The sequence below is a fragment of the Paraglaciecola algarum genome (assembly GCF_021532655.1).
In the GTDB taxonomy this organism is placed as follows: domain Bacteria; phylum Pseudomonadota; class Gammaproteobacteria; order Enterobacterales; family Alteromonadaceae; genus Paraglaciecola; species Paraglaciecola algarum.
The window spans coordinates 115,344-346,029 of record NZ_JAKGAS010000005.1; the positions used below are offsets into that span (position 1 = coordinate 115,344).

General features: G+C 39.4%; 181 protein-coding genes and 1 tRNA gene (2 of these 182 only partly in view). 66 read left to right on the forward strand and 116 right to left on the reverse strand.

The annotated features are described in order from the left end of the window. The 19 genes from mutT to mraZ all read right to left on the reverse strand — a co-directional run. On the reverse strand, positions 1-370 hold the 5' portion of the coding sequence (gene mutT, locus L0668_RS10770) for an 8-oxo-dGTP diphosphatase MutT (protein WP_235312483.1). 32 nt of this gene lie to the left of the window's left edge; only the first 370 of its 402 coding nucleotides appear in the window; its start codon is at positions 368-370; its stop codon lies off the left edge, out of view. Between the two features lie 72 nt (positions 371-442). Further along, a complete protein-coding gene (gene secA, locus L0668_RS10775) occupies positions 443-3,145 on the reverse strand; it encodes a preprotein translocase subunit SecA (RefSeq protein WP_235312485.1) in 2,703 nt (900 codons plus the stop codon). Positions 3,146-3,313: 168 nt separating this feature from the next. Beyond that, positions 3,314-4,222, reverse strand: coding sequence for a M23 family metallopeptidase (locus L0668_RS10780; RefSeq protein ID WP_235312487.1), 909 nt, complete (start codon positions 4,220-4,222; stop codon positions 3,314-3,316). A 242-nt stretch (positions 4,223-4,464) separates the two neighbouring features. After that, entirely contained in the window at positions 4,465-5,379 is a 915-nt protein-coding gene (lpxC, locus tag L0668_RS10785; protein ID WP_235312488.1) for a UDP-3-O-acyl-N-acetylglucosamine deacetylase, read from the reverse strand. A gap of 166 nt (positions 5,380-5,545) precedes the next feature. Next, positions 5,546-6,718, reverse strand: a complete 1,173-nt coding sequence (gene ftsZ, locus L0668_RS10790; protein ID WP_235312489.1) for a cell division protein FtsZ — start codon at positions 6,716-6,718, stop codon at positions 5,546-5,548. An 82-nt stretch (positions 6,719-6,800) separates the two neighbouring features. Continuing rightward, positions 6,801-8,030 carry a cell division protein FtsA gene (gene ftsA / locus L0668_RS10795; RefSeq protein WP_235312490.1) on the reverse strand — a complete coding sequence of 410 codons (1,230 nt, stop codon included), beginning with the start codon at positions 8,028-8,030 and terminating at the stop codon, positions 6,801-6,803. Between the two features lie 59 nt (positions 8,031-8,089). Then, positions 8,090-8,887: a cell division protein FtsQ/DivIB gene (locus L0668_RS10800; protein WP_235312491.1), complete on the reverse strand. Its 798-nt coding sequence runs from the start codon at positions 8,885-8,887 to the stop codon at positions 8,090-8,092. Further along, complete coding sequence (locus L0668_RS10805; protein WP_349815644.1) at positions 8,884-9,834, reverse strand: D-alanine--D-alanine ligase; 951 nt, start codon at positions 9,832-9,834, stop codon at positions 8,884-8,886. Before L0668_RS10805 ends, L0668_RS10800 begins: the two co-directional genes overlap by 4 nt. Next, the gene (murC, locus tag L0668_RS10810) at positions 9,831-11,315 is read right to left on the reverse strand and encodes a UDP-N-acetylmuramate--L-alanine ligase (protein WP_235312795.1); all 1,485 of its coding nucleotides are present in this window, start codon (positions 11,313-11,315) and stop codon (positions 9,831-9,833) included. The genes L0668_RS10805 and murC overlap by 4 nt, the downstream gene beginning before the upstream one ends. Positions 11,316-11,347: 32 nt before the next feature. After that, positions 11,348-12,439 carry an undecaprenyldiphospho-muramoylpentapeptide beta-N-acetylglucosaminyltransferase gene (gene murG, locus L0668_RS10815; protein WP_235312492.1) on the reverse strand — a complete coding sequence of 364 codons (1,092 nt, stop codon included), beginning with the start codon at positions 12,437-12,439 and terminating at the stop codon, positions 11,348-11,350. Then, entirely contained in the window at positions 12,432-13,760 is a 1,329-nt protein-coding gene (gene ftsW / locus L0668_RS10820; RefSeq protein ID WP_235312494.1) for a cell division protein FtsW, read from the reverse strand. Before ftsW ends, murG begins: the two co-directional genes overlap by 8 nt. Further along, positions 13,757-15,073: a UDP-N-acetylmuramoyl-L-alanine--D-glutamate ligase gene (gene murD, locus L0668_RS10825; protein WP_235312496.1), complete on the reverse strand. Its 1,317-nt coding sequence runs from the start codon at positions 15,071-15,073 to the stop codon at positions 13,757-13,759. The genes ftsW and murD overlap by 4 nt, the downstream gene beginning before the upstream one ends. Before the next feature lie 14 nt (positions 15,074-15,087). Further along, positions 15,088-16,170, reverse strand: a complete 1,083-nt coding sequence (mraY, locus tag L0668_RS10830; protein ID WP_235312497.1) for a phospho-N-acetylmuramoyl-pentapeptide-transferase — start codon at positions 16,168-16,170, stop codon at positions 15,088-15,090. Beyond that, a complete protein-coding gene (locus L0668_RS10835) occupies positions 16,164-17,582 on the reverse strand; it encodes a UDP-N-acetylmuramoyl-tripeptide--D-alanyl-D-alanine ligase (protein ID WP_235312498.1) in 1,419 nt (472 codons plus the stop codon). The genes mraY and L0668_RS10835 overlap by 7 nt, the downstream gene beginning before the upstream one ends. Next, positions 17,579-19,138: a UDP-N-acetylmuramoyl-L-alanyl-D-glutamate--2,6-diaminopimelate ligase gene (gene murE / locus L0668_RS10840; RefSeq protein WP_235312499.1), complete on the reverse strand. Its 1,560-nt coding sequence runs from the start codon at positions 19,136-19,138 to the stop codon at positions 17,579-17,581. Before murE ends, L0668_RS10835 begins: the two co-directional genes overlap by 4 nt. Continuing rightward, positions 19,128-21,023 (reverse strand): peptidoglycan D,D-transpeptidase FtsI family protein, encoded by a 1,896-nt coding sequence (locus tag L0668_RS10845; protein WP_235312500.1) that lies wholly within the window; start codon positions 21,021-21,023, stop codon positions 19,128-19,130. Before L0668_RS10845 ends, murE begins: the two co-directional genes overlap by 11 nt. Further along, entirely contained in the window at positions 21,020-21,340 is a 321-nt protein-coding gene (ftsL, locus tag L0668_RS10850) for a cell division protein FtsL (protein ID WP_235312501.1), read from the reverse strand. Before ftsL ends, L0668_RS10845 begins: the two co-directional genes overlap by 4 nt. Further along, positions 21,337-22,272, reverse strand: a complete 936-nt coding sequence (gene rsmH, locus L0668_RS10855; RefSeq protein ID WP_235312502.1) for a 16S rRNA (cytosine(1402)-N(4))-methyltransferase RsmH — start codon at positions 22,270-22,272, stop codon at positions 21,337-21,339. The genes ftsL and rsmH overlap by 4 nt, the downstream gene beginning before the upstream one ends. Next, entirely contained in the window at positions 22,272-22,730 is a 459-nt protein-coding gene (mraZ, locus tag L0668_RS10860; protein ID WP_235312503.1) for a division/cell wall cluster transcriptional repressor MraZ, read from the reverse strand. The genes rsmH and mraZ overlap by 1 nt, the downstream gene beginning before the upstream one ends. A gap of 359 nt (positions 22,731-23,089) precedes the next feature. Between mraZ and L0668_RS10865 the strand changes: the two genes are divergently transcribed. Both L0668_RS10865 and L0668_RS10870 read left to right on the forward strand, forming a co-directional pair. After that, positions 23,090-24,013: an SMP-30/gluconolactonase/LRE family protein gene (locus tag L0668_RS10865; protein ID WP_235312505.1), complete on the forward strand. Its 924-nt coding sequence runs from the start codon at positions 23,090-23,092 to the stop codon at positions 24,011-24,013. Then, the gene (locus tag L0668_RS10870) at positions 24,013-25,068 is read left to right on the forward strand and encodes an aldose epimerase family protein (RefSeq protein ID WP_235312507.1); all 1,056 of its coding nucleotides are present in this window, start codon (positions 24,013-24,015) and stop codon (positions 25,066-25,068) included. Before L0668_RS10865 ends, L0668_RS10870 begins: the two co-directional genes overlap by 1 nt. A gap of 90 nt (positions 25,069-25,158) precedes the next feature. On the opposite strand, the gene dbpA is transcribed toward L0668_RS10870, so the two are convergent. From dbpA to pyrC, 4 genes are all read right to left on the reverse strand, one after another. Next, positions 25,159-26,538 carry an ATP-dependent RNA helicase DbpA gene (gene dbpA, locus L0668_RS10875; RefSeq protein WP_235312509.1) on the reverse strand — a complete coding sequence of 460 codons (1,380 nt, stop codon included), beginning with the start codon at positions 26,536-26,538 and terminating at the stop codon, positions 25,159-25,161. A 46-nt stretch (positions 26,539-26,584) separates the two neighbouring features. Beyond that, positions 26,585-27,274: a crotonase/enoyl-CoA hydratase family protein gene (locus tag L0668_RS10880; protein WP_235312511.1), complete on the reverse strand. Its 690-nt coding sequence runs from the start codon at positions 27,272-27,274 to the stop codon at positions 26,585-26,587. 67 nt (positions 27,275-27,341) lie between these two features. Next, complete coding sequence (locus L0668_RS10885; protein WP_235312797.1) at positions 27,342-28,139, reverse strand: substrate-binding periplasmic protein; 798 nt, start codon at positions 28,137-28,139, stop codon at positions 27,342-27,344. Between the two features lie 49 nt (positions 28,140-28,188). Continuing rightward, positions 28,189-29,220, reverse strand: coding sequence for a dihydroorotase (gene pyrC / locus L0668_RS10890; RefSeq protein ID WP_235312513.1), 1,032 nt, complete (start codon positions 29,218-29,220; stop codon positions 28,189-28,191). A gap of 253 nt (positions 29,221-29,473) precedes the next feature. Here pyrC and L0668_RS10895 point away from each other — a divergent pair, with 253 nt between their 5' ends. After that, positions 29,474-30,157 carry a hypothetical protein gene (locus tag L0668_RS10895; protein ID WP_235312515.1) on the forward strand — a complete coding sequence of 228 codons (684 nt, stop codon included), beginning with the start codon at positions 29,474-29,476 and terminating at the stop codon, positions 30,155-30,157. Positions 30,158-30,244: 87 nt separating this feature from the next. Here the strand turns inward: L0668_RS10895 and yegD are convergent, their stop codons facing one another. Further along, positions 30,245-31,597: a molecular chaperone gene (yegD, locus tag L0668_RS10900; RefSeq protein ID WP_235312517.1), complete on the reverse strand. Its 1,353-nt coding sequence runs from the start codon at positions 31,595-31,597 to the stop codon at positions 30,245-30,247. Between the two features lie 405 nt (positions 31,598-32,002). Here yegD and L0668_RS10905 point away from each other — a divergent pair, with 405 nt between their 5' ends. Beyond that, on the forward strand, positions 32,003-33,742 hold the full coding sequence (locus L0668_RS10905) for a bifunctional lysophospholipid acyltransferase family protein/GNAT family N-acetyltransferase (RefSeq protein ID WP_235312519.1): 1,740 nt from the start codon (positions 32,003-32,005) through the stop codon (positions 33,740-33,742). Between the two features lie 223 nt (positions 33,743-33,965). On the opposite strand, the gene L0668_RS10910 is transcribed toward L0668_RS10905, so the two are convergent. Both L0668_RS10910 and L0668_RS10915 read right to left on the reverse strand, forming a co-directional pair. Continuing rightward, positions 33,966-34,301 carry a zinc ribbon domain-containing protein YjdM gene (locus tag L0668_RS10910; protein WP_235312520.1) on the reverse strand — a complete coding sequence of 112 codons (336 nt, stop codon included), beginning with the start codon at positions 34,299-34,301 and terminating at the stop codon, positions 33,966-33,968. 117 nt (positions 34,302-34,418) lie between these two features. Next, a complete protein-coding gene (locus tag L0668_RS10915) occupies positions 34,419-34,940 on the reverse strand; it encodes a hypothetical protein (RefSeq protein WP_235312522.1) in 522 nt (173 codons plus the stop codon). Positions 34,941-35,408: 468 nt separating this feature from the next. Between L0668_RS10915 and L0668_RS10920 the strand changes: the two genes are divergently transcribed. From L0668_RS10920 to cydB, 3 genes are all read left to right on the forward strand, one after another. Continuing rightward, entirely contained in the window at positions 35,409-35,960 is a 552-nt protein-coding gene (locus L0668_RS10920; protein WP_235312523.1) for a GbsR/MarR family transcriptional regulator, read from the forward strand. A 63-nt stretch (positions 35,961-36,023) separates the two neighbouring features. Continuing rightward, positions 36,024-37,394, forward strand: coding sequence for a cytochrome ubiquinol oxidase subunit I (locus L0668_RS10925; RefSeq protein WP_235312525.1), 1,371 nt, complete (start codon positions 36,024-36,026; stop codon positions 37,392-37,394). 2 nt (positions 37,395-37,396) lie between these two features. Next, positions 37,397-38,395 (forward strand): cytochrome d ubiquinol oxidase subunit II, encoded by a 999-nt coding sequence (cydB, locus tag L0668_RS10930; protein ID WP_235312526.1) that lies wholly within the window; start codon positions 37,397-37,399, stop codon positions 38,393-38,395. 165 nt (positions 38,396-38,560) lie between these two features. On the opposite strand, the gene L0668_RS10935 is transcribed toward cydB, so the two are convergent. Then, a complete protein-coding gene (locus L0668_RS10935; protein WP_235312528.1) occupies positions 38,561-38,998 on the reverse strand; it encodes a DUF3010 family protein in 438 nt (145 codons plus the stop codon). Between the two features lie 327 nt (positions 38,999-39,325). Here L0668_RS10935 and L0668_RS10940 point away from each other — a divergent pair, with 327 nt between their 5' ends. From L0668_RS10940 to L0668_RS10950, 3 genes are all read left to right on the forward strand, one after another. Further along, positions 39,326-40,168, forward strand: a complete 843-nt coding sequence (locus L0668_RS10940; protein WP_235312530.1) for a hypothetical protein — start codon at positions 39,326-39,328, stop codon at positions 40,166-40,168. A 343-nt stretch (positions 40,169-40,511) separates the two neighbouring features. Then, complete coding sequence (locus tag L0668_RS10945) at positions 40,512-41,585, forward strand: efflux RND transporter periplasmic adaptor subunit (RefSeq protein WP_235312532.1); 1,074 nt, start codon at positions 40,512-40,514, stop codon at positions 41,583-41,585. 7 nt (positions 41,586-41,592) lie between these two features. Beyond that, positions 41,593-44,712 carry an efflux RND transporter permease subunit gene (locus L0668_RS10950; protein ID WP_235312534.1) on the forward strand — a complete coding sequence of 1,040 codons (3,120 nt, stop codon included), beginning with the start codon at positions 41,593-41,595 and terminating at the stop codon, positions 44,710-44,712. Between the two features lie 386 nt (positions 44,713-45,098). Here the strand turns inward: L0668_RS10950 and L0668_RS10955 are convergent, their stop codons facing one another. From L0668_RS10955 to L0668_RS10975, 5 genes are all read right to left on the reverse strand, one after another. Continuing rightward, positions 45,099-48,914 carry a hypothetical protein gene (locus L0668_RS10955; RefSeq protein ID WP_235312536.1) on the reverse strand — a complete coding sequence of 1,272 codons (3,816 nt, stop codon included), beginning with the start codon at positions 48,912-48,914 and terminating at the stop codon, positions 45,099-45,101. Positions 48,915-49,209: 295 nt separating this feature from the next. Next, positions 49,210-51,828 carry a TonB-dependent receptor plug domain-containing protein gene (locus tag L0668_RS10960; RefSeq protein ID WP_235312538.1) on the reverse strand — a complete coding sequence of 873 codons (2,619 nt, stop codon included), beginning with the start codon at positions 51,826-51,828 and terminating at the stop codon, positions 49,210-49,212. A gap of 107 nt (positions 51,829-51,935) precedes the next feature. Further along, entirely contained in the window at positions 51,936-52,430 is a 495-nt protein-coding gene (locus L0668_RS10965; protein WP_235312540.1) for a RidA family protein, read from the reverse strand. Positions 52,431-52,448: 18 nt separating this feature from the next. Further along, positions 52,449-53,063, reverse strand: coding sequence for a c-type cytochrome (locus L0668_RS10970; RefSeq protein WP_235312542.1), 615 nt, complete (start codon positions 53,061-53,063; stop codon positions 52,449-52,451). Continuing rightward, complete coding sequence (locus tag L0668_RS10975) at positions 53,053-54,642, reverse strand: flavin monoamine oxidase family protein (RefSeq protein WP_235312544.1); 1,590 nt, start codon at positions 54,640-54,642, stop codon at positions 53,053-53,055. Before L0668_RS10975 ends, L0668_RS10970 begins: the two co-directional genes overlap by 11 nt. Before the next feature lie 299 nt (positions 54,643-54,941). Between L0668_RS10975 and L0668_RS10980 the strand changes: the two genes are divergently transcribed. Next, positions 54,942-55,943, forward strand: coding sequence for a LysR family transcriptional regulator (locus L0668_RS10980; RefSeq protein WP_235312546.1), 1,002 nt, complete (start codon positions 54,942-54,944; stop codon positions 55,941-55,943). 2 nt (positions 55,944-55,945) lie between these two features. Here L0668_RS10980 and L0668_RS10985 read toward each other — a convergent pair whose 3' ends face one another. The 3 genes from L0668_RS10985 to L0668_RS10995 all read right to left on the reverse strand — a co-directional run bounded on the left by L0668_RS10985 (position 55,946) and on the right by L0668_RS10995 (position 58,371). Beyond that, a complete protein-coding gene (locus L0668_RS10985; RefSeq protein ID WP_235312548.1) occupies positions 55,946-56,272 on the reverse strand; it encodes a YunC family protein in 327 nt (108 codons plus the stop codon). Between the two features lie 525 nt (positions 56,273-56,797). Beyond that, positions 56,798-57,328, reverse strand: coding sequence for a hypothetical protein (locus L0668_RS10990; RefSeq protein ID WP_235312550.1), 531 nt, complete (start codon positions 57,326-57,328; stop codon positions 56,798-56,800). A 140-nt stretch (positions 57,329-57,468) separates the two neighbouring features. After that, positions 57,469-58,371 (reverse strand): LysR family transcriptional regulator, encoded by a 903-nt coding sequence (locus tag L0668_RS10995; protein ID WP_235312552.1) that lies wholly within the window; start codon positions 58,369-58,371, stop codon positions 57,469-57,471. 256 nt (positions 58,372-58,627) lie between these two features. Between L0668_RS10995 and L0668_RS11000 the strand changes: the two genes are divergently transcribed. The 5 genes from L0668_RS11000 (at position 58,628) to L0668_RS11020 (ending at position 63,951) form a co-directional block, all read left to right on the forward strand. After that, positions 58,628-59,314, forward strand: coding sequence for a type 1 glutamine amidotransferase domain-containing protein (locus L0668_RS11000; RefSeq protein ID WP_235312554.1), 687 nt, complete (start codon positions 58,628-58,630; stop codon positions 59,312-59,314). 94 nt (positions 59,315-59,408) lie between these two features. Further along, positions 59,409-60,566, forward strand: a complete 1,158-nt coding sequence (locus L0668_RS11005; RefSeq protein ID WP_235312556.1) for an iron-containing alcohol dehydrogenase — start codon at positions 59,409-59,411, stop codon at positions 60,564-60,566. A gap of 206 nt (positions 60,567-60,772) precedes the next feature. After that, positions 60,773-61,138, forward strand: a complete 366-nt coding sequence (locus L0668_RS11010; protein WP_235312558.1) for a diacylglycerol kinase — start codon at positions 60,773-60,775, stop codon at positions 61,136-61,138. 94 nt (positions 61,139-61,232) lie between these two features. Beyond that, positions 61,233-63,212 carry an LTA synthase family protein gene (locus L0668_RS11015; RefSeq protein ID WP_235312560.1) on the forward strand — a complete coding sequence of 660 codons (1,980 nt, stop codon included), beginning with the start codon at positions 61,233-61,235 and terminating at the stop codon, positions 63,210-63,212. 130 nt (positions 63,213-63,342) lie between these two features. Then, complete coding sequence (locus L0668_RS11020; protein WP_235312562.1) at positions 63,343-63,951, forward strand: sulfotransferase family 2 domain-containing protein; 609 nt, start codon at positions 63,343-63,345, stop codon at positions 63,949-63,951. 8 nt (positions 63,952-63,959) lie between these two features. On the opposite strand, the gene L0668_RS11025 is transcribed toward L0668_RS11020, so the two are convergent. The 11 genes from L0668_RS11025 to L0668_RS11075 all read right to left on the reverse strand — a co-directional run bounded on the left by L0668_RS11025 (position 63,960) and on the right by L0668_RS11075 (position 73,170). Then, positions 63,960-64,835, reverse strand: a complete 876-nt coding sequence (locus tag L0668_RS11025; RefSeq protein ID WP_235312564.1) for a hypothetical protein — start codon at positions 64,833-64,835, stop codon at positions 63,960-63,962. Between the two features lie 83 nt (positions 64,836-64,918). Next, positions 64,919-65,407 carry a GNAT family N-acetyltransferase gene (locus tag L0668_RS20925; RefSeq protein ID WP_235312566.1) on the reverse strand — a complete coding sequence of 163 codons (489 nt, stop codon included), beginning with the start codon at positions 65,405-65,407 and terminating at the stop codon, positions 64,919-64,921. Between the two features lie 33 nt (positions 65,408-65,440). Further along, entirely contained in the window at positions 65,441-65,977 is a 537-nt protein-coding gene (locus L0668_RS11035; protein WP_235312568.1) for a phage tail protein, read from the reverse strand. An 85-nt stretch (positions 65,978-66,062) separates the two neighbouring features. Beyond that, positions 66,063-66,599, reverse strand: coding sequence for a phage tail protein (locus L0668_RS11040; protein ID WP_235312570.1), 537 nt, complete (start codon positions 66,597-66,599; stop codon positions 66,063-66,065). 108 nt (positions 66,600-66,707) lie between these two features. Then, positions 66,708-67,142: a hypothetical protein gene (locus tag L0668_RS11045; RefSeq protein ID WP_235312572.1), complete on the reverse strand. Its 435-nt coding sequence runs from the start codon at positions 67,140-67,142 to the stop codon at positions 66,708-66,710. 52 nt (positions 67,143-67,194) lie between these two features. After that, on the reverse strand, positions 67,195-67,899 hold the full coding sequence (locus L0668_RS11050; protein WP_235312575.1) for a PEP-CTERM sorting domain-containing protein: 705 nt from the start codon (positions 67,897-67,899) through the stop codon (positions 67,195-67,197). A gap of 419 nt (positions 67,900-68,318) precedes the next feature. Continuing rightward, entirely contained in the window at positions 68,319-68,882 is a 564-nt protein-coding gene (locus L0668_RS11055; protein WP_235312577.1) for an aspartyl/asparaginyl beta-hydroxylase domain-containing protein, read from the reverse strand. After that, complete coding sequence (locus tag L0668_RS11060; RefSeq protein ID WP_235312578.1) at positions 68,876-69,493, reverse strand: aspartyl/asparaginyl beta-hydroxylase domain-containing protein; 618 nt, start codon at positions 69,491-69,493, stop codon at positions 68,876-68,878. Before L0668_RS11060 ends, L0668_RS11055 begins: the two co-directional genes overlap by 7 nt. A gap of 87 nt (positions 69,494-69,580) precedes the next feature. After that, complete coding sequence (locus tag L0668_RS11065) at positions 69,581-70,600, reverse strand: SAM-dependent methyltransferase (protein WP_235312580.1); 1,020 nt, start codon at positions 70,598-70,600, stop codon at positions 69,581-69,583. Between the two features lie 27 nt (positions 70,601-70,627). Then, positions 70,628-71,647 (reverse strand): phytanoyl-CoA dioxygenase family protein, encoded by a 1,020-nt coding sequence (locus L0668_RS11070; RefSeq protein WP_235312582.1) that lies wholly within the window; start codon positions 71,645-71,647, stop codon positions 70,628-70,630. Positions 71,648-71,772: 125 nt separating this feature from the next. Further along, positions 71,773-73,170 carry a PhoH family protein gene (locus L0668_RS11075; protein ID WP_235312584.1) on the reverse strand — a complete coding sequence of 466 codons (1,398 nt, stop codon included), beginning with the start codon at positions 73,168-73,170 and terminating at the stop codon, positions 71,773-71,775. A gap of 252 nt (positions 73,171-73,422) precedes the next feature. On the opposite strand from L0668_RS11075, the gene rapA reads away from it, so the two are divergent. The 4 genes from rapA (at position 73,423) to L0668_RS11095 (ending at position 78,466) form a co-directional block, all read left to right on the forward strand. Then, complete coding sequence (gene rapA, locus L0668_RS11080; protein ID WP_235312586.1) at positions 73,423-76,272, forward strand: RNA polymerase-associated protein RapA; 2,850 nt, start codon at positions 73,423-73,425, stop codon at positions 76,270-76,272. Positions 76,273-76,304: 32 nt separating this feature from the next. Next, the gene (locus L0668_RS11085; protein WP_235312588.1) at positions 76,305-76,961 is read left to right on the forward strand and encodes an RluA family pseudouridine synthase; all 657 of its coding nucleotides are present in this window, start codon (positions 76,305-76,307) and stop codon (positions 76,959-76,961) included. 190 nt (positions 76,962-77,151) lie between these two features. Further along, positions 77,152-78,009 (forward strand): DUF3530 family protein, encoded by an 858-nt coding sequence (locus tag L0668_RS11090; protein ID WP_235312590.1) that lies wholly within the window; start codon positions 77,152-77,154, stop codon positions 78,007-78,009. 124 nt (positions 78,010-78,133) lie between these two features. Then, positions 78,134-78,466, forward strand: coding sequence for a hypothetical protein (locus tag L0668_RS11095; protein WP_235312592.1), 333 nt, complete (start codon positions 78,134-78,136; stop codon positions 78,464-78,466). 33 nt (positions 78,467-78,499) lie between these two features. Here L0668_RS11095 and L0668_RS11100 read toward each other — a convergent pair whose 3' ends face one another. The 6 genes from L0668_RS11100 to rppH all read right to left on the reverse strand — a co-directional run bounded on the left by L0668_RS11100 (position 78,500) and on the right by rppH (position 85,607). Next, on the reverse strand, positions 78,500-79,765 hold the full coding sequence (locus L0668_RS11100) for an AmpG family muropeptide MFS transporter (protein ID WP_235312594.1): 1,266 nt from the start codon (positions 79,763-79,765) through the stop codon (positions 78,500-78,502). Between the two features lie 68 nt (positions 79,766-79,833). Continuing rightward, positions 79,834-80,787 (reverse strand): GGDEF domain-containing protein, encoded by a 954-nt coding sequence (locus L0668_RS11105; protein WP_235312596.1) that lies wholly within the window; start codon positions 80,785-80,787, stop codon positions 79,834-79,836. An 11-nt stretch (positions 80,788-80,798) separates the two neighbouring features. Beyond that, entirely contained in the window at positions 80,799-81,818 is a 1,020-nt protein-coding gene (locus L0668_RS11110) for a response regulator (protein WP_235312598.1), read from the reverse strand. A gap of 47 nt (positions 81,819-81,865) precedes the next feature. After that, positions 81,866-82,699 carry a thymidylate synthase gene (locus tag L0668_RS11115; RefSeq protein WP_235312600.1) on the reverse strand — a complete coding sequence of 278 codons (834 nt, stop codon included), beginning with the start codon at positions 82,697-82,699 and terminating at the stop codon, positions 81,866-81,868. 40 nt (positions 82,700-82,739) lie between these two features. Further along, positions 82,740-85,028, reverse strand: coding sequence for a phosphoenolpyruvate--protein phosphotransferase (gene ptsP, locus L0668_RS11120; RefSeq protein WP_235312602.1), 2,289 nt, complete (start codon positions 85,026-85,028; stop codon positions 82,740-82,742). Positions 85,029-85,076: 48 nt separating this feature from the next. Then, on the reverse strand, positions 85,077-85,607 hold the full coding sequence (gene rppH, locus L0668_RS11125; RefSeq protein WP_235312603.1) for an RNA pyrophosphohydrolase: 531 nt from the start codon (positions 85,605-85,607) through the stop codon (positions 85,077-85,079). A 101-nt stretch (positions 85,608-85,708) separates the two neighbouring features. Between rppH and mutH the strand changes: the two genes are divergently transcribed. Then, entirely contained in the window at positions 85,709-86,392 is a 684-nt protein-coding gene (mutH, locus tag L0668_RS11130) for a DNA mismatch repair endonuclease MutH (RefSeq protein WP_235312604.1), read from the forward strand. Between the two features lie 150 nt (positions 86,393-86,542). On the opposite strand, the gene L0668_RS11135 is transcribed toward mutH, so the two are convergent. The 6 genes from L0668_RS11135 to glnA all read right to left on the reverse strand — a co-directional run bounded on the left by L0668_RS11135 (position 86,543) and on the right by glnA (position 93,081). Continuing rightward, positions 86,543-86,887, reverse strand: coding sequence for a trypsin-like serine protease (locus L0668_RS11135; RefSeq protein ID WP_235312605.1), 345 nt, complete (start codon positions 86,885-86,887; stop codon positions 86,543-86,545). A gap of 91 nt (positions 86,888-86,978) precedes the next feature. After that, entirely contained in the window at positions 86,979-87,467 is a 489-nt protein-coding gene (locus L0668_RS11140; RefSeq protein ID WP_235312606.1) for a trypsin-like serine protease, read from the reverse strand. Positions 87,468-88,374: 907 nt separating this feature from the next. Continuing rightward, the gene (gene glnG / locus L0668_RS11145) at positions 88,375-89,781 is read right to left on the reverse strand and encodes a nitrogen regulation protein NR(I) (protein ID WP_235312607.1); all 1,407 of its coding nucleotides are present in this window, start codon (positions 89,779-89,781) and stop codon (positions 88,375-88,377) included. Next, positions 89,778-90,857 carry a nitrogen regulation protein NR(II) gene (gene glnL / locus L0668_RS11150; RefSeq protein WP_235312608.1) on the reverse strand — a complete coding sequence of 360 codons (1,080 nt, stop codon included), beginning with the start codon at positions 90,855-90,857 and terminating at the stop codon, positions 89,778-89,780. The genes glnG and glnL overlap by 4 nt, the downstream gene beginning before the upstream one ends. Positions 90,858-90,940: 83 nt before the next feature. Next, positions 90,941-91,468: a DUF4124 domain-containing protein gene (locus L0668_RS11155; RefSeq protein ID WP_235312609.1), complete on the reverse strand. Its 528-nt coding sequence runs from the start codon at positions 91,466-91,468 to the stop codon at positions 90,941-90,943. A gap of 203 nt (positions 91,469-91,671) precedes the next feature. Next, positions 91,672-93,081 (reverse strand): glutamate--ammonia ligase, encoded by a 1,410-nt coding sequence (gene glnA / locus L0668_RS11160; protein WP_235312611.1) that lies wholly within the window; start codon positions 93,079-93,081, stop codon positions 91,672-91,674. 422 nt (positions 93,082-93,503) lie between these two features. Here glnA and typA point away from each other — a divergent pair, with 422 nt between their 5' ends. After that, positions 93,504-95,342, forward strand: coding sequence for a translational GTPase TypA (gene typA / locus L0668_RS11165; RefSeq protein WP_235312613.1), 1,839 nt, complete (start codon positions 93,504-93,506; stop codon positions 95,340-95,342). Positions 95,343-95,668: 326 nt separating this feature from the next. On the opposite strand, the gene L0668_RS11170 is transcribed toward typA, so the two are convergent. The 13 genes from L0668_RS11170 to L0668_RS11230 form a co-directional block, all read right to left on the reverse strand. Then, positions 95,669-96,397: an LrgB family protein gene (locus L0668_RS11170; protein ID WP_235312615.1), complete on the reverse strand. Its 729-nt coding sequence runs from the start codon at positions 96,395-96,397 to the stop codon at positions 95,669-95,671. Next, a complete protein-coding gene (locus L0668_RS11175; RefSeq protein WP_235312617.1) occupies positions 96,390-96,764 on the reverse strand; it encodes a CidA/LrgA family protein in 375 nt (124 codons plus the stop codon). The genes L0668_RS11170 and L0668_RS11175 overlap by 8 nt, the downstream gene beginning before the upstream one ends. 83 nt (positions 96,765-96,847) lie before the next feature. After that, entirely contained in the window at positions 96,848-97,375 is a 528-nt protein-coding gene (locus tag L0668_RS11180; RefSeq protein WP_235312619.1) for a DUF1697 domain-containing protein, read from the reverse strand. After that, positions 97,375-98,397 carry an alpha/beta hydrolase gene (locus L0668_RS11185; RefSeq protein WP_235312621.1) on the reverse strand — a complete coding sequence of 341 codons (1,023 nt, stop codon included), beginning with the start codon at positions 98,395-98,397 and terminating at the stop codon, positions 97,375-97,377. Before L0668_RS11185 ends, L0668_RS11180 begins: the two co-directional genes overlap by 1 nt. 141 nt (positions 98,398-98,538) lie before the next feature. Then, positions 98,539-99,279, reverse strand: a complete 741-nt coding sequence (locus L0668_RS11190; protein ID WP_235312623.1) for a glutathione peroxidase — start codon at positions 99,277-99,279, stop codon at positions 98,539-98,541. A 139-nt stretch (positions 99,280-99,418) separates the two neighbouring features. Beyond that, a complete protein-coding gene (gene yacG / locus L0668_RS11195) occupies positions 99,419-99,649 on the reverse strand; it encodes a DNA gyrase inhibitor YacG (protein ID WP_235312625.1) in 231 nt (76 codons plus the stop codon). Between the two features lie 60 nt (positions 99,650-99,709). Further along, positions 99,710-100,462 carry a cell division protein ZapD gene (gene zapD / locus L0668_RS11200; protein WP_235312627.1) on the reverse strand — a complete coding sequence of 251 codons (753 nt, stop codon included), beginning with the start codon at positions 100,460-100,462 and terminating at the stop codon, positions 99,710-99,712. Positions 100,463-100,561: 99 nt separating this feature from the next. Further along, the gene (gene coaE / locus L0668_RS11205) at positions 100,562-101,185 is read right to left on the reverse strand and encodes a dephospho-CoA kinase (protein ID WP_268820318.1); all 624 of its coding nucleotides are present in this window, start codon (positions 101,183-101,185) and stop codon (positions 100,562-100,564) included. A gap of 199 nt (positions 101,186-101,384) precedes the next feature. Then, the gene (locus tag L0668_RS11210; RefSeq protein ID WP_235312628.1) at positions 101,385-102,320 is read right to left on the reverse strand and encodes a prepilin peptidase; all 936 of its coding nucleotides are present in this window, start codon (positions 102,318-102,320) and stop codon (positions 101,385-101,387) included. A 274-nt stretch (positions 102,321-102,594) separates the two neighbouring features. Then, on the reverse strand, positions 102,595-103,806 hold the full coding sequence (locus tag L0668_RS11215) for a type II secretion system F family protein (protein ID WP_235312630.1): 1,212 nt from the start codon (positions 103,804-103,806) through the stop codon (positions 102,595-102,597). A gap of 91 nt (positions 103,807-103,897) precedes the next feature. Further along, entirely contained in the window at positions 103,898-104,341 is a 444-nt protein-coding gene (locus L0668_RS11220) for a pilin (protein WP_284439659.1), read from the reverse strand. A gap of 209 nt (positions 104,342-104,550) precedes the next feature. Next, the gene (gene nadC / locus L0668_RS11225; protein ID WP_235312632.1) at positions 104,551-105,393 is read right to left on the reverse strand and encodes a carboxylating nicotinate-nucleotide diphosphorylase; all 843 of its coding nucleotides are present in this window, start codon (positions 105,391-105,393) and stop codon (positions 104,551-104,553) included. Between the two features lie 276 nt (positions 105,394-105,669). Then, a complete protein-coding gene (locus L0668_RS11230) occupies positions 105,670-106,173 on the reverse strand; it encodes a retropepsin-like aspartic protease family protein (protein ID WP_235312634.1) in 504 nt (167 codons plus the stop codon). A 72-nt stretch (positions 106,174-106,245) separates the two neighbouring features. Between L0668_RS11230 and ampD the strand changes: the two genes are divergently transcribed. From ampD to L0668_RS11265, 7 genes are all read left to right on the forward strand, one after another. Beyond that, positions 106,246-106,788, forward strand: a complete 543-nt coding sequence (ampD, locus tag L0668_RS11235) for a 1,6-anhydro-N-acetylmuramyl-L-alanine amidase AmpD (RefSeq protein ID WP_235312636.1) — start codon at positions 106,246-106,248, stop codon at positions 106,786-106,788. Positions 106,789-106,858: 70 nt separating this feature from the next. Beyond that, positions 106,859-107,695, forward strand: a complete 837-nt coding sequence (gene ampE / locus L0668_RS11240) for a beta-lactamase regulator AmpE (protein WP_235312638.1) — start codon at positions 106,859-106,861, stop codon at positions 107,693-107,695. 192 nt (positions 107,696-107,887) lie between these two features. After that, positions 107,888-108,643, forward strand: coding sequence for a GntR family transcriptional regulator (locus L0668_RS11245; protein ID WP_235312640.1), 756 nt, complete (start codon positions 107,888-107,890; stop codon positions 108,641-108,643). A 100-nt stretch (positions 108,644-108,743) separates the two neighbouring features. Beyond that, positions 108,744-111,428 (forward strand): pyruvate dehydrogenase (acetyl-transferring), homodimeric type, encoded by a 2,685-nt coding sequence (gene aceE / locus L0668_RS11250; RefSeq protein WP_235312642.1) that lies wholly within the window; start codon positions 108,744-108,746, stop codon positions 111,426-111,428. Between the two features lie 27 nt (positions 111,429-111,455). Further along, positions 111,456-113,462, forward strand: a complete 2,007-nt coding sequence (aceF, locus tag L0668_RS11255) for a pyruvate dehydrogenase complex dihydrolipoyllysine-residue acetyltransferase (protein WP_235312644.1) — start codon at positions 111,456-111,458, stop codon at positions 113,460-113,462. A gap of 110 nt (positions 113,463-113,572) precedes the next feature. Then, on the forward strand, positions 113,573-115,003 hold the full coding sequence (lpdA, locus tag L0668_RS11260; RefSeq protein WP_235312646.1) for a dihydrolipoyl dehydrogenase: 1,431 nt from the start codon (positions 113,573-113,575) through the stop codon (positions 115,001-115,003). A 589-nt stretch (positions 115,004-115,592) separates the two neighbouring features. Next, positions 115,593-116,207, forward strand: coding sequence for a hypothetical protein (locus L0668_RS11265; protein ID WP_235312648.1), 615 nt, complete (start codon positions 115,593-115,595; stop codon positions 116,205-116,207). 96 nt (positions 116,208-116,303) lie between these two features. On the opposite strand, the gene L0668_RS11270 is transcribed toward L0668_RS11265, so the two are convergent. The 3 genes from L0668_RS11270 to L0668_RS11280 form a co-directional block, all read right to left on the reverse strand. Continuing rightward, positions 116,304-117,734 carry an aldehyde dehydrogenase family protein gene (locus L0668_RS11270; RefSeq protein ID WP_235312650.1) on the reverse strand — a complete coding sequence of 477 codons (1,431 nt, stop codon included), beginning with the start codon at positions 117,732-117,734 and terminating at the stop codon, positions 116,304-116,306. 25 nt (positions 117,735-117,759) lie between these two features. Further along, on the reverse strand, positions 117,760-119,403 hold the full coding sequence (locus L0668_RS11275) for an acetolactate synthase large subunit (RefSeq protein WP_235312652.1): 1,644 nt from the start codon (positions 119,401-119,403) through the stop codon (positions 117,760-117,762). Between the two features lie 227 nt (positions 119,404-119,630). Then, the gene (locus tag L0668_RS11280) at positions 119,631-120,704 is read right to left on the reverse strand and encodes a CYTH domain-containing protein (protein ID WP_235312654.1); all 1,074 of its coding nucleotides are present in this window, start codon (positions 120,702-120,704) and stop codon (positions 119,631-119,633) included. Between the two features lie 170 nt (positions 120,705-120,874). On the opposite strand from L0668_RS11280, the gene L0668_RS11285 reads away from it, so the two are divergent. Further along, positions 120,875-121,486, forward strand: coding sequence for a TIGR04211 family SH3 domain-containing protein (locus tag L0668_RS11285; protein WP_235312655.1), 612 nt, complete (start codon positions 120,875-120,877; stop codon positions 121,484-121,486). A 28-nt stretch (positions 121,487-121,514) separates the two neighbouring features. Here L0668_RS11285 and L0668_RS11290 read toward each other — a convergent pair whose 3' ends face one another. After that, the gene (locus L0668_RS11290; protein WP_235312657.1) at positions 121,515-122,639 is read right to left on the reverse strand and encodes an enoyl-CoA hydratase/isomerase family protein; all 1,125 of its coding nucleotides are present in this window, start codon (positions 122,637-122,639) and stop codon (positions 121,515-121,517) included. 391 nt (positions 122,640-123,030) lie between these two features. On the opposite strand from L0668_RS11290, the gene L0668_RS11295 reads away from it, so the two are divergent. Continuing rightward, a complete protein-coding gene (locus L0668_RS11295) occupies positions 123,031-124,686 on the forward strand; it encodes a response regulator (RefSeq protein ID WP_235312659.1) in 1,656 nt (551 codons plus the stop codon). A 170-nt stretch (positions 124,687-124,856) separates the two neighbouring features. Here the strand turns inward: L0668_RS11295 and L0668_RS11300 are convergent, their stop codons facing one another. Beyond that, positions 124,857-128,651: a PAS domain S-box protein gene (locus L0668_RS11300; RefSeq protein ID WP_235312660.1), complete on the reverse strand. Its 3,795-nt coding sequence runs from the start codon at positions 128,649-128,651 to the stop codon at positions 124,857-124,859. Between the two features lie 96 nt (positions 128,652-128,747). Between L0668_RS11300 and L0668_RS11305 the strand changes: the two genes are divergently transcribed. Further along, positions 128,748-129,647 carry a diguanylate cyclase gene (locus L0668_RS11305; RefSeq protein ID WP_235312661.1) on the forward strand — a complete coding sequence of 300 codons (900 nt, stop codon included), beginning with the start codon at positions 128,748-128,750 and terminating at the stop codon, positions 129,645-129,647. 66 nt (positions 129,648-129,713) lie between these two features. On the opposite strand, the gene L0668_RS11310 is transcribed toward L0668_RS11305, so the two are convergent. From L0668_RS11310 to L0668_RS11335, 6 genes are read right to left on the reverse strand one after another with little or no spacing between them, the layout of a single operon-like run. Then, positions 129,714-131,039 carry an allantoate amidohydrolase gene (locus tag L0668_RS11310; protein ID WP_235312662.1) on the reverse strand — a complete coding sequence of 442 codons (1,326 nt, stop codon included), beginning with the start codon at positions 131,037-131,039 and terminating at the stop codon, positions 129,714-129,716. A 3-nt stretch (positions 131,040-131,042) separates the two neighbouring features. Then, positions 131,043-132,122 carry an adenosine deaminase gene (locus L0668_RS11315; RefSeq protein ID WP_268820319.1) on the reverse strand — a complete coding sequence of 360 codons (1,080 nt, stop codon included), beginning with the start codon at positions 132,120-132,122 and terminating at the stop codon, positions 131,043-131,045. Between the two features lie 18 nt (positions 132,123-132,140). Continuing rightward, on the reverse strand, positions 132,141-133,391 hold the full coding sequence (locus tag L0668_RS11320; RefSeq protein WP_235312663.1) for a pyridoxal-phosphate-dependent aminotransferase family protein: 1,251 nt from the start codon (positions 133,389-133,391) through the stop codon (positions 132,141-132,143). A 1-nt stretch (position 133,392) separates the two neighbouring features. Continuing rightward, positions 133,393-134,226, reverse strand: coding sequence for a sulfite exporter TauE/SafE family protein (locus tag L0668_RS11325; RefSeq protein WP_235312664.1), 834 nt, complete (start codon positions 134,224-134,226; stop codon positions 133,393-133,395). A 35-nt stretch (positions 134,227-134,261) separates the two neighbouring features. Continuing rightward, positions 134,262-135,851, reverse strand: a complete 1,590-nt coding sequence (locus L0668_RS11330; RefSeq protein ID WP_235312665.1) for a gamma-glutamyltransferase family protein — start codon at positions 135,849-135,851, stop codon at positions 134,262-134,264. An 8-nt stretch (positions 135,852-135,859) separates the two neighbouring features. After that, positions 135,860-137,032, reverse strand: coding sequence for an amidase (locus L0668_RS11335; protein WP_235312666.1), 1,173 nt, complete (start codon positions 137,030-137,032; stop codon positions 135,860-135,862). Between the two features lie 473 nt (positions 137,033-137,505). Here L0668_RS11335 and puuE point away from each other — a divergent pair, with 473 nt between their 5' ends. Then, complete coding sequence (puuE, locus tag L0668_RS11340) at positions 137,506-138,426, forward strand: allantoinase PuuE (protein WP_235312668.1); 921 nt, start codon at positions 137,506-137,508, stop codon at positions 138,424-138,426. 32 nt (positions 138,427-138,458) lie between these two features. Here puuE and L0668_RS11345 read toward each other — a convergent pair whose 3' ends face one another. From L0668_RS11345 to L0668_RS11360, 4 genes are all read right to left on the reverse strand, one after another. Continuing rightward, a complete protein-coding gene (locus L0668_RS11345; RefSeq protein ID WP_235312670.1) occupies positions 138,459-139,448 on the reverse strand; it encodes an FHA domain-containing protein in 990 nt (329 codons plus the stop codon). Next, a complete protein-coding gene (locus tag L0668_RS11350; protein ID WP_235312672.1) occupies positions 139,439-140,722 on the reverse strand; it encodes a S1 family peptidase in 1,284 nt (427 codons plus the stop codon). Before L0668_RS11350 ends, L0668_RS11345 begins: the two co-directional genes overlap by 10 nt. Positions 140,723-140,822: 100 nt before the next feature. Next, positions 140,823-142,190 (reverse strand): 8-oxoguanine deaminase, encoded by a 1,368-nt coding sequence (locus L0668_RS11355; protein WP_235312675.1) that lies wholly within the window; start codon positions 142,188-142,190, stop codon positions 140,823-140,825. Between the two features lie 41 nt (positions 142,191-142,231). Then, positions 142,232-142,918, reverse strand: a complete 687-nt coding sequence (locus L0668_RS11360) for a TetR/AcrR family transcriptional regulator (RefSeq protein WP_235312677.1) — start codon at positions 142,916-142,918, stop codon at positions 142,232-142,234. 311 nt (positions 142,919-143,229) lie between these two features. Between L0668_RS11360 and xdhA the strand changes: the two genes are divergently transcribed. The 10 genes from xdhA to L0668_RS11410 all read left to right on the forward strand — a co-directional run bounded on the left by xdhA (position 143,230) and on the right by L0668_RS11410 (position 156,385). Then, positions 143,230-144,708 carry a xanthine dehydrogenase small subunit gene (gene xdhA, locus L0668_RS11365; protein ID WP_235312678.1) on the forward strand — a complete coding sequence of 493 codons (1,479 nt, stop codon included), beginning with the start codon at positions 143,230-143,232 and terminating at the stop codon, positions 144,706-144,708. After that, entirely contained in the window at positions 144,701-147,106 is a 2,406-nt protein-coding gene (xdhB, locus tag L0668_RS11370) for a xanthine dehydrogenase molybdopterin binding subunit (protein ID WP_235312680.1), read from the forward strand. Before xdhA ends, xdhB begins: the two co-directional genes overlap by 8 nt. A gap of 1 nt (position 147,107) precedes the next feature. Then, complete coding sequence (gene xdhC, locus L0668_RS11375; protein ID WP_235312682.1) at positions 147,108-147,995, forward strand: xanthine dehydrogenase accessory protein XdhC; 888 nt, start codon at positions 147,108-147,110, stop codon at positions 147,993-147,995. Between the two features lie 12 nt (positions 147,996-148,007). Next, positions 148,008-148,505 (forward strand): 2-oxo-4-hydroxy-4-carboxy-5-ureidoimidazoline decarboxylase, encoded by a 498-nt coding sequence (gene uraD, locus L0668_RS11380; protein ID WP_235312683.1) that lies wholly within the window; start codon positions 148,008-148,010, stop codon positions 148,503-148,505. Positions 148,506-148,527: 22 nt separating this feature from the next. Then, the gene (gene uraH / locus L0668_RS11385; RefSeq protein ID WP_235312684.1) at positions 148,528-148,863 is read left to right on the forward strand and encodes a hydroxyisourate hydrolase; all 336 of its coding nucleotides are present in this window, start codon (positions 148,528-148,530) and stop codon (positions 148,861-148,863) included. After that, positions 148,863-150,203 carry a guanine deaminase gene (guaD, locus tag L0668_RS11390; protein WP_235312686.1) on the forward strand — a complete coding sequence of 447 codons (1,341 nt, stop codon included), beginning with the start codon at positions 148,863-148,865 and terminating at the stop codon, positions 150,201-150,203. Before uraH ends, guaD begins: the two co-directional genes overlap by 1 nt. 18 nt (positions 150,204-150,221) lie before the next feature. Beyond that, entirely contained in the window at positions 150,222-151,448 is a 1,227-nt protein-coding gene (locus L0668_RS11395) for a urate hydroxylase PuuD (RefSeq protein ID WP_235312688.1), read from the forward strand. A gap of 2 nt (positions 151,449-151,450) precedes the next feature. After that, positions 151,451-151,750, forward strand: coding sequence for a DUF1330 domain-containing protein (locus L0668_RS11400; protein WP_235312690.1), 300 nt, complete (start codon positions 151,451-151,453; stop codon positions 151,748-151,750). 304 nt (positions 151,751-152,054) lie between these two features. After that, positions 152,055-153,395, forward strand: a complete 1,341-nt coding sequence (locus tag L0668_RS11405; RefSeq protein ID WP_235312692.1) for a nucleobase:cation symporter-2 family protein — start codon at positions 152,055-152,057, stop codon at positions 153,393-153,395. Positions 153,396-153,844: 449 nt separating this feature from the next. Then, on the forward strand, positions 153,845-156,385 hold the full coding sequence (locus L0668_RS11410) for a TonB-dependent siderophore receptor (protein WP_235312693.1): 2,541 nt from the start codon (positions 153,845-153,847) through the stop codon (positions 156,383-156,385). A gap of 93 nt (positions 156,386-156,478) precedes the next feature. Here the strand turns inward: L0668_RS11410 and L0668_RS11415 are convergent, their stop codons facing one another. The 3 genes from L0668_RS11415 to L0668_RS11425 all read right to left on the reverse strand — a co-directional run bounded on the left by L0668_RS11415 (position 156,479) and on the right by L0668_RS11425 (position 161,575). Then, positions 156,479-157,123, reverse strand: coding sequence for a TetR family transcriptional regulator C-terminal domain-containing protein (locus L0668_RS11415; RefSeq protein WP_235312695.1), 645 nt, complete (start codon positions 157,121-157,123; stop codon positions 156,479-156,481). A gap of 128 nt (positions 157,124-157,251) precedes the next feature. After that, a complete protein-coding gene (locus L0668_RS11420; RefSeq protein ID WP_235312697.1) occupies positions 157,252-158,244 on the reverse strand; it encodes a response regulator in 993 nt (330 codons plus the stop codon). Next, complete coding sequence (locus tag L0668_RS11425) at positions 158,237-161,575, reverse strand: MHYT domain-containing protein (protein WP_235312699.1); 3,339 nt, start codon at positions 161,573-161,575, stop codon at positions 158,237-158,239. The genes L0668_RS11420 and L0668_RS11425 overlap by 8 nt, the downstream gene beginning before the upstream one ends. Before the next feature lie 145 nt (positions 161,576-161,720). On the opposite strand from L0668_RS11425, the gene L0668_RS11430 reads away from it, so the two are divergent. Then, positions 161,721-162,173, forward strand: a complete 453-nt coding sequence (locus L0668_RS11430) for an immunity 22 family protein (protein ID WP_235312701.1) — start codon at positions 161,721-161,723, stop codon at positions 162,171-162,173. 244 nt (positions 162,174-162,417) lie between these two features. Then, positions 162,418-163,527 carry a hypothetical protein gene (locus L0668_RS11435; RefSeq protein WP_235312703.1) on the forward strand — a complete coding sequence of 370 codons (1,110 nt, stop codon included), beginning with the start codon at positions 162,418-162,420 and terminating at the stop codon, positions 163,525-163,527. Positions 163,528-163,619: 92 nt separating this feature from the next. Here the strand turns inward: L0668_RS11435 and L0668_RS11440 are convergent, their stop codons facing one another. Beyond that, a complete protein-coding gene (locus L0668_RS11440) occupies positions 163,620-165,737 on the reverse strand; it encodes a tetratricopeptide repeat protein (protein WP_235312704.1) in 2,118 nt (705 codons plus the stop codon). A gap of 215 nt (positions 165,738-165,952) precedes the next feature. Between L0668_RS11440 and L0668_RS11445 the strand changes: the two genes are divergently transcribed. Beyond that, entirely contained in the window at positions 165,953-168,862 is a 2,910-nt protein-coding gene (locus tag L0668_RS11445) for a KAP family P-loop NTPase fold protein (RefSeq protein ID WP_235312705.1), read from the forward strand. Between the two features lie 66 nt (positions 168,863-168,928). On the opposite strand, the gene L0668_RS11450 is transcribed toward L0668_RS11445, so the two are convergent. After that, positions 168,929-169,096 carry a hypothetical protein gene (locus tag L0668_RS11450; RefSeq protein ID WP_235312706.1) on the reverse strand — a complete coding sequence of 56 codons (168 nt, stop codon included), beginning with the start codon at positions 169,094-169,096 and terminating at the stop codon, positions 168,929-168,931. 400 nt (positions 169,097-169,496) lie between these two features. Further along, entirely contained in the window at positions 169,497-170,927 is a 1,431-nt protein-coding gene (locus tag L0668_RS11455) for a DEAD/DEAH box helicase family protein (RefSeq protein ID WP_235312707.1), read from the reverse strand. A gap of 144 nt (positions 170,928-171,071) precedes the next feature. On the opposite strand from L0668_RS11455, the gene L0668_RS11460 reads away from it, so the two are divergent. Beyond that, entirely contained in the window at positions 171,072-173,108 is a 2,037-nt protein-coding gene (locus tag L0668_RS11460; RefSeq protein WP_235312708.1) for a hypothetical protein, read from the forward strand. A gap of 441 nt (positions 173,109-173,549) precedes the next feature. Here the strand turns inward: L0668_RS11460 and L0668_RS11465 are convergent, their stop codons facing one another. The 7 genes from L0668_RS11465 to L0668_RS11495 form a co-directional block, all read right to left on the reverse strand. Continuing rightward, positions 173,550-174,440 (reverse strand): hypothetical protein, encoded by an 891-nt coding sequence (locus tag L0668_RS11465; protein WP_235312709.1) that lies wholly within the window; start codon positions 174,438-174,440, stop codon positions 173,550-173,552. A 6-nt stretch (positions 174,441-174,446) separates the two neighbouring features. Continuing rightward, the gene (locus L0668_RS11470) at positions 174,447-174,644 is read right to left on the reverse strand and encodes a hypothetical protein (protein WP_235312710.1); all 198 of its coding nucleotides are present in this window, start codon (positions 174,642-174,644) and stop codon (positions 174,447-174,449) included. A 1,059-nt stretch (positions 174,645-175,703) separates the two neighbouring features. Beyond that, a tRNA-Leu gene (locus L0668_RS11475) sits at positions 175,704-175,790 on the reverse strand. Positions 175,791-175,926: 136 nt separating this feature from the next. Further along, positions 175,927-176,859 carry a sugar kinase gene (locus tag L0668_RS11480; RefSeq protein WP_235312712.1) on the reverse strand — a complete coding sequence of 311 codons (933 nt, stop codon included), beginning with the start codon at positions 176,857-176,859 and terminating at the stop codon, positions 175,927-175,929. A gap of 56 nt (positions 176,860-176,915) precedes the next feature. Then, positions 176,916-178,217, reverse strand: coding sequence for an MFS transporter (locus L0668_RS11485; RefSeq protein WP_235312714.1), 1,302 nt, complete (start codon positions 178,215-178,217; stop codon positions 176,916-176,918). A gap of 192 nt (positions 178,218-178,409) precedes the next feature. Continuing rightward, on the reverse strand, positions 178,410-180,707 hold the full coding sequence (locus L0668_RS11490; RefSeq protein ID WP_235312716.1) for a chondroitinase-B domain-containing protein: 2,298 nt from the start codon (positions 180,705-180,707) through the stop codon (positions 178,410-178,412). 130 nt (positions 180,708-180,837) lie between these two features. Further along, positions 180,838-183,891 (reverse strand): TonB-dependent receptor, encoded by a 3,054-nt coding sequence (locus tag L0668_RS11495; RefSeq protein ID WP_235312717.1) that lies wholly within the window; start codon positions 183,889-183,891, stop codon positions 180,838-180,840. Between the two features lie 272 nt (positions 183,892-184,163). On the opposite strand from L0668_RS11495, the gene L0668_RS11500 reads away from it, so the two are divergent. Beyond that, positions 184,164-184,892, forward strand: coding sequence for a FadR/GntR family transcriptional regulator (locus L0668_RS11500; protein ID WP_235312718.1), 729 nt, complete (start codon positions 184,164-184,166; stop codon positions 184,890-184,892). Between the two features lie 165 nt (positions 184,893-185,057). Here the strand turns inward: L0668_RS11500 and L0668_RS11505 are convergent, their stop codons facing one another. After that, positions 185,058-185,807, reverse strand: coding sequence for an SDR family NAD(P)-dependent oxidoreductase (locus tag L0668_RS11505; protein WP_235312719.1), 750 nt, complete (start codon positions 185,805-185,807; stop codon positions 185,058-185,060). A 425-nt stretch (positions 185,808-186,232) separates the two neighbouring features. On the opposite strand from L0668_RS11505, the gene L0668_RS11510 reads away from it, so the two are divergent. Further along, positions 186,233-186,748, forward strand: coding sequence for an RDD family protein (locus tag L0668_RS11510; protein ID WP_235312720.1), 516 nt, complete (start codon positions 186,233-186,235; stop codon positions 186,746-186,748). Between the two features lie 38 nt (positions 186,749-186,786). On the opposite strand, the gene lptG is transcribed toward L0668_RS11510, so the two are convergent. After that, positions 186,787-187,854 carry an LPS export ABC transporter permease LptG gene (gene lptG / locus L0668_RS11515; protein ID WP_235312721.1) on the reverse strand — a complete coding sequence of 356 codons (1,068 nt, stop codon included), beginning with the start codon at positions 187,852-187,854 and terminating at the stop codon, positions 186,787-186,789. After that, complete coding sequence (gene lptF, locus L0668_RS11520; protein ID WP_235312722.1) at positions 187,847-188,956, reverse strand: LPS export ABC transporter permease LptF; 1,110 nt, start codon at positions 188,954-188,956, stop codon at positions 187,847-187,849. Before lptF ends, lptG begins: the two co-directional genes overlap by 8 nt. Before the next feature lie 274 nt (positions 188,957-189,230). Here lptF and pepA point away from each other — a divergent pair, with 274 nt between their 5' ends. The 5 genes from pepA (at position 189,231) to L0668_RS11545 (ending at position 197,329) form a co-directional block, all read left to right on the forward strand. Further along, on the forward strand, positions 189,231-190,736 hold the full coding sequence (gene pepA, locus L0668_RS11525; protein ID WP_235312723.1) for a leucyl aminopeptidase: 1,506 nt from the start codon (positions 189,231-189,233) through the stop codon (positions 190,734-190,736). 31 nt (positions 190,737-190,767) lie between these two features. Then, a complete protein-coding gene (locus tag L0668_RS11530; RefSeq protein ID WP_235312724.1) occupies positions 190,768-191,235 on the forward strand; it encodes a DNA polymerase III subunit chi in 468 nt (155 codons plus the stop codon). Then, positions 191,228-194,080, forward strand: coding sequence for a valine--tRNA ligase (locus tag L0668_RS11535; protein WP_235312725.1), 2,853 nt, complete (start codon positions 191,228-191,230; stop codon positions 194,078-194,080). The genes L0668_RS11530 and L0668_RS11535 overlap by 8 nt, the downstream gene beginning before the upstream one ends. A gap of 112 nt (positions 194,081-194,192) precedes the next feature. Continuing rightward, a complete protein-coding gene (locus L0668_RS11540; protein WP_235312726.1) occupies positions 194,193-195,686 on the forward strand; it encodes a bifunctional metallophosphatase/5'-nucleotidase in 1,494 nt (497 codons plus the stop codon). Then, positions 195,686-197,329, forward strand: coding sequence for a GGDEF domain-containing protein (locus L0668_RS11545; protein WP_235312727.1), 1,644 nt, complete (start codon positions 195,686-195,688; stop codon positions 197,327-197,329). The genes L0668_RS11540 and L0668_RS11545 overlap by 1 nt, the downstream gene beginning before the upstream one ends. A gap of 42 nt (positions 197,330-197,371) precedes the next feature. Here the strand turns inward: L0668_RS11545 and L0668_RS11550 are convergent, their stop codons facing one another. Together L0668_RS11550 and L0668_RS11555 are read right to left on the reverse strand one after the other, a co-directional pair. Beyond that, the gene (locus L0668_RS11550; protein ID WP_235312728.1) at positions 197,372-197,902 is read right to left on the reverse strand and encodes a DUF3016 domain-containing protein; all 531 of its coding nucleotides are present in this window, start codon (positions 197,900-197,902) and stop codon (positions 197,372-197,374) included. A gap of 62 nt (positions 197,903-197,964) precedes the next feature. Beyond that, positions 197,965-200,004 (reverse strand): beta-propeller domain-containing protein, encoded by a 2,040-nt coding sequence (locus tag L0668_RS11555; RefSeq protein WP_235312730.1) that lies wholly within the window; start codon positions 200,002-200,004, stop codon positions 197,965-197,967. Positions 200,005-200,167: 163 nt separating this feature from the next. On the opposite strand from L0668_RS11555, the gene L0668_RS11560 reads away from it, so the two are divergent. From L0668_RS11560 to L0668_RS11575, 4 genes are read left to right on the forward strand one after another with little or no spacing between them, the layout of a single operon-like run. Continuing rightward, positions 200,168-201,064, forward strand: coding sequence for a MipA/OmpV family protein (locus L0668_RS11560; protein WP_235312732.1), 897 nt, complete (start codon positions 200,168-200,170; stop codon positions 201,062-201,064). Positions 201,065-201,076: 12 nt separating this feature from the next. After that, positions 201,077-201,445 carry a DUF3019 domain-containing protein gene (locus L0668_RS11565; protein ID WP_235312733.1) on the forward strand — a complete coding sequence of 123 codons (369 nt, stop codon included), beginning with the start codon at positions 201,077-201,079 and terminating at the stop codon, positions 201,443-201,445. Next, positions 201,445-202,146: a response regulator gene (locus L0668_RS11570; protein WP_235312735.1), complete on the forward strand. Its 702-nt coding sequence runs from the start codon at positions 201,445-201,447 to the stop codon at positions 202,144-202,146. The genes L0668_RS11565 and L0668_RS11570 overlap by 1 nt, the downstream gene beginning before the upstream one ends. Further along, complete coding sequence (locus L0668_RS11575; RefSeq protein WP_235312737.1) at positions 202,146-203,381, forward strand: ATP-binding protein; 1,236 nt, start codon at positions 202,146-202,148, stop codon at positions 203,379-203,381. The genes L0668_RS11570 and L0668_RS11575 overlap by 1 nt, the downstream gene beginning before the upstream one ends. A 7-nt stretch (positions 203,382-203,388) precedes the next feature. On the opposite strand, the gene L0668_RS11580 is transcribed toward L0668_RS11575, so the two are convergent. Next, entirely contained in the window at positions 203,389-203,748 is a 360-nt protein-coding gene (locus L0668_RS11580; protein WP_235312739.1) for a hypothetical protein, read from the reverse strand. A 279-nt stretch (positions 203,749-204,027) separates the two neighbouring features. Between L0668_RS11580 and ccoG the strand changes: the two genes are divergently transcribed. The 5 genes from ccoG to L0668_RS11605 all read left to right on the forward strand — a co-directional run bounded on the left by ccoG (position 204,028) and on the right by L0668_RS11605 (position 209,483). Continuing rightward, entirely contained in the window at positions 204,028-205,467 is a 1,440-nt protein-coding gene (ccoG, locus tag L0668_RS11585) for a cytochrome c oxidase accessory protein CcoG (RefSeq protein ID WP_235312741.1), read from the forward strand. Beyond that, positions 205,464-206,429 carry a serine/threonine protein kinase gene (locus L0668_RS11590; protein WP_235312743.1) on the forward strand — a complete coding sequence of 322 codons (966 nt, stop codon included), beginning with the start codon at positions 205,464-205,466 and terminating at the stop codon, positions 206,427-206,429. The genes ccoG and L0668_RS11590 overlap by 4 nt, the downstream gene beginning before the upstream one ends. 501 nt (positions 206,430-206,930) lie before the next feature. After that, on the forward strand, positions 206,931-207,359 hold the full coding sequence (locus L0668_RS11595) for a type 2 periplasmic-binding domain-containing protein (RefSeq protein ID WP_235312745.1): 429 nt from the start codon (positions 206,931-206,933) through the stop codon (positions 207,357-207,359). A gap of 14 nt (positions 207,360-207,373) precedes the next feature. After that, the gene (locus tag L0668_RS11600) at positions 207,374-208,648 is read left to right on the forward strand and encodes a porin (protein WP_235312747.1); all 1,275 of its coding nucleotides are present in this window, start codon (positions 207,374-207,376) and stop codon (positions 208,646-208,648) included. Positions 208,649-208,859: 211 nt separating this feature from the next. Further along, positions 208,860-209,483 (forward strand): thiol:disulfide interchange protein DsbA/DsbL, encoded by a 624-nt coding sequence (locus tag L0668_RS11605; RefSeq protein ID WP_235312749.1) that lies wholly within the window; start codon positions 208,860-208,862, stop codon positions 209,481-209,483. A gap of 118 nt (positions 209,484-209,601) precedes the next feature. On the opposite strand, the gene L0668_RS11610 is transcribed toward L0668_RS11605, so the two are convergent. From L0668_RS11610 to yaaA, 9 genes are all read right to left on the reverse strand, one after another. Continuing rightward, positions 209,602-212,001 carry a DNA polymerase II gene (locus tag L0668_RS11610; protein ID WP_235312802.1) on the reverse strand — a complete coding sequence of 800 codons (2,400 nt, stop codon included), beginning with the start codon at positions 211,999-212,001 and terminating at the stop codon, positions 209,602-209,604. A gap of 1 nt (position 212,002) precedes the next feature. Continuing rightward, on the reverse strand, positions 212,003-213,943 hold the full coding sequence (locus L0668_RS11615) for a diguanylate cyclase (RefSeq protein WP_235312750.1): 1,941 nt from the start codon (positions 213,941-213,943) through the stop codon (positions 212,003-212,005). Positions 213,944-214,104: 161 nt separating this feature from the next. Beyond that, the gene (locus tag L0668_RS11620) at positions 214,105-214,794 is read right to left on the reverse strand and encodes a DUF6445 family protein (RefSeq protein ID WP_235312752.1); all 690 of its coding nucleotides are present in this window, start codon (positions 214,792-214,794) and stop codon (positions 214,105-214,107) included. A gap of 28 nt (positions 214,795-214,822) precedes the next feature. Further along, the gene (locus L0668_RS11625; RefSeq protein WP_235312753.1) at positions 214,823-216,325 is read right to left on the reverse strand and encodes a tryptophan halogenase family protein; all 1,503 of its coding nucleotides are present in this window, start codon (positions 216,323-216,325) and stop codon (positions 214,823-214,825) included. 14 nt (positions 216,326-216,339) lie between these two features. Then, positions 216,340-217,791 carry a tryptophan 7-halogenase gene (locus L0668_RS11630; RefSeq protein WP_235312754.1) on the reverse strand — a complete coding sequence of 484 codons (1,452 nt, stop codon included), beginning with the start codon at positions 217,789-217,791 and terminating at the stop codon, positions 216,340-216,342. Beyond that, the gene (locus tag L0668_RS11635) at positions 217,788-219,350 is read right to left on the reverse strand and encodes a tryptophan halogenase family protein (protein ID WP_235312755.1); all 1,563 of its coding nucleotides are present in this window, start codon (positions 219,348-219,350) and stop codon (positions 217,788-217,790) included. The genes L0668_RS11630 and L0668_RS11635 overlap by 4 nt, the downstream gene beginning before the upstream one ends. Positions 219,351-219,499: 149 nt before the next feature. After that, the gene (locus tag L0668_RS11640) at positions 219,500-222,898 is read right to left on the reverse strand and encodes a TonB-dependent receptor (protein ID WP_235312756.1); all 3,399 of its coding nucleotides are present in this window, start codon (positions 222,896-222,898) and stop codon (positions 219,500-219,502) included. Between the two features lie 527 nt (positions 222,899-223,425). Next, on the reverse strand, positions 223,426-224,097 hold the full coding sequence (locus L0668_RS11645; RefSeq protein ID WP_235312757.1) for a putative glycoside hydrolase: 672 nt from the start codon (positions 224,095-224,097) through the stop codon (positions 223,426-223,428). Between the two features lie 164 nt (positions 224,098-224,261). Then, positions 224,262-225,035, reverse strand: a complete 774-nt coding sequence (gene yaaA / locus L0668_RS11650) for a peroxide stress protein YaaA (protein WP_235312758.1) — start codon at positions 225,033-225,035, stop codon at positions 224,262-224,264. 245 nt (positions 225,036-225,280) lie between these two features. Here yaaA and L0668_RS11655 point away from each other — a divergent pair, with 245 nt between their 5' ends. From L0668_RS11655 to L0668_RS11665, 3 genes are all read left to right on the forward strand, one after another. Further along, positions 225,281-225,622, forward strand: a complete 342-nt coding sequence (locus L0668_RS11655; protein ID WP_235312760.1) for a hypothetical protein — start codon at positions 225,281-225,283, stop codon at positions 225,620-225,622. Positions 225,623-225,705: 83 nt separating this feature from the next. Next, positions 225,706-227,721 carry a TonB-dependent receptor family protein gene (locus L0668_RS11660; RefSeq protein ID WP_235312762.1) on the forward strand — a complete coding sequence of 672 codons (2,016 nt, stop codon included), beginning with the start codon at positions 225,706-225,708 and terminating at the stop codon, positions 227,719-227,721. A 15-nt stretch (positions 227,722-227,736) separates the two neighbouring features. After that, positions 227,737-229,005, forward strand: a complete 1,269-nt coding sequence (locus L0668_RS11665) for a PepSY-associated TM helix domain-containing protein (RefSeq protein WP_235312764.1) — start codon at positions 227,737-227,739, stop codon at positions 229,003-229,005. A gap of 407 nt (positions 229,006-229,412) precedes the next feature. On the opposite strand, the gene L0668_RS11670 is transcribed toward L0668_RS11665, so the two are convergent. Both L0668_RS11670 and L0668_RS11675 read right to left on the reverse strand, forming a co-directional pair. Next, the gene (locus L0668_RS11670) at positions 229,413-230,057 is read right to left on the reverse strand and encodes a UPF0149 family protein (protein ID WP_235312765.1); all 645 of its coding nucleotides are present in this window, start codon (positions 230,055-230,057) and stop codon (positions 229,413-229,415) included. A 54-nt stretch (positions 230,058-230,111) separates the two neighbouring features. Next, positions 230,112-230,686: the 3' portion of a Na+/H+ antiporter NhaC family protein gene (locus tag L0668_RS11675; protein WP_235312768.1), read on the reverse strand. 733 nt of this gene lie beyond the right edge of the window; 575 of the gene's 1,308 nt are visible here — the last part of the coding sequence; the start codon falls outside the window, past its right edge — the gene reads right to left on this strand; its stop codon occupies positions 230,112-230,114.

Genomic DNA, 230,686 nt, shown 5'->3' on the forward strand with positions numbered 1-230,686 from the left:
GCTCAATAATGGCAACATTAGCAGCTGGAAATTGGTATTGGTTTAAGTCGGCTATGGCAACCCATTTAGCTTGCTGGCCCTCTTGTTGCTGGGCTTCGCCACTAAACTCATCTACTAACCTTACATGTAGTCTCACTTTTTTGTCACCGTAATCATGTTCAATAAGCGTTAGTTCAGTTTGTGACTTGACTTGAATGCCTATTTCTTCTTGTAACTCACGACTCAGGGCTTGATCAATACTTTCATTTGGCTCCCGCTTGCCACCAGGAAATTCCCATTTTCCGCCTTGGTGTAAATCATCAGCACGTTTACTAATATAAATACGATTGCCTTGTTTAATCACACCTACAGCAACATCCACAACTTTCATTAATCTGCTCCTTAAAACAAAAAAGTCGGACCTAAGCCCGACTTAATATATTTAAAATTAAAAACTAATTTTTTAGCTCAATTTACCATGACACTGTTTATATTTTTTACCAGAACCACAAGGGCAAGCATCGTTACGACCTACTTTAGGTGTATCTCTGACTACCGCGCGAGGACTTTCAGGTTTTGCAGCTTCATTAGGTGACTCATGCTGCATATTCATAGGTGCCTCGTTAGCCTGACGTCTTTGCTCTTCAACTGCTTCGACATCTTCTTGGGCCTTAACTTGAACTTTACTAAGAATACTCACCACTTCTATTTTGAGGTTTTCTAACATTTCAGAAAACAACTCGAAAGACTCACGCTTATATTCTTGTTTAGGGTTTTTCTGAGCATAACCACGTAAGTGAATGCCTTGACGTAAATGATCCATAGCCGCTAAATGTTCTTTCCAGCTACTATCCAAGTTTTGTAACATCACCGCTTTTTCAAATTGACGAATTACTTGAGGGCCAACTATCTCTTCTTTAGCTTTATATGCCTTGACCACTTCTTCTAAAATTCGCTCACGGATCACTTCTTCATATAACTTGTCGTCTTCGTCTAACCATTTCTGCACTGGCATATCTAACAAAAATTCACTTTTGAAGTGCTCTTCTAAGCCAGCTACATTCCACATTTCTTCTAATGATTGAGGTGGAATATATTGATCAACTATGCCGCTAACCACGTCTTCACGGATAGCGTTGATGGTTTCGCTAATTTCGCCTTCATCTAACAACTCATTACGTTGCTCATAAATGACTTTACGTTGATCGTTAGCTACATCATCGTATTCCAATAATTGTTTACGCATGTCGAAGTTACGGCCTTCCACCTTACGTTGGGCGTTTTCAATAGCTCTGGTTACCCAAGGGTGTTCAATGGCTTCACCACGCTCCATACCTAGGCGTTTCATCATATTGCCCATTTTTTCTGAGGCGAATATACGCATTAGTGCGTCATCTAATGACAAATAGAAACGAGAAGAACCAGCATCACCTTGACGGCCAGCACGACCACGTAATTGGTTATCGATACGACGAGATTCATGACGTTCAGTACCAATAATATGCAAACCACCAGCGGCTAAAACAGCGTCATGATCTGCCTGCCAATCTTGTTTTATTTTTTCAACTTTAGACGGTTTAGGATCATTAATTTTGTCTATTTCGGCCTGCCAGTTACCACCTAAAACGATATCTGTACCACGACCAGCCATGTTAGTGGCTATGGTTACCGCTCCAGATTTCCCTGCTTGGGCAATAATGTCGGCTTCTTGTTCGTGGAATTTAGCGTTAAGCACCTTGTGCGGTATCTTAGCTTTTTTCAAAACACTTGAAATAAGCTCAGAGTTTTCGATAGAAACCGTACCAACCAAAGTAGGTTGACCACGTTTCACACAATCTTTGATATCTTCAACTATGGCTTCATATTTTTCTTCGGCCGTTAGATAGATTAAATCAGCCTTGTCATCACGCAACATAGGTTTGTTAGTTGGGATAACTACTGTATCTAAACCATAAATACTTTGGAACTCAAAGGCTTCGGTATCAGCAGTACCTGTCATACCTGCTAGTTTGTCGTACAATCTAAAATAATTCTGGAATGTAATTGAAGCTAAGGTTTGGTTTTCATTTTGAATATTCACCCCTTCTTTAGCTTCTACTGCTTGGTGTAAACCTTCAGACCAACGACGTCCTTCCATAGTACGTCCAGTATGTTCATCAACAATAACAATTTCGTTATCCTTAACTATGTAATCAACGTCTTTAGAGAATAGTTTGTGTGCTTTTAGCGCCGCATTCACATGGTGCAACAAGGAAATATTAGCCGCGGCAAATAAAGATTCTTCTTCAGCTAAAATGCCTTCACGTTTTAATACTTCTTCTACAAATATTTGACCATTTTCGGTTAAATGGATTTGTTTACCCTTTTCGTCAATAGTGAAGTGCCCTTCGCCTGCTTGGCCTTCTTCATCTTCTTTTTCTTGACGCTCAAGTTCAGGAATGATCACATTAATTTTGCGATACAACTCGGAACTATCTTCTGCTTGCCCTGAAATAATAAGTGGCGTACGAGCTTCATCAATTAATATTGAATCTACTTCGTCAATCACGGCAAAATGTAATGACTTTTGTACTCGCTCTTCTGGGCTAAAGGCCATGTTGTCACGCAGATAATCAAAGCCAAACTCGTTGTTAGTGCCGTAAGTAATATCAGCGGCATAAGCTTCTTTTTTCTGCGGGTGGGTCATACCAGGAATGTTACAACCTACAGTTAATCCTAAGAATTCAAATAACGGCCGACTCCAATCAGCATCACGACTGGCTAGGTAATCGTTCACTGTAATAACGTGCACACCTTTACCAGAAATAGCGTTCAGATAAGTAGGCAAAGTAGAGGTTAGGGTTTTACCTTCACCGGTACGCATTTCAGAAATTTTACCTTGATGTAAAACTTGGCCACCCAACATTTGCACATCAAAATGGCGCATGCCAAATACACGTTTACTGGCTTCTCTTACGACTGCAAAAGCTTCAACTAAAATGTCGTCAGTGGATTCATCTTTTTCTAAACGCTGCTTAAACTCACTGGTTTTGTCTTTTAACTGCTCATCACTTAATGCTTCAAATTCAGTTTCTAACTGGTTAATAAGCGTGACAGATTTACTTAATTTTTTTAATGTTCGGTCATTACGACTACCGAAAATTTTGGTGAGAATACTCGAAAACATCGATTTACAGCTTCCAATCTAAATGATTAATATCTAAGTACACACTCAATTGTGCGAACCCCTGCGACCAAATTGGCCCTATACTAAAATAAAACAATCGGCTCACTAGGAGCCGATTATTGATAACTTAAACTTTTTAACTTTTAAGTGTTTCACACTTATATAAAGTTATGATTTTTTCCGATACACATATGGTAGTGGATCTTGTTGTTTACCTTTACGTAAAACTTCGTAATGAACATGAGCGCCAGTAGAGCGGCCAGTATTACCCATTACCGCAATATCTTGACCTTTAGTCACTACATCACCAATTTTGACGTTTAACTTTTTATTATGACCGTACCGTGTAGTGAGTCCCTGGCCATGGTCAATTTCAACTAACTCACCATATCCATAACGACTACCAGCCCAAGTGACTATACCCGCGCCTGTCGCTTTTACAGGTTCACCTTCTTTACCTGCAAAATCGAGTCCCTTATGCATAGTAGGTAAACCACTAAAAGGGTCTTTACGTACGCCATAGTAAGAGGATAACCAACCAGAATTAATTGGCTTACCTTCCAAACGGCTCTGCTCTTCTATATGGTGACTCAACATAATAGATTCAAGGGCATTCAGTTGAACCGATTTATCGCGAATTTGATCTAACATATTTTCCATTTTAACTAAGAGTTCATCTTGTGCTTTATAATCCACATCAGAACTGTCGAAAGGACCGCCAATACTTGGCTCTTGGTTAAAACTAAATTCTTCTGGGTTTAAATTGGCTTGTTCAACTAAACGTGAACCTAACGCGTCTAGACGCTGAATTTGACTTTGCATATCTGCTAACTTTAACAGCATGCCTGTTAGTTTTTGCTCAGTTTCACCTTTTAATCCAGCCACTTCTTTGGCTTGTTGTTGGAAACCTGCTTGAGCATTTTGAATACGGGCGATATCTTCTTGAGGTGAGGTAGTAGAACGACTTGAAATCAAAAAAAGTCCACAGCTTGCAAGCAACAAAATCATCAATTTTTGACGATTAATATTTAACGCAAAACGTGCGCGATTACTTCTAAAAAGTAATGTTATTTTCATTACAGGCGGCTACCTTTGGATATTGTAAATTCAACATGGAAATAAAAGATTAAGCCATAAAGTTAAACTCTGGTAGGTTTAACAGGTATCTTAAATACGACATACTGTTTAAATTTTATACACGACAATATATTTATATCATTTATACATTGCAGGTTAACATAAATAAGATCTTATCTGAAATGTATAAGTATATGTATTTAAGTTAAAAACTTAAAAATTGAGTCAATCTGGGAAGTAGATTAACTCGCTAAAATTGGAGATGCAAAACGAATTGGCATTTCGTCTGGTGTGTCGTATCCCACAAACTCCCAACATTCCTGGTTATTCAACAAGGCATTTAACAGTTTGTTGTTCAGTCCATGGCCCGTCTTATATGCCACTAACTCGCCAATAATACTATGGCCACCTAAATATAAATCACCAATAGCATCTAAAATTTTATGTTTTAAAAACTCATCGGTATAACGCAAACCTTCAGGGTTAAGCACTCGATATTCATCTAAGGCAACCGCATTGGCCATACTGCCACCTAAGGCTAAATTATGAGAGTTCATGTACTCAAGATCTTTCATAAATCCAAAAGTACGAGCACGGCTGACTTCTTCAACATATGATGATGAATCTAAATCTAACACCATATGTTGACGAGTTTGACTGATAACAGGGTGTTCAAAATCGATTCTAAAATCTACCCTAAATCCATCATAAGGGCGAAGTTCCGCCCATTTGTCTTCTTGTTCAACCCGGATAGGTTTAGTTACTTTAATAAATTGTTTTGCAGCATTAATCTCTTCAATGCCAGCTGACTGAAGTAAAAAGATAAACGGACTAGCGCTACCATCCATGATAGGTAACTCGTCACTGTCAACTTCAACAATAATATTGTCGATACCTAAACCAGCTAAAGCCGAAGCTAAGTGTTCAACAGTAGAAATCGTCACACCATCAGGGTTACTAATACAAGTACATAACATAGTATCGCCCACACAATCAGCTCGCGCAGGAATATCAGCATAAGGCTCAAGGTCAACGCGGCGAAATACAATTCCCGTATTCGCAGGCGCAGGCCGGAGAGTCATAGTGACCTTGTCACCTTTATGCAGACCTATCCCTGTCTCTTGTACAGATTGTTTGATGGTGCGTTGTTTAATCATAAATCTTTTTAACTCAATCACTTATCCGAATAAAAAGCGGCGCGTACTATAGCTAAAATATAGTATCTTGTCAAAAAAGTGTCATATAAGTTTTAAATGACGCCTTTTATTCATACTAAGACCTGTATTTCCACTAATAATTCACCAAACTCTTTGTAATCGACTTTTAATCAGCTTGTTTACGTAAAAAAGCTGGAATATCTAAATATTCTAAATCACTACCGGTTTCAGGCTTTTCTTCAGAAGCGACTGATTTAGCATTTTCTGGCATAACACCTGCGCTAGGCATAGCGTTTGAACCATTCGCCTGCAACTTAAATTCGCTACTATCGGCCATCACTTTAGGTGCACGATTAGATACCAAAGATATATCTGGTTTACGCTCTGCGCCAATACCAGTTGCAACAACCGTGACACGTAACTCGTCACTCATGTCCATATCGATGACTGTACCCACAACAACCGTAGCATTTTCAGAAGCAAAGGCTTTCACTGCATTACCCACAGTTTCAAATTCATCTATAGAGAAATCTGGGCCAGCAGTAATATTCACCAAAATCCCGCGAGCACCAGATAAATCGATATCTTCCAATAACGGACAAGCAATGGCTGATTCAGAGGCTTCTTCAGCTCTATCTTCACCTTTAGCCGTGCCGCTGCCCATCATGGCCGTGCCCATTTCAGACATAACTGTACGTACGTCGGCGAAATCCACATTGATCAAACCTGGGCGAGTAATTAACTCAGCAATACCCTGCACAGCACCACTTAAAATGTCATTAGCTGCACTAAAAGCTTTTAATAAAGGCGTGCCTTTACCCATTACTTTTAACAATTTTTCATTTGGAATAGTAATCAATGAGTCAACATATTTAGACAACTCTTCGATACCTTGTTCAGCAAAATCTGTCCGTTTACGACCTTCAAATGGAAAAGGTTTAGTCACCACAGCAACAGTTAGTATGCCTAATTCTTTAGCCACTTTAGCGACTTCTGGTGCCGCACCTGTTCCGGTACCGCCGCCCATACCAGCTGTGATAAACACCATGTCAGCACCTTCTAAACTCTGACGTATGGTTTCTCTATCTTCCTCTGCTGCTTGACGACCGATGTTAGGGTTCGCTCCTGCACCAAGGCCTTTAGTCACACCAGAACCGATTTGCAAGGTAACATTCGCAGCTGAGCTACGTAATACCTGTGCATCTGTATTGATAGCGATAAACTCAACGCCTTCAATGTTCTGACTAACCATGTGTTCAACAGCGTTACCGCCGCCACCGCCTACACCGATAACCTTAATTATCGCTTCTTCGTCATGACTATCCATTAACTCAAACATATTTACTCTCCGGTTTGTACATATAAGCAGTCAGGTACTAATCCTTGCCTGCTGCCAATTTTCTTTATTCAAAAATGAGTTATTAAAACTCGCCTTTAAACCAACTTTGAATCCTATGCCAGACACCATCACTGGCTTTATTTTGGGTGCTTAACTGACTTATTAGATGTTCTTTGCCGTACTGCAATAATCCAATTGCAGTGGCAAATTTTGCATCTTCTACGTATTCTGATAAACCTTTCATCGCTAGTGGCGCGCCTACTCGTACTGGCATTTGGAAGATCTCTTCGGCAAATTCAACCGCGCCTTCCATTTTTGCCGTACCGCCGGTTAACACTATGCCAGCTGCGACTTGTTCTTCTAATCCACTACCACGAATTTCATCATGCACTAACTCAAACAACTCTTGATACCTAGGTTCGATCACTTCAGCCAATGTATGTCTAGACATTGCTCTTGAAGGGCGACCTCCCACACTATGCACTTCAATACTTTCTTCCATGCTGACCATATCTTTTAGGGCGCATGCATAATTAATTTTAATTTCTTCCGCGTGACTAATAGGCGTACGGAATATCTTAGCTATGTCACTGGTAATCTGATTTCCAGCCGCAGGTATTACAGCTGTATGACGAATTGCCCCATCGGTATAAATCACTAAATCTATGGTTCCGCCACCAATGTCTACCACACAAACACCTAGCTCTTTTTCATCATCCGTTACAACGGCATAACTTGAGGCTAAGGCTGAAAATATCAATTGGTCAGCCACTAGGTCACAGCGTTCAACACATTTAACTAAGTTTTTAGCCATATCATCAGCACAGGTAATAATATGTGCTTGGGCTTCCATTCTAACCCCAGACATACCAATTGGGTTTTTAATTCCCTCTTGAACATCTATGGTAAATTCTTGTGGCAATACATGTAACAGTCTACGCTCGGCTGCAATTGGCACAGAGCGTGCTGCGTGTACTACATTGTCTACGTCTTCCTGGGTCACTTCTTGATTATTAATTGGCACCATACCACTTTCATTTTGGCATTTAACATGACGCCCGGAAATCGACATAAACACAGAAGACACGCTGCAATCAGCCATCAATTCCATTTCGTGTACAGCTCGTTTTACTGACTGCACCACTAAATTGAGATCGTTTACGCCACCTTTATCCATACCTTTAGAGGCGTGACTTCCGACCCCAACAATACTGATAGAGTTGTCATCTAGAAGCTCACCAACCACAGCTTTCACATTACTGGTGCCTATGTCTAAGCCAACGATTAGCTTTCTTTCTGTGCCCTTAGACATCTTGACTAACTCTCACTATTATCCCACTCACGTTAATAAATTCTCTGGTTATTATCATCTTAAACAGCTTTATCTAAGGTTTTCCAACCTACAGCTAAACCTGTGTCGTAACGTAAATCTACGTAATCAATCTGCTTTTTCTGTTGCGAAAGAAGTGGTAACAAATCCACGAATCGTTGCAACCTATCAATAAACTCAGTTCGGCCTAAATTCAGTTTTACACCATTGTTTAACTGGATATTCCAAGCAAAACGTTCACTTAAAAACATTTCCACAATATACAAATCAGTCACATCTAGTAGCGACTGCATATTTCGATAGCCCTGCAATGCTGTTTGTTCACTGCCACCTGGGCCAAACAAGTGTGGTAACTGCATTTTTAAAGCTAAATCTTTATCATTTAGCTGAGCATCGAACGCATCACCAAACTGATTCAACAACATATCGCCATTCCAAATCGCGGCGGGTTGTTGTTCAACCACATATATTTCTAAACCACTCGGCCAACGCTTTCGCACTGAAGCACGATACACCCAAGGCATGGCCTCAACAGTTTGATGAGTTTGTTCTACATCTAACTCAAAAAAACTGCCAGGCTGTGTGCGTTTAATTAAAGCTTCTATTTTGTGCTCTTGAATAAAAGTTCGCTCTCCCGAAACCACTATATCCTGCACCGGTGCTTTTTGTTCGTCCTCTAACCACACACTTAACTTAATGCCAGCGAAGACCAATAAAACCAAAACCGTAATAAAAAACGCCAACCCTAAATAAAACTGAGATCCTTTAACCCCTTGCCTCTGAGCGGATACATCCGCACGTTTAACCGCTCTTTTATCAAGAGCAGGCACCTCATTCATTTTACCAAATCCGTTGTGGCCAGTACCGCTAAAGATAATTCAGCAAAACTCAATCCTGCTTGCTTAGCCGCCAATGGCACCAAACTTTTTTCGGTCATGCCTGGTGCGGTATTCGCTTCAAGTAAATAAAAACGGCCAAGTTGATCACGCATAAAATCAACACGTCCCCAGCCGGAGCCAGCAACCGCATCAAAAGCCTCTAATGCTAGTTCAGCTAACTGTGATTCTTCATCAGCAGTTAAACCACTTGGGCAGGTATAAACCGTGCTATCAGTTTGATATTTTGCGGCATAATCATAAAAATCACGGGGAGTAGACATACTGATCGATGGCAACGCTTGGCCATTCAGTATGCTGACGGTATATTCTGAACCATGAACGAACTGCTCAATCAAAACTTTATTATCATATTTAAAAGCGTTTTGAACGGCTGTTTCTAGTTGTAGCGCACTATTCACGCGGGCCATACCTATGCTAGATCCTTCTTGCGCAGGTTTAACCATTACCTCATCCCCTAAGCTTGCCATTATAGCCTTGCATGATCCTGCATCAAAGCTTCTTTTGTCAGCAATTTTATAATTTGCTGTGGGCAGACCTAAACTTTGCCAAACTTGTTTACTACGGATTTTATCCATACACAAAGCGGACCCCAGCACACCTGTACCTGTGTAAGGCAAATTGAGCTGTTGCAATGCACCTTGTAGTGAACCATCTTCACCACCACGGCCATGCAAAACAATCACTACACGTTCAAATTTTTGACTGATTAACTCTGTTAAACTTTGTTCTGCTGGATCAAATTTATGGGCATCTACTCCTAGGCTCGTTAAACCGACTAACACAGCTTGGCCTGAATTAAGCGAAACCTCACGCTCAGCCGAAGTTCCGCCAAACATAACAGCGACTTTTCCGTATTCAGCAGGTAATTTAAGATTTTGCTCTATCACTGTTCTAACCCTTGCAGCAACACACTTGGTTCTAATTCTGCTCGTTGTAAATGTTTTGCGATTTGGCCGATATTACCGGCACCTTGGGTTAAAACTATGTCTTGATCATTCAAAGTTTCAGCTAATAATTTGGGTAATTCTTGGATACTCGACACATAAATCGGCTCCAACTGACCTCGTTGACGAATTGAACGACATAAAGAACGGCTATCTGCACCATCAATAGGCTCTTCACCAGCCGAATACACTTCTAACAATAACAACACATCAACCTGCGAAAGTACTTTTACAAAGTCTTCATATAAATCTCGCGTACGAGTATATCTATGAGGTTGATAAGCCATGACTAAACGACGGTCAGGCCAGTTATTTCTTGCAACCGCAATAGTGGCTTCTACTTCAGTAGGGTGATGACCATAATCATCCACTAAGATAGCTTGGCCTTTAGATGTGGCATAATCCCCTAAAAATTCAAATCGACGGCCAATTCCTGAAAATCCACCTAAAGCTTCAACTATTGCCTGGTCTTCGATACCTTCGTCACTAGCAACAGCAATAGCGGCCAATGAATTTAGTACGTTATGCTGACCTGGAATATTCACAGTGACCTTAAGAGGTGGTAAAACTTGATTAGCCATGTCTTTACGTAACACTTCAAACGTACTTTGGTTAAAACCTAATTGAATATTCACCGCTCTAACATCAACACCTTCAGATACACCGTAAGTTAGATACTTACGACCAATACGCGGAAGTAACTCTTTAATTACCGGATCATCGCCACACAACACTGCTAATCCGTAAAAAGGCAAATTGTGTAAAAAGTCGATGTAGGTATCTTGCATCTTCTGGAAATCACCTTGGTAAGTTTCCATATGATCGGCTTCGATATTTGTGACCACTGATACCATAGGTTGTAAGTGCACAAACGACGCATCACTCTCGTCAGCCTCGGCAATTAAATATTGGCTATCCCCTAAACGCGCATTGGTGCCTGCACTATTTAATAAACCACCTATTACAAAAGTGGGATCTAATTTAGCTTTAGCAAAAATGGTGGCAAGTAAACTGGTGGTAGTTGTTTTACCGTGAGTACCGGCTACTGCAATGCCATGTCGAAAACGCATCAACTCTGCTAACATTTCAGCTCGGCGAATCACCGGCACACGCTTTTCATTGGCTGCGGCAATTTCTGGATTAGTGGGATCGATAGCGCTGGACACAACCACTACGTTTGCTAATTCTACATTTGATGCCAAGTGGCCAAAATAGATTGTGGCTCCCAAATTTTCTAAACGCTCGGTCATGGCATTGGCTTGTTTATCAGAACCTGAAATAGCATAACCTTCATTTAACAATACTTCGGCAATACCACCCATTCCAGCTCCACCAATACCAACAAAGTGGATGTGTTTAATACGGCGCATCTCTGGCACATGATAATGAATAGGACTATCTACCTTGTTGGCGGCTAAATTCATGCTGCTTTCTCGGCTCATGCTGCTTTCTCGGCTCACGCTGCTTTCTCGCTTATTTCTATACAATAATCTGCCACTTGTTGTGCAGCATCTAATCGAGCAACAGTTTTAGCTTTGTTACCCATTTCAATTAATAACTTTGGCGATTGAATACAATCAGCCAATAAATGATTTAAAGACTCTACGGATAACTCCTTTTGCGGCAATAAATACGCTCCCTGCACTTCAACTAGCACTTGAGCATTTTTTGTTTGATGGTCATCTACCGCATGGGGTAAAGGTACAAAAATCGCTGCCACTCCTGATGCAGCGACTTCGGCTACAGTCAGGGCACCAGCACGGCAAATCACTAAATCCGCCCAATCGTATGCTGCTGGAATGTCATCGATGAATTCACATATTTCGCAATTAACATGGTTATCCATCAGAGGTTGATAAGCCTGTTGTACTTTTTGTAAATGTCCTGCGCCTGTTTGATGGCGAACATTAAAACCTTGTAAGCCTTTCAGGGCTAATGGCAAAGTTTCATTCAAAACCTGCGCCCCTAAACTTCCACCCACAACCAATAAATTTAGCGGGATATTCACTTGTTGCTTACTCGGTAATTGGGCAAACTCTGCTCTGACAGGATTGCCTACCCAAGTATATTTATTCACATCGTTAGCTGACTGCTGTTTCACAAAGGTATTATCGAATCCGGTAAATATATGCTCAGCAAAATTAGCTAACCATTTGTTGGTTAACCCAGGCACCGCATTTTGTTCATGTAAAACTAGTGGCACTCTATTTAACCATGCTGCAATTCCACCTGGTCCACTGGCGAAGCCGCCTAAACCAATCACTAAATTAGGTTTATATTGTTTGATCACCTTATGTGCCTGATAAATAGACTTAATAACTTTAAAGGGTGCAGCTAATAGTTTTAACAGACCATTGTTGCGTACACCGACTACATCGATAAAACTAATTTCATAGCCTGCTTGGGGTACTAACTGAGCCTCCATTCTTCCTTTTGTACCTAACCAATGCACTTGCCAGCCTTTGGCAGCTAGGTCTTTAGCCACAGCTAACCCAGGAAACACATGCCCTCCGGTTCCACCGGCCATCACTAAAATACGTTTAGTCATATTTAGCTCCGGAAAAATCGTTGGACACGACTTGTGTTTCATCGATTACTTCATCTAATACTTCAGCCACTTTTTGTTTAGGCTTTTTATTAGTTGTACGCTTTTTATTGGATTTAGCAGCCCCTTTATTTAAGGCTTGGATCCCGTCCACCCGCATTTCAAAATCAATTCGTAACAATAACGCCACAGCTATGGCCATGATGATGGTGCTGGAACCGCCATAACTTAATAATGGAAAAGTTAAACCTTTAGTGGGTAATATTCCGGCACTAGCACCTACGTTTACAGCAGTTTGCAAACTAAACCAGATACCAATTGAATAAGCTAAGTATGCGTCAAATGGACGTTCCTTAGTTAAGGCTTGATTACCGATGCGTAGTGCTTTCATGACAATCACTAACATAATAATCAGTACACATAACACACCTATAAAGCCCAATTCCTCAGCTAAAATGGCCATAATAAAATCGTTATAAGCTTCAGGTAAGTATTCGAGTTTTTGTAGACTATTACCTAAACCTTGGCCAAATAATTCACCTCTGCCATAAGCCATTAAAGATTGAGTCAACTGGTAACCACTACCAAAAGGGTCGGCCCATGGATCCAGAAATGAAGTCACTCGTTTAACCCGGTATTCTTCAAATACTATGAGTAACACCACAGCTAAACTACCAGCAATTACTAAACTGAAAAACTGCCATAACTTTGCACCAGCCAAAAATAACAAACCAATAGTGGTACAAAACATCACCACCACTGTGCCTAAATCAGGTTGCATCAAAAGTAAGACTGCCAGTACAAAAAATATCGCTAATGGTTTGATAAAACCTTTAATGTTTTCGGTGACTTCTTCGTGTCTTCGAACTAAATATCCTGCTAAGTAACAAAAGAAAAATAACTTAGCCGGCTCAGCTACTTGTACAGTAATTGGCCCAAGCACTAACCATCGGGTACTACCATTCACTGTACGACCAATCAATAACACAGATATTAGAAGTAGAATGGCTAATAGTAATAACCACACATTGGTTTTGCGCCACCAATACATAGGTATTTGTAGTACACACATAGCAATGCCAAGTGCCAATACTATGTAGATAGAATGGCGAATGGCGATATGAAATGGGTTATGGAATATGCGCTCAGCTGCAGGCATAGAAGCAGACGTAACCACCACTAGGCCAAAAGATAACAATGCGATACACAATAAAATTAACCAAAGGTCATAGGGTTTAAAGCTCTCTTGCTGATCTACTTTGTCATGCTTTAGTTTAAACAATTGTTTTAACGGACTAGTATTCCCCTGAGTTATTGCTGTCATGCTGCTAACTCCTTGACCGCTTGTGCAAAACATTCACCACGTTCTTGGTAGTTAGTAAACATGTCTAAACTGGCACAGGCAGGTGACAATAAAACCACATCATTTACCGCAACATGCTGAGCTGCAAGTTGCACGGCTTCGGTTAAGTTATTAACTTGGAAAGTACCCTCTTTTAGAGCAGCAATTTGGTGTCCATCTCGACCAAAAGTAATTAACACCTCTACTGAGTTTTGCAGGACTTCAGCCAATGGAGAAAAGTCTGCGCCTTTTCCATCACCACCAGCAATTAAAATCAATTTTCCCTGAATACTGGCTCGTAAACCATAAATTGCGGCCAGAGTAGCGCCGACATTGGTGGCTTTAGAATCATTGATCCAGCGCACATTGTTATGCACAGAAACTGTTTGGCACCTATGGGGTAACCCATTAAATTCAGTCGCGGCTAGTTTGATACTTGCCTGATCAATTCCAGCTGATAATGCTAAGGCCGCTGCTGCTTGAATGTTCAACATATTATGTTGACCTACCAACAAACATTTTTGGCTTGACAAAAAGCTTTGACCATCAAGCAAAATATGCTGTTTTTCAGGATCCCAAGAGAAGCCTTGCTCAGATGCAGATAAACCAAAGGTTAGAGCTTCGGTTATTTTTGACTCGTCGATTGGATGGGCTAAAGCATCATCTCGATTGATTACTGAGACTTGTGCATTATCAAATATCTTTAACTTAGCTTGTTGGTAACTAAATAAATCACCATGACGGTCTAAGTGGTCTTCACTCACGTTTAACACAGTGGCCACTAAAGGCTGTAAAGAATAAGTGGTGTCTAGCTGAAAACTAGATAACTCAAGCACAAATATATCCGCATCTTGGTCTAGCAGATCTAAAACAGGCACGCCAACATTGCCGCCCATCAAGACTTTTTTACCCGCTTGTTTGCACATAGCTGCCACCAAGTGAGTCACAGTAGTTTTGCCATTTGAGCCAGTTATGGCAATCACAGGCTTAGTATTAAACTGAGCAAATATTTCAATATCACCAATGACTTTTACGCCGGCTTCTATCACCTGTTTAAATACAGGCGTATTTAAGTTTACCCCTGGGCTGACCACCACTAAATCAGCATTGAGCAGGAGCTTAATGTCTAACTCACCTAAAATAACAGGAACATCTAGTTCAATATTTAAAGACTCTCGACTATCCATAGCCACAAGGTTGGCTCCTTTAGCTGATAAAAATCGTAGGCAAGACTGGCCCGTTAGGCCCAATCCCACTACTACAATATTTTTATTTGCTAATACCAAACTTGTCACTTAAGTACTTTCCTTTATCTTAATTTTAAGGTGGCCAAACCGATTAACACTAAAATCAAAGATATGATCCAAAACCTAACTATTACTCTTGGTTCGGGCCAACCTTTCAATTCATAATGATGATGAATAGGTGCCATTCTAAAGATACGTTTACCTCTTAATTTGAACGAACCTACTTGCAAAATTACCGACAAGGTCTCTGCAACAAATAAACCGCCCATGATAAACAACACAATTTCTTGTCTGATTAACACCGCTAAAATGCCTAAAGTACCGCCTAAGGCCAGTGAGCCGACATCCCCCATAAAGACTTGCGCCGGATAAGTGTTAAACCATAAGAACCCTAATCCCGCACCAACCATAGCGGTACATACCACTACTAGTTCGCTGGTTAATGGCAGATAAGGAATATTTAGATAGGCAGAAAAATTCACATGGCCAGTGGCATAAGCAAAAATGGCAAACGCTCCTGCCACCAAGATAGTCGGCACTATGGCCAGGCCATCTAAACCGTCGGTTAGATTTACCGCATTACTGGTACCTACAATCACAAAATAGGTCACCACAATAAATAACATACCCAATTGCGGCATAACTTCTTTAAAGAAAGGCACTAACAAGGCTGTTTCGGCAGGATTTTGTTGGGCAGAATATAAATATAACGCAACACCAATCGCCACAATTGATTGCCAAAAATATTTCCAGCGAGCAATTAGACCTCTGGCGTCTTTACGAATAACTTTACGGTAGTCGTCTATAAAACCAATAATGCCGTAACTCACCAACACAAAAAGGGTTACCCAAACATATCGATTAGTTAAATCTGCCCATAACAACACACTGCTCACTATGGCTGCTAAAATTAGTAAGCCCCCCATTGTAGGTGTGCCTGATTTAGCCAAATGAGATTCAGGCCCATCATCACGTACCGTTTGGCCGATTTGCATTCTTTGTAACCAAGTAATCATTTTAGGCCCAATGATCAAAGCCATAGCTAAAGCGGTTAAAGTGCTTAAAATGGCACGCAAAGTAATATATTCAAATACTCGAAAACCAGAATCAAATTGCTGTAGCCAATCGGCTAGCCACATCAACATGCAATGCGCTCCCTAACCCTTTCAAGCTTTCCCAATGGAGAGTCCTCCAAGGCTTTTACTACTAACTCCATTCGGGCACTACGTGAGCCTTTAACCAAGATACTAATATCACATTTTTCAAAAATGACGTGTTCATTTAAAAACTCGATCATTTGAGCTAACTCACTAAAATGTTTACCCTTTTGCTCAAATACAGCACTGGCGCTTTGGCTTAATACACCTAAACTGTACAACTCATCAATGCCCTGTTGTTTAGCATATTCGCCTACTTTTTCATGGTAATAACGGGCTTTTTCACCCAATTCCGCCATGTCACCTAATAACAATATTTTTCGGCCAGCAAAACTAGATAACAAGTCAATAGCTGCATTAACCGAAGCCACATTCGCGTTGTATGTATCATCAATAATTTTGACTTGATTAGTTAACTGTTTAACTTGTAAACGCCCAGACACATGAGGCATTGCTCGTAAACCTTCTTGCACATCACTAAGGCTAGCGCCCACTTCCATAGCTAATGAAGCTGCCACTAGTGCGTTACTCACATTGTGCGTGCCTGGCAGAGCTAGTGTAATACCAATACGACCTGTAGGTGTAACCAAATCAAACTGAGCACAGCCGTCTAAGCCTAAGGTAATATCTTCAGCAAACACATCAGCTGCTTTTTCAGCTGAAAAAGTTTGTACTTTGTTGTACTTGAGTTTTCCTAACCAATAATCAGCAAACTGACTATCTGCATTAACTATTGCTAAGCCTTTATTCGCCCCCTTCTCTGATAGTCCTTTAAATATTTCACTTTTGGCGCGCGCTACACCTAATAAACTGCCAAATCCTTCTAAGTGAGCAGCAGCAGCATTCACTATGGTAGCCACGTCCGGCTTAACTAAGTTGGTGGTATAAGCAATTTCACCTAAATGGTTGGCACCCATTTCAATCACTGCAAACTCGTGATGTCTTTCTAACCGCAATAATGTCATGGGCACACCAAGATCATTATTGAAGTTACCTTTAGTGGCTAATACTTTTCCACGGCGAGACAAAATAGCCGCTACCATTTCTTTAACCGTGGTTTTACCACTACTACCAGTAATACCAATAGTTTTAGGTGCCACCTCAGCTTTGACTGCCGCACCCAATCGACCTAAAGCTAATTTGGTATCGTCAACTAAAATACAAGGTAAGTCAGTATCTATTTTGCGGGAGACGATTAAACCAATAGCGCCTTTTTCTTTAGCTTGTTGTGCAAACTTATGACCATCAAAATTAGGCCCGACTAAAGCTAAAAAAAGATCACCAGGCTGAATGCTTCGAGTGTCGGTACTCACACCTGACACCACTATGCTACTGTCAAATTGACCTAATAGTTGTCCCTGGGCCTGCTCAGCGACCCAAGAAAGTGAAACCGGGATCATACGTTTTTCCCCTTTTGAAATTGTGATACAAACAAACGCTCATCGTATGCCAGTGATTGATTACCTATTATTTGATATTGTTCGTGTCCTTTGCCGGCCACTAAAATCATATCGCCTGCAACTGATTGACTAGCTGCCAGCTGAATAGCTTGTTTACGATCATGTTCAACCGTGATGACATCTGGATTTCTGCAACCCGCTAAAATGTCATTTATAATTAAGTTTGGATCTTCACTGCGTACATTGTCGTCAGTCAAAATCACACTATCTGCTAATTGTTCAGCTATTTCGCCCATTAATGAACGTTTACCTGAATCTCTGTCTCCACCACAACCAAACACACAATACAGCTTGCCTTGGCAATGTTGCCTAGTAGCCTGTAAGGCTTTTTCTAATGCATCTGGAGTATGGGCGTAATCTACCACTACTGTGGCTGATTGTGGACGGGTGAATATTTCCATGCGCCCCGCGACTGGTTTTAATTTTTGCGCTACATAAGCAATTTGTTTTAGGCTTTTACCTAGGCAAAGTTGTGCACAAATTGCTGCTAACACGTTAGATACATTAAATTGCCCTAACAATGCCAAACGTAACTCACAATCTCCCCAAGAGGATTGCAAAGACATACGGATCCCCGATGAGCTGTAATGCACATTTTTAGCAATACAATACTTATGGGTTCCAGGCACAGCTTGAGCTTGAATAGTTTGACCAAACAACACGCAAGTAGCTGAACTTGGCACCTCAGCTAACCAGTTTTTATGTTCTACATCGTCAGCATTTATCACCACAAAAGCTAATTCGGGCTGAGCTAATAATTGCCTTTTGGCTGCCGCGTATGCCGACATTGAGCCGTGATAATCTAAATGATCACGGGTTAAGTTGGTAAACACAGCTACGTCAGTTTTAATGGCTTTGATACGATTTTGAACTAAAGCATGAGACGAAGCTTCTAAGGCCACTTGAAAAGCACCATCTCCTACAAATTCAGCCAGCAATGCTTGCATACTTATGGCGTCAGGTGTGGTATTAACCGTGGTTTGTAAACTAGCTCCAGCTTTTGGCTGATACATACCGGCACCTAAGGTACCAATAGACGCTGCTTGCTCCCCCAATAAATTTGCTAATTGGCTAGTCAACTGCACGGTAGACGTTTTACCATTGGTGCCAGTGATGGCAATCACAGAAAGAGAATTGGCCGGAAACTGATAAAACCAGCCAGCTAATTCAGACAATTTTTCTGGAAGTCGATAAAACCCTACGACCAAACTTTGTTCACGCATTTGCACACAGCCGTGCTCTGATGGATTGTCACATTCAGCCAAAATCACTTTAGCGCCTAGACTCACAGCTTGAGGAATAAAATCTCGGCCATCTCGGACATGCCCTTTGACTGCCACAAACGCTTTATGGATCGACACATCACGACTGTCTAACACTAGGCCACTGATCATGATATCTGGCGCATCTATCGAAAAGTGCGCTAACAAAGGTTTGATACTTTGATCAAACGCTTGAGGGAATTGATTATCAATAGTCACCATATCAGCCTGCATCTTGACTCCTAGAGTTTTTACTCATAGGTGTGGTAGCTAAAGACGGCACGGTTTTGTCATCGGGTGGCACATTCAATAATTGCAGGCTAGCCGCCATAACTTCGGCAAAAACAGGCGCGGCTGTATGGCCTGCATAATAATGTTCACCTTTTGGTTCATTAATTAAAATCACTACCGCTAACTGAGGGTCAGATACAGGTGCCACACCAGCAAAAATATTCACATATTCATCACCATAACCATTGGCAATCGCTTTACGACTAGTGCCGGTTTTACCTGCTACACGATATCCTGGAATGCGGGCTTTTTCTGCAGAGCCACCTTTTTGCACCACACTTTCCATCATCTGTAACACTTGTTGGGTAGTTTGACGACTGATCACTCTTTCACTTTCAACCGGCTCCTCAGATTTGATGATACTCAATGGGCGTTTAATCCCGCCGTCACCTAAAATGCTATACATGCGAGCCAATTGTAGGGCGGTAACCGATATGCCATAACCAAACGAAAGGGTCGATAATTCAAAATCAGACCAGCGATTACGCTCATTAAATATGCCGTTACTCTCACCTAGTAAATTAGCCCCACTGTCGCTCATCAGGCCAACGTTGTAATAAGTATCAATTAAAAATTCTTTAGGTACAGACAAAGCCAACTTTGAGGTGCCCATATTGCTAGATTTACGAATAATTTCAGTGAGATCGATTTTTCCATAATTACGTGAATCACGAACTATATTACCGCCCAAATGCATCCAACCCGGAGAGGTGTCAATTACCGTATCCAGCTCGGCAGAGCCAAACTCTAAAGCACTTAACACAGCTAAAGGTTTAACCGAAGAACCTGGCTCATATGCGTCAGTCACCGCTCGATTACGCACTCTATGAGGCATCGCGGTGGCTTTGTTATTTGGATTAAAAGACGGGCTATTGACTAAACCTAAAATTTCACCACTTTTTACGTCGACCACTATGGCCGAGCCAGATGCGGCTCGATAATATTGCACTGCTTGTTTCAATTCTTTGTAGGCAATCGCTTGAATACGTTGATCTATGGTGAGTTGAATATCTTGTGGTTTTTCCCCTTCGGTAAACTCCAACAATTCCACCATACGGCCTTTTCCGTCGCGGCGAATTTTTCGCGAACCTTTTGAGCCAGCCAACCATTTGTTATATAACTTTTCGACCCCTTCAATGCCCACATCATCCACATCGGTAAAACCAACAATATGTGCTGATACTTCGCCACTTGGGTAATATCTTCTCGACTCATCGCGCAAGTGTACCCCAGCCAATTTAAGCTGTTGCACATATTCAGCCATAGCGGGTGACACTTGACGCTGAATATACACAAAAGTATCTTCAGGATCGCTCACCTTGTTTTTCAAGGCTTTAAGATCTTGGCCTAATATTTCAGCTAATGCTTTCCACCTTTTGGCATTGGCTGACAGTTTAAGGGCTAAATCAAACTCAGGATCTTTACTAGCTTGCTCTTCAAGAGCTAACATCGACTCAGCGATAGTTTTAGGGTTGGCCCAAATAGCTCTAACTGGCACACTTACTGCTAATTGCTGACCATTTCTGTCTGTAATCAAACCTCTGTGTAGCGGATTGCTGTGGGTACGCAAGGTACGGCTATCGCCCCGTTTTATTAATAAATCAGGTGCCACTACTTGGATGTAAACCGCACGGGCACTTAAGCCTACAAACACCAAAATAATAGCGCCAATCACTACCACAAAACGCCAATGTAATAACTCTGGCACACTGTTTGGCTTAGCATGATGAGACCTAACGTGGCTTGTCTTCGCCTTACTAGAATTAGCGTGATTGGCCTTTTTAGCCTTACTACTTTTATTAACTTGGCGACCAGTATTTAAGCTCATTTTACCCTCACCACAATTTCTTCATTGGGTTCTGGGCGATGCATATTGAGTTCTGTTTTCACCAAATTTTCAATACGGTTATGTTCACTCAAGGCACTTTGCTCAAGAACTAAATTTCGCCACTCAACATCAAGCCTGTCTTGCTCTTGCATCAACCTTTCGATGGCTATCGACATCTGTCGATTATGGTGAGCACTCAGGATCACCAAACCCGCACTAACCAATACGGCTAGAAACAACAAAACCCGCACAGGATGGCGGGCTAAATCAGCGAGTATAAAACTGAGTAGGTTGAAGTTGGTGTTTGCAGTTTTCACAATTTTTCAGCCACCCTTAACACCGAGCTTCTGGCCCTGACATTTTGGTTTAATTCATCAGCTGATGGCTTGATAGCCTTGCCTATTGTTTTCATGGCTTTGGCAGCATCGATTTCAGCCTGCATTATGGGTAAACCTGCTGGCACTTGAAGTCCACGACTTTGTTCACGCATAAATCGTTTCACTAACCTGTCTTCCAAAGAGTGGAAACTGATCACAGCTAAACGTCCAGTTGGAGCCAAAGTATTGAGAGCGGCCTTTAAGCCAGTTTTGATTTCATCTAACTCGCTATTGATATAAATACGAATGGCTTGAAAACTGCGAGTAGCCGGATGTTTATATTTATCTTTTACTGGCACCGCTTGGTCAATAATTTCGGCTAATTGAGAAGTGGTAGTGATAGGAGTAACTTGACGAGTATTCACTATGGCGTGGGCGATACGTTTGCCAAACTTTTCTTCGCCAAACTCCTTAATAACTTGGGTAATGTCTTGCTCTTCAGCTTTAGCTAACCACTGAGCGGCACTTAACCCCTTAGAAGTGTCCATACGCATATCTAATGGGCCAGAGCGCATAAAACTAAAACCACGCTCTGCGTCATCTAGTTGTGGAGAAGATACACCTAAGTCCATTAAAATACCGTCTACCTTGCCTACCAAGCCCAATTCTTCAGCCACCTTTTCTAAATCAGAAAAAGCACTGTGGTGAATTGAAAAACGTGCATCATCCGCAAAAGTTTGGGCAGCTTGAATCGCAGTAGGATCTCGGTCAATAGCGATTAAACGGCCTTTATCGGACAGCTTATTTAAAATCTGTTTTGAATGTCCACCACGACCAAAAGTAGCGTCTAAATACACACCATCAGGCTTGATGTCTAATCCGTCGATTGACTCCTGTAATAAAACAGATAGATGTGAGAATTCGTTGTCCATTAAAGTGAGAAATCCTGCAGTCGCTCAGTTAATTCAAAGTTGGCTTCTTGCTCTGTTGCTACATCTAAATCAATTTGTTGTTGCCAAACGTCTGCATCCCAGATCTCAAACTTATTGAACTGGCCTACTAACATGATTTGTTTATCTAATTTGGCATGTTGGCGTAATGGCGCACCTAATAAAAAGCGCCCATTTTTATCCATATCCCCCTCAGTGGCATGCCCCAATAACAAACGCTGCATACGACGTTCATGAGGATTCATGCTAGATAAACGACTGAGCTTAAGCTCAATTTCTTCCCATTCGGGTAGTGGGTAAAGCAGCAAACAAGGCTGCTGAGTATCTACTGTACAAACTAGTTGTCCCTGACAATCATCCAGCAGGGATTGACGGTACCGGGTAGGTATCGTAACTCGCCCTTTTATATCTAGATTGATTGCGTTAGCGCCGCGGAACATTCCCCTAACCTTTTTATTTTATTTTCTTAAGTCAATTTAACTAGTAAGAGCAACTGCCAACATTTGGATCCCGTAAGATCCACTTTGTGCCACTTTTACCCACAAATGACAGTTTAGGTACCACCTGTCTATCATGTCAAGCACTAAAACAGCCGAAGTGGACAGGATTTGCAGACTGTTTGGCAGATACCTTGAGGAAGTCCATGAATTGGTTGAAAAAAGCAAAAAAAGACGCAATTTGCATACAGGTGTAAATAATAATTTGTATAAACCATTAACGAATAAAAGCAGGTGATTTTTGCCCTTAGAAAAGAATATACTCATTCTTAATTAGTATATTAAACTAAGAAGGATCAAGCTTGGCGGAATCGATACAACTTACTCAAAAACTTGCCGTTGGCAATACTCTCGGCGAAGGTGTGATTTGGGATCATAGGCAAGAAATTGTTTATTGGACTGACATCCAACAAAGCACATTATTCAGTTGGAAATTTGGCGACTTACAAGCAAAACAATATATGTGCCCTGAGCGCTTAGGCTGTTTTGGCTTAACCCCAAATTTGGATTGGCTAATTTGTGGTTTTGAATCTGGTTTTGCATTTTTTAATCCCCATACTGGCAAAATAAACTGGATACAAAAAGTAGAAACCGAGTATTCACATACGCGATTAAACGATGGCCGAGTTGATCGCCAAGGTCGATTCTGGGCTGGCTCTATGATGCAGGATGAGGGCGCTGACGAATCCAGAGCAAGAGCCTCGCTGTATCGTTTAGAGCATAATCATCAAGTGACAAAAGTAATAGAGCAAATAAAAGTATCCAATGGTTTATGTTGGAGCCCAAATGGGGATACCCTTTATTTTGCCGACTCACCAACCCAAACTATTCGACAAGCCAAAATGAATACTGAGACAGGCGATATAGGCCAGTTAACTCAATTTGCAAAAACTGACAGTCATGCATACCCAGATGGCTCCTGTGTAGACAACCAAGGTTGTATTTGGAATGCTCAATGGGCAAGTAATACAGTTAAGCGTTACAGCCCAGATGGCGAATTGTTGTTAACTTTGGATGTTCCTTGTAAACAACCCTCCTGCGTGGCATTTGGGGGACCTGACTTACAACACTTGTTTGTGACCTCTGCCAGAATAGGCTTATCGGAAAAACTTTTAGATGAACAGCCTAGCAACGGTAACTTATTTGTTTACCATACTCCCTATACTGGATTACCTGAATCCATTTGCCTAACTCCATTTAGCACTTCAATTGAGACTAATAAATAATGATAAAAAAACAAAATTTCGGCACCTTAAGTAATGGCCAAAACGTAGAACAGTACACACTAACCAATGAAAATGGTGTTTCGGCAGATATTTTAACATTAGGCGGGATCTTACGCCGCTTTCATGTTCCCACTAAACTTCAATCCACAGATATTGTGCTAGGTTTTGATACCCTAGAAGAATATGTGAATGATCAGAGTTATTTAGGCACGTTAGTAGGCAGGTACGCGAATCGTATCAACCAAGGAAAGTTCAGCTTAAACGGCGCTGACTACCAAGTTGATGTGAACCAAAATGGCAATTGTTTACATGGCGGAGCTAATGGGTTTAATAGTTATGTGTGGCAAGCAACCGTGCTGCCTGATTCAAATGCCCCCTCATTGGCATTAGAAATGTTGAGCCATGATGGTGACCAAGGGTTTCCAGGAAATATTGAAGTGAAAGCGATATATAGCCTTACCCATCAAAACCGCTTAAAAATTGAATATTTTGCTAGAAGCGATCAGGACACAATTTTTAATCCAACTAATCACGCCTACTTTAATTTAGCTGGCCAAAATAGCGGAGATGTTACCCAGCATAAGATATCAATAGAGGCCGGTCGATACACGCCGACTGATTCAAATGCGATTCCAACTGGAGAGCTAGCAACGGTAGATGCCACTCCATTTGATTTTAGAACTCCCACTACGATTGCTGATGTTTTAGCTTTAACACACCAACAATTAGAATACGGAAATGGTTTGGATCACAATTTATGTTTAGATCATTTTATCTCAGAGCAAAAAGACGCTTTGTATGCAGGCAATGCAATATGCGCTGAATCTGGCATAGAAATGAAAGTGTATACCTCAATGCCGGGTATGCAGATTTTTACAGCCAATCACTTTGCCGATATGCCCGGAAAAGACGGTGCCATCTACCAAGCTCATCAAGGTGTGTGTTTCGAAAGTCAGTTTTACCCTGATACTCCCAATCATGGCAATTTCCCTAGTGCAGAATTAAAAGCCAATCAGGATTTTTATTCAGTGACTGAGTATGAGGTTATTTTTTAAAAAGCCCTAATGTAAAAGGATAAGGAATAATAATATTTAAAAGTTAAGCAGCAGTTGCAGCTTAACTTTTAAATCGCCCCAAAAAGTACCTTAGCTCAACTTTCTTGCTTTAAACTTACGGCCTTTTAATTTGCCTTCGTTAAATTGTTTAAGTGCGCGTTTCACGCTGCGGGTTTTCACTGCCACATAGGTGTGAGTAGCAGTCACATTGATTTTTCCTACGTCTTCAAAAGCTATGTCGGCGTCTTTGGTCAAAGCACCTATAACATCACCAGGTCTAATTTTGCTTTTTTTACCAGCATCAATACAGATCGTGGCATATTCAGGCTGGATCAAACGATTGGCATGAAAACGGATTGATTGGATACCCGTCCATTTAATTTTAGCTTTTTGATAGTCTTCTATGGCATTGGCTCTAGGCATTTCTTTGGGTGAACACAGCGTAAGCGCTAGGCCTTTTGCATCTGCTCGTCCTGTTCGGCCAATACGATGAATATGCACTTCAGGATCTGGAGTGATTTGATAACTGATCACTGCATTTACTTCTTTAATATCTAACCCGCGAGACGCTACATCTGTGGCAATTAACACCGACACACTTCGATTAGCAAAACGAGTCAGAACTTGTGTTCTGTCACGCTGTTCTAAATCACCGTGTAAAGCTAAAGCAGACACACCTATGCTAGCCAGCTCGTCAGCCACTTCTTGACAGGCAATCTTAGTATTACAAAACACTATGGCAGATTCTGGTTGGTAATGACTGAGTAAAGCCGCTACGGCTTTTATTCTGTGAGGCTCTTCAACTTCGAAAAATATTTGCTCAATACTGTTAGCTTCATGGGTAGCCTCAACACTGACTTCGATTGGGTTACGTTGCACATCTCGACTGATTTGGGCAATAGTATCCGGATAGGTTGCTGAAAATAACAAGGTTTGGCGCTCAAGTGGCACTGCATCTATGACCTTGGCCATTTCTACCTCAAAGCCCATGTCTAACATTCTGTCAGCTTCATCAAGCACTAAGGTATTCACTTCAGACAAATCGAGTCTTTGTCTAAATAGATGATCCATAATGCGCCCTGGCGTACCCACAATAATATGTGCACCATGTTCTAAAGAGCCTATTTGTGGCCCCATAGGTGTGCCACCGCAAAGTGTTAGGACTTTAATATTGTGAATACCACGGCCTAGCTTGCGGATCTCTAAAGCGACCTGTTCAGCTAACTCACGGGTGGGGCACATTACCAAAGCTTGTACGCGAAAACGTTTCACTCTTAGGTTATGCAATAACCCCAAACCAAAAGCGGCGGTTTTACCACTGCCTGTTTTAGCTTTAGCCACCACATCTTTACCTTCGATAATAGCCGGTAAACTCATGGCTTGGATATCTGTCATTTCCTTGAATCCCATAGATTCAAGGTTGTCTAATAAGGCATTTTTTAAGCCTAATGAAGCAAATTCTTTATTCAAAATAATCTCTTTGATTTATGTCTACTAAGGTTTCACACTTGTGTTGTTACAAACTGCTATGTCGGTCTTTTTCTATATTTTCATCTAACACTTGCAGCAATTCTGCCCGTGCTTTTAATTTAGTTTGGTGGTGGGCTGTCATGTTTAATTTAGTCATGGCCTGAGCGACAAAATTTACCGTAGGCCAAAACTCTTGTTCGCTAACTAGCTTATCTAAAAATCCTGCATTCTCGGCGTCTTGAGGTGTAAACATTTCAGCTAAAATAACTGAGCGGTTAAAAAATACTGGTGCTAATCGTCCTCTGGCTAATTCTACCCCAGCATGATGCATAGTCATACCAATAGCCACTTCATTTAAACCTATCTTAAAATCACCGGCCACACCAATACGATAATCAGCCGCGAGCAATAAAAATGCACCTTTGGCTACCGCATGCCCACTACATGCCACTATTATTGGATAAGGGAATGCCAACATACGTCGAGTTAGAGCTGACCCCTTGGCCACAAGAGCCATTGCAGACTGCATACTTTCCTGCATGATCTTTAAATCGTAACCGGCTGACAACATGCCTGGCTGACCAGTTAAAACAACCACTGCATTTGCTTGTTCAGCTTTATCCAAAGCGCTATTTAAGTCATTAATAACCTCATGGGAAATGGCATTAGCCTTGCCGTTTTGTAAAGTGATAGTGGCAATGTTATTTTCAATTTGGCAACAAACTAATTCGTTCATATTTATTCTATTTCAACTCTAAAAAAGTTAATCAATGGGGTTGGCTTAATTTTAGTTAGTGATACTTTTATTTCAGCAAATCTATTGGATAAAGGTTATTTGCCAAAATAGAATCAAGCTCACCTGAATCCTTAATTTTAGCTACAACCTGATTAATTTTTGATATCCTATCCTTCCATTTGAGACCAAACACGAAGCTTAAATCAGAGCTTTCGATTGCTGAACTCGAACGCCATACTTTACGTTTGATATTAAAACGATTAGTCATCCAGGCGGCTCGATATTCATCTAAGTAGAGCAGGTCACAACGCCCTTTTCGAAATAGTTTAATCAAAGGTGTTTGATTAGATACTTCAACAGCCTGTGCAATATTCGTTTGAAAATATGGATCGAGATTAGGATATTTATAATATTGTCTAATACACACAGATTTATTCTTCAACCAAAATAATATTTTGTTTTCGTTATCTGTTTCGTTAAAAGGTGAAAAGCTATATAAGAACTCTCTATGCACAATAAGGGGGGCAGAAAACTGCAGTTTTGTGTCTTTACTCACCCATTTGGGAGATAACCAAGTCATATCTGCCTCATCATCCAAAAGGACCTTTTCTAAACCTTTTCTACCCGTAGGTACATACTTCAGCTCTAAACCAAGCTCCCTGCTTAAGGCTTGAGCAAGGGAGGGAAATATCCCGTGATAGTGATGATTGGCATCAGTATAGAGGTATGGAGGCTCCTCAATGTAAATGACCGCCACTCGCAACAATTTATCATTTGAGATTAATTCGTTTGCATTTGCTCCACCAATACAGATAACCAACCAAAAGTACTTGGTAAAAATAGTTAAACTCTGCATTCGGAACATTGACAAATTCAAACCCCTAAGAGAAAACTTACAATTCTACAAAATGATATTAGACTATTTTCCAATTAACAGTTTGTCCTGCAAAAAATGGCACTATTGGCTCGCCACTCGCTAAGCTTACAGAATCAGGAACTTGCCAGCTTTCTTTAACTAAAGTAACCGTACCTGTGTTTCTAGGCAAACCGTAAAAATCAGCACCATGTAAGCTAGCAAAGCCTTCCAATTTGTCTAAGGCATCTAAATCATCAAACACTTGAGTGTAAAGCTCTAACGCACTCCACGCACTGTAACATCCCGCACAACCACAGGCCGATTCTTTGGCATGTTTTGCATGTGGAGCTGAATCTGTGCCTAAGAAAAACTTCGAAGAACCTGTAGCTACTGCTTTTCTAAGAGCTTGTTGATGTGTGCCGCGTTTTAACACAGGCAAACAATAGTTGTGAGGTTTAACACCGCCTACTAATAAATCATTACGGTTAAGCAATAAATGTTGAGGAGTAATGGTTGCTGCGACCTTATCTGAACTTTCAGCTACAAATTCAGCTGCATCTTGAGTGGTGATATGTTCAAACACCACTTTTAAGTTTGGAAATGCGGCGACTATCTTAGTCATATATTGATCAATAAATAACTTTTCACGATCAAAAATATCAATATGTGTTTGGGTAACTTCACCATGGATTAGTAACAATAACCCTTGTTTTTCCATTTCAGCAAAAACCGGATACATAGCCTCAATGCCGCTCACAGCTTGCGCCGAATTAGTAGTAGCACCTGCCGGGTACAATTTAGCAGCCACAACGCCAGCTTGTTTGGCATCAGCAATATCTTGCACCGAAGTTTGATTAGTTAAAAACAAAGTCATCAAAGGTTCAAAACCACTGCCTTTAGGAGCCGCAGCCAGAATTCTTTGTTTATAGTCCAAGGCCATTTTTGCGGTTGTAACAGGAGGCACTAAATTAGGCATTACAATAGCACGAGCAAAACATCTGGCGGTAGCCGGAACGGTTTCGTTTAACATTTCGCCATCTCTAAAATGTAAATGCCAATCGTCTGGTGTGGTGATAGTAATTTGTTGCATGTGTCCCCTTTGAACCTTTGTGCCTATAAATAAGTCCCAGCGAATCGCTGAGATTAATTAAAATCATTTTACGACTATTATGCCCTATTTTAATATCTACAGCAGAGATTTCACTCAGTGTTTTTTAGAGTTTTGGCTAAGACTAATCATGTTAAAACTAAGAACTATCCTATAATTTAAAAGTAATCGTTTTAAATTATGTAAAGAAAAAACAAATGAGCCATATTATTGACTATGAGCGGGAGAAAGCAATTTGAAAAACGTTAACTCAACTTATATTTTTGAAAGTCCTTATCTAGTAGCAAGAAAGGTTATCAAATTAACCTTGGCGATTCTATTTTTGGGGTTAGGGACAATTAGCCATGTATCAATTGCAAAGCTCAATACCCAGTCGTTAGAACTAATTGAAAGCCCCCACTTTGATATATTTCGTATTGCCGAAGTAGCCAACCTACCGACTTCTCGTAAAATTTACGTCAGTCACATAGATGCTGATTTTGACTCTGCATGGTTGAAAGAATTTAGAAGTAAAACCACTAAAACATATCGCAATAGAGTGTTACGTGACTATAGCCGAACGCTCGAAGATCAAATCAAGCAAAAATTAATCAAGTCAGGTTGGAGTGTCTTTGATGAACCAGAAGAAGGTATTTTAGTATTAAAAACCAAATTAACCGACTTATATATTTTTGGTCCACAAGTTATTACCAGAGAACATGTATTGGTTACCCAAATAGGCCAATCTTCAGTTACATTTTCCTTAGAAGGCACTGATCGGCACACAATTTTCGAAGGAGAAGATAAAGGCATTGCTGGAGGGATCCAGAATCATTTTATAGAAACTAACGAAGCCATAAATTTCAGTCGGTTTAATCGTTTAATGACACTTTGGGCTACGAATATTGTTTACTATGCAGACACTATCATAGATGGCTGAAAAACATTCAGCTAGGGGCTTAATACCAATCGCGACTTATGAATCTAACGATTGGTGCCTCTTAGTTTTTGTTCCTTTATACTTGGATTACTTAAAACACAAATTGGCCCATCGGGCCAGTCCTGCTGTCACCGAACCAACATAATCGCCATTAGCAATAGGTACATTTCCAACAACCGATTTTATTGCTTCTCGCACAATGGGAGAGCGGGCCGAACCACCAGTGATAAAAATTTCATCCGGTTGTACTTGGGCTTGAGCTAAGGTTTCTCTCACAAGCTTTTGAATTTGCTTAACTGGTCGGTAAATCGATTTTTCCATTTCTTCAACTGAAACAGGTATGTTTATGTCTTCAGCAAATAATTGAATTCTCGCGCTAAAATTCTCACTTTCAGACAAGGCGATTTTAGTACGTTCAGCTTCAGCTACTATGCTATGGCCTAGAGTATTGTCGTAAACCTCTATCAATCGAGCTAACTTGTCTGGCTCTTTAGCACTAGACTGCATGGCTTTAAGTTCTCGATAATTGGCTCGTGAATAAAAGGTTTTTTGAGCGATCACATCATTGATGGCGATACATTCCCAAAATGGCATATTGGGCATGGGTAGACCCGTTTTTGCATCTGAGTCTTTGCCAAACTCAAACATAAAACTCTTACTTGCTAAATGAATATCTAAATCATTCCCCCCCACAAAACTGCCGGAATGGCCTAGTAAAGATTCTGCTCGGTCTTGTTTACCTACCCAAGTTGGGCCCATGCGTATTAGTGAACAATCTGAAGTACCCCCCCCAATATCCACCACCAGAACATTTCTGTCTGTGGTTAAAGTGGCCTCATACTCTAAACCAGCAGCTACAGGCTCAAATTGAAACTCGATGTGTTTAAAACCGGCCCTTGTGGCAGCTCTGCACAGAATATTTTCAGCTTGAATGTTTGATTGTTCACCACCTCTATTGTGAAAATTAATAGGTCTCCCAATCACGGTTTCATCTACCAATTTGCCTAATGACGATTCAACATTGCGTTTAATATTTGCCATCATGGCACATACTATATCTTCAAATATGGTGTAACGAATTTCATCTAAACCTAATATGCCTAAAAATGATTTAGGCGACTTTACATAATAATAATCAGTTGGATCTTCTAAATATAATGCTGTGGCTTGTTTACCAAAACGAAGATCTTCTGGGATTACATCTAAACCTTCTCTTTTGTTGGTATTGATTGAGCTTTGTAGCAATTTTTCACCCACCTCACTCATGGGCAATATGTTTAAATGGCGATACAAATATTCTGATACGGCTTCTCTATTAGGGGCACATAAAGTAGATGCGATGAATGACTCATCTCCATTTACCGCTATAGGTTGCACTATATTATTAACAATGTTCGCCACAGAACATGTGGCCGTGCCAAAATCAAATCCAACGGACATTTTTACCTCTTTAATAAATGTTAGGGGAATTATACCAATCGGCATAAATAAGTAGTCACTCAGAATGTGTCCAGCGAGTTTTAAAAGGGCTTACTCTACGTTGCATGACTTCGAAAGAGAACGAGTTGTCTTTTAATAAGGAGCTGTCAGTCATGCGCCTTGATCACGCTCTTTTAAACTCTCGCTGAGAGGCCAATTATTTATGCCGAATGGTATTACTATCTCGACGTTTTCTTTGAATAAACGCTTGGGGAATGCCAAGGATAAGAGTTAATTGCAAAAAGCAGATTATACCTATGAACACGTGTCTGGCATAGAAAAGTTACTTCTCGAAGTAAAGAAAAGGCTGAATTTCTGTTTAAAATCAAGCAAGATAACGTCATTATTTATGTATGGAAATGTTTTATGCCTGCAGCCATCAGCCTGCTCAATTTAGTCCGTGAAAATAAAAAGAATGTTTTTACCAAACTTGTTTTAAAATTATTAGATCGTATTTTAGCTATCCACAAAATGGATGCACTTTATACTGAAAACAATCTGCATGGATTAGACAAAACTACTTTTGCCAAACGTTTAATAGACGGCTTAAATATTCAATTAAATGGCATAGAACAGCTACAAAACAGCATTCCAAAATCGGGGCCTGTGGTGATCGCCAGTAACCACCCTTTCGGTGGTATTGAAGGGGTATTTTTAGCCTGGGCAATTGAACAGGTTAGGCCTGATATAAAAGTGATGGCCAACAAGGGATTAAAAATATTTCCTGAAATACAAGACTACTTCATTTTTACCAATCCTTTGGCCGCCAATGACCCTAAAAATGCTCCGTCTATTCGTCATTGTTTGAAACATGTTAAACAAGGTGGCGCGTTATTAATATTCCCTGCCGGCAGTGTGAGTCATTACCAAAAAGACACAAAACGTATTACTGACGAGTCATGGAACAGGTTAGTGGCAAGCATTGCCAATCGCACTCAAGCACATTATTTGCCTGTGTTTGTTAGTGGCACGAATAGCCCCTTGTTTTATCGATTAGGCCGTATTTATTATCGCCTGCGAATGTTGATGTTACCTCGGGAGCTTGCGAATAAACGTAATGCACACATAACTGTCACCAGCGGCCAAGCAATTGCAGCTAAACATTACGCTAAAGATATCGACCTCAATACTCAAACTAAAATGTTTAGAGCTCAAAGTTATTTACTCGATCCACAATGGAAAAAAAACTGGCCTAAAGATCCGGTCACTGAGTTACAAGACCTAGCACCTGAAACCAAAGGTGAGGTGATTTTAAACGAAGTGAGTCAATTACCAGCAGAGCAACATTTATTAGATCACAAAGGCCTTGCCGTGTATTTTGGTTATCAAAATCAGCTCCCCAATACGGTTAACGAAATCGCTAGGTTAAGAGAACTTGTTTTCAGAGAGCATAATGAGGGTAGCGGTGAACCAATAGACTCAGACAAATTCGACGCCACTTATACCCACTTGTTTGTGATTAAACCAGATTCAGGGCAAATAATCGGTGCTTATCGCATGGGCCAAACAGACAAGCTATTAGCCGATGGTAATTTAGAAAACCTTTATCTGCACAAGATGTTTGATTTTGGCCCCAAGTTTATTAATCGGCAACAACCTTGCTTAGAAATGGGCCGTTCGTTTTTGATACCCGAATATCAAAGAAGTTTTCAAGGTTTGTTTTTATTGTGGCGTGGAATAGGCGCTTTTGTCTGTAAGTTCCCTCAATATCGTACTTTATATGGCACAGTATCTATTAGTAAATTGTACGACATGCGTAGTGTTGCCATCATTGAACGAGCTATGGTGACCCTCACCAATACAGTCGCTCGTAGACACCCTTTTAGTTACGAGTTTCAACCTGAGTTTAATGACTTCGCCACTAAACATGCTCTAGAAGAACATGTCACACCACTGCTTAAAGGTATAGAGCCAGATGGTAAAGACGTCCCTATTTTGCTTAAACATTATAAAAAGCTAGGTGCGGTGTTTCATTGTCTTGGCGTAGACAAAAGTTTTAATGACACACCAGGATTGTTACTCAGCGTAGATTTACCCGCAGCACCAGAGAAGTTATTAAAACTTTATTTAGCTGATGGTTGGCAAGAATATAAACAAGCGGAATAGTTTCGAGCTGCGAGTGATGGGTATAGGTAACCGAAAAGATCAAAACTATTTACCACAGAGTTCACAGATGCTTCGCCACACAGAGAAAAGATATTGATGGTTAAGATACAAGCTTATTAACCATTATTTTTCTCAGTATTCTCTGTGCCCTCTGTGGCTCAATATTTTTTGCTTCTAGCTCTTTAATCGCAGCTAGAAGCTCATAGCTGCTTTGTTCTTCTTTCTACACCTTCTTCACAAACTGCGATTTAAGTTTCATGGCACCAATACCATCAATTTTACAATCAATGTCGTGATCACCATCCACCAAGCGGATATTTTTCACTTTAGTGCCCACTTTAACAACTGACGACGAACCTTTAATTTTAAGATCTTTAATCACAGTGACTGTGTCGCCGTCTTGTAAGGTATTACCGTTTGAGTCTTTGATGTCTTTGGCGTCTTCATCTACTTCACCAGACTGAGGCCACTCATGAGCACATTCAGGACAAACAAACATGTCGCGATCTTCGTAAGTATAAGCTGAGTCGCACTGGGGACAATTGGGTAAATCACTCATGGAACAACATCCTTAAAACTAACCACATTAATTAAGTAGCTATAACACTAAAAATAAAGTGGGTATTATCCATTTATAATCATTAATTGCCAGAAATGGCTTTAATATAAGACTGATTTAGGCCCGTTGACGTAAAAAAGTGGCTGTACTAGGTGCAATACCAAACTGGGACTCAGTTTGCTGGCCAAGTAAGGAACTCATCACGGCTAACAAAGAAAAATGATGAATGGCATGGCTAGATACAAACACTAACTCTCGAGCTAAAGTGGACCGACTATGGGTATTATGGGTTTGATTCACTGAGGTTTCACAAATTACTGTCAAAGGTAAATCTGCATTTAACTGACAAACCTCTGTCAACCATGTTTGTAATTCTTCCCAAGCACTTAAAGCTGCTTGAGGACAAGACTCGATATCAGAATGGCGATGGCGTTTGTTGTAGTTTATTACCCCATGCTCAACACCATTTCGTAACGCTAGATAATGGTCCAAAATATGGCGCATATGAGCTCCCGCACTACTCGAAAAGTGGGGGGCCATAATGGTTTGATATTCTTTTTCATTTAAGCCAACTAAAAAAGTTTTTGCTTGGCTAACAGTTTCCAATAGGCTAGTTAACTCTATCTCACTTTTGAGCATTATTTTCCTTTACAAATTGTTACTACAACTAGGATGCACTTCTGTAGACCTTAGCAATTCTCAATTAATTTCACTGATTATATGAAAAATCCTAATTCATCAGACAGTTACACACAAGATCTAATTGGCCCATACTAAAAAGTTAAAGCTACATTTTTATGAATTTGAGTATGATGAACAATCCCTCAATCAATATCTGTATATTTTACTTCAACTATTTAAGTAACCCCGGTTCTGGATAAGCAACGCCTGCAAGGTGGCTATTTTTGTCCCTATAGGCGTTGCTCTAAATCGGTTTAGAATGACTAGACAGCATTCAGAGCGCCTTTATAGGAACAGAGATTTCTTATCCAGTACTGAGGTTAAGTAAATTTCTGACAATAATTTAATCTATCATTTGACTATCAACACATTAAGTTTTAAAGTTTCAGTAATTACTGAAACTTTAAAACTTAATGTGAGCACAAAATGAAAATGACACCTATGATCGAAACCTTCGTCATGCATTTTGGCGAAATGGGGAGCCGCTGGGGGTTTAACCGCACTGTGGGGCAAATGTATGCTTTACTGGTGATCAGCAAAAATCCTATCACTGCCAACCAAGTTGCCGAAGCACTAAGCATATCCAGAGGCAATGTCAGTATGGGATTAAAAGAATTACAATCTTGGCAGCTTATTCAAACACACCATAAACCAGGTGATCGTAAAGACTACTTTCTTACCAATGGTAGCATTTGGGATATGGCCAATCGTGTATTTGAAGAAAGACGTAAAAGAGAAATGGATCCTACCTTGTCCTTACTTAGAGATATTTTACTGGATACCCCTGCCAATGACGATGAAATTCATGCCCAAGAAAAGCTTCAGGAAGTACATGATTTATTGGAAGGCATCACTAAATGGTCCAGTGAATTACAACGCTTAAGTCCAGAAAAGTTAGAGACGTTAATGAAACTCGGCTCAGGGGTTGGCAAAGTGCTGGACATTAAAGACAAATTACTCAAACGCACTAATGAATAACTAACCCGCTAGTAATACAGCTTTAAATTAATTAATTTTCTTATTGAGTAAAAGAGGTGTCCTATGGACGACGTATTCTTGTTGTCTCGCCTGCAATTTGCGGCCAATATCAGTTTTCACATTTTATTTCCAAGCATTACCATTGCATTAGGTTGGTTCTTATTTTATTTCAAATTACGTTTTAACCTCAGTCATCATCCAGTATGGATGCGGATCTACCGCTTTTGGGTGAAAATATTTGCACTAAGTTTTGCAATTGGTGTGGTGACAGGCATCACTATGTCATTCCAATTTGGTACCAATTGGCCAGGCTACATGGAACGCGTGGGCAATATTGCAGGTCCATTATTGGGTTATGAAGTGCTCACTGCTTTTTTCTTAGAAGCGACATTTCTAGGTATTATGTTATTTGGCATACATAGAGTGCCCAGTTGGTTGCACACCTTAGCTACTTTGTTAGTAGCGATAGGCACTACACTTTCAGCCTTTTGGATCATAGCCTTAAATTCTTGGATGCAAACCCCAACAGGATTTGAAATGCGTGATGGCGTAGCCCACGCCATCGATTGGTGGTCGATTATCTTTAATCCATCTTTTCCGTATAGATTGAGCCATGTGTTATTAGCATCAGGATTAACTGCTGCATTTTTAATCGCTGGCATTTCGGCCTACAGAATTATACGTGGAGATAATAAAAAAGCTCCTCGATTAGCCTTAAAAACCGCTATATACGCCGCATCTTTCTTGATCCCTTTACAAATATTTGTAGGTGATCTACATGGCTTAAACACCTTAGAGCATCAACCTCAAAAAGTCGCAGCAATGGAAGGGGTTTGGGAAACTAAACAAGGTGTGCCTTTATTACTGTTTGCTATACCTGATGAAAAAAATCGGACTAATCATTTTGAAATCGCCATACCCAAGGTTACTAGTATGATTTTAACCCATGATCCAAATGGTGAAGTACAAGGCTTAAATGACTTTATAGGTGAGCATCCGCCGGTAGCCCCTGTATTTTATAGTTTTCGGATCATGATAGGTGTAGGTGTATTAATGTTGGCTATAGCTTGGTTTAGTAGCTATAAATTGCTGCGTAATAAACATCTAACTAACACTCACCTATATGCTTTAATCGCCATGACCTTTTCCGGTTGGCTAGCAACTCTTGCCGGTTGGTATGTCACTGAAATTGGTCGTCAACCATACTTAGTATCCGGGATATTAAAAACCTCAGAAGCGGTCACTGATATCGCCCCAGAGAATGTTGTGTTTAGTTTTACTCTGTATATCTTGGTATACCTAGTATTAATGGTGGCATATTTACATACCTTATTTTTAATGGCGAGAAAGGCCGTACAAATTGAAGAAATACAACCAGAGGAACTAATTAAACTCAATCCCTCTTCAACCAGCCAACCTCGAGAAGGAATATAATCATGTTTGCAGACCAAGACTTACCTATTATATTTGCTGGGTTAATGGCGTTATCGATCATAGTTTACGCCATTCTCGATGGTTATGATTTGGGCGTAGGTATTTTGTTACCGTTAGAGAATGACAAACAAGCTGATCAAATGATTGCTTCTATTGGACCATTTTGGGATGCCAACGAAACTTGGTTAGTTTTAGCCGTAGGACTAATGTTGATCGCCTTCCCAAGTGCCCATAGCGTGATCCTAAAAGCCTTATATATTCCCACAGCCTTTATGTTAATAGGCTTAATATTGCGTGGTGTCGCTTTTGATTTTCGTGCCAAAGTAGCTCAAGTAAATAAACACAGGTGGAATCAAGTTTTTAAACTAGGCTCTGTTATCACCAGTTGCAGCCAAGGTTACATGTTAGGCAGTTTTGTGATGGGTTTTGAATCTTCACTAACAGCATACTTATTCGCCAGTTTGAGCGCGCTAGGCGTAACATGTGCCTATGCCTTGATTGGCAGTGGTTGGTTAATTTTGAAAACGACTGAAGATTTGCAACTCAAAGCAATAGAATGGGCCAAGTTCAGTGGAAAAATTAGTTTCGTGGGTATTTTAGCTGTTTGTGTCGTCAACCCACTGATTAATCAGTTTGTATTTGAACGTTGGACAACCGCTCCATTTGCTTACTTCGTTGTTATTATACCTTTTGCATGTTTTACCTTATTGTTTGTTGGGCACCTTGTTTTAAAACAACTGCCATTAAAAAACGACTCTGGTTGTTGGTTACCTTTTATGATCATTGTTGTAGTTTACTTATTTTGCTTTTGTGGATTAGCTTTTAGTTTTTATCCGTACGTAGTACCTGGGCAACTGACTATTTGGCAAGCAGCCAGTGCGCCAGAATCATTACGTTTTATTTTGTATGGAGCACTTGTGGTAATACCTTGTATATTGGCATATACCGTTTTTTCTTATCGAGTATTTTGGGGGAAAGTCGAAGATTTGCGATACTATTAGAAATGAGTTGCGAGTTGCGAGTTGCGAGTTGCGAAAAAGACTGTGTTAAAACAAGTTTACAGTCAAACAGAAATGCCGCTATTTAAAGCCGTCATTTAAAAATAACGGCATTTTTTATCTTTTTATTTTGAGCTAGTAGCTCGTCACTTACAGCATTAGGCTAGTTTAAATGTCATATTTATCTTTCATTAAATAAGCAAAAGCTGTATTGAATGCAGTTTCTTGAAACATTTTTAATCCGGTTTCGGCCATTGGCACATGCACTGGATTACGCTTTAGTGACTCTTTGATTTCTGTTGGCGGCATGACAATAACTTCAACATCGTCTAATAATTCAAGTGCGGCTTCTAATTTAAAACCCACTGCACCACCAGCAAACTTGCCTTTCATGGGACGTTGGCGAATAACAATTTTATCAATTTTGTAATCTTGAACTAGTTGGGCAAACGATTTTTGAAAATAGCGTAAGTCTTTAGCCACAGCATTTTTAGGCAGACTGAGCTTTCTTGCACGACAATCAGGAATTTGAAACACTTCATCAGCTAGAGATAACAAACACACATTTGCATCATTCGCACTTAACTCAACACCACATACACGCATTACACACCCCTCCAAAATAATTGGGGAGATTATAACGTAAAGCGATAAGGGCCGTTATCTAATATTTAAACAATTCAATTTAGCTTTATTTATGCAGGGTATAAGAGATCACTAAGAATATTTATACATTTGATTTTTATACATAAATTGTAATCTGAGCGTTTTTAGGATAAAAATTGACCTATACTAAAAAGATTGTTTTAAATGGGTTGTTAAATCATGTACTTATTCAAAAAGTTATTCACAACGTTTGTATTGTATAGCTGCTATTCTTTATCGACCCAAGCTGTACAGTTAGTGCACGAGACTTCAAAAAAAAACGGTCTAATGTTTTTCAATTACAAATGGGAAGACCACCAAAAACAACCCCAATCTCTTAACTTTTCTTTACCCTTAGAACAAATCAACAAAAAACACCACAAACGTTTTGTGCCAGATTTAGCCGATCAATACGTGTATATTGAGCTACATAAAGCCGCGCGTACCATTAACCCTAAAGAAGCTAGCGTTAAAATTCGTCGCAAAGCAAAAGATATCGAGATACAGGTGACGAGCCGTTCTCAGAACTTATTGGATAAATGGCAACGTTCTATGCAACAAAGTCGTGAGAATGCTTTTAACCAATACCTAAAAGATAACTATCTCAGCCATTTTAGAACTCATTTGGGTCAAAAAGTCATTAAACCCGACCACTTACGTTACATTGCTGAAAGTAAAACACCGTTAATGCCCATTGCCCAAGCATTGTACCAAAAAGTGCCCGAAAGTAGCGAAACCAGAGTGTATGTGAATTTATTATTAAGCTGGGTTCAAAGCATTCCGTATAGCGCACTAGAAGATAGGGTAACATCTAATGGAGCAGGATATTTACCTCCGCCACTTGTGGTGGCCAGTAATCAAGGTGATTGCGACAGCAAATCTGCTTTGATGGCTAGCTTGATCCGTTCATTGTTACCAGACGCCAAAATGATCATGCTGTATTTACCCAATCATGCCTTATTAGGTGTGAGCCTACCCTTTCGAACTACAGAACGAACGCTCAATATTGAAGGAATAGATTATTTACTGATGGAACCCACCGGCCCAGCTAACACTAAATTAGGAGAAATTGCCCTTAGTAGTAATAATGCCATCAATGGCAATATGCATAGTTATGAGGTAGTACCATAACCAATAATATTCTAGGGCCTGTTTATCTTTTCTTTATGTATTTGCAGCGAGTTGCGTGCCATTTATACAATAAAGCACGGGTGTGGTGTAGTTGCTCTGCATGAATGAGTGCTAAAGCAGCAAAGATAAACAGCCCCTCGTTAACCTATCCCATATTTAGGTAATCTACCGCAAATGACTCAGTACCATAAAGTAAAAATTGTAGAATGGCTGGGCTTATAGATTTAAGAAATCTAATATTTCAACGACGCAGCTCTGTCCTTAGAGCCGCTAGAAATAAGCACTAACAAACCTAAATACTCGTATTTGATTTAGAAATTCTAACGTTCAAAAAGGCGGCTTCATGTCCAAAAGTAAAATACTTTCTCCCATCCTAATCGCCTTAATTATAATGTGCGGCTTAGTTGTGTATTTGTATGCTCCAAACAGTGAGCAAGAACAACAAAAAAAATCTATCACTACTCCTGTCAGGGTTTACTCAGTTGAGCAACAAAAATTTCCGGTTACAATCGAGGCATTAGGCACAGCCAACGCCAACGAATCCATCACAATTACCGCTCAAAAATCAGCCATAGTGCAAAGTATTCAGTTTGATGATGGCGACTTGGTCGAAAAAGGACAGTTACTTTTAAAGCTCAACGATAGAGAAGAACAAGCTCGTTTAAACGAGTTAGAAATCAATCTTCAAGAAGCAAAACGTCAACTAAAACGTATCGACAATCTAGCCCAATTAAGCGTAGCTTCTAAACAACTATTGGACGAACAACAAGCGAAAGTAAAGGCCTTAAAAGCGCAACTTGAAGTAGCCAAAACTCAACTTGATGAACTCGTTCTTAGTGCACCTTTTAACGGCATGTTAGGTGTGCGTAAAGTGAGTGTAGGTGCATTAGTCGAGCCGGGTGATTTAATTGTGACTTTGGATGATATGAGTTTAATTAAAGTTGACTTCACTGTGGCAGAATCCCACTTACCTAGTGTACAAAATGGCCAACTTGTTGTTGCAACATCAGTAGCCTATCCTGGTGAAGAGTTCACTGGAAAAATATCCAATATAGCATCTAGAGTTGATCCCATCACTCGTGCGATTCAAATTCGCGCAATAGTCGATAATAAAAACTTTAAACTTCGCCCAGGCATGTTACTGCAACTTAATTTGCAAAAACAAATCTTAGATACCCTAGTGATCCCTGAGTCGGCCTTAGTGCCAATCGAAGATAAACAGTTTGTGTATATAATCGAGAATGACATAGCAGTACAAAAGCAAGTTCAAGTAGGTTTACGCAAACCAGGTATGGCACAAATAGTGTCTGGTTTGACCGAACATGATCAAGTTGTAGTGGAAGGAGCCCTGCGTTTGCGCGATGGCTCGAATGTGAATATTCTAGCTTCTACAACATCTAATACAGCAAAAGGGTAAGCGTATAATGTTGTTATCAGATGTTTCAATAAAACGCCCGGTTTTTGCCACTGTAATAAATTTACTACTAGTGGTATTCGGCATTGTTGCCATGACTATGCTTTCCTTGCGGGAATACCCCGATATCGACCCACCAATAGTCTCAATTAATACCAATTATACTGGGGCTTCGGCCTCGATAGTGGAAACTCGTATTACCCAACTAATTGAAGATCGTATCAGTGGCATAGAAGGTATTAAAAATATCACCTCTTCTAGCAGTAATGGGCGTTCTTCCATCAGTATCGAATTTAACCTATCAAGAGATATCGATGCTGCCTCAAATGACGTACGAGAGCGAGTCAGCCGAGCATTAAATAATTTGCCGGATCAAGCTGAACCACCAGAAGTCTCTAAATCAAGTTCAGATGAAGATGTCATTATTTGGTACAACCTACGCAGCGACAACATGAATGTCATGGAGTTAACCGACTACGCCGACAGGTTTATTGTTGACCGCTTGTCTGTAGCCGAAGGGGTCGCACGGGTTCGTTTAGGTGGAGGTCGAAGTTATGCGATGAAAGTATGGCTTGACCGCAATGCCATGGCCGCCAGGGATATTACTGTCAATGACATTGAACAAGTTATTCGCAGCGAAAATGTTGAACTACCGGCAGGCCAAGTAGAATCTACCCAACGAGATTTTGAAGTGCGAGTCGCCCGTAGTTATTTAAACCCGGACGACTTTGCCAAATTAGCTATAAAAATGGGTGATGATGGATACCTAATTCGATTAAGAGATGTTGCCACAGTTGAGCTAGGCGCTGAAGATGATAAAACAGAATTCAGAGGTGACGGTGTTAACATGATTGGTTTAGGCATTATAAAACAATCAAAAGCCAATACCCTAGAAGTAGCCCGTGCTGCAAGAGAGGCTATACAACAAATCGAAAAAGGCTTACCCGACAATATATTCATTGTGCCGAGCTATGACTCTTCACTGTTTATCGAAGCTTCCATAGACGAAGTATACAACACCTTAGCCATTGCTATGTTAATGGTGGTATTAGTGATTTATGTTTTTCTGGGAAATATTCGCGCTACTATTATTCCCGCCATCACAGTGCCTGTATCTCTAGTTGCAGCCTTCACTGTGATGTATGCCTTAGGTTTTTCTATTAACTTATTAACCCTACTAGCCATGGTGTTAGCCATAGGTTTAGTAGTAGATGACGCCATAGTGGTATTAGAAAATATATCGCGGCGGATTGAGTTGGGCGAGCCCAAACTACTAGCTGCGTATCGAGGCGCGCGCGAAGTCGGCTTCGCCGTTATTGCCACTACCTTAGTGTTAATTGCTGTATTTATGCCACTGGTTTTTTTACAAGGTAATATCGGTAGGTTGTTTACTGAATTTGCTTTAGCTATTGCCGCTGCTGTGGCTTTTTCCAGTGTAACGGCATTAACTCTAACCCCTATGCTAAGTTCAAAACTACTGACAAAAAATAGTAAAAAGTCAGGCTTTAATGCTTGGATGGACAACTCCTTTAAAAAAATCGAAACCCGCTATTTTAATATTTTAGGTAAAACTATTCATCAACCTATCTTGATGTCACTTTTGATAATAGTCAGTATTGTAGCCTTAGTACGATTAGCCGATATCATCCCTAGTGAGTTTGTACCCAAAGAAGATAGGCGTAACTTTTTTATCATGGTGCAATCTGCCGAAGGCACCAGTTTTAACGAAAACAGCAAACATATTAAAGCTGTAGAAGAAATGTTATTGCCCTATTTAGAAACAGACGAAGTCATTAGAGTGTTGGTACGTACGCCTGGTTTTGGCGGCAGTTCAGGCATTGCTGTTGTGGGTACACCTATCAATGATGATGGTTCAGTCGAGCGCCGTTCCTCTTTTGAACTAATGGACGAAATCACCAAAAAGTTATCTGCTATTCCTGATATTCGTGCTTTTGCCATTATGCGTAGTGGCATTGGTGGACGTGGTGTGGGTCGCCCTGTGCAGTTTGTATTACAAGGCGACACCTATGAAGATTTAGTCCAATGGCGCGACACCTTGTTAGAGGAAGCCCGAGAAAACCCTAACTTAATTCGCCTAGATTCAGACTATAAAGAAACTTGGCCTCAGTTGCTGGTTGATATAGATACCGAACGGGCAGCCGATTTAGGTGTATCTGTCAGCGACATAGGCCGCACCTTAGAAACTATGTTGGGCCAACGCCGAGTATCGACCTTTTTAGATCGAGGGCAAGAGTATTATGTGATTATGGAAGGTCGTCGAGCAGACTATCGCAGCCCGCAAAGTATCGACAATCTATACGTACGTTCACAACATACGGGCAAACTGATCCCCATGGCGAACTTGCTCACAATTAAAGAACGAGCCACGTCAGCAACATTAAACCGTTATAACCGTATGCGTAGCATTACCATCAGTGCCAATTTAGCCGAAGGTTACACTGTAGGCCAAGCACTAGAATATTTAGAAAACTTAGTACAAACAAAATTACCCGATGGAGTCTCGATAGACTACAAAGGAGAGTCACAGCTTTATCAAGAGTCAGGTAATTCAGTCATATTTATATTCTTGATGGCACTAGCCATTGTATATCTTATTTTAGCCGCTCAATTTGAAAGCTGGGTGCATCCTTGGGTAATTATGCTTACCGTACCTTTGGCATTAGTCGGTGCGTTTATTGGACTCTACTTTGCAGGTATGACACTCAACATATACAGCCAAATTGGCTTAGTCATGTTAATTGGTCTAGCAGCTAAAAATGGGATTTTAATTGTTGAGTTTGCCAACCAACTGCGAGATGCAGGTACTGAATTTGAACTGGCGTTGAAAAAAGCCGCTATGTTACGTTTACGTCCTATTGTTATGACAGGTTTTACCACAGTATTCAGCTCCTTACCTTTAGTATTGGCCACAGGCCCGGGCGCGGAAAGCCGCACTGTTATTGGCATGGTGATTTTTGCTGGGGTATTGGTATCGGCTATATTAACCCTGTTTATTATTCCTACCGCTTATTATTGGTTAGCCCAAAAAACTGGCTCACCTCAAGCAATTAGTCAGAAATTAGATAAGTTAGAAAAGGATATTCCTTACCATAAAGGTGAAGGTGTTTAGCTTTTCTGAAAAGTACAATTCACAGTTAGTAAAATGATTAAAGCACCGCAGGAAACTGACGGTGCTTTTTTGTTTAAGGTTGTCTTTATGCTAGGCACTAAGATCATGCCCTAGCGTCATTCCTACATGGTATTAGCAGGAATCTCTTTTCTTTATATCCCCTAAAATAAATTAACGTTGCTGTCCATGCTCAATAACCTTTATCGGCGAAGGACGCAGCCACAATTATTTTTAGTCTCTATTTACTAGCTTCTATCCGCTGCTCTTTCCCGTTTGTAGTGCCCTAAACAAAAAAGACTCGATAACCACTGGTTATCGAGTCAAAATGTTGTAAGGCAATCTTATGAGTGATGGCGCTTAATCTTCTAAAACTAAGCTACATGGTGCTAGCTGTCTGGAAGTGTGAACACATAATCCTCTTCTAGCGGGACCCCCTCTTCTGAACGAAACGAATCTTTTTTCAATATAATGTTAGTTGATGGTTCATATGAACTAAGGAACATAACGAAAGTATCTTTTCGTCTCCATTCAGTTGAAGTGGGTACGTAATTACCCTCAGTGCTATACCCTTCTTGCATATCCTCTGAAAACTTAACTACCAGTGCACTTTCACTGGCATCGCCAATTATTCTAATATCAATGACATATGGCGCATTTTGACTGCTATCTGGCTTGGCATTAGAGTTTATTTTGTTTTCTAGAAAAGATTTCGCAGTTTGATAATCTAAAAGGAAATACTCATCTTGCTCGGTTAGATTGATGTCCTGTAAATCATTTGTCCAAGCTAATTCCAAATAGCTCTCTGTTGCCGATGTAATATTGATATATTCGACCCCCTCACCGTCAAAAGAGTTAAATTTAATATAGCCTTGAGACGTTAGACTGTAACTGGTTTTATATACCGTGCCTGGCGCGCCGTCTGCATAAGCTTTAATTTGATTTCCGTCAAAATCAAAAACAGCTAATATCCAACTTTCCAGCCCGGTTTCGTAATGCACATTGTAAAGCCTACGACCGGTTAAAAAGTCACTGGAGAATTTATCTACATCCTCCAACAAAAAGTTAGATTTGGGTCTAATAGTTATCTGAACACTGTCACTCGATTCTTTACCTTGATTATCAGTGGCAACCGCTATTAGATCAATTTTTTCTACTTCACTCACGTCTGGGGCGGTAAAACTGAGAGTATCGCCTTGTCCATCATAGTTTATGGAATGTGCAGGCAAAATGAACCATTCAATACTTACCGAACCATCTGGGTCTGAAGCTGTGGCAGATAACTCAACGTTTGTACCTGCACTAAAACTAGTCTTTTGATTGGCGTCTATAGCAATAGTAGGAGCTAAATTTAACGCCTTTCTTTTTATTGATAGTTTTCTATTCGAGGTGCTCGTACCCTGATGTTTAAACTGAATTTGATAATCGATTTCTTGAGCACTGCCTGCATAGGTAAACTCAACATCAATCACACTGACTTCCCCCCCATATAAATTCACCGCGCCCACCACTTGATAAGTTAGGCCCGACAAATCGTCTTGGCAGAAATAGCATTTTTTCGGTAGTGAACGAATATGAAACTCTGGTGTGAAAGAATTAATATAGTCCTCGTCGCCCTCAGCTAGCAGAGTGAAACTCACGGTAAAACTTTGATTAGCAACAACTGAGACCTCGATATCACTATTATCCCATTGATTGTCGAAGTTAACTTGGTTCTCATTACCCAATTGATAAGACTGTATATAAAAGTCATTAGCTGGCACTTCAATATTTTCTAACTCAATGGCAGCATCTAACATGGCTTTTAAGCGCGAATTTTGAGTATTTGCACTTACACTTTGGAGATATAAACCTTCTACCATTTCCCAAAAGTTATCCGGAATTGTGCCTGAAGGGGTTAAATCACCCGCGTAAAACCAGCCATTAACTAATCCTTCTCCTGCGTCATCTATAAAGTCATCATCACGCATCAGTTCTAATAAATAATCTGAAGAATAGAATTGACGCTGCAGAAAATATGTTTCAATTTGCTTATTAACGGTTATATCACTAAAGTCTGATACGATTTTTCCGCCAACTGACAGCAACTTTTCTTTATATAGATTTAATAATTTGCTGATTATATTGGTTTCGCTTATATCTGCAGGGAACCTATCAGAAAAAATATCATTCACTCTATCACCGGCCTCGCCTACATCACCTGATGCACTTTTAAAAGCAAGATAGGAACGAGTTAGGCTTGGGTGTTTGAAAAATTTCTTTTCAGCTTCTTCTAGCAACATATCGAAAGGTGACTCAATCATTTTTTGAGCAAAGTTCCACTCACTCAGTACTCCTCCCTGAGGACTCGCCTTAGTTCCATACAGACTTTCAAAAGCAGCAACATAACCTTGATAAGCTCCACCTAAAACCGTAGAAGACTGACCATTTCGGGCAATTTCACCTTTAATGGTTTCAGCTGTTACAACCGACTGGTACACATCAAAAACGGTTAAAGCCGTTTGATCCGCTCCGACACTAGCAATTTCAGTCGACAAATAAGCCAACCAATCGTTGTTAGACAACTTAGAGTATTCACCAGCAAAGCGGTTTTCGATATCAGCCACAATGCTCTGTAATAGCGGATCACCATAACCATCGGTGAGGGCATCTTCTATATCCTTATTAATGACCACATAACTGCTGAAATGATCGGTCTCAAAATAAACCAGTGATTCTTCGGCATCAAACTTAATAGGACTTAGATAATCGATTACGCCATTTTCATCAGTTCGCGCAATACGCAAGCTGTCTACGCCAACCTCATCTAGATTTTCAAATACCGGAATAGCAACAGTAACAGCTTGATTAAATTGCAAACCTGCTGGTTCAAATGTCACCACTGAACTAAAAACACCTTGCGTACTAGGAATAATCGAAGCACTGTTTTGGTTAATGCGAATAGTTTGTTGTTCAGACAAAGCTCCAGCAGGTACTATGATTTTTGTGCCGGCTAAAGTTTCAGGTGCGTTATCTGAATTCAGAGCGATGACTCCACCATCATCAACAGTAATAACTTTTTCAGCGATCAAATCAGCCTCATATGCGACCAAAAGCTTATCTGCTGTTGTGACTAAAACGTCTTCATTAAAAAAATTAACCGTTAAAAGCCTACTTCCTGCTTCGGTTATTGTTAGGCTATTTTCAAGTTCTACAACCTCACCATCTAATAACCATTGCGGGGTCAATGTGTGCGGATAATTTGAAATAAGCCCGTTCAATGTAAAGGGAACTTGCTGAAAAGAACCGCCATCAATACTTAATGTAGGAGGCAGCAGGCTCACCAAATCAAAAAGTTTGTTGCTTATATCAGCGCCATTATGAATGCTGTCAATGTATCCATTGATTAGGTCTGTATAACTAACTTTTAGGCTATTTTTATTTTCTAACGGATTAAAGAGTAATAAATCAAGACTGTTTACTACACCGTCATCATTAATATCTTGAATTAAACTTGCCGCTATATCATCTAGTAACGAAGTATCACTTAGCTCATAAGTATTATTATTTAACCTTAAAAAAAGAGCTTGGATATCTGATAACGCAGTGACTCTAATTTGATTTTCAGTAAGCTGTGATCCTTTAACTATGGCGCTAATCTTACCTAATATATCGATCACTTCATCGCTTACGACCACGCCATCATCATTGGGGTCAGTGTCTTGCCCCCCATCAACCTCAACAAGATAAAAACTACTATCTTTGATGACAACACCATCAAAATTAAATGCACCATAACTTTCGCTCATGCTAGAGGAGCTTGTTTCTGCCACTAGCAACATTTCAGGTAACTCATACAATTTAACACTTGCCCCCGAAATAAGGCCCAATTGCGCCACACCGGAAACATTACTAGTTTTGATAAAACTGACAGTGACTTCACAGTTAGCAGTAATACCAGCAGTCACATATGTACTACCTGTAAGAGTGCCACCACAACCTGTAATACTGCTCAATTGATAACCGTCGTTAGCTGTCAAACTGAAATTTGTAGTTTGACCACTCTCAATAGTCAATGCAGTTGGCGAAACTGAGCCCCCCTCGGTTACAGATGTTGTTACGTTAAAATTAGTCTCAGGGGCTTCTTGAGAAGTATCGCCTCCACTGCCACAAGCTGAAATGGTTACAAGTATTAGAGCTGATAAAATAATACGGATGGATGTCAAGATAGAGGTTCCTTTACTGCTAGGTTAAATTTAATTAGAGCATTTTTTTATCAAGAAATCTTTCTTTAAAAACAACTTATTTAAAATATACTTCATACTAAACAAACACTTGAGGAGTTTAATACCCAAAGATTAAGACGCTAAAAGCTACTCGCTACTACTCACTGATCTTTTTTGTTTGCAACTAGCTAAACAAAAAAGACCCAATAACTAAAAGTCATTGGGCCAACATTTTTAAGGTAATCTTATGCTTAATTATGCTTAATTACGCTTAATTTCCTAACACATTGTGTTGTTAAAAGATGTAATTCATACGAGCGTAGTAATAGCCACCTTGCCAATCAACCATATTGGCTGACCAGTAAACAGCACCACAACATTCGTCACCTTCATCTTCATCAGGGTAGGTATCAAAGATATTCCTAGCACCCGCCGACAAACTAATACTGTCACTTACTTGGTAATTCATCTCAAAATCAAACAATACACTTGGATCATATTCTTGAGTGGTTGTTGCATCAGAAGAAATAGCATTTTCGTACGTGCCATAAAAATTAGCACGAACAACGAAACTCAACATATCAAAGTTATGTTTAGCTGATAATACAGAGCGCCATTCAGGTATTGCATTCTCAACATCAAATTGCGCTTCAGCATTCAAGGCATCGGATGCTTCATCTATTTCCGTCGCATTATAATTCACTGAACCAGTTAAAACAGTGTCACCCATGGTATAAGTGGCAACAAAATCAAAACCTGTTGTGGTGGTATCAAATGCGTTTTGGAAATATCTCACGCCACCTATGGTATTTGCACCAACAACACCAGCAGCATCTAGCGCTAAATAGTTGTCATAAGCTTCACCAGAAGTCATGTCTGTAGAAACGTCTAATGTAGAAATGGCATAAAAGCGATCTTCCAAACTAATACTATACATATCAAAAGTAAGGTTTAGCTCATCAATATTACCGGTAAAACCTAAGGTATAGTTTAATGACGTTTCCGCTTTTAACGGATTAGCGCCTAACGCTTCACCAACAGCGCTGCTCGCAGGGAACAAACCTACCGCTACCGGATAACCATCGGGTAAAGTTGTGGCTACGTTAGTGGTACCTTGCTGACCAGGTGTAGGTGCACGGAAACCTGTACCTACTGAACCACGCAAATTAAAGTCATCAGATAAGCTATATTTGAAAGCAACTTTACCAACGAGCTCAGCCCCAAAATCAGAGTAGTCTTCGTAACGCATCGCCGCTTGCATATATAAAGCATCACTTAAATCCGAGCTTACATCTAAGAATATACCCGCCATATCACGTTCGTATTTACCTGAATATTCACTTGAATAACCGGGGAAACCATTCGAACCAACCCCTACAGCTCGATACACAGGATCGTCGCTATTGGCACAATCTAAAGTGGAACCATTCGCAATCACAGCAATGCCTGCTGCAGTGGCAATGTCACCTTCACAGAATCCCCAAGGGTCTGGCAAAGAATAAGGTCCATCGGTATATGAAGCTTCATCACCACCTATTAACTCATAGGTTTCTTCCATGTAAGTTAGACCAAAGGCAAACAAGACATCTGAATATAAACCTAGGTCGACATATTGAGTAAAGTCTGCAGAGAATTGTAATTCTTCATTTATCAAATCACCCGGCGTAAAAGAGATGGGAGAGTCAGGCCCCATAGAAGGGTTAATGGTATTTTTTAGCGTGTATGAAATTTCATTTGAACCAAAACGACCACTAATGTCGTAGGTCATATCATTATCAAATTCACCTTCTATACCACCCACAAACGACACATCCGTAATATCACCAAAGAAGCGTGGTGTAAAACCACCAGGAAACTTTTCTAAAGGACTATAAATAGAGCCATCTTCTTTGCGTATATCTTCTATTGTGCTGTTACCTGGATAACGATAATAAAAACTTCCATCGCCTTCACTTTGTGAATAATTACCAAAAGCATAAAGTTTAGTTGTATCACTGATTTCATAGCCAGTGTTAAAGAAAATTCGCGTGCCAGAGGTATTGGGTTGTCCCCAAGGCTGTACCACATCTTCTCCACCTAAATTAGCGTCAGCTAAACCATCTATAAATCCTTGTTCGGTATACCCTGATACTGAGGTATCTAGACCAGTCAAAAAATTAGGATCGTTAACATCTACACAGGCCCAGCTTTCACAATATTGTTCACCACGGTTAGTTGAACTAGCGTCTGAATATTCTGCTGATACACTCAAAAAACCTTTTGTCCCTAGTGCAAAACCAAGGTTACCTGCCATAGTGATTTGTTCGCCATCACCTTCATAATATTGGCCGGTATTGAACGAGAAAGATCCACCTTCGTCATTATCTTTTAATACAAAGTTGATTACCCCTGCAATAGCATCTGAACCATATTGCGCGGCTGCACCATCACGCAATACTTCGACACCTTTTAGTGCTGAAGAAGGAATGGTGGCTACATCTGGACCCTGTGTACCTGAGCCTGAAGTTTGTACAAGTGCTGAACGATGACGACGTTTTGAATTAACTAATACCAAGGTTTTATCTGTTGGCATACCACGCAATGTCGCGGGGCGAATAAAAGACGCACCATCTGAAATAGGCTGTCTTCCTAATGAGTATGATGGTACTAACGTTTTTAGCACGTCATTGGTATCGGTAAATGGCACTGCGGCCAAGTCTTCTTCACTGAAGACATCGATTGGGACAGGTGAGTCCACAATTGATCTAGGCGCACCTCGTGAACCTGTTACCGCTATTTTTTCAATAAATTGATTAGTTTCTGTTTCTGCTGTTTCTGCTTCTTGTGCGAACGCTGTAGTCAGGCCAACCATGCTGATTGACCATGTCGCTAGGCCAGTTTTTATCGCCTTACTGAGCATATTTTGCTTTAGCATAGTTTTCCCCTTAGTCTGTTTTTTTGTGTGTAATGACTAGCTGTTTTTGTAAAACTTTGTGCTGCTGGCTAGTCATCAACAGCGCAAGTGTTATGATTCAGCTCAAGCTATTCTGGTTTAGCTATCACCATTTCAATTTCGATTAACATGTTTGGTCCACCAGCTAATCCAGCAATTTGAAAGGCCGAACGTGCAGGTTTATTAGGTTGTTCTTCGGTACCAAAATATTTGGTATAGGCTTTCATAAATCCGCCAAAGTCCATTTTTCCTTCCATAGTTGGGTCACCCACCATAAAAACTTGCATCTTGATTACGTCACCAAAATCCACACCTAATTCTTTAAAAGAGGCTTCAAAACGTTTAAACACATTTAAAGCCTGCGTTTCAGTGTCTCCGTAATACTCTCGGCTGCCACGAGTTGCCTTAGGATCTACAGGGCCTGGCACCATGCCACTGTGAAAAATCAAGGTCGTGTCTGGCGTGACTTCAACTGCGCGAGAAATAGGAAAAGTGCTGTTGTTAGGTAAAGCATGACGGGTAACGTCAGCTATGGTGCTAGAGGCAAACAAGGCTGTCGCTGCAAATAAAAGACTTTTTTTCATTAAGATAACTCCTAGTATTTATTTTAATTGTTGAACATACACAGCTAAATCAGCTGCATCTTGTTCCGATGTAATCACTGCGCTGGCAGCTTTCATTTGTTGACCATAAAGATCACTGCCTTGGGCTCCTCTTAAGCCAAGACGAAAATGATTAAGTTGAGTGGCGATATACCAATCATTTAGGCCACTGAGTTTTGGCGCTCCAAGGGTTTTGTTCCCTTCACCATTAGCGCCATGACAAGCGGCACAGCTTTGATACAACTGTTGGCCTTTGTTGGCATCACCTACTAGGCTGGACACGGGTTTATCTGAACTAGTTTGTGCAACCCAATCAGCAATTTCAGTGATTTGTTTAGCAGATAAACCTAGCACCATACGCATCATTTCAATGCCGGTTTTATCTTCGGGGTGTGCCCCGCGTATGCCTTGCTTAAAGTTTTTAAGCTGACGTTCCACATACCAAGCAGACAAGTCACTTAATCTTGGCGCACCAATGTTTTGATTACCTTTTAACTGACTGCCATGACAAACAGTGCAATATTCAAGGCCTTCTGGTGTTGAGGTGTATTTAGCATGAGTCGTAAAAGAGCCAATGCCGAATACAAATAGAATAGCTAGGGTCCTAACTAACATGAGCCGCTCCTCCTTGAATAATCTTGGCACCCAGTAGTTTGTTTAATTGCTCTAGGGCTTGTTCACTCGAGGCTAGTGCCCCTTCTTGCCAACCACTATGATGGCTAATTTGATCGCCTATCATAAAATGTCGGCCTTCTGGTTTTTGTAACATGTGGTAATAGGTTTCAAAGTCTTCGGCACTCATACGCATACCGCAGCCCATTTGATGATTCATACGAGCCCAAGGGATGGAAATACCGTTCTCTATATATTTGCTGTAACCAGGATGGATTTTTTCACCTGAAATAGCCCCGGCTTTCAAGCGCTCTTCAGGTGACATATTTTCAAACATAGTGGTGAACTTAGGGTTCCAAACGTAAGCACCTAACATGATGCCTTTTTGAGCATGAATATCATGAGACGGATACCAAAGCTGAGAGACTGGCTCAGAGGTATAACTAATCCCACCGTAAATACCGTCGTTTTCCCAGAACCTTTCTTTCATTTGATAGGCAATTTTGAATAAATGCCCACGTTTAATGCTGTTTAAACCAGCTTGGTAAGTAGCAGAAAAGTTATTTTCAATACCCGCCATAAAATACGCTGGAATATTATTAAAACAGTAATCAGCTTTTACAGAATGTAACTTTCCACCTTGTTCGTAGGTAACTTCTACACCTTGGTCAGAGTTAAAAATTTTCTTAACTTGTGCATTGAGAACGGGTTTTGTTTGAAGGTTACGTAGAAAAGCTTTCACTACTGAATCCATACCACCAATTGGCTCCATTAGTGGCTCGCACCAATCGTATACTTCTGCTCCCAATAAACCGCCATACCAAAAGCTACTGTCTAACATGGCCTTTAATTCAATGGGGGCATGAGGGGTTGGGTGTTCAAGCATTCGATCAGTGGTTGAACCGGCGCGGCCACTGCCTATATATTTTCCATTTTCAGTTAAATCGCCATATGCCTGAGAAAACTTCATCAATTTAGCTACATCTTCTTCACTGAGCAGTTGATCAAATTGATTAGCGTCAGCTGACTTCCATAACAACTCTGACATCAAACCACGCACGTCTGTGTGGTATTCAATAATACGTTTAGGTTTACCGCCTAAAGATTTTTCATCATGAAAATAAGCTAACTTGCTACTATTGGCTTTGACCTGTAATGGCACATTTAGCGCTTTACAATAGTGCAGAATACGCCTGTGGTGACCTGGTATACGTGCCGGTCCACAGTTAAAGAAAAGATTATCTTGTTTGTCAAATTGGCAAATTTGTGGGTTGCCCATTTCATCGATTTTATCACCGTTACGTACAGTAAGATTACGTCCACCAGCTCTAAAAGAGGCTTCAAGCATAGTCACGTGATAGCCTGCTTTTTCTAGCTCTAAAGCGGTAGCTAAGCCCGCTATACCCGCACCTAAAATAAGTGCAGTGGGTTTATTTCCCGGATCAGCGGGTTTAATCGTGACAGGCCCTGAATAACTGTCTTCTGGCATCATTCCTAGGGCTAAACTGGTTTTCAATAAAGCCGATGAGCCTCCTGCGGCACCGACATAGGATAAAAATTGTCTTCTGGTGATATTTAGCATAACTCTATTAATTACTTCCTAACTGACGGACTGACTCCGCTTTAAATCAGGACGCCATGCTAGCGAAAGCAAAGGATTCGCAGAACGAAGAATAATATTGTGCTGTACTACATTTTTTTTATAGCCCCTGTAAACACTGTCTATAAAAGCCATTTATTACTGAATAAAACTTATTCATGGCAGTAAATTTGCATAAAATTCTGAATTAAACTCATGTTTTATCGCGAGGTTAGCCATAAAAAGTTGGTCGATCTAACTAAACACGTTTCAAAACGTTAATCTCGCGAATAAGGAGGATTATGAACAGTAAACAATTGCAATATTTTTTAGCTACGGTAGAAAACGGCAGTATCACAGCAGCTGCGCGTGCAATTGATGTGGCACAGCCAGCCATTAGTTTGCAGTTGGCCAATCTAGAGCACGAACTAAAATTAAAATTATTTGAACGAGATTTTCGCGGTGTACATCTTACAGATGCGGGAAAGAAGTTCGAATATCATGCAAATATTATATTAACTCAAATTAATCAAGCTAAAGCAGACTTAGTGGGTAATGAGCACGAATGCTCGGGAAAAGTCGTTGTCGGCCTCAGCCAATCCATTTGCAACGTGCTGTCTGTAGATTTACTCACTGAACTAGAACACAGGTTCGCCAATATCGAAATAGACTTTAGAATCGGACCATCTAATGTGATTAATAATTGTTTTGCTGAAAATGAACTAGATATTATATTAGGGTATGAACTTGACGAACAATTAGAAAATGCAGCAGATACCTTAGCGTTAATCCGTGAGAACCTTTATTTGTACATTTCTCAAAAGCCACAAAATCCAGCTTACTATGAGTTAACTTTGTACGGTTCCATGCCTTTTGTTGATCTACAGCATTACGAAACCTTTGCTCCTAATAAAGAAGATGCGTTATATAAATTATTGAATAAACAGGCTAAACAGGCGGGCATTAAACTCAAAACGAAAAGTGCTTTTGGCCAATTGATGACCACCTTACATTATGTGATGCAAGGTGTCGGTTTAATCGTAGCTCCCTCTTCCTCCGCTTTTCATCTAGAAAAGCAAAATTTAGTGAGAGCTATTGATATTGTAGATCCCCCTATCCAGCGTGACGTATACTTGAGTATGGCGGAAGATAAAAAGCACAATGCCGCTGTCAAAGTGGTATATGAGTTAATTAGGGAGTTAACGGCTAATGTACATGATAATAAAGATTGGCGAGGGGAACTTTTAGATCAAAAGTACGCTCACCCTTCCAGAAATAATATTGAAGCATTGGTTGCTAGCTAAAGCTAACGAAGAATAGACAGCGCTTCTTTACCGCTCATACCTAATTTAACCCCTAGTTTTTCAGCCTGTTTTGACACTGCCACTACAGGTTTAGCTAACATTTCATCATGATTGTTTACGCCAGAGACTATGGCACAGGCCTCGTCGGTTTTATCACAGGTAGTAACGTTTACGTAACCACAGGCAAGGATGCCTTTCTCGCCCTGGATAGTTAACAATGGCAATTTCAAGTCAATCCGTGCTTTTTCTAATTCACCCCAATCAAAAGACTCAGCATGAATATTAGTTACCGTTAAAAAACCTAACATGACTGCTACAATTTTTTTCATTTGCTACCTTTTTAGTTATTAATAGCCTAGCCACAATAGCTAGCCAACCATTAAAGCTCGTGCAGTATTAATGCCATAATAATAAAACAGCTGACTTATACCATTTCACCTTGATATGTGATCACTCAGAATGCGTCCAGCGGATTTTGATTAAGGCGTCGCTATGCAGTAATGGTTGTTCCCTTTCAAATAGCGAGAACCAGCTCTTTTTAAAAAGATAGGCGCAAAACCCGCTGGGGCATTCCTTTCAGGCGAGTTTTAAAAGGGCTTACTCTATGTTGCTTGACTTCGAAAGAGAACTAGGTGATTTTAATAAAAAGCTATCAGTCATGCGCCTTGATTAAGACATTTTAAACTCTCGCTGAGTGACTACATATTAAGATGGAATGGTATTAGGGGGGATAGATAAAAACAAACATAATCGCCAGCTATAGTTGCACAAAACTAGGTCACACTTGTTCCGTTTGAAAGCGCACCTAGTATCCATCGACAACTAACTGGTGCATAGTAAATAAAAACCCGTAATCAGAGGCAATCCTCTGGAAACAGCTTAATGATACCACTCTTACCATTCCAATCACCTACAATCCAAATTTGCTCAAAAGGGTGATTAGCAGGAACAGATATATGCCCTTTTAAAGCTTGTATTTGTTGTTTTCCCCAAGCTGGATGAGTATTTCGGATGATCAACCAAACCCGTTTGCTATTATAAGTTTTAAAGGATTTATTAAACAAAATTCGATTTAATGCTGTTAATAAACGTTCATTCGGCTGAGTGTTGTTGACTAATTCTTGTAGTTCTAGACGGGTATTGTCACTTAACTCTCGCTTTAATTTTTGCATCGCTTCTTGCTCACTGCCATACAAATGAGCCACTTCCAAATCTAATCTGCCTCCTTCAAAACGACAAGACACATCAGGTTTTGAAGGTTGATTATGCCAAAGGTGACGCATTGGATTACCCGTTTCAGATTCATACCAACGCATGAAAAGTTTCGCTGCTTGATGCTCCAATTCAACTTTTTCAACTTCACTTTTTTTGGACTCAGTCACCATAAATATCTCAATTTAATTGAAGGTAATTTATCAACCAAGATTACTATTTCATAACCTACTGTGTTTAGTTTACTACAACAAATTTTAAATACGCCAATTGACCACACCTTTACCTTCAACAGCTTTTCTAACCAACTACTTTAATTATTTATCTGGCCTTTAAAATATTCTTTCAAGTAGGTCAATATTAACCTGAGCTTTTTAGCATTGGCCGTACCCGGCGGGAAGACCGCATACACATCAATGTCGTTTAAAGTGTAATCGTCAAGGACGGTTTCTAGAGTACCTGCTTGTATTTTTGGCCACGCATCATATTTAGGAATACGTGCCAAGCCATGGCCTGCTTCAACAAACGCGGTGCGGGCTGCAGCATTATTGGTACTTATACTACCTTTTGTTTGAATACTAAAAGAGCGAGTACCTTTGTGTAGTTTTAATACACCAGAAGTAAGCTTATAAATCACCCACTGGTGAGTACTTAAATCTGCTGGCTGAGTAGGTTTACCATATTTTTGAAAATACTCAGGGGCTGCACAAAGACAAGTCTTTAACGTGGCTAATTTAGTGGCTTGTAAACCAGAATCAGCCAGTGGTGCGCCGCGAATAGCTAAATCTATGCCCTCCTTCATGATGTTTACTACCTCGTCAGTCAACATCAAATCTAACTCAATTTTAGGATAAATCTTCTTAAATTGATTCAGAGCCGGCACCACATTTTGCAGTCCTACATTCACCGGACAGGTTATTTTAAGTAGTCCTTCAGGCTCCGTCTTTAAATTTTCAATTTGTAGATTAGCAGCATTGGCTTGTTCAGCAATGACCCGGCAACGTTGGTAATAGGCTTGCCCAGCCTCGGTTAAACTAATAGATCGAGTCGAACGATTGAGTAGTTTAACCTCTAACTGAGTTTCAAGTTTTTTTAGATGATAACTTACCACAGCTCTCGATAAGCCCAGTTGTTTTGCAGCAGCGCTTAAGCTGCCTTGCTCAATTACTTGGGCAAATACCACCATACTTTTTAACTGCTCAAACGAAAGACTCAAACGCGCCCCCCCTTATTTAAAATTAAGTCCAACAAAATTTAAAATTAAGTCCAACAAAGATAAGTCTTGATAGCACCAATAAAGCAATTGTATCAATTTTTGATACAATGTTATCAACTTTCACTGCATTGTTTTATTTCTCTCTAACCATATACTTAGTTCATGGCAAGTAACACTGCTTAACTGCTTATTAGTAAAGACCAATAAAGGCCACTTTATTAATACCTATTAACGAATTGAAATAACGGAGAAAGAAATGGCTAAGAAAATATTAATGGTACTGACTTCACATGATCAACTAGGTAACACAGGCCAAAAAACCGGCTTTTGGGTAGAAGAGTTCGCGGCACCCTATTACACTTTTATCGATGCGGGTATAGAAGTAACCTTAGCCACCCCTAAAGGTGGCAAAGCGCCTATTGACCCAACTAGCACATTAGATGATTTTCAAACTTCAGCCACCGAACGCTTTAATAATGATGATGTAGCAAAAGCTAAAATTGCTAACACTGAAGTGTTATCGTCGCTAAAGCAGGATGATTTTGATGGGGTGTTTTATCCAGGCGGTCATGGCCCTTTGTGGGATCTTACCAACAATCAAGACTCAATTAGTTTGATTGAAAGCTTTCTTGCCGCCAACAAAGCGGTAGCAACTGTGTGTCACGCAAGTGCAGCCTTATTAAACGTAAAATTGAATTCTGGTGAGTATGCGGTTCAAGGCAAAGCGGTAACGGGCTTTACCAATAGTGAAGAAGAAGCTGTGCAATTAACCGAAGTGGTACCTTTTTTACTAGAAGACGAGTTAATTAAGCGAGGAGCCGATTATCAAAAAGCCCCAGACTGGCAAGCTTTTGCAGTAAAAGATGGCTTAATCATTAGCGGCCAAAACCCAGCTAGCTCAGCACTAGCAGCTGAAAAATTATTAACTCACATTTCGGCTTAGGTTAGTTCTTCAAGCCAAATTTACAGATTACACATAGCCGGATGATAGAAATACCGGCTACATAAATACAAGTTACTAGGATATACCAACAAATATGTTAAATTTTAATTTTCAAAACCCTACTCACATTCATTTTGGTGAAGGACAAATTTCAGTACTAGCCAAAGAAGTGCCAGCAGATGCACGAGTGTTAGTAGTGTATGGCGGTGGTTCAATCAAATCAAATGGGGTGTTTCAGCAAGTGTCTGACGCCCTTAAAAATCACACTTGGTTTGAATTTTCAGGCATAGAGCCCAACCCTACTTACGATACCCTAATGAAAGCTCAAGAGATTATTCAAGCGGAAAAAATCGACTACTTGATTGCCGTAGGTGGTGGTTCTGTGGTGGATGGCGCTAAATTTATTGCCGCCGCAGCTAAATATGAAGGTGACGATCCTTGGGATATTATTGTTAAACAACAACCGGTTAAGCAAGCATTACCCATTGCCGCGGTTTTAACTTTGCCCGCTACCGGATCAGAAAGTAACGGTAACTCGGTTGTCACCCGTAATGGCAGTAAAATCCCTTTCTCTAGCCCATTAGTGCGCCCACTTTTGGCGGTGCTAGATCCAAGTGTGACTTTGTCGTTATCTGAACGTCAAATCAGTAACGGCGTAGTCGATGCCTTTGTACATATCATCGAACAGTATTTAACCTATAACGTGAATGGCAAAGTGCAAGACCGTTTTAGTGAAGGTTTATTACAAACCTTGATCGAAGAAGGGCCAAAGGCCTTAGATCCAGCCAGCAAAGACGACTTAGAAATTCGGGCCAATATTATGTGGTCGGCGACTATGGCCTTAAACGGTTTGATTGGTGCAGGTGTGCCACAAGATTGGTCTACACATATGATTGGCCACGAACTTACCGGTGCCTTTGGAGTAGATCATGCCCGCAGCTTATCAATTGTATTACCAGCCTTGATGCAAGTACGACGTGAACAAAAACGTGAAAAGTTACTACAATATGCTGAGCGTGTTTGGCACATTAATGAAGGTGATGACAACACTAGAATTGATAAAGCCATTCAATGCACTATTGAGTTTTTCAAGAAAATGCAGGTTCCTACTAGCCTATCTGATGCCGATATCAGCAGCAAAGATATTGATTTATTAGTAGGGCGTTTAGAACAACACGGTATGACGGCTTTAGGTGAACATAATGACATCTCGCTAGAAGTGAGCCGAGAAATATTACTCAAGGCGCTGTAATCACTTATTCACGAATAAATGAGCCAAGACTAAACTTCTATTAAGTCAGTGATGTTAATTAATAAGGCCATAATATAGCTAGGTTTTTCGCTTGAACTTGATACGCAATTTAGTGAACTACCTAGCCTCAAACGCTAATCATTTATTCCTATGTTATATTTGAGAGTTGAGTAACAAAGCTACTTAAGCTTGGAGATGATTGACTAGTGTTTGACAATACAAATAAGCCAACTGGCATTAAAAGAATACATTTAGCCACCTTAAATTCATTTAGAGCATTTAAATGGCTGTATAAAAATGAATCTGCTTTTAAGCAGGAGTTATGGTTGCTGCTAATAGCCATCCCAATTTCGTTTTTATTTAACATAAGTGCCAATGAGCAAATCGTCTTAATCTTAGCTATTTTGTTTATTTTGTTCACTGAAATCATTAATACAGCCATAGAAGTAATAGTTGACCGTATTGGTTTGGATATTCATCCACTATCCGGCTTAGCAAAAGACTTGGGGTCAGCCGCTGTTTTTATAGGACTGATAGTCGCCGCGAGTATTTGGCTCATCATATTAATTTAACTTCATACTCTGGCTTTATTTGAGTTTAAATTAAGTAAACCTTAAGTTTCATTTTATAGGCTTGGCATCGTAATCAATTAAAAAGTTGTATTTGATGTTTAGCTCTATAATTTTTGTTTTACGGCCATTTGTGCTGTTTGCTATATTTTTGTTATTAACCCTGAGTATATCTAGATATGGATTAGCCATATGGAATATCGATCGCTTTCATGACATCAAGAGTTTGCTTGCGTTATCACTTAATGGATTAAGAATTGACCTCAGTCTTTTAGGTTACTTATTAATTCTGCCCGCTCTGCTCCACCCTTGGTTAATAGCTAGCAAGTTACAAGTGTTATGGCTAAAAGCCTTAAAAATTTGGTTTTTTGTGGTTTTGGTTAGCGTGTTATTTTTTGAATTAGCCACTCCAGCATTTATTATTGAGTATGGCTTTAGACCCAACAGGTTATTTATAGAATACCTAGCCTATCCTGATGAGGTCATGAAGATGTTATTCAACGGCCATTTAGCCACTATAACAATCGTTTTCTCATCATTAATCATCTTAAGTCTTGGTATATGGCGAACCCTAGATAAGTTAGTGCTCACCTGTAAAAATAAGCTTCAACTAAATATACCTTCGAGTCTAGTCTCATTTTTGGCTTTAATTTTAGTACTATTTTTATGTGCTAGAGGAACAGTTGGACACAGGCCAATTAACCCTTCGTTAGTGTATTTTTCTACCGATCCTTTGATTAATTCATTAACCCTAAATTCACTCTACTGTGTGGCCCATGCTTATAAACAATTTGGTGACGAAAAAAATGCCTCTAAGTTATATGGCAAAATGGAAAACCAGCAAATCATCAAGCTAGTCCAGCAAGAAACCTTGTTAGAGCCAGTAAAATTTATAAGTTCGTCGCAGCCTTCTCTAGCAATACGTAAACCACTTTATCAAGGCAAACCTAAAAACTTAGTCATCATTCTTGAAGAAAGTTTGGGGGCACAATATGTGTCCTCACTAGGTGGTTTAGCCATCACTCCCGAAATTGATAAATTAAACGCACAGGGCTGGGCATTTAATCATTTATATGCCACAGGCACACGTTCAGTAAGGGGTATTGAGGCAGTAATAACAGGTTTTACCCCCACTCCTTCCCGAGCAGTGGTGAAGCTAGACAAGTCACAACAGAACTTTTTCACTATTGCCAGTTTGCTTAAAAACAATAATTACACTACCCAATTTATTTACGGGGGCGAAAGTCACTTTGATAATATGAAGAGCTTTTTCTTAGGCAATGGTTTTACCGATATAGTCGATTTCAAAGATATTCTAGATCCTAAATTTGTCGCTTCTTGGGGCGCCAGCGATGAAGATTTATTTAACCAAGCTAATATTGAATTAAACAAATTACATCAATCAAACAAACCGTTTTTTAGTTTTATTTTTACGTCTAGTAACCATGATCCCTTTGAAATTCCTGACGGTGTTGTCACCCCAATCAAATACACAGAACAACAATTAGCCACTTACGACTCAAAAGAATTGCTACGCCATAAAGCAATTCAGTATGCCGACTATGCGTTAGGAAAATTTATCAATAAAGCAAAAATACAAGATTATTGGCAAGACACTATATTTTTAGTGGTTGCCGATCACGATGCTAGAGCCATGGGTAATGCCCTAGTGCCTATTAACAATTTTCATATACCTGGTGTGATCCTAAATTCTGGAATAGAGACTAAAGTTGAAAACAGAGTAGTCAGCCAAATTGATTTGGCCCCTACCTTATTATCACTCATGGGAGTCACCAACCAGTCACCAATGTTAGGTCATGACTTAAACGATCCTAATGCTTCTGGGCGAGCAATGATGCAATACGCAGACAACTTTGCCTATATGCAAGGCCAAGAAGTCACTATTTTACAGCCACAAAAACCTGCACTTAACTTTCAATACGACCACATATCAAAAGTGTTAAAGCCAATAAGTTTAAATTTAAATTTATCAAACATCGCCCTAGCCCACGTTTTGTGGGGAAGTTTGGCTTATGAAAATGAATGGTTTAAAGCTGCTGAAGCGAAAAGAAAATAATGACCAAGCAATCCGGAATAGACTCTTATTTAAGAGTTTAAACGGCACTATATCCAGCGTAAATAGTAGTTTATTGGGGTATAATTCTAATAAAATAGTCTACTTTAGAATACCTAATGAGAGTGATTAATTGATTTATTCTGCTAAAGGAAAGTTTCTGTTTGTACACATTAGTCGTTGTGCAGGAACTTTAATCAGTAATAATTTATATCAACACTTTTCAGACAGCAAACAAATTGGTATTCAACATTCTCCTTGTGCGACGGCTTTACCAATACTGAAGTCTGAGTTTGACCAAGTTTATAAGTTTTGTGTAGTCAGAAATCCATGGGAGCGATTAGTATCTTGGTTCGAATTAGTGTCTTCCACTCCCTCCTCTGGAATTAATAATAGCAACCACAACACCCTCAATTTTACGCAATTTATCAATCACTGGTTGAATGAAACTATGGATATACAAGGAACAACCAAACCTACCCAGAGTCAATTTGCAATGATTACGGACTTTGATAATAAAGTCCTAGTTGATCATGTCTGTCGGTTTGAAAATCTGAATGATGAACTAAGTAAAATGGGGGAACGACTCAATATTGAGTTTCAACTTAATCAAAAAATAAATGCGAGTTCTAAGTTGCACTATAGCTTGTATTACAACAATGAAACTAAAGCAAAAGTTGAGGAGGTCTGTCATCAAGACATAACACATTTTGGTTTCAAGTTTGACGACTGTCGAGACTAATTAACTGACTACTGAGCCAAAACATCTAACCCAATATAAGCCGGCTCGAATTGTAGTAATTCCATGACCTTGTCAAAAATTTCTTGGTTAGAATTAGAATATAAAATACCAATTAAATCGTGAGAGAAAAATTCAACGTTAAGACCTAAAGTTTGAATTTGTTGTAATGCAAAAGCCTGAATTTCCGGCTCAATATCATGCAAAGCCTTTTTAATCCATCGATTTGGGTGTTCGCCATCAAAGGTTAAACCTACCTTAATAGCTGCTAGCCGTACCGAGCTGGCACTGTCTTTAGAGGCGACCCAATCTAATACCTCATAGTACTCAGTATCGCTAGTCCACAACAATCTATTTATAGCAAGTTCTCTTTGCTCGTCACTACCTATCCGCAATTCAGTTATTAAGCCTCTTGTTTGCTCGTTTTCAAGCACACGAAACCCATTATTAAATTCGCTAAATGCAGTCTGTTTCTCGCTCCCTCCTAGAACACTTATCATTGGAATGAGTTGGTTATTATCCTGTATTAAATTCAGTTTGAGTGATGAAAGTAATGCAGGGTCGACATCTGCCAATAAAGCAATAGCCTGTTCTTTTAGGGATAACTCGTTATTACTGTAAATTATATTCAATAATAGAGGTATTGATTCATGTCCGAAGTCTGGTAAATATGACACAGCTTGCCATTTGTCATTTTGGCTTCCTGTATAAATCCATGACTCTAGTTGAGATAAGGTTATTTCCGAAGGTTCTGGGATCAAGGTTTCACTACCAACAATTTGTGAGCTTGGGATTATCACCTTAACATTATTATTGGGAACAATATGTTGGACTGCTTGTATATGCTCTTTTACAAGAATATTATCAGCCTGAGCAGAGAGATTCACTTCTATTTTTTCAAATTTGAACGGTTTAAGCCAGACCTGAACCACACATAGAACAGCTATTAGCAATACAAAGTACTTCACTACTAATCAACAAGCTTAGGCAAATAAAGACACATTCTATAATGAGTGTCATTTGAATCAACCATTTCAAAACCCATCTTTTTATATAGCCAAATGGCATTATTATTTAGGGTGACTGTCAGTGTAATCGGTTTTTTATTGAAATCAGCTAGCTGCATACAGTGGCGTATTAACTCAGTTGCAATTCCTTGTCTTTGATATTCAGGTAACACAGCTATATCAACTAAAACAAGCTCATCTCTTGACACAGACCACATTACATAGCCACAAGAGTCCCCATTTAAATATGCTACCCCTTGATTGAGATCCATAAACTTTGCCTGATACTGAGCTATTTTTGCAGAAAATTGTAATTGCATCAGCTCAATAACATCTCCTTCGTAGAACAGCCCTAACGATCTTGCGTTTGTCTCACACCAAACATCTTTAATGATTGGCTGACAGCTCAACCAATCATCAGAAAAAACCAACTTAGTTAAAACTCTACTCACAATAAAAGTCTGCGATTTCGTACCTACACTACATTAATTGCGAGATGGATAGGTACCAACCAGCGCAATTATATAGTTTACTACCTGGTAGGGTTGCATATTATTCACAGACTGACCGCCACCGGTATCTGCAAGCTCTATCGCGTCATTTTGCATTGTACCATTTGGCGCAGAATTACTATAAGTTGCAGATTGATTCCCTGCATCTGCAGACCAAACATTACCAGCAGCAGTATTCGCATTTCCGGCACCGGCAACACAGTTAATAACCGCCGCATGAGTATGTGATGGTAAATTATTTGCATTAAGCGTATTCGTCTCTGAACCGCCTTTACTCCCTAAAGATTTAGGTGACAAACCTGCACCTTGGCCTTCATGAATAGGAACCCTTCCTCTTAGATCAGGCAGACCAAAAGTACTCCTACCATCCCCGCCATATGTGGTACCAAGCAATGAAAATAAGGCTGAATTACCACTAATAGCTAACAACTGTCCATCACATAACGCCCATCCGCGAGGTGCGAAGTTTCCGCCAAACATTGTGATTTCACCTATAAATGGATCCGACATTTTAATCTCCTTTCTTCAATTATCTATTGTGAACTATTTTGATGTTCGTAAACTTTCAAGTTTTGATTTCATAATGAGCATTACATTAATTTCGAGAAGGAAATAACCCAACCAAGGCAATAATATAACTCACTGTCTGATAAGGCTGCATGTTATTGACCGCCTGACTACCTCCAGTATTTGCTACAGTTACTGCACCACTTGCCATAGTTCCGTTAGCTGGGGCATTACTATAGGTGGCAGATTGATTTCCTGCATCTGCAGACCACACATTGCCTGCTGCAGTGTTTGCATTACCTGCACCACTAAGGCATTTAGTCTCAACATTATGACTATGAGCGGGAAGATTAGCTGTCGAAAGTGTATTCGTTTCTGTCCCCGATTTTTGCCCAAGAGGGCGATTGGTCAAGCCGGGTCCATTTCCAGCATGCACCGCAGCACGCCCACGTAAATCAGGTAAGGCAAACGTTGTTCTTCCATCTCCCCCATAAGTTGTACCTAGAATTGAAAATAGTGCAGTATTTTGTGCGATTGGTAATAAAGTTCCATCACAAAAAGCCCAGCCACGAGGAGCAAAGTTGCCACCAAAAATTTGAATTTGAGCAATAAAAGGTTCAGACATAATTTTTCCTTAAAATGATTACCTGTATAGCCTAAAAGCCCCACCTTCGATTAAGACTATCTATCGAGTTATCTACAGACTTTGACTAATTAAGTGTTAATAAACTTGTTAAACAGATTTGATACGGGAAAACACAGCAAAATATTTACTTTCAACACTGTCAGCCTGGTTTCCGATTACGCTAATAGGAAACTCTACAAAGTCAGTATCAGAATTTAATTGAGCTTGATAAACACCATTTAAATCAATGGAATTATCATTAGCCTCAAGCGATAAACTAAACTGCTCTAGACGATAATCACTATTCATATCGTGCACATCGACAATTTTTACTTTTATGTTAGTTTCGTTATTTCGCAAGTAGAGGGTATCCCCTTTGTACTTGTCCATACGCTTGAATGAAAGATTGTCTAAAGCCTGATTACACTGTTCATGCTCAGTGTTACTTATCCAAGTATTTGTACTACTGATACTACTAGATATTGCTGAGTGGGATACTGCCGAACAGATCCCTGTTACTATAAAACCTCTACGTGAGAGCATAACTTTCTCCTAGTTTTAGCATCCCCTGTCGAATAGCAAGGGAACAGGTGTGTTAGCGAATTGTTTTCTTAGTGAATATAAAGCCAAGACCTGCCAATAAAAGTATTAACGCGCTAGGCTCAGGCACTGGATTAGGATCAGGTGGAGGTAAAGTTGAATTTTGGGTGGTAATACTCAAGGTAGAGAATATTAATTTAGCGCCGTTAAAATTATCTATTTGATTAGGAAAGGTTGGTAATAAACCTGGACTTTCAACAGGCCCTGCCAAGGATAATGCAGCTGATAATGAACCATCCACCAATTGCGCAAAAAAACCTGCTCCTAAGCTAAATGAATAAACATTATATTCACTGTTAGCGCCACCAGCACCTTCGAATAATCCATCTAGAGTCGCTGCATAATCTTGACTATCTAAACTAAATGCACCTAATTGGCTACCCGCACTTGCAGAGTCATGATCATATATGCCAATAGTAAACTCTGCAGAAAGGATGGTATCTGTAATAGCCCCAAAAGAGTGAGTCCAAGAAGAGTCATAATTATCAATTGGATCTGAACCGTCATTATTGACATCGTATATCATAGGTGTAGGTAAGCCTAATAAATCGGAAATACCTAAACTTTGTCCGTCAACAAATCCAGATGCTGACGGATCACTACCTAAGGTACTTGTGATTAATGCTGCATGGGATGTGGATGTAAAGAGAGCAAGCGCAACTAAAGCTGCACTAAAATGATTGATAAACTTATTTTTCATACTTATTTTCCTTGTACAACTATTACGACAATGAGCGTGAAGTGAAACTTCAACTCTAGCTCAGCTAATTAACAGCTGATTGGATAAAAAGTAAGCATCAACTATACCGCCATCATATATTCGCCTATATTTTAATCATCTAAAAAAATAATTTTTAGAGCTTTAATTGTATCCTTATGATTTATATTAGTTTTATTTTATATAGCACTAAGCAAACTCTTGCCGTTATATCTAATTTTTCCGTTGTTCACTTGCTTCCTTTGCTATTCTTTTATCCTTGTGTAAATTTTTTAAACATATCTGAAGCCGTATCAAACCAAAATAAAGACTAAAAAGTATTAAACTAGGCTGCTTGGCGTTTGTTTCATTAGGGGGGGCAATATAAAGGAAGGTGTAAAAAAGGCTGACAATTAGTCGTTTTAATTCCCTAATAAAGAATCAAGCCATGCATTCATAGTGACATCTATAACTAGGTGCACTCTGTCGATATCACTTCGATTAACAACTGAATGGGGATCGCTTAAGCGCAAATACCAACATTCTCCAAGCTTAAAAGGAACCACTTCATCGTTTAATAAAAAAGTGACCTTTTCATGAGTAATAATTGGAATATGTAATCTAGCCGTACCCATGTCGGCATTTAAATCGAGATCTGTGTGAGTTTTAATCTCTGAACCTGCACTTAACTTCATTAACCGTACTGCTAAGAGAGGACACTTAAAGCTTTTTAATACTTCAGGTAAGTAAGCTAGCGAATGTAAAAATGGGGTATCACTGAATTCTTTACAACTAGGATCTGAATAACTCATTAATATGGGATGTGAGGCATTTTCTGGCCCACGTAACGGGATAATGGACCATTCACCAGAATAATTTTGAGTGACAAAATGTTTTACCCAATCAATATTTTCAAGCAACTCTAAATCAGCCTGCATTTTTTCAGTATCAAAAATAAGCGGTAACTTTAATCTGTCTATTAACATTTATTACCCTTGTTATAGAATCCTTCACGCATTTTATCTAAAAGCCATTCGTTTGGTTGTAAATCAATAGTCATATTAATTCTGTCTAATTGACCATAATGCTCGATACTATGAGGATCCGACAATCTCAAATACCAGCATTCTCCAGGCCGCATCGCTACAACCTCATGGTTTAGATAAAATTTGGCACTAGCTTCTGACTGGATAGGAATAGTCAGGCGAATCACTGACCTCTCAATATGTATAGCTAACGTTGGATCAGTATGTTCAGCTACTTTACTACCCGCTTGCAATCTTAGTAACCTGACTAAAGTTACAGTGCAATGAGTTGAGAAATAGTCAATTACTCGCATAATATTAGGTGAATTAATTAGTGCTGTAGAGTTCATCCATTCACACCAAGAACCGTCGGCATAATCATCACTAGGTGGAGGGGCAGGAATAGTCGGATCAATTAAATGAGCAGGATTACGCAGTGGAATAACATCGTAATATACAAAAGGTTTAAGCTGCATATTCGACACATCTTTAAGTAATAAATCTGCATCAAAGCTGAAAGGCAACTTAATTCTGTCGCCGAATACATCCTGATGATTGGTACATTGTTTCATAATATTGTCCAGCGATCCGAAACCAGCCGCGCTTAATTTAACTCAGTATTGGGGTTAAGAAAAAGGTACTAAATGTTCCTACTACTTTCATGAGGTAACTTTAGCAACCAAAGTTGGGCATACTCCTAGTGTGTAGCTAAATTGAACATTTTCATCAACCTTAGCATTTGAGTATTCTGACAAAGGTATAGGTGTAGTAAGTCCACTGTCATAATTACTAATTTGGTGCTCTTTGAAAATAGTAACTTGAGTTTTCAACATTGGCTGAAAGCCCTGTTCAATAGGCCCTTGAATAGTGACTTTATTGCCGGTTAAGACGTTAGAGCTTGGCTGTTTTTGCCAATTCAAAATGGATGATTTAGACAAACAAAATACCTCACCCAATACCTTATGAGACAATGGTGAATCACTTTCCTGATTATGAGCCAAATCATTTTGTGTATTTATTAACGCCAATTCAATTCTAATACTTTGAGGCACCAAAGTTGCTGAGGGGGCCTGTATAACAAGGTTTCGACTCACAGTGACCTGCGGCTCTTTATGTAAACAATTTTGCATTATTTCCATAACTATGACATCAGGTTTAGCATCAGCTTGAATAACATAATTAGCCGCGTCTGTGTTAATGATATCGCAAACTGAAGAAGCTAAATTAAAATGGTTAATTACATTTTTCACACAACTTAACGAACGATTGTGAATATCTAGCAAAGTAAATTGAACCTCTGATGCTGTAAATTTTGTCATCAAAGGAACAGCTTGCGCAGCAAAAGGGCCGCAACCGACGTAAAGTACATGAATAGGTCTTGAAGAAATAACATTAAGTTTTTCTATAATGGCTGCATTTAGCCCTCTAATAAACATAATAGTTCGTATGTAATCATCGACACACATAGCCGCCATTTTTGGGGATACAGCTAGGCCATCAGATGTCAGGCTTTCTCCATCCGAAATATCATTTGCAATATCGAATGTAAATTGACTTGAGTGATTAAACAAATCGGTGAGTGCTAATACCTCTGGCCGCAGTCGATATACCGAATTATTCGGGTCGAGTAAAATGCTAGTTAATTGTTTTAGTTCTTCAATATCAGTGTCATTTATCATGTGTTACATCCTTTTAATTATCATCCATTAACCACTCATATTTTCGATACTTGGTAACATATTAAGGTACTGAACAATTCTTGGTTTATTGGCTAAGTTTGGTCGACTACCATGGGGCAAAAATGAATGCCAAATAATCAAATCGCCAGCCTTTCCAGCTACTGGAACAGAGCCTAATTTATGCAAATCTTGCTTTTGAGGATCCTGTTTAGCATCTAACGTATTTAACCAATCATTTAAGCAGTGATGAAAACCAGGAACTAATGTTAAGGCCCCTTGTTCGGCATGGGTGTCAGTAAGATATAAAATACCTTGAGTACCAAAACCCAACGGTTCATTAAAATCTAAATCCCAATGTAGATCTGGGCCTGGAAACGGATAACTCTCACTTTGAGGAGGGTGAAAACCACAACGATCTGCTGTCACCCACAAATCAGTGGTCTCCCAAAGCTGTGAAAAAGCTTTGTGAATGCGCAAGCTTTGTCGATTTTTATCTAAAACAGGGTGTTGTATCAACTCAACCATAATCCCATGGGCATTAGTATTATACCAAGTTGCCTTATCTTGAGGGTTTGCTCCTATAAAGTCCCATATGGCCTTTTCCGACTCTAAGCATGCACTTTCCGAAATTGCATCGTGTAACACTACATATCCATACTTATTCCAATGTAGCAGATCTTCTTTTGAAAACACGGAATCAGTCGATTCAATATCACTCAACCATTGCTTAACGTTATTGGGGTATTCAGTGGCCGCTACCAAAGCATTAAGTCTATTAACTATCAGTGGGCCGGGCCTACCGCAGGTTTTTATTATCCAACTCTCGAACACATCAAACTGAGGGGCATTGGTAAACAAATATTGCATAGTTTGATGCAATCCCAAACCTAGAGCACTCAGTACAACTTGGTTAATGTGCTTATCTAAATTTGACGGTAAAGTAATTCCAGCCCTTTGCATTAGGATCGAAGACCAAAGTCGCTTCAATTGCATTACACCAAGGTCACCGATATCTGTTTTCAAACAAAGTTCTAGTCTTTTTGACACATCAATTCTCCGCCGGCCAAAATCTATAAATTCGTCGTCAAACGCAAAAAGCTTTAGTGATCATTTAAATATTCACCACTACAGCAATAAACTGTAATGGTGAAAGCTAATTCTAAAACTAAACACTAAAGCTGCTCTTCTGCAAACTCAGCTAAACGGCTACGTACTACACCATCTAGATTAAGTGTTGCACTGCCAGAGAAGTTTTTAAATTTCTCCACTATGTAAGTTAAACCAGAAGTCACAGCACTCAAATAATTACTATCAATTTGAGCTAAGTTACCACTACAAATTAACTTAGTGCCTTCACCACAGCGAGTGATGATGGTTTTAAGTTGTGAAGCGGTAAGGTTTTGTGATTCATCTAAAATCACAATGGCATTTTGAATGCTACGGCCACGCATAAAGTTGACTGACTTAAACTGAATATTGGCTTTTTCCATGATGTAACTCATGGAGCCTTTTACGTTTTCATCGTTTTTATGCAGTACTTCCAAGGAGTCAGTAATCGCTGCTAACCAAGGGGCCATTTTTTCTTCTTCGGTGCCGGGTAAAAAACCGATAGATTCAGCGATTTCGGGCGTACTTCTGGTCACAATAATTTTATCGTACATGTTACGCTCAACCACCATTTCTAATGCCGCCGCTAATGCCAACAAGGTCTTACCACTGCCAGCTGGCCCGGTTAACACTACTAAGTCTATGTGCGGATCGAGTAAGGCATGTAAGCCCATTGCTTGACCGATATTTTTGGGTGTGATGCCCCATGCTTTGCGGCCCATTAGCCGTTCGTAACCTAAGTCTAATACTTCTAGATGATCTTGAGTGATAGATTCAACTAGACCAGCAAAGTGTTGACTGTCATCCAGTAAAAACTCATTCACGTATGCCTCGGGCAGCACTTTACGATCAATGGTATGAATGGTGTCTCGGCCTTCAGTGCGACTATCAACCGCCTTAACTGTTTCCCAAAAATCACCTTCAAACTGATGGTAACCTTTAGACAAATATTTAATGTCTGTGATCATTTGGTCAGTTCGATAATCTTCTACATGTCCTAAACCCGCTCCTTTAGCCTTAAGACGCATATTGATATCTTTAGTGACCAGAACCACTTGCCTAGGACTATTTTTTGCCTGTAAATGTAAGGCGCAATTGATAATGCGATTATCATTTTCATTGCTGGTAAAAACCTGTTGCGATGCTGGCATACCCAAATCAACAAAAATAGACAAACTACCTGTAGGCGCATTGTCACCTGCCGCCAGCCCTTGCATCGACACACCTTTCATGAGCTCTTCAGGTGTTGCATCATGCAGCAAATCTTCCATTGAACGAATAGATACACGAGCATCTCTAGCCACATCTTTTTTACTGTCTTTAATGTGATCAAGTTCTTCGAGAACTGTCATGGGCACAACAACGTCATTTTCTTTAAAGGATAAAAAGGCAAGTGGCTCGTGAAGGAGAATATTGGTATCTAACACATAAATTTTTGAATCTAGTGCTTCTTTTTTTGGCATCCGGCGCTCCTAAAGATTTGGAAAACAAACCTGTAGATGCATGTTTGAAATAACCTCAAGTGCCTGGGTAAACCACTGAGCTTATTAATAATGTTTAAAAACACACTTAACTACAGGTTTACATAAAACCGATTTGAAAAATCGATTAACTCAACAATAAACCACTTTCTTCTGACAATCATCTACTTTTAGAAGTGTGAGCTAAAATTTTTGATACAATGCGCGCCGCGAATTTTTAGGAGATACAACACTATGGCTAAACAACACTTTTTTGCCCTCGGACAACGCTGGTTAAGCGACACTGAAACTGAATTGGGTTTAGGTACCATAGTGTTAATGGAAGCACGTACTATTACAGTATTATTTCCCGCTACTGGCGAGAGCCGGGTGTATTCAGCGCAAACCGCCCCTTTAACCCGAATTGAATTTGCCGTAGGCGATACAGTTAAAAGCCATGAAGGCTGGGAAATGTTAGTTGAACACGTTGAAGAAATTGACGGCCAACTTATTTATATTGGCGAACGGTCTGACCCTAACGATCCAGACGAAAAAGAACCAGCCATTCTTAAAGAAACCTTTGTTGATCATCATTTTCAACTTAATCAACCAGAACAACGTTTACTCAATGGCCAGTTTGATCATCCCAAATGGTTTGACTTACGTGAACAATGCCTAATTAATCAATTTGAACATAGCACTTCTGCACTGCTTGGGTTTGTTGGGGCACGTGTTGATTTAATTCCTCATCAATTGCATATTTCTTCAGAAGTTGGCAGTCGTCACGCCCCTAGAGTATTACTAGCCGATGAAGTTGGCCTAGGTAAAACCATAGAAGCGGCGTTAATCATCCACCAGCAACTACTAACTGCCCGAGCCCAAAGAGTATTAATTGTAGTGCCGTCTAGCTTAGTACATCAGTGGTTGGTTGAAATGTTACGCCGAGTCAATTTAGCGTTTTCGGTATTTGATGAGGAAAGATGTGAGGCCATGGCAGAAGATGCCACCAACCCTTTTGAAGCAGAACAATTAGTCATTTGTAGTTTAGATTTTTTGACTCACAACAGTCGTTATTACCAACAGGCTCTTGAAGCAAAGTGGGATCTAATGGTTGTAGACGAAGCACACCATTTAACTTGGTCTGAAGGGCAGCCCTCTCAAGAATATCAAGTGATTGAAGGCTTAGCCAATCACACTAAAGGTGTTTTATTACTTACCGCCACCCCTGATCAACTTGGGCATAAAAGTCACTTTGCTCGACTAAGATTACTTGACCCAGCTCGTTTCCATGATTATCAAAGTTTTGTCGACGAAGAAAAAAAATACAGTCAACTTGCCACTGCCATTAATCCATTATTAAGTGGAGACAATTTAAGCCCAGATGATCTATTGGCTATCGGCCAATTTGCCGATGCAGATGTATTAAAAGATATCAATCAGGCCAGTAGCCAAGACAAAACTAAATTATTGCATACCTTGTTAGACAGGCACGGTACAGGCCGTATGTTGTTTAGAAACAGTCGTGCTGGAGTCAGTGGATTTCCAGATAGAAAACTATTTAGTTATTCGTTAATTCAACCGGAAGAATATGAATCTATTCTGGCAGAAGATCCCACAAATCTGCAACTGCAACTCACCCCAGAAAGACACGCTGATGTGGTCAATACCTGGGTGGATTTTGATCCCAGAGTGGAATGGTTTATTGACCAATTAAAATCACTTAAAGGTGAAAAAGTCTTAACCATTTGCGCCAGCGCCAGCACAGCTATGCAGTTGTCAGAAGCATTACGAGTCAAAGCCGGCACCCGTTCAACTGTGTTCCACGAAGGCATGAGTGCGGTAGATCGAGATCGAGCCGCCCACTATTTTTCTCAATCTGAAGATGGCGCTCAAGTATTAATTTGTAGTGAGATTGGTAGCGAAGGCCGTAATTTCCAATTTGCCCATCACCTTATTTTATTTGATTTGCCTTTAGTGCCTGACTTATTAGAACAAAGAATTGGTCGATTGGATCGTATCGGACAAAAACACGATGTATGTATTCACGTACCTTATTTTGATATGACAGCCCAACAAGTGTTACTCGATTGGTATCACCAAGGGCTAAATGCTTTTGAACACACCTGCCCTACAGGCATGACGGTTTATGAAGAAACTCAAGAGTCACTTGAATATTGTATTGAGCAGCCACAAGACTTTTCTGCATCTGAACAGCTGATTAATCAAACCGCCAGCTTACATAAAACCTTAAAGCTCAAGTTAGAGCAAGGTCGGGACAAACTACTTGAATTAAACTCCTCTGGCCAAGGCCGGATAGATGTATTTTTAGAGCAAATATTAGAAGCAGAACAATCACCTAAACTTGAACTGTTTATGAGCCGCTTATTTGATGCCATAGGCTTTTTACAAGAAGACCACGGTGAAAGTTGTTATTTATTGCGCCCCACAGAAACCATGCTCAGTCCACTCCCTGGTTTAGATGAAGAAGGCATGACAGTCACCTATGAGCGCACCACAGCCACTTTGCTAGAACATGTGCACTTTTTAAGTTGGGATCACCCTATGATCCAACATGCAATGGACATGTTAACCACTGACGTAACAGGTAAAAGTTCAGTTGCATTTTGTCATGACAAAAGTCTACCGGCAGGCGCTTATTGGATTGAGTGTCTATTTGTACTTTCAGCAAAAGCTGACAAACATCTTCAATTATCACGGTTTTTACCTCCCACACCGATAAAAGTATGTATCGATGCCAATAAAACCAGTGTCAGTAAGCAATTTATCCAACTAAATAGCGTAAAAACTAAAATGGGTAATCAGTTGATTAATGCGTTAAAACCGCAATTAGAGGCTTGCTTACAACTGGCGCAACAACAAGCCGACACCCAAGGAGAAAAAATCAAACAATCTCGTATCGATAATATGCAAGAATTGTTAGGTGATGAATTGGCTAGATTACAAAGTTTACAGAAGGTAAATCCGGCTATTCGAGAAGAAGAAATAGAGCACGTAGCCAATCAAATAACCAATCTACAACAAGTCATGCAGGGCGCTAAGTTGCACTTAGAGGCCGTGCGTTTAATAGTTAATAATCCGAAATAATATGGCGTTACTGATTAAAAAGGCTGGAGTTGATGGCATTAATTAATTACGCACCACCAACCACCCCCTATTTAGAAATCGTTTTTCAAGATAATGATTTATTGGTTTTAAACAAGCCAAGTGGTTTATTAAGTGTGCCAGGTAAAGCCCTAGAACATAGGGATAGTTTGCAATTACGAGTACAGCGGGTATTTCCCACTGCCACTGTGGTGCATAGATTAGATATGGCCACCTCTGGTTTAATGGTTATGGCGCTGAATAAACCTGCCCACAGACATATTTCAAAACAATTTGAACTACGAAAAACCCATAAAACCTATCAAGCAATCGTGTACGGCAAGGTTAATGAAAATAGTGGTGAAGTGAATTTACCGTTAATTTGTGACTGGCCAAACCGCCCAAAACAAATGGTAGATCATGAGCGTGGTAAAAAAGCTCTGACTCGCTGGTCTGTCATCGAACGCTTAAAAAATAAAACCAGAGTCGAATTAAAGCCCATTACCGGACGCTCTCATCAATTGCGGGTGCATATGTTAAGTTTAGAACACCCGATAATTGGTGATCGTTTATATGCTCACCCTGACGCGTTAGCTATGGCCAATCGCCTTAACTTGCATGCAAAAACCTTAAAATTTCGACACCCAGTAACAGAACATGAGCTTCATTTTGAATCTAAAGTTCCTTTTTAAGTAGAGCGAATAATAGACATCACTAGAGGTCAATAATAACTTAGGAACTTAAGCTAAAATTAAAGAACTGTCGCTACCTTTCCGATATAGTTTTATACAGCTTTTCAAGGGTTAAAAAACCATTAAATATTGTTTGTTTGTCGCCTTACTTTTTGTGACTGGAATAAGTTCTAGCGCTATAGATAACCAATTGCTTAAACAATTGGATCTTGAACGTGGTCTATTTCCTGAAGAATATAAAAGTATGCAATCTGACGACAAGCAAGTCTTCTACGTTGAACATGAAAACAATACCGCTATCACCCGTGGGGTGGCGATATTGATCTCAGATATTGGTACTTCCATGGTCAGCCAACAAAGCCTAGCTCCTTTAGCCGCTGAGTTAAATAAATTAGGTTGGGCAACAGTTTTGTTAGCCGCCCCAGAGCTCTCAAATACACCAGCTATTACAGGTCCTCAACCAGCAACTCCGGAAACAACAGAAACACCTGCCGACACTACTGATACGTCTAATAACACAGAAGAAAGCACTGAAGCCACTGCAGGATCAAATAATCCATCAACAGGCTCAAACACAGTTCACAATAAGTCAGCTGAGAATAAATTGGATCCTGAGACATTTGACCAACAGCAAACTGAGTTTATTAACTTACTCAAAGTAGGCGTAAAAAAAGCCGGTGAATATCCCGGCTTCTATTTGGTTATAGCTCAAGGAAGCAGTGCTGCGTGGGTCACCAAAATATACGCTGAGTTTAAGTCTAATATTCCTGATGCTTTCGTGGCTGTCAGTCCGTTTTGGCCGGATAGAAGTTACAATCAGCAATTACCTAAACTTATGGCTAAAACCCCTATGCCTGTGTTAGATATCTATAATAGTTGGGACAATAGCTGGGCAAGACAAACCGTTGAAAAAAGAGAATTAGCCGCGCTCAAATCATTAAAACTAATGTATCGACAAAGGCAGGTGATGGGACCGAATCACATCGCACAAAACAGCCTTTACCTGAGTAAAGAAATACACGGATGGCTTAATCACATGGGTTGGTAAAATAAAATTTCGTAATTTAAATGTGTAATTAAGTACAATTTATTTTTTAAGAATTTCTGCGAAAAAATAATTTTTCGCTATACTTTACGCAAGTCCTAATTAACAAAGCCCACTAAATTTACCCGTGCCAACCGTTACTAATTTTGTCAAAAGAAAATCCAAACAACTGGCATTTTATGTCAGAGGATTCCTACAGAAACAAATCCCCTATTCTGAAGTAGATTTGTTTTTTTGGGATACTATGGAGGAATGGGCACAAATTAAAAGCGGTAAACTACAACCCTACGAACGCACTGAACAAGTTTTTTGGCATGTCTTACATCAAGTACATTATTGGCCTCAAAATACTCTACAAGAAGATCCAGTATTACGTGAAGAGCTAGAGATTTGCTTAAACTTTTTAGAAGGTGAAGAGCGATACCCTTTACCCTTAGATTGTATCGGTATTCGTCCTTGAGTCCACCAATTCCCTCTTATACCATATATGGTATTACTCACTTTTAGTATTTTCTTCTATGGGGTCTTGTTTGCCGTTCCACGGCGCTATTTTTACAAGCATAAACATCCCTGGCAAAGCACATACAAAACAAAGAATAAAAAACTGCGTATAACCAACTGATTCAATAATAAAGCCTGTTGTTGCGCTTACAAAGGTTCTAGGTATAACCGCAATACTCGATAACAAAGCAAATTGGGTAGCTGTAAAATGTTTATTAGTCGATTTTGCCATAAAGGCAATCAAAGCCACTGAGCCTAAACCTACTCCTAAATATTCAAGACCACTGGCTAAAGCCAACACTAAATGGTTGTAGCCCACCATAGACAAGACTACGTAACCTAAAATGGACACAATTTGAAAGCCGCCAAATATCCATAAACTACGATTAATACCTAGTTTGATCATAGCCAAACCACCCAGTATGGTGCCAACTGTTGCGCCTATGGTTTTAGACACTTTAGCAATTGAGCCTATTTCAACGGTAGAAAAACCCATATCCATAAAAAATGGGGTTTCTAATGCGGTGGCCATACTGTCCCCAAGCTTATACATAATAATAAACAGCAATATCCATGCAGCATCCTGCCAATTTGTACGTTGAAAAAATTCTTTAAATGGTTCTATTACAGCAGAGCGTAAAGTTTGTGGGGCATCGCCTTCTTTAGACGATTCTTTGATTAAAAGCGTGGTCACCAATCCAACTAACATAAACACAGCTATGGATAAATGCGCAACAGACCACGGAAAAAAGCCTGCTAAGATCATCGCCAATGAACCTGGGACAAATGATGAAATACGATAAGCTTGTGCATAAAATGCGTTGCCAGCGCCTAGTTCATCATCTGGCAATATTTCTCGTCTGTAGGCATCAATCACAATATCTTGGCTGGCACTAAAAAATGAAATAGCAGAAACAAGTATAATAATTTGGGTCAATTGTTCAGCCGGATTAAACATAGCCAATGAAGCCATGAGTGCTATCAACCCTAATTGGGTAACAAACATCCAGCCTCTGCGCCTACCAAAAAATGGCAATACAAAGCGATCCATTACCGGAGACCACAAAAATTTCCAAGTATAGGGAAATAACACAAGGTTAATTAGTCCTATAGTGGCCAAATCGATTTCTGCAGCCCGTAACCAAGCCGGCACAAATTGAATTAATAGATATAAAGGTAAGCCAGAAGAAAAACCAGTGGTGATACAAATAAGCATCCGCTTATTCAAAATTGCTTGTTTAAAACTCTTTTTAGTCATTTAGAAACTACATATTTTTAGGAAGACAATCACAACGAATATTGCGGAGAAATATTTAGAACATTATTTTATTCAGCTACAAATACATTATTTCGGCCAGCTTCTTTAGCTTGTCTAAGTGCATTATCTGCAACTTTAAACCATTGACTGCATTCAGTATAAGTTGGTATAAAACCAGCGATACCAATACTAATTGTGAAATTCAGATTAATTTGATCGTGCACCACAGTAAACTTTTCAACTAATCGGCGAATACGTTGTGCTAAAAACTCCACATTAGCCACAGGTGTATCAGGCATCAATACGGCAAACTTTTGGCCTTCATAACGACAGCATACATCAGTTTCCCGAGTTGCTTTCTCTATTACTTTGCCTAATCCATTAATTATTGTATCGCCAGCTGGATATCCATAAGTATCATTAATACCCTTCATATTATCGATATCTAAAATCATTAAAGATGATGGATTTTCCGTGCGTTTTTCACGTTTAAATTCTAAGTCAAATTGTTCAAGCCAATACCGTCGATTAAGCAAAGTGGTTAGTGTATCAATTCGGCTAATTTCTTCTATTTGCGCATTTAATTCTTGAACGCCTAAACGGTTAATAGCTTCATTAGTCGCATCATAAATAATAATACATATCTGCTCTACAGCGCCACTTAGTGAGGCTAATGGAAATATTGTTATGTTCTGATACATATGTGAAACCGGCGAAGTAATAGGACGATTACAATCGAATTTAAATAGGTAAGGTCTTTGTTCCCAAATGACAAAAACCGGGCTTTTCAAAGTAAATGCTGGTTCTGCTTTACGCATAAACCAATCTTTATCAATATCAGGAAAAACATCAAACACGCATTTATCTTGGATCATCCCAGGTACAATATTGCTGTGATTTTCCATAAACTGATTCCAAACTTGCACATTGTATTTTTTATCGAGCACTACAATCCCTACTTCTATCGAACCAAGTAGATCATGTTTCCAATGCATTTCCGCAAGACTGCTATCAATTGCCATAAAAAAAGACCTTAAAAAGTAGTAGTAACAAGTTTTTCAAACATTAAATCAATGGATTTTTTGGGGAACAATAAAAGTAAATCAAAATTAATATTCTGGCTTTTAATGGAATAGGCAATTTCAATCGCCAACATATCATTTGTTCTATGACTGGTACTTTTAAGGATGTCATCTAAATCGCAATGTTGACCTAGAATAATAGGATGATTATGACTAAACACAGAGTGAAGCTGTGTTGAAAGCGCTCGTAAACAAGCACCGATCAATATATTAGACACATCCATTAACGCCTCTAACTCCAATGATTTCACATTACTATCATCTTGTTTATATTTTAGTAATTTAACCATATTGGCAAAATTAGAGTCATTAAAAATAACTAGCGCTTCACCATTAATACCCGCGCTAATAAACCCTTGTGAGACTGCCGAAACACTTTCATTACGTTGAATATCAGCAATCGCCATGTGTAATTCGGTATTAGTGATCAGGTTGACATTGGGTATAGGTAAATCAATAAACTCCCCCAACAAAGTGGCTAAACTTTCACCCGCTTGGCCCATAGCCACGTTAGCCATTTCTCGGTAGGCATCGAGTTTATCTGATTTAGATTCTTTGGCGACAGGAGCAACACTTTCTGCCCGTTTTGAAGCAGAGGTATCACCAGAATACAAACCGAATTGGCTGAGGATTTCAGCTAACTTAGCGTTATCTGTTGGCTTACGAATAAATTCGATGGCGCCCATTTCTAACATTCTTTTGCGGGCTTCTGGTTGTACATCGCCAGATACCACAATCACCATAACCGGTAAGTCTTCCTCTTTGATCACTTGCATGGTTTGATAACCATCCAAAACCGGCATATTTAAATCAAGGAACATGACTTCGGCCTTACCGGCGCGGATCATTTCTAAAGCCTGTTCGCCATGTTCGGCAAAACTAATATCTACATCCCAACCATCTGGGATAGATCGTTGCATCTGTTTACGAGCAAAACTAGAATCATCACAAATCAGAACTGGTGTAGTCATAGTTAATACTTACCTAACGTTATCTAATTTAGGGCTTTAAACTCAGGTTAAATTGCTATAGGCGCTTTGATATGTGGATGCGCTTCATAACCTGTCAATTCAAAGTCTTCGATTTTGAAATCAAAGATATTATCAATACTAGGGTTAATTATCATTTTCGGCAAGGGATAAGGTTCTCGCGTTAATTGCAACTTAGCTTGCTCTAAATGATTTACATACAGATGTGCGTCACCTAAGGTATGCACAAAGTCACCCGCTTCCAATCCACAAACCTGAGCCAACATCATAGTTAACAGTGCATAACTGGCAATATTAAAGGGTACCCCTAAAAATACGTCACCACTTCTTTGATACAACTGACAAGATAACTTTCCTTCCAATACGTAAAATTGGAACATAGTGTGACAAGGGGGTAACGCCTGCTTCCCTTGCTCTGCGTTTTCTTTGGGTGAGAACTGAGTATCCGGCAAAACCGCTGGGTTCCATGCACTGACAATCAAGCGCCTAGAATCAGGGTTAGTCTTAATCTGTTCAACCAGTTGACTTATTTGATCAATAACTTGGCCATCAGCACCTTGCCAACTGCGCCATTGTTTACCATAAACAGGACCTAATTCACCTTCATCGGTAGCCCATTCATCCCAAATTTTGACATTATTTTCGGTTAAATAACGAATGTTGGTTTCGCCTTTTAGAAACCACAGCAATTCATGGATAATGGATCTAAGGTGACACTTTTTGGTAGTCACTAACGGAAAACCTTGGCTTAGATCGAAACGCATTTGATGACCAAATATGCTTATTGTGCCTGTTCCAGTGCGATCTTCTTTTTTAATTCCTGAATCTAATACGTGACGCATTAGGTTTAAATATTGCTGCATTTGTTCTCTTCTCAAACCTTAGTTTTTTACTAAATAAATTCTATATTCCGGCTCTAACTAATCCACCTAAGCCAGACAACTCTAAGTAAGAGTTAACTTCGTCCCGTACATCCTGTGGATTATTTAAGGTTAACACTTTCGCTAATAATTGTTCTGATTCATTGCGACTGATGTTTCGTACTATCCACTTCACTTTTAACAGATTGTGGTTGTTCATACTTAATTTACGGTACCCCATAGCCATTAATAACACCACTCCCCCAGGTTCGCCTGCTAGCTCTCCACAAACAGTAATGGGAACTTGCAAAATTTCAGCATGTTTTGCAATGGTGTGTAAAGCGCTAAGTACGGCAGGATGGTAACTGTCATATAGGTCAGATACTCGAGAGTTATTTCTGTCTACTGCCAATAAATACTGGGTTAAATCATTACTACCTACTGAGAAAAAATCGACTATTTTCGCCAACTGTGGAAGCTGATAAATCACCGCAGGTACTTCTAACATCACACCTATTTTGGGCATATATAAACGCTGCCCTAAAATCAAGGCTTCTTCTTCTACCTCGTAGAAAGCTTGCCTAATTAATCGTTTTGCTTCGCTTACTTCACTGACTGAAGTGATCATAGGTAACATGATACTTAGATTTTCTAAACCAATACTGGCTGTGAGCATAGCCCGAATTTGCACTAAAAATATTTCAGGATGATCAAGGGTTAATCGAATTCCACGCCAACCTAAAAAGGGATTTTCTTCAGTGATTGGAAAATAGGGGAGAGGTTTATCGCCTCCCACATCTAACGTTCGCATAGTAAAGGGTTTGTTAGGTTCTGCGGTCAATAAATCTCTATATAAGTCAGCTTGTTCTTGTTCAGTTGGAAAACGTTGACGCATCATAAATGGAATTTCAGTTCTAAATAATCCCACGCCGTCAGAGTCTGGATTAATATTATTTTCTGACTCCAAAGATAATCCAGCATTCACAAATAAACTTAACTTACAATTGTCTTTAGTTACAGCAGGCAAATCATCTTGAGCGTGAATACGTTCAGATAACAACTGCTCTTCTAATATTAATTGTTCAAATTCATGACGAATGGTGGCGTTCGGAGAAACAATAACATCACCGGTATAACCATCTAGCAGAATATCTTTTTGATCTAATAAAGTAATAGGTACGTCTGTTAACCCCATCACCGCAGGCACACCCATGGCTCTGGCCATTATTGCCGCATGAGAGTTACTAGAACCTCGCATTGACACTATGCCCATGAGTTTTTCACTTGGGAATTCTGCCAACATAGCTGCGGTTACTTCTTCAGCAATAAGAATTGAATGTTTTGCAGGTTCGCGTTTAATCGATTTTTTTGCACTTAGACCAAGGATGTTGGCCAACACTCTGTTGCCCATATCTTCAACGTCAACGGCTCTTTCTCGCATATATGCGTCATTCATAGATTGGAATTGACGAATAAACCCCTCAACTACCATTTTTAGGGAGGTGGGCGCATCCCAACCAGCTTTAATTTTTTCTTCTACTTCACGACCTAAACTATTAGCATCTAATAAATGATGATAAAGCTGAAAAATAGCCTGCACGTCATCAGGCACTTCTCCTTGAATGCGCTGCGACAATACCGCCATATCTTCTTGGGTTTTTTTAACCGCCAAACGGTAATTGGAAATTTGCTTTTCAGTTTTAGTGCTACGTTTATGCACATGGCTGCGAATATTCACCATTAAGTTTTGCAAAAAACCGACACCTGTCGCCAAACCAGATGAGCCAGGCACACCTTTTAATGACTTCTGCCAATCTTTAGGTACGTTTTTGGCTAATGAATTAATCGATCCTCGCGCTTTTGCATTAGAAATTTCTACCGCTAACTGCATAGCTAGGGTAACCAGAAAAGCTTCTTCGTCTTCGCTAAAACGTCTTTTTTCTTGTTGTTGTAAGGTTAATACCCCCAGCACTTTTCGTTGATGAATAATAGGGGCGCCTAAAAAGGCATGATAATGTTCCTCACGCACTTCAGGGTAATGTTTAAACCTGGGGTGAGCTTGTGCATCACTTATATTTAAAGGCTCTTCACGCTGGCCAATTAAGCCAATTAAGCCTTCAGAAAAACCAATAGCAACATGTCCAACAGCCTCACTTGCTAGACCATTGGTTGCAGCCAAGATAAAATGTTGTTGCTCATAATCAGCTAAATATATACTACACGAATCAACCTTTAATGCTTCGATTAAACGATTCGCCAGACAACTCAACGCCTCATCCAAAACTGGAATTTGGTTCACTTCCTGAACAATACGTTTAAGCGTGGTTAGCATAATCCTTATTTACCTTTTTAACTTTGTCTATCTCTTTAAACCTTAAATCTAAGCCTTACGTCGACGTTTTGATTTATTGTTTTGCCCCTGAAAATGCTGTGAATTTTCAGGCATAGCAACAGACGAAAACTCTTTCATGACTCGTCTGTATACGTCTTTTTTAAAAGACACTACGTTTCGCACTGGATACCAAAAACTCACCCAACGCCAATTATCAAATTCGGGATGGCCAGATTGTAACAAATCCACATCATCCTCTTTACAGGTTAGCTGCAACAAGAACCACTTCTGCTTTTGACCAATACAAACAGGGTTACTACCTTGACGCACTAAACGTTTAGGCAATTTATAACGCAGCCAATTTTTGGTTACAGATAATATTTTTACATGTTCCGGCCGTAAGCCCACTTCTTCATGAAGCTCACGATACATAGTTTGTTCTGCAGTTTCACCTTCGTCAATTCCGCCTTGCGGAAATTGCCAAGAGTGTTGACCATAACGCCGAGCCCAAAATACTTGACCCAACTCATTACAAATTACTATGCCAACGTTGGCGCGGAATCCTTCGGCATCAATCACTTAGACTCCCGAGAACTCAATTCTTTTAATGTCATGCATTCTTCCATAAACTATCGTTTATTCAAAGGAATAAAAAAGAATTAACCACGACCCATACCATAATGAATCAATATATTTTTCCAAAAACAGAACCGCAAAGTATTAGGCAGCTACTCGAACGTGCTGAAGGCTTAGCTGGTGTGAGTTTGGGCGAGCTTGCTCAAATCAACAATATTAAGACCCCAGCCAACTTTAAACGGGAAAAAGGCTGGACAGGTCAATTAATCGAATTAAGCCTTGGGGCAGTTGCAGGCTCAAAATCAGAACAAGATTTCGCCAAACTAGGGGTGGAATTAAAAACCATCCCGATCAACGCGCAATGCCAACCTATGGAAACCACCTATGTGTGTTACGCGCCTTTACTCGATGTGGCTGGAATTGAATGGCATACCAGCAATGTACGCAATAAAATCCAGCACGTGCTTTGGGTACCAATAGATGGCAGGCGAGACGTGGCCCCAAAAGACAGACAAATCGCTACTCCCTTTTTATGGACACCCAGTCCAGCACAAGACAATCAACTACGTATGGATTGGGAAGAGTTAATGGAAATGATCGCTCTAGGCGAAATCGAAAACATCACAGCCCGCCAAGGCCAATACCTGCAAATCCGCCCCAAAGCAGCAGATGGCTCAGCATTAACCGATGCTATTGGTAAAAACGGTAAAAAAATAAAAACTCGACCAAGGGGATTTTATTTAAGAAAAGAATTTACAAGGCAGATATTAGAAAATGCATTTGGTTAGTAGGCAATAACATTTCCTGAAAAACCAAGTGCAGTACAGCAGTTAAAAACAGTGATAAGACTACAAGCTAAAACACGGCTACGGCGCTAAAGAAGATTGAACCACAGAGGGCGTAGAGAGCACAGAGGGAAAATGGAGTTGATATTTAAATCATTGGATTATGAATTTAAATGAGCGTTTCAAAGAACCTGACCCCGCAGTTTTTGAATCAATCGAAATATGTTTTTCAATCCAATCATTAAAAGATGACACACGCACAAACACGGCTGTTGAGTCATATTTTCCAGCGACAAAATCTTTTAATTGACGGTCCACTTCTGTCCAACTAGCGAGACCAACCAGAATAGGTTTACCATTTTCCAATATTATTGCAGGTCCCCCACTGTCACCAGATCCAACAGTGCCCTCCAAAGGTAGAGCCTCCTCTCCTTTGTCAAAACGAAACCTTATCCACTTATCATCAATAGCAGTCACAATATTATTATAGGTGTTCAACTGTCTGTATTTCTGAGTTGGCGCTAGGTCTGTAAAAGGAGATTTTAGCCAACTAAAAAACTTTTCAAATGAACCAGCTCTTTTTGTCGCTCTAAATTTCCCCCGTTAAACCAGTGCCGACAGCACCTTTACCATAAACAGTAATTGTTTGACCTAATTCCGATTCACCTTGATAACGTTTAATTGGATTGATGTGCGTAACAGGATAAGACAAACGTATTAACGCTATATCAGTATGTTTATTAAGAGAATCCATTAATGCCTTTGGATTTCCTTCTCCCCAATCCGTATCACCCTGTTTACGATCGGGGTGAAATATAATTTCTTTTATTTGATTTTCTACTCCATGGATCATCAAAGGCTTATCAATGTAATCATAATGAAATGTATAAATGACATGGGCTGGCACAAGTATCCAGTGTTTATCAATTAAAACCCCAGCCCCTTCAAAAGGCATATCAATATAATAACCAGGAGTATCATCTAACTCATATAAACCTGCATCAACATCGTGCCTTTTTACAACCGAGTTTGAATAAAATGCAATAAAAACAAGTGCTAAAACTAAGATTTTTTTCACTAGAACTTCCCTATTGTCATTAAAAAACGTATTTAAAATATGCGTAATATTTCACCAAATCTAAACATACTTAGTAAAGTACTGTAAATAAGTCATTTTTATGCGTGCGAAGCACATGCTCTTGATTTACCTGCAACTACAAATTCCCCATTAAATTATTGGCTTGTCAGATGGCCAGGCATGGACGTCTGGACAAGGCAATCTTTTATAGCTGGGAGCGACTTTTTGCCGGCCTGACATTGAAGACAATTATTTAATGGAACAGGGATTTGTCTGGAGCACAAGACCTTTTGGTTACTTTTGAGTCTTTTTAAAAGTAACTGGTGCAACAGGGATGTTGTATCAAAAACGCAATGGATTGCGGTGAGCAGAGCGAGTGCTTGATGAACGAAGTGAATAATCTTAATGTGCGAAGCGCATAAGTGAACGAAGTGAATGCCCTTTCGCGAAGCGACAACTAAAAGTGCAAAGCACATAAAAAAAGCCAGTTGTTCAACAACTGGCTAGGGGCTGTTGATCTTTGGTGTATAAATTTTGTTCAAACTAAACGCTTTTTAATTGAGGCGCTGACTTAAAGGCACTTTCTTTTACAAAAAGTGGGGATTAAGTCAAAAGTCAGCAACACAAAAATATATGGAATATTTTTGAACAGCTTTAGCTGGCCTGCTTGCAGGTGAGCTACATGGATGTAGCGAATAAAGAGTAAAAAGCGTTTAGGAAGACCTACTTCATTTAAAACAAATGACGCAGCGTTTGTGCAATATTTCTACTGCTTCAGCACTCACTCATGTAGAACAACTACACCACACTCGCGCTTAATTGTATAAATACCGCACAACTCGCTGCAAAAACATACACCAAAGATCAACAGCCCCTAATCTCTTTAAAACTAAATATGTAGCCTTAGCTACATATTTAACTCTTTTAACTTACGCGTCAGGGTATTCCTTCCCCACCCTAATCGTTTTGCCGCATCTTGTTTATGACCGTGGGTATAATGCAAGGCACGTTCTAACATAATGCGTTCAAAGTTCATGGTAGCTTCATCTAGGATATTATTTTGTCCTGACTGCAATTGAATATCAGCCCAATTAGCTAACATTGACTGCCAATCACCACCTTGACCAACTTGCTCACTTGCCACAGGTTGCTCGTGGATCTCTGGAGGCAAATCACTGACTAACACCTCTTGACCACTGGCCATTACAGTCAACCAACGGCACATATTTTCAAGTTGTCTAACGTTACCCGGCCAAGGTAATTGTTGTAAAACTTTGCGCGTTTCTTTGCCTAAAGATTTAGCTTCTACTGCCAGTTCTTGTGCTGCGGTCTGTAAAAAGTGGGCGGCCAACAAGGGAATATCTTCTCGCCTTTCACTTAATTTGGGGATATGAATTCTGATCACATTTAATCGATGAAATAAATCTTCCCTAAACTTGCCATCTGCCACCCTTTGTTCCAAATTTTGGTGAGTAGCGGCAATGATCCTAACATCTACTGTTACTGGGTTATGGCCCCCGACTCGGTAAAATTGACCATCAGCTAAGACTCGTAATAGACGAGTTTGTACGTCCAGTGGCATATCACCAATTTCATCTAAAAACAAAGTACCGCCGTCAGCTTGTTCAAAGCGGCCTTGCCTAGCGCCTTGAGCGCCGGTAAACGCACCTTTTTCATGCCCAAATAATTCTGATTCAATTAAATCAGCTGGGATCGCCGCCATGTTTAAAGCAATAAAAGTTTTGTCTGCACGCGGGCTATGTCGATGCAAAGCCGCTGCTACGAGTTCTTTACCCGTACCTGATTGCCCGTTGATCAGCACACTGATACTAGAACGAGATAATCGGCCAATGGCTCTAAACACTTCCTGCATAGCAGGGGCTTCACCTATAATTTCGGTGGCTTTGACTAATTCAGGCACTTGATACTGACGGGATTGCTCTCGAGCGTGAGTGAGTGCTCGCTGCACTAAACTAACAGCTTCATCTATATCAAATGGCTTAGGTATATACTCAAATGCACCACTTTTATAAGCATTCACAGCACTGTCTAAGTCGGAATGTGCTGTCATGATGATCACAGGGATATTTTCAAAACGTTTGTGCACTTCATTCAATAAAGTCATGCCGTCCATTTGTGGCATACGAATATCAGACACTATCACTTCTGGCGGTTGGCCAGTTTGTAATTGTAGCAATAAATCTTCAGGGTTCTCAAAACTAAAACATGGAATATTTGCAGCTTGCAAAGCTTTTTGTAATACCCATCGAATCGAGCTGTCGTCATCGACAATCCATACAGGTTCAACACTCATTTTTGTGGTTCCTTGCGTTCAATTGGTAAATAGAGGGTAAATTCGGTTCGACCTTGCCAGCTTTCTACTTCAATTTTACCTCTATGGTGACCCACTAAGGTTTGCGAAATAGATAGACCCAAACCACTACCATCTTTTTTAGTGGTGACCATGGGGTAAAACAAAGTGTCTTTTAGTTCGGTTGGTATGCCAGGGCCATTATCAATGATACTTACTTTTACACAAAGTGGATAACAAGCCCCATGTATGATCACTCGACGTTCAATACGAGTAACTATCTTGATTAGACCTTTAATTTCCGGATGCTGCATTAATACTTGCACGCTATTGCGCACTATATTTAAAGTCGCTTGTTGAATCATATCTTGATCTAAATACACATCAGGAATACTCGGATCATAATCTCGTCTTATAGAAATTTTGTGACTTGGGTCAAGATCAACCAAAGTACAGACTTTCTCTAATACTTCGTGCACATTGTACCAATGAAACTTAGGTCTAACATTAGGCCCAAGTAGGCGATCAACCAGATTACGTAATCGGTCTGATTGTTCAATGATCACTGTGGTAAATTCTTTTAAGTCTGGAGAGGGCAATTCTTTAGCTAATAACTGAGCTGCACCACGAATACCACCTAATGGGTTTTTAATTTCATGGGCTAAACCACGCACTAGCTCTTTTGCAGCTTGTTGTTGAGCCCACTGGTGATTTTCTTGGCTAATTTTTTTCTGCTGTTCGATAAGTCTGATTTCTAATAACAAGCAGGTTTGTTTGCCATCAAACATGTTGGTTACAGACATATCTGCTTGTGTGTGACGTCCATCAACAAATGTAATATCGACTTCACTATCAGAATAGGACTCCCCGAATTGCACAGAATGTTTAAGTCTGTCCATATCTAAACTAGAGCTAGTGATAAATTGATAAATAGGGCAGCCGGCCAACAAATTTAGGCCCCGTTCAAATAATGCTTGAGCTGCATGATTGGCATAAAGAATATGCATCTCTTCATTTAACTGCAAAATAGCAGTAGACAAATTGTCTAATAAATTTTCGGTTAGAACAGGATCAGTCATAAACTCAACAACAATAACGCACCACTAAAGTGCAAAGTATTTATTAGCTGCTTAGAAAATGAAAGTAATTATATGAAATATGCTTAATTAACATTGTTCAAAGCAGAAGCTTTGTGCAGATAAAAAGTCTGCTGCTGTGATGATGCAAGGATCTTGCCTGAGTTGTCGATAAAATGAATTTGGATCAAATGAGCGCCACGATTAACACCTTCCAATTCAAATAGGCTGTTAGATTGTGTTTTAACCACCTGATTATCCATAATTAATTGGTATTTACTGGCGCCGTTAGGAGAAACACTTGCACGGATGGAAACATTGCCAGAATTGTCCCTGATACTTTCTTCATGCATAGGAGAAACAATGGATACTTGATACTGCACTTGAGGGTTTTGCTTTTTACTGACTTGTCGAGAATTCGGCTTTTTACTAGCTGCATTATTTAAGGCCGGCATCACAACATTATTCATAGCAGACAAATTGACGGGAGTTGAGCTGGTTGTAGGTGTATCACTATAAATAACACTGCCATCAGCTTGTATCGTTTTATACACAACCTTAGCTGACGCGCCCACACACAACAATAATAAAGCTAGAGCATAGAGTGATTTCAAACATATTCTCCTAAAAAAGCCGCGAGTAACGAGTCACGAACAACTAGCCGCGAGCTTCGAACTACACTAAAAAACAGCGACTATACTAGGGGCTGTTGGCTCGAAGCTAGTTACTCGCTGCTCATTTCTGCTTTTAGTGTAGCTTTATTTTAAACAAAAAAAAGCCCGCAAATGCGGGCTTAGTTATTAATTAAGATACCTAATTAAACGCTGTAGTACATATCAAACTCAACTGGGTGAGTTGTCATATTTAATGTTTCAACTTCAGCTCTCTTAAGCTCGATGTAAGCGTCAATCATATCGTCAGTCATTACACCACCAGCTGTTAAGAAGTCACGGTCTGCATCTAGTGCATCCAATGCTTCTTCAAATGAACTTGCAACTTGCGGGATGGCCGCTGCTTCTTCAGCAGGTAGGTCATACAGGTCTTTGTCCATTGAATCGCCAGGGTGAATTTTGTTTTTGATCCCGTCAAGGCCAGCCATAAGCATAGCTGTGAATGACAAGTAAGGGTTACCTGTTGGGTCAGGGAAACGAACTTCGATACGACGAGCTCTATCAGTAGTTACATATGGAATACGAATAGAAGCAGAACGGTTACGAGCTGAGTAAGCTAACATTACTGGCGCTTCAAACCCAGGTACCAAACGCTTGTATGAGTTAGTAGAAGCGTTAGCAAAAGCATTAATTGCTTTAGCATGTTTGATGATACCACCAATGTAGAACAAGGCTTCTTCAGACATACCGGCATATTTATCACCAGCAAAGATGTTTTTACCTTCTTTAGAAATTGATTGGTGAACGTGCATACCAGAACCATTATCGCCAACTAGAGGCTTAGGCATAAATGTAGCTGTTTGACCGTATGCGTGAGCAACGTTATGCACTACATACTTATAAATTTGAACTTCGTCAGCTTTCTTAACTAGTGTATTAAATAAACAAGCAATTTCGTTTTGACCAGCAGTAGCTACTTCGTGGTGATGAGCTTCAACAGTTAGGCCCATTTCTTCCATTACTAAACACATAGCAGCACGAGTATCGTGAGCTGAATCTACTGGAGGAACTGGGAAATATCCGCCTTTAACACCTGGACGGTGAGCTAAGTTACCTTCTTCAAACTCAGCGCCTGAATTCCATTTAGCTTCTGCAGAATCAATCTTATAGAAAGAACCAGCCATGTCTGTGTGGAATCTTACGTCGTCAAACAAGAAGAACTCTGGCTCTGGACCAAATAAAGCAGTGTCACCGATACCTGTAGATTTCAAATATTCTTCTGCACGGTTAGCAACTGAACGTGGATCACGATCGTAGCCTTGGTTAGTAGTAGGCTCTAAGATGTCACAACGAATGTTGATTTGAGTTTCTTCAGCAAACGGGTCAAGTACTGCAGTTTCAGCGTCAGGCATAAGGATCATGTCTGATTCGTTAATGCCTTTCCAGCCAGCGATAGAAGAGCCATCGAACATTTTACCTTCTTCGAAAAAATCTTCATCAACCTGATGAGTTGGGATAGAAACATGTTGTTCCTTACCTTTAGTGTCGGTAAAACGTAAATCAACGAATTTAGCTTCGCTTTCTTTGATAAGCTCTAAGGCCTTTTGTGCTGACATAAATGTCCTCCAGGTTATATTTTAATAAATATTAGGCGGGGCTAATTGCCCTACTCAATAAAAAGTTGCTTTTGGAAAGCGATTATCATGCCACATACATAACTTATTGGAATGCCTTTTGTTTTAGTTTATTAGACTAAATTAGTGCAATTTAAAATATAGCCACTGCACCAAAAAGAAGCAAAATCAACCAAATATAGTGCAACGCACTCTAAAACAACAAAAAGTTAAACATATGTTAGTAACAAGTAAGTAGATTCTACCCTTTATGTTTATTTCATAGCAATATGCATTTGTGATTCGCTTAATGGAAGATAAAACTGTACAATCCGCGCCCATAAAATTTCAGTTAATTTTGCGGTTATCGTTACCAACATGCTTACAATCATGCAAACAACAACCGCCATCACAGAGTAAAGACAATGAGTTCATCAAACACCTCAATCGAAAACTTGAGGAACATAGCCATAATAGCCCACGTTGACCACGGCAAAACCACCTTAGTTGATAAGTTATTACAACAGTCAGGTACATTAGAAAGCCGCGGCGAAGCCGAAGAGCGAGTGATGGACTCAAACGACATTGAAAAAGAGCGTGGTATTACTATTTTGGCAAAAAACACTGCCATTAAGTGGAATGACTATCGCATCAATATCGTAGACACCCCTGGGCACGCCGATTTTGGTGGTGAAGTTGAGCGTGTGATGTCTATGGCTGATTCAGTATTATTGTTGGTAGACGCCCAAGAAGGACCAATGCCACAAACACGTTTTGTAACCCAAAAAGCTTTTGCTCAAGGTTTAAAGCCAATTGTAGTTATCAACAAAATAGACAAACCTGGTGCACGTCCTGATTGGGTAATGGATCAGGTATTTGATTTGTTCGATAACTTAGGCGCAACTGACGACCAGTTAGACTTTGAAGTAGTTTACGCTTCAGCATTGAATGGTTGGGCAACCAACGATGTTGACGAACCAAGTGAAGACATGACACCTTTGTTTGAAACCATAGTTAAACACGTTAAGCCACCAGCGGCTGATGCATCAGGCACTTTCCAGATGCAAATATCCCAACTAGATTACAACTCTTATGTAGGTGTAATTGGTATAGGCCGTATTACTCGTGGTTTTGTTAAACCAAACCAACAAGTGACTATTATCGGAGCAGACGGTAAAACTCGTAATGGCAAAGTTGGTCAAGTACAAGGTTACTTAGGTTTACAACGTCACGAAGTTGAATCTGCTGATGCAGGTGACATTATTGCTATCACTGGATTAGGTGAGCTTAAGATTTCAGACACTATCTGTGATCCAAATGCAGTAGAAGCGCTTCCGCCATTATCAGTTGATGAACCTACTGTAACTATGACTTTCCAAGTAAATAACTCACCATTTGCAGGTAAAGAAGGTAAATACGTCACATCACGTAATATCCTTGAACGCCTACAAAACGAGTTAGTGCACAACGTAGCACTTAAAGTTGAAGAAATGCCAGATCCGGATAAATTCCGCGTATCAGGTCGTGGTGAACTTCACTTAGGCATATTGATTGAAAACATGCGTCGTGAAGGGTACGAGTTAGCTGTGTCTCGTCCAGAAGTTATTTTGAAAGAAGTAGATGGCGACATTCACGAACCTTTCGAAACGGTAACTATCGACGTTGAAGAACAGCACCAAGGTTCTATCATGGAGCAGTTAGGTACACGTAAGGGTGAACTAACCGATATGTCTCCAGATGGCAAAGGCCGTATCCGTATGGACTTTGTTATCCCAAGTCGTGGTTTGATTGGCTTCCAAACAGACTTTATGACTATGACCTCAGGTTCTGGTTTGATGTATCACACATTTGATCATTACGCCAAACACAAAGGTGGCGAAATCGGTCAACGTAAAAACGGTGTATTGATTGCTAATGCTACGGGTAAAGCCCTAACTAACGCATTGTTTAACTTGCAAGAGCGTGGACGTTTATTTATCGGTCATGGTGTTGAAGTGTACGAAGGCATGGTTATTGGTATTCATGCTCGTGAAAATGACCTAACGGTTAACGCCCTTAAAGGTAAGCAGTTAACTAACGTACGTGCTTCAGGTACTGACGAAGCGCAAAACTTAGTGCCACCAATTGTAATGTCTTTAGAGCAAGCTCTAGAATTTATTGATAACGATGAATTAGTAGAAGTAACGCCAGAAAGCATTCGAATTCGTAAGAAGTTATTAACTGAAAACTTACGTAAACAAGCAGGCCGTGCACCTAAGAACTAAAGATTAGCGCGTCGTGCTTTTATAAAAGTAAATATTAAAAAACCGACCTAGGTCGGTTTTTTTGTGCCTCATACTAAATTCATTATGTATCTAACCTGAGTATTGGATAAGAAATGTCGTAAAAATATAATTTCCCTATTTTATTCAATAAGTTAACCGAAATATCAACTATCCAGGAGATCAAAGTAAGGGCAATAGCAGAAATTTTTATTCCTATAAAGGCGCTCTGAATATTGTCTAGTCATTCTAAACCCATTTAGAGCAACGCCTATAGGGACAAAAAGAGCATTCTTGCAGGCTTGCTTATCCAGAACTAGGGTTATCTATTAAAGTGTCAATAGAAACGGCACATATATTGGTGCAATCAAAGCGGTAAATATGGCACATAAAATCAGTGCGGTGGAAGAATACGCAGCAGCAACAGGGAACGACTTAGCGATAGTAGCAGTACCTAAAGCATGCGACGCGCAACCAATAGCCATACCTAAGACTTTTTGTTGATTGTCAGGGGTTGTTAATAAATTGTCTTTATTGGGTATTTTTATCAATCCAACAAAACCTAACCACATTACACCAAATATACTTCCACTTAACCCACCGACTAATACCATAACGGCTGTAATCGAGGATATTCCGCCTAACTCTACACTGGTGGACATGGCGACAGCTGTAGTAATGTTCATGCTCACCATAGACGCAATCAACCAAGTTTCTAAACCAAGGAGTTTAGCTAATATTGTACTTACTGTTAACGCGCAAAGACTAGCGAATAAACAAATTAAACTAATTTTCTGCCACTGAGTTTTAAGTAAATGTATTTGTTTATATAAGGGATAACCCAGCAATACCACAGCAGGCTCTAATAAATAGTTGAGGTACTCTGCGCCTTGCATATAGTCTTGATAACTAATATTAAACACAGCGAACAAACTAATCAGGATAGTTATGGTTAATAACAATGGGTTTAGAATAGCTAATCTGTATTTATGTTGAATAAAATAAGCAAATAAAAAAACTATCAGCGACAGACCAGAATAAAGAACCACTTCAATCATGAGTGACATTCACTAAGAATTTTTGACTCAGCCAAGCAGCTAAAGTGATCACACTAAAAGTGGTGGTCAGCCCCACGGTTAAAATTTTGCCACCACTTTCAAGGATTAAATCACCATACTGCATTAGGCCTACTGACACAGGTACAAATACAAAGGAGATAAAACGCATGATAGTTGCCATAGGTTTTACAAATAACTTATCTGGCATTAACTGGGTAGCATGACCAAAACTTAATAATAAAGCGAATAACAACATGCCATATAAAGAAGGGGGTAACACAGGAATATACTGATGCAATACACGGCCTAAGGTTAAACATAAAGTGACAAGGAAGGCCACCAGTAAATAATTTAAAATATTTTTCAACTTTGTACATTTTCCAAATGTGTTTACTGACAATTAGCAACGGCAATTTGATCTAAGTGATCAGATATCAAGACGGATTAGTATTATTCAAGCATAGCCATTAATTTAGTCACTGTATTGCCGTTTCTAGCAGTAGTAGGCACAGCTAAACACTTCTCAACTTTAGTGACTAATTTGGAACGACCTATGCCTTCAGGAGCATGTAAATAAAAAACTGAGTCGAGTAATTGAAATGATTCACTCGGCTTTTTGATATTCTCAAGTGTACCAAAATCTACTTGTGTTGGCTGCTGCGCTAGAAAAAACCAATGTACTGTTTTTAATTCAGCATCAACAAATGGATTATTATCCAGAGCTTGTGAAAACTGCTCAACACTTAATAACAAGATTTGCGGGGAACAATGGAATGACTCTGCAATTTTTTGTTGAATAAGTCTGGTTAACTCGGCAGCATCATTTTGAATATGATGCAAAACCACGTTGCCACTTTGAATATAAGTTTTAACTTGCTCACATCCCATGGCCTCAAACATGCTAACAAGGGCTTTCATAGGAATGATATTGTTACCACCCACATTAATCCCGCGCAACAACACACACCACTTGAACATTAGTGTTGGTCCACAAAAGCTAACATGGCTTTTAGCATATTGACATGCTCTGGATTAGCCTTAGGTCCATTACAACCTAAACCAATATCAGTAGAGGACGTATCTGATTGCATGGCTTGCGCTTGTTGTTGGTTAATGACTAGATCGGCATGACACACGTCTAACTTTCTATCGATAAAAAAGGAAACACTTTCACCGGAATTTTCTGCTAATAAGTTTTTCACACCCTCAATAGGAATAGTGATATCTGCTTCTGAATGAGCTGCAAATATTGGCATATTAGGTTTATTTTGGCGGATCAAATCTCGTACTGAGGTAATCACTTCCATTAACTCACCAGCTGCAAAGCGTGCAACAGAAGAGTATTTATAAGGGTTGGTTCCTTGCCCGGTATATTCACCATCCAATATCTTCATTAACCATTGAATGCCCCATACACTGGTTAAGGTTTCAATATTAGGTTGCAAAGCCAATGCACCAGAAAACAATAGTAAGCCTTGAGATGCTTCAGGGTTGAGCAACATATATTCAGTGGCCAACACCCCCCCTGTAGAAAAACCGCCCATGTAACTTTGCTCACCTAAGTTAACCGAGAAATCCATAATTGTGCTGACATGTGTTCTCCAGTGATCCGACAAAGCATAATCTTGCATATGCAAATCAGCATTCTTTAAACCATGTCCAGGCAATAAAGCCACCACCACATTATGCCCTTGGTTATATAAAGCCTGGGCTATTGATTTTAAGTAAAAAGGTGAATCGCTTAAGCCATGAAATAACACCATCACCTTAGGTGTGACTTTTCCATGATGTAAAATGAAAGGCGCATTTCCATCATTACGTAACACTTCAGAGCATACTCTAAATACGCCCAATTCAGGTTGTTGGCAACCTTGAGTAGAACCTAACTCGGCTTTGTAGATTTGGTCAAACTGATCAAATTCAGCTTCAATAGATTGGACTAAACCTATTTTAAAAACACAAACAAGCAGAAGAAAACACCGAACTAAAGATAACTTCATTTTTTATACTTTTTGATTAAACACAAGTCATAGTAAAGCGATTAGCTAACAGACTTCAACCACTTAATTTGTAACAATTGTCGATATTATTGTATAAACAAAAATGGCGCCAATCAGGCGCCATTTGTCTAACTTATAATATTAAGCGAAATAGGATTCTAAATCGTCAGAACCACCAATTAACTTACCGCCAATAAATACTTGTGGCCAAGATTCATTACCAGACAAGGCTTTTAATGAAGTAAATGAGACTTCTTTACCCATGACTAATTCTTCAAACTCGTAACCTTTTTCTGTTAACAAAGCTTTAGCTTTTGCACAGAAAGGGCAACCAGGTTTAGATAACACAACCGTCGCTGCCGCTGGTTTTGCATCAGGAGCAACATAAGCTAACATAGTATCGGCATCAGACACTTCGAACGGGTCGCCCGGTAAATCTGGCTCGATAAACATTTTATCTACCACGCCATCTTTAACTAACATAGAATAACGCCAGCTACGCTTGCCAAAACCAAGGTCAGCTTTATCAACTAATAAGCCCATACCATCGGTAAATTCACCATTTCCATCTGGAATAAGGGTGACATTGTCAGATTCTTGATCTTCAGCCCAAGCATTCATCACAAAGGTATCATTCACCGACATACAAATAATGTCGTCTACGCCATTAGCTTTGAAGGTTTTAGCTAATTCATTATAGCGTGGTAAGTGAGTAGATGAACATGTTGGGGTAAACGCGCCAGGCAAAGAAAATACTACTACAGTTTTACCTTTAAATAATTCATCAGTTGTACGATTTACCCATTCATCATTAGCACGAGTAGCAAAAGTAACTTGAGGAACGGCTTGACCACTTTTATCTGCAAAATTTGGATTAGACATATTTTCTCCGTTTGGTTGTGTAATTAATCATATTGATTCAGTGGAACTAGAATAGGCCAGAATTACAATTAAATAAAATGATTAAATGAGATTAGTGTAATCGTTTTTTTAGATTTAAAAGATTTAAGAATGAGGAGGGCTATTCTTTAAAAAAATCATCTGAGTGTTCACTTAACATTGCTTCAATATCTTCTATGTCTGGCAAGGTTATAGTTTCTGAGTCTTTATTGGCACCACAGGGAATAGACTTCTCTTCATCGGCCCATTCACCAAGATCAATCAACTGACATTTTTTACTACAAAATGGGCGATACTGACTGGTTTCGTTCCACTCAACAGTTTGTTTACAGGTAGGGCAATTTACAATCATTTAGCTTTGTCTCTTCTAAATTACTATCTTCAAATTTACTATCACCAAACTTACTCTTATCTAACAACTAGCCAAACTAAAAGTGACAGAAGAATCCACACCAGTACTGCCGCTAATAGTGGGAGTAAATAGAGTAAAGCGAATAGCATAACGATATTTATTGCCAGATAAGATTGGGTAATAACCTTGATCAATTGGGCTTAACACGCGAATAAGTTCATTGTTATCTTCAGCAATACCTTGATAAAAACCTTTTTCAGCTTCAACTTGGCTAAACCGACCTCGTTCACGCAGAAATGACAAGGTCATTTCCATCGCCTGCTGTATGGCTAAAACTTCTTGCAGCCAAACACTAATGGTTTGCTGTTTAGACTCAATAGGTTGTTGTAGCCAATAATGTAAATTAGGTAAATCAAATCCACAGGTGCCACCGGGAATGGCAAATCTTTGGCGAATAGACGATAAAAAGCGATCGTCTTTTAATTCAGAGCCGATTTTTTTGGTGCCTTTAAGGGCTTCTCTTAAACGTAAGATTTTTTGCAGGGCATTTTGTAAAGCGTCATTGTCTATGTTCGGATGTTGCGACCAAATAACTAAATTTTTCTCATGTAACTCAATATCTTTAAGTACATCATTACGTAAATCGAGACGCTCTAACAAATCTAGTAGTGTAAAAAGCGAGTCTAAAAAGTTGATGTATTGCCAGTCTTCTGTCGCCTTTTTACCTTGCTCAAGCTGCTTAAATAACTGCTCAAGTCTAAGGTAAGTACGTACCTTTTCGTTGAGTGGAAATTCATAAATAGCTTGAGACATATAAACACATACTCGGGGAAGTTAAATAGCCGTAGGTACCAGCTTAGTTGATCCAATACATATATTGTAAAGAATTTTTAGCCAAATCAATAGGCTAAATTACTTAGTTAGGTCTGCCAAAGCTAAATATTCTAAATGTAACTTGTCTATTTGGGGGATTAAATGACCTAAATCATGGTTATTGTCAATCACATCATCAGCCACTTTAAGACGCTCTTCTCGTGAGACTTGCGCCTGCATAATCGCTCGAATTTGTTGTTCGTTACTGTTATCCCGTAGCACACTTCGTTGGATTTGAACTTGTTCTTCAACGTCAACAATTAATACCCGATCCACTAAGTTAACTAAGTTGTTTTCTACCAACAAAGGCACACTTAACAAACAGTAGACTGATTTTGCTTGTTGAGTTTGTTCGAGCATCTGCTGACGAATTAGCGGATGCAACAAGTCATTTAACCAATTTTTAAGCTCAGGTTTGGCAAAAATAAGCTTGCGTAGTTGGGCGCGATCCAACTGACCTTGAGAGTTCACAATATTTGGGCCGAACTTTTTTACGATTTGATTAAGTGCAGGGGTATTAGGCTCGACCACTTGTCGCGCAATCACATCGGCATCTATCACTTCAATATTTTTTTGCGCAAATAAATCAGTTACTGTAGTTTTGCCACTACCTATGCCACCACTAACTCCCACTACATAATCACTCACAAACACCCCAGCCAATTTAATTCTATTCCTCTATGCGGTGTAGTCCTTTGTGCCCACTGCGTCCTCTGGGGCATATAGCCCTTTAAAAGACTAAAGAATTTTAAACCACCGAGTACACAAAGAGCACAAAGAAAAGCAATGTAAATCTTAACAACCTTGTCCTCTGTGTAGCGAAGCGCTCTGTGACCTCTGTGGTAGCAAGTTTTTAGGTTTTTCAAGGTAATAACCATTGCCAATACAGATCCACAAACCAATCTCCGTATAAAAGCGTTAACCAACCAGCTGTGGCTAGATAAGGACCAAAGGGGATCGGCTGACTTTTGTCTTTACCTTGGATTGATAACAAAGTAATGCCCACTATGGCACCTACAAAAGACGATAATAACACCACTACAGGTAAATGTTGCCACCCAACCCAAGCACCTATGGCGGCTAATAATTTAAAATCACCGTAACCCATGCCTTCCTTGCCAGTTAATAATTTAAAGGCCCAATATAAACTCCATAAACATAAATAACCTACTGCGGCCCCAATAATGGCATCTTGAGTTGATACAAAAGTCGAATCAATACTAATTATCAGTCCAATCCATAACAAAGATAAAGTGAGCTGATCGGGTAACAACATAGTATCTAAATCAATAAAGGTCATAGCTATCAATAGCCAGGTAGCTAAAACAGCGGCAAGGCCAGCTAAACCAAAACCAAATTTCCAGGCCACTAATGCCGACAATAAACCTGTCGCTAATTCGACTAACGGGTAACGTATGGAAATAGGGTTTTTACACTGGCTACACTTACCGCCCAAAAATAACCAGCTAACAACGGGAATATTTTCCCAAGCACGTATTTTGTGTTGACACTTAGGACAGGTCGAATCGGGTTTAACTAAGTTAAAGACTTGTTTTTGATTAATATTTTGTTGGTTATCAGTAGGATTACTAACAATATTTTGACTAGTAGAGTCTTGATTAGTCGAGTTCTGAAAAGAAGAGTATTCTTCTACCTCTGCTTTCCATGCGTTTTCCATCATCACAGGTAAGCGATAAATCACCACGTTTAAAAAACTTCCCACCAATAAGCTTAAAACAAAAATAAAAGAAACAAAAAAGGCAGGCGAGTCAGCCATTAGTTGGAAGATTTCAGTCATTGTTCAACTTATATAAACAAAAATTAAGATGTGTAGCTTGCCAGAAAAAAGCAAAAGTTACGAGCTTCGAGCAAATAGCAAAAAGTAAAGACGCTGATTGTAATGATCATAATAGTACCACTGAGATCACAGCGCGCTTCTCTACACAGAGACAAGCAATTAAAATGGCAAGAAGAATTATATTATTCCTTTCTTTTCTTCTGTGCCCTCATTTTTCTCTGTGGTTCAAAATTCTTTTCGTTCTTTGCTCGTTTCTCGCCGCTCGAAACTGCTATTAAATAACGTTACCCATTTCGAATATAGGTAAATACATGGCCACAATTAAGCCACCTATTACCACGCCTAATACCGCCATAATCATTGGCTCGAGCAAACTGGTTAAACCGTCGACCATATCATCTACTTCAGCTTCGTAGATAGTGGCAATCTTACTGAGCATTTCATCTACGGCACCGGCTTCCTCACCTATGGCAATCATTTGCACCACCATTTCAGGAAAGGTCCCGGTTGAACGCATGGCCGCATTCATTTGTACCCCGCCAGAAACTTCTTTTTTCACAAATAAAATTGCATTTCTAAAAATAGCGTTACCAGCGGCGCCGGCTGCGGAGTCTAATGCGCCAATTAAAGGCACACCTGCAGCAAAAGTAGTGGACAAAGTACGAGTAAACCTAGCTACTGAGGCTTTTTTAAGGATTTCGCCAATCACTGGAATTTTCAAAATTTTAGCGTCAACTGAATCTCGTAATTTAAGAGATTTTTTATGAGCCTTAGCAAACAATGTCCCAGCAACAAATAATCCTGCCCCCACAAGCAATCCATAGTCTTGCATAAAACGAGATATAGCCAACACAAACTGAGTAAAAGCGGGTAATTCTGCACCAAAACTTGAGAATATTTCTTCAAACTGGGGGACTACAAAAATCAATAATATAGTGGTTACGATAAAGGCCACCACTATTACTGCAATAGGATAAAACATGGCTTTTTTGATTTTAGATTTAAGTGCTTCGGCTTTTTCTTTATATAGGGCAATACGGTCATAAATAGTTTCTAATGCCCCCGATTGCTCTCCGGTTTCCACTAGATCACAATACAGATCATCAAAATGGTCCGGGTGTTTACGTAAAGTGTCAGACAAAGGATTACCAGCTTTTACCTCTGAGCCAATTTCACCTAACATTTTACGCATATTTACATTGGAATGACCGGTTGCGATCATATCTATTGTCTGAATGAGTGTCACACCAGCACTTAACATAGTGGCCATTTGGCGCGACAAAACCGCAATATCAGAGGGTTTTATTTTTTCTCCACCACGACCAAATAAAGGCTTAGCTAGCTTTTTAACTTTTTTTGCGGCAATACCTTGGCGCCTAAGCTGATTTTTTGCTTCTAACACAGACATAGCTGAAATTTCGCCTTTCACAGCTTGGCCACGTTTGTTTAATCCTTGGTAGGTAAAAGTTGTTGGTGCAGTTGCCATAATCTATGTCCAGCTCCAGTAATCAGAAACAAAAAAGCCCAGAAGAAACTGGGCTTTTGTTTTAAAAGTTAATACCTAACTAAGTGTTAGCTTAACATAAGTTAGCTGCAACACATCCGCCAGTAGTTGTATCCCATGTAGTGGTACCATTATTTACTGTACCAACTGCAACATAAGTTTCAGTAGCAGTTACACCGCTACGTACACCTGCAGTTGGAACAACTGTAATTGTATATGGGCCACCTGCATTACCTGTTATAGCAACACTTGTTACCAACGCACTTTGCGACCAACCTGCTTGAGCAGCAATAGTTGAACAATCTGCAGGCACACCAGTTTGTACACATACTTCAACAGCAGTTTTAGCGGGGCCTGCAGCTGATACAACTTCAGTGAACCCTGCTTTAGCTGTATAAGTTTGATAAGCAGGTAATGCAATCATTGCCAAAATACCGATAATAGCTACAACAATCATTAATTCGATTAAAGTGAAGCCGCCTTGTTTTTTCATTTGTTTCATTTCAGTCATGTTCATGGTTTATCTCCAACACATTAGTGTAAAATTAAAGTTTTTAAAGTTGTAAGTCATTGCCGGTAAGGGCGTTGTTTTTGAATTCCTAATCAGTATAGAACGAGATAAGGATCTGACAAGTATGTAGGAGCATACCTAAGTCTTAGCCTAACAACGCCTTAACTAAATTACTCCTTTTAGATGACAATTTAAAGTGGCAATTTTTATTAACCTTATTTTATTAATAACAAAGATAAATCAATAGCTTGAATATTTTTAGTGAGAGCGCCAGAGGAGATAAAATCCACTCCTAGATTGGCTAATTCTTTCAATCTTTGTTTAGTAATATTGCCCGATACTTCTAGTTGACATCGCCCTTGAGTCAAGGCCACTGCTTGTTTTAACATGTCTAGACTAAAATTATCTAACATCACAATATTAGCTTTTGCATCTATGGCTTGTTGTAATTCAATAATGGATTCAACTTCAACTTCAATTGGCAAATCTGGGTTGTGCTCCCTAGCTTTATCAACCGCAGCTTGAATCGAGCCGCAAGCCAAAATATGGTTTTCTTTAATTAAATAGGCATCGTATAAACCTATTCTATGATTTTGACCTCCGCCACAAGTTACCGCATATTTTTGTGCGAGCCGCATACCAGGAATGGTTTTGCGGGTGTCCAACAATTTTGTGTGGGTGCCTTCAAGCTCTTTGACGCAATCTGCTACTTGAGTAGCTGTGGCTGACAAGGTCTGTAAAAAATTTAAAGCAGTACGTTCACCGGTTAATATATGTCGGGCATTGCCGGTTAGTTTGACTATGGTTTGATTGGCCGTTAATTGCTGCCCATCTTTTGCCATCCATTCAAGTTGAATAGATTTATTTAGTTGGGTAAAGGTTTCTGTTACCCAAGCTGCGCCTGCCAAAACACAATCTTCACGAGTGATGATTTGCGCGCTAATGACTTGTTCTTTAGGGATCAAGTTAGCAGTAATATCGCCTTGATCTGGATGTTGTCCGTTTAAATCTTCCGATAAGGCTATTTCAACAGCCAATTTAATATCAATATCTTGCATAGTTTCTCTTGTCATAATGGGGAGTAATACCCCGCTTTAAAGCATATTTACCACAGAGAACACAGAGCGCTGCGCTACACAGAGAAAAGCCAAACAAATGTTAAGATAAAAATAATAGTTTTTATTAACCGTCATTCCTGCGACCTCAACCGTCATTCCTGCATGCTTTTAGCAGGAATTACTGATTGATGCGGCTGACATGTCGTATGTTGTTCTTTTCTTCTGTGCTCTGTGTGTCCTCGGTGGTTCAAAATTATTAATTAGCTTTTCGATTCTTTACAAATTACGTAAAGTCAGCCATTCGCCTCTTTGGGTGAATTCTAGTTGTTTCAGGGCGCTCATACCTAATAAAATTTGGCCATCATGCATAGCTGGATTTAGATGGGCAGCAATATCAGTTAACTGAATTTCACCAATTGTGAGTCTTTGAATTCGAGTTTGAAAGACTTGCACTCGTCCATTGGCGGTTTGAACCCAACTACTATTACCTTTTTGTAACGATAATTGCTCGGCCAAATGCATAGGTATCGACACTTGGGTGGCTCCAGTGTCTAACATGAACACCACTGGCTGATCGTTAATCGCCCCACCACTTACATAATGCCCGGCTCGATTTTGTTTAAGTTTAACTTCTGCCACCCCAAACTGACTTGATGAAATCGGCTCTGCATTGGGATTAAGCTGTTTAGCTAACTGTTCATCAAATAATAGGGTTAATAACCCCAAGCCAATTACCCAAGCAATAATGATCATGCCTTTACCCAATTTTGCTTGTTTCATCGTTTATTACGCTTGTTGGTTTGAATGTGACTTTGCTATTATAAAGATACAAACTGATAACGCACTGATCCTGTGATAAAAAATGCCATTTTAACACATGCTGAATATTACCCAACGACTCATTGGGATGAGCGGCCTGATCCTGACGATATTTCGTTATTGGTGATCCACAATATTTCACTTCCACCTAATGAGTTTGGTGGAGATTACATCAAGTATTTTTTTACTGGCAGGCTAGATCCCACACTTCACCCCTATTTCCAAAAAATACACCAAATGCGCGTTTCAGCTCACTGTTTGATTAAACGGGGCGGAGAAGTGATTCAATTTGTGCCTTTTGATAAAAGAGCATGGCACGCTGGAATATCCAGTTACCAAGGTACAACTAGATGTAACGATTTTTCAATTGGTATTGAAATGGAAGGTGCAGACCATATCCCTTATACATCATTGCAATACAACAGTTTGCAGTTAGTAACTAAATCGATAATGAGCACTTATTCAGACATCTCACTAGGTAGAATTGTGGGCCACAATGATATTGCGCCTGGGCGAAAAACTGATCCGGGGTTTAGCTTCGACTGGGCTAAATATAGACAAGCTTTAAACAAGTGATATTATCTAAAAACACAGTACTTAATCATTCAACTCTAATAATGATGTTAAAACTGAAAGAGACAAACACATGACACTGATCAGCCTATTACTGGTATTACTAGTAGAACGCGTCACCACAAAATCGCAATATTGGCAGGCAGAATTTTACTCCAACAAATATAACCAGAGTATTGAGTCTGGTAACTGGCTCAATTCTTCATCCAAATCATGGGTGTTATTGTTAGTCATTTTTATACCTGTGTTGCTCACTTATTTATTAGTACAGAAATTTAGTGGTGGCTTAGTCGAATTTGTAATAGGCACAGCGATATTAATGGTATGTGTTGGCTGTCCTAATATTAGAGCTACCTATAAGTGTTTTTTGAAGGCAGCCAGTGAAGGTGACTTACAAAGTTGCTCTATGTACGAACAACAACTTAGAGATAAACAAGACGGCAGTACCTTTGGACAAAACCTGGTGTGGCAAAATTATCGCCATTATACAGCTGTTATTTTGTGGTTTGCAGTATGTGGTGCGGCTGGTGCTGTTCTTTATGTATTAGTGCGAGATATTGAACTTAGGTTAAATCAAGATAACGAAAACGAAACCTCAAACCCAGTAGCCGCGCAAGCTACGTTTATCTTAAATATTGTGGATTGGCTGCCCGTTAGGATCACCGCTTTTGGTTTTTTACTGATTGGTCATTTTTCAAATGCATTTCCTACTTGGCTAGGCTATTTACCCGACCCAACAGTCAACGCAAAAACCTTACTATTAGATGTGTCTAAAAAAGCCGAAGAAATCGAACCTGACGAATCAGATTGCACTGAAGAACCTTGTACTTTGGTAAAATTAGCCAAACGAAATGTGATGTTTTTACTGGTTACCATAGCTATTTTAACCCTTTCTGGCTGGATTGATTAAGTGGTCTTACCACCAAATGGTATTTAATTACTCTTTAATTTATAAAGACTTAGCTCACTTCACGAATCCTGTACAGAGTTAATTTATAAATTTATATTTACCCCAGCTAGAATGTCCACTAAGCTATTCGTCTAAATGGTCTTACCAATTTACCAAGCTATAATTTGTAGCTTAAGTATGATGGATTAATAAATGCGCCGAGTGCAAACACGAAAAATTTCAGATGACATTATGGAGCAATTAGAATCCATGATGCTGGATGGTCGTTTAGCCGCCGGTCAAAAGCTTCCACCAGAACGAGCTTTAACAGAGCAATTTGAAGTATCTCGTCCGTCAGTAAGAGAAGCCATACAAAAATTAGAAGCAAAAGGTTTAGTGATACGCAAACAAGGTGGTGGCACCTTTGTTTGCGATAATACTTTGGGAGGATTATCTGATCCTTTATTTGACTTAATGTCAAAAAATCCCAATTGCCAGTTTGACTTATTAGAGTATCGTTTAGGTGTAGAAGGTATGGCCGCTTATTACGCTGCTATGCGCGGTACCCCAAATGATTTAAAACAAGTACAGGCTAAGTTTGATGCTATTGGTTCGGCTCAAATTGAAAACAATTTTAGGTTAGAGGCAGAAGCGGTTTTTGAGTTTTTAATCTCAATTTGTATCGCCTCTCGAAATACAGTGATTTTGCATCTAGTTAGAAGTATGGCTAGCTTAATCACAGATAATCTTGAGCAAAATATATCGGTATTGGCTAAAAGCCCGGATATGTTTGAAAAAATGCGCGATTATCATAAGAAATTATTATCAGCAATTTTAAGTGGCAAACCACAAAAGGCGTGGAGCGAAAGCCATACCCACTTAACATTTGTCGAAAAGGAATTATTGTTGCAAACACAAGAACGTAGTTCTATGCAGCGTTCTATTAGCAGGATGCAACGATATACCTAAACCTGTAGGATTAGGTATATGTGAAATACACCATGACTAGCAGTATATTTTGGTCATTTAATTATTTTTACACTACAACATTGGAGACTAAGTAAACATTATGTCTGAGCTCCCTAATATCGATTTAGATTCTGCCGAAACGCAGGAATGGTTAGAATCTCTGGAAGCAGTTTTGGAAAATGAAGGTCCAGAGCGCGCACATTTCCTTTTAGAGAAATTAATAGATCAAGCTCGTCGCAGTGGTACACATTTACCATTCGATGCGAAAACAGCTTATGTGAATACGATTCCACCATCGCAAGAACCCAAAATGCCTGGCGACCAAACTATTGAAGCACGTATTCGAGCTGCAATTCGTTGGAACGCTTTAATGATTGTATTACGAGCATCTAAGAAAGACTTAGAGCTTGGCGGACATATCGGTAGCTTTGCGTCTTCGGCTATGTTGTACGATGTAGGCTTTAATCACTTCTTTAAAGCACCAAATGACAAAGACAGCGGCGACTTTATCTTCTCTCAAGGTCACATATCTCCGGGGATTTATGCCCGTTCATTTGTAGAAGGCAATTTAACTGAAGATCAGTTAAACAACTTCCGTCAAGAATGTGATGGTGAAGGTTTATCTTCATACCCACACCCACACTTGATGAAAGACTACTGGCAGTTTCCAACTGTATCTATGGGTTTAGGTCCATTACAGGCAATTTATACTGCACGTTTCTTAAAATATTTAACCGATCGTGGTATTAAAGATTGTTCAGGCCAACGTGTTTATTGTTACTTAGGTGACGGTGAAACCGATGAGCCAGAATCATTAGGTGCAATTGGTTTGGCTACTCGTGAAGGCTTAGACAACTTAACATTTGTGATCAACTGTAACTTGCAGCGCCTAGATGGCCCAGTGCGTGGTAACGGTAAAATCATCCAAGAGCTTGAAGGTACATTCCGCGGCGCAGGCTGGGAAGTTGTGAAAGTTATTTGGGGTAGTTACTGGGATGCACTAATTGCCCGTGACACTTCAGGTAAGTTATTACAACTGATGAGCGAAACAGTGGACGGTGAATACCAAAACTGTAAAGCTAAGGGTGGAAAATACACCCGCGAAAACTTCTTCAACAAGTATCCTGAAACAGCTGCACTAGTGGCTAACATGTCTGACGAAGACATCTACCGCTTAAACCGTGGTGGTCATGATCCAGTTAAAGTATTTGCTGCTTATCAAAAAGCCATGGATACCAAAGGTCGTCCAACGGTTATCCTTGCTAAAACCGTTAAAGGATTTGGTTTAGGTGCATCTGGCGAAGCGTTAAACATTGCTCACAACGTTAAGAAAATGGACGTTGATTCAATTAAACAGTTCCGTGACCGTTTTAATATTCCTGTAGCTGATGAAGCTATTGCTGACTTACCTTACTTTAAGTTTGACGAAGACAGTGTTGAATACAAATACATGAAAGAGCGCCGCGAAGCATTAGGCGGCTCTTTACCACAGCGACGCATGCAAGCTGAAGAACAGCTTGAAATGCCTGAGTTGTCTATTTTTGATGCAATACTAAAGGGTTCTGGTGAACGTGAAGTATCATCAACCATGACCTTTGTTCGTGTCTTAAATAGCTTATTAAAAGACAAAAAGATCGGTAAACGTATCGTGCCTATTATTCCTGATGAAGCACGTACCTTTGGTATGGAAGGTTTATTCCGTCAAGTGGGTATTTACGCTAGCGAAGGACAAAAATACGTTCCTCAAGATGCTGACCAAGTGGCTTACTACCGTGAAGACAAGAAAGGTCAGGTTTTACAAGAAGGGATTAACGAACTAGGCGCAATGGCTTCTTGGGTTGCTTCTGGTACGTCTTACTCAACATGTAACGCTGTGACTATTCCATTCTACATCTACTACTCTATGTTTGGTTTCCAACGTGTGGGTGATTTAGCCTGGGCAGCTGGCGATAGCCAAGCACGTGGTTTCTTACTCGGTGCTACAGCTGGCCGTACAACCCTTAATGGTGAAGGTTTACAACACCAAGACGGCCATTCACATGTGCAAGCCAACTTAATACCTAACTGTGTGACTTATGATCCAACTTACGGTTACGAAGTAGCGGTTATTGTGCAAGACGGTTTACGTCGCATGTATGGTGAAAACGAAAATGTTTTCTACTACCTAACGCTAATGAACGAAAACTATCAACACCCAGCTATGCCTGAAGGTGATGATGTGGCTGCAGATATCATTAAAGGTATCTACAAGTTAGAGCGTGTTGAAGCAAAAACCAAGAGCAAGTCTAAATCTAATGTTCAATTAATGGGCTCAGGTACTATCTTAAACGAAGTACGTAAAGCAGCGCAGATTTTAAGTGAAGACTACAACGTATCTTCAGATGTTTATTCGGTTACTTCATTCAACGAACTCGCTCGTGAAGGTCAAGATGTAGCTCGTTGGAACATGTTAAACCCAGAGTCAAAACCGCTAACTGCGCATATTGGCCAAGTCATCACTAAAGATGCGGGTCCAGCTATTGCAGCCACAGATTATGTGAAGGGTTATTCTGATCAAGTACGTGCATTTATCGACACAGAATACCGCTGTTTAGGTACTGACGGTTTTGGCCGCAGTGATAGCCGAGCAAACTTACGTACTCACTTTGAAGTTAACGCTGCCTATGTAGTCGTAGCTTCATTATATGAATTAGCTAACCGCGGTGAAGTTAAGAAGAGTGTTGTTACTGAAGCCATTAAACGCTTTGATATCAACTCAGATAAACTTAACCCACTTTACGCTTAATTAGCGGCTAGATAAGGAATCTAAGATATGTCTGATATTCAAAAAATTCTAGTCCCTGATGTAGGTGGCGAAGAAGTTGAAATTATCGAAATTTGTGTTGCCGTAGGCGACACACTTGAAGCTGACGAAGGAATTGTCACAGTAGAAACCGACAAAGCATCAATGGATATTCCTGCCCCTTTTGCAGGTGAGCTAGCTAGTCTTGCTGTAAAAGTTGGCGACAAGATAAAAGAAGGTGATGTTATTGGTGAAATTAAGGCCGCTGGTACAGCGGCTGCAGCTGAAACACCTGCAGCGCCTGAAACGCCAGCTAATGAAGAAGCTCCTGCTGCGCCTGTAGCTGAAACAACTGCAGCGCAAGCGACTCCAGCAGCAACTGGCGGCAGTGAAATCATTGACGTAGCCGTACCTGATATCGGTGAAGACGGTGAAGTAGACGTTATTGATGTATTAGTAGCTGTTGGTGACGTAATTGAAGCTGAAGATGGCTTAATTACTCTAGAAACTGACAAAGCTACTATGGACGTGCCGTCAACTCACGCTGGCACAGTGAAAGAAGTCTTCATTGCTAATGGCGACAAAGTTAAACAAGGTACACTTGTTATTAAACTTGAAGTCGCTTCTAGTAGTAGTCCTGCTCCAGCGGGCGAGTCTGCACCAGTAGCAGAAGCACCTGCTGCGGCTCCTGCTCCACAAGCAGCTGCTCCAACTCCTGCAACTCAAACTGTTGCTAGCGAGTTAATCGAAGTAGCCGTACCTGATATTGGTGAAGATGGTGAAGTTGACGTCATTGACGTTTTAGTTGCCGTTGGCGACGAGATCGAAGAAGAAGATGGCTTAATTACTCTTGAAACTGACAAAGCAACTATGGACGTGCCGTCTACTCATGCTGGAACAGTGAAAGAAGTCTTCATCAAAAACGGCGACAAAGTAAAACAAGGTTCGGTAGTGATTAAACTACAAACCAAAGGTGGTGAAGTAGCTGTCTCTGCGCCGACTGCTCAAACCACCCCTGCCGCATCGACAACAGAGACCAAAGCAGTAGCTACGCCAAGTGCTCCGGCTAAAGCAGCACCAGTGCCTGAAAGTGACTTTAAAGCTTCAGGTGCAATTTATACCTCTCCGGCCATTCGTCGTTTAGGTACTGAGTTTGGTGTAGATCTAACTTTGGTTAAAGGCACAGGCCGTAAAGGACGTATTCTTAAAGAAGACGTACAAGCTTATGTTAAAGCGGCACTTGCTGCACCAAAAGCCGTTGCCAGTGGTTCTGCCATAGCACCAGACAACGTGTTACAAATTCAGCCGGTTAAACCTGTTGATCATAGCAAGTTTGGTGAAATTGAAGAAAAACCATTAGGTCGTATTCAAAAGATCTCTGGTCCTTTCTTACACCGTAACTGGGCAACTATTCCACACGTTACCCAGTTTGATGAAGCGGATATCACAGAATGTGAGGCCTTTCGTAAAGATCAAAATGCATTCCATGCGAAGAAAAAGACTGGCTTAAAAATTACACCACTTGTATTCGTAATGAAAGCCGTGGCTCGTGCGTTAGAGAAGTTCCCTAATATGAACTCTTCGTTATCTGAAGATGGCGCAAGTTTGATCCTTAAGAAGTTCATCAACATTGGTATTGCAGTTGCAACACCAGGTGGCTTAGTTGTTCCGGTAATTAAAGACGTGAACAAAAAAGGCATTGAAGAACTGTCTGAAGAGTTAATTGTTATTTCTGGTAAAGCCCGTGACGGCAAGCTTAAAGCTGCCGACATGCAAGGCGGCACCTTTACTATATCTAGCTTAGGTGGCATAGGTGGTACAGCATTTACCCCAATCGTCAATGCACCAGAAGTGGGTATTTTAGGTGTATCTAAATCAGATATGAAACCTAAGTGGAACGGCAAAGAGTTCGAACCACGCTTAATGGTGCCGTTAAGTTTATCTTACGACCATAGAGTAATTGATGGTGCTGAAGGTGCAGCATTCTCAACTGAGGTTGCAAACAACTTAACTGATTTACGCAGATTAGTACTGTAATGAATTAAGGGTAGTACTAAGGTACTACCCACTATTTATTCAGGTTATTAAAGAATTTAATTGCTTCCTTAAAATAAAAGGCAGCTATAAATAGGAAATTTGAGGTTCATATGAGCGATATCAAAACACAAGTAGTGGTTTTAGGTGCAGGCCCTGGTGGTTATTCAGCAGCGTTCCGTGCAGCAGATTTAGGATTAGACGTAGTACTAGTAGAAAGCCGCGAAACACTTGGTGGTGTTTGTTTAAACGTAGGGTGTATCCCGTCTAAAGCATTGTTACACGTTGCTAAAGTAATCGACGATGCAGAAGCTATGGCTTCTCACGGTGTAACTTTTGGTAAGCCAGAAATCGACCTAGATAAAATTCGTGGTTGGAAAGAAAGCGTAATCGGCCAACTAACTGGTGGTTTAGGCGGCATGTCTAAAGCACGTAAAGTCACTACAGTTTATGGCTTTGGTAAATTTACCTCTGATAAAACAATCGTAGTGGCAGGTAACGACGGTAAAGAAACCACTATTACTTTTGACAACGCCATTATTGCGGCAGGCTCTTCAGTTATCGATTTGCCATTTATTCCTAATGACGACCCACGTGTTATTGATTCAACTGGCGCTTTAGAGCTTAAAGACGTACCAGAAGAAATGTTAGTACTAGGTGGCGGTATCATCGGCCTAGAAATGGGTACGGTTTATAACGCTTTAGGCTCTAAGGTTTCAGTGGTTGAGTTTGCAGACCAACTGGTTCCAGCCGCAGACGCTGACATAGTTAAAATTTATACAAACTACAACAAGAAAAAATTCAACATCATGTTGTCTACTAAAGTGGTTGCAGTTGACGCTAAAGACGACGGTTTGTACGTTACCTTTGAAGGTAAAAATGCACCTGCAGAACAAGTACGTTACGACAAAATTTTAGTTGCAGTGGGTCGTAAACCAAACGGTAAATTAATCGACGCTGAAAAAGCCGGTGTTAATGTTGATGAACGTGGTTTCATTAACGTAACCAACGAATTACGTACTAACGTTAACCACATATTCGCTATTGGTGATGTGGTTGGTCAACCTATGCTTGCTCACAAAGCGGTACATGAAGCACATTGCGCAGCTGAAGTAATCTCTGGTAAGAAACACGTTTTCGACCCGCGCTGCATTCCTTCAATCGCTTATACCGATCCAGAAATGGCATGGGTAGGTTTGACAGAGCGTGAAGCCAAAGAACAAGGTCTAAAAATTGAAGTGGCTAACTTCCCATGGGCTGCGTCTGGTCGTGCTATCGCATCTGCACGTACTGAAGGTAAAACTAAAATGATCTTCGACAAAGACACTGGACGTGTTCTAGGTGGTGCGATTGTAGGTATCAATGCTGGTGAAATGTTAGGTGAAGTTTGTCTAGCAGTTGAAATGGGGGCAGATGCTGAAGATGTGGGTTTAACTATTCATGCTCACCCAACACTAAACGAATCAATTGGTTTAGCTGCTGAGATCTTCGAAGGCTCGATTACTGATTTACCGAACGCAAAAGCGGTTAAAAAGAAAAAGTAATTCTTTGATTTAATTGTTATTGATTTTTAAAAAGGACCGCAAGGTCCTTTTTTGTTTTTAACGGCATACGGAGCACGTACCAAGATTATGCTTCGCACTCAGCTTGTACTGCGAACAAAGGGCATCGCTTCACGACTGAGTATGCAAAATATAACTTATCATTCCGGTAGTCTTTTGAGCCGGAATCGGTTTGCTATTTATACGCTTTGCTTATTATTCACTTCGTTCAAAGGTGCTCGCCATTAACCAGCTGATCTCAATAGAGTGTCAGTAACTGCATCGCCGAAGTAAACATTATTTTAAGTCTCGGTGTACCGGTTGTATTACTCACACTATTCGTTGTACTGGATAAGTATCCGCAATAGTTATCCGTAGCTGTTGATTTTGTCTATCCAAAAAATCGGCTCCAAAACAAAATCAAACAATATATTTCCTGTGCTAAAAATATTAGCTAATGATTAGACTTTCATTACTTAATCTTCATGTAGATTCCGCAATTTAAGCTTAAATTTTATCTGTAGTAATGATGGCAGGCTTGTCTGTATTTACTGGCAAGTTCTATTTAATTTTATGGATAAAAGGAAATATTATGTACCAGATTATCAAGGCAAAATATTTACAAAACAACTTAGTTCAACTTTGCTTAATACTCAGTTCAATGCTGTTAGTTAACCCAGTTTGGGCCGATAGCCTATATTCAAAAAAACAAAAACAGTTTTTTCACAATAGAGTCCTACAATTCGACATCGCAGAAAACGGTTCTCGCTTTGCGTTTGACCAAGAACCTGTTGATGAAGACGGCATGCCGGCCTATGGTGGAGAGTTTATTACTGAAGGCTACCTTTACCCCTATGGCTTTTTGAACAATCAAGAAGGTGTCAACCCTGACGGCAGCCCTACATACCCAGATCAAGTTTTAGGCCGCTGGATATGCAGAGGTTGGCATATTGGCCAAGGGGCAAAAACAGAAACAGGACCTTGGGTGATCACCAACCAATATTTTGACTTAGGTGAGAAGTACGGCCAACTGAGTCTAACCACTGAAGGTTATGAACTGGTAGACCAAAATGTATCAATCACTCGAGCTATCACAGGCGGCACAGGAAAATATAGCCGAACTCGTGGCGACTCAAGCCAGCAACTATTGGGATTTAACGAGTCTTTAGGTGTTAATATAAGAGTCCGTTTACGCCCATACAGATAACGCTAGATAAGCAAAACACATAAACAAAAACGCCTCCGAAAATGGAGGCGTATTACTAAAAATTTTCGTTACTAAAAGTAACTTTTACAATAACAACTAACTAGGAGTGCGTAACACCATCAAACGTAACTCAGTCATATCTTCCATGGCAAAGGTGATCCCTTCACGGCCAAGGCCTGATTCTTTGACTCCACCGTATGGCATGTTATCTACACGCCAACTAGGTACGTCACCGATAACTACACCACCTACATCTAGTTCGTCCCATGCTTTATGAGCTTTATAAATGTCTCGAGTAAATACACCTGCTTGTAAACCAAATTGACTGTTGTTTACTTCTTTAAGCGCTTCGTCGAAATCGCTAAATGAACTCAATACAGACACAGGCCCAAAGGCTTCTTCAGTATTGATAGCCGCGTCCGCTGGTACATTTTCCAGCAAAGTAGCTTGTAACATGTTGCCAGTGCGCTCTCCACCACATAATAATGTAGCACCTGAAGCAACGGCTTCTTGTACCCAAGTATCTAAACGTGTCGCTTCAGATTCAGAAATCATAGGCCCAATAAAGGTATCTTCATTTAGCGGATCACCATGTACTAAATTAGCCACTTTGTCGGTATAACGCTGTTTAAAATCAGCGTAAATAGACTCATGCACTATGACTCTTTGTACACTGATACAGCTTTGTCCTGATTGATAATAGGCCCCAAACACTATGCGTTCGATAGCGTCGTCTAGATCTGTGTCATGATCCACCACACAAGCGGCATTGCCACCTAATTCTAAGATCACAGGTTTTTTGCCAGCTTTCGCTTTCAAGTCCCATCCTACTTGAGGAGAACCAGTAAAACTTAATAACTTAAATCTATCATCTGTGGTAAATAAATCTGCGCCATCACGACTACAAGGCAAGATTGAAAACGCACCTTTAGGCAGGTCAGTTTCCGCTAATATCTCACCAATAATCAAAGCTCCTAATGGCGTTCGACTTGCAGGTTTAAGCACAAAAGCACAACCTGTAGCTAATGCCGGTGCCACTTTATGGGCGGCTAAGTTTAGTGGAAAATTAAACGGTGAAATAAACGAACATGGACCAATAGGTACAGGTTTGTACATACCCGTATAACCTTTAGCTCTAGGGGTGATTTCAAGGTTCATCACTTCACCATGCATACGTACCGATTCTTCAGCCGCAATACGGAAGGTGTCGATTAAGCGCGTCACTTCACCACGGGCATCTTTAATCGGTTTACCGGCTTCAATACATAAAGCATGAGCCAATTCGTCGAAACGCTCTTCAAAACGTTTTACACAATGATTCAAAATATCTTGGCGCTCATAAGGCGCCATTTTATTTAGTAGTGGTTGGCTTGCCTCAGCAGCGGCAATGGCTTGGTCAATCACCTTTGCGTCAGCAAGGGCTGTATAGGTTGCCACTTCATTAGTGTATTTATTGGTAATGGCTAAATCTTGATTTGCAAATATTGCTTCATTGGCCAAATAATAAGGATAAGCTTTAGCTAACATAATTACTCCTGTCTTAGTATCTGGTTTAAACTGCTTCACTTCGAATACGAAGCGTTTTATTCAGGGTTTCGTCATTCAAGGTGTAATCTACTGGCACATCAATTAAGTGCACACCAGGCTCTGCTAAACATTGTTGAACTTGGGGCAATAAGCCCGCTGCAGAATCAATTCTCCAACCTTTACCACCATAACTTTCTACGTATTTTACAAAATCGGGATTACCATAATCCAAACCAAAATTTTCAAACTCCATGTTGGCTTGTTTCCATTTGATCATGCCATAGGCATCGTCACGTAAAATAATCACCACTATATGTAGGTTCAAACGAACAGCTGTTTCTAACTCTTGGCTATTCATCATAAATCCACCATCACCACAAACGGTGATCACAGGCTTAGTCGGATGTACCATTTTAGCTGCCATAGCTGACGGTAAACCTGCGCCCATAGTGGCTAATGCATTGTCTAACAATAAAGTATTTGGTAAGGCTGCGTGATAGTTACGAGCAAACCAAATTTTGTATACACCATTGTCTAATGTCACTATACCGTCATCTGGCATGGCCTCGCGGATATCTCGCACAAAACGTTCAGGTAAGATAGGGAAGCGATCATCATTTTCACTTTCAGACTTATGCTCAAGGTAAGCTTGGTGAACCTTTGTAAAGAAAGAGAAATCCCAAGTTGGATTAGGACTAATTTGTTCTTTAATTTGCCAAATACTATTGGCAATATCACCTAACACTTCTAGTTGAGGAAAATATACTGGATCAACCGAAGCGGGTTCAAAGTTAATATGTAAAACTTGTCGAATATCGTCATGGCTCATAAAGAAAGGTGGTTTTTCTACTACATCATGGCCCACATTGATGATCAAGTCAGCACTATCGATTACTCTGTGTACAAAATCTCCGGATGATAAAGCGGTATTACCCATAAACAAATCATCACGCTCATCTAATACACCTTTACCTAACTGAGTGGTAACGTAAGGAATACCTGTTTTATCCACAAACTCTCGTAACATCTTAGAGGTTAATTTACGGTTTGCCCCCGCACCAATTAGTAATAGAGGAGACTTGGCATCATGGATCATGGCTGCCGCTCTATTGATTGCTTTGTATTCAGCAATTGGGCGTCTAGATACGCTGGCAGTTAATAGTTGCGCAGTTGTATTTTCAGCGGCAATATCTTCAGGTAATTCTATATGAGCTGCACCAGGGCGTTCTTCATGGGCTAATCTAAAAGCTTCTCTAATAGCCGAAGGGATACGATCACCACTCACTAGTTGAGTTGTGTACTTAGTAATTGGACGCATCATGTCAACTGCATCAATTACTTGGAATCGGCCCTGTTTACTGGTTTTTACGGGTTTTTGCCCAGTGATCATTAACATGGGCATAGCGCCTAATTGTGCATATGCGGCAGGGGTCACTAGGTTAGTCGCACCTGGGCCTAGAGTAGATAAACATACACCTACTTTGCCAGTTAAACGACCATAAGTAGCGGCCATAAAGCCAGCGCCTTGTTCATGTCTAGTCAAAATAAGTTTAATGTTAGAATCTCGCATAGATTCTAATAAATCCAAGTTTTCTTCACCTGGTATGCCAAAAATATACTCGACACCTTCGGCTTCTAAAGCTTTTATAAATAAATCAGACGCTTTCATTGGCGCTCCTGTTTGTTTTGTAGGGTTAAATCCCAATCTTTAATACGTGTATAGAAGATAGGACATATTTTTAAAAGGTCTTAGCCTTTCTTTATTGTTATATTTAAAATCATTTTATTTTCTAGTTTCAAAAATAAACAATTCCTAGACATATACTCCACCTTAATACATATTCCAGTAAAGACACAAAACATGATTATTCAGAACTTTTTGCTATATGCGATCATTCAATTTATGCTTAACGGTTGCCAATTTTCTTCTATTACTAATTGAACTATGTCTAACTGCAATTGAGTCGTTTTAGATTGAAACAACAGCTCTGATATTTTAGTTTCGTAGACCTTGTCATTAGACTGTTTTTCCAGTTCACTATACAATTTAGATATATCTTCATGTAACGTTTTTATTCTAAGCAATATGCTTGCAAAAACATCGCTAGAATTATATTTCCCAAATTGCTCAAATAGACTTTCTAACCCCGACAAGCATGCAATAAACTCTCTGACACTAACACGAGAATAAGTGATAGCCAACGAATCTAAATAGTACTGCAAACAATCTAGCGATTGTTCTGCTAACTGAATAAATTGGCAGTTGTGCAACTTGTTGTGGGTTTTCAATATACCTAAATCTAGCTGAGGTTTTTGTACTGACATCAAATCTGCGAGGCGATATCCCCGCGCAGCTTTACTGTCTTTTCCTATGCTCAAATACATAAATGAAAGTAGTAACCTTGCAAGGTCAAATAAATCCTCTGTTTGGCCTTTTTTAAGCTCGAGTTCTATTTCACATATTACTTTAGATTGTCCGTTGGCCGTTATCAAACCTCGATCCCAAACCATTTCCACTTGGCACGCACGAGGCAAATCCAAGCAATAACTAGTACGAATAAAGCGAGTTAAAAACAACGTAGACAATTGAGTTTGGGTACTTTCCACATCAAAATCTTGGGGCCATGCGGTAGATTCAAATAAAGCCAAATCAGGGATTATTTCAGAATCACCATCTCGATTAGCTAGTTGCACATTAAACTCTGGCCTTTGATGTAAACCGCCTACGGATGTACCTGCCGTTTTAAGGGTTTGCTCAAAGTTTTGACCATTGCCCCTTATCCGTAAGCCAATATCATTTTTACGTAAGATTCTATCTGGAGTGTCAAAATAGTAATTACTTAACTCAAAGGTTTCTTTAACGTATTTACCGTCTAAAAAGGGTAAAAAACTTTTTTCAATTACTTCACCTGCATTATTTGGCGCAAGCAACTTTAATTCTATTTCGTGTTCCATATTTTTAACAATCAAAAAAATTCCTTGCCCACCATAACTTGTCAGTATTAACGGATCAATCTTTTACGTTATACCAATTACAGTAAATAATTGGTATCAGTCAACAGTGGTATTCCAAATAGATACTTGCCTTTCTATTAGTCAAGCAATACCATCTATAGTTGAATTTAAGGAGTAGATTTTTAATGATCCGTAAGCAAATCGTTTTTTTATTTTTGATAGTCACTAGCTGTTTTTTTAGCTTACAGTTAATCGCCCAAGAAAATTCGGCTAACCAAGGCGATGTTCGGTATATTTCAGACGATTTATTTACCTACTTGCATGCAGGCCCTGGACTTAACTTTAGAATTTTAGGCTCGGTTACCGCAGGCGCAAAAGTTACGCTCCTAAAATTAGATAAAGAAAATAACTTCGCCGAAATACTCGACGAAAAAAACCGCAAAGGTTGGGTTAATGCTGATTTTATTAATAAAGACAGTAGTGTCAGAGAATTAGTACCAGGTTTACAACAACAGGTTGAACAGCATCAATTAGACTTACAACAAGAGCTGACTAACAATGACATACTTAACCAAAAAATTTCTGACTTAAACGCTGAAATTAGTTCACTTAAAACCTTGCTCACCGCTTCAGAGCAAACCAAAGCCGAAATTCAACAAACCTTAGATAATTATAATCAAAGTGCAGAAATGGAATGGTTAACTCGAGGAGGGATTTTGGTTATCGTTAGCGTGTTGTTTGGCATTGTCATTACTTATTTACCTAAAAAACGTCGCAGGAATGACAATTGGATGTGATCCTTCTTTTAAACAACCTGCCATTAAATTAATTACCTAACCCAGCAAGGGGATGATCACTTTCATCCCAAATGGATTCAAAGAACCAGTCTACTGTAGACTTAGTTACACCCGCTAAGGTGTTAAATTTCCACTTAGGCTGATGATCTTTATCAATCAATAAAGCACGCACACCTTCTTGAAACTCTCCATATTCAGCACATTTGCAAGACATATTCAGCTCCATTTTAAAACATTCTGCTAAATCGAAAGCGTTAGATATTTGCAATTGATGAAATACCAAGTGAGCAGATAAAGGTGAACCTTTTTGCAAATTAGTCATTCCCTGAGTTAACCAATCATATTGCTGATTTTTTGCCAAAATAAATTGTGTTGCCTCTTCTACATCTTGAGTTTGGGTAAGCTCAATTAACCAATCTTGGTGTGGTTTTAATTGATGTTTAGGTAATTGAGGTATGTGCTGATTTTGTAAATTTTGACAAATATCCGTTAAGGTGTGAGCCGCATCTTGACCTAGCCACTCAGTGCTTTTTAACTTTTCAATTAATTTATACTTAGATTCATGAGATATAAAAAAATCAGCTAGACCTGTATATAGAGCGTCAGCAGCATTTATACTCATACCTGTTAGACCTAACAGTAATCCACTACCAGCGGGCATTTTGTTTAAAAAATAACTGGCGCCCGCATCGGGATATAAACCAATATTAATTTCGGGCATAGCCAAGCGAGAATTTTCAGTTACAACTTTGTGGCTAGCCCCACTCAGCAAACCTAGCCCTCCCCCCATTACCAAGCCATTCCCCCACATTAATATGGGTTTTGTAAAGGTATGGATTAGATGATCTAGCTGATACTCTTGGGTAAAAAACGACTGTAATGAATTCGTTTGGGATAATTTTAGTTTATTTGATACTTGCATAGCATGATACATAGCCACTATGTCACCACCGGCACAAAAAGCCTTGTCTCCTGCACCATCAATCAAAACCATAATAATTTCTGGATCTGACTGCCAGGCTTCTAAAGTAGACTTTAAGCTAACAATCATTTGCTCATCTATCGCATTAAATGCTTTAGGCTTGTTTAAACTCGCATAACCAATTTTTGCTCGGTCTCGGGTTTGTAATATTTGAAAAGTAACGCCTAACACCTAACCTCCCACTTTTTAAATACAATAAATACAACTATATAACCTCTGTTCTGGATTAGGAATGTCGAAAAATTATATTTTTGTTTGATTCCTTAAGTATTCATTACGCTACCACAATTGCACTTCTTATTAGCTAGGGTAAGTCATTCTATTTTTGTTCTTATCAAGGCACTTATTATGTTGTCTAGTCGCTCTAAACCCATGATAAGTAACGCAGAGAGGGGCAAAAAGAGTGTGGTTTACAGGCGTTACTAATCTAGAATGGAGGTTATATACTAATGATCTGATATCTATAACTACTATAAAAATGACTACTATTTTTATAAATCGAGTCTGTTATGCTTAAGTGGTTAATATTTTGTGCATTATTTTCTAGGAATCATCCCATTTTATGTCATTTAGTAAAATAAAAGTTGCGGTAGTTGAAGACAACGGAATGGCTAGAGCAAACTTGCGTAACCACTTATTAGATATGGGGTTTAACGATATAGGCTGCTTTAGTAATGGTCGCGAACTTAAAGCCAATATGCGGAACAAAAGACTCGACTTATTGTTAATGGATTTTCATCTTGGCCAAAATAAAAATGGCGTTGAAGTATTGCAAGATTTGCAGCAACAAGGATATATAAACCATTCTACCTGCATTATGTTTGTGACATCCGATCGACTCCCCTTGATCATCGGGCAAATAGTTGACGTTCACCCAGAAGCTTTAATAGTTAAACCTTATACCATTCGAAATTTGATGAAAAATATTTCTAATTGTTTGAATTTACATCATTACTTGAAACCAGTATATGAAATGATGGACGAGGATAACTACCCACAAGCTTTGGTTGTTTTAGATGCTTTATTGAACGAAAACTCTCGACCAAAACTTAAAAGTGCTTTAATCAAACTCAGAGCGAGGATCTTAACCAAGCTTGAACGACACACAGAAGCCGCTGAACATTACAGAGATATACTTAAACGTTCAGATAAAGTTATTTGGGCAAAATGGGGACTGATCCAGAATTTATTCTTAGATGGACAGGTTGAAGAAAGTGAAACCCTACTACACGATTTAACCGAATCTCAACTCACCAATGACAAAGCCTGTGAATGGTTAGCAAGAATTAGTATCAGTAATAACCAGTACAGCAAAGCTGAAAATTACATGCACCAAATTCGTGAAGGTGAATTATCTATTCCTGCTGCGCGCTTAAAGGCCTACATCTATCAATCTCAACAAAAAGGTGAAGATGCAATTAACTTGCTTGAGAAAAAGCGCGAGTCCAATCGTTCGATTAGAGAAAGATACGATGAAATTTCGTTAGATTTAGCTCGTTGCTATCTAACTGAAGCCGAACTTAAAACGGGTAACGACCGCACCCCCGATATTCAAGTAGCTAAGTTTTTAATTGGCGCGGCAGGAAGAAAACTATCCGACCCAGCCATGGCACAAAAAAAAGATTACATGCTGGCTACCGCAGCTTTTTTAGAAGGCAACTTAGCTAAATCTAATGAAATTCTATCCAGGCCTGGCATGACAGACTTACACGAAGCTGAAATATCTACCATTACCGATGCTATTCACGCTTGGCGAAACATAGGCAATACTGAAAAAGCCAAAGAATACCTAAAGCTAAGTAAAGAAAAATTAAAAAATATTGACGAAGGTAACAGTAAAACCATTAATACTATGATGGTAGCAAAAGGGGAAGAGGCCATAGGAGAAAGAAGGCCAATGGCATTAGAGTTCAATAAAATTGGCCTACAAAAGTTCTCCAAGAAAAAATATATGGAGGCAACCGAAGATTTTTATCAAGCCTATAAATTATTTCCACGAGAGTTAGCTTTTAGCCTAAATCTATTGCAAGGCATGGTAGATGCAGAATTAACAGAGTTTAACAAAATCAAAACCTTAGAGTTTTTAACTGAGTTACAAAGCAGAGAATTAAATGCAGGTAATAAAAAGCGTTTAGACGAAATTGTGCAACGTATAGTGAAGAAAAAACATGTGTATTTTATGGAACAACCTAATCAAGAAACGCAAGAAAACACTTAATATTATTGCTATGTATGATTCCAGCAAAGCTGCACTGGTGCCAACTAAAACAGTAAGTAGTCCATACATAGAAGCCAAGTTACTTAATTCATCGAACAAGACTCCCTTACCCACTGGTGCAAAATTAAACATTGAGAAGAGAACATTTATACTACTCAGAATAGGCTTTATTAAAGCTTCTGAGTGACAATTTTAATTGCTAGCGAATAATCTAACTCTGCCACTGCTTTAGTTAATGCGTCTAATTCATGTTGTGAAAGGTATATTGCTAAACTTTCCATATAGGGTGATAAATCATCCAAGGACATAAATTTTCTCGACTTCAGTTTTTCAATTAAATCACTTTTTTTCAATTGCATAACGATAGAAGAAGTATTATTAACAGAGTTTACCTTAGGTAATTCTTTAGTCGGCAACACCTTTTTAATTCGTCTAAGATCTGCTTGCAACAAGTCGGCTAATTCTTCAACTTTGACTGAGTAGTCATTTTGAGTAAGCTGTTTTTCAACCTTCTCTGCCAAGCTAAACAATTGTATTGCTCCTACTGCACGAGATAAGCCTTTTAAACTATGAACCACGCGCTGCAAAGTCACTTTGTCATTTGATTCTGATAAACTTTTCAGCTTTTCAGGAAAAAATTCAAACTCACAATAAAAACTTACCAGTACCTTTTGATAAAGATTAGGATCATTATCTAGTCTTTGTAATGCATTCTTGATTTCGAAACTTTCAGGACAGATAATGTCCGCTGGGATAGTTTTTACTTTAGACAGAGAGTCCTTGTCAGGCTTAGTTTCACCTAACCAAACACTTAAGGTTTTGCCTAATTTTTCAATATCTATTGGTTTAGCGATATGCCCGTTCATACCTGAATTTTTTACTTTTTCTATATCTGATTTCATTACGGCTGCAGACATAGCCACAATAGGAATAGTCGCTCCTTTATTTAACCCTCGAATAACTTTAGTCGTAGAATAACCATCCATAATTGGCATTTGCAAATCCATTAAAATGAGATCAAAACTCTCCTTTTCGACTAATTCAATGGCTTGTTTTCCATTATTTGCGACTTCTATGTCAATGCAAAATTTCTTTAAAAACTCAGTCGCTACCAATTGGTTAGTCGCATTATCTTCAACAAGCAGTATCCGTTTACCAGTAAAATTAGGTATATCTAATTTAGGTTTTTGCGCCTGAATATTAATATTAGGAAGCTGTTCATTTTGTAAATGAGCAATTAAACGCCTTAATTTAGAATTTAAAATGGGTTTATCAATAAAAGCATCTATGTGCTGGTCAGAAATAAACCTTTGCAAGTATTCATGCTCCTCCCCATTTTTCATCAATACCACTTTAGCCTCAGAGCCTTGTTTAAGTTCAGCTTGTTTTTGGATAATTCGAATAAATTCTAACCCATCTAACTGAGGCATTTTCCAATCCACTATCACTAACTCATAAGGCATAGAAAGTTGAATACTTTGATTCATCAACTGCACACCGTTACTACCACTTGTGCAAGTATCTACGGCAAATCCCCAACTTTTCACTAAGTGGCTTAATGCGGCACAACTTAGCTGGTTATCATCAACAATTAAGGTGCGCATAGGCTGCAGAGTCGTGGAATCAACCATTTGAAGTTTTTTAGCTGGCTGTATGGGCACACTCAAAGAGAAAGTACTGCCCTCACCTAACTGGCTCGTTATGCTGATATTCCCATTCATTAGCTCAGCCAAGCTTTTACAAATAGACAAGCCTAAACCGCTGCCACCGTACCTGCGTAAAATAGACGAATCAGCTTGGGTAAATGATTCAAACAATTTTTTACACTGTTCTTCAGACATACCAATTCCAGAATCAGCAACAGCAAACACCAAACCTTTGTTATGCGCACTAGTGTTAACTGATAATTTAATATGCCCTGTTTCGGTAAATTTAAGGGCATTGCCAATTAGATTATTTAATACTTGGCTTAATCTGAGTTGATCACCTACGTACATTTTCTTAATATCTGGCTGCAGTTCTATTACCAATTCTATAGACTTTTCTTCTGCTAACAGTACAAATAAACCCACTGAATTTTCAATTAGTTGTTCTATATCAAAAGGCTCATTTTCAATTGAAAGCTTTCCAGCCTCCATTTTTGAATAATCTAAAATATCATTTAATACATTTAACAAAGATTTCGACGAATCCTCAACTTTACTCAAATATTCATACTGCTTGTCACCTAACTCCATATCTAACACTAAATGGGTTAAGCCTAAAATAGCATTCATTGGAGTACGTATTTCGTGACTCATGTTGGCTAAAAACTCGCTTTTAGCCTGGCTCGCCTGCTCTGCAGTATTTTTTAACTCTTCTAAATTGAGCTGCATGTGTTTTAACTCTGTTATATCTAAAAAGCTGCCCATTACTTTGGTTACTGTGCCGTTGTCGTCACGAGAAAACTGCACATCTTGTGATAAGAACCAAATCCAATGCCCATCTTTATGTTTAAACCGAAATTCAACTTGAAACACTAACTGAGGGTCAATAGCAGACTCTATTCTTTCAGAGTGCTCTTTGAGGACTTGATGATCTTGTTCATGCACTAGACTTAAAAAGTCACCGCTCTCACAATACCGATTAATTTCATCTAAAGTGTAACCTGAAATAGCGGTATAACTATGATTGACATATTCAATCAACTCAGTTTGTAAGTTGTAGATATACACACCTGTGACCGAAGCGTTAAAAGCAGCGTGAATAAAGTCATCTTTTTCTCTAATCGCTTGTTGCGCGGCACGACTTTTAGTTACATTTTCAAACAATACAATGGCCGTATTGGGATTACTTTGAAAACAAGTCACTTCAAAAATCCCTGCTACCTTGCCATCATTATAAGCAATGGACTCATCTTTCCAGTGCCCGCCTTCCCGTGCAATCCTTTTGTAAACCGTTGGTATGTTAGTGCCCACTACATCAGGAAAACATTGTTCTATAGTTTTTCCTTCTAATGCTTGATGCTCAAATCCCAAAATTTTCTCGGCCGCGGGGTTAAACTGAGTCAAATACAGTTCATCATTTTTTAAAGTAAAAATATGCAATCCTATAGGCAGGGATTCTAAAATACTTCGGGTCATATTTTCGCTGGATAGAAAGGCTTGCTGTGCCAAGATACGTTCTGAAATGTCTTGAAAAGAAGCAAACACTAGGGGCTTTCCCGCATGGTCACGACGATTAAGCCTGACCTCTATAGGAATAATACGACCAGATTTCGTTACCCCAGTGACGGTTCTATCAGACGCCATCAACATTTCTGATTGCTTGGTGTTAAAAAAGCTCTTAACCAAATTGTGATGGGAGTTTCTTTGTTTTGTAGGGACTAAAACATCTATGTTATTGCCTTCCAGCTCTTCCTTTGTATATTCAAAAATATTAACTGCCGCATCATTGGCGACTTGAATTTTACCTTCTTTATCAACCACTAAAATTCCCACATGAGAACTTTCGGTCGACTCCCTTAACATCGCCTCTTGTTGCCTTTGGCTCTCTATCCTAACTCTTTCTAGTTTTTCCTGATGTGCCACTTCATATGCCACTTTAAGATCTTGCTCAGAGGGTAATTTTAAGGCCATTGGCATAGACTGGTAGACCTTATACGCAGTTATACAAGACACGATTGCGGTCAAAAGCTTAGATAGGCCATGAATTCCGTAAGTACCGTGCCAAATAACAAAAATACTGACTAAGTGAGTTATGCCACAACATAATATAAATAGAGAAAATAAAATAAATATACCTTTAAACTCAAGGTCATTGCGCTTTTTTACAAAATAGTAAATCGCCACTGGAATAGAAAAGTATGCGAAAGCTATAAGTACATCAGAAACAACATTTAGCCATAAGATTTCAGGCTTCCACATATAACAATGGCCATGTGGCATATAGTCGGAACGGAACAGTGAATCAAAAATATCCTTCATAACCACCTCTGTGCATTTTTATTTGCAGAATAATTATTTTTAATATAAATACATACCTGTAGTATGGCTATTAATTATTAAGGATGAGTAATATTAATGACTAAATTTTCAGTATTAGTGATTGACGACAACATCACCACAGTCAAATTAATTGCAGATGCGTTAAGTCCAGAATTTGATGTATCCTTTGCCACTTCAGCAGAGCAGGGATTGAAACTAGCCATTGAAAATCCCACAGTAGATGTGATTATTTTAGATATTATGCTACCCGACATGGATGGGTATCAAGTATGCAAAAAGTTAAAAAGTAATTCCATCACCCAAAAAATTCCAGTTTTATTTGCTACCGCTTTAGACCAGACTGCGGATCAACAAAAAGGCTTTGAACTAGGTGCAGTCGATTACATCACTAAACCCATCGAGATCCCCATTTTACGAGCTAGAGCAACCACCCATGCTCGTTTACACCGGCATATTCAAAATCTTGAACATTTAGCCGCTACGGATCCACTTACCTCCTGCGCTAATAGACGTACTTTTAATGATGTATTCTCGTTAGAATGGAAACGTTCGATACGCACAAAAGAGTCATTATCTATGTTAATGATTGATGTAGATGATTTTAAGCAATTCAATGACAATTATGGTCATGGCAAAGGTGATGAATGTTTAGTGACAGTTAGCCGTATAATAGCGAACGCTGCCACTCGACCTGGTGACTTAGTGTCTCGTTACGGAGGTGAAGAATTTGCTGTGGTGATGCCAGACACAGATATTGCTGGCGCTGAAAAAATAGCTCAGGAAATTATCAACAATATAATCAAAGCGAAAATTCCCCATCTTTATTCGAGTATCGAAAAATATGTAACTGTTAGTATAGGTGTGAGTTGCATTAGCCCTATTGCAAGTATCAATAAAGAGTTACTTATAGAACAGGCAGATAAAGCTATGTACCAAGCCAAAGCTGACGGCAAAAATAAATTCTTCTCTGTGTAATAAGAGATTTATGACCATTAATAAGTACTTCCTAAGTTAGCAATAAATTCTCTTACTTGGATTAGATTACTTTGGTTGTTCAAGTTTTTCATTAAATGCTTCTAAGGTATTGACTAAACCTCGTAATGCCAAATCAACATCTTCAACATAAACTAATTCATCTGGGTGATGGCTAACACCACCTTTACAACGCACAAAATACATACCTACATCTGTAATCTCTGCAATGGCCATAGCGTCATGTCCCGCCCCACTCATTAGCTTCACTGGCGGTAAGTCCATTTTTTCTAAGACATCAACTTGCAACTCTTGTATCCAAGGGGCACATTTCACGGCCGAAGCATTATGCACTTCATTCCAATGACTGGTTAAGTTGCGTGCGGTGCAAATAGCCTGAACTTTTCCTTGAATTTCTTTCACAGCCATATCGCGCATATCATCATAATCAGAGCGTATATCCATTGTAAATATCACTTTACCTGGGATCACGTTCACCGCACCAGGTTTACATTCAATGCGCCCAACTGTCGCCACCACAGAATAGTCTTTGGCGACTTGCTCTATAGTTAATATGGCATTGGCTGCGCCTACCAAGGCGTCTTGACGCATATCCATTGGCACAGTACCAGAATGTCCCGCATAACCCGTTAGCTCTATCTGAAAACGTCTAGCCCCAGCTATTGCTGTAACTATGCCTAACGCTCTGTCATGTTGTTCTAATACAGGCCCTTGTTCAATATGCACTTCTAAGTAGCCTAAAAGGTTATCTTCTGCACGACTGGCTAGCTCGACTTTTGCCGGATCAAAACCTACATCGTGAAATGCTTGATCTAAAGTAATATGCTCTTTATCTTCTAAATGCCACCAATCAGGTTGCCAAGTATTGGCCACGGCTCGGCTGCCTAATAAAGTACTACCAAAACGTGTGCCTTCTTCGTCGCCAAAGCCAATAATATCGATATGATAATTAAAAACTTTTTGCTCTTGGTGTAAATAATGAATAGCAGCAATAGCCAGTAACACCCCTAAAATCCCGTCATATTTTCCCGCATTTGGAATAGAGTCTAGGTGTGATCCTATCAGTAAGGTTTGGATCTCTTCCTCACTTTGATATTCATCTATCGGTTTACCAAAATATCGACCACATACATTCCCCGCTTGATCCACCCAAGTTGTCATCCCAGCTATTTGCATCCATGTCTGCACCAGCTGGTTACATGTCATATGTTCTCTAGTCATATAAAAACGACTAATGCCGTGTTCAGTGGCTGAAATACCAGCTAACTCATCACACCATTCCATGACTTGCTGAGCAAGTTCAGTAAAGTTACGTGGCGTAATAATTGCGTTAGATGCAATCGGCTCAATCACAGGTGGAAATCTTAGGTTCATACATTACTTCTCTTTAGCATTAAATTGTTCTACATAGCTAATGAGCTTTTGAAGAAAAAATTGTTTTTGTTGGTCACTAATAAAACTAGCGGTAAAACTGTTGTGGGCTAGCTGAATAGCCTGCAACTGGGTCATAGGGAAGGCGTCAGCTAAAGCAAAAAAGTTGTCATTTAAATAACCACCAAAATAAGTGGGATCGTCAGAGTTGACTGTCACTCGAATATTTTGCCCTAACATTTTGAAAATATTATGTTGTTGTAGATTTTCATACACGCATAAACGCACATTAGACAAGGGACACACAGTTAAAGGGATTTGATGTTGAATTAAATATTCTACTAATGCAGGGTCCTCATCTGCGCGTACACCATGATCAATTCTATCTACTTTAAGTAATTGAATAGCTTGCCAAATATAATCGGGCGGTCCTTCTTCTCCGGCATGAGCCACTATTTTAAAGCCTTCAGCTCTAGCTTTAGCAAATACCCTTTCAAATTTTCTGGGCGGGTGATCTAATTCTGAACTATCTAACCCTATGCTGGTAATTTGCTCTGCCCAAGGCAAGGCACTTTGCAAGGTTTGTTGGGCACTTTCTTCACTTAAATGGCGTAAAAAGTTAAGCATTAATTTATAACTTAAACCAAACTTTTGCTCGGCATCTTTTAATGCTCGCAAAGTTCCGCTGATCACAGTATCAAAGGCAATACCACGCTCAGTGTGAGTTTGCGGATCAAAAGAAATTTCAGTATGTAGAATATTATCAGCTTGGCAATGCAAGCAATAATCCCAAGTCAGATCGTAAAAATCTTGCTCGGTTTGCAACACACTGGCACCTTGATAATACAAATCAAGAAAACTTTGTAGATCAGAAAATTCATAGGCAGCTTCCACTTCTTCAACGGTTTTGTAGGGCAAAATGACCGAATTTTTCTCAGCAAGGTCAAACATCATCTGCGGAGAAATCGCCCCGTCAATATGCAGATGTAATTCGGCCTTTGGCATGCCAGCTAAAAACGCTCGGCTGGCAAGAGTTTCCGCGCCTTGTAATTTAGCTAATTGATTAAATTCAGTCACTATTTGCATCGTTCTTTTCCATAAAATTTAAAGTTGCCCGTAAAAATTCAAAGCCGTATCGGCACCTGCATTGGCTTGTAACTTATGACCTGCACGGGTTAATACTGACTCTAAGGCCACTAAAGTTTGTAAAACTGCATCTTTTCTAGCGTTGTAGCCCATAGTACCAATTCGCCAAATTTTACCGTGCAGTGGGCCAAAGGATGTACCTATCTCAATGCCGAAATCCAGCAACATACTTTGACGAATAGCTTCTCCGTCAACCCCTTGTGGTATGTAAACCCCCACCACATTGGTCATCTTATGGGCTTGATCACCAAAAAGCGTTAAGTCCATAGCACTTAAGCCTTTAGCCATAGCATCACCGTGTTGTTGATGGCGAGTAATGACCTGCTCTTTGCCTTCTTCTAATAAGATCCGCGCGCATTCACGGGCGCCGTACAACATAGTGGTAGCTTCCGTGTGATGATTGAGACGCTCTTCTCCCCAATAATCCATGATCATGCCAAGATCAAAATAATTAGATCGGATAATTTGGCCTTGACCCGCTTGATGTTGGTCTGTGCGAATACCGGCTTCAATATGTTTTCGTTTTTTAATAGTGGCGACAGCTTTATCGCTCAAGGTCACAGGCGCGCTGCCCGATGGGCCACATAAACATTTTTGCAAACCCACAGACACAGCATCAAGTTGCCATTTATCTGTTAAAAACTCATTACCACCAATTGAGGCTGTAGCATCAGAATAAAACAATACATCATGACGTTGGCAAATCTCACCCAATGATTCTAGAGGTTGCAACATAGTGGTGGAGGTGTCTCCTTGCACTACCGCCAAGACTTTTGGTTTAAACTTTTTAATAGCATCTTCGATTTCATCAGGCGTGAATACTTCGCCCCACTCCTTTTCAATCGTATGTACCTGAGCACCACAGCGCTGGGCGATTTCAGTTAACAAATGGCCAAAACGACCAAACACAGGTACTAAGACTTTATCCCCAGGCTCAAGCATAGACACCAATACAGCTTCGATACCGGCTCTAGAAGTACCATCAACTAAAAATGTCCACTGATTGGCTGTGCTAAATACGCCTCGATAAAGCGCCATAGTTTCATTCATACATGCAGTCATGGCCGGATCATATTGTCCAACTAACTGCACAGACATTGCTCTCAAAACTCGTGGGTCAACTGTGATTGGCCCAGGCCCCATTAACAACCTAGGTGGCGGTGAAAATGGACGTAATAACGGAGAGGCTGGTGTAAAAGATTCTGACATTTTAAGCTCCTAATAATTGATACAGCATACGAGAGCCGCTGATACATAAAAATAATGCGAAGATGCGCTTTAGCATAGCTGAGTTTAACTTAGCACCCAGTTTGGCACCTACGGGTGCTAATAAAACAGTTAATGGCACAATACAAAGAAAGCCTGCAATATTCACTAACCCTATAGTGGCGTCAGGCGCATCGGCAGGTGTAGCAGCTAATAACATGGCAATTGCACCAGGCAATGAAATCAATAAACCAAATACCGCCGCTGTGCCAACCGCTTTATGGGAAGGGTAATTACAGGCGCTCAACATAGGCACACCAATCGTACCTCCACCTATGCCTATCATCACAGAGAAAAAGCCGATACAAGATGCCATTATGCCTTGGCCAGCCATATTCGGTAGTTGTTGTGCCAAGGGTTTAGCATTGGCTCGAAACAACATGTTCATAGCCACTAAAATGGCAATCAAACCAAACAAACCACTAATTAGCTGACCATCTATTCTGGTGGCCATAGCACTACCAAAAATCACACCAATCACCATAAAAGGCGCCCAACGTTTTATCAATGGCCAATCAATATTGCCTCGACCATTATGGGCTTTAATTGACGAAATACTGGTTGGCACTATGACTAATAACGACGTACCAGTTGCCACTAAAATTGCGGTTGCCGAAGGTACACCCAACATTTCTAATACAAAATAAAACACAGGCACTATGACAATACCGCCGCCCACGCCTAATAAACCGGCTAAAACTCCGGCAATACAACCTGTTGCCATCATAGCCAATATAACGGGTAACCATTGTGAGACTAAATCTGAAAAGTCATTCATAAACTATTTATTGCTCCTACAAGCCAAACTGTTGATTATGTATATTTTGCGCTAATTTTATCTACTAGACCTGCACCATCACTGCGATGGTCGCTGGTAGCCTCCACTTGACCAGTGCTCGACAATACAATTGCCCCAGCATGACCCATTAATTCATTTACTTTATCTACTGATCTAAGCTGATGACCTTTGTCTATTAAGTCTTTACCTAAATCTGCAAACAAATCTTGTTCCATTTTTAAGTCGTGCTCGTCACTGCCCCAAGTTCGACCTAATAACCAGCGGCCTTTATTTACCGACTCAGTTAAACTCAGGTTGTCATATAAATAGCGACTAATAATCGCGGCTTGAGTTTGTGGTTGGCCTTCACCGCCCATAGTGCCGTAGCTCATTCTGCGGCCATCATTTAATACGGCAAACGCTGGATTCAGAGTATGAAATGGTTTGTATCCGGGTTTAAGGGCGTTCACATGTTCTGCTTGCAAACTAAAACTGGTGCCTCGGTTATTCCACACCAAACCATATTCTGGCAGCACCACACCTGAGCCAAACTCCCAATAAATACTTTGAATAAAGCTCACCATAGTGCCGTCTTTATCAACACAGCCCATCCAAATAGTGTCACCTTCAGCTGACTCTCTAGGCCATGGCATAGCTTGTTGGCTGATATTTTTGGCCAAACTGATGATATTTGATGCCGACAACAAATTTTGCCAGTTATTAGATAACCTGCGGGGATCACACACTTCTTTGTCACGTACCAAAAAGGCTTGTTTAGTAGCTTCTACTAGACCGTGGACTTTTTGTGCTTGGCTCCAATCTTCTTGGTAAATTTCATCGTATATCGCCAGAATAAGTAATGAAGCAATCCCCTGAGTAGGCGCGGGTAAATTATAAAAAGTGCCTTTACTGGTGGTGACTGACAAAGGTTGCAACACCTTGGCTTGATAACTTTGTAAGTCAGATAACTGAATAGGGCTACCTGCATTAGTCAAAGACTTAGCTAATTGTTTGGCTATGTCACCACGATAAAAACTGTCTAAACCTTGCTCGCCTAATTCAGTTAAAAAGTGGGCTAGTTGCGGGTTTTGTAATAACTCGCCTTGTTGTAACGTGCGACCTTTTGGTTCAAACACCGCTTTATATTCAGCTTCAGCGCTTAAATCTTCTGATACTTTTTGACTAGCATGTTGCAAACTTTTAGTGACTTGAATGCCATTTTTCGCAAGCTCAACTGCTGGTGCTAACAAGTCTTTTAATTCAATAGAGTGAGAAAACTGTCCTGCGTATTCACGGGCTTTTTGCCAACTATCTAGCGTGCCACCCACTGTTAGTGCAGCCAAGGCACCGCGGCTAGGTATTTGTTGGTGACCAAGATTTTTATAATATTCGATACTGGCATTTTGTGCTGCAAATCCACAGCCATCAATACACACAGGCGCTTCACCAGGCTTTTGGATTAACCAAAAGCCATCGCCCGCTAAACTGTTCATATGTGGATACAGCACACTAATGGCTGCGGCACTTGCCACCATAGCATCAACAGCACTACCGCCTTGTTTTAAGACTGACAGGCCAATTTCACTGGCTTTCGCGTGAGGCGCGGTAAAAGCAATATTAGGCATGTATTTCCTTAAATATTTTTTGCAGCATGAATTAAGGCTAAATCAGAATTTTTAGGGCCTAATAATGACAAACCAAACGGTGCTTCTTCATCCTCTAAAACAGGTAAATGTAATTGTGGTAAACCTGCTAATCCTGCTGGTGCAGTTAAGCCCATTAATTCACTTCTATAGTTTGCCATCCAAGCATCTGTTGCATCTAAAAGTGGTGAAGCTGAAGGTGTTGTAGGCATCACAATATAATCTACTTGTTCAAACCATACAGATATTTGTTGCTGAATTTCAGCCCTTAATTGCGTAGCTTGCTCAAAATCTTGTTGGGAAATGGTTTGACACCAATCGATTCTCATTTGAATATCTGGGGCAAACTTAGGCTGCGTTTTTAAGAACCACTCTTTATGGGTTTGCCACAAATTATAACCTTGTAATATTCTAAAACATTCACTGGCCTGTTTAAGCCAATCACTGCTGACAGGAATTGTTTTAACTTGTTTAAAACTTGTTTGACTATCTAACCAAGTTTGATGAACCTCTCGCCATAATAACTTTTCATCTAACTCAGGTAGTAATACCGCCACATTTTTGGGCTCTGAGCTTGTCCAAGTGTGTTCGCCACTCACTAATTCTGGTAGCAACACCTGCGCAACTTTTTGCAAAGTGTCTAAATCACGAGTCATCCAGCCCACAGTGTCAAACATGGGAGCTAAAGGCACCATGTTATCCATAGCAATTACACCGTGGGAGGTACGCAAACCAAACAGGCCGTTATAACTTGCTGGTACTCTAATCGAGCCCCCAGTGTCTGTGCCTAAACCTATATCTACTTGACCATTAGCTACAGCAATAGCTGAACCACTGCTCGAACCACCAGGCAAGCGGTTTGTCGCTTTTGGATTTATAGGCGTGCCATAGTGTATGTTGCAGCCATTTAAACTATAAGCCAATTCATCGGTTTGACTCTTACCTACAAACTCAGCACCGGCTTTTAGTAATACTTCTACTACACTCGACGTTTGCTTAGGAATAGCATGACTCGCTAACCAATCCGGATTACCCGCGCCTGTGGGCACACCTGCAATATCAAAGAGGTCTTTCACGGCTAATGTTAAACCAGTCAATTGGTCGCTAGTTTTAGCGATATCTAACTTACCTTGATAAGCAAAAATGGATTGTTCAATAGGCATTACTTTTCCTGAAGAGTGTTTTAATAAACAAACGTTGTCATAAAATGCGTTAATAAATAGTTGAGCTATTTAAGTGTTGTACTGGAAATCAATAAAACCCAGTGAAATACTGAGTATTGAGCAACGATTATACCATTTCCTGTCCAAATGGTTATCTTTTTAATAAAAATAGATATATTCTATTTAAATCAATTAGTTGAAAAACAAAAATTAGCGACTTCTTGTTTGAACTTAAATGTATCAGTAAGTTTTACTTGTGTTACTGAACTAGCTTGGCGCATATTTGATCTGCTTATGCACCAAAACAGCGTTTAGAGCGAATTGAAATAAAGTCGATACCAATTAAAACAATACTTATGCGCTGGCACACTAATTGATTAAATTAAAGCAAAGCAAATTAAAAAAAGTAAAGAATAGAAAATAACAAAACCGATAAAGCTCTCTAACTCAGGACTTTCATACTAGGAAATACCATGACCGAAAATACATTTGATGCCAATTACCCAAGAGATCTAATCGGTTATGGCGCCAATCCTCCCAAGGTATCTTGGCCTCAATCTGCCAAACTTGCAGTGCAATTTGTGATTAATTATGAAGAAGGGGCTGAGAACTGTGTGCTACATGGAGACGCCCAGTCTGAAACATTCCTCTCCGAAATTATTGGTGCCAAAGCCTATCCAGACAGGCATATGAGTATGGAGTCTATTTACGAATATGGTAGTCGAGCGGGTTTTTGGCGTCTGCATAGACTATTCAACAAATATCAAATCCCGGCTACTGTATACGGCGTTGGAATGGCGCTACTACGCAACTCTGATGCGGTAGAAGCCATGCAAAAATCTAATTGGGAAATTGCCAGTCATGCCTATCGTTGGGTTGATCACCAATTTATGTCTGAGGATCAAGAGCGTGAACAAATTAAACTGGCCATCGATGCACATACCCAAGCAACAGGTGAACCGCCACTAGGTTGGTATACAGGGCGAGACAGCCCCAACACTCGTAAATTAATTTGTCAGCAAGGCGGATTTTTATATGACTCAGACTCATACGCCGATGACTTACCCTATTGGAATACCGAACACGGTAAACCCCATTTAGTCATTCCCTACACTTTAGATACCAATGATATGCGCTTTGCCGCTCCACAAGGTTTTAACTGTGGTGATCAGTTTTACACTTATTTAAAAGATAGTTTCGATGCTTTGTATGCTGAAGGTGATACTCATCCTAAAATGATGAATATAGGTCTACATTGCCGAATCATTGGCCGCCCTGGGCGTATTCAGTCGTTAGAACGATTTATTAAATATGTAACTTCTCACCAAGATGTTTGGGTATGTAAACGTATCGATATAGCCAAACATTGGCACAAGTTTCATAAACCTGAATAAGGTAATCTTGTATTACCAATAGTGGCAACCGGCTAGTTTTCCGCTAGCCTGTTATCTGCTTTGTCATTCCGCCGTTTAGCTTCTTTAAAGCTAGCTTGATACAAACTTTTGGTATTCTTTATCCAAGTACTTGCATCCTCTGAGCTATTCACCAAATAACCATCGGGCAAAACATGTACTGAATGGTTAGGGTACACTCTCACTCTATCATCAGCTAACTTGTAGGCAATAAACAAACCTTGTCCTGTGAAAACCAATACCAATGAAATCACACTTATCTTTTTGTAACTAAAGTGTGTGGTTAGATATAAAATTGCCCACAGTGCTGCCGCTAATAAGCCAAATGTAATTAACTTTTCAATGACGGTTAGCAATAAATTACTACCAAAATTAAAACTCAAAAAACCATTCAACTTAGAAGTGGCCAAAGTCACCACTCCCCATAATGCACTTAGCACAATACAGGTAAAAAACCGTACTTCTTTCTTAAATACGTTAGCGGCCCCTGCAATAAATACCCCGCCAATAAATAAGGTAAGCAACATTGATAGATCTTTCACCACTAACTTTGACCATACGATTTCTGTCGACTGACTTAAATAACGACTACAAACTGACAAACCAAATACAATGACCATAATCAATACAGCCCAATACCAACGATTAGCTCGTTGAGATAATTCTTCTAACATTGTCATTTTGACTGCTTTGGCCAGCTGTTGCTGACTATTCACAACTCGCAAAAACAAGTTTCCCACCACAAAAACTTGGCCAAATTCAAAAGCAGTGGTAGCAGAAATAGCTTGGTTTTGTTCTGTTTTTACACCATTTACCGATTGTTTATCCGTGACCCAAACTTGGCCGTCTTTCACTGAAATATTTAGATGATGAGGGCAAATATATTGATCTTTAATCACAATATCATTGTCATAAGCTCGACCAATATCAGCTTGGTCTCCAGACAATTTAAAGTAGTCTTGCACCTGGCCATTGCGGGATAATATTTCTAGGACTAATTCCATTGTATATTCTCCACAAACTTATTGGTAAAGGCCTGCCCAGTTTCAGGTGTCACAGCATTTAGAGAAAACTTTGCAATAATAGCCTGATCATCCTTGCCCAGTAATAACGCCCTAAAACTCACATCAAATAAGCCGGGATAAAGTCGATATGCACGAATACAGGTAGAGGTTTTCATAGTACTACCTTGTTCGTTCTCAACCACACCTTGTTCACATTGATAATTAGTAGTATCTCGGGTACTGATAGTACTTTTTGTAGGGTTATGGCGTATCGCTCTTTGATACAAATTAGCTAGTTGGAACTGATTGAGCTGCTGACTTTTTCTCCACTCAGAGCTGTATTTAAATCCCGACAACCTTGATGATGAATTTAAAGAAATCGATTCACGTAACTGACAACCAGTGCTCACGCGGTCGTACTGTCGTTTTTCATCACTTTGATTTGAGCCGCTGCCACAAGATAAAAACTCAGCTATTTTTTGTGGGACTGTAGCCGAACCTAAGGTATCAACTGGCCACTGAGAACTTAAAATAGGCTCATACAAAGCAGTTTGATAATCAGTTAGCTGTTGAGTGATTTTTTTAGAAAAATATTTAGGAGCGACTGGAGTCGTTTTATAGGTATCAATCAAGGCATGTAACTTACCTACCGGAACCAAAGAACCAATTTGATTACCCCTAGTGGTCACATTAATTCCTACAACTTTGGATTCAGAATTAATTGTAGGCCCGCCAGACATGCCAGGGTTAATCGAACCTGTAAGATTAATTTCTTCGGTAAACCTGTGATTTATCAAACCATTAAAGGTACCTGGCACCACTATCATGCCAAGATCTAAAGGATTACCAATTGAATAAAGAGCCTGACCTTTTTTAGGTAAATGATCGGCCAACTCAAAAAACTCAGTATCAGTTAATTCTGTTTGCAATAGTGCCAAGTCATTTATGACATCAAGATCAACTATCTTAGCTTTGTGCTGCTCATCCAAAGAATCTATAAATTGCACCACATAATCTTCAGGATAACCAACCACTCTGCTTATCACATGGTAATTCGTCACCAATAAACCTTGTGAATTTACATAGAAGCCAGAACCAAAACTGACTTTTTGCCCTGAGACTTGGTTGACTATAGTAACTTGAACAATTTTATGTTCATTTTGCTTAATCAAATCATTGGCTGACAGTTCAGCAAAAGCAGTACTCATAAAAGAAAAAGTGAGCGCTAAATTCAGTGCGAACCACAGAGTAAAACTTACAATGCCTAAGCGCATTCTATCCCTTAATATTGTGTCTATTCGTTAAATTAACTAACCTAAATGGATTCTAAACGAAAGAGGAGTGATGAGATAGCTACCAATTAATAACAATAGATCACATACGTTTATTCAACCGATCTGCAGCGATTTTATGTTTGGCCATTATGTCTTGTAGATCGACATTAACCAGTTCCGCATTTTTCACTGTCCATTGTCCCGCTACCATCACATGCTCAGCTTGATGGGCACCACATAAAACTAATGCGGCTACAGGATCACCGTTACCAGAAAATCTAGCTTCATCTAAACCAAACAAGGCAAGATCGGCTTTTTTACCCACCGCTATTTCACCTAATTCAGGGCGATGTAACAAGCTAGCACTGCCTTGAGTCGCCATTTTGAGTGCATCAATATGAGTGAATTTAGCCGAGCCATAATGTAATTTTTGTAGCAACATGGCTTGTCGAACTTCTTGTACCATATTAGAACCGTCATTAGACGCCGATCCATCAACTCCCAACCCCACTCGGGCACCAGCTTGGTGTAACTCTAGTGTTTTACAAGTGCCTGATGCCAATAACATATTAGATGTTGGGCAATGACATACACCCACACAAGCATGGCCTAAGGTTTTGATTTCCTCAGGATCAAAATGAATACCATGAGCTAACCAGGTGCGTTGATTTAACCAACCTACGTCAGCCAAATACTCCACAGGGCGCATACCAAATTGTTGAACACAAAAGTCGTTTTCGTCTTCCGTTTCACCTAAATGGGTGTGCAACAACAAGTCTTTTTGTTTGGCTAACTTAGCGGTTTCTCGCATTAAATCTGGGGTGACTGAAAATGGCGAACAAGGTGCAAGGGCAATCTGGCACATAGATTCAGCACTCGCATCATGATATTGGCTGGCTAATCGGTCACTTTCAGACAAAATAGTATGATCACTTTGCGTCACACTGTCTGGAGGCAAACCACCAGCAGACTCACCCAAACTCATAGAGCCTCGAGTTAGTGTCACACGGCCACCAATGGTTTTAGCTGCTTCAACTTGCACATCAATCGCGTGTGGCATGATATGACTAAATACATAATGATGATCTGCAGCTGTGGTGCAGCCAGACAACATTAACTCCGCTAATGCTAGTTGAGTGGAAGCGTAAATTGCTTCGTCGTCTAAATTTGCCCAAATGGGGTACAGAGATTTTAACCAAGGGAATAGTTCTTGATTTAATGCGCTAGGTATCGCACGAGTTAAGGTTTGATAAAAATGATGATGACAATTAATTAAACCGGGTAAAATCACTTGTTGAGAAGCATCAAATACTTGATCAATTTGTACTATAGGTGACTGACCTTTTGCCACCAATTCAATTATGGTGTCCCCTTGGATGACTAAGCCATTACTGGCGTCTTGATCGTTTCCAGTCCAGCAAGCCAAAGGCTGTTTTATCCATAATGTTTGATTGTTAGCAGTGTGCATGGGTAACCTTAAATCTAATGTTTATTCAGTAAATCAGTTATTTATCTTTGCGGGGGTGTTAGACCACATCCCGTTAAAATCATTTGGCTTAAGAAATTTGAAATGTTATCGATCATTTCTTGTTCATACTCAGCACAATTCATTATGGTTAATACTTGTTCTTCAAAATCGGCATAGTGTTGAGTTGAAGACCAAATCAAAAAGATCAATTGAACGGGATCAACATGCTGGGCCATTCGACCTTGATCTATCCAGCTTTGAATTACTTTTGCTTTTGTACGCACCCATTGACGCATATCAGTGCGAATATAATCTTTTAAGTGAGGCGCACCTTGAATGATCTCCATAGCAAACAACTTTGATGCTCTAGGATGGCTATAAGATAAAGCGACTTTTTTACGAATAAATTCATCTAAAACAGTGGCAGGGTCGTCATCTTCAGTGACTTGATCAAAAAAGTCATTCCACAAATGCATTAAGTTACCTAAAACGGCAACATACAAATTAGATTTACTTTTGAAATAATAATGCACGTTAGCTTTAGCGATATTCGCCTTGTCAGCTATTGCTTGAATACTTGTACCTTTAAATCCGTATTGCACAAATACTTCTTCTGCGGCCTGAAGTATATTCGCTATATTTTCATCCCGAATTTTGCCCGCTTTATATTTACCCGTAGGCGTTTCATTTGGGTCAAAGTCTGTTTCTAGATCTTGTTTTTGTACCATTTTTACATCCATATTACCTGTGACAGTCAGTTAAAAAGTACCTATCTTTCATTGTAGTTAGTAATCACACAACAAAAACCTGACCAAATAGACAGAAAAATCAAAATTATTCAGTTATCATACATAAATTCAATATTTCGATTTTATTAATTGGCTTCAGCAACATACATGCCAGCCTACCTAATTTTCGAAGTATAACCTTATTTTTTGAATAACTGTCTTACTGGCCAATATTTTGCTTATATTGTCTTTCAAACAGTAAAATTATTAGTTGAATGACTATACTCAAAGTAGCTACCAAGGAAAAGAACATGTACTTTACGTTAAACAATGAATCTGCCAATACCGATGATATTGCGCCTGATACTAGTCTCCTTGACTACTTAAGAGAAAAACAAAATTTAACTGGAACAAAAGAAGGATGTGCCTCTGGAGACTGTGGGGCATGCACTGTTTTAGTTGGGACCGAAGTCCAAGGTGTGATCCAATACAAAGCTGTCAACTCTTGTATCTATCCAGTCAAAAGTCTTTCAAATCAATATGTTGTAACTGTCGAAAAATTACAAGAAGTCACTCAATGTGGTTCCGATTTAACCTCTGTTCAACAAGAAATGTTGGAATGTCATGGCTCACAATGTGGCTTTTGCACACCTGGTTTTGTGATGTCTTTAACAGCTTTAGAATTAGAAAAAAACACCATCAGCACACCCAATGACCAACCAATCAGAGAACAAGTATTAGATGCTATTTCAGGTAACTTATGCCGCTGCACGGGTTACCGACCCATTGTAGAAGCAGGCTGCAATGCACTCAAAAAAGATAACCAAACGTTCAAGATTGTGCAGCCCCCCTCGAAAAAAGCCCAAAATAGTGCATTAAATGAGTACGTAACCGCCTCAACCAATTTAGCTAGCTTTTTTGCTCGACCAATTACCGAGCAAGATTTACAAGCTTGGTTGTTGTTATATCCCCAAGCACAACTCATCGCCGGCGGCACAGATTTAATGTTAGCTGTGACTCAGCAATATCAAACTATGCCACAACTGATAGACCTCACTCACATTGATTCATTACAAACAATTAATGAAACAGATTCTTATTTTGAGATTGGTGCAGCGGTAAGTTACCAGCAGCTAGAAAAGTTTGCTAAACAACATGCCCCTGTTTTGTATCAACAACTGTTACATAGACTCGGCTCAAGGCAGATACGAAATCGTGGCACCATAGGCGGTAATATTTGTAACGCTTCGCCTATTGGCGATATGCCTCCATATTTATTAGCCTTAAACGCAGAAATAGAAATCATCAATAATCAAGGTGACAGCAGACGTATGCCAATTACAGAGTTTTATCTAGACTACAAAAAAACTCAGTTACAAAGAGGCGATTACCTTGCCAAGGTATATATCTCGAAAGCAGCGCTTGCTCAACCTATTGAAATTTTTAAGCTGAGTAAACGATACGAAGATGATATCTCCTCTGTGCTGGGTATATTTACCCTAACCCAAGATAAAAGTTTACAAATAGCTTTTGGTGGTATGGCAGCCATACCTAAACGAGCTGCAGAGACCGAAGCATTTTTAGCTAAACACTCATGGATAAGCGGTTCAGATATAGAGCACAAAATAATTGACCAAGCATGTGAAATATTAGCCAAAGAATTTTCTCCAATGACAGATGTAAGAGCCTCTTCAGATTATAGAATGGCCGCTAGCCAAAACCTTTTGCGTAAAGCCTGCTTAGCCTTTAGCCAACCCAGCGCACAACTAGGGGTATTTCATCATGCGTAAATTAATTGATCCGGCTCAAGTTAAAACAACTGACAACCAATCAAATAGTGCTGGCGGCGTTGGGCACTCAACCAAACATGAATCGGCCCGTAAACATATAAGTGGTAGCGCTCAATACATAGATGACATGCCGGTTTTGCCAAACATGTTATATGTGGCAACCGGTTATTCTTGTCACGCCCATGCTATCGTAAAATCAGTTGATTTGTCAGCGGTCAAACAAGCCATAGGTGTGGTTGATGTGATCACTCATACTGACATTCCGGGTCACAACGACGTAGGCCCAGTGTATGGTGGAGACCCACTATTAGCTGAGCATAAAGTTGAGTATATCGGTCAGCCAATTTTTGCAGTAGCGGCCACTAGCTTACATGCGGCCAAAAAAGCAGTAAAACTGGCTAAAATTGAATACCAAATATTACCCGCCCAATTAACAGTTGAAGAGGCACTTAGCGCTGAATCTTTTGTGTTACCCACACATACTATGCAAATAGGTGATTCAGAGGCAGCCTTAACCAATGCCCAGCACAAATTAAACGGACAAATCTACGTAAAAGGCCAAGAACACTTTTATTTAGAAGGCCAAATCAGTCAAGCTTGGCCGACTGAAGACGGTGGGATCCATGTGATCACCTCAACCCAGCATCCGTCAGAAATTCAAAAACTCATAGCCGAAATTTTGTCTATACCGCTGCATTTAGTGGTATCCGAAGTGCGTAGGATGGGAGGGGCTTTCGGTGGCAAAGAAAGCCAAGCGGCTGCGCTGGCTTGTATGGCAGCATTATTTGCCAACCGACTGAATCGCCCTATTCGTTATAAAATGCCACGTCAAGACGACATGATCCAAACCGGCAAACGTCATGACTTCGATAATAAATGGCAAGCGGGGTTTGATGACTCCGGCTTACTGCAAGGTGTGAATTTTGAACTCTCGGCTAAATGTGGTTATTCACCGGACCTATCAGAGGGTATAGTCGACCGCGCTATGTTCCATGCTGACAACGCTTATTATCTGGGTAATGCAGTAATCAAAGGGCACAGATGTAAAACCCATACAGTATCTAATACTGCATTTCGTGGCTTTGGTGGCCCACAGGGGATGATGGCCATAGAGACGTTAATGGACGATATTGCCTGTTACTTAGGTAAAGATCCGTTAGATGTACGTAAAACTAATTTATATCAAGCAGATCGTACAACCACCCATTACGGCCAAGAAGTTGAACAACAAGTATTACCTGAGTTAATCGAACAACTTGAAACAAGCTCAAACTATCGTATCAGAAGAGAACAAATAACAGCGTTTAATGCTACCAACCCATATGTGAAGAAAGGCTTAGCCCTGACTCCAGTAAAATTTGGTATCTCATTTACAGTAAAACACCTCAACCAAGCTGGCGCTTTATTACAAATTTATACAGACGGCACTATGTTAATTAATCATGGTGGTACTGAAATGGGCCAAGGCCTGTACACCAAAATTCAGCAAGTAGTGGCTAGTGCCTTTGGTGTCACAGTTAATCGAGTCAATGTGTCTTCAACCCGCACCGACAAAGTCCCAAATACATCGCCCACTGCAGCTTCTTCGGGTACCGATTTAAACGGTATGGCGGCGCAAAATGCTTGTGACATAATTAAATCATCACTGATTGAATTTGCCATTGAACATTATTCAACTCAAGGCTTAACTCTAACCAATAACGACATTTGTTTTGAAAACGACTTAGTGCTTATTGGTCAGCAAACTATACCTTTTGGTGAATTTATCAAGCTTGCATATATGAATCGTGTACCACTTTTTGCAGCTGGGCATTACAAAACGCCGAAGATTTATTACGACAGAGAGACAGCCAAAGGCCAACCGTTTTTATACTATGCCAATGGTGCTGCAGTATCAGAAGTGAGTGTAGACACACTAACTGGTGAGTATAAAGTGGAACAAGTGGATATTTTGCATGACGTGGGACAATCATTAAATCCGGCTTTAGACATAGGCCAAATTGAAGGTGGCTTTGTGCAAGGTATGGGCTGGTTAACCACAGAAGATTTAAGCTGGGATGACAGCGGTAAACTCATCTCCAATAGCCCAGCCAATTACAAAATCCCTACTGCCTTTGATGTACCAGAAAAATTAAAGGTAGATTTGTACCAGCAGCACAATACCGAAGTGACTATTCACTCATCTAAAGCAGTAGGCGAACCGCCTCTCATGTTAGCCATTAGTGTTTGGGCGGCTTTGCGAGATGCTTGTGCTAGCACCACTTCCCATAAATTTATCCCAAGATTAGATACACCAGCTACGCCAGAGCGTATATTTTGGGCCCTGAAAGAATGCCAAGATTATTTGCATACTGGAACAAGTCGGGTTCAAGGCTCAGAAAAAGAGCAGGTAAACTAATATGCAAAAGTTGACTTGGACCCAAGCCATAGAGCGCTGTAATCAAACGGCTAAAGCTTATGTTATCGCCACTGTGATTGGCGCACAAGGCTCTACACCAAGAGATACCAGCAGTAAAATGGTGATCGATGCCCAGCAAAGTTACGACACAATTGGCGGCGGCCAATTAGAATATTTGATCATCCAAGAAGCACGTAAGTTAATGCTCAAAAATGAGACTTGCCAAGTGTTTCGTCCACTACCTTTAGCCGCAGAAGCAGCACAATGTTGTGGCGGTTTTGTTACAGTATTATTGGAATGTTTTGCTGCAAGTGAGCGGCAAATTGTACTGTTTGGTGCAGGCCATGTCAGTCAGGCATTAATTCAGATATTGTCTGGTTTACCCTGCCAAGTGACACTAGTGGATAATCGCCCAGAACAAATCCCTGCTGAGTTACCAGCCAATTGTCAAAGTGTGTGTATCGATTCACCACAAGAAATTATTGCAACTCTACCAGACAATAGCTCTATTGTAGTGTTTACCCACGACCACCAGCTAGATTACAGCTTAATTAAAACTATGTTAGACAAGCCTAGATTTAGCTATGTGGGATTAATTGGTTCAGACACTAAAGCCAAACGTTTTAAAAAACGCCTAGCTAGCGAGCATATTCAACCAGAGGTAATCGACAGTTTGTATTGTCCCATTGGATTACCAGAGTTAAAAGGCAAATTACCCATGGAAGTGGCTTTGTCTATTGCAGCTCAATTGCAAAGTTTGTTTTATCAAGAGCAAGCTAAGAGTACAGGCGCAAACCACAAAAAAAGAAAAGGCACTAGCTGGCGCGAGATCAAACAAGCAATTAGTTTGTCTGATGGCACCCCTGCTAATGTGTATATAGATGAATAACAGGATCAACACATGACCTTGCAAGAGTTTAATCAATTACCTTTACCGGCCAGAGTGCAACAATTACATGATTGTTGTCATTGCCATTGGTGGGCAGAAACTCTGGCACAAGATGCGCCTTTTAATAGTTTGCAAAGCCTATTAGAACAAGCAGTAAACTTATTTAATCAAGCTAACGAATCACAAATATTAGAAGCCTTTAAAGGCCATGCAAAAATTGGTGACATTGAATTATTACGTTCTAAATTTGCGGGCAAAGCCACCGCAGAACAAGGCCAAGTGATGCAGGCCAGCGAAGATACAATTAAGGCTTTGTGGCAACTCAATCAAGATTACGAAGCTAAAAATGGATTTATTTTTATTGTGTGTGCCACAGGTAAATCTGCCGAAGAAATGTTAGTAATTTTAGAAAGCAGAATCGCTAACTCTCGGGACTGTGAGCTAAAAAATGGCGCTCAAGAACAAAACAAGATTACCCAAATTAGATTAACCCAGTTAATTGAAAACTAATTATCAAACTTAAGAGATAAACATGAATAAATCGCCCATTACCACACATATTCTGAATTTAGAATCTGGGTTACCAGCAGCCGGTGTGTTAGTTAAATTATTAAGCGCAGATAGCCAATTAATCAGCCAAGCAGAAACCGATGCTGATGGTCGAATTGTGCTGTGGCCAGACGAACTCAATTTAACCCCTACTGATTATAAATTACATTTTGCTATTGCTGACTGGTATCAAGCCCAAGGTAAAAAGTCTTTTTATCCCTATGTAGAATTGGTATTTAGCCTAGAAGATTTAGACAGACATTATCATGTGCCTTTGCTGTTAAATGCTTATGGCTACTCCACTTATCGCGGTAGTTAATGACCTTGAGTACAGATACACACAACAACAGCTTTGCCTTAAGAGCAAAAATATTACACTTCACTGACCAGCCAGATGTGCATCAAAGAACAGGTTATGAATATTTTGCCGATGGTGTACTAGTGGTCGAAAACGGCTTGATCAAACAAGTTGGATCTGCAGAAGAGTTAGTTAAAAACGGTTTCGACTTAGCCGTTTGTGAGCACTTTCCTGAGCATTTAATTATGCCAGGCTTTATTGATTCCCATATTCATTATCCGCAAACCAATGTTATTGCTTCTTACGGTGAGCAACTGATGGACTGGTTAAATCAATATACCTTTCCTGCTGAGCTTCAGTACTCAGATAAAGACTTTGCCCTAAAAGCAGCAGAACAATTCATTCAACTGATGTTAGAAAACGGTACCACCACCGCTATGGTCTACACCACAGTGTTTGCTCAATCGACAGAAGCCTTTTTTGAAGTAGCACAAAAGTACGGTTTACGTATGATAGCCGGCAAGGTCATGATGGATCGTAATGCACCAGATGGCTTATTAGATACAGTTGAAACCGCCCGCCAAGACAGTCAAAACTTAATCGACAAATGGCATGGTAAAGATAGACTTAGCTACGCATTAACCCCTAGATTTGCCCCTACTAGTACGCCAGAGCAACTGGCTATGGTAGGTGAGTTATACCAAGCTAACCCAAGTGTGTACATGCAAACTCACTTGTCAGAAAACATCCAAGAAATGGAGTTCATCAAGCAGCTTTTTCCAGAGGCTAAAGATTATTTAGACGTATACGATGAGTATGATCTGTTAGGCCAACGCAGTGTATTTGGCCATGGTATTCATTTATCTGATGATGAAATTAATCGATTAGCTGAGACAGATTCTCAAATTGCTTTTTGTCCTACTTCCAACCTATTTTTAGGCAGTGGACTACTCGACTTGGCTAGATTAGAAGATGCCGGTGTGACCGTAAGCGTTGCCACAGACATAGGTGGCGGTACCAGTTTTTCTTTATTAAGAACTCTAGCCGAAGCCTATAAAATTTTGCAACTTCAAGGCCAGTCACTACATCCATTAAAAGCTTTATATATGGCGACTTTAGGTAATGCTAAAGCTCTACAACTAGATGACAAAATTGGTAACTTTACACAGGGTAAAGAAGCAGATTTCAGCTTAATCAATTTATCACCAACACAAATACAAAAGAGTCGCCAACAGCAAGCAAGTAAATTAGACGAGACTTTATTTGCCTTAATGATGTTAGGTGACGAGCATAATATAGAACGAACTTACAGCATGGGAAAAATGGTCTACAGCTGTCACTCCTGCGCCTCACAAGAGTAGACCTTAAGGAAAAAATATATGACAACATTTATCGATTGGTTAAATTTAGGGTTTAGATGGTTTCATGTGGTCGCCGCCATCGCATGGATCGGCGCTTCCTTTTATTTTATTTGGCTAGATTTAAGCTTACGGGAACCGCCTAAGTGGAAAAAAGATAAAGGCGTGAAAGGCGATTTATGGGCTATTCATGGTGGTGGTATTTATGAAGTGGCTAAATACCAATTACGCCCAGACGAGATGCCTAAAACCCTCCACTGGTTTAAATGGGAGGCGTATTCAACTTGGTTAAGCGGAACCGCTTTGTTAGTGGTGCTTTATTATTTACAAGCCCAATCATATTTAGTTGGCTCAAACACTTGGATCCAATCCCCTAATCTGGCCATTGCTGCCAGCGTTGGTTTTATTGTGGGTGCACAATTAATTTACGAATTACTACTGCGTACTCCACTGGTTAAAAAAGGCTTAATGTTTGCCTTATCTTTAGTGGTGCTAATTACCATAGCTAGTTGGTTGGCTCATAACTTATTTAGCGCAAGAGCCGCCTATTTGCATGTTGGCGCTATGATGGCCACTTGGATGGCGGGTAACGTGTTTTGGGGCATCATGCCTGCCCAAAGAAAATTTGTTGATGCGGTAAGCAAAAATCAAACACCTGATGAAAACTTGGCTTTATTTGCCAAGTTACGCTCAACCCACAACAACTACCTCACTTTGCCTGTGATATTTTGCATGATCAGCAACCACTATCCTTTTGTGTATGGTCACGAATTTGGTTGGTTAGCGGTAGTGGCTATCGGCTGTTGCCTAGCTTGGGGGCGTCACTATTTCAACCTAAAACACACCGGCAATAAACAACCTATGGTAGCGATTAGTAGTTTAATAGGTTTAGTTTTAGTAGCCGTAACTTTGAGTTTCACTAAACCTAAACCTAGCTTAGCCATTGACGCCAGTACTCAAAACTCTGCAGCGCAAAGCCAATTAAGTTTAGCCAAATTAACAGTTAAAACTGATCTGCTAGTGCAAATTCATTGTGCCAATTGTCACAGTAATACGCCCACTCAGGCTGGTTTTACCGCCCCTCCAGCCGGTATTGTGATCGACTCACTAGAAACACTTTCTCAACAATCGGCTAAAGCGACCGAAGCAATACAATCTGGCTATATGCCATTAGGCAATATGACCCAGTTAACCGATGATGAACGAGCAAACATGCTAATTTGGTTAGCTACAAACACTAAGGATTAAGCATGAGTGCATATGTCATTGTAGATGTAGAAGTTCACAACCCAGAAGCTTACCAAGAATACTTAGCTAAAATCACCCCTACCGTTTATGAAAACGATGGCACGTATTTAGTCAGGGGAGCCGATAGCCAAGTAGTGTCTGGTGATTGGCAACCTAAACGTATGGTAGTGATGCAGTTTCCTTCTCTAGAAGTGGCACAATTTTGGGCCACTAGTGATAAATATGCAGACATACATGCATTAAGAAATGCCAATGCAACTGCCAATATGGTGATAGTAGAAGGCAGCGTAGATTTTAAATAACCAAGATCAAGCCAAAAGAGAACAAACCAAAGTTAGGGCTGAAATTCAGCCCTGTCTTCTTTCTACCTTTTTTAATCGCTTTAGGTATTTTAAGATTTGCACCTAAACAGTGCTTTTTTGTTTCACGCTATCTAGTCTCAATCTATTAAAACCTACTAATTCGTCAGTCTTTTATTTCTAGTTAATTGATTTTAAACATATTTAATTAGGTTTTTAGTATCAATCGGCTATATTTGACTATGTGGTCAACTTATTGCTTAAGTACTAACTTATAAAAATATGTGAACTCAATTCAGGACCAAGAATGAAAACCAATCCAGATATATTATTTGCATTAGAAGATGTGCCAAACGTAAAACAAAGCATGACTTCAGCCTTGCAACATATTTTGGCTTGTTTTGTGGGGGTGATCACTCCCACTTTAATCATTGGTGCTGCTTTAGGTTTACAAGCTGAAGTACCCTATTTAATTAGCATGTCGTTATTTATTTCAGGTGTGTCGACCTTTGTCCAAGCTAAAACATTTGGCCCTGTAGGTTGTGGATTGATTGCTGTGCAAGGCACCAGCTTCGCTTTTGTCAGTGCCTTACTAGTAGCTGGTTTTGCCATTAAAGCCAAAGGAGGAAGCAACGAAGAAATATTGTCTACTATGTTTGGTATTTGTTTTATTGGGGCTTTTATCGAAATTGCCGTCAGTCAATTTATCGATAAAGTAAAACGTATTATCACGCCACTCACTACAGGCATAGTGATCACAACCATAGGTGTCAGTTTAATTAAAGTTGGTATAACCGATTTAGCCGGTGGATTTGGTAGCTCGAATTTTGGAGATTTACAGAACCTAGGCTTAGGTATATTGGTATTGACGATTATCATTACCATGAATATTTCGTCTAATCCTTGGGTTCGCTTATCTGCTATTACAGTAGGTATGATTATAGGATCGATCATCGCTTATGCTCTAGGTATCTTGTCATTTAGTAATATGGTTGAGCTGCCTATTTTTAGTTTACCTATACCTTTCAAATACGGTTTTAATTTTGACATAGACGTTTTTTTACCTGTAGCTCTGATCTACTTTTTAACTGCTCTTGAGACATCTGGTGATATCACTGCCAACAGCTTGTTTTGCCGGCTACCGATAAAAGGCAAAGAATATTTCAAACGAATCAAGGGTGGCATATTAGCCGATGGTTTAAATTCGGCACTTGCTGCGGTATTTAATACTTTCCCAAATACAACATTCGGTCAAAACAACGCAGTGATCCAAATGACTGGCGTGGCTAGTCGACACGTAGGTTTTTACATAGCAGGTATTCTGATAATACTCGGTTTATTTCCAATAATTGGCGGCGTATTACAAGCCATTCCAAAACCTGTCTTAGGTGGCGCGACTTTAGTCATGTTTGCCACAATCGCAGTGGCGGGTATTAAAATTTTAGGCAGTGAACCTATCGATAGGCGTAAATCTTTAATTATCGCTACGTCTTTTGGCGCTGGACTAGGTGTGTTGATGGTGCCAGACGCAGTACAAGCTTTACCTGTTGTGATCAAAAATATCTTATCCTCAGCTGTAACCACAGCTGGCTTTACCGCCATTATTATGAGTTTGTTGATCCCAGATCCTGAACAAAGCAAGGCTTAATATCAGTTCACCTTGGTATAAGTAAACCTCTAGCCCATATTTTCTAGGGGGCTGATTTTTCAATATAGTTATTCCTATCACTTAACTCACAATTAAAAATAGAGTTTATAAAAAATCATCTATAAAAAGCCATCGATTAAAAACTCATATACACAGCACTAATCCTATTCAAAGCAATAACCCTGTTACCTGAGAAGCTGCCCAATTTTAGGGTGGCTGCACACTTTATGAGCACAAAGCAAGATATTGTAAGTGTTTTTAAATCGGTTAATTAGTCTCAACCCTAGATTTCTAACCAATTGGTCAGAAAAATACTTTTTTGGCATAACAGTTGCAATTTCATCTTTGACTGAATCACCAAAGTCTTAGGGCTCAGCAAAAAAATTCAGCAAAGCGAATACACAAGCACATATTTTATACACGGGTAAACACCGATACGGAGACAAACATTGAACACTTTTAAACAACATAAACTGGCACTAGCTATTGCAGCAGTCACTACAGTATCGATAACCTTACCCTCACACGCACAAGAAGAAGAGCAGATGGAAACAATATCTGTTGTCGGTGCCCGTGATATCAATACCATCATGCCACCAGATTCAAGCAGTGCTTTTGGATTTGACAAATCACTTGTTGAAACACCCAGAGCTGTGACTGAAGTCAGCGCAGACTTAATAGAAGCCTATGGTTTACGCAGTGTTGATGATTTAGTCAGAATGACACCAGGAGCCATGACCAGTTCATTTTTTGGCATTCAAGGTGCCATGGATATTCGAGGTGAATCTGCCGATAACTATTTTAGAGGATTTCGCCGCATCGCCAACCCTGGCGCATTCAAAACCAATATTCGGGGTGCTAAACAACTAGAAGTGATGCGTGGCCCGGTAAGTCCTTTATATGGCACAGGTAGTGTGGGTGGTCAGCTTAACTATTCCCCTAAATCAGCTAAATCTGACGCCACAAAATATATTGATTCTGTTACTGGCAAAATAGATTTAACCCTAGGTAGTTACTCGCAAAAAATCTTAGCTGCTGAAGTCGGTACACCTTTTACCTTAGGTGATAAACAAGGTGGTATTTACGTATTTGCAGAAGCGGAAAACTCGGGATCTTTTTATAACGATTACGAACCCACCAACGAAATGTTGCAAGTGGCTATAGATTTAGATCTAACTGAAAACACTGTAATGGAATTCGGTTTTCAAGCCCAAACCTCTGACAGCATTCAAGTACCTGGATGGAACAGGGTTACGCAAGATTTAATTGACAATGGCACCTATATTACTGGTGCAGGCCCCATTAGGAACTCTGACAATCCAATTGGTGCAGATAGATTATTACCCCAAGAGTCAGGATTCGTCACGCCTTTTGCACCATTTTTTATTAACTCGTCATTTTCAGGCGTTGGATCATTTTGTAGCCCAGGTACAGCAGACAACAATAACTTTGTTTACGATGGTAATTTGTTATCTTGCCCTGGGGCGCCTGGTTTTATTGATGGTTATGCCCTAACGGATCCAGGGACTGCGCAAATCGATCATAAAACAACTTTTATTGATGACATAGATTTTGCTGATTCAACTGCCTTTACTGCCTATTTAGATTTCACTACCTATCTTGATGGGGATATGACTTGGAAAAACCAGTTTTATTATGACTACATGGATCATACAAAATTCCAAAGTTGGGGATTTACTGCTGACTATCCAGGTGCCGTAGCAGCAGAATTTCGCTCTAGCTTAATGTTTGAAACTCAAGGCGATGGCTACTCTATTCAACATATTGCTGGTGCGAGTCTGCGTAACGAAGATCTAGATTTAAACCATGCTTTCTATGACGAAACCTTTGATTTCCGAGACATAATAGTGGGCCCTACTCCCAACGATAGGATTGACTGGGCAGTTGACGACCCATACGAAGATGCCACCATTTTATATGATGAAGACGGCAACCCTACAGGAATAGAAGGCACAGTTCGCAGAAACTACAACGAAGAACAAGTTTCAAACGTAACCAATTTAGGTGTGTTTTATCTTGCTGATATTGCCTTAGACCAATGGTCTGTCTTGTTAGGTGCACGTTATGACTACTACGATGTAGAAGCAGAAGATCAAGCTGTATCTTTGTTAGGTATTCCATTTGGCGATGGACAAGTACATACCGATACAGAAACCGCATTAAGTTATAACATCAGTGTCTCCTACAAAATGGATTCTGGTTTTATTCCTTACGCCACATACGCTAAGTCCAATTCACTTACCACTAACCAGTTAGGCGGAATAATTGCCAGCAGTGTAGATAATGGTGAATACTTAGCCGATTCTGACTTGATGGAACTAGGCCTTAAATACACCAATGATGATGACTCTGTCTACGCCGCATTATCGGTATATGATCAAGAAAAAACCGACCGAATAGGCCAAACTCAAGCATTGGTTGCAGTATCAAGCACAGGTATCGAGTTTGAAACCAGAGCACTGTTAAATGAGTACTTTTCTATTACAGCCACGGCGACTCATATCGAAACCACTGAAGTCAGTGACAATGCTTTAGCCATCATTAATGGTGCAGACTTCGCCATGCAAAATGGTTTAGAGCCCTACCAAGTATACGGCGGCAGAATTGGTGGTAACCGTTCAACCTTTATTGGCACAGGTGTTGAATTAGATCGTGGTGGGCTACCGGACAATTCAATGAGTTTTTACTTAAACTACAATCAACCTTTGGGCGATGACAGACTCACTAGTAGCGTAGGTTTTGGTTGGGCTGACGAAACTTACACAGACGTGTTGGAAACGATATTATTACCCAGCTATATGGTATGGACTGCATCTGTAGGTTATGTGGCAGAGAATTACGAAGTACTATTTTCAATCAATAATTTATTTGATGAAAAATATTATACCTCTGCTGATCTATTTGATTCTGTAGTGGTGAAACCATCTGAAGGCAGAACCGGCTCTGTGATGTTGAGTTACAAATTCTAACTAAGTTAAAAACTAAAAAAGAAAAACCGGAGCTTTGTTATACCAATCTAGGTATAAATAAAAACAAACGCTCCGGTTTTTTGTATTAAATATTCAACAATATTGTTCAGGAACTTCTAACTCGCAGCCTTTTAAAATTAAATGGATGAGGCTTTTTGAAGCTTGGTCAAAATCTGCTTGCTGCATATCTCGATTAGTTAATTGGCTAATTTGTGCAGAAAAGTCAGCATAATGTTGGCAACTTGCCCAGATAGTATAAAGTAGGTGATGTGCTGATTTTACCGCCATTTTATTTTTGGCTACCCACTGGTTTATAACTGCGACTCGACCTTCAACCCAAGTACGGTGATTTAATCTAAATTCTTCATCTAAATTTAACCCGCCATTAATAATTTCTAAGGCAAATATTTTGGATAAATCAGGGCGGATCCGGGATATTTCGATTTTTTCGCTAATGTAAGCAGCCAATACCTCTGCAGGTTCATCATCTGCTGTGGCTTGATCGAAACTCGAGTTCCAAATGGTTAATATTTGTTTTAAGACTGCAATATACAAATCAGATTTAGTTTTGAAGTAGTATAAAACATTAGCCTTGGGTAACTCTGCGGCATTAGCCACACTTTGTATAGTGGTGCCTTTTAAGCCTGATTTTGCAAACTCTTGCTCTGCAGCATTTAAGATTTTTTTATAATTATCCTGACGAATTTTTCCGCCTTTTTTATCTATTTTTTTACTCATTACCGACTAAATATATTTGGCTTAATTTTATTAGTGTCTTTATTGTGTAATAAATTACTAATCAATACCACCGCAGTTGGTTCTAACACATTACACATTGAGTTATACCTGTCATGAGTAAAGCTAACTTAATCTTTCCATTGGTCTTTTACTTCAAGAATTTCACTCAGTTGTTGAGTAAATAGGTCCACTAACTGCGGATCAAAGTGTTGCCCTTTTTGGCTATGAATAAAATCCATGGCTTTTTCAACAGTCCAAGCGTCTTTATATGGCCGCACACTGGTCAGTGCATCAAACACATCGGCTAAGGCAACAATACGTCCTTCTATTGGGATCTCTGAGCCTTTTAGTTTATTAGGGTAACCTGTGCCGTCCCATTTTTCATGGTGAGTCATAGACACAACCTTAGCTAATTCAATGAGATCAGAATCAGAATCCCCCAGTATCTCAGCGCCTATTTCAGGGTGGGATTTCATTATGGTAAATTCTTCATCGGTTAATTTACCAGGTTTAAGCATGATACTGTCGGGGATACCAATTTTACCAATATCGTGCATAGGCGCGGCATTAAATAAGTTCTCAGCTTCAGCCTGAGTAAACCCATATGCTAAGGCTACAATTCTAGAATAATGACTCATACGCATGACATGCATACCGGTTTCGTTGTCTTTATATTCTGAAGCTCTGCCCAAACGTTGGATCACTTGAAGCCTTGTTCTTCTTAACTCTTCTGCATCTACCAAAGACAAATGGGTTTTAACTCTAGCTTTTACCACAGCAGGTGAAATGGGCTTAGAAATATAATCTACCGCCCCTAAGTTTAGTCCTTTGGCTTCGTCACCCGCATCTGTTAGTGCAGTGACAAAAATAACCGGAATGGATTTAAACAGTTCACTTTGTTTTAATGTCTCACACACTTGGTAACCGGTCATTTCGGGCATCATAACATCTAATAAAATTAAGTCAGGCCGCTCTTTTTCAACCAAACGTAGGGCTTCTTGGCCACTTTTTGCGAAGGTTAGTTTATAAGTTTGATTGAGTACTTGGTTAAGTACCCGTAAATTCGTAGGTTCGTCATCAACAACTAAAACCTTTTGTCTGCTGTCTTGCATATTATTCATTTTCATCTTGAAGTAATTCATTAATCAATTGGTCAATTAAATGACTCGCGTTTTCAAATTCAAAATCATTGCAAGCATCAACAATCCCTTTGATTTCAATAGAACGCAGAGGAGCCATATTTGACAATTTAGTGAGTAAATCTTCTTCGTATTCATTATTTGTTACGTATTGACTAATTTGTCGTAAAGTTTCTATAAGCTGATTATTGCCCTTAAGACTTTGATCTCTTGTGGTTAGTTCACTGTTACTCTTTTTATCTTCACCTGACTTCACATAACTTTCGATTGCTTTTAACTCAGTTTGGGTTTGTTCAATCAATAATTGGCTTTCTGCTTTTTGATTGGCGATACTAGCCTGCTCCAATTGACTAAATAATTGCATCATTGATTGCAAGGCGATATTGCCACATACGCCTTTAAATTTATGGCAGGTTTCAGCTAACAACTTAAAGTTCTGCTTTGCTAATAAAGTATCTAATTCAAATATCTCCACTTCATTTTGTTGAATAAAGCGTTTAATTTCAGTATACAAATTAGCTTTAGTACCCCACAAATTTATCCCAGACTGGACATCTATTTTTTGATTCGATTCACTCACCTTATTGTCTATCACAAAATCAGCCGACAATTTAAGCACATTGGCTATTTCATTCATAAGTTGCGGTACGTCTATAGGTTTATTTGCAAACCCATCCATACCAGCATGCTCTGCTGATATTCTATCTTGAGGCAACACACTTGCTGTTAAAGCAATAATAGGTGTATGAGCTAAACTATGCTTCTGTTCATACTGTCGTCTTAATTTAACTGCGGTTAAACCATCCATAACTGGCATTTGAATATCCATTAATACTAGGTCAAAGGTATCTTTCTGCATTTGCAATAATGCTTGTTCACCATCTCTAGCATCTGTCACTGAATGCCCGTCTCGCTTTAGTATCAGTGTCAATAGCTCAATATTTTGATCTATGTCGTCCACAATCAATACCTTTAAGCTAGGTAAAGTAAATTGTTGTTGAGACTTGAGAGCTTGGTTAGTTAGAGTGACTGATTTTAAGGGTATCTCGAAACTGAATTCAGAGCCTTGTCCCTTAATACTTGTCGCTGAAATCGAGCCCCCCATCAATTCAACGAGTTGTTTACTAATAGTGGTGCCAAGCCCTGTTCCACCAAAACGCCGACTCATAGATTCATCTGCTTGTGCAAAGGCATCAAACACACTACTTAACTGTGACTCAGTCATGCCTATACCGGTATCTTTTATTATGAACTTAACAAATTTCTCTGCTGCTGGTTCAATAGTGATAATAATTTTTCCCTGCTCGGTAAACTTAATCGCATTGCCTAGCAAGTTCGTAAATACTTGCCTGATCCTATCTGGCACACCATTATAAAACCCTTGCACATCAGGGTGCATATTAAGCTCAAGCTCTAACCCCTTACTTTGAGCTTGTAACCATAAAGTAGAGACTACAGCGTCAACTTCCTCGACAATTGAAAAATCTCGATACTCAAGTTGAAACTTACCTTTATCTAGTTTTGCACTGTCTAACACATCATTAAGGATATGTAACAAAGACTTAGCAGATTGATTAATAGTGGTTAAATTTTTACGTTGGCTATCAGCTAATTCTTCGTCGAGTAAAATATCACTAAAACCAATAATGGCATTCATTGGTGTACGAATTTCATGGCTCATATTAGCTAAAAATGCAGAGCGAGTTTCTGCCGCATGTTCAGCCTTGTTCTTAGCTAGTACCAGTTCAGACTCTATTTTTTTACGATCGGTAATATCCATAATAAAGCCATCTAAATAGTAGTCATCACTGTTTTCTACCATACTCGCGCGGCCATAGCCTAACATCCATTTGGTGTTACCGTATCTATCAATAAATCGGAATTCTAACTGATACCCATCAGGGTCGCGTAAATTGCTATTGGCAATAACACTGGCATCATCGGGATGTACAAAACTCCCTAAGCTGCGTTTAGGATCAGGTAACAAAAAGTCTTTAGCCGGATAGCCTAGGATGTTTTCTACTTCATCGTTAATAAATAAATTTGGCCAGCCTGGTACATCTAAACATCGATAAGCAATCCCAGGAATGTTAGTAAGCAAGGCACGAATTTGCGCTTCTTTTTCTCTAAGCTCTGTCTCCATTTTAATTCTGGCACGTAGGTCAGAAATAAACGCCACAAACATATGTTGTTGATTAAACTCCACATGACCTATTCCTAACCGAATAGGGATTTTCTCACCGTTTTTAGCGTTGGCTTCGACCTCACGTCCAGAGCCAATGATTTTAGCTACACGGGTTTGCAAGTAGTTTTCAATATACTGATCGTGATTATGTTGTAGTGCTTCTGGCACCAGAATTTTTACATTTTTGCCTAACAAGTCTTGAGCTTCCCAGCCTAACAAATCAGTAACAGCCTTGTTAATACTGGCGATAATACCTTTAGCATCTATGGTGATAATGCCATCTACAGCCGTATCCATTATGGCGGTTAGGCGTTTTTCATTTTGGGTAGCAGTGGCAGAAATATCTTTATAACGAAACACTAAATTAGAAGCTAAAACCAAACTAATAATAAAAATAGTAATAACAGTTATACCTAAGGCTAAATAAAATGAGATCTCATTGGTTTGTTGCGATACCTCCATACCTGGAGGTAATACAAATCGCGCAGCGGCCATTCCAGTGTAATGCATGCCAGAAATAGCCGCCCCCATCACAATACTAGAGATGGCTATTTTTAAATTGCTACTTAATTTAACTCCTGAAAAGTTATCTAGTCCAAAACTGATCCAAAGGGATAAAATAGCCAGTACCACAGCCACCAAAATAGACACACAAAACATAAACAAGTCGTAGCGCAATAGTGGTGCCATTTCCATAGCAGCCATGCCAACATAATGCATCACACCAATACCAGCCCCTACTAACACACCACCCAATACCAATTGATATGGTTTAAGGTTTTCTCTAGTGATTAAATTTAATGCAATCCATGATGCGCCTATCGCTGGTAATAAAGACATAGCGGTTAAATCAAATTGATAGGTAATATCGGTACATAACTCTAAGGCCAACATACCAATAAAATGCATGGACCATACACCACCGCCCAAAGCAATGCTGCCAACTAACAAGGAAAAATGTTTACGCACTCGAGACGCATTGGCAGCCTGATGAGCAACTTGAAACCCCATAAAAGAGGCAAAAATTGCAATTGATACTGACAAGACAACTAGCCAGGGATTATAAGCAGACACAGCTAACAGACTATTATCTGTATGTAAAAAAAGTTCAGTTAAAAAACTTTGCATAAAATACAAATCCACCAAGATTACATTTACAAGGCACAAAGCAGCTAGTATAAACAACTAAATTCGCTACGTAGAATTGTTTTCGCATTTAGTGTCTACTACTTTAGAATAATTAGCCTGTCGACCACTTAATAGAAACTCTCACATGCCAGAAAATACTAGATCAACTAACAAAGCTTTACTTTTCGATAAAAAAAACAAAGTATCAATTTGGGTTTCAGACACGCCTTATGCTGATATTCCAGATGAATACTTCGAAGAGTCTTTTTTTAAAAAGAACAAACGGGCTAAAAACACTTGGTCAGACAATTACAATCTCGCGTATTTTTTACCTGAAAATATGGAAACAAATGGCAGTCATGATGGCCTTATCGATATTCAAACCGCAGCTGGCCAATGTTCATGTTCAAGCTCGTTTATGGTTAATTTGTTAAGTAAAGCCAAAAAGAACAAGTTGGAAAACATCAGCTGGATTATTTTAGTATTTGAATTGGAATACAGCACTAAACTAAGTGGTGTAACCAATGATTATTTCACCACATTTTTGGGCGCTTTTAATTACGACCCTATGAGTGAAAGTTTACTAGGCGACGAATAAGCCACATAAGGGCAAACTTAGGGTTAAATTCATCCCCATGTTTGTCCATTTTTTTTACAATTACTAATTCCAAACTAAAACACCTTAATACAAGTTATTGAAAAATATAGAATAAATATACAAGGTGTGAATATTGCTTATATTTCAAACAGGAATAATACTATTCTTACCCCACTTTCCGATGTTTTTGTTTCTCAAAATGGCAGGTGCTCTATCTAGCTTATAAAAACATCGAGGTACACACATGTCCCGCAAACTCCATTTTTCCGCCATATTATTTTTAGCTTTATATTTATTTGTGCAAATTGCTGAAGCAGCCCTCCTACGCACTAGTGGTAGAGGTTCGAGAAGTAGTAATTTTTCACAAACATTTTATTACTTAGATAATCAACACTTAAATCAAGTGGGTATAAAAGAGGCTTCTTACACCAATTTATTTGCCAACAGTATAAGCAAAACAGTGGGTGGCGGTGGCCGAGGTTTAGGGGCGGTGCCCAATACCTGTATAAATGGGTATACACAGTCTGACGAACACGATAAAGATCAAGAAATTAATTATCTGCATGATGATTTTAATGACGGTAAAATCAGCCAAACAGAACGAGACCAGGGTATTGATAAATTAAACTTTGATCTTTATGGCGAACCTTGTGTGTGGGAGTTTGAACAAGGTGAAGCATTGAATATGTTTGGTTTTTTCAGTTTGTTTTTCGACACCCAAGATGTGACTTATGACGTAGATTGGTTCGTAGATGGTAAAGAAATAGCAGGTGGTGGAATAAACACAACTGGCGACTTAGCCACTGCAGACGGCCAAATTGACAAAGGATGGGTTACACTAAATTCTGCCCCCATATTTGATTTAGCTCCTGGAGATTATGCAGTTTCCGTAAACGTAAGTATTATGTCTTCAAAGGGCAAGTTTTTTTGGGAAAACAGAGACCCTTCAAACCCAGCGGGGTTTGAATTCAATCCAACATGTATTATAAACGACGAACATCAGCCTTATATTGATGCACTAGAGAAGTATAATAATTACTTATATGCTGTCGCAGATCATGCAGCTGATCCAATAAATTATCCTGACCCAGGCCCAATAGCCCCTCCAAACCCTGGTGATGTTGAGCCTGCTTTTGAAATATGTGGCCACCCTAGTATTGACTTTACTAGTTATGATGAGTCATTTGCCCCAACACTTTTTAGTTCGGAGCCAGAAATTTTAAGAATTTTAGCGGCAAGTGCTGATCCTCAGCCAGATACTAACCCAGTGACTACCCCCAACCCTTTAAGCATATTGTTGTTAGGGTTAAGTACTGCATTTTTAACCCGACGTGCTAAAAACAGTAAAAAGTAATCTTGTAATAACAAGCTTGAGTTTAACAAGGTGCTGTTCTAAAAGCGCCTTTTATTATGTTTTATGATCAGTCCTGAATAAATATATTTACATTATTCTGCAAATAAAACCGCGGCTTCGATTCTTTGCCTAGCTAAGTCATTATCAATAAACTGAATCAATTTTTTAAACTCAGCCTCTTGAGATAAATTTTGTAGTAGAGGGTCATGCTTAGTCCACCATTCTCGCCAACCATTATCAATAGCTTTAGACAATGCTTGTATGGCTTTTTGAGGCTCAGCCTGCATTGCAAAAATTCTAGCTGTTAAATAATCCAACTCAAAATAACTTATCGATGATTGCAGTTGTTCATCTAGTAATTTTTTACAATGAAGAATGAAACTAATGGCTTCGGTCTCACTTCCTAACTCTAGTAGCGCCCAAGCTATTTCAATTGCAGGGGAGCAATGTGGCATTAAATACACTTCGGATTGATCTATCAGGTTTATTTTTTCAGTTAGTAAGCTGTACGCTAGTTGGTTATCGCCAAACATCGCTTGGTACCACCCCGCTTCAAAATGAACCCAATAATCATCAGGATTAGCGTCAAGTTTAAACTTCATTCGATCAAATAAAGTTTCAATTTTGTTTTCAAAAATTAAGATATTTTCAAAATAATGTTCAATCGCGTTGCTTAACACAGGGGAACCTGTCATTCCCTTTACGATGTCAGTTAAGCCTAACTGAATAAGTGGCCCAATAAATTTATATGCCAATTCTTGATTGTCTGGTGAAAGTTGCATTGCTTTTTGCGATTCACGGATTGCACCAACAAAATCACCTTGACTAAAGTACATATCCGCTAAACCTTGATAAGAAAATGTAGAATCCGGAAAATCAGTTTTCAGCTGTTTGAAAACTTTTTCTGCCTCTTCAATGCGCCCTAAATATGTCAATTCAAATCCCCAATTATAAGCTCCAGTTAGAAACAGGGGATCGAGTTCAAGGGATTTTTCTAAAGCAGAAAAAGACTCGTTAAAACGTTGTAACGAATTTAAAGTCAGATATTTCCACATGTAAGCGATAGCTAAGCTTGGATTTAGTTGTATAGCTTTGTTGTAATCTTCTATTGCATCATCAAACTTATTTTGCATGAATGAAATATACCCCTTCACGGCATAGGCTTCGGCCATTTCAGGCTGGCGCACCAGCGCCTTATCAATATTTTGTTGAGCTAAGGCTGCGGCGATATCGGTTTGAATTACGCCAAATCGCAACTCTCCTTCAGCAAGTAATACAAGTGTATCTGCCAAGCCCACATAGGCTTTGGCGTATTCAGGATCTAGCGCTAATGCTTGCTCAAAAAACTGCCGCGCTTTTTTCATGGATTCAGTAGTTTGTTTACGATATTGTTCACGGCCCTTTAGATACATCACATAAGCATCTGTACTGTTGGTGCTAGCTAAACTGTTAAAACTGCCGGCCTCTAAATATTTGTCTTGCAGCAGGTTGACGATAGCTCGGCCAATTTCACTCTCTACAGCAAATATATCTTTTAGCTCACGTAAAAATGTTTCGGTCCATAAGGCATGGCCAGTTTCGGTATCTAACAACTCCACTCGAATTTTAAGACGACGATCTTGGGCACGCACACTGCCAGTAAGTACGGTTTTTACTTCTAAGCGACGACCAATATCCACAGGGGTTAGGCCTTTTTCAGCTAATATTTGACTGGAACGAGAAGCTGATACGGTAAAACCCTCTGAACGACCCAGTAAACTGGTGATCTCTTCAGCTAGCCCCAAGGCTAAATAACTTTGGTTTTGCTCTGGACTTTGGTCAGTGAAAGGAAGAACAGCGATAGAGTCTGCAAGTTTTACAGTCGCTAAATCTTTTTGAGTTGCTTGTAGTTCGTATTTAATCGAGTCGAAGTATTGCACACCTACAAAACCACTTATCAATACAACTGAACATAAAGCGGCCCAATTTAACCAACCTAAAGGTTTAATAGTGGGGTTGTTTTCTTGATCTAAACTAGGGGTGCGTGAAATACCGTCAAAGCTAAAGTCGAAATGCCAAGCTAAGTATATTGCCACCGGGAAACCGCAAGCTAAAAGCAAAAACGTAGCGGGCCCAACTAACGGACTCACCACCATTACACTGCCCAACACACTCACGACTTGCAGAATTAACCAAGCAAAGCCAACATAAGCTAATAAGGGCTTTGCCACCTGTCGTCTTCTAAGTTCACTAAGAAATCGCTTCACTGTAGTAACAAATCCTTTTTATTGGATATTTAAAGCATAAAGCACTGATAATACATATGCAATAAAGTCACTGCACAGTGTAATACCATGTATGGACCCTCTTCGATTGCATAACACAGCCGTTACTTTACTAATTTAATTGGCAAGACTATTCTGAAGTTAGAAGATGGAATTGCCCAATGAAGGTAAAGGATATGGCTCAGGCACCGCGACAAAAATCTAGGGATTTTGATAAGCAATCACTCGATACCAAAGGCCCCACAGAGCCGAGTTCCGATAACTCAAAACCTGTAAAAATCAAATCAGAATTTCCCCGTAAAAAATTTGCCTTATCTATTTTGATTATGATTTTAGGCATTGCTTTAGCCTATTTTGCAAACAGTATCATGGCACCCAACCCTACCCCTTTTAATGGCAAGTTTGATTTGTTCAGCCTAAAAAGCTGGCTACAGCCAATTGAAAAAAATGGTATTTATAGGGTGACCATTTTAAATACCAGTTCACCAATCAAAGAATATGCAGTGATTGGAGAGCTGTTAGCCTTAAAGTTTGCATCAGGCCAAGGAAAAAGTATTTCACCTACGGGGGTGTTAAGTGATTTAAGTGCCAACAACAGTGAGCAATTATCCACTCAACAAAACATCGATTTAGCTAATGATACTAATGAATTATCAGAAAATTCTAAAACTCAAATTGACCAGCTATTTGTCTCGATACCTAAGGATAGTCGCATAACCAAAGTGACCTTAAGTGGTTATGTAGGCCTTCCGTCAATTCCACAGCAAAAACAACCATCAAAAAACGTCCAATACCAACAACAGATCCAACAAAAATCCTACAGCCCAGCCCCAACAGAGCTAGCTGAAGAAACTCATGAAGACGCAAACAGCATAAGTAGTCGCTTTGTAAGAATAGTCAGAGATCATATTGTAAATAGAGCAAGTGCATATAATGTGGTTGAAAACGCCTATGGTTTATCCCGCCACTATTCCAATGGCTGGCAAGCAGGCGCTGGTCAATCAAGTGGGGTAGTAATTGAAATAGAATACCAAGTCAATGGGGTAACTTGGTTGGCTTTTAGTCCTGCTAACATAAACATTTTGTCATCTTGGCAAATCGTTAACGGTAACATTTTTAATTACACAGACAATAACAATAACTTAAAAACCATAGCAGCTCTTGCGAGTGCGTTTATAAGTGCAGATCCCAATGCACTCACATTAAACCAACAAGGTGATATGTTGTTGCCAACCACAAGCCTTCCATCACCAGAACTTTATCCTTCGGCTTTTTCTTTGCTGATTCTTTTTACTTTTGGTTTTTTGTCAATTCGCACCTTGCGTGTCACACATACTGAGCATGACCTAAACGTAGTCAGCGAACAACAAATCATAGATAACTTTATTTCAGACGCACCAGCAAATGATCGCGCTCAAGACAAATTAGGCTTTGTAGAAATTTCAAAAGCCCTATCTAGCTTTTTGCGTAATACAGGCACTAAGGCCCCATTAACTTTAGCCATTTCTGGAGTGTGGGGCAGTGGTAAATCGTCACTCATGAATTTTTTAAAACAAAATTTAGAATCCTATCGAATTCGGCCGGTATGGATCAATGCTTGGCATCATCAAAACGAAGAGCAGTTTTTAGCTGGGCTGTTAAATGCAGTTCAGTCAAAGGCAATTCCGCACTTTTGGACCGCAGCCGGATTATTGTATCGTTGGAATTTGTTTAAAATGCGTTGGTCTGAATCTCCTTTCATGTACCTTGTTGCCTCATTATTTTTCTTTGGTTCAATCAGTTATTGGTTAACCTTACAAGAATTCGATATTTCCATGTTATCCAGCCCGAAAGATAAAGAAAATTGGCAAAATTTCACCGCTATTATCACCACCTTACTGGGCGGAGTTCCTCTGCTGTTAGCAAGTATGAATAACCTATCTAGAATGGTAACGTCAAACAATCCCATTAGATTATTATTTGGCTCTCCTGGCCGAAACTTAGATTTACGTTCAAATGTAGGCTTAAGAGAAAAATTTGCTAAGGAGTTCAATTTGTTATGTAAAGCACTTGGCGATTCTACCCTCACAATTTTTATCGATGACCTAGATAGATGCAAAGAGTCAAGAATTATGGACGTGATGGAAACCCTAAATTACCTAGTGTGTAGTGGTAACTGTTACATAGTACTTGGTATGGAGCGTGAACCTGTTGAAAAGGCCATCATTAGTTATTATCGCGGCACCCATGAGGATTTAACTAACCAAGATTTAACACTAAAAGCGACCCGGTATTTAGAAAAGATCATTAATATAGAAATCCCAGTACCAGCTGCCACACCAGCCCAAGTCGGCTCCTTAATTACAAGTAAAGAGGAAGCAGCATTTACCCAAACGAAAAAGTGGAACTGGTTATCACCTATTTTATTTTTTGTAGCCTTGTCTAGCAGCATTATTTTAGGTAGCTATTTTGCTGGGGTAATTTCCATTAACTCAACTGACGTTCAACAAACTTCTAGCCCAACTGACGCCAATGAAAGCACAACTAATAATACAGAGTTAAGCGCTCAAACTAACTCAATCCCTAAAACTAAGCCCTTACAGGTGTTATCAAGCTTTGAGAAGCCCACAACACAAGATCAAACTATTTATATTGTTATTCCTATACTCACGATTAGCTTAATCGCGTTAGTGATCCGCTTAGAGCGGTTCCGCCAACGCAAACAAATTGTAGAGCAAGACTCAGCGCCATTTGTAAAAGCCATAGCTGTTTGGGCTCAAGCATTGGGCACATCTAACCATACCCCCAGAAGTATTAAACGATATGTTAATCGAGCTCGATATTTAGCTATGCGTAACATTGCATCCAATGCAGGTATAAAAGAAGAAAACTTAGTGACATTAGCGGCATTACTTGAATTTGCCGATCAAAATAATGTGGACGATATCGACCAGCTAAAAAGTTACCTTCCTGACTTTAAAGAGGAAGACTTTGATAAGGAGATTAAGGCGCTACTAGATAAATTAGCAGACATCACTACAGAACGAAAAGCCAAATTTTTACACTGGATTAATGGCATAAGAGTCAATTAACTAAATAACAGTCACTGCAGTAAACACAACAAAACCCGCCGAGGCAGGTTTGTTATGCTTTTATTCTTAACGAATAAAAGTGGTACCAGAGGCCGGATAATCTTGATGGCCTCTAATCTCGCTGTATCCCGCATGCCTAGGTACAGTTAAATGAATATATAGCTTAATGTCGGCACCCCAAATCGTCAACCCTAGGTTACCCAAGGCAATCAATTCACCTTGTATCTGCTTCATGAGTGGAAGCAAAAAGGACACTGGGGGTACCCAAGATTACATTGGGCAGCACTAGTCATAATTTCTGTTTCTAGGTAACCACAAGAATAGATCATAGGAGGCCCTGTATGATCCTGTGTAAGCCCCTATAATTACCCTTTGGGGTTGTACTTTTAGCAGATGTAATAGCTTCTATGGATCACCTAGAGATCATAAGGGAGGCCTTGTAGTTATAGCAGAAGGAAAATAATACATTTAGTTATATCCCTTTGTTTTACTCAAGGTTTATTCTAAATGTATAATATCAATTTGCTTACTTAGTAAACTTAGGTATTTCAATGGTTAAATTAGTGGGGGATTCTTACCTTATAGGCTTAAAGACAAGAGTACCCCATTAAATACTTTGGTCACCTAAGATTATTTAGCTAAACTCCTTAACTACCTGTTGGTAGATTGCTTTGGTTATTCTTTTGTTAGGATTCTTACGTCTAAAATCACGCAGGTAAATTAAAGCTTCATCTAACTTATTCAAAGATGGGGTAAGTTCAGTTAGTTTAGTTCTATCCCTACTTCTAGCTTTCTGCTCTGCTTTATTGTCACTCACTTTATTCGAGTATGTGGCCTTTCCTTCGGTGTCAATCTCTAAATCAATGGGTAACTTGTAGACCCTTTTATTAACCCAAGGAGCTAGCTTACTTGCAAAATATTCAGCAGTAGCCTTATCACCAAAACAATAATATAAATCTTCAGTACCTAAATCATTATGCTTACTATTCCTGATAGATGTTCTCAGTGCACCTTGGTAACGGTCATAATGGTAACAAGCTTTTCGGATGTCAGATTGATTCATACCTAAATGTTCTCTGTAAAACTTCTCTGTTGATGGGATTGGCATTTGAGTATGTAGATCCATGAAATGATGAACCTTAGAATAATCATTAAACCCATGAGATTTAACGCTTAGTGTAATCCCCCCATCACCAATTTTCTTAACGTTAATAAACTCGTCCCAATGCTCTCGTTCAAAGGTAAGCATTATGTCTTCAAGTTGAGCATCGGTTAACCTAGCCTTACGTGTCGTTCTCCATTCAGAATTTTCTAAAACATATGCAATATTAACAGAGCCTTTGGTAACGTGTTCAGTAGCTAATCCCCAGTCCAATGATACCTGTTTTATCCCAGCTGATTGTAATGCGTGATATTGCAGTGTATCTTCGTAACAGGCCGCAAGTAATGTAATATCTGAGAATTTAGAGCAAAAAGCGGGGAAATTTAAATAGGTATTCCACTGCAGCTTCGAGCCAGACGCTTTCGGATGGACAATCATTAATGGATTTCTTGCATACAGTACAATATCTTGGTGTTCTTTCGGAAACTTATAGCCAAGTCCATCGAATCCCTCAGGCTTCGTTTCTGCTAACCCAAGCCTGAACATAAGCCCATCTGTTTCTGATTCCGTGTTACTGATAATTTCACTGCCCTCAGCAACAGTGAAACCTTCGTCAATATAAAGAGGCAGCTTGACATTGTCAGAGATGTCATAAGCGGCTCGGATTAACGACTTAGTGGTGCACAAGATGACATGTGGAAACTCTGAAGCTGATGAGATTCCCTTAATTATCTCCTCAATCACAGATTTGTAATTCTTGCGCCAACTTGACTGTTTTGGAGCAACAATAATACTGCAAGGGACGTTTAGTCGTTCCAGTCCTTCTTTGGTTTGTTCAAGTAGCTTTTTTGTTTCGGTAGCGTAAACTACTGTTTCACCTGCTTTAATCCTGTCTAAAATCTTTCTTATTGCTGTTTGTGTTTTACCAGAGCCACAAACTCCATCCACGTAATATATCTGCATAATTTTACAAAGCTAATCTCAGTTAATGCTTGATAATTTAACACTGTACATGTTACTAGGCAGTATGTATAACGTACAGATAATTAGGAATATTAAGCCCATAAAACAATGAGTAAGTATGGTCTTTATACAAAGGAGGTTTCATTGAGTTTGACAACTGATTATACAGCTACTTTAGCCAACAACATTTCTCCTACATCTGCAGTGCTGGGAGCTTTTCTATTTAATGAATTCTCATATCAAGAAAAATGTACATATCTCCAAGGTCTAAAAAGTGGACTCTTAAGTTATGATCTAGTTAGATTTTGCATATCAAATCTAGAGTTGGAAGATACACTACTTGAGTTATTCGAGTTCCCTGATAGGGGTGGTAATAGTCGAATCACATACACACTAGAGCCATTTCAGGACATTAGCAGTTTACTAAAAGACCTAAAAACGAAGTTATATTTATTTAATCCGTGTGATGAAGAGTCTTTTCAATCTTCAGTTAATGATTTTTTTATAGTTTTAAACTCAGTACAACAACTTTTAGTTTTCGATTTTTATGAGTTTGGTGCAACGGGAGTATTTGGCAGACACATTAAAATCACTGATTCCCATGATGACATCGTCAAAGTTGACTATTTAGCAGAGTTAATTAAGCAACATAGTTCATATCATGCAGCCTGTGATATATCTGACTTAACTTATTCAATATTCTTTAATTCGACTCTATTTGATAAGAAAAAGTATATATTCACTCCAAGGTTAATTCAGTTCAATAAATTAGAATACAATAAACAATATTTAGATCCTTCAGGTGAAAGCACTATATATAGTGAGTCGACTATAGATATTGCATCCATAAATGAGTTACTAAACTCTCTCTGCGACGATAATCGACGAAATAGTGCATCATACAGTGTATTAGGTTCTGCATTTTTTCCAAGTACAGACAATGCTATAAACGTATTTTCTCGATTATTTGAAGGCGATAAAAATACTGAGTTGAAAACCAGTGCTTTTCTTGAGAATACCAATAATTACGCAGCCAATTCCTTAGTTCATGAAATATTGAGCACCTATACTCAGGAGGAACATGAAGAATGGAAAAATCGCTATTGGGAAGTTGCATACTTAGGTGGTACTTGGGGGAATAAGGTAGCAGCAATATTATCTAATCCTAATTCAATAGAGCAGACAGGGAGATATTTGTTTGACAATTTGCTTGATAACACTGATGTTCAAAGTTTGTTAATTCTCTCTGCTATCGCAAACTTTTCTCCACTTCCAAGTTCTATTTGTTGCTACATTGATAATTACGTGTACCAGCAAATAAAAATAGAAGATCATTCAATTAGTCGGTTCAATAACAAAGATTTTCGATGTGATTATAATGAATACAAAGATTTTTCTGAGAAATATGGAGATGACACGGAGTTTTTATCAAATCTCTTCTATGGTTTCAGACTACGTAATAAATGTATATTTGCTGATGAAAGCGTACCCTCACGTAAATATGAGCTCAATAAATATTTAGTTTTTACAGATGGTGCATTGAAATTAGTCAATCATATAACTCGCCTAAGAGAAGATTTCATAGAGTATCTTAACAGTAAAGAACTTGAAGAGTTTTGGGATATGGCTCTTAGTAAGAAATCCGCTATCGAGAGAGAGTTTATAGAACAGAATGATTACAACAAATATATATTGGCTGAATTAAAGTCTGAAAGAATAAAAAAGTGTTTGTATTCTTACGCGTTTCGAGTAAAAGAGCTTGACGACCTAGGCCTATTATTTCGCATCCTTGGTATTGAAGATGCAGAACTTGTCAACGATACTATTGCTCTATCTCCAATATCTAGCACAGATTTTTTGGGCACATCTCGTGTGGAATCGTTAATCTCAAATAATAATCATGTTATCACTTCAAGCGTCAATAATTTAAGCGAAAAAGTAGAAGAACAGGCACTATTTCAGAAAGCGAAAATGGAAGATGAATACAATAAAATGCGCAATGAACTGTCTATAATGCAAAGTATGCAAAAGGAAATTGAAAGTACTCAAAGAGAAACAACAGACGCTATAAAATTATTATCTCAAAAGATTGTAACTCCGAGTAGAAGTAGCTTTCATGTAATTAATTTTACTTTGTTAACCGCGATAATAATTGGTTCTCTCTTTGTAATGCACAACTAACTCAGAACTATTAGTAAAGTGACTATGGGGTACTCTTGTCTACTAGGCTTATAGATAAGAACCCCCCACTAATTTAACTTAATTAATCCCTGAATTTTACTAATTGAAGCAGATAAATATTATACATTAAGACAAAATCCCAAGTAAAACAGAGTGATATAACTAAATGTGTTTTTTCTTCCGCTATAACTACAAGGCCATCCCTCAGGATCTCTAGGTGATCCATAGAGCCTATATCATCTGCTAAAAGTACTACCCCAAAGGTTAACTGTAGGGACTTACACAGGATCACACTGGGCTTCCTGTAGCCTATTCATGCTCACTGATTGTATATAAATCAATTCAGACATTATTTTTATTGGATTACAATAGGTTCGGTCATGCATTAGATCCAAATGAAATTCCTATAGTTATGGTTTGTGATTCTTCTGCTTATGAAAGTTAATATTTGGCCTCGATTTTCCAAGTAATTCTACCAATTTCATCACCCTCAAATAATTGCCGAGCATAAATATAGTAATCGCCGGGCTTGGTATCCTTCGGGACGAAGTAATTAATATTAAAGAGAGCTTCTATCGGAAATGATCTTACTTCAGACAAAATGGTATTACAGCTGTTTATCTCTAAATCAACTCTTGATTTGATTTGAAATGAATCGTCAAAGGTTACCCACGCGTAACTTCCCTCTGGTAATTCACAGCATACTTCAAGAGATATGCGTTCCTCTAAATCAAATTCAGGCCCCCTGACATAAAAAGGGTAAGAGTTAAACTCGTTAGAAATATTTGGAATGTTGTCTACAACATTAAAATTTCTCCAAGCTACATTATTATTATTTCTAATGAATGATCTGAAATCCCTTATACTACTAATCCTTGATAAATCAGGCGCTGAATCAAAAGGATTGTGAATCAATCCAATAAAACAATAATGACCTTTATTCGGTGCATTGTTCCATTCTATCGGTTTTGAAACCATTGCTATTTGATTATTGGGTAATGCTGGAAGGCTTGCCTTTCCAATAAATGTCCAATATTTTGGAAGGACTAAAGTGCTCGGCTTACTCCAAAATAAATCTACATGTGAATTATGTGCTATCAGAGGCGATTTATTGAATGCTCGAATATATATGTAATTAGCATTACCGAATTCAACATTATCACTAAGGTCATACCGATTAATAGTTCCGCTGTAGTGACCAAATTTCTCACTAGCATTTACAACTTCCTTGTTTTTTACAATTATATCTGGACTACGAGAGGAACCTCCGCTTGGAATATTTCCAATATCGTTGATATCATCACGCATGTAGACTTCAGGAAATACTCTCATAGCCGTCTATTCCCAACGAACTTGGGATAATCTCATAACAACTTGACTGGCAATACTATTCGTTTTTGTTTGGATTCCAACGACGTATCCTTCATCGTAATCAGAACCTGATCTATTTTCATCCATAAACTGGGGAACTGAGATAGCAATTGCACGGAAGGGGCCCGCTGGAACAGGCCCTCTACCGTCTCTCCTAAATGTCATGTTATCATCCCAAATGTCCCTCCATTTAATATAATGCTTAGTAGGAGTCCCACTGATAGACCCTTTTAAAATCGAAAGCCCATTGGATAGATATAATTGCTCAAGATCGGTCGGATAATCTGTTGCAAGTGCGTCTTCGCTTTTTTCTTTGTCATTGCTCATTTTATTCATTTCCGTTTAGCTATTAATATAAGGCTTGTAAAGCCCGTGAAAGCATGCTGATTACAGCAGCAAAAAGAACTTTATTCATTAATCACCATTGTTCATTCACGGCACCGTATTTGATATCTCTACGCGATAAACATTAGAAACTGTTTGAAATTTATCTGTAATTTGAACATTTCAGAGCCTCCTGATGCACATAACATGTTTATAAAGACCCAATCGCGCATATTTCTACCACGGGTGGGGTCGTATTTCTGATGTTTAATATTTTTACCAAACTATCTAAGGTTTTGCCACCAATAGATTTTATATCCCGTTAAATTATCTGGTCTGAGGGGATAAACGACCGAATTGCTCTATTTTCTTGACTATGCACGCAAGTAGGCTGCAACTGTGTGTATTTACAGTTTCATGGATATTAAAATGAAAACTCGTTCACCTTTTTTAAACTACATCTCTGATTATATGTTTACGTCCACTTTTGGCACTTTTCAGTCTGAGTATAAGTGCAATAAATGATACGGCTTTCTTGAGGTTCTTAGTTCATGAGCTATGTTTATGATTAAACGAACTCATGGACGACCATCATGCAAAGCCCTCCTGCCATACTAGTCAAAACTTGGCTTCAAATACTTAAATCTGATATGGATAAACAAAATAAGAACGAAGCCGAAAACAAGATTATAAAAGCTTTCGGAAGCGTAGAAATTGCTATTGTATATATGGAAGAAAAAACTACTGTCTATGATTCGTGCTAGGCCGACTAGTGTAAGCCAAACTTCCCAGCGAAAGCCACGACAAACATTTTAACACCATTTAGGAAAGTATCTATGTGGGGTTTTATGATGGGTAAAAACAAAAAACCTTCATAAACTATTGATTTATAAAGGTTATTGGTACCAGAGGCCGGACTTGAACCGGCACGCCCGTGAAGGCAACGGATTTTGAATCCGTCATGTCTACCAATTTCATCACTCTGGCATTTTACATCGAAGATTTAATCAAGGTATCTTCGAGAGGCAGGCATTATAGCGATCACGGCTTGGCTTGCAAGTTTTTTGTGACGACTAAATGTCAGTTTGATGAAATTTTCACCAAACTGACAATTTACTTTGTCTTAGCCAAAGCGAGTTCGCATAAACTCTTTAAATGCCTTAGCCGGCGCAATGGCTCCTAGGTGTTGAATTACGCAAGAGGCTGCGGCTGAAGCTAGCTCAACGGCTCGTTGTGGGGTTTCTTCGCTCATACGTGCGCCCAAATAAACTCCATTAAACGAATCGCCCGCAGAGGTGGTATCAACTACTGTTTTAGCTGGTTGTATAGCCACTTCTTGGACTTGTTCACCTTTGGCAATAAATACACTTTCAGGGCCGTTCTTAATCACAACTTCAACATTTTGATAAGGTTTACAAAAGTCCAATATCAGCTCAACCGTATTGATTTGATATAACTGTTCAAAGTCTTCTATGCCTGGCAATAATAAATCAGATAAAACAAAAGCTTGTTCAAATTGTACTTTGGCTTCATCTTCATCTCGCCATAACCTCGCACGGTAGTTAGGGTCAAATACTATCTTCGCACCAGCTAGTTTAAGTTGTTTTACCATGTCCCAAAAGATTGCTCTGTGTTCTGGTTTGATCACAGCTAAACTTATACCAGAGAAGAAAAACAAGTCTACTGAGGACAGTTGTTCAATTACACTTTGATCAACAAACTGCATCACTTCTCTGGCTGCTGAGTTTTCTCGCCAGTAAACAAAAGAACGTTCACCATGTTCATCTGTTTGTACCAAGTAAATACCAGGCGCTTTGGATTGGTCTGCATAAACAAAACGGTTATCTAAACCCTCTTGGGCAAAAACCTCTAACATCTGGTGACTAATACTGTCATCACCTAATGCACTCATAAAACTCACATCAAATTGTGGAAATTGACGTTTTAAATACACAGCTGAATTCAACGCGTCGCCAGCAAATGCGTGACGCATAGAGCTTGCGTCAGTTTGTTTTAATTCAAGCATACACTCGCCGAACAGTACTACTTTTTGCATGATCAACCTTGTATAAAAATTAATTCTTTAGCCCTATGCACTTGGGTAACAATAAGCTACTTATTGCTTTTTAATGGCTCTACTTTAGGGCAAAGGAATAATATACTCAGCATCACAATAGCGGCCAACGACGCACCAAGAATGAATACATTTTGGTAATTTGCTCCGGCAGTCAAAAATGGAACCGTTGCAGTTAAACCTGCTGCTGAGAACTTAGCAGCCATACCTGCGAAACCTGATAATGAGCCAACACTACCTTTACCTAACATGTCACTTGGTAATGTTTGGATACTGCCAATTGATGTTTGGAAACCAAATAGAATTGCAGCCATAATAAGAACCGCTGTGTTAGCACTACCAGGGTTAGATAATAATAACAATGCAGGTAGCATTATTAGACAACCCAGCACGATAACAGTTTTGCGGGTTTTATTAACGCTCCAACCGGCTTTAATTCGGTTTTGAGATAACAAACCTCCAAACCAAGCGCCGAACATTGCACCTACATACGGAACCCAACCAATAATCGCGAGACCCTTAACGTCCATATTGTAAACTTCTACTAGATAGGTCGGTATCCAAACAATAAATAACCACCAAATTGGGTCAATTGCAGCAGTAGCTATAATCACACCCCAACTTTCTTTACGTCGTAACATTTCGCCATAACTTGGCACATATTCTTCTACTGCAGCGCCACCTTCATCATTAGTGGAAATTTTTTGGCCTGACAAAATATATTCGCGCTCTTCATCAGTTATCCAAGGATGACTGCCAGGAGGAGCTTTAACTAACACTAACCATGGAATTAACCATAAAAGCCCTACTAAACCTATCAACACAAATATAATTTTCCAACTGAAGAATAGTGCTAAATAGGCAATTAATGGCACTGAAATAATTCCACCTATTGCTGCACCTGAATTAAAGATACCTTGGGCTAAAGCCCGCTCTTTACTTGGAAACCATTCAGCATTAGCTTTTGCCGCACCAGGCCAGTTACCAGCTTCTGATATACCTAAAAGCGCTCGAAAAATACTAAAAGTTAAAACACCTTGAGCAAATGCATGTAATGCGGTTGCCAAAGACCAAACACCTATGGATAACACAAAACCTATACGGGTGCCGATCCAGTCAAATATTTTACCAAAGACAGCCTGACCTATTGCATAAGAGAATAAAAATACAACACTGACAGTTCCCAAAACTTGCTTTAGTTCGTCGGCACTTTTATCAGGGTAAATTTCACTTCCCATATAAGGCCATAAAACACTAAGTGCTTGACGGTCAATGTAGTTAATTACCGTGGCTAAGGCGATTAAAGCAATAACCCACCAACGTAAATTTTTCATTTTCATATTTTAATACTCTTGTTGACCTAGCTTTATTACCAGGAGCGATTGACCTTTTTTATGGAGATTTATTACCTATCTTGTTGTTTTTCGCCGGTAACAAATTTCTAAATAAATTGAGCAGACTAACCACAACAACAGAGGACCAACTCTAAAAAATGGCATGGTCGGCCTGCTCAAAACAGTTACAGTGCTAGATTAAAGCACTTTATTATTAGACAGATGGGCCGTGTGCGGACCTTCAACCCTCAATTCAACAATGCTAGGAGCAGCAGTTTTATCGAATACATTATCAATAAGTTTAGTCACAGGTTCACCAACCGTGTGTTCAATAGTCACAGGTGCTGAATTAATAAATTGGTTAGTGGATAAATCTGTCACTTGTACGCCATGTAACTTAACAGAAGACTGGTCCTTATTTCGCTTACCTTTACCCACGTTATCTAGCCTATTATCCTTAACTAAAAAATGAGGACCAAAGGTACTTTCATCTGTACCACCGCGATAAACCTTAGCGACAGCGCCTTCAATGTTGGTAAAGGTGTTACCAGACAAACGAATATATTCTGCGTTATAAATACCTAGATCATCGGTTTCTTTGTTCAAACGTAAAATATCACCGGTGACATCACTAATTTGACTATCTGAAATATTGATATAATCAGCAAAACTTCTATAACCCGCGTCAAACAAATGGAATGAGTGATTTTTATTTAAGTTTTTAATTTCACTATTTTGAATTTCTAAGCGGTAATTACGCTGCATAGGTAGTCTGGAAGTACGAATTAAGGTATTGCCGGCTGAGTCTGGTGCTTGTTTAGCATCAATTATTAAGTCAACCAGTTTTAAATTCCCGTAATCGTTAATATCCACAAAAGTTGAACGATTAGGTAATAGAAGTGTTTTCCCTTTATTTTTTGCTTTAATGGTTATGGTTTTTGTCAGTTTAATGATCTTACCCACATCATAAGTTCCATCGGCTAGCAACAAGGTATCACCTGATTGCGCGTCATTAATAGCATCAAACAGCGCATTTTCTGCTGGCTTAACATTGATAGTTTTACCAGAATCAAATGCTACATCGGGTTCAGCTTTAGGATAATAACTAGCCCCCACTTCTGATTTTTTAACTAAGGTTAAATCTGTTGAAGCTCCACTGTTTTTTAATTCTGAATCGGTAGGATATAAAAGTCCATTTTCAGCACGTTTCAATGTCACTTGGGTAGGTACAAACCCGTTTGCTATTTTAGGTTTTGTTTGGTCAGTAACAATATTATTAGTAAATTCTATACCACTGATATCATCGAAAATTGATACACCATCAATATTATTTTTATTAATCACTAAGTTATTTTGAAACTTACTATTGACTGGCGTAGCACTTCTTTCAGCATCACTACCAGCAGCAAAGTGAATATGGTCAACATCTACAATAGTGTTGTTTTCAATTAGTGCATTATCTACTTGGTGATAACGGTTAATTTTAGAGTTTGGCACACCATTCATCACAGTAAAACCACTACCAAATCTGTAACCCGTTAAGCCTTCCATATAGTTATTACGAATAATTTGGTCTTTATTGATCACTCGAATACCACCTGTGTGGTCAACCCCATTTCCGAAAAATACGTTACCTTCGACTAAATTACCGTTACCGTGACGCAAAGTTAGGGTGCCGCGAGATTCAAAAAATACATTGTTGAGGATTTTGTTTTTGCCAGATTTATTCGAAATAATTTCTACTTCACCATTACAACGATCAAAATAGTTATTTTCAATTGTGGTAAAAGAATCGGTTAAAGAATAATGACTAGTACCAATTCGTAAGGTTTCGCCGCCATTTGATCCTAATACCGGGCGTGGGCCAAAATAATTATTATCGATTCTATGGTAATTTTGTTGGCTTTCTTCAGTATTTAAACGCACGGCCATAGTCACGCCTGCATTCTTTTTGCCTACCAAATTACTGTGGTCGAAACGGTTATGTTTACCGTACATTACTACCCATTTGTCTTGTTCGAATTTTTCTGGGTTACTGAAATTATCGATAACGACTTGAGTCACACGACTGTGATAGGCCAAGTCATCTTTGTTACGACGAAATGAAATCACTTCACCGGTAGGTGTATACCCATCTTTAAATACTAAGCCAGATACCACTAAATATTCACCGGCTAAGCGTAAGTTTGATTGCCCCGATAATATGACTTTACTTGGAGTTTGCGCTCTTAAGGTGATAGGCGCATCTTTTGAGCCCTTTCCTGTAAATACAATTTCAAAATTTTTCCAATTGCCATCAGCCAAGACGATCGTGTCGCCTGCGGATAGTTTTTTTAAAGCTTGTTGGTATTCTTCTTGAGTAGACACTAAATGTTCTTTAGCCGCAGAATCTGAATTAGGCTCTGAATTTGAATTGATACCAGAACAACTGGCTAATAAAAATATAAAAACAAAACTAAAAAATTTAACGCCGTGTATATTTGAAAAAAATCTCATGGGGTCCTCTATATCAACCAATAGGTTGTAGTACAAAGATAGGAGAGCTCTCTACAAGTGCGGTCATAGAGAGCTCAATTTAGTTTTCAATAAGTTAACTAGCCACAATAAACATGGTTAGCACGACCTATTAAAGTTTGTATACAAACCCTGCATAAATACGAGGTCCATATACGTTGATTTCACCAAAGTTTTCACGGGTTGGAATAAACTGCTTTTTGGGTTCATCAAATAGGTTAATAGCTTCAACTGATAATTTAAGGTTTTTATTAAGTTTGTAACTAACACGGGCTTCAACTACACCTGTTTCATCTACATAACGTAAGTTTCCTGGAGTTGAAATATACTGTTGGAAATATTCACTTCTATATTTGTAAATCAACTGCGCGTTAAAATCGCCTTCTTGATAGTAGAATTGCCCCGATATTACCGTATCAGAGAAACCAAATATTTCAGCCGGCGCAACCAAACCAATTCTTTCAATCGACTCTCCGGTACCGCTATCAATGATAGAAGAGGCACCAAAGTTAGCGTCTTCAACTTCAAAATCAGAATCAGCCCAGTTATAGCTCAATTTCACCCCAAAGTTTTTCCAAAAACTGGGGAGGTAATTAAACGCATGAGTTGCGGTCATTTCTACACCATAAATAGAAGTTTTATCTTTAGTGGTTTGTTGAACAGTCACAATAGTGTCTAATTCTTGACCATCGACAATAAAGGTTTCTGTGGTTGAGGTGTTTTCAAATCCACCGGCAAAACTTTTATAATAAGCACCTACTGCCAATAAAGTATCGTCATTTGGATACCACTCTACGGCTACATCAGCATTCCAAGATGTGAATGGTTGAATATTTGGATTACCATTTGCAGTGGCTGTACCTATAGCAGCTTCAATTGTTGCTGGATCTTCACTGTCATCAGACAATCCACTAAATGTGCGTCCAAAGCCCATATCAGAAGGAGCGGGTCTAGAAAGTGCTCTATAAACTGCGCCCCTAACCAAAAATTCATCGTCAATATCTAACACTACGTTTAAGCTAGGTAATAATTCTGTGTAACTACTGCCACCAGACACTTCAAATAACTCAGCTGTCGGATCTTCAACAATATTACTAATTGCACCTTCTGAATTTAGTACTGTAATTAAAGGCCCTCTAAAACTACGAGAAGTCACATCAGTGTTCACATAACGCACACCAAAATTACCACGTAAACCGTAATCACCCACTTCAGTATCGTAATCAGCTTGGATATAAGCCGCTGTGGTTTTTTCTTCAACATCTACGTTTGATACACCTGCACGAGGCTCAGGAATCACAGGCTCACCACCAATAACCGCAGTGGCTAAACATAATGGATCAAAAGAAGCGTAGGCATTACCCGTTCCTTGAGCAATCACGTTACCGTCAGAATCAAGATTAGTAATTAAATTTTGACCACCTGTTACAGATGATAAAAATCCACTTTCAGGGAAAGAGCTGTCCTGACATCTAGCAATCGCGTCATACATGATAGAATCATCATCATTGGTAAATTCATCTCGGGTTCTAGGGTTGCTATCAAACTCTAACTTAGAGAAACGCACCCCACCTTTTACCCGACTAATCACATCGCTATCAGTCAAATATTCAAAATCAGTTCTAAAGGCTGTAATCTTGTTATTACGGAACTGATTTTGGTCAACACGAGTACGTGCAGCATCTGCAAAGTTATTTGGATTGCTTACGTCAAAATTACGCACTGTCATAATAGGTATTAAAGAACCATTTTGGCCAATTTCAACCGCAGTATTAATATACCCGCCATCTGCAGCACCTGGCACAGGGTTACCTAAAATATCATTTGGCTCAGATTGTAGGCGAGTGTGATACAAACCTTCACGGCGTTCAGTTTCTGATACAGATAAGTCACCAGTAATGGTTAATAAATCATTTACATTGTATTCAAATGAAACACCGCCACCTTTATATTCCTCTAAACGCTCTAAATAAGTACTTAGCGTTTCTATTCTTTGCCTGTAAGTACCAGAAACTAATGAGCCTTGATCGGTAATGACTAGATCAACTGGTAACTGTCCTTCGCGATTAACAGTTGGGTCGTCCAGCCTTCTGCTACTGGCAAACACTAAATCGTTGCGTTTTTCAGAAAACAAGCGTTCAGCGAATTCAGCGTCAAAGTTCATTTCAAAAGATTCGTTAGGACGCCATTGCACGGCACCAAAAATTGAATCTCGTGAATCATCACTGATATTTTGACGATAAGAATAAGAACTAGGCACAAACACATATGGCACACCAGCATCTGGGGAGACACCTGTTACCGGATCAACTAGGTTGTCGATACCACCATTGTCACAATCGCCACCATCGTCATAAACACCACTAATCGAACTTGGATCGACACGACAATCCCTCCAACCACTTGTGGTTCTAGCTTCTTGTTCTGGGTTGGTATTTTTTCTTAATTGTCCACCGATAGAAAAACCAATTTCACCAAAATTTTCAGTTTCAAATTGGTCAACATAACTGGCGGTAAAACGTGTACCAAAATCGCGAGCGCTATTGTCGATATCACTTTCAGCTGGATTCCAGTTGCCTTTAGCTTGGACTTGGAAACGACGTTTTCCGTAATCAAGAGGTTTTAATGTACCTAACGAAATCTGACCTGATACACCACCTTCAATCAGGCTAGCTTCTTGAGTTTTGTATATTTCAATTTTATTAAAAAGCTCTGAAGGGAATTGAGAAAAGTTTACTGAGCGGTCGCCACTGCCGTTAGCCGCCTCACGTCCATTAAATACTGTACTACCTAAAAACGGGCCTAAACCACGGATCGAAATTTCTGTCGCGCCACCTTGTTCACGGTGCGACGATGCACCCGTCAGGGTTTCTAACGCTTCACCAATAGACAAAGCCGGTAACTCACCAATATCGTCAGCCGTTATTCCATCAACAATACTAGTAGACAATTTTTTGATAGCGATAGAATCTTGGATAGTTCCACGAATACCTTTTACCTGAATGACTTCAGTATCATCCCCCGCAATCGGTGTTTCAGGCGTTTCTTGAGAAACAGCAGGCAAAGCGATTAATGAGAGTAGTGCGGTTGCACAAATGCTTTTAGCTAAAACGCTGCTTTTACTATTAGCAATAAATGCTTGGCTAATCTTATTAAGTTTGGTCATGTGTTTTCTCGTTTGACGTTTTTAGTATAGACAAGACCAATGTAACCAATACTAGAACATTTTGTCAAATAATTATTAACCAATTTTACATTTATATTATTACCAATATTAAACAAATTGGATTTACCAATATTTTCAACTAAAATATTACCAATATGGTTTTAAATAATTTCATGGTATAACAAGCACATTGCGTAATTATCTATTGTTAAGAATTTACCCATTCAAACTAATTTTTGTCGTATAGGTATGTATTTTTAAGAGGTAAGAAGATGAAAAATCGTCGACTATTTTGGAGCATCGTCGAAAGAATAGAGAAGTTAATCGACTCGGGCCAGTACCCACCGGGGAGTCGTCTTCCACCTGAACGAGAGCTTGCTGAAAGTTTTGAAGTAAGCCGGCCAACTATTCGCGAAGCTATCATAGCTCTAGAAGTATTAGAGCGAGTCGAGGTTAAAACCGGCTCTGGCGTTTATGTATTGGAGCATAAAAAACAAAATACAGAACATGTGATTAGTGCTTTCGAACTCACCCAAGCTAGAGCGTTAGTTGAGGGGGAAGCTGCAGCATTAGCTGCCACCACCATTTCTGAAGAAGAGCTCGCTCGCCTTAAACAAACTTTAGTTGAAATGGAAAAGGGTATAAATCCTGACGCTGCAGACAAAGAGTTTCACTTAATTATTTCTACCGCAACTAGAAACAACGCTATTCTAATGGCTGTATCTGAGTTCTGGAAATTAAGAGATTCAAGCCCGTCAGTGAAAGTGGCTTATAAAGGTGTATGTAGTCAAAGTGATGAGAAACGCACTGAAGAGCATATGGATATATATAAAGCTCTTGAAAGCCGAGATTCGCAAGCTGCTAGAGCAGCCATGCACCATCACTTTAATCGCTTAATCAATGCATTGTTTGAAGCTAGTGAGGCTAAAGCGCTGGAAGAAGTACGCAGGCAAACTAGTCAAACCAGAGACTTGTACTCCCTTAGTCATCTCGTTTCTTAATCACCTCGGTATTTAGCCAGCTCGTTACTTATAATGATTTGCGTTACACCAATAGTTTTGAATACTTAACATTAAACTGTAAAAAGGCCCATAAGGGCCTTTTTTGTAGGGTACAGTAGTTAATATTTGTCTACTTTTATTATTAATTTTTTTTACCGCCAGTCTCTAAGAGAAAACTAATCCAGCATTGATATCAACGTTATTACCTGTCATGTAAGAAGCGTCGTCGCTAGCTAAAAATCCAACTAACTTAGCCACTTCTTCTGAGGTTCCTTCCCGCTTAAGCGCTGTCATACCAGCAACCGCTGTACGTACCGCATCTTTAGTGAAAGTATCGTGGAAACCAGTACTGATCATGCCTGGACATAAAGAATTAACACGAATACCTTTAGGACCTAATTCTTTAGCTAAACCACGAGTGAAGCTGGTTACCGCACCTTTAGATGCAGCGTAAGCGACAGACCCAGGGCCTCCACCATCACGAGCAGCTTGCGAAGAGAAAGTAACAATTGCGCTACCGGCTGATAAATGAGGGATAACTGCATTACACATCATAAACAAAGATTTAAGGTTAACGTCCATCACGTTATCCCAATGCTCAGTTGACATTTCATCAATAGTTACACGTGCTAGTAAACCGCCAGACACATGCACTAATACATCAATTTTACCAAATGCTTCAAGTGTTGCATCAACCGTTTTCTTAACATCGGTAACTGAGGTTAAATCCGCTTTAAGTGCAATCGCTTTACCGCCAAGAGCTTCAATTTCTTTAACTGCACTTTCTGCAGTTTCTGCACTTGAGTGATAGGTAATTACTACATTAGCACCTTTACTTGCCAGCTCAATCGCACTTGCTCGGCCTATATCTCTGCCGCCGCCAGCAACAATAGCTACTTTGCCTTTCATAGTCATAACGTTCTCCGTTGAATCTTTACTAGATAAATAAAATAAGCCTACAACTGGTAACCAAAGACATTCCGCTGGGCGCAATTAGATAATAACCAATCGAGTTCGTGTTACAAAAGTAACCAATACCAACCCAAGTGTCAACCAATTATTTGGATTTGGTATTACCAAATAACAAAATTAAAAATAATACACTTGTTAACTCCGTGTTAATAGCTAGTATTGCACTAGCTAATTTAGGCGGTAATTGTTAACGAAGGCCAGCCAAATATGGTTTGAAAGCTCATTTTTAGATGCTTAACTTATACTTACCAATTTAGAAGTTTTAAAAGAAATTTTAAATAATTACAGGGATAAGTTTTAACATTAAAGCTCTGCCACTAGGTAGATTTACTGTTAGAATGATTTTTTAATTTTTGAAGTATTTTCGATTGAACAAAACACCTCACAATTTCGTAAGAGCTCACTTTTTCCGGCGTCTGGCTGCGATTATTTATGATCTTTTGGTAGCAGTTGCTATAGGTATGTGCGCGGCTATTGTCATCACTGTATTCTTTACCTTGTTATATGAAAATGGGGTTCTGGATAAAAACGGAATTGAACACGTGAGTGACGTACTACAAGAATCCAAATTATTTCAGTTCTCTTTACAATTTTGGGTTAGTGCTTGGGTGATGGGTTTTTTCTTATGGTTTTGGCGCAATGGCGGACAAACAATAGGCATGCGTGCATGGCGTTTACGTATGTTCAGTACCAATGATAAACCTTTTGGTTATGGTCGTGCTTTATTACGTTTGATTTTTTCTCTTGGTGGCCTAGGCACTTTATTAGTGCTTATTGACTGGAAGTCAAAACTTGCTTTACAGGATAGAGTTAGTCACACAGAAATTTTAGTACTGAGTAAAGAAGAAAATCATCACGCGGCATGGAAAGATCTGCAAGATTAAACACGTCATACTTATACTATTTCAGTGAGCCTAGGGAGTTAACCTTTTTTCTGCAACAAATAGATAGATAGTAAGGCAAAAACAGCACTTGGTAACACAGCGCCTAGTAAAGGCGGCAGTTGATAAACCAAACTCACTGAGCCAAACACTTCATTACTGACAAAAAAACCAAAGCCAGTGAGTACTCCTAAAATAATTCTAGCGCCCATAGTTACACTGCGTAATGGGCCAAAGATGAACGACAACGCCATCAATAACATCACGCCTACTGATAAGGGCTGAAATACCTTACGCCATAATGCCAGTTCATAACGACTAGGATCTAAACTATTATTTTTACGGTAGTTAACATACTCAGACAAGCCTCGAATCGACAAGGCTTCTGGTTTTACTTTAACCACACCTAACTTGTCTGGGGTTAAAGTAGATTGCCACACACCTTCGTCTAGTTGCTCATAACGAATTTGTTGGTTACCCATAAAGGTATATTGAACCTTAGTGAGTGCCCAACCATTCTCTGAATACCTAGCCTGTGCCGCGTTAGTAATTTGCCTTAATACTAAGTTCTCATCGAATTCATACACATTGATATCTCGTAAGGTATATCGGTCGACCACTTCACCTATACTGACAAAATTATCCCCGTCCTTCGCCCAAGTGAGTTTATCGGCGGCAAATAAGCTTCCGCCTGAGATAGCTTGAGTACGTATTTCTTTTGCTTTAGTTTCAGTCACAGGCGCAACCCACTCGCCAATGGACATCACAAATAACACCATGAGTAATGCAGATTTCATAGCAGATAAAATAATATTCCAACGACTTTGCCCAGCAGATTGCATCACAACCAATTCACTATTACTGGCCAAAATCCCCATTCCTACTAACCCACCAATTAATGTGGCCATTGGAAAAAACTGTTCAATTTCTCGCGGCAGACTTAACATTACGTATATGCCAGCTGTGGTCATATCATAACTACCACGGCCCACCTGTTTCATTTGTTCAATGAATTTAATCAGCCCACTGAGTCCAACTAATACACTCAAACTCATAGCGGTAGTGGCCAATAATGTACGTGCAATATAAATATCGAGAATTTTAAACACGTACATCACCTTTAATTCTAGCTCTTAATTTGACACCTAAAGGCCTGCCTTTGAGGATCAAAACACTGCCTATAAAAAACAGCACAGCATGTACCCACCATAAGCCAAGTTGTGGCGGAATATTGCCATCTTCAAGGGCTTTACGTCCTGCCATTAACAATAAAAAATACCCTAAGTACAACATCAGGGCTGGAAACATCTTACCAAATCGTCCTTGCCTTGGGTCTGCAGCACTTAGTGGTACAGCAATCAAAACTAAAAAAGGTAAAGATAAAGGAATAGCAATTCGCCAATGTAACTCAGAAATAGCTTCGATAGATGGATCATTAATTAAATCCTGGGTCGCATAAGCGGTAAGTTTTCGACGTTGTTTTTGTGTTTGTTGTTCTGCTATCTGAATTTGATATTCATCAAACTCTACAACACTATAATCTTGCTGGCCTAACTTTCCTTCGTACTGTTTACCTTGGTTAAGCACTAATTTTTCAGCCCCATCTGGACTGGCGATCACCCCACCGGTTGCTGCATATACTATTCGAACATTATGATCAGTTTCGCCTTCACCACGTTGGGCCAAAAACACTTTTCTAAGGCCCTGCTCACCATTATCGATATCATGCACGAACATCACAGCTTCTTGGTTAGCGGTTTGTTGGAAACGACCAGCGATTAAACTAGTTAAACCGCTTTTTGCACCTAACTCATCTTCTAACTGATATTCACTTTCAACCGCAAGAGGCGCCAACCATAGCGTTAATAATGCTGTAACTACAGACATACTAACCGCCAATACCATCATGACTCTGGTGATATACCATTCACTAATCCCACAGGCCCGCATCACTGCCATTTCACTATCTACATACAATCGCCCGTGAGCCAACATAATGCCTAAGAATAAACTTAAGGGTAAAACTAAAGATGCCAACACAGGTGTACTTAAAGCTAAAAAGCCCAAGACTAATCCTGCCGGAATTTCACCGTTTGAGGCTTCCGCCAAAACACGTACAAACTTTTGAGTAATAAAAATAGCCATTAGTAGCATAAAAACTGCGACTTGAGACTTAAGCGTTTCAACAACTAAATAGCGGAAAATAAGCACAATGTATCCATAGGAAAAGTAGTATTTTTAGTGGCACTATGGGAAATTTTAAGTAAACTTAACGTTTTCACAAGTTTAATTTAATAATAGCCCGAAAATAGGCGCTAAAACCTTTAATGATTTTAGATTAAGTCCGGCTAAAGTTAATCTTACAATATAATCACTGTATAACCCAATCATGACATTTGAATAAATTAAAAAAGTTGCTTTTGAATGTTATTTTTAAAATTAAGTTTACAGTTAATTTTTGATCGTTTACTACCGAGGAATGATAGTGGAATTTAGCGTTAAGAGTGGCAGCCCAGAAAAACAACGCAGTGCCTGTATTGTAGTAGGTGTGTTTGAACCAAGACGGTTGACCTCAGTGGCAGAACAACTAGATATAATTAGTGAAGGGTACATTAGTAATCTGCTAAGAAGAGGTGATTTGGAAGGGCAAGCAGGGCAAATGTTACTCCTACATCATGTGCCTAACATTCTTAGCGAACGAGTATTGCTAGTGGGTTGTGGTAAAGAAAGAGAATTAGACGAGCGACAATATAAACAAATTATTTCTAAAACTATCAAAACCTTAAATGAAACTGGCTCAATGGAAGCGGTAAGCTTTTTAACTGAATTGCATGTTAAGGGCCGAGATACCTACTGGAAAGTCCGTCAAGCTGTTGAAGCCACCCAAGATTCTTTATATACATTTTTGCAGCTTAAAACCAAAAAAGGCGAATTACGCCGTCCTTTACGTAAAATTGTATTTAATGTGCCTACTCGTCGCGAGTTACCTGCAGGTGAGCGTGCATTAGCTCATGGATTAGCAGTATCTGAGGGGTGTAAAACAGCCAAAGATGTAGCCAATATGCCGCCTAATATTTGTAATCCATTGTATTTGCTACAACAAGCTGAACAATTTGCCGAAGTTTACCCGAACTTAAGCGTAAGCTCAGTTAACGAAAAACAAATGGACGAGTTAGGTATGCATTCATACCTAGCGGTTGGTCGAGGTTCAGTGAATGAATCTATTATGACCATAATGGAACACAAAGGTGGGCCAGCTGGTCAAGCGCCAATAGTGTTAGTGGGTAAAGGTTTAACTTTTGACTCTGGCGGAATTTCAATCAAACCAAGCGATGGTATGGATGAAATGAAGTACGACATGGGCGGTGCGGCCGGCGTATTAGGCGCCATGCATACCGTTTGTGAATTGAACCTACCGATTAACATTGTAGGTGTATTGGCTGGCTGCGAAAACATGCCAGACGCTAATGCCTATCGGCCTGGCGACATATTAACTACCATGTCAGGCCAAACAGTAGAAGTGCTCAATACTGATGCAGAAGGCCGTTTGGTGTTATGTGATGCGTTAACTTATGTAGAACGTTTTGATCCAGAATTAGTAGTAGACGTAGCGACTCTCACTGGTGCTTGCGTAATTGCATTAGGCAAACATGCTACTGGCGTTATGAGTAATCATAACCCGCTAGCCCATGAGTTAATTAATGCCTCAGAGCAAAGTGGTGACAAGGCTTGGCGCCTACCTTTATGGGACGAGTATCAAGAACAAATTGAAAGCCCTTTTGCCGATATGGCAAATATTGGTGGCCGACCCGCTGGCACCATTACAGCAGCTTGTTTCTTATCTCGTTTTACCCGCAAATATAACTGGGCGCATATGGATGTTGCAGGCACAGCTTGGGTAAGTGGTAAAAACAAGGGCTCAACCGGCAGACCTGTACCTATGCTGTCACAATTTTTGATGAACCGCTCCGGCATAGAAACCGAAGACTAACCTTTAGTCATTAATTAAGGCCTTGAAATAAATGTCAAACGTGACGTTTTATCTACTTGATGAAACAGCAGAAATAAATCAACAGCCAGCGCATTTTGCCCTGGCTTGTTTATTAGCAACCCAACATTACCGACAAAAACAAAAGTGTTTGATTTATTGCCAGAATCAACAACAAGCTGAACAGTTTGATGAATTGTTATGGCAACTGCCTAACGACGCTTTTGTTCCACACAATTTAGCTGGTGAAGGTCCTGTTGGCGGTGCACCGGTAGAAATTTGTTGGCAACCACCGAGTCAATTTAACCGCCCAGTATTAATTAATTTGACTGATCATATTCCGGCTTTTCATCAACGATTTAGGCAAGTCATTGATTTTGTACCCGCTTTAGAAGCATTGAAAGTACAAGCCAGAGAACGATATAAACATTATAGAGCAGCAGGAAATCAACTCGATACCCTGCCCGCCTCTAGCATTAACGAGACACAACACCATGGATAAGACTTTTAATCCACAAAATATTGAACAAAAAATTTATCAAAACTGGGAAGATAGTGGACAGTTTAAACCTTCGGGCGAAGGTGAACCTTATTGCATTATGATCCCACCACCTAATGTGACTGGCAGTCTGCACATGGGCCACGCATTTCAACAAACCATAATGGATGCCCTGACCCGCTATAAACGTATGTCTGGCAACAATACCTTATGGCAAGTCGGTACAGATCACGCTGGTATCGCTACACAAATGGTAGTTGAGCGTAAACTCGCAGCAGAAAACGGCCCTACTCGTAAAGAATTAGGCCGCGATAAATTTATTGAAAAAATATGGGATTGGAAAGCTGAATCTGGCAACACTATCACCAATCAAATGCGCCGATTGGGTACTTCTGTAGATTGGGATCGTGAAAGATTCACTATGGATGAAGGACTGTCTAGTGCGGTAAATGAAGTGTTTGTGCGCCTGCATGCTGAAGATCTAATCTATCGTGGTAAACGTCTGGTTAACTGGGATCCTAAATTACAAACGGCCATTTCTGATCTTGAAGTCGAAAACAAAGACAAAAAAGGTTTCATGTGGCATTTTCGTTATCCATTAGCTGACGGCGTAAAAACAGCAGACGGCAAAGATTATTTAATTGTAGCCACTACTCGGCCAGAAACCGTATTAGGCGACACTGGTGTTGCGGTTAACCCAGAAGATCCTCGCTATAAAGAGCTAATCGGTAAATTTATCGACTTGCCTTTAGTTAATCGTCGGATCCCTATTGTTGGTGATGAACATGCTGACATGGAAAAAGGCACGGGTTGTGTAAAAATCACCCCAGCTCACGACTTTAACGATTACGAAGTAGGTAAACGTCACAAATTACCTATGATCAACATTTTGACTTTCACCGGAGAAATTCGCCAGCAAGCTGAAGTTTTTGATACCAATGGTGAAGCCAGTGATGTTGAAAGTTCAAACTTACCAAAAGCATTTCAGGGCTTAGAAAGATTTGCTGCCCGTAAGGCAGTGGTGGCTAAGTTTGAAGAAATTGATTTATTGGATGAAATTAAAGATCACGACTTAACTGTTCCGTATGGTGACAGAGGCGGCGTGGTAATAGAGCCAATGTTAACTGACCAATGGTATGTGCGTGCAGCCCCCTTAGCTAAAGTGGCCACCGAAGCGGTGACCAACGGCGATATTCAATTCGTGCCTAAACAATACGAAAACATGTACTTCTCTTGGATGAACGATATTCAAGATTGGTGTATTTCTCGTCAATTGTGGTGGGGCCATAGAATTCCAGCATGGTACGACGAGAGCGGAAAAGTGTATGTAGGCCGTGATGAAGCACAAGTACGCGAAGACAATAATCTATCTGCCGATGTCAAACTTAGACAAGACGAGGATGTGTTGGATACCTGGTTCTCATCTGCTTTGTGGACATTTTCTACCTTAGGTTGGCCAGAAAATACCGAAGACTTAAAAACCTTCCACCCGACCGATGTACTGGTCACAGGTTTTGACATTATTTTCTTCTGGGTGGCCAGAATGATCATGATGACTATGCATTTCATCAAAGATGAAAATGGCAAACCTCAAGTGCCATTTAAAACTGTGTATGTTACTGGCTTAATTCGAGATGACGAAGGCAACAAGATGTCTAAGTCAAAAGGTAACGTCATCGATCCTTTGGATATGATCGACGGCATCTCGTTAGACGAATTATTAGAAAAACGTACAGGCAATATGATGCAGCCTAAAATGGCTGAAAAAATCAAAAAACAAACCACTAAACAATTCCCTGATGGTATTGAGTCTCACGGAACAGACGCATTACGCTTCACTTTAGCTGCTTTAGCCTCTACAGGTCGCGACATTAACTGGGATATGAAACGTTTAGAAGGTTATCGCAACTTCTGTAACAAGTTGTGGAATGCCAGTAACTTTGTATTAATGAACACTCAAGAGTTTGATTGTGGATTTAACTCAGCTAATGAAATGACATTATCTTTGGCTGATAAATGGATTATGGGGCAATATCAGCAAACCATTAAAGCCTATCGCGAAGCTATGGACACCTATCGCTTCGATATTGCTGCAAAAATTCTGTATGAATTCACCTGGGATCAATTCTGCGGCTGGTATATTGAATTGACTAAACCTATCATTCTTAAAGGCAATACTGAACAACAGCGTGGAACTCGCCATACTTTAATCACTGTATTAGAGTCTTTGCTTAAACTCATGCATCCCATCATGCCATTTATCACTGAAACCATTTGGCAAAGTGTCGCACCATTAGCCAATTGCCAGTCTGCAACCATAATGAATCAAGCTTATCCTGAATATGATGAGTCAAAAGTGGATGCAACTGCTATGGCCGATTTGGAGTGGGTAAAAGGTTTTGTATTAGCCATTAGAACCATTCGTGGTGAAATGGACATAGCACCCAGCAAACCGCTTTCGGTATTACTGCGTAATGCTTCTAATGAAGACCTAAGGCGTTTAGACGAAAACCGCATATTCTTAGAATCTATGGCTAAGTTAGAAGCAGCCACGCCATTAAATGACGACGAGCAAGCTCCAGCTTGTGCCACTTCGTTATTAGGATCCTTAGAAATCATGATCCCAATGGCCGGCTTAATTGATAAAGACGCAGAATTAGCTCGAATTAACAAAGCTTTAGATAAACTTGAAAAAGATTGCGCAAGAACACAAGGCAAGTTAAGTAACGAGAAGTTTGTAAGCAATGCTCCACCAGCCGTTATCGACAAGGAAAAAGCCAAACTAGCTGATTTTAGTATGCAGATAGATAAACTAAAGGAGCAACAAGAGACTATTTCTAACCTCTAATCTAAGCTAGTTTACTAAAACTAAAGTTTTTACAAATAAACCGTGATAGGCCTGCAGTCTTTCACGGTTTTTTGTACAATGGAGTGTCATTTTTTTAAGTAGCGAAGTGTCAATGCCGAAGTTAAGCACCTTATTATTTTTAATGGGAACCTTTTTAGCAGCCACTAATTGCTTGGCTGATGATCAGCAAGTGCAAATAATCTTTGCTGCTAATATGCAGAATATCGCCAATTCCGATCAAGGTAATTATAGCCGCCTATCCTCTTTGTTAAATCAGCAACGTCAGATCCAAGAAAACAACAGCATATTTGTATTTGGAGGCGGCAGTCTAGGACCAAGCCCCATGGCAGGTTTTGATCGTGGGTCGCATATTGTTGATATTCTCAATTCACTTGAGCCCGATCTAATGACAGTGCGTAAACGAGAGTTTAGTTATTATGAAGATGAGTTATCACTTCGCTCTGATGAGGCAGCCTTTCCTCTTGTCGCCAGTAATATAATTGATCCCCTTACCTCTGGTAACATCGAAGGACTTTACAATAACGTTATCATTAACAAAAATGGACATAAAGTTGGGTTTCTTTCGATTCTTGAAGAAGAATTGGTGCAAGAATATTTACTCAATCGTGTAAAAGTTTTCGAATCCCAAACCATTGTTGAAGGGCAAGCTAAAAAACTACGTCGCCAAGGTGCCGACTTTGTAGTCATGGTTTTTTCTAAAAAACATGCTTTTTATAAAGAACTATTAGACTCAGGTTTAATAAATATTGCTATAAGGGCTCGCTCTGACCGTGATAATGCCAATTTAAATACGTTAACACACCCAAATATTTTCAGTATTACTGACGACGATAGAGCGCTGCTATTAAATATTACATGGAGTGCTTCTAAACCTGACGATCCCACAGTAACCAGCCAGGAAGTTTTATTAAATGAATATCCTGAAGACCCCCTCGTTAGTATGCAAATCAACGAATACAATCACAGACTAGATAGGCTACTCAACCAAACAATAGGCCAATTAAATGTGCCTATAGATACATCTCGCGAATTAGTCCGTACCCAAGAAAATGCCTTTGCTAATTTTGTCACCGATACTCTACGAGAATATTACCAAGCAGATGTTGCATTTATTAATGGCGGTTCAATTCGAGGCAATAAAAAATACATAGCCAATACCATTTTAACTCGCAGAGATATTGCCACCGAACTCCCCTATAGAAATCGAGTGACTAGAGCATCAGCCACAGGTGAGCAAATTCGCCAAGCCTTAGAACATGGGGTAAGTGAAGTAGAACTCATTAGAGGCCGATTCTTACATGTTTCTGGATTATCCTACAGCTTTAGCAGTACTCAACCGTCAGGTAATAGAGTGACAAACATCAAAATAAACGGAATGCCAATTGATTTAAATAAAAGGTATTTAGTGGCTACAGATGACTATTTAGCCAACGGCGGGGATGGGTTTGATAGCCTATCTAATAAACTAGATTCCACATCCTCAAATACCGCTCTTCCGCTGATTTCTGATATCGTAATTTTAAATATCCAAAAACTTGGCAAGATTGCCCCTCTTATAGAGTCTAGAGTAGTGAGGCTAGATTAATGAAAAAACCAAACAATGTACGTATTCCTTTAATACGCTTTTTTGGTATTGCTTTGTCTATCATACTATCCTTATTTTTATTGGTAACTTGGTTGACCTTTTCCCGACTAGTTAACTTTGAAACTGTACTTAAAAATTTTTCCGAACAAGCACTTCCTACTATAGTGCTTTCAGGGGAATTATATAATGAAGCTTCACAATTGTTACAATTTACCGATTTACTTGCTAATGCGAACTCAGACGCAGCTAAACGACTAGCCGAGCAAGAATTGAATACCTACATAAGGAAGATTAAAAGTTTATCTAGTAAAAAACTAGATGACAGTTTTCTAGATAAGCAGCTAGAAATTATTAATCTTGAACTACTCGAGTTTTCTGACTTAATCTGGCAAAGAGCAGACATCAATAAAAAACTAGCCGCTAAACGACAAAACATGTACACCTTGTTTACCCATGCTTTTGATTTAATTCAACAATCTCCCCGTAAACCTTCATATTCTGACTCTGAAGAAAGCTGGATTTCACAATTATCAAGATTGATGTTAATCACAGATCAAGCGATTAATGCCAAACGAATGCAAGAGGTACGAGGTTTATTTGCAAGAGTTAAGCAGCAAGTTATGAGTATTCAAATTACTGATACAAAACATGCAAACACGATTGAACAACAAAATATAATTCGAACTATTAAACATACAATATTTGCATCAGATGGATTGGAACATCTAGTTATCTCGCATCTAAAGTTAACCGGAAGAGTAAAAGGTAGAGAAAACTTTATGCGCCACCTAATCGAAGATTTTTCTCGATTATTAGAAATAACAACTAACGAGACAAAAACCAATATATTTAAGCAAGTAGCTTTATCTGTAGAAGATACAGAAAATCAGATAAATACCATAGGTGGTATTATTTTGATGGCCATAATTTTAATGTTTATTATCTTATTCTTTATTCAAAATAGGATCTTAAAAAGATTACAAAACGTTAATCTAATGGTGCAAAACAAAATTAAGGGCCAGGAAGGTAGAAATGTCATAACTGGTAATGACGAAATTACAGATTTGGCTGACGCATTTAACAAATTTGCCGACACTATTGAAATACAAAAAGAAAAGTTAGAGCTTATGTCTTTGACAGATGGATTAACTAAAATAGCAAACCGCCGAGCACTAGATATTAGATTACAACACGACATTGAATTGTCAGTCAGACAAAAGTTCTCGGTCGCTGTATTACTTATAGATATAGACTTTTTCAAACTGTATAACGACAATTATGGTCACTCCGCAGGTGATGAGTGCCTAAAATCTATTGCCCAAATCATCTCTAACGCACTACAAAGAGAAAGTGACTTTGTGGCTCGTTATGGTGGCGAAGAGTTTGTTTGTGTATTACCTAATACAGATTTACCTGGTGCATTGGAAAGGGTTCAACACATTTTTGAATCTATACAATCGCAAAATCTAGCTCACGAATATAGTTCAATAGACAAGAGAGTTACCATAAGTATGGGAGTAGCAATTTCCACTCCACAACAGGTATTAATGCCTGAAGCCATACTAAAGCAAGCAGACGTCGCTCTTTATATGGCAAAACATGCAGGTAAAAACACCTATAAAGTGTATTCTAGCAATATGTAATGGTCGGCCACTTTGGATTAATTTAATTACCAGCCCAAAAACTTACGACTTGTTAACTTCAACTAAGTTTTTAAACTCTTGATTAAACCATCGTTTAAGCATGTTTTTTTCGTAACGCAAGCCGTCCTTAGAAAAGTGACTATTGTGAGTCTGTAAAAAAGCCATATCTTTTAGTTTTACATCAGCTTGTTGCACCAAATCATCTTTACCATCGATAAGTTGGTAACTGAAGTACATACGTGGAATATCCACTCCTTTAATCACCCTAATATCAGACGCACCATTACCAAAGCCAACAAATGATGACGGCCAAACATGCCCAGCTAAATCTAAATCCGTCACTTTCAACTTAAGCTTATGACCATCTGGTAGTGACTGTGCCAACTTTAAAATATACTCATCTAGCCGTTTAAAAGTAGACTGCTTAAATCTTTGTCGGCCACCATAAGACGCACGCACGTCGGTATACTTTTCTGGCTCATACCATTCAATTTCAAGCAAAGCTTGGCTGTAAGCCGAACCACTAAAGGTTGCGATAGAAAACATAACCAATGTATATACTAACTTTTGCATATTAACCTCTTCATAATTGTTTCAACTTAGGAAGCTAGCTCCCTAAGTTATACCAATCAAGTTTAATAGGGTCCCAATATGTCTCCACCTTCGACCCATTGTGAATGCCATACTTGATTGCCATGGATATAATAGACTTCTTGTCCATGGATCACACTCCGATCTTGCCCACCATAAATATAGTGTTCTGTTTCAGGCTTCACGGTTAACTTATTACGCTGGATCAACTCAGGAGTCACTGAAGTAGTATCAACCTCTAATAACAACAAACTATTTTGTGTCCACCAAATTCTTCGCTCTTCCGTCTTACTCACTCCCCAGGTTTCGAGTGGCATAGCCAGCTTATAACTTCCGCCTGTGTTAAGTACAGTTAATGCTCGATAATCATGTTCTACTGGGGTATAACTTTGTGGATAGATTAAATTATTAACTTCAACAGGGTTACTCGGGTCTGTGATATCAAACAAACTGACCTTCATGCCCTCTTCTGAGACTGGCTCATCTTCCACATTAGTATCATCTAAGATATCTCCCTCTTCTGGAATAAACCTAGGGTTTACCTGTTGCCCTACACCTAATAAATATCCATTATCTAAAGGGTGTAAATAATTCGAAAACCCCGGAATTTCAAGTTCACCCAATAATTTAGGATTGGTGGGTAGGGCTAAATCAATCACATATAGAGGATCAATTCTTTCAAAGGTAACTATATATCCTCGGTCAGCAAAAAATCTTACGGCGTAAATGTCTTCTCCAGGTTTACCGATAGGCTCTGGCGCGGCCTCATTTGGTAAAGTCCCTATTACTTCAAGTTGGTCGCCATCTTGTTGCAATACAGACAATTTATGTATGGGTTCACCACTCGAATAATCACTTGAAACAATACGTAGACTATTTTGATACTCACTCAGGCGTAAATTAGGCGCGCTACGCCAGCCAATTACTCCATCCACAGCACCAGTAGCTTGATAAGTTAGCTCTGAATCTAGTGATATTTTATGTAAGATTGTTTGATTTTCTGAAGTGGAAGTTAAATACAGGTTATCGGTAGACATATACATAACTTCTGCAACGGCACTGATACAACTAGATGAAATATCCGATATATTAGTCATATTAATTCGCAGTATAGTCAATAAATGCGCATAACCATCTTGCTCAGAAGCTTGCTGTGGGATCATGCAATCAGCTGGCTGATTAAGTGGAGTGCCTTCATCGCCATCAATATATATTTTAGGCATCAAATCTGAGTCTGGTGTATCTAAAATGGCTAGATAATTAGCTAGTTGTTCTTTTTCAGAAGCGGCGCTTGTATTAAGGCCATTAACAGAGGCAGTGTAACCATTAACTATGTAGAGATAATCACCAATTCTGCGGCTGGATAACATAGTACCGTCTATCTTAATTTTATTTTTAACAAGAGGGGAAGCAGGGATACTAGTATCGTAAATATCTAACAACAACTGACTTTCTAGCGGTAACCAAGGTTCTGGGGCAAAAGTGTACAAGGTATATATTTGTCCAGTATTAGACAGGACCGCCAAGTGCTCATTTTGCTCATACAAACCATCAATATACGAATAATTATCCGTTAAGGGTAATTCAGCAGTTTCTGCTAGTGAGAAATCTGTTTGCCTTTCCAATACTCGAACATGGGCTGGAACTTGTTGTTCTAAATGCCATTGTGAATCAGCGGCAATATATAAAGTGTCACCGTTATATTTAATTCTATCGGCTTCATCGACACCTACTTCCTGAGTATTGGTTGTTGAAAAGTCATTAGTCACGTTTTGATCTGCTGTAGGCTGAACAGGCACCGCTGTTTCAAACCTTTGATCTATAGCATAATGATTAGTCGCTGAATAAATTCCATTTCTTATAAATCGGCCAACCGAGTTTTGACCAGCCCGAATTAGCGGCCCTGAAAAACTTGTAGCCTCATTTATTTCAGGCACAAAAGTAGGCCGTGGCGGCTCCAAGTTAGCCACCTCTTTATTATCACTAGAACACGCCACTAAGGTAAAAATAATCATAGCAATAATCACTAAACAAAGTTGATTACCGATATTGCTTCTATGTTGTTGAGTCGTTAGTTGAACCATAACTTAAAAATCCTTCTAAAATTTATTTCAATCAAATTGTAGATAATAACCAGTAACAATTACGATCCAATTTTCTTCTAAATGTGAATAATTGTAACCCTGTCACAAGTCATCAAAAATATTTGCTAATCTATAGTTGTTTATTCAATTTAGGAGCCCTTGTTTGTTGTTTATTGTACGCTGTTTAATTTTCCTATGCTTAATTAGCCAAGCCAAAATTAGTTTTGCCTGCTCGGAGCAAGATTGCATTAAAACTGATAGTTGGCAGCTTGGCTTAGCTATAGGTTTAGGTATTAAAACTAATCCACTTGTAGACGGTGACAATATACCACTGGTTATCCTACCGGATGTTGCGTGGTACGCAGAAAAGGCCTATTTCGACAATGGAGAACTAGGTTACCAATGGATTAACCAGGACAAATTCGCAGTAGAAAGTTTTGTTAGCCTAGATCAAGAACGCGCTTTTTTTAGCTTCTTCCATCCTGCTAATCTATTAACTGGCAATAGCCAAATTAATGCTGTAGCCCCACCCACTTTAAGACCAAGTGAAGATGAAAGGTTTGACGAACATATTACCTCCCCAGTCTCTCCTGCTAACGATGGAATTTCTATCGACCAAATATCTAAACGTAAATGGGCGATTAACGCAGGGCTTCGTTGGCATTACTTTTTAGACAATATGGAATTAACTGCTAGTTGGCAAAATGATATTAGTGGAGTGCACCAAGGTAGTATAGTTGAGCTTGCCTATAGTATTAAATGGGCTTGGCAAAAAACACAGTTCAATACCCAAATTGGCGCAAATTGGAAAAGCCAGAAATTATTGAATTATTATTACGGTATTGATCAAGAAGACATTGATGATTCTTTCCACTGGTATGTAGCTGATGCAGGAATTGAAACATACCTAGCACTTGCCATACAAAGGCCAATAAATGACAAGTGGTTATGGTTAACAAATGTTAGCTTTCGTCAATTACCTGACTCGATGTATTTGAGTCCAATAGTCAAAGATTCAAATATTAAACGTGTATTTATGGGTGTCGCCTATCGTTTTTAATGGACTATTGATTTGAAAATCAGTGTGTTAATTATCAGTATCTTTTTTTGCCATCAGATTGCTGCAATGTCGGCTGCTTGGTCGATCCAACCCAATATATGTATTTCAGATAAAGTCGGCGATAATTGCCAACTAACAATTAATATAGAAATAGAAAACCTGCCTACAGGTTTACACTGCTTGTTTTTAGATGATCAACAATTGAGTTGCTCAGAACAAGGCAAGTTTTTAAATGAAATTTCAATAACAATCAAACAAAACGCTGTACTTATGCTAAAAAACAAAGATCAACAAACAGTGCTCAGCCAAGCGTTGTCTATTAAATATCAGGCAACATTTGCAAAGCGCAGGAGAATACGCAACCCCTGGAGTATTTTTTAATGAAAAAAGTATTATTAGTTGAAGATGATGAAAGGTTAAGTGCACTGGTTTGTAAATTTCTCCAAGAAAATGATTTTCAGGTTAAAACCTTAATTGATGGTGAAAACTTAAATGCAGAAGTCAAAAGTTTTGCTCCAGACATCATACTCTTAGACATAATGTTACCTGGTGATAACGGCTTTACCTTATGTAAAAAGATTCGCCCACACTTTGCTGGTCCCTTGTTATTTATGACCGCAAAAAACGACGACTTTGATCAAGTATTAGGTCTTGAGATTGGCGCTGATGATTACATCATTAAGCCAGTCGAACCTAGAGTATTATTAGCCCGCATTAACGCTCTTTTACGACGCAGTACTGAGCCTGTACAATCAAGTAGCCATAAAGAACAATTAATCTTTGGAAAATTAGTTATCGACCGTTCTACTCGTACCGCGATCCTTGCCGGCACAGATGTGATGTTAACCAGCCATGAATTTGACATGTTATGGAAGTTAGCTGAAACCCCATCCCAACTAGTAGAGCGAGAAACTTTATACACCGAATTAATCGGCCGAGAATACGATGGACTCGATCGAAGCGCAGACGTACGTATCTCCCGACTCAGAAAAAAACTTCTAGACAACAGCCAACATCCTTATCGCATAAAAACCATTTGGGGCAAGGGCTTCTTTTTTGTGGCCGACGCTTGGGATGATTAATGGCGCGCCTATTTATTAGTTTATATATATTTATTACAATTGCTTTGATTGGTCTGAGCGCGGGCCTAGAAAAGCTATTTATTGTAAGTGAAGACCTACCCTCTAGCACGTCATACGTATCATTCATCCAAGCTGCACACAAACAGAATGCCAATATTGAAAACTTTTTAAGCGAGCTAAATTTAAATTATCAAACCAAATTCATAAAAGATTTTGCTTGGAGTCAAGATAATTTAACTAAATTACATCAAGGCAAAATATTAACCTTTTTTGATCCTCAAGTAGGAGAGCAACTTTATTTAAAGATTAGCCCGCAACAATTACTAGAAATATCTCTGCCTGAATATCAATCGTCTTCACAACAGTTTTTTATCTACAGCGTGGTGTTTTTTTTATGTTTAGGAGGCGTAATCGCCCTATGGATATGGCCTCTATGGCGAGATTTATCTCGACTACAAAAAACCGTTTCTGAGGTTTTGCCTGACGGCAGCATTGCACCAAACACCATTAGTAACACCTCGTTAATAGCCCCGATTGCCATAGCAATTAATGATATGCGTTCGCAAATAAATGAATTGATACAAAATCAAAGAGAGCTAAGTGGCGCAGTCGCACATGAGTTTAGAACACCATTAGCCAGACTAAAGTTTTCTTTAGCTATGCAGCCTCAAACACCCAACGCTCCTTGGTTGGAGATGCAACAAGATATCAATGAACTGGAAAGGTTAGTCCAGGAGATGCTCGATTACGCCAGTAGCAATGTGCAAATACCTGAAATGAATTGGACAGAAATTCCAGTCAAAAAGTTATGTACTAAAATTATTCAGCGCTTAGAGAATAGCCACTTGCAAGGTATAAACACAGAAATTAATGGCGATGACATCCATGCTTTGGCCGACGAACACTTTATGGAGCGCGCAGTGAGTAATTTAATTGTTAACGCTTCACGTTACGCCAATAAACAACTACATATCAATTTATATAAAAACCCAAGCAATATTGAAATATGTATCGAAGACGATGGCAAGGGTATCGCGCCAGATATACGAGAAAAAATATTTAGCCCATTCTTTAGACCAGATGAAAGTCGTAATCGAACAAAAGGCGGTGCTGGGTTAGGTTTGGCAATAGTTAAACGTATAATTGATTGGCATAAAGGCAAATGTTTTGTCACTGATTCGAAATTAGGCGGCGCTAAATTTGTTATCCAGTTAAAGGACACGTTCAATTCATAGATTTATTTTAACTTTTAAGAATACCTGTACGGCCAATTTCACTGCATACATAATGCAAGCTTGCACCGTAAATGTACGGGTTTTTATCACCATTTTGACAATAAAACTGATTAAAACTTCCTAATGCTGCTTTATTATCAGTAATTTGACGTAAGTAATCTCTTTGGTAACCATTTAAGTTTTGGGTATGTGGAGATATTTCAGCTCTCAATTTTTCAAGTTGCTGATTATCAATCAGCATAGACATTTCTAACATCCAATCCGCTGCAGAAGATTGTATATCGGATAGCCAAAACTGCACGAATGATGTACGAAGCACCATTACCAAGGCAAGAACTTCAAAAGTCACAATAAAAAATTTAAACATAATCAACAATGTACATTTACCAGATGAGCAGATAATAAGCTAAAAGCAAGTCAAGATTAAACCTCTAATAGTTATAGCAATTGATAACTATTGATAACTCGGTGCACAATCATTAATTTTTACACCACTCCAGATTATCACTACGGATTGATATAACTAACTGATATACTAGGAGCTGTAGAACTTTGATGTATGCTTTTTTCAGCAAGCTGTATAATATTTATACACCCAAGTTCAACAGTCCAAAGTTTAAGTAAGCAGATTTATCAAGGATCCCAAATGAGTGAGCGCATTCCAGTCAAAAATATCTCACCTGTAAAAGTTCACCGTCCTGATAAAAGTAAACATGACAATGCTTACAACCCTAGAAGCAGAATCTATGTGCGTGCCGTAACAGGTATGTTGGAAAATATCCGACGGGTCTTAGGATTATGGTTTCTTGGCGTATTTGCCATTCTACCTTGGATACAATATGAAGGGCACCAAGCAATATTATTCGACATTGGCGCTCAACGATTTAATATTTTTGGTCTAACTCTATGGCCACAAGACCTTACCCTTTTAGCTTGGATATTAATGGTATCCGCTTTTGCTTTGTTTTTTGTTACTACCTTTGCTGGTAGGGTTTGGTGTGGGTTTATGTGTCCACAAACTACTTGGACTTTTTTATACGTTTGGTTTGAAGAAAAAATAGAAGGCAGCCGTAATAAACGTATGAAATTAGATCAGCGTAAGGCTGACTTTGACAAAATATGGCGGAAAACATTAAAACATATAGTCTGGGTTTCCATCGCTTTATTCACCTCAATTACCTTCGTTGGTTATTTCACCCCTATAGATTATTTACTAATTGAATTTTTCACCTTTAACTCAGGCTTTTGGGCAACCCTAAGTATCATAATATTCACTGTGTGTACCTACGGTAATGCTGGCTGGATGCGTGAAATTATGTGTTTACATATTTGTCCTTATGCTCGATTTCAATCTGCTATGTTTGACAAAGACACCTTTACAGTTGCGTACGACAGCAAACGTGGGGAACACAGAGGACCACGAGGCAGAAAAGCCAGCCGTGAACAAAATACCGAAAAAGGCTTAGGTGACTGTATTGATTGTAATTTGTGCGTACAAGTTTGTCCCACAGGCATCGATATCCGCAATGGTTTGCAATATGAGTGTATAAATTGTGGCGCCTGCGTAGATGCCTGTAATGGGGTGATGGAAAAAATGAATTACCCTAAAGGCTTGATCAGTTTTACTTCAGAACATCAATTAGCTGGCGGTACCACAAAAATATTTAGGCCTAAATTAATTGGCTACGCTATTGTTTTGGTATTAATGACTGGTTTATTAGTATTTGAGATTGTATCTCGTAAACCTTTGGGTATTGATATTATTCGAGATCGTAATTCTCTTTATCGTGAAACGGGTATTGGTTTAATTGAGAACGTCTACACCCTGAAAATATTAAACAAATCTCAGCATTCACATCAATACAATATTTCAATTCAAGGGTTAGATGGCCATCAGTTTATTGGCGAAACACAAGTGACAGTGAATAGTGGCGAAATATTAAACCTACCAGTTAGCATAGCGATTCATCCGAAAAACCTAGCTGAAACAGTAACCGAGTTTAGCTTTGTATTAACCACTACAGATGAGGCCAAAGATATTCAACAAGTGACAGAGAAAAGCAAATTCCTGTACCCAAATTTATGAATAATTTCGATTTTTCAGGATTAACCCCCGACCTAATATTAGATGCAATCGAATCTACGGGCATTAGAGTGGATTCAGGGCTATTAGCCTTAAATAGTTACGAAAACCGAGTTTATCAATTTATTGCTGAAGACAAACTTAGATATGTAGTCAAATTTTATCGACCACAACGCTGGACCCAGCAACAAATTCAAGAAGAGCATGATTTTTCAATTGAATTAGCTAACCACGAAATTCCAGTGGTGCCACCTATACAAACTAATGGACAATCTTTACATCAATACCAAGGCTACAATTTTGCACTCTTTAAGTCAGTAGGCGGCAGACAATTTGAAGTGGATAACTTAGACCATTTAGAATGGATGGGCAGATTTATTGGACGAATACATACTGTGGCTAAAAGTAAATGTTTTGTTCACCGCCCACAAATCAGTATAGAAGAGCACCTAATCATCCCACTAGGTGAATTGCAAAATAGCCCACTGATCCCTGCAAGTTTACATCAGGCTTTTTATACAATTTTAGAACAAGTGGTTGAACTCACCCAATCACAGTATACAAGTGACTCAAATATTAGATTGCATGGGGATTGTCACCCTGGCAATATTTTATGGCGTGATGGCCCAACTTTTGTTGACTTAGATGACTGCCGCTCGGGCCCAGCAGTACAAGATTTATGGATGATGTTATCAGGTGATCGCCAGCAACAGTTTATCCAATTGGATACCTTAATCGAAGCTTATGAAGAATTTCAAACTTTTGACACAAAACAATTAGCTTTAATTGAACCATTACGTGCTATGCGTATGGTGCATTATATGGCTTGGTTAGCAAAACGTTGGCAAGATCCCGCTTTTCCTCAAGCCTTCCCTTGGTTTGCCGAAGGAAAGTATTGGGAGCAACAAATATTGTCTTTAAAAGAGCAATTTTCTGCTCTACAAGAACCTCCAATTAGCATGTAAATTAAGCTCTATCCTTTCAAAAATCCTATCTATTTAATTTCATTGAGTATTTATTCGATTATTTAAAAAATAAATTTAGCATAATTTTCATTTGGGGCTATCTTTGAAAATGACACGGAGACAAATCATATAGGTATTAGATACAGTCACTATTGTTGTCATCTAGGGTAAATTATAAATATATCTCTAGCCCTGTCATCAACGAGAAGTTCGTTTAAAAAATAAAGATTAACAACAAGTTAACAATTACGAATAAAAATTACTGCTAGAGCAATGACAAAAAGTAAGGTGAATGAATCTTATAACATGGTATGAATTAACATACCTTATTAAGAATTTAAAAATGAACTTTTTTGCCATAATAGCTCTGCTTGAGAGGTCCACACCTATGGTAGTTGTAACTCATTATGTTTATTGAGGTTTATCTAAAACGTAGGACTTAAATTGTAAGGTCAGATGAATTCCATGTTGTTTTTCATCAACACATTTAAGGGTTGCAATATGCACATTAAAACATTCTATAAATCTGTAATAGCCACAACACTAGGTTGTTCTATTGCTTTTTCTTCACTAGCAGAAGTGGTGTTAGTCGTTCACCCAAGTAACGATGCAGCTTTAGATAAAAAAACTGTCCAGCGTATATTTTTAGGTAAATCAAATAAGTTCTCAAATGGTAAAGAAGCCATTCCAATCAACCAAGTGCCGAGCAGTGCCACAAGGGGGTCTTTCGATTCCGACACTCTAGGCAGAAGCTCAAGTCAAGTATCAGCTTATTGGTCTAAATTAGTATTTACAGGAAAAGGTATACCGCCAAAAGAAGTGGATAACGATGCAGCGGTTATTGCAGTCATTGCAGATAATCAAAATGCTGTGGGTTATGTTGATAGTGGTGCTGTTACCGGTGCTGTTAAAGCCATTCCGTTAAACTAATTGAGGACTGAATCATGAAAAAAATTATTACACTAGCTACATTATGCGCCTCTACTTGTTTTTCAGCTCAAGCAGAAGTAAGAATTAACGGTTTTGCCAACTTTATTGGTGGCATGGCTGAATCAGACGAATCTTTATATGGTTATGATGACCGTATAAGCTTTTCTTCAGAAAGTTTATTTGCCATTCAAATTAGTGGAGATATTAACGAAAAAATGACAGCTACAGGTCAGCTAGTAGCTAGAGGTGAAAATGACTACGATCCTGATTTTGAATGGGCTTATTTATCCTATAGTGCTACTGACAACTTAAGCATTTCTGCTGGTCGTTTACGGTTACCTTTGTTTAATTACTCCGCCTCTAAAGACGTAGGATATTCATATCACTGGATAAGTGCACCTCAATCTGTTTATGACGTAGTATTTAATAACATTGAAGGTGTTCGTTTTGACTATGCAAACTATGCTGGAGATTGGGAATATAGCTTAAGCGCCTCATTGGGTGGTTTCAATGCACCCACTTTTGGTACGGATTTAGATGCTGATAATCTAGTCCTTTTGTCAGCTGAAGCCACTTATGATTGGCTTAAAATCCGAGCTGTAGCAGGGGTTGCAAAAACGTCCTTAGATATTGCAAATTCGACAAGTAGTGATTTGGTTGCAGCCTCACAAGGTTTAGAACTAGTCAATGCTTTCGGTTTTGGTGGGCTAGTCGACTCATTGTCATGGCAAGATGACAAAGGTGAGTTCTACGGCGTCAGCGTGCAAATAGACAAATTTGATTGGTTTATTGGTGCAGAGATGACAATTATAGATGTAGCTGAAACCTTTATCGCGCAAACAGATGCCTATTACTTAACCGCTGGTTTACGATTGGGTGCATGGACACCTTCAGTTACTTATGAGAAATCTGACTCTCCTTTCCAAGCCAAATTTGGCAACCAGGTTGACCAGATGTTAGCCACCCAATTTGCTGCACCACAAATTGCAGCGTTTGCGGCCACACCAATTGGCATGCTAGTGGACCAAGGAGTACAAGCTCAATTAGGTGTGCCTTTAACGTCCTTACCTGAACAAGCTGCTAGCCCTTTAATAACAGGTGCAATTAATGACAACATTATTCAGTCATTATTAGGCTCTCAGGTTGCAGAGAGTAGTGTAATATCAGCGACTCTTCGCTACGACTATGACACTAACATTGCTTTTAAGTTTGACATAACAAAGCGCACTAATGACCTAAGCGACACTGATGTTACATTAATTAGATTTGGTGCTAACTACGTATTCTAAACTTTATTGGTTAGTTTAAGTTTAAAACGCTCCAAATTGGGGCGTTTTTTGTTTCTATTACTAAGTTTTTATTCCTTTACCAATAATACCAATTACAGTAAATAACTGAACAAAACCTTAACAATTATAACTGGTTACAATCTATAGTCGGCAAAGGTTTAAAGCTATGATAATCTTGCTGCAATTATTGATTTAAAGAGATTTAGTAACTATGAAAAAAATCCTACTTACCGCTTTGTTAGCTTTATTCATTCCTTTGCAAGCCTGCGCTCAAGAACAATGGAAAAAAGGTGAGCACTACCAAGTCATTAATGATAACGCGACGGCAAAACCAGAAATCATAGAGTTTTTCTCGTTTTGGTGTCCCCATTGTTACAATTTTGAACCCATTGTGAAAAATCTTAAAAGCAAACTACCGGAAGGTACCTCGTTCCAAAAAGTTCATGTTAACTTTATGCGCAGTGCCAGCCCTAAAACGCAAGATGAAGCCACCCGCGCTATGATGGTAGGTCGCGCTCTTAAACGTGAAGATGCATTAAACCTAGCTATTTTTAAATATATCCATGTTCAAAAATCATCAGTTGCAAGTTTAAAAGACTTACAAAATGTCTTTATTGTGAATGGTGTAGAGCCGGCTGATTTTGACAAGATGGCGAATAGTTTTGGTGTGAACAGCATGGTGCAAAAAAATAATAAAATATTTGGCCAGTATCGTAAAAACTTAAGCAGTGTGCCGTCTTTTATAGTAAATGGTAAATTTAAAGCCACCTTTACCCGAGATATGACACCTGACGATATGGTTGATTTACTAGTATGGTTAACTAAACAAAAATAATCTGAGCTACGAGCTACGCAAATTTTTTATCGACACCGATAATTTAGATTAATAAAAAACGGCTACATTCATATAAAATGCAGCCGTTTTTTATTCTTTTAACGCGTTGCTTCTTGCTTCAAAACAAGCCTAATTGTTGGCTGCTTATATTTTCAAAAGACTTATTGATAAAAGGTAAGATCCCCTCGGCAATTGGCTGGATCTGTTTTTCAATATAATGGTCATAGTCAATTTTCGAACTGAGGTATTCGAGGGGTTCAGGCCCATTTAAAGTCATCACATAACTCACCCAACTTTTATTTTGATACTTAAGTGTTTTGCCTAATCGGGCATTTCTTTCATCAGCCAATCGTGCAGCACGCACATGTGGTGGTACATTTTTTACATATAAACTTAATTTACGTCGAATACGTTTTCGATATACCAGCATGCCGTCGCATTTACCGTGGCGAATATCAGCAACCACTTGTTGTACAAATTCTTCCACAGCTTGTTTGGCGAACACCATTTTATACAAGGTCAATTGAAACTGTTTGGCCATGTCAGTCCAATCAGAACGCACATTTTCTAATCCTTTAAAAATTAATTGTTCACTATTTGAATTGACCTTAAGCCCGGCATAACGTTTTTTGCTGCCTTTTTCTGAGCCTCGTATAGTAGGCATTAAAAATTGGCTAAAATGCGTTTCAAATTCTATTTCTAAATCGCTATCTAGCTGATGTTCATGTTGAATTTTTTCGGTCCATTTTTGATTAATTTGTTCCGCTAAAGCCGTGCCTATTTGTTGCACTTGTTGATTATCAAATTCACCTTTTAACCAAACAAAGGTTGAATCAGTATCGCCGTATATCACCTCGTAACCAGCTTGTTCTATCCAACTTGCCGTGACTTGCATAATTTCATGGCCACGCATTGTGATTGAACTAGCTAAACGAGTGTCATAAAAAGGACAACCGCCTGAGCCTAATACACCATAAAACGAATTCATTAGAATTTTGATAGCTTGGCTACGGGCTGCGTCTTTATTTAATTTGGCTTGATCTCTTTGTTGCCAAAGTGAGGTAATGATATCGGGGAGAAAGTGTTTATCTCGACTAAATTTAGCACCTAAAAACCCCTGAATACTATTATCATCTTGTTTTAACCCTTCAACTAGCCCAAGAGGGTCTATTTTAAATGTACGAATAATTGACGGATACAGGCTTTTAAAATCAAGCACCAGCACATTGGTGTACAAACCAGGTTTAGAATCCATCACATAACCACCTGGGCTAGCTAACCCTCCATCTGCTGGCCGATTAGGCGAAACATAACCTGCTCTATGTAATTTAGGTAAATATAAATTAATAAATGCTGCAACTGAGCCCCCCATACGATCTAACTCTAAGCCGGTTAATTGACTTCTTAGGGTTAAAAATTCCAGCACCTTAGTATGGGCAAATATTTGTAATACTAACTCGCAGTCCTGCAAGTTATATTTAGCTAACTTAACTTTGTTATGTAAAAAGTCATATTGGATTTGAGCTAGTCGATCGTCCACATTTTCAGTGTCTTTACCCACACCCAATAAGTTTTGCGATACATTTTCTAAACTAAAACTATCAAATTGGTAAGTAGCCGTTTTTAAAGCATCAATGCCATCCACTACCATTCGACCAGGCATGGAGACGTAACCTTGGTTGCTTTCATTTCTGGCATTTCGCCACGTAATAACTTGTTCACTTCGGCCAATTTTAAGGGGCACATTATGTAAAGCCGCTCGTTTAATTAATAGGCGAAAGTCAAAATTCACTACATTCCAACCAATGATCACATCGGGATCATATTCATTTAGTTTTTGCACAAAGCTTATTAATAAGGATTTTTCATCCTCTACCCAAATAATCCAATCTTCTAGTTTTTTATCTGGATCTTCTTGCGCTACTTTTGATTGGCCAATCATAATCACTGACTTTTCAGCTTCAGTCGCTAAACCAATGGAAAACAGCTGGCCTTTTTCACTGCATTCAATATCTAAAGACAGCAGCTTAAACTTAGGAATATATTGGCTGGGTTTTAAGTGCGCTTGAGATAATTCCATAAACGGCTTTTGTTGAGCAGAGGGAAATTCTGCTTGGTCACTTAATCCACTGACTGTAGCACTAGCATAGATAAAACGTTCCATCATGTATCGTTCGGGTAAACGAATATCATCCTCAAAACAGCGGATATTATTTTGTTTTAATAACACCTTAGCTTTATAGAATTGTTTATGAGAATCAAAATACAGGCCACCTACAGGTGTATGGTCAAAGGTAGTCAGTTCTAAATTTTTATATAAATATTCTATCTTAGCTTGCTGCAATAGATTGGCAGCCATTTCCTGCGTAGTTTGCGGAATAAAAAACAGATATTTTTGACTAGGGGTAATAGCTTGAATGGGCCCTTGTTCTGTCAATAACCAAAACTCTAGATAAGATTTATTCTGTTGTTCGATGACATTAGCGGTCAGGATAAACCCATCAATCGGGCTTTGTATATTATTCAATTAAACTTTGATCTCGCCTATCACACAATACAACTTGATTTCTGCCATTTTCCTTAGCTCGATACAAGGCAATATCAGCAAGTTGAAAAACGTCCTCAACTGTATCCCCTGATTTACATTCAGATATACCAATAGATATAGAAATAGTTAGAGAGGGTAAATTCAACTCTTGGGTTAATTTAGCTGCTTTTTGTCTTAGGATTTCCATCACTTGATAAGCATCTTGGCTATTGGTGCATGGTAACAAAACTAAAAACTCTTCACCGCCAATTCGGCCAACAACATCTGTTTGGCGTAAATGTTCAGTACAAAGTTTGGCAAACAACTGTAAGACTTTATCTCCAATAAAATGCCCGTGTTTATCATTAATTAACTTAAACCAATCCAAATCAATCATAGCCACACATAAAGTACTGGCATATCTTTCGCTCAGATTTAATTGATTTTGGAATTGTTCTAAGATTTGTCTACGATTAGCTAATCCAGTTAATTCATCTGTACTAGCCCACTGTTTCAACATTTTATTATGTGCCCTAGAACGATATACGATCACAGCTAATAAAGCACATGCACACAAAGCTAAAAATATAATAATAAACAAGTTCAATTTTTCATTTTTTTGAGCTCGCAATTCCAACTCTTGCAATTGATTCTGATGGCTCAAAGCTATATTTCGATTATGAGTCAAATCAAGCTCACTTTTTACTCGCAACCTATGTAACTGTTCAGAGCTTTCTGTATTGGTATACTTTTTATAATCCGTATAGGCCTTACGTAACAGTGTATAGGCTTGTTTTTGATCTCCTTGCTTCGCTAGAATAGCGGCTCTTTGCTCCTCAAGATGGATAGCTTGTAATGGCATAGTTTCTTTATTTAGATACTCTTGGGCATTCAACAAATGTTGCTGAGCTAACTTTAACTGGTCCTGTTGCGTACTCAGTTCAGATAAATTCATCAAGATATTAAAATGCAAATGATGATTATCTGCCGCAGTTAATATTTTTAAAGCTTGCAAAAGTTGCTGTTTAGCTAAGTCAAAATTAGATTTTCCTATATTAATTACCGCCAAATCTTTAAGTGCGTACGCGACACCTTGTTGATCATTTATCTTCTGGGCCAGGATCAAAGATTCTTCTAATTGAGCTTGACCTAAATCTATCTTGCCAATGTCTCTATTGGCTTTTCCTAAGCCATACAAGATAATACTCAATTCCCCCCAGTTTTCATTGGTTCTGTGGAAAACCTCTGCTTCTTGATACAAGGGAATAGCTAAACTTGGCTCTCCCCTATACTCGTATACCTGAGCTTGCATACCTGCTATGTCAGCTCTAGACACGGCTGTATTTTGATTATTAGCTAACGAATAGGCCCGCTGAAAATCAGTTAAAGCCGCTACGTAATTGGTCAAACTAATAGAAATTATGCCTCTGGTATATAAGCCCAACAATAAAGTAGGTAATTCCTCTTCTAGTTCTGCCCATTCAACCGCTTGATTTACTCCTACTAACCCTTGAGTAAATTGCCCGGTCATTTCATAAGACGCTGACTCAAAAATTCGCAAAGTATGGGTTAACCATGGTTGTGTTTCCAAAGATGTGAAAGTTAATGCCAGTTGAGCATTAAGAAGTGATTTTTGCGGGTAAGTTAAACTGTAGTAAGCTTGACCTAATACAGCAAAATATTGAGCTTTATATAAATTTTCAGCTTGTTTTTCAGGAGGATGGGCTAAGAGTTCGTTTAATACTTTATCTGCATTAGTGCGTATTTCGAGAAGGTAATTAGCAAATTTTGGTTCAAATTTAGTTAAAGCTTTAGTGGTTTCCTGCGCAACCGAAATCTGCATAAATGCAGATGCCAAAAATATACCAATGACGAATGTGGTTAATCGGAATTGATGCCAAGAAAATAAACATTTAACGACAAGTTTAAGCAACGAACGGTCCTTGAAAATGCAAAGTAGAAAGCAGAATTCTCACTTCTGAAGTATACAGAAAGCGAATCAATGCAGAGAGCTTTTCTTTGTTACCTATCCATTCTGAACAAAAACCGAGGTGAATTCAACTTATACTGAGTCCTGTTGTTGGCTGTACAAATTTAGCTATGTATAAAAGATGCAATTGTAAATCGCCCAGTGTAAGGGTTCATATCAAATTTGTAATCTGAAGGGATGTCTCCAGAGTGCAGACTTGAACATCGATAAATTACCGCTCGATTAAACTTTGCTGGAACCGATAATATCCGCTTAAAAATTTCATCATCGCCGTTAAGGTATTTAGGCTCACGACTTGCGCCTAACTGATTAATATCTTTTTCTAGGATAGCAAAATAGTCTTCGTGACGATCTTGATTAATAGATTCATAACCAGTTGAACGATGCCTATAAAAAGACGTTCCACCATGAGTGTCATTGCACAAATAATGAATTACGGCTAACTCATCGTTTTTGGGGTGATCAAAATGTGCTAACTGTTGGATCACGGACAAATCACTCACAGGTGTCGCTACCACAGAATAATAACTATCAGCCCGCCTTAAGTCCTCAGAACCCAAGCTAAATACGTTTTTCAACAAGTCTGCTAATTGCGAAACCAATAAGTGTTGATATAAATCAGGTGCTTTGGAACGTAAACCTGGATAATGTCCACGATCAGGCGCCACGTCATTTTTAGTCATGGCATAACCAATTAAACTGCGCGCATCCTTAACAAAATTATCAATGATTAAAATTGGTTGCTGTTCATGGCCGATATGCTGCACTTGATAACTAAAGTTAGTATCTAACATTTCATTCGCCAACTATTGCTGCCATAAATTAATCAGCCTTGCAGTTTTTATCAATGAATGTTTGATGTGATGGCATGTAATCTACTGAATTTGCCATGACTTTTTGAATGCCTTGCATACGCCTCTCAAGTTCATCTTCTGGGAAGTTATCCACTAAAGCATGATAGGAGTCAGGAATAATGCCTTGCCCATACATCACCTCAAACCAACTGAGATCGTTAAACATTTCATTATCAGTGCGGGCAACTCTGCCATTACGCTTAAATTGCTCAATTTTATGGCTCAGTTCAGGGGGAATTGGCATGGTCTGGCAATGTTTCCAAAATTCAGAATCATCACGTTCAGTGGCGTGGTAATGCAACACTAAAAAGTCTCGAATTCTTTCCCACTCAAATACGGTTTGACGGTTGTATTCATCAATGTCTACTTGGTCAAAAGATAAGGTAGGAAAAAAAGTAAATAACTTAGACAATGCGGCCTGAACCAAATGAATACTAGTTGATTCTAATGGCTCCATAAACCCCGCAGCCAAGCCAAGTGCTAACACATTTTTATTCCAAAACTGTTTACGCTTGCCTGTTGTAAAACGAATTACTCTTGGTTCAGCCAAAGGTTTGCCGTCTAAGCCGTCCAGTAAAGTTTGCTTAGCTTCTTCATCAGTCGTAAATTTATTACAATAAACATAACCATTGCCGATCCTGTGTTGCAAAGGAATACGCCATTGCCATCCTGCTTTTTTAGCGGTTGAACGAGTATAAGGAATGGGATCTCCAGCATTTTCACAAGGTACGGTTACCGCGCTGTTGCAAGGTAGCCATTCACTCCAATCGTCATAACCTGTTTTCATGGCTTCTTCAATTAGCAAGCCCCTAAAACCAGAACAATCTATAAAGAAATCAGCTTCATGTACTTCACCACTATCTAAGGTAACAGATTGGATAAAACCAGTATCACTCAACTCCGTATCAACAACTTTACCTTCGACTCGTTGTAAGCCTGCTTTTTCAGATAATTCTCTTAAATATAATGCGTATAAACCCGCATCAAAATGAAATGCGTAGGCAATATTAGATAAAGGAGAGTTGCCTGCATCCATAGAGCGCATAAATTTTCGTTTTTCACATGCCATTGAAGATAGGGTGTAATCATCTATTCCTGCAGCCTTACCCAGCTTACGCATTTTTAGCCAATAGTGGTAAAACTGCACCCCTTCCATATCTTTACCTACATCACCAAAGGCGTGATAGTAACTACCGCCTAGTTTGTCCCAATCGCAAAATTGAATAGCTAATTTAAAGGTGGCTTTGGTTTTTCGCACAAAGTCATTTTCGTCCAATCCAATCAATTTATTATAAAGCTGAATTTGCGGTATGGTGGCTTCTCCTACCCCCACAGTGCCGATTTGTTCGGACTCAATTAATTTCACTTGGCAGTTATCCGCAGATAACACTTTGGTTAAGGCGGCTGCGGCCATATATCCTGCAGTTCCTCCACCAACAATAATAATTTTTTTAATACGTTTATCTTTCATAATACTGCTCACTTCTAGCTAGAAGATATTGGGTAAAACCGATTTAAATACTGGTCATGTGGTGGCATACCACCAATCAAACTTGCGATAGCTCGCTGAACATTTGCCATACCTGCCTCAAGACTTCTAGAGTCAACCTTTGATAATACTACTGAAGCAAGTTGTGGTCTTAGTCCTAAACCATATAAAATTTGATACCACTGGCTTTCAGTCACAGCGTCAGTTTGCATAGGATTTATGCGCCCCAATCGCTCAAACACTTTTATTCTCTGAGTCAATGACTCAGAAGTATTCACATTATTTGGCCCCCCTAAAGCAAAATGCACATCGGAATAATCCACAGCATCTTGGACAAACTTTTGCCATTCTTGATTGTAATGGGAGCGGTTATGTTTACCGATTGGCAAACTGGGAAACAAATCAATAAATTGCACTAATGCGGCTTGAATAACTTGTAACTCTGAAAATACAAAGTTACCTAACTGTAATGATCCTTCTCCAAGAGCAAGAATATTTTTTTGCCATGGTAATCCTAAGGACTGACAGTTAACTTTTCGAAACTCTAAATTACTAGGAAGTGTTATATCAAACTCTAATGCTTGTTGAGAGATGTCAGCAACTTTTTCTGAACCTGCAACCATATACAGTTTATATACTGTACGATTTCTTAAGTGAACAACACGCAACCAAGCGCTATCTAACTCAATTAATTTTGTGTATGGGCAAGTTAATTCTATGTGTTCTTGACTCCATTCAGCGATTGAAGAAACAGGTAATAAGTCAGGATTTACCTCATACTCAAGACAAGAAGATAAAATATTAGTTCGACTTACATCCAACCAAAAATCGGCACAAATTGATTGTTTCATACAACGAATTTCAGATAAGTTCTGTTCATTTATAAACTCAATTTCTGTGCTATCTAACTTCAGCCATTGCACATTATCTTGTTGGCATACGTTTGCTAAACAAGCTAAATACTTTTGCGTATCGAGTTGAACACCATAATCTAAGGCCTTACGTAAATCTTCTCGGTCATTACCTGCAATAGCAAATTTTCCTGTTACCGCGGCCAACGAGGCGGCGCAATAAGCAGTAAGATTTGGTTTTTCTTGGTTAGCTAGATATTGAAAAAGCCCTTGTTCAAAGTCATCTTGCTCTGCTTTTAATCCCATATGAGCAAAAGGCACAAACCAATCAGCGCCCTTGGTTAAATAACGATCACCTAATCTAAAAGTAGCATTAGATTGGCGAACCACATCCACTTCATTTAAGCCTAATATTTTGCATAAAGGCGAAAACTCAGGGCCGCAAATTTCAACTGAACTAGCATTATTCTCTTCAGGCAATTCAACTGCGACTATTTGGCAATTAAAGGATTTTAATGAGCTAGCCAATATTGCAACACTCATGGTTAATTGAATACCTGAGCCTAATACTGCGATTCGTTGGATCATTTCACTCATGCATTTATCCCATATAAACTTTTTACGGCGACAGGATATAAACCTTGACCAACTTTTGCAGATTTTGAAATACTTTGTGCATGCTCTGGCATAGTCGAAACAGCTTGAGTCATAGTTGCCTTAAATTTGGCAAAGTGTTGTTCCAACGCTTGCTCTGGAAAACTATCTACACGAGCATCATAACTATTGGGAATTAATCCTTGCCCTAAATATACAGCTAACCAACTAGCAGGTAAAAATAAACCATGCCTATAAGCGCTAATACGTGCGCCTTCTTCAAACAAGGCCATTTGCTCAGATAATGTGTCTGGTATAGACATAGATTGACAATCTCGCCAAAAATCCGAATCCTGCCTTTGATTCACCTTATAATGCAAAATAATAAAGTCCCGAACTCGTAGATATTCATTATCCATGTGACGATTAAAACTATCTCGTTCCACATCATTAATTACTGAGTTAGGAAAGTGTTCTAATAGCTTCTGAATAGCAATTTGAATTAAATACAAACTTGTGGACTCTAGCGGCTCCAAAAAACCAGCGGATAGACCAATTGCCACACAGTTACGCTGCCAAGACTTATTACGTTTACCTGTTACAAAACGTAACTTGTTTAAATCTGCAGTGGGGGATTCTTCTACATCATGTAATAAACTGTCCTCTGCTTGACCTTCTGACATATGAGCACTGCTATACACTATGCCATTTCCAGTGCGATGTTGCAGAGGAATACGCCATTGCCAGCCTGCTGATTTAGCAGTTGCCCGAGTATAAGGAGGGGGATTATTTATTCGCTCAGTGGGTACGGCTATAGCGCGGTCACACGGCAACCAGTGGGTCCAGTTTTCATAACCAGTTTTTAAAGTTTTTTCGATAACAAAACCAATGAAACCGGAACAATCTATAAAAAAATCGCCTTCTATCTGCTGCCCGGATTCCAAACATAAACGAGCAACATCACCTATTTCCCCCTGTGCTTTAGGGTCGTGATGCAGTTGCACTTCTGCCACTTTACCTTCTATACGGGTAACGCCCAAGGCTTCAGAGTATTTACGTAAATATTTGGCGTATAAACTGGCATCTAGATGAAAAGCATAACCATAATTGGAACTGATATCGTTTGGGTTATCACTTGGATAACGAAACTTTTGTTGTTGAGCGGCCTCAACTGCAATGGAGTATTGATCGAATGGTCTTGCTTTACCTAACTTATTAAGCCTTAGCCAATAATGATGAAAATCTACACCATTTATATCATGCCCACTCAAACCAAAAGGATGAAAATAACTACCTTCTTTTTTACCCCATCCAGGAAATTGAATAGCTAGTTTATAGGTAGCGCCGGTTTCACGCATAAATTCATTTTCATCAATACCTAATAACTGATTAAAACTTCTGAGATGGGGCAAAGTGGCTTCACCCACACCCACAGTGCCAATTTGTTCAGACTCAACCAATACAATTTCATATTGTTTAGGATTTAAAAATCGAGACAAACTTGCAGCGGTCATCCAACCCGCACTTCCTCCCCCTAAAATAACTACTTTTTGGCGTTTCATGGGACCTCTTTGGAAGATTTATATTGACTAATTTTATACAAATTATTAATAAAAATACTCTGAAAAACACTTATTTAAATATTTTTATGAATAAAAAATGCGCCAAGTCTTCACTTGGCGCATTTTAGTTGTGTACTTAAGTTAATGGATTAGAAATTACCACGTGCAACTAAAGCGATTCTTCTATCTGCCACAAACCAAGAGCGTCCAGATTCTAAATAGTCATTATTCAATAACATAGTGGTTTTAGTCTGTGTATCAGTTAGGTTGGTACCTTGAATACCCACAGTAATACTATCATTAATTTTATAGAATACTGATGCATCCATTTGGCCTCTGTCTTCATTCCATAAAGGCGCTTTACTGATAACGTCACGCGTGGTTAACAGATAACGAGAACGCCAGTTATAAGCAATACGTGCACTCCACTCATCTTTTTCATACATGGCCACTAAGTTAGCAGTTTCTTTAGATTGCCCTTGTAATGGAATAACATCTAAATCAACACGAATACCAGTATCAGTTGAATCATCACCGAAGAAACCTTCATCTTCAATGTCAATTTGATTATTAGGTACGCCTGATGCATCAATGTAGGTATAGGTTGCTTGCACACCAAAACCGTCAAATGGCGCTGGTAACATATCAAAGAATTGTTGATAAGCCACTTCAACACCATTCATCTTCGCTTTACCACCATTACGGGTAGTCGCCACATCAACAGTCTGTGTCACGCCAGATGTTGGATTAGTAATGTTTTGAAAAACAGAGCCTTGAATAAAGAACTTGTCTAAATTTTTACGGAAAATAGTAGCACTTAATTGCCCTACATCAGCAAAATACCATTCAAGAGCTAAATCCGTTTGAATTGATTCCATTGGCTCAAGGAATGGGTTACCGCCACTACTTGTCCAGCCAGAAACAGAAACACCTTGAATCAAACGCTCTTCCGTAGTTGGCTCAACTGGCTCTTCACCATCTGCAGGAGGAGGAGTAATAATGCGCTCTACTTCAAGTGAACGTGGCCCAACATCATTCCTATTGCGCACATCTCCCATATCAGGATAAGCAATAGCTTTCGCTATACCGAAACGAGCAATTAAATCATCTGTCACTTCAAACTTAATATTAAAGCTAGGTAAAACAGCTGAATAGGTTGTATCTGCGGCAAGTAGCTGCTCAGAGTTATCACCATAAGCTAACTGTTCATCGCTCAGGTAATTGTTCTGATCCATAATCCATTGGTTATTGGGTGCACCTCCTTCGCCTTCAGACTGCAAAGCAGTCAATGTATCAGGAAATAACCCCTGAGCCACTTGGCCTTCTAAATAAGCAAGCACGTTAGAAGGTGTTAATGGTGTGTCCAAACTAGCTGGAGCAGCAAACGTAGGTTGTAAATCAGGGAATGTAACCGCCCCTAAAGACGTTCTATCTAGCTCAATATAGCGTAAACCTATATTACCAGAGAACCTTACGTCACCGTCGTATTCAAAATCAGTTCTGATGTAAAAGGCCTTATTGGTTTCTTCAGTAGTATTGATTTCACCTGGGGTGAAAATGCCATATTTATCATCAAGCGTACTATTAAAGTTTGGATCTTGCTCTCGTCCTGGGTAAGGATACCAGCTACCGCTACCTGATTTAAAATCAGCAAAGTTAGTTGGAGCATCAGGTCCCATGAGAGAACGAATAAAGTTCTCGTTCATGTGTAGTGTTTGATTACCTGAAACATTCACCACTCCGCCGCCATGGAAATCAGACCAATCAACTGCTTCATAAGTAGAACCTTCTGGATCGACTTGATCTAACCAGCCAGTGTTGGCTCCCCACTCAGGTGCCAATGCCCCCCAGTTCCAACCTGTGCGACGCACTGTTTGCTCACGTTTTGAATAACGAGCCCCAGCTTTAACCATAGTAAATATTCCAGCATCTTCTAGATAGTAACTGCCGTCTAGTCTGAATGCTTTTGAATCACCATCTGAACGTTCATAATGATCCATTGCAGAGCGTGCCCAATAACTCGTTGGATCTGCAAAGTAATTTGTATCGCCTGCAGGATCACCACTGAACCCCGGATACGTTTCGTGTAAATCAGAGCTAGTTGCGCCATCAGGATAGGTTTGATAAGCATCTGGGTTGGCGTCTCGGGCACCATTCCATGGGTCAATTAATGTTAAACTAGGCGTACTACCAGTAATATCATACTGCTGAATTGCCCATGAATTTGCGTGAACAGCTAGATCATCATTACTTGCGTCAGCTTTGATATATTGTATGTCAGCAATCAGCTCTAAGTTTTCTGTCGCTTGCCACTTAAAGTTCAATGAGAAATCTTCAACAAGTGAACTCGTATCATTGACACGACTGTCCATTTGAGTATTTAAACCCCATTGATTGGCTGAGTTATCACCCCACTGACGAGGAATACGGTTTGCATTCGCATCACCTGAACGCCAGCCATCCGTGCCTTGTACCATAGTACCTGACTCGAAAACACCACGATCATCAAAACTAAATTCTGTACCTTCTAAACCACGCATAGTACGGCGGTCAATATCTTGATAACCACCTTGATATTTTATGGCTCTCTCGTTCCAAGCTAAGCTAGAATCAGAACGTAAGTATTGGAAAGTGGCTAAAAACGTTTCGTCTGTATTTTCAAATTGTAATGCTAAAGCGGCACCTTGGCGTTCACGTTCATCCGTTTTCATCAAGGCATTAGATGCTTGTGGCACCCACACACGGCCATTGTTATCTGCACCAGCAAATGCACCTGCGCCAGCCAAATCACGAGCATAATACTCAACAACAGCATCACTTTGTATACCGTGGGTTTCACCTTCAAGTTTTGAATTTGCATAGTTAGCTAAGAAACCAAATTCACCTGCGTCGGTTTCCCAACGATTACTGTACAATGCAGAAAATGTAGGTGTCCATGCTTCAGCTTTATCGCCGTAGGAATAATCGACATTAAACGCAAACACTTCACCTTGAGAATCAAATGGTTTACGTGTGCGTAAACTAATCGTTCCGCCTATACCGCCTTCAATCATGTCAGCAGTTTGGTTTTTAAATACATCCACACCACCCATTAATTCAGGTGATACATCTTGGAATGAAAGTCCACGACTGGAGTTAGCTGAGAAAGAATCTCGGCCATTAAACTCTGAACGGGTCTGGGTTAAACCCCGGATAATTGCGCCAGAACCTTCCACACTAAAGTGATCAGGATCATCAGGCCCTGCAAATAGTTCAATTGACACACCTGGGAGCCTTTGAATTGCTTCTAGTACGCTTCGATCTGGTAATGAACCAATATCAGCCGCAGTGATTGAGTCAACAACCGTCGCTGAATTACGTTTAATATTTTGTGCATTTAAAAGGTTGGCTCGTGTACCCGAGACTTCAATTACTTCTAAGTCACTATCTTCAGCATCAGTAGTGTCGGCTTCTTGTCCTGTGGCAGTCGCACAAATCCCCATCATGGCCAGTGCCATGAGCGATTTTTTGAAGACTGGTGCGTTATTCTTTTTAATGTGTGCAGTCATTAATGTTTACCTCTTATGTGTATAAATAGGCGCTATTTAGTAAATAAAAACTCGATATACGCCCTGAAAACTAGAGAAAACGTTCTATCCCAATTATCCATAAACGCTTTCTAAACAACCTATTAACTCAACCGTGAGTACCGGCTCAACCCATATAATTCAATACATTTTTTTAACATACCAATGTATTAGTATCCCATACCAATATCACTATGCACTTGAAAACGATTTCAGTCAACATTTGTAACAATTTATTAACTTACTTTTTCGTCAAGCTACATTATGAAAAATCGTAATTTCGAAACAATAAAACTTCTTCAAAATCAATGCGGTAAGTATAATTACCTAGATTAAATTAAGGTAACCGTGATCAATAAATATCGCTTTGCTAACGTTTTCAATTAAATTAATAGTTAAACTTTAGTCAAAACCACATTTTGTTAAACAAATGTATCAAATGAATGACTATAGCTACCATTATGTAATGTAATTTAATGATTATTAAAAATTACCCTTGGTTTTTGGCGTTATTTGGTACAAGTTGGCGCCCCTTCAGGTAACAACTCAAGCCTAATATTAGCAACTTGTGCTTCAAAAGGTTTATCTGTGCTCAACATAAAAATAGCATTAATCTTTCTAAGATCTAAACCTTTAGCGGCAAAACAATCGATAGGAATAGGGTAAGTAGTCCACTCACTTATTTTTAATTGGCGTAAGGTCTTTTGAATATTTAACTCGCCGCGGCAAGGGTAACCACAATCCATTCCTAAAGAGACTGTACCTTTAGGTTTTTTCTTAACTTTTATTTCCATAGTGAGCGCAGATCTATTTGCCAACTCAGATAAATCAATTGCTGGACCGTACAGTGAAAAGCTAGCCTTACCTTTTTTTCGGCCCCATTTTAAGGCAACGGCATCGTCTTTTTCTTTGTAAGCTGTGCGAGTCATTTTTAAGCGGTTACCCGCTGACACACCTTCTTTTTCGGGGACAGATAACATCCAGTTATCTTCATCAGACAACACAACTGCCCAATTACCGACAGGTTCACCATCAACAAAGTATGAATATTTGGAGTTTAGGTTTTGTTCGTTAGCGAAAGTTTGTTGCGATAGGCCGAACAAAAAGTACAAGCCTGATAGTAAAAAGAATCTTATTTTTAAAGGCTGAAAACCTTTACATGTAAATTTAGAAAACAGCATAAACACCTCGCTAAATTGATAATCTTTTATAACACTTGTTAATAAAATGTTACATCTCAATTTAAACAAAGACGATTATTTAATATTATTTAGGAATTATTAAAATACTTAAAGCCGTTTAGAAGGAATAGATCGTGCAGACGTGCAGAAAGTATTAAAGACTATCACTGCTCTTCGCGAGTAAACACTAGGTCACTACCTTGGCTTTTTTCAATAGAAAATTGATAACCCGCCACATCAAATTTTTTCAATTCACTAATATCACTAATTTGGTTTTGTAAAATATACCTAGCCATCAAACCACGGGCTTTTTTGGCATAAAAACTAATCACTTTGTACTGACCATTTTTACAATCTTGGAAAACGGGAGTGAATATCTGGGCGTCTAATAATTTAGGTTTAACTGACTTAAAGTATTCAGTAGAGGCAAGGTTGACCACAACATTATCACCTTGGGCTGCAACGGCTTTATTCAATTCAGTGGTGATTTTGTCTCCCCAAAATTGATAAAGGTTCTTATGCTCCCTAATATCTAACTTGGTGCCCATTTCAAGTCGGTATGCCTGCATTAAATCTAATGGGCGTAATAGTCCATATAGGCCAGACAAAATACGTAAATGTTGCTGTGCATAGTCAAAATCTTTAGGCTGAAAAGAACTGGCATCTAAACCTGAATAGACATCACCATTAAATGCTAGTACTGCTTGTTTGGCATTGTTTGTATCAAACGGCAATTGCCAACCAGCATATCGATCTGCATTCAGTCCAGCTAACTTGTCACTAATTTTCATCAAGCTTGAAATATCAGCTGGGGTTAATTTTCGACAACGCTCAATCAAGGTTTTCGAGTCATCTAACATTTGCGGTTGGGTAAAAATATCAGTGGCTGCAGGGGTGTCGTAATCGAGATTTTTAGCGGGCGAAATAACAACTAACATTCAAACAGATCCTATTTATTTTGGTCTAGCTAGATATAAGGGGGGGATAAGGGAATGCAAGCTATGAATAGAAAAATATTTTTTATTTTACATTAGGTAGTTGCTATACCCATTAATTTACACTTAGTATAGCGCTATTAAAATAACAAATCCTACTCACTAACTTGCCATACTTTTTCACCCAAGCACGAAAATATTTAGCCTCATTTGTCCTCTTGGCTTTAGTTTTTAATAGCACAGCTCCTGTGTTGGCTTCGTCGTGGAAAGTCAATAATGCCCAGCAATATGCATCTGTTGATGCCATGATGATTTGTACTGGCAGCACCTTTAAATGGATTTCTGCCACAGATTTTTATGAATTAGGTAAAGTGATTTTTATTGATGCGCCAGCAGATGCCCCAGACAATATTCATAATCTAGATTGTTCATTTGTATATATTAATGATCATGATAAACAAAAAACTCACGACTTAATTAACACCGTAAAAAACATAGCCTATCGGGCTAGTGTTCTGACTCTCGCCCAAAGGCCATACACAGCTTATCCTTATCAAACAGCACAAACTCGCGCCTCACCACTTGTTTAAATTCAACTTGATATAAAACATCTCGATATTGGCATTGATCCGCCAGTTATCTCATTGAATTTACAATTTAAGAAGTTTTACCCATGACAATAAAATTGAACCTTATTGCCAGCGCAATTTTGCTTGGCCTTAATTCATCAGGCGTGTATGCCGCCGCCCTTGTAAATAACCACAAAGTGCAGAATAAAAACACTCAATTCAACACCATAGAAAGCATTACAGTATTAGGCAAAGCCGCCACCGAAGATGCCGATTTAGGCGGTATTAGTCTCAAAGAATTACCTGCTAATACTCACGTAGTAGGCAGAGCAGAAATAGAAAGATTACGTTTTGTTGGCCCCAATGAGTTTTTAGATCGCATTCCTGGTGAAACCCAAGTGCGAAACTTACGTATACCCGATGGTGGTAAAAGCTACACTATCCCCATGTTAGATGGCATGCCGCTAGAAAGTCCTTATGAAGGCGCCACGCAAAGGTTAGATAGAACTAACACCTCTGACATTCAAAGAGTCGAAATAATTAAAGGTCCAGCCTCAGCCTTGTATGCCAATAATGCCTTTGGTGGTGTGGTTAATGTAGTCAGTCGTGATGCGCCAAACACACCAGAAACTAAAATATCTGTAGAAGCTGGTGATTTTAATCGCTTAAGAGCCGGTATCAATACAGGTGGTAAGGTCAACAACATAGGTTACTTTTTTGATTTGAATACTCGTAACTTAGAAGGTTTACGAGACTTATCTCAAAATGACCGTGACCAAGCCAGTGGCAAATTGATTTTCCACCCTTCAGATATCACCCGCATCAGTACTAGATTCGAATATTTAGACGAAACTGTGATTGCTAGGGGGGATTTAACTGCCGAACAAATGGCAGAAGATCCAACCCAAGCTGGAGGGCTAAGCTCTTCTACCGATCTACAACAAAATGCCATATCAGTGAAAGTCGACCACTTAACTGAATCGGGCAAAATTGAAGCTCAACTAGTTAGACGAGAAAAAGACACAATAGGTGAATCTCGCTTTTCGGGGCCACAAGATGAAAACGACTTAGCTTACAATGGCAAACTTATGTATCGCCACGACTTAGACAGTGCCGATATAGTGGTGGGATTAGATAGATACGATAGCAGCCAAAATGTTAAACAATATGCCCGAGGTGACGCTAGTTTATCTGGCACTTTCACTCCCTATACAAACGAGTTATCCGTTAACGCTTATTTTGGCCAATACCAAATTCACGCCACTGAGCAGATCACACTAACAGCCGGTTTAAGGCATGAAGATATAAAACTCTCATCAAGCCTTTACTCACAAAACGCCAGTTTTTCTGACACCTCTCCTAAGCTTGGTGTGACCTACCAACTTAGCCCAGACAACATGCTGTGGTTAGGTATATCTGAAGGTTTTTATGCACCCAACATGGGACATCTATTTGATATGGAAGATGGCAATCCAGATTTAAAATCAGAAGAAGCTCGCAACATTGAAATGGGTTTTCGCGGCTCTTGGAAAAATTGGCATTACGATACCTCTATTTATCAAAACAAAATCAGTAACTATTTGGTCACTCAAGAGTTTGTGCGTGTAGTGGATGAACAGGAGCAAGAATACCAACTCACCACCAACGCCGGAAAAGTAGACATAAAAGGCATAGAAACCGTGATTGAATATGCGCCTAAAGATGCCCAATGGCGTGCCGGCTTAACCCACACATTTACCGACAACACTTATGATTCTTTTGTACAAAGCACCCCAGGAGCTGATGACGATTTATCTGGAAAAGTATTACGCCGCTCTCCCGATCACCACCTAAATATGCGCGTCGCTTGGCTACCCATGGCTGGATTGTCCGCCGAGCTTGAAGCCGATATGTACAGTCATTATTTTGCTGACGCAGTGAACTCACCTGAATCTAAATTCACCCGAGGTGATCGTATTAACCTAAGAATAAATTACGAATTTGCTCAATGGCGAGTTTGGTTCCACGGCTTAAACCTAACCGACACTATGGAAGATCGTGCCACTTATAGCCGTGGAAGAATGACATTCAGAACCATAGACGGCCGTACTTTTTACGCCGGTGTTTCTTACACCTTTTAGTCGGAGTTAAATATTATGAAAAAGAACGTACAACTCAATCAGTGGTTATGGAAATGGCATGTTATTGCTGGGCTGATTACATTGCCGTTTATGCTACTTCTAGCAACGACAGGTGTGATTTATTTATTTAAAACGGATTATAACCAACAGGTTTATCAGTCAACACTAGAAGTTACTCCAAACAATAAGCCAGCGCTAAGTTACCAGCAGCAGTTAGTTGCAGCTCAGCAAAGTGCTAACAAGCCGATTGTAGCAGTCACTTTACCTACCTCACATGACCAAGCCACTGAATTTAAAGTGAAGGGTCAAGGCCGAGCGACGAACGCTTTGTACCTTAATCCTTATTCGGGAAAAGTCACTGGGCAAGTGGATCAAACACAAACCTTGATGTACACCGTTCGAAAATTGCATGGAGAAATATTGCTTAGCAAACCAGGCACCTTAGCTGTGGAGCTAGTAGCCAGTTGGTTCGTGGTGTTAATTCTAACGGGGCTTTACGTTTGGTGGCCCCATGCATCTGCAAAGACTACAGAAAGTAGTGCAGCCGGTTTTTTTACTATTCGCACCAATAAAGGCAAACGCCTGTTTTGGCGAGATTTACATGCAGTGACAGGTTTTTGGTTATCTTTGGTCATGTTAGCTGTGTTAGCTGGAGGCATGCCATGGACAGATGTATTCGGCAGCCAACTTAAATGGGTGCAAACCCAAACCGACAGTGGTTATCCAAAATACTGGCGCAGCAGTCAAGGCTTAAGCTCTACACCGAATCAACAACACTCCCCTTTGGACTTAGATCAAATTGTTGATATCGCACAGGGCTATAAACTGCCAGGTCAGATATCGATTAACTTCCCCAGCTCCCCCACTGGTGTGTATAGCATTTCAAATCACGCTTTGTGGTTAGATGATCAACAGATGATCCATTTAGACCAATTCAGCGGCGAAATTGTAAAGTCTTACACTTGGGATGATGTAGGAATTTTGATGGAGCTAAGACAAATATTCATGCGCCTGCACCAAGGTGAATATGGTGCCGCCAATTGGTGGGTTATGATCTTTATTGGCTTGGCGTTTATTATTGCCACTTCGGCAGGTTTAGTGTCTTATCTTAAACGAAAAAGAAAAGGCAGCTGGAGTATCCCCAAAGTGCCGGCCCGCTTCAATGTAGACAAAACCTTAGTTTCACTCATCATTGCTTTAGGGGTTTTGTTTCCCATGTTTGGAGGAAGTTTGGTGCTGTTATGGCTTTGGGAGCAAAGAAAACGATTCGCAACTAGGCTCTAGTTGCTAGTTGCTAGTTGCTAGTTGCTAGTTGCTAGTTGCTAGTTGCTAGTTGCTAGTTGCGAGCATGTTTTTAAGAAGAAAAGCTTAGGTCAAGTCTGAACTAATAAATGTTAGCTCAAGTTACACTATTAGTTTTGTATTTTACTTGGGCATTTCTCAAGCTCGAAGATTGCTGCAGCCGACAAAAAAGATAAGAGCCAAAAATAGTAATTACAGAAGAAAAAGAGGCTTCGCTACACAGAGAAAAGCGGATGAGAAATCAAAAGAGGGTTTAAATCTTAACAGCCCTAAATTTGCAATTTTCTGACTTTTCTTCTGTGCTCTCTGTGTTCTCCGTGGTTCAATATTCTTTTAGTTTTTCCCTTTACCTTTTGCTTCAAGCTCGCAGCTAGTAACTCGTAGAAGCTTTATTCTTTAAAGGTTTCAAACTGATTCGGTAAAAAATCCACCAGCCTGCCAGATAGCCCTACATAGGTTTTTAAACTTTGCTCAAACGATAAAAATATCTTTGGCAATATGTTTAATAATTGATCATTGCCTCTGGCTTCTGCCTGTTTGAGGGCTAAAGGAATGTCGGCAAAAGTAGTAAACATGTATAAACAATGGGAGAGGTCTTTTTGTAGTTGAGTTATTTTTTTGGGGTCTGTGACTTTCATTTTATCCCATGCATTTTGCCATACAGCTTCTAACTGGCTATGACCCATCAACATGCCTTGGCACCACAAAGATAATTGGCTATCAGTCGAAATATCACCGGCAAAATTGACACCTTTAGGCAGATGAATTTTTTCGTCACTCATATCTTTTAATTGATGTTTAAGTAATTTCATTAATAAGTCAGTTAACTGATCGGCCTGTTGTTCGTTGGCTAATTGCTTCTTAGTTTTGATAATCCAAGGCAACCAGACTTCTGGCATGGGAATTTCAGGCGCAGCACAAACAGCAAATACGCTCCCCTGAATAAAAGGGTAAGGCTGTAAAGCGATAGATAGAGCGGGTGAGTCACACAATTCACTTAAAGCGTCGTGGGCTGAAGATTCAAATTTTGGCATAACTCTCATCTTGAGATGTTGATTTTACTATCCTAGCAAAAAACTTTGCTCTGGTTAATTATTGTTAGCGCTAGAGGCAAACCTTGGAATACCAGTAAAAATAGAGATACCCCCCAAAAGTAAGATTAACATTGGATACCAACAATAGGGTGTTAATGCAAAAGGTGACACACCAGCTAAACTAGCAGCGGCTAAGAGCTGACCTCCATAAGGCACGAGCCCTTGAAAGCCACAAGAAAAAATATCTAAAATACTTGCGGTGCGTTTAGGGTCAACCTCAAATGACTGACTAAAGTTTTTAGCGATTGGCCCTGCTGTCACAATGGCTATAGTATTGTTTGCGGTCGCCACATCTAAAAAACTGACTAACATGGCACTCCCCGCCTCGGCTCCCTTAGCGCTTTTCACTCGTTTTTGAATACTTTGAATTAACCAGGCCAACCCGCCATAAGCTTGCATTAAAGCCACTAATCCGCCAATCATTAACGCTATCGCCACCATGTCTTGCATCCAGCCCATGCCGGTTTGAATACTTTTCAGCATGGAAGGAAAAGTAAATATGCCCTTAACTAAGCCAATTACACAAGCTGATGCAATGCCTACTCCCAATACAGATATCACATGTAAGC

Coding starts and splice junctions, on each gene's coding strand:
- L0668_RS11485 (WP_235312714.1), bottom strand. CDS start 178,217: ATGAAAATGAAAAATTTACGTTGGTGGGTTATTGCTTTAATCGCCTTA.
- L0668_RS11085 (WP_235312588.1), top strand. CDS start 76,305: ATGGCATTAATTAATTACGCACCACCAACCACCCCCTATTTAGAAATC.
- L0668_RS11220 (WP_284439659.1), bottom strand. CDS start 104,341: ATGAACATGACTGAAATGAAACAAATGAAAAAACAAGGCGGCTTCACT.
- L0668_RS11555 (WP_235312730.1), bottom strand. CDS start 200,004: ATGGTTCAACTAACGACTCAACAACATAGAAGCAATATCGGTAATCAA.
- L0668_RS10870 (WP_235312507.1), top strand. CDS start 24,013: ATGATAAAAAAACAAAATTTCGGCACCTTAAGTAATGGCCAAAACGTA.
- zapD (WP_235312627.1), bottom strand. CDS start 100,462: ATGTCTCAAGCTATTTATGAATTTCCACTCAACGAAAAGGTACGTACT.
- L0668_RS11045 (WP_235312572.1), bottom strand. CDS start 67,142: ATGCTCTCACGTAGAGGTTTTATAGTAACAGGGATCTGTTCGGCAGTA.
- xdhA (WP_235312678.1), top strand. CDS start 143,230: ATGTACTTTACGTTAAACAATGAATCTGCCAATACCGATGATATTGCG.
- guaD (WP_235312686.1), top strand. CDS start 148,863: ATGACCTTGAGTACAGATACACACAACAACAGCTTTGCCTTAAGAGCA.
- L0668_RS11660 (WP_235312762.1), top strand. CDS start 225,706: ATGACAATAAAATTGAACCTTATTGCCAGCGCAATTTTGCTTGGCCTT.
- L0668_RS11435 (WP_235312703.1), top strand. CDS start 162,418: ATGTCCCGCAAACTCCATTTTTCCGCCATATTATTTTTAGCTTTATAT.
- L0668_RS10925 (WP_235312525.1), top strand. CDS start 36,024: ATGGACGACGTATTCTTGTTGTCTCGCCTGCAATTTGCGGCCAATATC.
- L0668_RS11415 (WP_235312695.1), bottom strand. CDS start 157,123: ATGAGTAAAAAAATAGATAAAAAAGGCGGAAAAATTCGTCAGGATAAT.
- L0668_RS11605 (WP_235312749.1), top strand. CDS start 208,860: ATGAAAAAAATCCTACTTACCGCTTTGTTAGCTTTATTCATTCCTTTG.
- L0668_RS11015 (WP_235312560.1), top strand. CDS start 61,233: ATGTTTAGCTCTATAATTTTTGTTTTACGGCCATTTGTGCTGTTTGCT.
- lpxC (WP_235312488.1), bottom strand. CDS start 5,379: ATGATTAAACAACGCACCATCAAACAATCTGTACAAGAGACAGGGATA.
- L0668_RS10835 (WP_235312498.1), bottom strand. CDS start 17,582: ATGATCCCGGTTTCACTTTCTTGGGTCGCTGAGCAGGCCCAGGGACAA.
- L0668_RS11345 (WP_235312670.1), bottom strand. CDS start 139,448: ATGGAATTAGTCCTAGAAATATTATCCCGCAATGGCCAGGTGCAAGAC.
- L0668_RS11005 (WP_235312556.1), top strand. CDS start 59,409: ATGTTAAATTTTAATTTTCAAAACCCTACTCACATTCATTTTGGTGAA.
- L0668_RS11075 (WP_235312584.1), bottom strand. CDS start 73,170: ATGCCAAAAAAAGAAGCACTAGATTCAAAAATTTATGTGTTAGATACC.
- L0668_RS11480 (WP_235312712.1), bottom strand. CDS start 176,859: ATGCAAAAAGTAGTACTGTTCGGCGAGTGTATGCTTGAATTAAAACAA.
- L0668_RS11360 (WP_235312677.1), bottom strand. CDS start 142,918: ATGGTACAAAAACAAGATCTAGAAACAGACTTTGACCCAAATGAAACG.
- L0668_RS11545 (WP_235312727.1), top strand. CDS start 195,686: ATGAAAAAACCAAACAATGTACGTATTCCTTTAATACGCTTTTTTGGT.
- L0668_RS11400 (WP_235312690.1), top strand. CDS start 151,451: ATGAGTGCATATGTCATTGTAGATGTAGAAGTTCACAACCCAGAAGCT.
- L0668_RS10935 (WP_235312528.1), bottom strand. CDS start 38,998: ATGCGTGTATGTGGTGTTGAGTTAAGTGCGAATGATGCAAATGTGTGT.
- L0668_RS11100 (WP_235312594.1), bottom strand. CDS start 79,765: ATGACTAAAAAGAGTTTTAAACAAGCAATTTTGAATAAGCGGATGCTT.
- L0668_RS11530 (WP_235312724.1), top strand. CDS start 190,768: ATGTCAAACGTGACGTTTTATCTACTTGATGAAACAGCAGAAATAAAT.
- L0668_RS11600 (WP_235312747.1), top strand. CDS start 207,374: ATGAAAAAAATTATTACACTAGCTACATTATGCGCCTCTACTTGTTTT.
- L0668_RS11215 (WP_235312630.1), bottom strand. CDS start 103,806: ATGGCAACTGCACCAACAACTTTTACCTACCAAGGATTAAACAAACGT.
- cydB (WP_235312526.1), top strand. CDS start 37,397: ATGTTTGCAGACCAAGACTTACCTATTATATTTGCTGGGTTAATGGCG.
- murE (WP_235312499.1), bottom strand. CDS start 19,138: ATGCAGGCTGATATGGTGACTATTGATAATCAATTCCCTCAAGCGTTT.
- L0668_RS10845 (WP_235312500.1), bottom strand. CDS start 21,023: ATGAGCTTAAATACTGGTCGCCAAGTTAATAAAAGTAGTAAGGCTAAA.
- L0668_RS10940 (WP_235312530.1), top strand. CDS start 39,326: ATGTTTTTCAATTACAAATGGGAAGACCACCAAAAACAACCCCAATCT.
- glnA (WP_235312611.1), bottom strand. CDS start 93,081: ATGTCAGCACAAAAGGCCTTAGAGCTTATCAAAGAAAGCGAAGCTAAA.
- L0668_RS11540 (WP_235312726.1), top strand. CDS start 194,193: ATGCCGAAGTTAAGCACCTTATTATTTTTAATGGGAACCTTTTTAGCA.
- L0668_RS11190 (WP_235312623.1), bottom strand. CDS start 99,279: ATGTCTAATCCAAATTTTGCAGATAAAAGTGGTCAAGCCGTTCCTCAA.
- L0668_RS11115 (WP_235312600.1), bottom strand. CDS start 82,699: ATGCAGCAATATTTAAACCTAATGCGTCACGTATTAGATTCAGGAATT.
- L0668_RS10975 (WP_235312544.1), bottom strand. CDS start 54,642: ATGCTAAATATCACCAGAAGACAATTTTTATCCTATGTCGGTGCCGCA.
- L0668_RS11325 (WP_235312664.1), bottom strand. CDS start 134,226: ATGAATGACTTTTCAGATTTAGTCTCACAATGGTTACCCGTTATATTG.
- L0668_RS11505 (WP_235312719.1), bottom strand. CDS start 185,807: ATGACTATGAAAGGCAAAGTAGCTATTGTTGCTGGCGGCGGCAGAGAT.
- L0668_RS11550 (WP_235312728.1), bottom strand. CDS start 197,902: ATGCAAAAGTTAGTATATACATTGGTTATGTTTTCTATCGCAACCTTT.
- L0668_RS10970 (WP_235312542.1), bottom strand. CDS start 53,063: ATGTTAGTTAGGACCCTAGCTATTCTATTTGTATTCGGCATTGGCTCT.
- L0668_RS10950 (WP_235312534.1), top strand. CDS start 41,593: ATGTTGTTATCAGATGTTTCAATAAAACGCCCGGTTTTTGCCACTGTA.
- L0668_RS11275 (WP_235312652.1), bottom strand. CDS start 119,403: ATGAAAGCGTCTGATTTATTTATAAAAGCTTTAGAAGCCGAAGGTGTC.
- ftsZ (WP_235312489.1), bottom strand. CDS start 6,718: ATGTTTGAGTTAATGGATAGTCATGACGAAGAAGCGATAATTAAGGTT.
- L0668_RS11500 (WP_235312718.1), top strand. CDS start 184,164: ATGAAAAATCGTCGACTATTTTGGAGCATCGTCGAAAGAATAGAGAAG.
- L0668_RS11295 (WP_235312659.1), top strand. CDS start 123,031: ATGTCATTTAGTAAAATAAAAGTTGCGGTAGTTGAAGACAACGGAATG.
- L0668_RS10945 (WP_235312532.1), top strand. CDS start 40,512: ATGTCCAAAAGTAAAATACTTTCTCCCATCCTAATCGCCTTAATTATA.
- L0668_RS11270 (WP_235312650.1), bottom strand. CDS start 117,734: ATGTTAGCTAAAGCTTATCCTTATTATTTGGCCAATGAAGCAATATTT.
- L0668_RS10905 (WP_235312519.1), top strand. CDS start 32,003: ATGCCTGCAGCCATCAGCCTGCTCAATTTAGTCCGTGAAAATAAAAAG.
- rsmH (WP_235312502.1), bottom strand. CDS start 22,272: ATGGACAACGAATTCTCACATCTATCTGTTTTATTACAGGAGTCAATC.
- L0668_RS10910 (WP_235312520.1), bottom strand. CDS start 34,301: ATGAGTGATTTACCCAATTGTCCCCAGTGCGACTCAGCTTATACTTAC.
- L0668_RS10780 (WP_235312487.1), bottom strand. CDS start 4,222: ATGAAAATAACATTACTTTTTAGAAGTAATCGCGCACGTTTTGCGTTA.
- ampE (WP_235312638.1), top strand. CDS start 106,859: ATGACACTGATCAGCCTATTACTGGTATTACTAGTAGAACGCGTCACC.
- L0668_RS10800 (WP_235312491.1), bottom strand. CDS start 8,887: ATGAATGAGGTGCCTGCTCTTGATAAAAGAGCGGTTAAACGTGCGGAT.
- L0668_RS11035 (WP_235312568.1), bottom strand. CDS start 65,977: ATGTCGGATCCATTTATAGGTGAAATCACAATGTTTGGCGGAAACTTC.
- ptsP (WP_235312602.1), bottom strand. CDS start 85,028: ATGCTAACCACGCTTAAACGTATTGTTCAGGAAGTGAACCAAATTCCA.
- mutH (WP_235312604.1), top strand. CDS start 85,709: ATGAATCAATATATTTTTCCAAAAACAGAACCGCAAAGTATTAGGCAG.
- L0668_RS11065 (WP_235312580.1), bottom strand. CDS start 70,600: ATGATAAATGACACTGATATTGAAGAACTAAAACAATTAACTAGCATT.
- L0668_RS11315 (WP_268820319.1), bottom strand. CDS start 132,122: ATGCAAATAGTGACTGAATTTAATCAATTAGCTAAATTACAAGGCGCG.
- L0668_RS11320 (WP_235312663.1), bottom strand. CDS start 133,391: ATGTCAGAATCTTTTACACCAGCCTCTCCGTTATTACGTCCATTTTCA.
- murC (WP_235312795.1), bottom strand. CDS start 11,315: ATGAATTTAGCCGCCAACAAGGTAGATAGTCCTATTCATTATCATGTG.
- L0668_RS11430 (WP_235312701.1), top strand. CDS start 161,721: ATGCCAGAAAATACTAGATCAACTAACAAAGCTTTACTTTTCGATAAA.
- L0668_RS11285 (WP_235312655.1), top strand. CDS start 120,875: ATGATCCGTAAGCAAATCGTTTTTTTATTTTTGATAGTCACTAGCTGT.
- L0668_RS11455 (WP_235312707.1), bottom strand. CDS start 170,927: ATGCAGATATATTACGTGGATGGAGTTTGTGGCTCTGGTAAAACACAA.
- L0668_RS11620 (WP_235312752.1), bottom strand. CDS start 214,794: ATGTTAGATACTAACTTTAGTTATCAAGTGCAGCATATCGGCCATGAA.
- L0668_RS11395 (WP_235312688.1), top strand. CDS start 150,222: ATGACAACATTTATCGATTGGTTAAATTTAGGGTTTAGATGGTTTCAT.
- L0668_RS11180 (WP_235312619.1), bottom strand. CDS start 97,375: ATGTTCAAGTGGTGTGTGTTGTTGCGCGGGATTAATGTGGGTGGTAAC.
- L0668_RS11445 (WP_235312705.1), top strand. CDS start 165,953: ATGAAGGTAAAGGATATGGCTCAGGCACCGCGACAAAAATCTAGGGAT.
- L0668_RS11350 (WP_235312672.1), bottom strand. CDS start 140,722: ATGCGCTTAGGCATTGTAAGTTTTACTCTGTGGTTCGCACTGAATTTA.
- L0668_RS11335 (WP_235312666.1), bottom strand. CDS start 137,032: ATGCCTATTGAACAATCCATTTTTGCTTATCAAGGTAAGTTAGATATC.
- L0668_RS11425 (WP_235312699.1), bottom strand. CDS start 161,575: ATGCAAAGTTTTTTAACTGAACTTTTTTTACATACAGATAATAGTCTG.
- lpdA (WP_235312646.1), top strand. CDS start 113,573: ATGAGCGATATCAAAACACAAGTAGTGGTTTTAGGTGCAGGCCCTGGT.
- mraZ (WP_235312503.1), bottom strand. CDS start 22,730: ATGTTCCGCGGCGCTAACGCAATCAATCTAGATATAAAAGGGCGAGTT.
- L0668_RS11535 (WP_235312725.1), top strand. CDS start 191,228: ATGGATAAGACTTTTAATCCACAAAATATTGAACAAAAAATTTATCAA.
- ftsW (WP_235312494.1), bottom strand. CDS start 13,760: ATGACAGCAATAACTCAGGGGAATACTAGTCCGTTAAAACAATTGTTT.
- L0668_RS10960 (WP_235312538.1), bottom strand. CDS start 51,828: ATGCTAAAGCAAAATATGCTCAGTAAGGCGATAAAAACTGGCCTAGCG.
- L0668_RS11170 (WP_235312615.1), bottom strand. CDS start 96,397: ATGATTGAAGTGGTTCTTTATTCTGGTCTGTCGCTGATAGTTTTTTTA.
- L0668_RS11050 (WP_235312575.1), bottom strand. CDS start 67,899: ATGAAAAATAAGTTTATCAATCATTTTAGTGCAGCTTTAGTTGCGCTT.
- typA (WP_235312613.1), top strand. CDS start 93,504: ATGAGTTCATCAAACACCTCAATCGAAAACTTGAGGAACATAGCCATA.
- L0668_RS10990 (WP_235312550.1), bottom strand. CDS start 57,328: ATGGTGACTGAGTCCAAAAAAAGTGAAGTTGAAAAAGTTGAATTGGAG.
- uraH (WP_235312684.1), top strand. CDS start 148,528: ATGAATAAATCGCCCATTACCACACATATTCTGAATTTAGAATCTGGG.
- L0668_RS11210 (WP_235312628.1), bottom strand. CDS start 102,320: ATGACTGAAATCTTCCAACTAATGGCTGACTCGCCTGCCTTTTTTGTT.
- L0668_RS11330 (WP_235312665.1), bottom strand. CDS start 135,851: ATGCCTAATATTGCTTTTACCGCGCCTCACGCGAAAGCCAGTGAAATT.
- rapA (WP_235312586.1), top strand. CDS start 73,423: ATGGCTAAACAACACTTTTTTGCCCTCGGACAACGCTGGTTAAGCGAC.
- L0668_RS11060 (WP_235312578.1), bottom strand. CDS start 69,493: ATGAAACAATGTACCAATCATCAGGATGTATTCGGCGACAGAATTAAG.
- L0668_RS11055 (WP_235312577.1), bottom strand. CDS start 68,882: ATGTTAATAGACAGATTAAAGTTACCGCTTATTTTTGATACTGAAAAA.
- L0668_RS11305 (WP_235312661.1), top strand. CDS start 128,748: ATGACTAAATTTTCAGTATTAGTGATTGACGACAACATCACCACAGTC.
- L0668_RS11470 (WP_235312710.1), bottom strand. CDS start 174,644: ATGACATTTAGGAGAGACGGTAGAGGGCCTGTTCCAGCGGGCCCCTTC.
- L0668_RS11575 (WP_235312737.1), top strand. CDS start 202,146: ATGGCGCGCCTATTTATTAGTTTATATATATTTATTACAATTGCTTTG.
- L0668_RS11595 (WP_235312745.1), top strand. CDS start 206,931: ATGCACATTAAAACATTCTATAAATCTGTAATAGCCACAACACTAGGT.
- mraY (WP_235312497.1), bottom strand. CDS start 16,170: ATGTTGATGTGGCTAGCCGATTGGCTACAGCAATTTGATTCTGGTTTT.
- L0668_RS11670 (WP_235312765.1), bottom strand. CDS start 230,057: ATGCCAAAATTTGAATCTTCAGCCCACGACGCTTTAAGTGAATTGTGT.
- aceE (WP_235312642.1), top strand. CDS start 108,744: ATGTCTGAGCTCCCTAATATCGATTTAGATTCTGCCGAAACGCAGGAA.
- L0668_RS11665 (WP_235312764.1), top strand. CDS start 227,737: ATGAAAAAGAACGTACAACTCAATCAGTGGTTATGGAAATGGCATGTT.
- pyrC (WP_235312513.1), bottom strand. CDS start 29,220: ATGCAACAAATTACTATCACCACACCAGACGATTGGCATTTACATTTT.
- glnL (WP_235312608.1), bottom strand. CDS start 90,857: ATGACTGATCCTGTTCTAACCGAAAATTTATTAGACAATTTGTCTACT.
- L0668_RS11420 (WP_235312697.1), bottom strand. CDS start 158,244: ATGAATAATATGCAAGACAGCAGACAAAAGGTTTTAGTTGTTGATGAC.
- L0668_RS11105 (WP_235312596.1), bottom strand. CDS start 80,787: ATGGCAATTGATAGCAGTCTTGCGGAAATGCATTGGAAACATGATCTA.
- L0668_RS11405 (WP_235312692.1), top strand. CDS start 152,055: ATGAAAACCAATCCAGATATATTATTTGCATTAGAAGATGTGCCAAAC.
- L0668_RS11230 (WP_235312634.1), bottom strand. CDS start 106,173: ATGAAACAAGCAAAATTGGGTAAAGGCATGATCATTATTGCTTGGGTA.
- L0668_RS10915 (WP_235312522.1), bottom strand. CDS start 34,940: ATGCTCAAAAGTGAGATAGAGTTAACTAGCCTATTGGAAACTGTTAGC.
- ccoG (WP_235312741.1), top strand. CDS start 204,028: ATGAGTGAGCGCATTCCAGTCAAAAATATCTCACCTGTAAAAGTTCAC.
- L0668_RS11640 (WP_235312756.1), bottom strand. CDS start 222,898: ATGACTGCACACATTAAAAAGAATAACGCACCAGTCTTCAAAAAATCG.
- L0668_RS11635 (WP_235312755.1), bottom strand. CDS start 219,350: ATGAAACGCCAAAAAGTAGTTATTTTAGGGGGAGGAAGTGCGGGTTGG.
- xdhB (WP_235312680.1), top strand. CDS start 144,701: ATGCGTAAATTAATTGATCCGGCTCAAGTTAAAACAACTGACAACCAA.
- secA (WP_235312485.1), bottom strand. CDS start 3,145: ATGTTTTCGAGTATTCTCACCAAAATTTTCGGTAGTCGTAATGACCGA.
- L0668_RS11310 (WP_235312662.1), bottom strand. CDS start 131,039: ATGAACCTAAGATTTCCACCTGTGATTGAGCCGATTGCATCTAACGCA.
- L0668_RS11245 (WP_235312640.1), top strand. CDS start 107,888: ATGCGCCGAGTGCAAACACGAAAAATTTCAGATGACATTATGGAGCAA.
- L0668_RS11185 (WP_235312621.1), bottom strand. CDS start 98,397: ATGAAGTTATCTTTAGTTCGGTGTTTTCTTCTGCTTGTTTGTGTTTTT.
- L0668_RS11000 (WP_235312554.1), top strand. CDS start 58,628: ATGGCTAAGAAAATATTAATGGTACTGACTTCACATGATCAACTAGGT.
- yacG (WP_235312625.1), bottom strand. CDS start 99,649: ATGATTGTAAATTGCCCTACCTGTAAACAAACTGTTGAGTGGAACGAA.
- uraD (WP_235312683.1), top strand. CDS start 148,008: ATGACCTTGCAAGAGTTTAATCAATTACCTTTACCGGCCAGAGTGCAA.
- xdhC (WP_235312682.1), top strand. CDS start 147,108: ATGCAAAAGTTGACTTGGACCCAAGCCATAGAGCGCTGTAATCAAACG.
- L0668_RS11590 (WP_235312743.1), top strand. CDS start 205,464: ATGAATAATTTCGATTTTTCAGGATTAACCCCCGACCTAATATTAGAT.
- L0668_RS10965 (WP_235312540.1), bottom strand. CDS start 52,430: ATGAAAAAAAGTCTTTTATTTGCAGCGACAGCCTTGTTTGCCTCTAGC.
- puuE (WP_235312668.1), top strand. CDS start 137,506: ATGACCGAAAATACATTTGATGCCAATTACCCAAGAGATCTAATCGGT.
- L0668_RS11645 (WP_235312757.1), bottom strand. CDS start 224,097: ATGCTGTTTTCTAAATTTACATGTAAAGGTTTTCAGCCTTTAAAAATA.
- L0668_RS11580 (WP_235312739.1), bottom strand. CDS start 203,748: ATGTTTAAATTTTTTATTGTGACTTTTGAAGTTCTTGCCTTGGTAATG.
- L0668_RS11110 (WP_235312598.1), bottom strand. CDS start 81,818: ATGACTACACCAGTTCTGATTTGTGATGATTCTAGTTTTGCTCGTAAA.
- L0668_RS10885 (WP_235312797.1), bottom strand. CDS start 28,139: ATGTTCCGAATGCAGAGTTTAACTATTTTTACCAAGTACTTTTGGTTG.
- L0668_RS10880 (WP_235312511.1), bottom strand. CDS start 27,274: ATGAACGAATTAGTTTGTTGCCAAATTGAAAATAACATTGCCACTATC.
- ftsA (WP_235312490.1), bottom strand. CDS start 8,030: ATGTCTAAGGGCACAGAAAGAAAGCTAATCGTTGGCTTAGACATAGGC.
- aceF (WP_235312644.1), top strand. CDS start 111,456: ATGTCTGATATTCAAAAAATTCTAGTCCCTGATGTAGGTGGCGAAGAA.
- murG (WP_235312492.1), bottom strand. CDS start 12,439: ATGACTAAACGTATTTTAGTGATGGCCGGTGGAACCGGAGGGCATGTG.
- L0668_RS11570 (WP_235312735.1), top strand. CDS start 201,445: ATGAAAAAAGTATTATTAGTTGAAGATGATGAAAGGTTAAGTGCACTG.
- L0668_RS11495 (WP_235312717.1), bottom strand. CDS start 183,891: ATGACCAAACTTAATAAGATTAGCCAAGCATTTATTGCTAATAGTAAA.
- yegD (WP_235312517.1), bottom strand. CDS start 31,597: ATGTCCGTTGGATTTGATTTTGGCACGGCCACATGTTCTGTGGCGAAC.
- L0668_RS11490 (WP_235312716.1), bottom strand. CDS start 180,707: ATGAGATTTTTTTCAAATATACACGGCGTTAAATTTTTTAGTTTTGTT.
- L0668_RS11265 (WP_235312648.1), top strand. CDS start 115,593: ATGTACCAGATTATCAAGGCAAAATATTTACAAAACAACTTAGTTCAA.
- glnG (WP_235312607.1), bottom strand. CDS start 89,781: ATGAGTGTTGAACCTGTATGGATTGTCGATGACGACAGCTCGATTCGA.
- L0668_RS11630 (WP_235312754.1), bottom strand. CDS start 217,791: ATGAGTGAAATGATCCAACGAATCGCAGTATTAGGCTCAGGTATTCAA.
- nadC (WP_235312632.1), bottom strand. CDS start 105,393: ATGCAAGATATTGATATTAAATTGGCTGTTGAAATAGCCTTATCGGAA.
- L0668_RS11040 (WP_235312570.1), bottom strand. CDS start 66,599: ATGTCTGAACCTTTTATTGCTCAAATTCAAATTTTTGGTGGCAACTTT.
- L0668_RS10985 (WP_235312548.1), bottom strand. CDS start 56,272: ATGAAAAAAATTGTAGCAGTCATGTTAGGTTTTTTAACGGTAACTAAT.
- L0668_RS11300 (WP_235312660.1), bottom strand. CDS start 128,651: ATGAAGGATATTTTTGATTCACTGTTCCGTTCCGACTATATGCCACAT.
- L0668_RS10980 (WP_235312546.1), top strand. CDS start 54,942: ATGAACAGTAAACAATTGCAATATTTTTTAGCTACGGTAGAAAACGGC.
- L0668_RS11355 (WP_235312675.1), bottom strand. CDS start 142,190: ATGCACACTGCTAACAATCAAACATTATGGATAAAACAGCCTTTGGCT.
- L0668_RS11465 (WP_235312709.1), bottom strand. CDS start 174,440: ATGAGAGTATTTCCTGAAGTCTACATGCGTGATGATATCAACGATATT.
- yaaA (WP_235312758.1), bottom strand. CDS start 225,035: ATGTTAGTTGTTATTTCGCCCGCTAAAAATCTCGATTACGACACCCCT.
- L0668_RS11450 (WP_235312706.1), bottom strand. CDS start 169,096: ATGAAGCAGATACAAGGTGAATTGATTGCCTTGGGTAACCTAGGGTTG.
- L0668_RS10920 (WP_235312523.1), top strand. CDS start 35,409: ATGAAAATGACACCTATGATCGAAACCTTCGTCATGCATTTTGGCGAA.
- L0668_RS11625 (WP_235312753.1), bottom strand. CDS start 216,325: ATGAAAGATAAACGTATTAAAAAAATTATTATTGTTGGTGGAGGAACT.